We start from the raw sequence: 226,046 nt of genomic DNA, 5'->3' as shown, positions 1-226,046 counted from the left end.
CCCAGCGTCGGATGGGTAAACCGTCTCAGCCGCTATTCGCCCAACGCCAGCAAGTGGCGATAGAGCGCGGCCATCGGCCCTGAAAAAGCCACCAGCACGGCTCTTTGCAGGGAACTGTCGGCGGGGCGCCTGCGCTGCAACTCGGCAACGGCGATAGCCGCCGCCTGTTCTAGGGGATAGCCATACACGCCGCAGCTGATTGCCGGGAAGGCGATGCTGCACAAGCCTTCGGCTTCAGCCAGCGCCAAACTGTTGCGGTAACAAGCGGCGAGCAAATCAGGCTCACCCTGGCGGCCACCTTGCCAGACCGGTCCGACCGTGTGGATGACGTGGCGTGCCGGCAGCTTGAAGCCCGGCGTGATGCATGCAGCACCGGTTGCACAGCCCCCGAGAGTTCGACAGTAAGCCAGCAACTCGCGGCCCGCCGCGCGATGGATGGCGCCATCGACACCACCGCCGCCGAGCAGGCTCGAATTGGCCGCATTGACGATGGCATCCACGTCAAGCGTGGTCAGATCGCCCTGCCAGATCTCGATCTTCATTTCACTTCTTGCGGGGTTTCCTGGCCAATGCAACGCACGGCCTGCTTCTTGTTGTCCACCAGCACACCCGTCAGGCCCTTCTGCGCGGTGTCGAACAGTACCAGCACGCCGTCCAGGCACTGCGCCACCTGGGTGGCCGGCGTCAGCGAGACTTTGTAATCCTCGCCCGGCACGGTCTTGAGCATGGTGAAATCGGCCAGCAGCAAGGCGTCCTGCGGTTTGGCGAAGTGCAGGTAGCCGTAATACCAAAGCACCGCGACGGTGCCGAGGATGCTGCCGATGCCGGTGATGACCAGGGGGATAGCGTCGCGTTCTTCGCTCATTGTGGACTCTCTGGATTAGGGACTTCAGCCAGCCGCCGCAAGCCAGTGAAGCCCTGCGGGTCGCTTAGAAAGAGCAGCATCACCTGGCGCCAGACCGGCTCGGCGAACGTCTGCACATGCCCGCCACGGGTCGGTTGGAACACCCGCGGCGGGCGCGCAGCTTGATACAAGCTCACGCCATTTGAAAGAGGCACGACCGGATCGTCGATGCTCTGGAAGATCAGTTGCGGCACGCCTTCGAGTCGCGGTATGGCATGGATCGCACTGTCGTCATCGGGCACCAGCCACGCCAACGGCACCTGCAATGGCCAGGTCAGCCAGGCATTGTTCAGGGTGAACTGGGCAACCTCGCGGTAACTGGCCGGCACACCGTCGAGCACCAAGGCCTGGAGCCGCTCCCGCTGCGAAGGATGTTCGGCCAGGTAGTGCAGCGCCAACGCGCCGCCGAGGCTCTGCCCGAGCACCACCAGGGGCTTGCCTTGCACCTGCGGCGCAGCCTGCAACCAGGCGAACGCGGCATCGATATCCTGATAGACCGCCGGCAGGCTGGGCTCGCCCTCCGAGCGGCCGTAGCCGCGATAATCCAGCAGCAAGACCTGATACCCCTGCTCCGGCAACCACCAGCTGCCACCGAGGTGGCTGGCGACATTGCCGCCGTTGCCATGCAGATGCAGCACCGTGCCCTTGACCGCCACACCCGCCTTCGCCGGCAGCCACCAGGCATGCAACCGGGTACCATCGGCCGCCGTCAGGAGTTCATCGCGAAACTCCAGCTTGGCCACTTGTGGGGTGAAGGGCTGACCTTTTTCCGGGTAAAACAGCAACGAACTGCAGCCGCACAAGCTCGCGCAAAGCATCAGCAGCCACAGGCGCATCACTTGCCACCCGCACGTACTTCCTCACGCGCCTTGAACGTTGCCGCATAAATACGTTCGGCCAGCCGCGAAAACGGCAGGCTTTGGATCCATACGCTGCCGGTGCCCTTCAAAGTCGCCAGCAGGATGCCTTCACCGCCGAACAACATGCTCTTCAGGCCGCCCGCCAGCTGGATGTCGTAGTCGATCCCCGAGGTGAACGCCACCAGGCAGCCGGTGTCCACGCGCAGGCTTTCCTCGTTCAACTCCTTGCGGATCACCGCGCCACCCGCATGCACGAAGGCCAGGCCATCACCTTCGAGTTTTTGCAGGATGAAGCCCTCGCCACCAAAGAAACCGGCACCCAGGCGCTTGTTGAAGCTGATGCCGATCCGCGTGCCATGGGCCGCGCAGAGAAACGCATCCTTCTGGCAAGTCAGCGTGCCGCCAACCTGCGCCAGCTCGATGGGCACCACGGTACCCGGATAAGGGGCGGCGAACGCCACCCGCGCCGGAGCTTTGCCCTGATTGCTGAAGTGCGTCATGAACAGCGACTCACCCGTGAGCATGCGCTTGCCGGCGCTCCACAACTTGCCCAGCACGCCGCTGGCCGAACCATCGCCCATGCGCGTATCGAAACGGATGCCATCGGTCATGTAGTTCATCAGCCCGGCCTCGGCGATCACCGTCTGCTCCGGGGCGAGAATGATCTCCACGGTCTGCGCCGACGTGCCGAGAATTTCGTAATCGAGTGAGTGGCTGGCCATTTAGGGCTCCTGGCAATTCGGGCTCAGCGCCGCCCCGGCTTGCATCCTGGCGACGAATCAATGCCTGGTCGGAAAGCGGAGCTCACTGCTGCAAATGAGCATTTCCGGCCTCATCTTCCACACAGCATGACCGGGCGCAGCAGCTTTCAGAGGATATTGGCGTAGTCGGCTTCGATCCGATCCAGGCTGAGGTGGTTGAGGAAGTTGGAGAAGCACATCCACGCCGACAGTGCATTGAGATCACGAAACTGCGGCGGCAGGTATTTCGGCGGCACCACCAGCCCTTCATCGACCAGTTGGCGCAGGGTGCGCATGTCTTCGAGTGTGGCTTTGCCGCAGAACAACAACGGGATCTGCTCCAGCTTGCCCTTGCGCACTGCCAACTGGATGTAGTTGTAGATCAGGATAAAGCCCTTCAGATAGGACAGATCCTTGGTGAACGGCAACCCATTCGGGGTCGAGCCGCGGAAGCTGCGGCTGGCATTGGCGTAGCTCTCTTCCATGCCAAAGCCCTGCTCGCGGAAGAACTCGAACACCTGCAGGAAGTCCGCGCCATCCTCGGCCATGTGGATGGCCCGCGTGCGGTTGGTCAGCTTGCGCAGGCGGCTCGGGTAGGAGGCGAAGGCGATCACTTCCATCAGGATCGCCAGGCCTTCCTGAGTCACGGTGGAGGATGGCGGACCCTTGGCGAGGAAAGTGCAGATCGGCTGGTTAAGCCCATTCAAGGTGGTGCCGACATGCACCAGCCCTTCATGGACCTCCAGTGCCCGCACATCGCGCTCGTTGAACATCGCATCGGTGCGGATCTTGATGTAGTCGGCGCCAGCGGCAGCGTCGGCGAGGATACCGTCGGACTCGAACACGCGGATGGTGCTCTCCTCCTCGCCGAACACCTTGTTCAAGCGCCCCTGCAACATCTCGACCGCATCCTGGGCGGTCAGGGTTTTCGGTTCGTCCTTGAGGTCGCCGCGGTCATCGATCTTGTTCAGGTAGTCGGAAAACATCAGGCCCAGATCGGCCAACGTCGGGTCGCCGGCATGGAAGGCATCGGAAGCCGAGCCATAGAGCTCCTGGGAGATCAGGCCGAAATCCGGCGTACCACGGGCTTCGAGCATGCGGATAACCATGCGGTATTCCTTGCACATGCGCCGCATGATCTGCCCGACCGGATTGAACTGGCCGAGTTGGCGGGTGATATCGCGCTCGAGGTTCTGGAACTCCAGCTTCTTCGCGCCGGAATCGAAGGCCAGTGGGCGCGCATCGTAATAGGCCCGGTCGACCGCCGGCAGCTCCTTGCCTTTGGCCTTGAGGAAACCCTTGCGGATGCTCTCATCCCACTTGACTGCATCCAGCACACGAATCGGCGTTTGCGCCTCGACCAGGCGATCGGACAACGTACGAATCACCAGCTGATAGTCGTCGAGCTCGATGTGATTGTTCATCTGTCCCTCACTGGACTTGTCCTTGGCATTGACTGCCGGCCTTCACTCGCTGGAGCGCTGATACCGCGCAACCTCGATAAACACATCGGAGTTCGCCTGGTCATCCAGGTAGGCGAACACCTTGTCCAGCGTGCTGCTGATAAGCACGCCGTCGCCTTCCGGGGTCTCCACGACCTTGCCTTCCAGGCTGCCGAGTTCGAGCGTCTGCCGCACACGATCGATATCGAGGCTATAGAGCACCAGTTCGTTGTCCTTGGTCAGCTCGAAGCCGGCGATGGCGAAGTTGGCCCCCAGGCTCTTCGGCAAACCGGCCGAGAGATACCAGCGGCTGCCATGGTGAGCCACGGTAAAGCCATATTCATTGAGGCTTTCGACATTGTCCGGGCTGCTCACATAGGTTCTGGCCTTGTAGACATTGGAGCCTGCGCGGCTGACTTCAAGGTAGAGTTGCTCGCCCCACTCGTTCTTGCGCGTCCACTCGCCGAGCAGCGGGATCGGCGCCGCTTCGTTGGCGGGGATAGGATCCCTGAAAGTGACCAGGCAACCGCTCAACAGCACGAAGGACAAGGCGACCAGTACGCGCCAGGCTTTCATTTCGCTCTCCTTGTGAGGACGCTTCCGAGTCGCGCCAGCAGGCGCCCATAAACCATTGAAAGCGGGCCTCGCCCCTCATCGACACAGCCTAAACAGCCCATCACCACCGGTTTCCTCCTGAGCTAACCTGGATTAAAACTTCGCAGGCTATTCCATATATATGACAACCTCAGCATCACAGGCTGGGTGAATACGCAGCGAGCGAAGGGTATTCAAGACCAAAACAGGTAAAGACGCGGAGTTTACGAGCTGTAAATGAGCAGTCCGAACCTGTTCAACGCCCTACGCGGCGCAAAACCCGCAGCCACAGGCACACGGTCCGTCCGGCGGGGTTCGCTTGCCTACGGTGTCAGAGCCCCAGAACCAGATACATATAGCGTTTGAGGATGGCCAGCATGTCGCCGCTGTCCAGATGTTCGACCCCATCGATCAGGCCCTGATATTCCATCCGCTCGATGATACCCGTCAATACCTTGGCATCCTGCTCCGGCTGCTGCGAACCCAGCACCTGGAAAAAATGCGTAACCCCTTGCAACAGGATCTGCCGATGGGAGCGCACCAGAGCATGCAAACGTGGATTGAGCAGCGCTTCCTGTTGAAAGGCACGTTCGGCCAGCAGATGCTCCGGGCGCGTAATCAACTGTTGCCGCACATACTCCACCGCCACGCTGGCGATATCATCAGCCAGGTCGCGCCGCGACTCGATACTGCCATTGAGCTTGCCGACCTTCTCCAGCAGCAACCCCTCGGTACTGTCCCAGAACGAAGCCATATCGGCCGCGCTGCGCTCGACGAACAGAGTAAACGTATCGGTGATCAGATCATCGATGTCTTTGAAGTAGTAGGTGGTTGCCGAGAGCGGTACCTCGGCCTCTGCCGCTACTGCGCGATGGCGCACCGCACGCACGCCCTCACGCACGATGATGCGCATGGCCGCATCGAGAATCGCCTGGCGGCGCTGCTCGCTGCCCTGTCGACTGGCCTTGCGACCTTGGTACTGAACACTTTCAGCAACGGCACTGGCCACATCGGCAGCACTGTCTTGCGAGGGGGGACGGGTCACGACTGGGCTTACCTCTTGCGCAATAAAACAAAAGCTCAAACGTTGGAGCTTTGCTTAGCAGAATAGATCCTTACGCAGACAACAAAAAGCCGCCCGAAGGCGGCTTCTGACGGGCTCATCAGGCCTGCGGACGCATATGCGGGAACAGGATGACATCGCGAATCGACGGCGAGTTGGTCAGCAACATCACCAGACGGTCGATGCCGATACCTTCACCCGCAGTCGGCGGCATGCCGTACTCCAGCGCGCGAACGAAGTCGGCGTCGTAGTGCATGGCTTCGTCGTCACCGGCGTCCTTGTCGGCCACCTGAGCCATGAAACGTTCGGCCTGGTCTTCGGCATCATTGAGCTCGGAATAGGCGTTGGCGATTTCACGACCACCGATGAACAGCTCGAAGCGGTCAGTGACGCTTGGATTCTCGTCGTTACGACGGGCCAGCGGCGACACTTCGAATGGGTACTGGGTGATGAAGTGCGGCTGCTCCAGCTTGTGCTCGACCAGCTCTTCGAAAATCATCACCTGCAACTTGCCCAGACCTTCGAAGCCGAGCACCTTGGCACCGGCTTTCTTGGCGATGGCGCGGGCCTTGTCGATGTCCTGCAGGTCGGCAGCGGTCAGGTCCGGGTTGTACTTGAGGATCGAGTCGAACACCGAAAGACGCACAAACGGCTCGCCGAAGTGGAACACCTTGTCGCCGTACGGCACGTCGGTGCTGCCCAGCACCAGCTGAGCCAGCTCGCGGAACAGCTCCTCGGTCAGGTCCATGTTGTCTTCGTAGTCAGCGTGGGCCTGGTAGAACTCGAGCATGGTGAACTCGGGGTTGTGCCGAGTCGAAACGCCTTCGTTACGGAAGTTGCGGTTGATCTCGAATACTTTTTCAAATCCACCCACAACCAAGCGCTTGAGGTACAGCTCCGGCGCGATACGCAGGAACATCTGCATATCCAGCGCGTTATGGTGGGTTTCGAACGGCTTGGCCGCCGCACCGCCCGGAATGGTTTGCAGCATCGGCGTTTCCACTTCCAGGAAGTCACGCTGCATCAGGAAGCTGCGGATGTGGGCGATGACCTGCGAACGCACGCGGAAGGTCTGGCGTACGTCCTCGTTGACGATCAGGTCGACGTAACGCTGGCGATAGCGCTGCTCGGTGTCGGTCAAACCGTGGTGCTTGTCCGGCAGCGGGCGCAGAGACTTGGTCAGCAGACGCACGTTGGTCATTTCAACGTACAGGTCGCCTTTGCCGGAACGGGCCAGGGTGCCTTCGGCGGCGATGATGTCGCCCAGATCCCAGGTTTTCACCGCGGCCAGGGTTTCTTCGGACAGGGTTTTACGGTTGACGTAAACCTGGATGCGCCCGGACATGTCCTGGATCACCATGAACGAGCCACGGTTGAGCATGAGACGACCGGCAACCTTGACCGGGATCGCGGCCTCTGCCAGCTCTTCCTTGGTCTTGTCCGCGTATTTCTTCTGCAAGTCTTCGCAGTAGGCGTCGCGGCGGAAGTCGTTCGGGAAGGCCTGACCCTTGGCGCGCTCGGCAGCAAGCTTTTCCTTGCGCAGGGCGATCAGGGCGTTTTCTTCCTGTTGCAGGGCTTGCGGGTCGAGTTCTAGGTCGCTCATGTCTTTAAATCTTCCATCACAGGTTCGTTGCCCTCGCCATCGGCGAGGGACTTAGATCGGGGCAGCTCTATCGCGGCCTAGGCTTACAACCCTTGCTTGAGGCTTGCCACCAGGTACTCATCGATGTCGCCGTCGAGCACGTTGACGCAGTCGCTGCGCTCGATACCGGTACGCAGATCCTTGATCCGCGACTGATCGAGTACATACGAGCGGATCTGATGCCCCCAGCCGATGTCCGACTTGGTGTCTTCCAGTGCTTGGGAGGCGGCATTGCGCTTCTGCACTTCCTGCTCGTACAAGCGCGCCCGCAACATTTTCATCGCGGTGTCTTTGTTCGCGTGCTGGGAGCGCTCGTTCTGGCAGCTGACCACGGTGTTGGTCGGTACGTGGGTGATACGTACGGCCGAGTCGGTGGTGTTTACGTGCTGACCACCGGCACCGGAGGAGCGGTAGGTGTCGATCCGCAGATCCGACGGATTGATGTCGATTTCGATGTTGTCATCGATTTCAGGCGACACGAACACGGCCGAGAACGAGGTGTGACGACGGTTGCCGGAGTCGAATGGGCTCTTGCGCACCAGACGGTGTACGCCGATTTCGGTACGCAGCCAGCCAAAGGCGTATTCGCCCTTGATATGCACGGTCGCGCCCTTGATCCCGGCGACTTCACCGGCGGACAGCTCCATGATGGTCGCGTCGAACCCGCGCTTATCCGCCCAGCGCAGGTACATGCGCAGCAGGATGTTGGCCCAGTCCTGGGCTTCGGTGCCGCCGGAGCCGGCCTGGATGTCCAGGTAGGCGTTGTTCGGGTCCATATCACCACTGAACATGCGGCGGAACTCGAGCTTTTCGAGGGAGGCGCGCAGGCGCTCGACCTCAGCGGAGACATCGTCAACGGCAGCCTGGTCTTCTTCCTCGGCAGACATCAACAACAGGTCTTTGGCATCGGCCAGCCCGCTGGACATTTCATCGAGGGTTTCGACGATCTGGGCCAGCAAGGAGCGCTCGCGGCCTAGATTCTGGGCGTACTCAGGGTTGTTCCAGACATTCGGATCTTCAAGCTCGCGATTGACCTCGGTCAGACGCTCATGCTTTTGATCGTAGTCAAAGATACCCCCGAATGGTTTCAGAACGTTCGGAGAGGTCCTTGATGCTGTTAAGGATCGGGTTGATTTCCATGGTAGGCAGCACTCGCAGGCAGAACTTTGTGAAAAGCCGGCGAGTATACCCCAGTTCCCGACCTCTGGCAGCCAACCGTCCAGCGCTGCGAGGCAGGAGGCCCGAGCCGAGTTTAGGAGCGGCCGCGCGCGCCATCAGGGCTGCGCTGAAGCGCGTTAGCGACAAGCCACTTATGGAAACCCGACTTCAACGCAGCATGGCCGACGCACGGCAGACCTTGAACAGGCGCTTAGAACTTCAGGCTCAGGCGGGCGCCCAGACCATTGTCATGCTCGGCCTCGGCATACAGGCCGCTGTACAGCAGGCCAACGTAGACCTCCGGCAGCAGTTCGTAATCCAGATTCAGATCGAGGCGCAGACTGTCTGTGTCAAGCTCCACGCCATCGCTGGAAAACCGCTGCTGCGCCGGCGAACGGACATCGCTGCGCAGATCATCCTCAGCCAATGCGTGCCGCCAACCCAAGCTGCCACGGGCGGTCAGGCGCTGCCCGGTACCGATGGTCCATTGCGTCGCAGCCCGCCAACCAAAGGTGGCGAAACCGCTACCCTCGCGCTCGCTACTGACCTGCAGGGCCGCACTTCCACCCTGCTCATGCGTGTCATCGGTGCGCACCTGCACATAGGCCAGATTGGCGAAAGGCTCCAGGCTGAACGCTTTGAAGTCCAGGGCATAACTGCTTTCGATAAAGGCTTGCAGAGTGTCGCCATCGGTATCGCTACGCAGATGCTCGCCCGACTCCTGACGCCGACTCGCCAGGCTGTTCTGACTATAGGCCGCGCCGAGTTTGAGGCCGATCTGGTTGTAAAACTTGGTCGCGGCGTACAGTGCGAGGTGATAGCTGTCGATATCCGCCTGCGCATCGCGCCGATCGACTCGCAGCGAACTGCGCGAATAACCGGCCAAGCCACCGATCACCCAGTCATCGCGCACATGGCGGTCAGCGCCCAGGAAAAGACCGCCAGTATCACGCTCGAGCCGCGCGGCATCGCCATTCGCCGCCAACGCCCCCCAACTGCCGTAGGTTCGCGCCCAGAATTGCTGCTGACCGGGTGCAGCTTCGGGTTCGCGATACGAATAGCGGATCTGTTGCAGACGGTCCTGCGCCGCCTCGCGGACAAACCGGCTATCGTCCAGCAAAACCGTACGGCTGCTGGCGTAGATCTCACCCGCTTGCGAATCGGCCTGCGCCAGCGCCGGCAGGCCACTCGCCAACAGCACGCAACCACACAGGCCGGCTCGCGGCGTGCCGTTGCGAAACCCGCACCTGATGGATAGCACGTTCATTCAGGCCTACTCACTCGATAACCGGCAATTAAGCGGCGACCTGATAACGATAGTTCGGGCAAGGCAATCAAGCATCGAGCCGAACAGTGCCGCATTCAGGGTTGTAGCGGAATGCCACAACCAACCCGGCGCCATTGGCGTTATTGCGCGGCTTGCCGCACCTGAGTTTCCAATTCAACCTTGAGTGCCGGATCGAGCTTGAGCTGGCGAGCCAGCTCATCCAGATAGGCGCGTTCCATGAAGTGTTCCTCATCCACCAGCAAGACACTGGCCAGGTACATTTCCGCCGCCATCTCCGGCGTCTGCGCGGCGCGCGCCACGTCGGCCGGGTCGAGCGGCTTGTTCAGCTCGCTTTCCAGCCAGCGTTGCAGCTCTGGATCATGGGTCAACTTGCTGAACTCACCCTCGATCAACTGCCGCTCACGGGCATCGACATGGCCATCGGCCTTGGCCGCCGCCACCAGCGCCTTGAGGATCGCCTGGCTGTGCAGTTCGGCCTGCGGCGCTGGCAGACGATCCAGCGTCTGTGGCTCGCCTTGCGGCGCGCTCGCCTGCTGCGCCTGCCAGTTGCCGTAGGCCTTGTAGGCGATCACGCCCAGGGCGGCCAGGCCGCCATAAGTCAAAGCCTGGCCACCGAGCTTGCGTGCACTTTTGTTGCCCAACAGCAAACCCATGGCACCCGCCGCCAAGGCACCGCCGCCGGCACCCCCGAGCAGGCTGCCGAGGTTGCCACCGGCACCGCCCAGCACCCCACCCAGGCCACCTGAAGCGCCCGTAGCGCCAGGATTGCCCGGACGCGCAACGGCCTTGTTCTGCAGCAGGTCCTGCCCGGATTTCAACAGTTGATCGAGTAAGCCTCGAGTAATCATGGAGCCCTCCAGCCATTCGGCGAGTTCTGACAAATCGATGCGCAGACTAGAACGAAGCGCCCGCAAACGGCGGATGAGAGTGCTTCCAGATGTTGCATCGGTGCCAGAACAACAGCTGAACCTAGCGACCTGTACGGCTAGTTGGTTAACTCAAGTTCGGATGCCTGGAGCCTTGAGACAAGGCCCCACGACGTGTCATAGCTGGGCTATGGCGAGGAACGGCAACGCAGTATCGGGGTTTCAGGCGCCGAAATTGACCAATTGAACAGGCCACACAGGCCACTAGAGCATGCCGAGCTGGTTGCGACCGCTATTCTTGGCCTGGTAAAGCGCCTGATCAGCGGCCTGGATCAGCGACCGGGGCAAATCGCCCGGCTGCGGAGTCAGGGTCGCAATGCCGATGCTGGCCGTCAGGACGGCGCCTGCTGCCGGCGCGTTATGCGCGATCCCCTTGGCCTCGATGCTCCGGCGGATTTTTTCCGCCACCAGCCGCGCGCCGCCCGCCGCGGTGCCCGGCAGGATCATGGCGAACTCCTCGCCGCCATAGCGCGCCGGCAGGTCGGTAGAGCGGCTGCAACCGTCACGGATGGCTTGCGCCACCTGCTGCAGGGCCTCATCGCCCATCAAGTGGCCAAAACTGTCGTTGTAACTCTTGAAGTAGTCGACATCGATCATCAGCAGCGACAACTGACTCTGCTCGCGCATCGCCCGACGCCACTCCATCTCCAGGTACTCATCGAAATGCCGGCGATTCGACAGCCCGGTCAGGCCATCCGAATTCATCAGGCGCTGCAGCACCAGGTTGGTTTCCAGCAGTTGCTGCTGGCTTTCGCGCAACGCCCGATAGGCCTCGTCGCGCTGTAACTGCACCAGGTAGGAGCGCGAGTGATAGCGAAGCCGCGCAACCAACTCGATGTTGTCCGGCAGCTTGACCAGGTAATCATTGGCGCCTGCTGCGAAGGCCGCACTCTTGACCTGCGCATCATCCTTGGTCGAGAGCACGATGATCGGTATATCGCGGGTCACCAGATGGGTGCGGTACTCGCGGACCAGCGCCAGGCCATCGACACCTGGCATCACCAGGTCCTGCAAGATCACCGTCGGCTTGAGCTGGGCCGCCACGGCAACGGCCTGGTGGGGATCAGAGCAGAAGTGAAAGTCGATATTCGGCTCGTCGGCCAGAACTCGGCGCAACGCCTCGCCGATCATTGCCTGATCGTCGACCAGAAGGACCATTACGGCATTTTCATCATTAATCACTGCTGCTCTACCATGTGCTGATCAACTATTAATTATTCGCCCTGAACATCGGGCAAGGCCGCTCTTGCGGGACCGCTGAGGTTGCGCAATCAACCGAGCAACTTAACCAGGCGCGGGGCTATATCGTCCAATGCCCGCACCTCGACCGCCGCCTCTATCGCCGCCGCGGCTTTCGGCATGCCATACACCGCGCAACTCTGCTGGTCCTGGGCGATGGTGTGAAACCCGCGTTCGCGCATCAACTTTAACCCCTGGGCGCCATCGCGCCCCATCCCAGTCAGCAGTACGCCCACCGCATCGCCCGTCCAATGCTGCGCCACACTCTCGAAAAACACATCGATGGACGGCCGGTAGAAGTGCTCACTGGGCTCATCGGTGTAGCTCAAACTGCCATTCTTGAGCAGCCGCAGGTGATTGTTGGTACCCGCCAGCAGCACCGTGCCCGGCCTCGGCGGTTCGCCGTCACAGGCCAGGCGTACCGGTAGACGCGAGGCACCGTTGAGCCAATCGGCCATACCGGCAGCGAACACCTGATCGACGTGCTGCACCAATACCACCGCCGCGGGAAAATCGCCCGGCAGGTTCTTCAGCAACAACTCCAGCGCCGCCGGGCCGCCAGCCGAAGCGCCGATGGCCAGCAAACGCTGGCGCCCACCGCTCGACCGCGCTGGGCTGCCAACTAAGGGCTCGCGGCTTTCGCGCTGACCGATCAGCCAACCGATATTCTGAATCTTGCGCAACAGTGGCGCGGCGCCCTCACGGCCATTGTCGGCACCCAGAGCCGGCGTATCGACCACATCCAGCGCACCGTGGCCCATCGCTTCGAAAACCCGGCGCATGTTCTGTTGCATGTCGACGGTGACCAGCAGGATAGCGCAAGGGCTCTGCGCCATGATCAGGCGAGTCGCCTCGACCCCATCCATGACCGGCATGATCAGGTCCATCAACACCACGTCGGGCTTCAGCTTGGCGCAGCACGCGACCGCCTCGGCGCCATCGCGCGCGATCCAGGCGATCTGGTGCGCCGGCTCGAAGGCCAACGCTCGGCGCAGCGCTTCAACCGCCATGGGCATGTCATTGACGATACCGATTTTCATCCCTAAGCCTCCCCGATCAAATCGACGACTGCATCCAGCAAAGCCTCGTCATGGAAACTGGCCTTGGCCAAGTAGTAATCGGCGCCAGCATCCAGACCGCGACGGCGGTCCTCTTCCCTGTCCTTGTACGACACCACCATCACCGGCAAGGACTGCAGACGGCTGTCACGGCGGATCAGGGTCACCAGCTCGATGCCATCCATGCGCGGCATATCGATATCGGTGACCAGCAGATCGAAATGCTCGGAGCGCAAGGCGTTCCAGCCATCCATACCATCCACGGCCACCGCCACATCATAGCCACGATTGAGCAACAGCTTGCGTTCCAGCTCGCGCACCGTCAGCGAGTCGTCGACCACCAGGATGCGTTTGCGCACCACGGCTCCGGCCTGTCGGCCACCCCGGTCGATGCGCTCCAGGCGCCCCGTGCTCAAGAGTTTTTCCACCGAGCGGAGCATGTCCTCGACATCCAGAATCAGCACCGGCGAGCCATCATCGAGCACGGCGCCCGAGGAAATATCCTGGATCTTGCCCAAACGCGGATCGAGGGGCAGCACCACCAGGGTTCGTTCGCCGATGAAGCGTTCGACCGCAACACCGTAAACGGCTTCGCGCTCGCGAATCACCACCACCCGAATCGCACCCGGCAGCGCCTCGCCTTCCGAGCGCTGCAGCAACTGATGGGCCGCCACCAGGCCGACATGTCGGCCCTCGTGCCAGAAATGCTGGCGACCTTCGAGCTGCACGATCGCTTCGGGCTCCAGTTCCAGCGTGCGCTCGATCTGCACCAGCGGAAAAGCATAGGCTTCGCCACCGATAGCCACCACCAGGCTACGCACCACCGACAGGGTCAGCGGCACTTCGAGATGGAAACTCGCACCCCGGCCAGGACGCTGCCGCAACTGAATGCTGCCGCGCAACTGGCGCACCATGTGCTGCACCGCATCCAGGCCGACGCCGCGCCCCGACACCTCGGTGACCGTGTCGCGCATGCTGAAACCCGGCAAGAAGAGGAAGCTCAGCAGCTCATCCTCACTCATCTGGGCAATGGTCTCGGCACTCGACAGCTGGCGCTGCAGGATCGCCGCACGCAGCCGCTCCAGGTCGATACCGGCACCATCGTCACCCAGCTCCAGCACCAGCAATCCGGCCTGGTGCCGGGTCTTCAGGCTGATCACGCCCTCGCCGGGCTTGCCGGCCAGCAGGCGCGCCTGCGGCGTCTCGATGCCATGGTCGATGGCATTGCGCAGCAGATGCACCAGCGGTGCCTCGAGCTTTTCCAGCACCTCGCGATCGACCTGGGTGTTCTCCCCTTCGATGTGCAGACGCACCTGCTTGCCCAGTGAACGGCCGAGATCGCGAACCAGCCGTTCCTGGCCGCGCAGCACATCGGCGAACGGGCGCATGCGGCAGGCCAGGGCCGTGTCGTACTGCTGCTGCGCACGTTGCGCAGACTGCCAGCTGAACTCATCGAGATCGCTCGCCTGCTGGGTCAACAGTTGCTGGCATTCGCCGACCAGGCGCTGGGCATCCGCCAGAGTGGCCCGGGTCTGCGGGTCGAAATCGGCCTCTTTGAGGGCATCCTGAACCTGGTCGAGGCCTCGACTGGCGCCCACCTGCAGGCGCTTCATGCGCTGCATCGAGGCCAGGAAAGGCGTCAGCCGCTGGGACTCCACCAGCGCCTTGCTGGACAAGTCCAGCAAGCGATTGAGGCGCTCGGCGGTGACCCGCAGCACCCGCTCGCCGCCGCCATCGACCGACCGCGGATCGCTTTGCTGCGGCTCACCCGGCGGCGGCAGAACAGTTGAAGCGGGTGTCGGAATTTCCACGCTGACGGGCAGCTGCGGAGCGGACGGCGGCGCAACGAATCCGCCCCGCGACATCGCCTCGAGCAGGCTGACGAAAGCCTCGATCTGCGCCGGCTCGACGGCCGGCCCCTCCGGTGCGGCGATGCGCAAGAGCAGATCGGCCCCTTTGAGCAGGGTATCGACATGCTCGGGACTCAGGCGCAATCGGCCGGTCTGGGCCGCGACCAGGCACTCTTCCATGACATGGGCCACGCCCACGCCGGCATCCACGCCGACGATCCGCGCCGCGCCCTTGAGTGAATGCGCCGCACGCATGCAGGCTTCCAAGTGCTCGGCCTGGGTCGGGTTGCGCTCCAGCGCCAGCAAGCCGGCGTTGAGGACCTGGGTTTGCGCTTCGGCCTCCATATGAAACAGCTCGAGCAGCGAGGCATCGCGCATCTGATCCGGGGTCATGTCAGGCTCCGCATCAAGGCTTGCAGCAACTGTTGATCGTCAAGCAGGCGCACACTGCGCTCGCGCCACTGGATCACGCCCAGGGTGTATTTCGCCGTGTTACCGCGTGCACTCGGCGCCGCGTCCTGCAGCAAGCGCTCTTCGAGCGCGTGAATGCCGTCGACCTCATCCACCGGCGCCACCACGCTGCCGCCCTGACCGGCGAGAATCAGCAGGCGCGGCATCGCCCGCCCCGACGGTGCCGGCGACGCGGCTTCCAAGCCCAGCAACTCGACCAGCGAGACACAGGGCACCAGGGCGCCACGCACATTGGCGACGCCGAGCAAGGCCCGCGAACGTTGGTGCGGCAGCGAATGAATCGACGCCAGGGGCGAGATTTCCACCAGGCTGCGGGTGGCCAACGCCAGCCATTCCTCACCGAGGCGGAAAATCACCAGCGAGCGGGTCGCCAGGGCGATTGCCTCGGCCGCCTGCTCATAGTGCGCCGCCGACTCCTGCTGCAAGGCGTAGCGGTCGAGCAACCGGGTTGCCGCGGCGGCATACACCGCACAGTTGCGACAGTGGACGTGGCGGATCAGCTCGGGACAACTCTTGTCGCCACGGATGCCGATGCGATTCCAACAATCATCGATTGCCTGCTCATGGACTTGCGCCTGGCTCGACAGCATCAATTCAGTCATTGCCATTCACTCCACGCGCGGCTCTGGCCTGCAAGCGCCGGGCGCCAGCGCTATCGCCCTGAGCCGCGAGCAACGCCGCCAGATGGACCAGCGCCGCCTGATGTTGCGGCTGCAGATAGAGCGCCTTGCGATAATAGCCCTGGGCACTCGAGGCATCGCCATCGACATCGCTGAGCAACCCGAGCCAATAGAACGTCTCGGCCGAAGGCCCGTGCGCAGCGAGATACTCGTTGCAGCACTGACGCGCCTCAGCGCTGTGGCCCTGGTTGGCCAATGTGGCAATCCGCTGCAGTTGTTGCGTCGCACCGGCGGCCGCCAGGTTGCGCTGCACCGGCGGCGTGGCCGGAGGCGTTGGCGTTGGCGTTGACACTGGCACTGGCACTGGCGCCATGCGGCTCGGGCGCAGCGCGGGCGGCGGACGAGGCGTGCGGCTGACGAAAGCTGGCGGGTTGACGGTCGGCGCCTTGCCCTCCTCGGCCGGACGCCGGAAGGCGAACGACAGCGGAATCCCCAGCGACTGCATGCCTACGCGGCTGAACAGGCTGGCTTCCGCCGGACCGATAAACAACACGCCATCGGGGCGGGTCAGGCGCATCAACACCTGCAGCACCTGCTCCTGAGTGGCAACATCGAAGTAGATCAACAGGTTGCGGCAGAACACGAAGTCATAGGCCGGCTGACTCGCCAGCAGCCCCGGCTCCAGGAGATTGCCACACTGCAAGCGCACCTGGCGGCAGACATTCTCGTGCAACGCGTAGCCGTCTTCGACCTCAGTGAAATGCCGGCGGCGAAACGCCAGAGAGTCACCACGAAAGGAGTTGCGGCCATACACCGCGTGCTTGGCCCGCTCCAGCGACAAAGGGCTGACATCCAGCGCATCGATCTGGAACTGCTCAGGCGCGATGGCCCCGTCGAGCAGGCACATGGCAATCGAATAGGGCTCTTCACCGCTGGAACACGGCAGGCTGAGGATTCGCAGCGGGCGACTGCCATTGAGTTCGAGGCCCCGCTGGAAGGCCAGGCGCGCCAGGGTGGCGAACGACTCCGGGTAACGGAAAAACCAGGTTTCCGGCACGATCACCGCTTCGATCAGCGCCTGCAACTCGGTCTCGGAATGCTGCAACTGCGCCCAGTACTGCTCGAGATCGCGCCCAGGTACCGCGACAATGCAGCGCCGCACCGCCCGCTCGATCACCGAGGCGCCGACTGTCAGGGCATCGAGGCCGATCGTGTCCTTGAGCAGGCGCTCGAAACGCGGGTCGACGTTCATCAGCGGTTGTCCGCCAGCGCTGCGGTGTCCGGCGGAAACAGCAGCACCTGCACGGCCTGTGGCAACAACTGATCGATGCTGATGCGCTGTACCAGCCCCTGTCGGCATTCGAGCACCGGCCCGAGGTAGGGGGCGCCCTGGTTAGTCAGCCCGTAGTCGCGAAAGTCGGCGGGGTCGCAGCGCAGGGTGTCGGTGGCATGTTCGAGAATCAACCCCAGCCGATGACTGCGACCATCCAACGAACTGCGGTAATGCACCAGCACCGTACGGGTGCTGGTACGCGCCACAGCGGGTTGGCCAAAGCTCAAGGCGTTGAGATCGATGACCGGCACCAGGCTGCCACGGTAGGCGAACACCCCGGCGACCCAGGTCGGCGCCCCGGCGATCTGCTTCAGCAGCACCCGCGGCAGCACCGCCGCGATCTCGCGCGCAGCCAGGGCGTAGCGATCCACGCCAAGGCTGAACAACAGAAACAGCGGTAGCTGTTGCGTGCCAGCCTTGGGGGGCTCGACGTGCAGGTCGACCACGGCGCGGCCCCCGTTAAACCTTGAAGCTCGAGACGCCGCTGCGCAGGCTCCCAGCCACCTGATTCAACTCGTCGATGGCGAAGCTCGCCTGGCGCAAGGACTCGACCGTCTGCCCGGTGGCTTCGCCCAACTGCACCAACGCTTGATTGATCTGCTCGGCGCCAGTGGCCTGGGCCTGCATGCCCTCGTTGAGCACCACCACGCGCGGTGCCAGCGCCTGTACCTGCTGGATGGTCTGCGACAGCTGATCGCCGACCTCATGCACCTCGGACATGCCGCGACGCACCTGTTCGGAGAACTTGTCCATGCCCATGACCCCGGCGGATACCGCGGACTGGATCTCGCGCACCATCTGCTCGATGTCGTAAGTCGCCACGGCGGTCTGGTCAGCCAGACGCCGCACCTCGGTCGCCACCACGGCAAAGCCACGGCCATACTCTCCAGCTTTTTCCGCCTCGATGGCGGCGTTGAGCGATAGCAAGTTGGTCTGGTCGGCGACTTTGACGATGGTGGTGACCACTTGGTTGATATTGCCGGCCTTCTCGTTGAGCACCGCCAGCTTGGCGTTCACCAGATCGGCGGCGCCCATCACCTGGCGCATGGTCTCTTCCATCCGGGCCAGGCCGAGCTGGCCGCCTCCCGCCAGTTCGGAAGCCTGCTCGGCGGAATAGGACACCTCGCCCATGGTGCGGACCAGATCCCGCGAAGTGGCGGCGATCTCCCGCGAGGTTGCGCCGATTTCAGTGGTGGTGGCCGCGGTTTCAGTGGCGGTCGCCTGCTGTTGCTTGGACGTCGCGGCGATTTCGGTAACCGAGGTAGTGACCTGGATGGCCGAACGCTGGGCCTGGGAAACCAGGCTGGTCAGTTCCTCGACCATGGCATTGAAGCCGGTTTCGATCATGCTGAACTCGTCCTTGCGTCCCAGCGCCAGGCGCGCACTCAGGTCGCCACCGCCCATGACCCCGAGGATCTCGACGATGCGCTGCATGGGGACCATGATCGCACGCATCAACAGCCGGCCACAGGTGGCGGCGGCGATTAGCGCGAGCACCAGGGCAATACCCATGCCGAGCTTTGCCGCCAGCACAGAGGAGAGAATGTCCGCGGTGTCGTTGTCGGCAGCCTGCTTGTTCCGCTCCAGTAGCGTATTCAGCAATCCCCAACCGTGCATATAGTCTGGCAGCAACCTGTCCTTGAGAAGGGCACGCGCCTGCTCAGGCTGCTTCTGCGCATACAGATCCAGCACCTCAGTATGGAGTTGGTTGTACTCCTGCCGGTGCTCCTGAATCTCTGCGTAGAGGGCACGATCGGCCTTTTCAAAGATGGTTTGCTCGTACTTGCCCAGCAGATCGAGAACCTGCTCGTCAAAGTTGCGGAACCGTTCAAGCTCCGCCTCGGTGAATGCCTTGTCGCCATTCAGGCCAATCAGCTGCTGGGTCAGCACCAACTCATCCGCCCAGACACCACGGATCATGGAGCTGTAATACAAACCCGGCAGGGCATCGTCCTGCACCTCCCGCCCATCTTTCTCGATTATCAACAGTTGCGAGAAAGAGATAACGACCATCAACAACATGATGGCAATGATCACCGCAAAACTCGCCCGAATGCGTTGGCGCAGGGTCCAGTTGTTCAAAATCATTCCCCTTGGGAGTAACCGTCCAGATGGTCTTATCCAGCGCCAGCAGCGCAGTGCCTGTTGCGGCGACTGTAATGGCGCGTCACCGGGCTCCGCAAGCACTGCAGCTTAGCAGCAGGCATTTATATCAACGACTTATCACTGGTACCGGGCAAAGTCTTTACCTACATCTGAACGCAAAACCTGTAGGAGCGGGCCATGCCCGCGAATATTTGCTTCTCCAGTCTTCGCGGGCATGGCCCGCGCCTACGAAAACCCTATCTAAATAAAAGATACAAAGCTTCACTAGTCTATAAAACTCATTAAGATTGTCCTGAAAACGCCCTTGCCACGGCTTTCTCACCAGACAATGAAGATCACCCCATGATGACCCTGCGCCAGATCCGCCATTTCATTGCCGTTGCCGAGACCGGCTCGATTTCCGCGGCGGCCCAGGCGGTATTCATCTCGCAATCGACCCTGACCCTGGCGATCCAGCAGCTTGAGCAAGAGATTGGCGTCAACCTGTTCAACCGCCACGCCAAGGGCATGACCCTGACCCACCAGGGCCACCAGTTCCTGCGCCAGGCGCACCTGATCCTGGCCACGGTGGACAACGCCAAACGCAGCCTGCAACAGAGCACCGACCAGGTTGCCGGGCAACTGACCGTAGGCGTGACCAGCCTGGTGGCCGGCTATTACCTGGCGGATTTGATCACCCGCTTCCAGCGCGCTTACCCGAACGTGGAAATCCGCGTGCTGGAAGACGAGCGCCCCTATATCGAACACCTGCTGGTGAGCGGCGAGATCGACGTCGGCGTCCTGATCCTCTCCAACCTGGAAGACCGCCACGCGCTGCAGACCGAAGTACTCACCCACTCCCCCCTGCGCCTCTGGCTGCCGCCGCAACACCCGCTGTTGGAGCATGACAGCATCAGCCTGGCGGATGTGGTCAACGAACCACTGATCCAACTCAACGTCGACGAGATGGGCCTCAATGCCCAGCGCATCTGGTCGCGCGCCGGCCTGCAGCCGCATATCACCCTGCGCACCGGCTCCACCGAAGCAGTGCGTAGCCTGGTTGCCGCTGGCCTGGGCCTGTCGATCCAGCCGGACATGACCTACCGCCCCTGGTCGCTGGAAGGCGACATCATCGAAGCCCGCGCAGTGGTCGATCTGACCCAGACCCTCGATGTCGGCCTGGCCTGGCGGCGCGGCACCGCCCGCCCGGCGCTGGTCGATCCGTTCCTCACCGTCGCCCGCGAGCAACCCGCCGGGCGCAGGCCATCTATTTAATCGAACGCCGCATTCAGTATTTAGAATTTGTAGCCCACAGGTTCGAGCTCTAGTCTCTCTTCGCACATATAAAGAAGATGGCATCGGGTCCTGGCTCTGCCTGGAAAACCCGCCGCCCCAACAAGAAAAGCGAGCAGACACGATGGCCGGCGCCGCAATTCCCACGCCCCTGTTCAGCGAACTGTTGATCGACGGCCAACTGGTGGCCGGCGAAGGCTTTGCCGAGCCGATCCTCAATCCGGCCAGCGGCGAGGTCCTGGCGCATATCGCCGAGGCGTCTACCGAGCAGGTCGAAGCCGCCATCCTTGCCGCGCACCAGGCTTTCGCCGGCTGGTCGCGCACCACCCCGCAACAACGCTCGCTGATTCTGCTGAGCATTGCCGACGCCATCGAGAAGCGCGCCGATCAACTCGCCCGCCTGGAGGCCCTGAACTGCGGCAAACCCCTGCACCTGGCGCGTCAGGATGACTTGAGCGCAACAGTGGATGTGTTCCGTTTCTTCGCCGGCGCGGTGCGCTGTCAGACTGGCCAGCTATCCGGCGAATACCTGCCGGGCTACACCAGCATGGTGCGCCGCGACCCGATCGGCGTGGTCGCCTCCATCGCGCCGTGGAACTACCCCTTGATGATGGCGGCCTGGAAGATCGCCCCGGCGCTGGCCGCCGGCAACACCCTGGTGTTCAAACCCTCCGAGCACACGCCACTGTCGATCCTGGCCCTCGCCCCGGCGCTCGCCGAGTTGCTGCCGCACGGGGTGATCAACATCGTCTGCGGCGGTGGCGAAGGCGTCGGCAGCCACTTGGTCAGCCACCCGAAGGTGCGCATGGTGTCGCTGACCGGCGATATCGTCACCGGGCAGAAAATCCTCCAGGCCGCGGCCAAGACCCTCAAGCGCACCCACCTGGAGCTTGGCGGCAAAGCGCCGGTGATCGTCTGCAACGATGCCGACCTGCAAGCGGTGGTCGAAGGCGTGCGCACCTATGGCTATTACAACGCCGGCCAGGATTGCACTGCCGCCTGCCGCATCTATGCTCAAACAGGTATCCATGACCGTTTAGTCGCGGAGTTAGGTGATGCCGTGAGCAGCCTGCGCTTTGCCCGCAAGCGCGATGCGGACAACGAGATCGGCCCACTGATCAGCGCCCGTCAGCGCGATCGGGTGGCGAGCTTCGTCGAGCGCGCCCTCGGCCAACCGCATATCGAACGCGTCACCGGCGCCGCCGTGCATTCCGGCCCCGGGTTCTATTACCAGCCGACTCTGCTCGCCGGCTGCAAACAAAGCGACGAAATCGTCCAGCGCGAAGTCTTCGGCCCCGTGGTCACCATCACCCGTTTCGATGAACTGGCCCAGGCCGTGGACTGGGCCAACGATTCCGAATACGGCCTGGCTTCCTCGGTGTGGACCCAGAACCTCGACAAGGCGATGCAGGTCGCCGCCCGCCTGCAGTACGGCTGCACCTGGATCAACAGCCATTTCATGCTGGTCAGCGAGATGCCGCATGGCGGCCTCAAGCGCTCCGGCTATGGCAAGGACCTGTCCAGCGATTCGCTGCAGGACTACAGCGTGGTACGCCACATCATGGCCCGCCATGGCCAGCAACTGAGTTAAGCCAGCGAGTATGGAAAAGAAGTAGCCCTGCAAGGGCCAAGCAACACGACGTTTAACTGCCCCGACCCCAAAAACAGAAAAGAGGGAAACCCAATGTTCGTGCAAAAAACCGCTTTATTGAGTGCGTTGACTACCGCACTGCTGGCCAGCGCCAGCCTGCAAGCCGCCGAGACGCTGAAAGCCGTGGGCGCCGGTGAGGGTCGTCTGGATATCATTGCCTGGCCGGGCTATATCGAGCGCGGCGAAAGCGACAAGAACTACGACTGGGTGACCCAATTCGAAAAAGACAGTGGCTGCAAGGTCAACGTCAAGACCGCCGCCACCTCCGATGAGATGGTCAGTCTGATGGCCAAGGGCGGCTATGACCTGGTCACCGCCTCCGGCGATGCTTCGCTGCGCCTGATCTACGGCAAGCGCGTACAGCCGATCAACCCCGAGTTGATCCCCAACTGGAAAAACATCGACCCACGTCTGAAAGACGCCCCCTGGTATGTGGTCAACAAGCAGACCTATGGCACCCCTTATCAGTGGGGCCCGAACCTGCTGATGTACAACACCACGGTATTCAAAACCGCACCCGACAGCTGGAGCGCGGTGTTCGATGCGCAGAACCTGCCGGACGGCAAGCCCAACAAAGGCCGCGTGCAGGCCTACGATGGCCCGATCTATGTGGCCGATGCGGCGTTGTACCTGAAAGCCACCCAGCCCGACCTGAAGATCAACGACCCCTACGAGTTGAACGAAAAACAGTACGCCGCCGTGCTCGACCTGCTGCGTAAGCAGCACAGCCTGATCCACCGCTACTGGCACGACACCACCGTGCAGATGAGCGACTTCAAGAACGAAGGCGTCGTCGCCTCCAGCACCTGGCCGTACCAGGCCAACGCGCTGAAGGCCGAAGGTCAGCCGATCGCCACCGTATTCCCCAAAGAGGGCGTCACCGGTTGGGCCGACACCACCATGCTGCACGCCGAAGCCAAAAACCCGAACTGCGCCTACAAGTGGATGAACTGGTCGCTGGAGCCCAAGGTTCAGGGTGACCTGGCCGCCTGGTTCGGCTCCGTGCCCGCGGTACCGGCCGGCTGCAAAGCCAGCGAACTGCTCGGCGCCCAAGGCTGCGCGGTGAACGGTTACGACCAGTTCGAGAAGATCGCCTTCTGGAAAACCCCGCAAGCCAAGTGCGAGACCCAGGAGCAGTGCGTGCCGTACAGCCGCTGGACGCAGGATTTCATCGCGATCATGGGCGGCCGTTGATCGGGTCCCCGCCTTCGCGGGGATGACGGTCACCGCTGGGCGACGGATCACGTTTGCGCAGGCACCGTCATTCCCGCGAAGGCGGGAATCCAGAAGCACCCGCTGCAACACCCAACGCGAACCGTTTCACCCGTTTTCAGAAGTCCAGGCAGGGCCGCTGCGACGACCCTCGCCTTTTTGGAGTACCGCACCATGACGCTTGCAGTCCAATTTACCCAAGTTTCCCGTCAATTCGGCGATGTGAAGGCCGTAGACCGGGTTTCAATCGATATCGAGGACGGTGAGTTCTTTTCCATGCTCGGCCCATCGGGTTCGGGCAAGACCACCTGCCTGCGCCTGATCGCCGGCTTCGAGCAGCCCAGTGCCGGTTCCATTCGCATCCATGGCGTCGAGGCCGTGGGCCTGGCGCCCTACCAGCGCGACGTCAACACCGTATTCCAGGATTACGCACTGTTCCCGCACATGAACGTACGCGACAACGTCGCCTACGGCCTGAAAGTCAAAGGCGTCGGTAAAAGCGAGCGCCTGACCCGCGCCGAAGAGGCGCTGGCCATGGTCGCCCTCGGCGGTTATGGCGAACGCAAGCCTGCGCAACTCTCCGGCGGTCAGCGCCAGCGCGTGGCCCTGGCCCGCGCCCTGGTCAATCGGCCACGGGTGCTGCTGCTCGATGAGCCGCTCGGCGCGCTGGATTTGAAACTGCGCGAACAGATGCAGGGCGAGCTGAAGAAGCTGCAGCGCCAGCTCGGCATCACTTTCATCTTCGTCACCCACGACCAGACCGAAGCGCTGTCGATGTCCGACCGGGTGGCGGTGTTCAACAAGGGCCGCATCGAGCAGGTCGACAGCCCGCGCAACCTGTACATGAAGCCGGCGACCGCGTTCGTGGCCGAGTTCGTCGGCACCTCCAACGTGCTGCGAGGCGAGGTGGCCAAACAGCTGACCGGCAACGCCCAACCGTTCTCCATTCGCCCGGAACACATCCGTTTGCTAGAAAGCCGTTCAAGCGAGAGCCCGGCCAGCAACGGCGAGATGCACATCAGCGGTCTGCTGCACGACATTCAGTACCAGGGCTCGGCCACCCGCTATGAAATCCAGCTGGAGAACGGCCAGAACCTGAGCGTCAGCCACGCCAACAACCAATGGCAGGACAGCGGCCTGGCCTATCAGACCGGCCAGCGCGTCACTGCCAGCTGGGCGCGGGAAGCCATGATCGCGCTGCAAGAAACGGCTGGCGAGGGCCTGTGACATGGAACTGTCGCTGAAAGCCCAGGCACCGCGGCCCAACAATGGCCCGCTGCACCGCCTGTCCAACCTGTTGTACCGCAAGCCGAACCTGTACCTGGCGCTGCTGCTGGTACCGCCGCTGCTGTGGTTTGGCGCGATCTATTTCGGCTCGCTGCTGACCCTGCTCTGGCAAGGCCTGTACACCTTCGACGACTTCACCATGACGGTGACCCCGGAGCTGACCCTGGCCAACCTCGCGGCCCTTTTCAACCCGGCCAACTACGACATCATTCTGCGCACCCTGGGCATGGCGGTCGCCGTGTCGCTGGCCAGCGCGGTGCTGGCCTTCCCCATCGCCTACTACATGGCGCGCTACACCACGGGCAAGACCAAAGCGTTCTTCTACATCGCGGTGATGATGCCGATGTGGGCCAGCTACATCGTCAAGGCCTACGCCTGGACCCTGCTGCTGGCCAAAGGTGGCGTCGCCCAATGGTTCGTCCAGAGTCTCGGCCTGGAGCCGCTGTTGCAGTTCATCCTCGGCATCCCCGGGGTCGGCGGCAGTACCCTGTCGACCTCGCACCTGGGGCGCTTCCTGGTGTTCGTCTACATCTGGCTGCCGTTCATGATCCTGCCGATCCAGGCCGCGCTGGAACGCTTGCCGCCGTCCCTGCTGCAAGCGTCCGCCGACCTCGGCGCACGACCCTGGCAGACCTTCGTGCAGGTGATTCTGCCGCTGTCGATTCCAGGCATCGCCGCCGGTTCGATCTTCACCTTCTCGCTGACCCTGGGCGACTTCATCGTCCCGCAACTGGTCGGCCCGCCGGGCTTCTTCATCGGCAGCATGGTCTACGTCCAGCAAGGCGCGATCGGCAACATGCCGATGGCCGCTGCCTTCACCCTGGTGCCGATCGTGCTGATCGCCATCTACCTCGCCATCGTCAAACGCCTGGGAGCCTTCGATGCACTCTGATCCCTCATCCCAAGGCGCCTCCTGGGGCCTGAAACTGGCGGCCTGGGGCGGCTTGCTGTTCCTGCACTTCCCGATCCTGATCATCTTCATCTACGCCTTCAACACCGAAGATGCCGCCTTCAGCTTTCCGCCGCAGGGCTTCACCCTGCACTGGTTCAGCGTCGCCTTCAGCCGCGTGGACGTGCTCGAGTCGATCAAGCTGTCGCTGCAGATCGCCTGCGTCGCGACCCTGATCGCCATGGTCCTCGGCACCTTAGCCGCCGCCGCGCTGTACCGCCGCGACTTCTTCGGCAAGGAAGGCATTTCGCTGATGCTGATTCTGCCGATCGCCCTGCCCGGCATCGTCACCGGCATCGCCCTGCTCTCGGCGTTCAAGACCCTGGGCATCGAACCGGGAATGTTCACCATCATCGTCGGCCACGCGACCTTCTGCGTGGTGATCGTCTACAACAACGTCATCGCCCGCTTCCGGCGTACCTCCCACAGCCTGATCGAAGCCTCGATGGACCTCGGCGCCGACGGCTGGCAGACCTTCCGCTACATCATCCTGCCCAACCTCGGCTCGGCGCTGCTGGCCGGCGGCATGTTGGCGTTCGCCCTGTCGTTCGACGAGATCATCGTCACCACCTTCACCGCCGGCCACGAACGCACCCTGCCGCTGTGGCTGCTCAACCAACTGAGCCGCCCGCGCGATGTGCCGGTGACCAACGTGGTGGCGATGCTGGTGATGCTGGTGACCATGCTGCCGATCCTCGGCGCCTATTACCTGACCAAGGGCGGTGAAAGTGTCGCTGGCAGCGGCGGCAAATAACCAAGTACTCCCTCTCCCCAACCCCTCCCCCAATGGGAGAGGGGCTTAAACAACAGAATTCGTAGAAACCCTAACCAGAGGATTTCGCCATGCAAACCAAACTGCTGATCAATGGCCAACTGGTCGACGGCGCAGGCGCCAGCCAGCCGGTGCTCAACCCGGCCCTTGGCGCGCCGCTGGTGCATATCAACGAAGCCAGCGCCGAGCAGGTGGACGCGGCCGTGCGCGCCGCCGACGCGGCCTTCGACAGCTGGTCGCAGACCGCGCCGAAAGACCGCTCGCTGCTGTTGCTGCGCCTGGCCGACAAGATCGAAGCCCACGGCGAGGAGCTGGCCAGGCTGGAGTCGGACAACTGCGGCAAGCCCTACGCCTGCGCGCTGAACGACGAAATCCCGGCCATCGCCGATGTGTTCCGCTTCTTCGCCGGCGCCAGCCGCTGCATGAGCGGTTCCGCCGCCGGTGAATACCTGCCCGGCCACACCTCGATGATCCGCCGCGACCCGATTGGCGTGGTGGCCTCGATTGCGCCGTGGAACTACCCGCTGATGATGGCCGCCTGGAAGCTCGGCCCGGCCCTGGCCGCCGGCAACACCGTGGTGCTCAAGCCCTCCGAGCAGACGCCGCTGACCGCGCTGAAGCTGGCCGAATTCATTGCCGAGATTTTCCCGGCCGGGGTGGTCAATATCGTCTTCGGTCGCGGCCCGAGCGTCGGCAGCCCGCTGGTGACGCACCCGAAAGTGCGCATGGTGTCGCTGACCGGCTCGGTGGCCACCGGCTCGAACATCATTTCCAGCACCGCCGCCTCGGTGAAGCGCATGCACATGGAGCTGGGCGGCAAGGCGCCGGTGATCATCTTCAACGACGCCGACATCGCCGCCGCCGTCGAGGGCATTCGCACCTTCGGCTTCTACAACGCCGGCCAGGATTGCACCGCCGCCTGCCGCATCTACGCGCAGAAAGGCATCTACGAGAAGTTCGTCGCCGAACTGGGCGCGGCGGTCGGCAGCATCAAATACGGCTTGCAGAACGACCCGAACACCGAGCTCGGCCCGCTGATCACCGCCGCGCACCGCGAGCGCGCCAGCGGCTTCGTCGACCGCGCCAGCGCGCAGAAGCACATCGAAGTGGTCACCGGCGGCAAGGCGGTGGCGGGCGCCGGGTTCTTCTTCGAGCCCACGGTGCTGGCCGGCGCGCGCCAGGATGACGAAATCGTCCGCCGCGAAGTATTCGGCCCGGTGGTGTCGGTCACCCCGTTCGACGATGAAGCGCAGGCCCTGGCCTGGGCCAACGATTCCGACTACGGCCTGGCCTCCTCGGTGTGGACCCGCGACGTCGGCCGCGCCCACCGCTTCGCCGCCCGCTTGCAGTACGGCTGCACCTGGGTCAACACGCACTTCATGCTGGTCAGCGAAATGCCCCACGGCGGGCAGAAGCTCTCCGGCTACGGCAAGGACATGTCGATGTACGGCCTGGAGGATTACACCGCCATCCGCCATGTGATGTTCAAGCACTGATTTGGGCCACTGCACTCAGCCGGGCGTTGTGGGCCAGAACCCGACAGTCGCCCGTCACGCCCAATCGCTCCCTACGGTTTCTCACCACAAAGCAGGAGCAACAACAATGAAAACCACCCTCCGCAGTATCGGCTTCCTCATGCTGTGCGCCATGGCCAGCCTGGCCCAGGCGGCGGACGATGCCAAAGCCATAGTCGACGGCTACATGGCCGCCTGGAACGCCCATGATGCGGACAAGGCCGCGACCTTCCTGAGCGAAGACGCCGAGTACTTCGACGCCACCGTCGGCACGCCGCAGAAAGGCAAAGCCGCCGCCCGCGACAATGTGATCAAGGTATTTATCGGCGCAGTGCCGGACCTGAGTTGGAAGATGACCAGCGCGCCGATCGTCAGCGCCGATGGCATCGCTTTCCAATGGGTGTTCAGCGGCACCAACAGCGGCGCCTGGAGTGCCGAGACGCCGGCCACCGGTAAACCGCTGAAATTCGAAGGGGTCAGCTTCATCCGCATCAAAGACGGCAAGATCGCTTATCAAGGCGACTACTACGACGCCCTCGGCTTCAACAAGCAGCTCGGTTGGTAAAACCTGCTGCGCCAGCCTGCGTCAGTGATTGGCGCAGGCTGGCGTGCCGCTGGGGAGCAAAGCCATGGACAGCCGCAGAGTGGCGCTTTCGTAGATTGGCGCTGAGCGCAGCGATGCCCAACAAAACGTCGCGCCGTGACGCCCAGCAATCGCAATCCCGCAGAGCAGCCCGGTTGTTGGGCCTCACCTTCGGTTCAACGCAAACCTAGCGCACGCCCCTTAACGCGGGGCGATATGCGCGATCAGCAGTTGCACGGTTTCCTGCCCACGGTATTCGTTGACGTCGAGCTTGTACGCCAACTCGACCCAGCGCACCGTCGGGTTCGGCCACAGCTCGCGGTCGATATTGAAGGCGATACCGTCCAGGGTCTGCCCACCGCACTCGGTCTTGAGCACCAGTTTGAGGTGCTTGTCGCCGACCAGGCGCTGCTGGACGATCTGGAACACGCCATGGAACAACGGCTCGGGAAAATGCTGGCCCCAGGGCCCGGCGTTGCGCAGGGCGCGAGCCAGTTCGAGGTGGAACTCCTCCATCGCCAGGCTGCCATCGGACAGCAGGCGGCCGGTCAGGTCGTCCTCGTTGAGCTGGCGCCGCACCTCGGTGTCGAAGGCGGCGGCAAAGTCGTTGAAGTGCGCCTCGGGCAACGACAGGCCGGCCGCCATGGCATGCCCGCCGAACTTGCTGATCAAGCCCGGATGCTTGGCCGCCACCGCGTCCAGTGCATCGCGCACATGGAAACCCGGCACCGAGCGGGCCGACCCCTTCAGCACGCCGTCACCGGCATCGGCAAAGGCGATGGTCGGGCGGTGGTAGCGCTCCTTCATCCGCGAGGCGAGGATACCGATCACCCCTTGGTGCCAGTCCGCGTCGAACAGGCAGAGGCCGAACGGCATGGACTCGAGCGGCAAATCCTTGAGCTGGGCCAGGGCCTCGCGCTGCATGCCCTGCTCGATGGCCTTGCGATCCTGATTGAGCTGGTCGAGCTGCACCGCCATCTCGCGCGCCAGCGCTTCGTCGGCGCAAAGCAGGCATTCGATGCCGAGGCTCATGTCATCCAGGCGCCCGGCGGCGTTCAAACGCGGACCGAGAATAAACCCGAGGTCGGTGGAGGTGATGCGTTCCGCCTGGCGCCCCGCCACTTCCAGAATCGCCCGCAGCCCCGGCCGCGCCCGCCCGGCACGAATACGCGCCAGGCCCTGGTGCACGAGGATGCGGTTGTTGGCATCCAGCGGCACCACGTCGGCGACGCTGCCGAGCGCGACCAGGTCGAGCAGGTCGGCCAGGTTCGGCTCTTTCAGCTGGCGGCGGTTGAACCAGTCCAGCTCGCGCAGACGCGCGCGCAGCGCCAGCAGTACATAGAAAATCACGCCGACACCAGCCAGCGCCTTGCTCGGGAAATCGCAGCCCTGCTGGTTGGGGTTGACGATGGCATCCGCCGCGGGCAACTCGTGGCCGGGCAAGTGGTGATCGGTGACCAGCACGCTCAGACCCGCGGCTTTCGCCGCCGCCACACCCTCGACGCTGGAAATCCCATTGTCCACCGTCACCAGCAGTTGCGGCCGGCGCTCCAGCGCCACGGCGACGATCTCCGGGGTCAGGCCATAGCCGTACTCGAAACGATTGGGCACCAGGTAATCGACATGCGCCGCGCCGAGCGCACGCAGGCCGAGCAGGCCGACCGTGCTGGCCGTGGCGCCATCGGCATCGAAATCACCGACGATCAGAATGCGCTGGCCCTGCTCCAGCGCCAGCACCAACAAATCGATGGCCGCGTCGATGCCTTTGAGCTGCTGATAGGGCATCAGCCGCGCCAGACCTTTATCCAGCTCGGCCTCGGACTGCACGCCACGGGCGGCGTACAAGCGGGTCAACAGGGGCGGCAGGTCGCCAAGATTGGGCAAGGTGGATGGCAGTGGGCGGGATTCGATGCGCATGGGTTTACTCAATTGTGCTGCTTTAACTCCCCTCACCCTTTCAGGGGGAGGGGTTGGGGGAGAGGGTCAGGCTCAAGGCACGCCCTCTCCCTAGCCCTCTCCCGGAGGGAGAGGGGATTAAGCGCTGCTAGCCGCGATCGCCCATCAACCATTCCAGCTGCACTTCATGCTGGCCACGGTCGTCGGTGACGAAAATCGTGCCTTCGCTGATCATCACCGCCCAGGTGATGGTGCGCGGCATGTCCTTGGCCAGGGCTTCCAGGGCTTCCTGCGGCACGGTGGCGATATTGACGTTCTTCAGCGTCTTCACCGCATCGACCACCTTGCTCTGCCACACGCGCACGCTGCCATAGGCCAGCAGACTGGTGCGTTCAGTGCGGCGCGAGCACCAGGTCAGGCGGTCGACATCCGGCAGGCCGACTTCGATCCAGTGCAGCACGCGACCGTCCAGGCTTTTTTCCCACAACGCCGGCTCGTCGACGTCGGACAGGCCACGGCCGAACGCCAGTTGCTCGTTGTACCAAAGGGCGTAGGCCAGCAGGCGCACAGTCATGCGTTCTTCGGTTTCGGACGGGTGGCGCGCGATGGTCAGACGCGACGTTGCATACACCCCACGATCCAGATCGGTGAGATTGAGGTCGACTTTGTAGGTCGTGGAAGGCTGGGCCATGGACGGGCTTCTAGATGCGAGGAAAGGCGGCAAGTCTACCCCAAGCGCCCCGTGCAGGTTAGAGTCGCGGCCATTGTCTGATGCACGGGAACGCCAATGAACCTTGCCACCAAACCCCTCGCCGGCCTGAAAGTCATCGAGCTCGGCACCCTGATCGCCGGCCCGTTCGCCTCGCGCATCTGCGCCGAGTTCGGCGCCGAGGTGATCAAAGTCGAATCCCCGGATGGCGGCGACCCGCTGCGCAAATGGCGCAAGCTCTACGAGGGCACCTCGCTGTGGTGGTTCGTGCAGGCGCGCAACAAAAAGTCGCTGAGCCTGAACCTCAAGCACCCGACCGGCCTGGCCATCCTCAAGCAACTGCTCAGCGAAGCAGACATCCTGATCGAGAATTTCCGTCCCGGCGTGCTGGAAAAACTCGGTCTCGGCTGGGGCGAGCTCCACGCCCTGAACCCGAAACTGGTGATGGTGCGCCTCTCAGGCTTCGGCCAAAGCGGCCCGATGAAAGACCAGCCGGGCTTCGGCGCGGTTGGCGAAGCCATGGGCGGGTTGCGCTATATCACCGGCTTCGAGGATCGCCCACCGGTGCGCACTGGCATTTCCATCGGCGACTCGATTGCCGCGCTGTGGGGCGTGATCGGCGCACTGATGGCGCTGCGCCACCGTGAAGTGAATGGCGGCCAGGGCCAGGTGGTCGACGTGGCGCTGTACGAGGCGATCTTCGCCATGATGGAAAGCATGGTGCCGGAGTTCGACGTGTTCGGTTTCATCCGCGAACGCAGCGGCAACATCATGCCCGGCATCACGCCCTCCTCGATCCACACCAGTAGCGACGGCAAGCATGTGCAGATCGGTGCCAATGGCGACGCGATCTTTCAGCGCTTTATGCACGCTATCGGGCGCCCGGACTTGGCAACTGACCCGCAGCTTGCCAGCAACGACGGCCGCGACGGCCGCCGTGACGAGCTGTACGGGGTGATCGACCGCTGGGTTGGCTCGTTGCCGCTGGAGGGGGTGCTGAGCGCCCTGAGCTGCGCCGAGGTGCCCGCCAGCCGCATCTACTCCGCCGAGGACATGTTCGCCGACCCGCAATTCCTCGCCCGCGAGATGTTCCTCAACGCCAAACTGCCGGATGGCAAAGACTTCAAGGTGCCAGGCATAGTGCCCAAGCTCTCGGAAACGCCAGGCTCGGCCGACTGGGTGGGTCCGCAGCTGGGCGAACACAATGCCGAGGTGCTGGCGGCCCTGGGCTACAGCACGGAACGAATCGCCGCGCTGCGCCAGGATGGCGCTATTTGATGCGGGGACGACGGGGTTCTCACAAAATATCGCCTTCAATTCCCGCGCAGGCGGGAACCTGGCAGCTGTAGGCATTCGGCGACCAAGGGAAACCCAGTAAGTTTCACGCGCGCTGAATCGGCCCTGCCTATACTTTTCCCTCCTCAGCTCATGGCGACCCCTTGAATGCCCTCCAGGCCCGCACTCTCCCTCGCTCTTCGTCATGGTCTGCTGGTCGCCGGGCTGATGTTTGCCTGCGCGCTGCGCGCAGAGCCTCGCGAGCAGATCATCTGGACGGTGCGCGACATGCCACCCTTCAGCATTCAGGAAGGGCCACACAAGGGTCAGGGCATTGCCGACAAGATGCTCACCCTGATCAGGCAGCGCCTGCCGCAATACGAACACATCAACAGCCGGGTGAATCGCGCCAGGGCCAACCAGATGCTCGCGCAGAACAAGCTGAGCTGCGACCCCGGCCTGCTCTGGAGCAAGGAACGCACCCAGATGATGTACTTCTCCATCCCCACGTTCGGCCTGATGACCAATGGCGTGATAACGCGTGCGGACCAGCAGGAACAGCTCGCGCCGTTCATCCAGCAGGGCAAGCTCGACCTCGGCGCCTTCCTCGCCGACCCGCGCTTCAACCTCGGGCTCCTGGTCGAGCGCAGTTATGGCGAGGTGATCGATGCCCAACTGAAGCAGGCAAAGCCGGGCCATCTGGTCGTCCACCACGGCAACGATGCCCTCGGCAGCCTGTTGCAGATGCAGCAGCACGGTCGCATCACGGCGGTAGCCGGGTACTGGCCGGAAACCCGTTATGTGGCCAAGGCCCATGGCATTGACCAGCATCAGTTGCGTTTCTACCCGGTACAAGGCGTACCGACCTATCAGTTGGCCTATGTGACCTGCTCGAAAACCCCGCAAGGCCTGAAAGCCATCCAGGCGATCAACCAGGTGATACGCGACTTGCGCGGCAACGAAATAGCCGAGCTCTATGCCGAGTGGCTGGACAAGCCAACCCGCGCGGCCTATCTGCAAGCGGCCAAGACCTTCTTTGACGAGTGAGTGTTGGCTCCCGTATTGATTGGGGCCACGCCTTGGCGGCGATGGCGGTGCAAGACAAACCTTCCGGCCAACCTCGTCATTCCCGCGAAGGCGGGAATCCAGTAGCCACATCGAACGCTTAGCCCGCACGGCCAGCAACATTCAACTGCGGCATCGCCTCGAAAATGCCCCCGGCGACCGCACAGCACAACAAAGACAAAACCCCATAAACAAAAAGGCCAGCTCAGCGTTCGCTGGCTGGCCTTTCTGATTGCCGATTGGCGCCCGTTACAGCGGCTTGCCGCGGTTGCCGTGCTGGCTGACAAAGCCCTGAATCGCCTTCAGGTCATTGGCCAACACGGTGCAACGCTCTTCCCGCTCGAACAGATCGTCCAGGTGTGGCGGCAGCACCGGCGCTTGGCCGACACCGGCTTTTTCCACCGCCTCGGGGAACTTCACCGGGTGGGCTGTGCCGAGTATCACCATCGGAATGGCCAGGCTGCGACGGCAATCGCGCGCGGCCTTGACGCCGATGGCGGTGTGCGGATCGAGCAACTCGCCACACTCGGCGTAGACCTGGGCGATGGTTTCGCAGGTTTCTTCGTCGTTGACCGCCAACGAGTCGAACAGCTTGCGGGCCTCGACCCAACGATCTTCCTCGACGCTAAAACCGCCGCCTTGCTTGAAGGTCGCCATCAGCTCGGCGATTGCCGCGCCGTTGCGCCCGTGCAGGTCGAACAGCAGGCGCTCGAAGTTCGAGGAGACCATGATGTCCATCGACGGCGACAGGGTCGGGTGCAGGGTGTCTTTCACATACTGATTGCCGCTCATGAAGCGGTGCAGGATGTCGTTGCGGTTGGTCGCGACGATCAACTGGCTGATCGGCAGGCCCATGTTGCGCGCCAGGTAACCGGCGAAGATGTCGCCGAAGTTGCCGGTCGGCACCGAGAACGCGATGGAACGCGCCGGGCCACCCAGTTGCAAGGCGGCGTGGAAGTAGTAAACGATCTGGGCCATGATCCGCGCCCAGTTGATCGAGTTGACCGCCACCAGTCGCGTGCCCTTGAGGAAGCGTTGGTCGGCAAAACTGTCCTTGACCATCTCCTGGCAGTCGTCGAAGTTGCCTTCGACGGCGATGTTGTGGATGTTCTCGCCGAGGATGGTGGTCATCTGCCGGCGCTGCACTTCCGACACGCGGTTATGCGGATGGAGGATGAAGATGTCGACGTTGTCGCACGCCTTGCAGCCTTCGATGGCGGCCGAGCCGGTATCGCCGGAGGTGGCGCCGATGATCACCACGCGCTCGTTGCGCTTCTCCAGCACGTAGTCGAGCAGACGGCCGAGCAGTTGCAGGGCGAAGTCCTTGAAGGCCAGGGTCGGACCGTGGAACAGCTCCAACACCCATTCGTTGCCATTCAGCTGACGCAGCGGCGCCACGGCGTTGTGGGCGAACACGCCGTAGGTTTCTTCCAGGATCTTCTTGAAGTCGGCATCCGGGATGCTGCCGGTGACGAACGGGCGCATCACCCGGAACGCCAGTTCGTGGTACGGCAGGCCGGCCCACGAGGCGATTTCTTCCTGGCTGAAACGCGGCAGGTTTTCCGGCACATACAGGCCGCCGTCGCTGGCCAGCCCGGCCAGCAGCACGTCTTCGAAATTCAGGGCCGGAGCCTGGCCGCGGGTACTGATATAACGCATGACCACTTCCTCCTAAATCTAGTTCAACTGCTCGACGCGGATCCGCACCACGCTGCCGACCACATCGCTGAGGGCTTCCAGGGCGGCGATGGCGTCGTTCATGCGCTGTTCCACGACCCGGTGGGTCACGAGGATCATCGGCACCAGGCCATCGTGCTCTTCGACCTCTTTCTGCATGATCGATTCGATATTGATGCCGCGCTCGGAGAGGATGGTCGCCACCTGGGCCAATACGCCCGGATGATCCTTGGCCTGGATGCGCAGGTAATAGGCGCTTTCGCAGGCGTCGATCGGCAGGATCGGATGGGCCGAGAGCGAATCCGGCTGGAAGGCCAGGTGCGGCACACGGTTTTCCGGGTCGGTGGTCAATGCCCGCACCACGTCCACCAGGTCCGCCACCACCGACGATGCGGTCGGCTCCATGCCGGCACCGGCGCCGTAGAACAGGGTGCTGCCGGCGGCGTCGCCATTGACCATCACCGCGTTCATCACGCCATTGACGTTGGCGATCAGGCGATCGGCCGGAATCAACGTCGGGTGCACGCGCAGTTCGATGCCGGCGGCGGTGCTGCGCGCCACGCCCAGGTGCTTGATGCGGTAGCCCAGGGCTTCGGCGTAGTTGACGTCGGCGGTGGTGAGCTTGGTGATGCCTTCGGTGTAGGCCTTGTCGAACTGCAGCGGAATGCCGAAGGCAATCGACGCGAGAATGGTCAGCTTGTGCGCGGCGTCGATACCTTCGACGTCGAAGGTCGGGTCGGCTTCGGCATAACCCAGTTCCTGAGCTTCCTTGAGCACGTCTTCGAAGGCGCGGCCCTTCTCACGCATTTCGGTGAGGATGAAATTGCCGGTGCCGTTGATGATGCCGGCGACCCAGTTGATCCGGTTGGCCGACAGGCCTTCACGGATCGCCTTGATCACCGGGATGCCGCCGGCCACCGCGGCTTCGAAGGCGACGATAACGCCCTTCTCGCGGGCCTTGGCGAAGATCTCGTTGCCATGCACGGCGATCAGCGCCTTGTTCGCGGTGACCACGTGCTTGCCGTTCTCGATGGCTTTGAGCACCAGCTCGCGGGCCACGGTGTAGCCACCGATCAGCTCGATGACGATCTCGATCTCGGGGTTGCTGGCGACGTCGAAGACGTCGTGGGTAATCGAGGTGCCGGTAATGTCGCACTGCGAATTGGGCGAGCGCAGCGCGATCTGCGCCACTTCGATGCCACGCCCGGCACGCCGCGCGATTTCCTCGGCGTTGCGCTTGAGCACGTTGAAAGTACCGCCACCGACGGTACCCAGCCCACAGATGCCTACTTTGACCGGTTTCACACTGAACTCCCCATCTGCACTGCGTAAAACGGCCGACTAGAGAGCCGGCCGTGAATATAAAAGAGCCGCACCTTACGAAGCGGCTCTGTAATAGTCAATCCAGCGCCACGCGCGGACTACTTAGCCTCTAGGGCGACTTTGGCCAGTTGCGGGGCTGGCTGGTAGCCCGGTATCAGTTGGCCGTTGGCCAGGACGATGGCTGGCGTGCCATTGACCCCGATCAACTGCCCCAGCTCGAACTGCTTGGCCACCGGGTTTTCACACTGGGCGGCGGGCAGTTCTTCGCGCGTCTTGGCCAGGTTCATTGCGGCCTGGCGGTCCTTCGAGCACCAGACGCTGACCAGGGTGTTGTAGCCGTGGCTACCCAGGCCCTGACGCGGAAAGGCGACGTAGCGCACTTCGACACCGCGCCGGTTCAGCTCCGGGACTTCGCTGTGCAGCTTCTGGCAATAGCCGCAGTCGGTGTCGGTGAACACGGTGATATGGGTTTTCGGATTTTTCGGCGAGAACACCACCATATCGCTCAATGGAATCGCATTGACTTCCTTGGCGATGGAATGGCTTTCGGCTTTTTCCGTGAGGTTGACCGCCGCACCGTCCTTGACCTGGAACAGGTAGCCCTGGATGACGAACTGGCCATCGGCACTGGCATACAGCAGGCGCCCGCCCTTCAGTTGAATCTGAAACAGGCCGGGCATGCTGCTTTCGGCAATGGCTTCGATCGCCATGTCAGGTTGCAGCGACTGCAAGGTCTTGCGGATGGCCTGATCGGGATCGGCGGCCAGCGCACAGGCACTGGCCAAACCGAGGGTTACGGCGGCGAACATTCGGGTCACGCGCATGGATACTCCTGTCGAGCGGCGGACGGTACAGCGGTGAACGAAGCCTACCATAGAAGCCCTTGCAGGCCGACCGCAGCAGGTCGGACGGGCGTCTCAGAACTTGTTCACGACCTAGCGAGCGAAGGTCAGGCAAGGCGAAGTCGGGCGCAACGTAGCGAAGCGGAGTAACAGCCAAAGGCTGGCCCGCAGGGCGAGCGAAACGAGTCAAAAGCGCAGTTTACGAATTGTAAATGAGCATTTTGAGCCCGATTTCAACGCCGCATGACCGACGCGCAGCAGGTCATGAACTCGCTCTCAGCCCCGCGGATGGTGCTGAGCATGCAACTCCTGCAGGCGGGCGCGGGCGACGTGGGTGTAGATCTGCGTGGTCGAGAGGTCGCTGTGGCCGAGCAGCATCTGCACCACGCGCAGGTCGGCGCCATGGTTGAGCAGGTGCGTGGCGAAGGCGTGACGCAAGGTGTGCGGCGACAGCGATTTGGCGATGCCCGCGACCTTGGCCTGGTGCTTGATCCGATACCAGAAGGTCTGTCGGGTCATCTGCTCGCCACGCTGGCTGGGAAACAGCACATCGCTCGGTTTGCCATCCAGCAGAAATGGCCGCGCCTCGCGCACATAGCGCTCGATCCAGGTGATCGCCTCCTCCCCCAGCGGCACCAGCCGCTCCTTGCTGCCCTTGCCGAACACTCGCAGCACGCCCTGGCGCAGGTTGACCTGCTCCAGGGTCAGGCTGATCAACTCGGTCACCCGCAAGCCGCAGGCGTACAGCACTTCGAGCATGGCCCGGTCGCGCAGGCCGATCGGCTCGCCGAAATCCGGGGCTGCCAGCAGCGCCTCAACATCGGCCTCGGACAAGGATTTTGGCAGCGGCCGCCCCAGTTGCGGCATTTCCACGCGCAGGGTCGGATCGCTGGCGATCAGGTTCTCCCGCAGGAGAAAGCGGTAGAAGCCGCGCAGCCCGGAAAGAAAGCGCGCCGTGGAGCGGGCCACATAGCCGGCATTGAGACGCCAGGCCAGGTGATCGAGGATCACTTCGCGGCCGGCATCCGGCAACGTCAGGCCACGCTCCTGCAACCAGCCGTTGAAATGCGCGAGGTCACTTCGGTAGGCCGAGCGGGTATGTTCTGACAGGCCCTTCTCCAGCCACAGGGCATCGAGAAACTGGTCAATCAGTGGATGATCAAGAACCGGCATGTAGGGGCTGTATCTGACGTGAAGGCAGCGCTAGTCTTTCACAGCCAGGCCAAGTACGGCCAGGGCCGTCAGCCGCCAAGGAGTTCAGATGAACGAACAACAGATCCTTCTCGCATTAGGAGGCATCGGTGCCGCCGCCCTCTTCTGCCAGTGGCTGGCATGGCGTCTGCGGCTACCGGCCATTCTGTTTCTGCTGCTGTCCGGCATCCTGGTCGGCCCGGTCTTCGGCTGGCTCGACCCACAAGCACTGTTCGGCCCGCTGTTGATGCCACTGGTGTCGCTGGCGGTTGCGCTGATTCTGTTCGAAGGCAGCCTGACATTGCGCTTCGACGAGTGGAAGGACATCGGCGTGGTCGTCCGCCGCCTGGTAACCATCGGCGCGCTGGCCACCTGGGGCGTGATCGCACTGGCCGCGCACTACCTGCTGGCACTCAGTTGGGAGATGGCGCTGCTGTTCGGCACCCTGACGCTGGTCACCGGGCCAACGGTGATCGTGCCCATGCTGCGGGTGGTACGGCCCAAAGCGTCGATCGCCAATATCCTGCGCTGGGAAGGCATCGTCATCGACCCGATCGGCGCGCTGCTGGCGGTGGTGGTCTTCAGCTACATCATCAGCAGAGAAGGCGAAGGCCTGCTGCTGGGCTCCGGCACCTTCGCCGGGGTGATTGTCTGCGGCTGCGTTTTAGGGCTTGCCGGTGGCTGGCTGTTCGGCCAGGCCCTGCGACGCCATTGGCTACCCGAATACCTGCATAACCTGGCGGCCCTGGCCGCCGTGTTGGGTGTGTTCATCGCCGCCAATCAGATCATGCACGAGTCCGGCCTGCTGGCCGTCACGGTGATGGGCATGTGCGTGGCCAACATGAAGGGCGTGGATGTGCGGCACATCCTGCACTTCAAGGAAAACCTCAGCGTGCTGCTGATTTCCGGGCTGTTCGTTCTGCTCGCCGCGCGTCTCGACGTACAGGCCCTGCTGGCCTTCGGCCCGGCGGTGTTGTTGCTGCTGCTGGTGATCCAGTTCGTCGCCCGGCCGCTCAACGTAGCGCTCTGCACCTGGGGCTCCAACATCAATTGGCGCGAGCGTGCGCTGCTGGCCTGGATCGCGCCGCGCGGGATAGTTGCAGCCGCGGTTTCCGCCATTTTCGCCGTCCGCCTGGCCGAAGCCGGCCATGAGGGCGCCGAACTGCTGGTGCCGCTGACCTTTGCCGTGATCATCGGCACAGTGGTTCTGCAGAGCGCCACGGCGCGGCCGCTGGCGCGCCTGCTGAAGGTCGCCGAACCCGCACCGAGCGGCTTCCTGATCGTCGGCGCGCACCCGATGGCGCGCACCCTCGGCAAGGCCTTGCAACAACTGGGCAGCCGCGTCCTGCTGACCGACTCCAACTGGGAAAATGTCAGCGCGGCACGCATGGAAAACCTGCCGACCTATTTCGGCAATCCAGCCTCGCAACATGCCGAAGCCCATCTCGACCTGGTGGGTCTTGGCTATCTGCTGGCGCTCTCGCCGGCGGGGGAACTCAATACCCTGGCCTGCATGCGCTTTCGCCATGAGTTCCACCCACAGAACCTTTACAACCTGGCCAGCGGCCTGGAAAACCGCCGTAGCGACAAGCACCGCGCCAGTGACCAGCACCGCGGCCGGACCATTGGCAGCGAACCCCTGACCTATTCGCAACTGGCCAGCAAACAGCACCGTGGCGCACAGCTGTACAGCACGACCCTGACGTCCGGCTTCGGCTGGGACGACTATCAGACGCTGCACGGTAGCCGCGCGAACGTGCTGTTCGCTCGCGATGCCGAAGGCCGCGTACATGTTGTAACACCAGAGCACCATTTGCGGCCGCAGCCAGGCTGGGTTCTGCTCGCCTTGATCGAGCCCGGGAACACTGCCGAAAATGAGGCGAACCGCTAGTCGCACTAAGCCTGCGCCGCTGCAAAGCCAGCCCGTCGCCCTATCTTTGGATGGGTGACAGGCCTACTTGGCAAAGCCATGATTGCATCACGCCACTATCGCTCGCCGGACGCCCTCCATGCCTAATCAACAGCGCTCTCGCCTTGGTCAGATCCTGCTCAACAAGGGACTGATCAGCCCAGCCCAGCTGGAAGGTGCCATTGCTCTGCAACTCACCAGCCAGAAGCGCCTCGGTGAGATACTCGTCGAACAAGGCCTGTTGACCGAGCGGCAATTGAGCAAGGCGCTGAAGAAACAAAGCAATCTGCGCATCGCCGCCACGCTGGTCGCCGCACTGCTGAGCCCGTTCCAGATGGCCAGCGCGGATCTTCATCGGCAACCGCCCAGCAGCATCAGTCGCCAGGAAACCCCACGCGGCTTTCAGCCCTTGAACGACCTGGAGATGAGCGATGTCAGCGCCCAGGGCCTGGACGATGTACTGCAGGGGTTGTTCCTGCGCGCGGAAAATGGCGATGGGCTGGCTACGGCCAGCCAACTGGCCAAGCTGGTCATGCCCGCGATCAATGCGCTGGATGCGGAAACCTCGATGACCGATGTGCGCTACGACACCAGCCAACTCACCTCGACCATCAATGCCGATGGCTCGCTGGATGTGCGCCTGCCCAGCTCCATCGGCGAACTGCGCTTCAACAACATCCGCGTGCTGGGTGCACTGCCAGGCCAGAGCCTTGGCAGCCTGAGCCTGCAGGACCTCGATTTGTCGCAGGCCTCACTGAAGATCAGCCTGCGACCCTGAGCCCTGCGCAAGAAAAGGCGTTTGAACAAGGCTTTTTCTACCGTTCAGTCAAACCGCAACGCCAAGTTGCAGCAGCGCCTCCGGCAGTACCGGTACCGGATGCTTGTCCTCGTCGATGGCGACGAAGCTGAACAGGCCGCTGATGGCCTTCTGCCGGCCGTCGCAGTACATCCCCTCGACGAACACCTCGACCGCCACCTTGAGGCTGGTATTGCCGACCTTCACCACCCGGCCAATCAGCTCGACGATGGAGCCGGCGGGGATTGGATGATTGAAATCGATGCGATCGGAAGACACCGTGACCAGCGGTAAACGGCAAAAGTGCGTGGCGGTAATGAACGACACTTCATCCATCCAGGCCAGCGCGGTGCCGCCGAACAGGGTGTTGTGGTGGTTGGTGGCCGGCGGGAATACCGCCTTGGTGACGTGGGTTTGCGATAAATCGGTACGTCGGAGAATTTCTTGCTCTCTAGGGGTCATGCCACTACTGCCTGAGTCGATCTCTGTGGCTGCCACTGTGCTGCGGATATTGTCGTTGTTATGCGCTGCCGCCCGGGCAGGGAGTGCGATGCTGCTTCTTACTGTCTGCACATCGCTGATGCTGCGTGAACATCGGTTCGGAATGCTCATTGACTAGAATCAACTGCGCGTCCTCGCTTCTGTTCGCGGGGCCTCAACTTTGCTCGACTAATTCGCGAACACCTTCACCGGTAACTATCGCCCGAGAAATTTCAGGCAAGAAAAAAGCAGCCCGCAGGCTGCTTTTTTCGCAAAGAAAGCTGGAGTTAAACCAGTTTTTCCTTGATACGCGCTGCCTTGCCGGACAGGTCGCGGAGGTAGTAAAGCTTGGCTTTACGCACGTCGCCGCGACGCTTGACTGCCAGGCTGTCAACCAGCGGGCTGTAAGTCTGGAAGGTACGCTCAACGCCAACGCCGTTGGAGATTTTACGAACAGTGAAAGCACTGTTCACACCACGGTTACGCTTGGCGATTACTACGCCTTCGAACGCCTGCAGACGCGAACGATCGCCTTCCTTCACTTTAACCTGAACGACAATGGTGTCGCCCGGAGCGAAAGGAGGAATCACTTTGCTCATCTGTTCTGCTTCGAGTGCCAGAATAATCTTGTTAGTCATGCTGTGCTCCTAAGACAAACCAACTGGCTTGCCATCGATACGTTAACTATCGTCCCGTTGCCGGAGGTACTCCGCCAACAGCTTTTTCTCTTCTCCAGAAAGCGAGCGGCTTTCCAGAAGATCGGCGCGCCGTTCACTCGTCCGCCCAAGGGACTGCTGCAAACGCCAACGCCGGATATGTGCGTGATTGCCACTGAGCAACACGTCGGGAACGCGCTTATCCGCATACACCTCCGGCCGGGTGTAATGCGGGCAGTCGAGCAAGCCATCCGTAAAGGAGTCTTCCTCGGCCGAATCCGCATGCCCCAATGCACCGGGCAGCAGACGCGTCACCGCATCGATCAGGACCATCGCCGGTAGCTCGCCACCGGAGAGTACATAGTCGCCAATCGACCACTCTTCATCGACATGCGCTTCAATGAAACGCTCATCGATGCCTTCATAACGCCCGGCGATGAGGATCAGAGCCTCCTCTTTCGCCAGTTCGCGGACCGCCGACTGATTCAATCGACGCCCCTGCGGCGACAGGTAAATAACCTTCGCCTTCTCTCCGGCGGCCAGCTTGGCATCTGCCAAAGCGCCTTCCAGAGGCTTGATTTTCATCACCATGCCCGGACCGCCACCGAAAGGCCGATCATCCACCGTCTGGTGACGATCTTCGGTGTAGCTCCGTGGATTCCAGCAGGTCAGCTGCAAGAGCCCCTGCTTTACCGCGCGGCTGGTAATGCCGTATTCGCTGATGGCAGCAAACATTTCCGGGAACAAGCTGATGACTTCGACGCGCAGGCTAGCCATGATTCCTACTAACCAGTTGCTTAAAAGTCCGCATCCCAGTCAACCCGCATCTCGCCGGCCGCCAGATCTACCGTCAACACACAATGCGCCGTGTAGGGCAGCAAGCGTTCACGGTCATCGAGGCTGTCGGCGCAGGGCTTGACCACCATCACATCATTAGCGCCAGTTTCCAGCAGGTGGTCGATGCGCCCGAGCAATTGCCCGGCCTGGTCGATAACCTTCAAACCTTTCAGCTGGTACCAGTAGTACTCGCCGTCGGTCAGATCTGGGAGCAAGCTGCGGAGCACACAAATTTCGAAACCCGCGAGAAGACGTGCCTCTTCACGGTCATCGAGCCCCTTCAGCTTTGCCACGAGGACCTTGTTTTGCAAGCGTCCACTGGCCAGCTCAACCTGTCGAACATCGCCGTCACGCTTGAGCGTCCAGCTACTGTAATCCAGCAGGTTGTCAATCGGATCGGTAAAGGAAAAGACCTTCACTTCGCCGCGAACACCGTGCACCGAAACAATCTTACCGATGACGATCAAATCATCGGCGGGAGCTGGCGTCGCGTTCATGCTGCTTAGGCTGCTGCCTTAGCGGCATCCTTGAGCAGCTGAGCAACGCGCTCAGACGGCTGAGCGCCCTGGCCGAGCCAGTAGGTAGCGCGCTCTTGATCAACGGACAAACGAACTTCACCACCAGCGGCGATCGGGTTGAAGAACCCAATACGCTCAACAAAACGACCGTCGCGCGCATTGCGGCTGTCGGTCACGGTCAGGTGGTAAAACGGGCGCTTCTTGGAGCCGCCACGGGCAAGACGGATGGTTACCATGTGAACATCGTTCCTGTAGTCGGTGCTGCAAAACTAAAAATGCATGCTGGGCACTAGGCCCGAAAGGCCGCATATTCTAAGGATTATCAGGCTTTTTGCAAATCTCTTTTTCAGCCGCCTATCGACAGCCACCCTTGGAGCCTCCGCATGAACAGCGCGAGAGCCGATCTGGCAGAGGCTGAACAAGCCCTTACATCTTCGGCATGCCACCCGGAAACATCCCGCCCATGCCGCGCATCATCTTGGCCATGCCGCCTTTGGCAGTGACCTTTTTCATCATTTTCTGCATCTGTTTGTGCTGCTTGATCAGCCGCCCGATGTCCTGCACCTGGGTGCCGGAGCCCATGGCAATGCGGCGTTTGCGCGAGCCGCTGATGACGTCAGGGTCACGCCGTTCGCCCGGAGTCATCGAGTTGATGATGGCCTCCATCTGTTTGAACTGCTTCTCCGCCGCCCCCTGGGCGTTACCCATTTGCGCCAGGTTGACGCCGCCCATCTGCGGCAGCTTGTCCATCAAGCCGCCGAGGCCGCCCATGCTTTTCATCTGCTGCAACTGATCGCGGAAATCTTCCAGATCGAAGCCTTTGCCTTTCTTCAGCTTCTTCGCCAGTTTGTCGGCTTTTTCCCGGTCGAGGTTCTGCTCGGCCTGCTCGATCAAGCTGAGCACATCGCCCATGCCGAGGATGCGCGAAGCGATCCGATCCGGATGGAAGGGCTCGAGCGCATCGCTCTTCTCGCCCATACCGATAAACTTGATCGGCTTGCCGGTAATCGCCCGCACCGACAAGGCCGCGCCGCCACGCGCATCGCCGTCGACCTTGGTCAGCACGACGCCCGTCAGCGGCAGCGCATCGCCGAAGGCCTTGGCGGTATTGGCGGCGTCCTGGCCGGTCATCGCGTCAACCACGAACAGGGTTTCGATCGGCTTGATCGCGGCATGCACGGCCTGGATTTCGGCCATCATTTCGGCATCGATGTGCAGGCGACCGGCGGTATCGACGATCACCACATCGATGAACTTGAGCTTGGCTTCCCGGATCGCCGCTTCAGCGATGGCCACCGGTTTCTGACTGAGATCCGAAGGAAAGAAGGTCACGCCGATGTCGGCGGCCAAGGTTTCCAGCTGCTTGATCGCCGCCGGGCGGTATACGTCCGCCGAGACCACCATCACGGTTTTCTTTTTGCGCTCTTTCAGAAAACGCGCCAGCTTGCCGACCGTGGTGGTCTTGCCCGCACCTTGCAGGCCCGCCATCAGCACCACCGCAGGCGGAGTCGTGTTCAACGCCAGGTCTTCGTTGGCCGCGCCCATCAGCTCTTCGAGCTCGGCGCGGACGATCTTCACGAAGGCCTGCCCAGGCGTCAGGCTTTTCGACACCTCGGTGCCGACCGCGCGATCCTTGACCTTGTTGACGAAGTCCTTGACCACCGGCAACGCCACGTCGGCTTCGAGCAAGGCCATGCGCACTTCACGCAAGGTGTCCTTGATATTGTCCTCGGTCAGCTTGGCTTTGCCGGTGACATTCCGCAGGGTCTGGGAGAGGCGGTCGGTAAGATTTTCGAACATGCGCGTTCCTTTCAGGCTTTCAAGAGCCGAGGTTGAGCTTGCGGCAAGCGGCCGATTATAACCAAGACTCCGCAACGCCGACACCGCCAGCGGTCTTTCGTGAAATGGCAGTTTTATGCCACACTCACGCCCTTTCGGGCTCGCCTTACAAGGATTTATGCACCCTCTGCTGCCCAGCCTCGCTGCCGCCGGCTTCTATATCGGCGCCACCGCTTATCAAGGCCTGCGTTTATCACAGCGCACAGTGCCGGACAAACGCCTGCTCGCGCTGCTCGTCGCGCTCGCCCTGTTCTTCCATGGCGGCAGCCTGTTCATGCAGCTGCACGCCGTGTCCGGGCTGTCCCTGGACTTCTTCAGTGCCGCCAGCCTGATCGTCTATGCCGCCATCCTGTTGACCTTGTTGGCCTGCATACGCATTCCGGTGGAAAACCTGCTGTTACTATTCCTGCCGCTGGGCGGCCTGACGGTGTTGCTGGCGCAATTCGTGCCAGCCGGCACGGTGCAGGTGATCGACGAGGCGCCCGGCATCCTGGCGCATATCCTCCTGTCGATCCTGGCGTACGGCATGCTGACCATCGCCGTGTTCCAGTCCCTGCTGCTGCTGGTGCAGGACCATCAACTCAAGCACAAGCACCCCTCAGGCCTGATCAAGAACTTCCCGCCACTGCAAACCATGGAAAGCCTGCTGTTCGGTTTTCTCTGGGCTGGCTGGGTGTTGCTGTCGCTGTCGCTGCTGTCCGGCTGGCTGTTTCTCGAAGACCTGTTCGCTCAGCACCTGGCCCACAAAACCTTGCTCGCCTGCATCGCCTGGACGATTTTCGCCGTACTGCTGTGGGGCCGGCATCAACGCGGCTGGCGCGGGCACAAGGCGATTCGCTGGACGCTGGCGGGCTTCTGCCTGCTGATGCTGGCGTATTTCGGCAGCAAACTGGTACGCGAATTCATTCTGCACATATAGGTTCTATTGACATTCAATTTTAGGCCGCCCCCAGTGTTCGATTTTTTAGATCCCAGATTCCTGATCGGCCTGCTGATTTTCCTGATTGCCTGCTCGGCGTTTTTCTCCAGCTCCGAAACCGGCATGCTCAGCCTCAACCGCTACCGCCTGCGCGAGCTGGCCAAGCAGGGCCACCGCGGCGCCAAACGCGCCAGCACCCTCCTCAGCCGCCCGGACCGCCTGCTAGGCATCATCCTGGTCGGCAACACCTTCGTGAACATCTGTGCCGCTGCGGTCGCCACCGTACTGGCCATGCAGCTGTGGGGCGAAGCCGGCATCGCGATCGCCGCCGTGGCGCTGACCATCATCCTTTTGGTATTCGGGGAAATCGCCCCAAAAACACTGGCCATCCTGCGCCCGGAAGCCATCGCCTACCCCTTCAGCCTGCCGCTGATGCTGCTCTTGGAGTTCCTCTCGCCGCTGGTATGGGCGCTCAATGGCCTGAGCAACGGCCTGCTCAGGCTGTTCGGGGTCGACCCCAAGAGCAAACGCGATGACGGCCTGAGCACCGAGGAGCTGCGCGGCCTGGTGCGCGAGTCCAGTCACCAGTTGCCACAGAACCGCCAGAGCATGCTGCTCAGCATTCTCGACCTGGAAACCGTGACGGTTAACGACATCATGATCCCGCGCAACGAAGTCGCCGGGATCGACCTGGAAGACCCGCTGGAGGACATCATCACCCAACTGCGCACCACGTCCCACACGCGCTTGCCGGTGTTTCGCAGCGACATCAACCAGATCGAAGGCGTGGTGCATATGCGCCAGATCGCCCGCCTGCTGACCCACGACCAACTGACCAAGGAAGCCCTCAGCCAAGCCAGCCACGAGCCGTATTTCGTCCCGGAAAGCACGCCACTGTCGACCCAGTTGCTGAATTTCCAGAAACAGAAAATGCGCATCGGCATCGTCGTCGACGAGTATGGCGATGTGCTCGGCATCGTCACCCTGGAAGACATACTCGAAGAGATAGTCGGCGACTTTAGCAACCAGGACACGCTGCGCAGCCCGGATATCCACCCGCAGGAGGACGGCACGCAAGTCATCGACGGCGCCGCCTACATCCGCGAAGTGAACAAGGCGCTGGGCTGGAGCCTGCCATGCGATGGCCCCAAAACCCTCAACGGCCTGATCACCGAGGCCCTGGAAAGCATTCCAGATAACGCCGTATGCCTGAAGATCGGTCCCTATCGGCTGGAAATCCTGCAGTCCACCGACAATCGGGTGAAGAGCGTACGAGTCTGGCGGCCGGCGCCAATCGTCCAGCCCGCGCCGCAAGACCAATCAGGCCGCGGCTGAGCGATCGCCCCGCGCACCCCAGCCAGACTGTTCACTCAGCCACAGCGCCAGCAACTCGCCCCAGACGCGATAGCCGAGCACCGACGGGTGATAACCGTCGATCGCCAGGTAATCCTTGCGCAGGCTGATTGCCGCCGGGCAATAGGCCACGTCCAGGCGTCGCGCCAGCAGGCGCAACTGGTTATCCAGCAGGCTGGCACGCCAACCCAGCAGTTGCCGCAGCAACCAGGGCAAGGCACTGAAATGCTGGAGAGGCGGCACGGCGGTGCAGAGCACCTGCGCGCCCTGTCCACGAAAATGCCCGACCAAACGTGCAAGTGCGCTGTTCCAGCTGCGCGCAGAACTGCCGTGGGTGGTGTCGTTGACACCAAAGACCAGCATCACCCACTCGCCAGGTTGCACCTGCATCGCGGGCAGCCAGCGCTGACAGGCCTGCGCGGCCGTGATGCCATTCTCGCCCACGGCGCGCCAGGCCACCGGCCGCTCCAGCCGCTCGGCCAGAGCGCTAGCCAGCTGCCCGGCCAAGGCCAGATCCAGGCAGGAAGCCCCCACTCCCGCCACCGTCGACTCGCCGAGCAACAGCAGCCGCAGCGGCGCCCCTGCAAACGCCTCACCCGCCAAGCCGAGGGTCGGGCCGGCGGCGGGCGCCAGTCGCAGCGCTTGGCGCCGGGTCTGCAGCGCCAGCGGCAGCAACAGCGGTAATAACGGCAGCACGATCGCCCACCAGGCCCAGCCGCGCCAGCGCATCAAAAGGCGACAGTCACCGCCTGGGCCGCGCGAGTGGCCTTGGCGCGAGCGGCCTCGACCGACTCGTCACGGGCAAGGGCCACGCCCATGCGCCGCTGGCCGCTGACCTCAGGCTTGCCGAACAGGCGCAGTGCGGTATCCGGCTCGCTCAGGGCAGCACCGAGGTTGGCGAAACTGGTTTGCGTCGATTTACCTTCCACCAACACCACCGCGGAAGCCGAAGGGCCGAGCTGGCGAATCGCCGGAATCGGCAGGCCCAGAATCGCTCGGGCATGCAGGGCAAATTCGGAGAGATCCTGGGAAATCAGCGTCACCAGCCCGGTATCGTGGGGGCGCGGCGAAATTTCGCAGAACCACACCTGATCGCCTTTGACGAACAGTTCGACGCCGAACAAGCCACGCCCGCCCAGCGACCCCGTGACGGCCAGAGCAATCCGCTCGGCCTCGGCACGCGCCTTCGGGCTCATCACCTGCGGCTGCCAGGACTCCTGGTAATCGCCCCTGACCTGGCGGTGGCCGACCGGCTGGCAGAAGGTCGTACCGCCAACATGGCGCACGGTGAGCAAGGCAATTTCATAGTCGAAGTCGATGAAGCCCTCGACTATCACCCGCCCCTTGCCCGCACGGCCACCGGCCTGGGCATAATCCCAGGCGGCCTGCAGATCGGCCGGGCTTTTCAATACCGACTGGCCCTTGCCCGAGGAACTCATGATCGGCTTGATCAAACACGGAAAGCCCAGCGCCTCGACCGCCGCCTGACATTCCTCGAAGGAATCGGCAAAGCGGTAAGGCGAAGTCGGCAGGCCCAACTCTTCGGCCGCCAGCCGGCGAATACCCTCTCGGTTCATGGTCAACTGCGCCGCACGCGCCGTGGGAATCACGGTAAAGCCCTCGGCCTCCAGTTCAGCCAGGGTGGCGGTGGCAATGGCTTCGATTTCCGGAACGATGTAGTGCGGGCGCTCCAACTCGATGACCGCGCGCAACGCCGCGCCGTCGAGCATGTCGATGACGTGGCTGCGATGCGCCACCTGCATGGCCGGCGCATTGGCGTAACGGTCGACGGCAATCACCTCGACACCCAGGCGCTGCAACTCGATTACGACTTCCTTGCCCAGCTCGCCGGAGCCACAGAGCAAGACACGTGTCGCACTCGACGACAAAGGGGTTCCGATACGAGGCATGGGCACTTCCTTAGAAATGGAATGATTCGGCAATCAAACGGGTTGTTTCGGCTCGAGCAGCAACTGGCCATTGGCGCGGGCGCGCTCCAGGCAGAGGCTCAGCACCTGGCGTCGCTCATGGTTGTCCATGCGGCTCCAGCGGGTGATTTCATCCACGTTGCGCTGGCAACCGATGCAGATATCCGCATCGTCCAGCGCACAGACATTCACGCAAGGCGAGGCCAATGGGCGCTCAACGGCCATCACTGATCCTGCTCGACCAGATCGCGGGCATAGCGTTGGGCGTTATGCACGTAATGCGCAGCACTGGCTTCGAGCATTTTCTTCTGCGCCTCCGTCAGTTCGCGCACCACCTTGCCCGGCGAGCCCATGACCAGAGAACCATCCGGAATTTCCTTGCCTTCGCCAATCAAGGCGTTGGCGCCGATGATGCAATATTTGCCGATCTTGGCGCCGTTGAGCACCACGGCGTTGATGCCGATCAGGCTGTATTCGCCGACCGAACAGCCATGCAGCATGGCATTATGGCCAATGGTCACGCCCTTGCCGATGGACAGCGGATAGCCCATATCGGTGTGCATCACCGTGCCGTCCTGCACGTTGCTGTTCTCGCCAATATGGATCAGTTCGTTGTCGCCACGCAGCACGGCGTTGAACCAGACGCTAGCGCCGGGCTCCAGCTTGACCTTGCCAACCAGGGTGGCATTGGGCGCCACCCAGCTCTCTGGATGCACCTCGACACTCGACTGTCCCAGGCGATACTTCATGCTCTGTCCTCGCAACGGCGGCCATTCAGCCCAGATGGATAAAGGATTGGGGCGGCTGATGCAGGGAGATCCCGGCGTCGTAAAGCAGATTGACCAGCTCCACCACCATGATCGCGGTCAGCCCCCAGATTTTATATTCGCCGTAGCGATAACTCGGTACATACCAACTGTGCCCGAGGTAGTCGATGCGATGGGTCAGCTCCCGCGGGTCGTCGCGAAAGAACGCCAGCGGCACCGTGAACACCGAGGCGATCTCGCCATCGTTGGCCTGGTACTCGACGTAATCGGGAACCACCCCGACATAAGGCGTGACCTGGATGCCGTGGCGCGACACCAGGCTGCTGAGGGGGCCGATCACTTCGACCAGGCCCGCCGGCAGGCCGATCTCCTCCTGCGCCTCACGCAGCGCGGTGTGGATCAGGTCGGTGTCTTCCGGATCGCGCCGGCCGCCGGGAAAGGCGACTTCGCCACCGTGGGTCGACAGACCACTGGCACGCAATGTCAGTACCAGCTCCGGCGAATCGCTGCGGGTGATGGGCATCAGCACCGCCGCCTCGGGGAAGCTATGATCGGTCTCCAGCACGCGTGGCGTGTAGTCGCGCACACGTTGGAGCAGCTCATCGAGCATGGGCATTCTCGGTCTTTTGTTCTGCTTGGCATCATGGCATGAAAGGACCGGCGCGCCCAAGCCCTGCACCATCAGGTCGCATCATTCAGCCGCGTGACTTTGCCGCCTGCGACAACTTGCCGCCAAGGCCCGTGGCGCGCCAAGATAGAGGGATGCATAGAGAGGACACGGCATGAAATTTTGTAGCCAGTGCGGCGGCCCGGTGACGCAACGCATCCCGGAAGGCGACAACCGCCCACGCTTCGTCTGCGCAGACTGCCAGACCATCCATTACCAGAACCCGCGAATAGTCGCCGGCTGCCTGCCCGTATGGGGCGAGCAGATACTGCTCTGTCGCCGCGCGATCGAGCCGCGCCGCGGCTACTGGACACTCCCCGCCGGCTTCATGGAGAACGGTGAAACCATGCAGCAGGCGGCCGCCCGGGAAACACTGGAAGAAGCCTGCGCCCGCGTGCAAGGGCTGAGCCTCTACACCCTGTTCGACCTGCCACATATCAGCCAGGTGTACGTGTTCTTCCGCGCCGAACTGGTGGACCTGGACTTTGCCGTCGGTACGGAAAGCCTGGAAGTGAAATTGTTCCACGAACACGACATCCCTTGGTCAGAGCTGGCTTTCCCGACAGTCGGCCGTACCTTAGAATGCTATTTCGCCGACCGGGTAGCGCAGCGCTACTCCGTGCGCAACGAGCCGCTCGAGGCCTTGCGCCCGCACTACAAGAAAACCTGACCGCCATGGCGGCTCCGAAGACCTGGGATATAGCTCCGATGCGTTGGTTGTTAGCGGTTCTCTGTTTATCTTTTGCCACGTTATCGCACGCCAATGCCGCACCGACCCTCAACGGCAAAGCCGTGGACAAGGTTCTGGTGCTGAAGGCCGAGCACAAGCTGCTGCTGATGGGCCGCGGCGAAGTGCTGAAGTCCTATCGCGTATCCCTCGGCAAGCAGCCGCAAGGCGCGAAACAGCGCGAGGGCGACCGCCGCACTCCTGAAGGTTTCTATTGGATCGACTGGCGCAAGAACAGCGAGAAATACAACCTGGCCATGCACATCTCCTACCCCAATATCCGCGACCAGGCGAACGCGCGCCGCGAAGGCGTTCCGCCGGGCGGCATGATCATGATCCACGGCACGCCGCTGGATGAGGAATACCCGGAGTGGTATTTCCATACCCTGGACTGGACCGAGGGCTGCATCGCCATGAAGAATGCCGACATGCGTGAAATCTGGCAGTTGGTCAAAGACGGCACGATGATCGAAATCCGCCCCTGAGGCAGAACACCTTTGGCAGACAGCAAAAAAGCGCCCTCGGGCGCTTTTTTTTATGACTTTTATCAGGCGCAGCCTTCAGAACACCAGATCCGACAAACGCCACACTTCGAATGCCGGCGTCTCGTAGGGGTGCGCTACGCGCAAAGCCTTGACCGCCGCATGGATCAGCTCGTCAGCCACCACCAACTCGACTTTCCATTCCGCCAACTGCTCGACCAGGCCCGTCTGGCCGACATAAGGCTGGCTGCCCGCCAGAGGCCGGAACTGCCCCTGTCCGAGGACTTGCCAGCAACAACTGTCATAGGCACCAATACGCCCGGCACCGGCGGCAAAAACCGCATTCTTAACGACCTCCAGATGGCTTTCCGGCACATAAAAACACAGTTTGTACATCAAGCTCTCCGCAGGTAATGGCAGATTGAACAGCAGCCGACAGATGATGGCATTACGCCACAAAACTGTCAGGCGGCGCAGTTCACACATCTGCAATTTGACCCGGCAACCGCCAGAGCGTTCAGTCGTGCATAGAGCACTTGGCCATCAGTCGCCGCGAGCTAATGCCCAGCCCAAAAGCGGCGCCACTTGGCTTTCAACGACCGCGCCGGCGGGTTGTGACTGCCATCGCAATACGGCAAGCGCTTGGAGTGGCCGCAGCGGCAGAGCAGCAGATGCTGCTCGCGCAGGATCGAAGGGCTCAAGCCCAGCGTGCAATCGGCGGAACAATCAGGCAATTGCGGCGAGCGGCCGCAGGTACACAGCCGTAAGGTCGCGCCCGGCTGAACCAGGCGCACCTCAGGCAGGACAGGGGCATGCATGGGCACTGGCGCGGAGGCGACGCCGGCAGCGGGTTCAACGCAAGCCTGCTCGCCCGAAGGCGCCGGCAATGTACCCATGCCGGCGCCTCCCGCCCCTTAGTTGACCCAGACGCGAGCGTTGCGGAACATCCGTAGCCAGCCACCATCTTCCTGCCACTCTTCCGGGCGCCAGGAGTTCTGTGCGGCGCGGAATACGCGCTCCGGGTGCGGCATCATCAGCGTTACGCGGCCGTCGCGGCTGGTCAGGCCGGTAATCCCGCGCGGCGAGCCGTTCGGGTTGGCCGGGTAGGTCTCGGTCACCTTGCCGTGGTTGTCGATAAAGCGCAGCGACACGCAGCCGGACAGATCGGCTTCGAGCAAGGCCTCCTCGCTTTCGAACTCGGCGTAACCCTCGCCGTGGGCGATGGCGATTGGCATCCGCGAACCCGCCATGCCCTGCAGGAAGATCGAGGCCGACTCCTGCACTTGCACCATCGCCACCCGCGCCTCGAACTGCTCGGAGCGGTTGCGCACGAAGTGTGGCCAGAACTCGCTACCCGGAACCAGCTCGTGCAGGTTGGAGAGCATCTGGCAGCCGTTGCACACACCGAGACTGAAGCTGTCCTTGCGCTCGAAAAACGCACTGAAGGCGTCGCGGGCACGGTTGTTGAACAGGATCGACTTGGCCCAGCCCTCACCGGCACCGAGCACGTCGCCGTAGGAGAAACCGCCGCAGGCGACCAGCCCCTTGAAGGCGTCGAGGTCGACACGCCCGGCGAGAATATCGCTCATGTGCACGTCGATCGCGTTGAAGCCGGCGCGGTCGAAAGCCGCCGCCATCTCGACCTGGCCGTTGACCCCTTGCTCACGCAAGACCGCGATCTGCGGACGGATGTTTTTCTTGATAAAGGGTGCCGCGATGTCCTGGTTGACGTCGAAGCCGAGCTTGACGCTCAGGCCCGGGTTGTCCTCTTCCAGTAGCGCATCGAACTCCTGCTCGGCACACTCGACGTTGTCGCGCAGGCGCTGGATCTGGTAGCTGGTCTCGGCCCACTGGCGCTGCAACAAGCGACGCTGACCGGCGAATACCGGCTGGTCGTTGAAACTGAAGGTCACCTCGCCGTTATTCAACGGCTGGCCGATCACCGCCACGCAATCGCCCAGGCCCGCCGCGCTGAATTGCGCCAGCACTTCCGGGGTCGAGTCCTGACGCACCTGGATCACCGCGCCAAGTTCTTCGTTGAACAGCACGGCGGCCAGCGCTTCGCGGTTATCCGCCAATGTATCGAGGGCGATATTCAGACCGCAATGGCCGGCGAAAGCCATTTCCAGCACGGTCACCAGCAAGCCACCGTCGGAACGGTCGTGGTAAGACAGCAGGTGACCATCGGCATTCAAACCCTGGATCACGGCGAAGAACGCCTTCAGGTCTTCGGCATCGTCGACGTCCGGCGCTTCGCGGCCCAACTGACCATGCACCTGGGCGAGAATCGACGCGCCCATGCGGTTCTGCCCGCGGCCGAGGTCGATCAGGATCAGATCGGTCACGCCCTTGTCCATGCGCAGCTGCGGGGTCAGGGTCTGGCGCACGTCGAGCACCGGGGCGAAGCCGGATACGATCAAGGACAGCGGCGAGGTCACGCTCTTCTCGGCGCCCTCCTCCGTCCAGCGGGTTTTCATCGACATCGAGTCTTTGCCGACCGGGATGGTGATACCCAGCTCCGGGCACAGCTGCATGCCGACCGCTTTGACCGTGTCGTACAGACGCGCGTCTTCACCGGGGTGACCGGCGGCGGACATCCAGTTGGCGGACAGTTTGATGTCGGAAATCTTGCCGATCCGCGCGGCCGCGATGTTGGTCAGCGTCTCGCCGATCGCCATGCGCCCGGACGCCGGGGCATCCAGCAGCGCCAGCGGCGTGCGTTCGCCCATGGCCATGGCTTCGCCGCAGTACACGTCGAAGCTGGCGGCGGTCACGGCGCAATCGGCGACCGGTACCTGCCAGGGCCCGACCATCTGATCGCGGGCGACCAGGCCGGTGATGGTGCGGTCGCCGATGGTGATCAGGAAGCTCTTGCTGGCCACGGCCGGGTGGTGCAAGACGCGCTCCACCGCTGCGCCGATATCCAGGGTGGCAGCATCGAAGTCATCACCCAACTCGGCCTCGCGGTTCGCCGAACGGTGCATGCGCGGTGCCTTGCCGAGCAGCACTTCGAGCGGCATATCCACGGCATTGTTGCCGAAATGGCTGTCGGCCACGGTCAGCTGCGGCTCTGCAAGGGCCTCGCCGACCACGGCGAACGGGCAACGCTCGCGCTCGCAGATCGCCTTGAAGCGCTCGAAATCGGCGGCGTCGACCGCCAGCACGTAGCGTTCCTGGGATTCGTTGCACCAGATTTCCAGCGGGGCCATGCCCGGCTCGTCGTTCGGCACCGCGCGCAGCTCGAAACGACCGCCACGGCCGGCATCGTTGACCAGTTCAGGGAAGGCGTTGGACAGACCGCCGGCACCGACGTCATGGATGAAGCTGATGGGGTTCTGCTCGCCGAGCTGCCAGCAACGGTCGATCACTTCCTGGCAGCGCCGCTCCATCTCTGGGTTTTCACGTTGCACCGAGGCGAAATCGAGGTCGGCCGAGCTGGTGCCGGTGGCCATCGAGGAGGCTGCACCGCCGCCCAGACCAATCAGCATCGCCGGGCCGCCGAGCACGATCAGCTTGGAACCGACGGTGATCTCGGCTTTTTGCACGTGTTCGGCGCGGATGTTGCCCATGCCGCCGGCCAACATGATCGGCTTGTGGTAACCACGGACTTCCTCGCCACGCGGGGTGGTGATCGCCTGCTCGAAGGTACGGAAGTAGCCGGTGAGTGCCGGGCGCCCGAATTCATTGTTGAATGCCGCGCCGCCGAGCGGGCCTTCGATCATGATGTCCAGCGCCGTGACGATGCGCTCGGGCTTGCCGTACGGGGTTTCCCACGGCTGCTCGAAACCCGGGATCTGCAGGTTGGAGACGGTGAAACCGGTCAGCCCGGCTTTCGGCTTGGCGCCGCGACCGGTGGCGCCCTCGTCGCGGATCTCGCCGCCGGAACCGGTCGACGCGCCCGGGAACGGGGCGATCGCAGTCGGGTGGTTATGGGTTTCGACCTTCATCAGGATGTGCACCGGCTCCTGCACCGCAGCGTACTGGCGGGTCTCGGGATTCGGATAGAAACGCCCGGCGATCGAGCCTTCGATCACGGCCGCGTTGTCCTTATAAGCCGACAAGACCCCTTCACCGTGCATCTGGAAGGTGTTCTTGATCATGCCGAACAGGCTTTTTTCCTGGTTCTCGCCGTCGATATCCCAGCTGGCATTGAAAATCTTGTGCCGGCAATGCTCGGAGTTGGCCTGGGCGAACATCATCAGTTCGATGTCGTGGGGGTTACGCCCCAAGCCGGTGAAGCTGGTCACCAGGTAGTCGATCTCGTCTTCCGCCAGGGCCAGACCCAGCTCGACGTTGGCTTTTGCCAGCGCCGCGCGGCCGCCAGCGAGCACATCGACCACAGTCAACGGCTTGGGCTGGGCATGGCTGAACAGCCCTGCTGCCTGCTCCAGATCGGCCAATACCAGCTGAGTCATGCGGTCATGCAGGCTGGCGGCGATCAGTTCGGCCTGCGCCTCGCTGAATTCACCGAGCACGTAGTAGGCAATGCCACGCTCAAGTCGCTGGATCTTCGCCAGGCCGCAGTTGCGCGCGATGTCGCTGGCCTTGCTCGACCAGGGCGAAATGGTGCCGAAACGCGGCAACACCAGGAACAGTCGGCCGCTCGGCTCTTGTACCGGCACACTGGGGCCGTACTTGAGCAGGCGGGCGAGCACTTTCTCTTCTTCGCCGGTCAACAGGCCGGCGACCTCGGCAAAGTGGGCAAATTCGGCATACACACCGCTGACAGCGGGGACCTTCTGGGTCAGTTGCTCGAGTAACTTGCCGTGGCGGAAGGCAGAAAGGGCAGGAGCGCCGCGCAGGATCAACATCTTCGGGACAGCCTCGGGAAGGGGGATGCTTTGAGGCCGTGCATTCTAGCGCAAAGCTCCCGCCAAGGCACTCGCGACGGGTGCTCTGCGTGCAGTTCAGTGCTAGCAGAGAAGCACCCCGGCTGTCGAGATATGGCGACTTCTGTGCTTTGCGTATACTGATTCGATGTTCGCACACACTATGTTGCGCAAACGCGGCCCGAAATGGCTGCTAGCGACCGGAATCCTTCTGCTGCTCTGGGGCTGTAGCGAGCCACAGCCATCGGCCCTCGAGCGCATCCAGAAGGATGGCGTGCTGCGCGTGGTTACCCGCAACAGCCCTGCCACCTATTTCCAGGATCGCAACGGCGAGACCGGCTTCGAATACGAGCTGGTCAAACGCTTTGCCGAAGACCTTGGCGTCGAACTGCAAATCGAAACCGCCGACAACCTCGACGACCTGTTTACCCGTCTCAAGCAAGAAAACGGCCCGGTCCTGGCTGCCGCCGGTCTAGTCAGCAGCAGCGGCCGTCGGACCCAGGCGCGCTTTTCCGATGCCTACCTGGAAGTCACCCCGCAAATCATTTATCGCAACGGCCAGAGCCGCCCGACCCGCGCGCAGGACCTGTTCGACAAGCGCATTCTGGTACTCAAGGGCAGTAGCCACGCCGAGCAACTGGCGGCACTGAAAGTGCAGTTCCCCCAATTGACCTACGAAGAATCCGATGCGGTGGAAGTAGTCGACCTGTTGCGCATGGTCGATGAGGGGCAAATCGACCTGACCCTGGTCGACTCCAACGAACTGGCGATGAACCAGGTGTACTTTCCCAATGTACGCGTGGCCTTCGACCTCGGCGACGCCAGCAGCCTGAGCTGGGCCGTGGCGCCCGGCGCGGACGACAGCCTGCTGCTGGAGGTCAACGCGTTCCTCACACGGGTTAAACAGAACGGCACCCTGCAACGCCTGAAAGACCGCTATTACGGCCATGTCGACGTATTGGGCTATGTCGGTGCGTACACCTTCGCCAAGCACCTGCAGCAACGCCTGCCGCGCTACGAGCAGCACTTCCGCCAGAATGCCCAGACCCACGAAGTCGACTGGCGCCTGCTGGCCGCGATCGGTTACCAGGAGTCGCTCTGGCAGCCCAACGCCACCTCGAAAACCGGTGTCCGCGGCCTGATGATGCTGACCCAGCGCACCGCCCAGGCCATGGGCGTGGCCAACCGCCTGGACGCCAAACAAAGCATCAACGGTGGTAGCAAGTATTTCTCCATGATCAAGCAGGACCTGGCTCCCGAGCTGGGGGAGCCGGACCGTACCTGGTTCGCCCTCGCCGCCTACAACATCGGCATCGCTCACCTGGGCGACGCCCGCAAGCTGGCCGAAGCCGAAGGCCTCAACCCGAACAAGTGGCTGGACGTGAAGAAGATGCTGCCGCGTCTGGCGCAGAAACAGTGGTACAGCAAAACCCGTTATGGCTATGCCCGCGGTGGCGAAACCGTGCACTTCGTGCAGAACATCCGCCGCTACTACGACATTCTGACCTGGGTGACACAGCCACAACTGGAAGGCAGCCAGGTTGCCGAAAGCAACCTGCATGTGCCGGGCATCGACAAGAGCAAGCCCGACGAAACCACTCCGGCGCTGTAGGTTGGGCTGCGGCGCTTTGCCCAAGCCCGGTATCGCTGAGGTTGAGAGAGTGTCGGGGCGCGGAGGAATGCCGGGCTTCGCGAAGCTCAACCCAACCTAGGCACCGCCTACCCACGCCGCTGTTTGAAAAACGCACTGAGCAACGCGCTGCACTCCTCGGCCAGCACCCCGCCCTCGACCAACACCCGATGATTGAGAAAGTCTTGGGTGAAGAACTGCCCACGGCTCTGCACCACGCCCGCCTTCGGCTCGGTCGCGCCGAACACCACCCGGTTGATCCGCGCATGCACGATCAAACCGGCGCACATGCTGCACGGCTCCAGCGTCACATAGAGCGTGCTGCCAGGCAGACGATAATTCTCCAGGCTTTGCGCCGCCGCACGGATCGCCATCATCTCGGCATGGGCGCTGGGATCATGCCGGGAAATCGGGCAGTTGAAACCGCGCCCAATGACTTCACCGTTCTGCACCAGCAGCGCACCGACCGGCACTTCACCCAGGCTCGCGCCTTCGGCTGCCAAGGCCAGGGCCTCGCGCATAAAGTGCTGATCCTGGCTGCGGTCAATGATCTGCATTTTTCTCATCACTGTTCAGGCTTCACATTCATTCGTCAGCTGGCATAACGCGCAGCGAAACCGGGGCTGTTGGCCGCGCTCCCGCGTCTGCCTAAACCACGGCGATGGAGGCCATCAGGCCGGTTTCCATATGGTCGATCACATGGCAATGGAACATCCACACGCCCGGATTATCTGCCACCAGGGCCACCCGCGCGCGCTCGTTCTTGCCGAGCAGGTAAGTGTCGGTGAAGTACGGGATGATCGTCTTGCGATCCGAACTCAGCACCTTGAAGCTCATGCCATGCAGGTGGATCGGGTGCTGGTACTGGGCCATGTTGCGAAACTCGAAGATGTAGCTCTTGCCCAGTTGCAGCGTGGCAATCGGCCGATCGGCACAGGTCTTGTCGTTGATGTCCCAGGCCTTGCCGTTGATTTGCCAGAAGCTCGGCGCCGCGCCATTGGCCGTGCTCACCGAAACCGCCCCGACCCACTCAAAGTTGAAACGGATGGTTGGCGCATTGGCCAGATCCGGCTCGGCCACGGGGTTGGCCGGCAAGGCCGGCGGCCAGTCGCCCGCCGCGTCCGGGCTCGCCAGAGCGCGCAGGGTCGCCAGGCGCACCGGGCCATTGCGCAGCGAAAGCTCCTGCCCCGCGGCCGGCACCCGCAAGGCCAGGTCCATGCGCATCCCCGGCCCCAACCAGTACTCCTTGCCCAAAGGCCGTGGTGCGACCGGATTACCGTCTAGCGCATAGATCCGCGCCTCGGCGCCCGGCAGGTTGAGCCGATAGGTCAAGGTGTTGTCGAGATTGAGCAGGCGCAGGCGCACGACTTGGCCAGCCGGCAGGTCCAGAATCGGCAGATGCTGGCCGCTGACGGTGGATAAACGCCCCGCCGTACCACCGCGCGCGGCCTCCCGCGGGATGCTGAACGACGTGAAAGCGCCCTGCTCGTCGACATGCCAGGTTTTCAGACTGAGGGTGCGCTCATGCAGAAACCCGCTTGGCTCGCGCTCTTCGACGATCAGCGCGCCGACCAGGCCGTGACCCAGTTGCTGACTGCTGGAAACATGCGGGTGATACCAGTAGCTACCGGCATCCGGCGTCTTGAATTGGTAATCGAAATACTCGCCCGGCAGCACCGGCAACTGCGAAACATAGGGCACCCCGTCCATCTCCAGCGGCAGGCGAATGCCATGCCAGTGGATGGTGGTCGGCACCGGCAAGCGATTGATGAAGCGCACGCGCAACCAGTCGCCCTGCTTCGCACGAATCTCCAGCCCCGGCGCCTGGCCGCCATAGGCCCAGGCCGGCGAGAGGTGGCCTGGGACCAACTCAAGGTCCATCGGCGCGGCAATCAATTCGTAGTCATGGCTTTTGCTACCCAATGGCCGCCCCAACCAATAGCGCGCGCCACCGGCACCGAGCCCGACCACGGTCAGCCCGGCAAGACCGGCAAGCACTTGTCTGCGGGTAAAGGACATGGGTTCAAACACCTCTAAAAAACAGATTACGGGCCAATCCGGCTTATCTTCGCGCCCCCTCTCTTGCCGGAAGGCTCTCACCAGGCCGCGATTAGGCCATCCCGAGCGCCGGCGAGACAAGCGGCAAGGCCCACGATGCGCACCTGCTCGCACACGCCACGGCCAGGACTAGCCGCCGCTCGCCGACTCAAGCCGCTACGGCCCGCCGAGGCGCTCGCTAAGATCGCCGGCATCTGTTGGCGTGAGGTGTAGATAGCGCAAACGCCACTCGCCCGCACTGAATGGCAGCAGAGCCTGCAGCGCCGGCTGGCACTCGAACCGAAGGTGGTGGTGCCGGGCGTGGTGGCGCCCTCCACGGCTGACTGGTCGTACCAACTGCTGGCAACGATAGGCATGTCTCGCCGCAGGGCTTATATCGGTACCTGCTGGCCGCCAAATCCTGGCGGCCAGCACTGCTGCCACTCAAGGGCGGCAGGTCATTCCCACTCGATAGTTGCTGGCGGCTTGCTCGACACGTCGTAGGTGACGCGGGAAATGCCTTCGATTTCGTTGATGATCCGGCCACTCACCGTTTCCAGCAGCTCGTAGGGCAGGTGCGCCCAACGGGCGGTCATGAAGTCGATGGTTTCCACCGCACGCAGGGCCACGACCCAGGCGTAGCGACGGCCGTCACCGACCACACCGACCGATTTCACCGGCTGGAACACCACGAACGCCTGACTGACCTTGTGGTACCAGTCGGCCTTGCGCAGTTCTTCGATGAAGATGTGGTCCGCGCGACGCAGCAGGTCGGCGTATTCCTTCTTCACTTCACCGAGGATGCGCACGCCCAGGCCCGGGCCCGGGAACGGGTGACGGTAGACCATGTCGTACGGCAGGCCGAGTTCCAGGCCGAGACGACGGACTTCATCCTTGAACAGCTCGCGCAGCGGTTCGACCAGCTTGAGGTTCATCTCCTCCGGCAGGCCACCGACGTTGTGGTGCGACTTGATCACGTGGGCCTTGCCGCTCTTGGCGCCAGCCGACTCGATCACGTCCGGGTAGATGGTGCCCTGGGCGAGGAACTTGATGTTTTCCAGTTGCGAGGCCTGGGCATCGAACACATCGATAAAGGTGCGGCCGATGATCTTGCGCTTCTTCTCCGGGTCGGCTTCACCGGCCAGGTTACCGAGGAACTGCTCTTCGGCATTGGCGCGGATCACCTTGACGCCCATGTTCTCGGCGAACATGGCCATTACCTGCTCGCCTTCGTGCAGCCGCAGCAGGCCGTTGTCGACGAACACGCAGGTCAGCTGATCGCCGATCGCCTTGTGCAGCAACGCCGCCACCACCGAGGAATCAACCCCACCGGACAAGCCGAGCAGCACGTTGGCGCTGCCGACCTGGGCGCGCACGCTGGCGATGGCGTCATCGACGATGTTCGACGCGGTCCACAGCGCTTCGCAGCCGCAGATATCGAGGATGAAGCGCGACAGAATGCGCCCGCCCTGCGTGGTGTGGGTCACTTCCGGATGGAACTGCACGCCGTAGTAGCCGCGATGATCATCGGCCATGGCGGCGATCGGGCAGTTCGGGGTGCTGGCGAGGATATGGAAACCTTCCGGCAGTACGGTGACCTTGTCGCCGTGGCTCATCCACACATCGAGACCGAGCACGCCATCGACGTCCACATGATCCTCGATACCATTCAGCAAACGGGCCTTGCCGACCACGTCGACACGGGCATAGCCGAATTCGCGCAGCTCGGAGCCTGCAACCTTGCCGCCCAACTGCTCGGCCATGGTCTGCATGCCGTAGCAGATGCCGAACACCGGCACGCCGAGGTCGAACACTGCTTTCGGCGCGCGCGGGCTGTTCGCCTCGTGCACCGACTCCGGGCCACCGGCGAGGATGATGCCGCGCGGCGCGAAGGCATGAATCGCGTCGTCATCCATGTCGAACGGATGAAGCTCGCAATACACACCGATCTCGCGCACGCGGCGGGCGATCAACTGGGTGTACTGGGAACCGAAGTCGAGGATCAGGATGCGGTGGGCGTGGATATCGTGGACCATGGCCATCTCTCGTAGCGAAATTCACAAATGACACGGGGCTGAATAAGCAGCCCCGTGACCTTAACTTCTCAAAAACTGATTCAGCGCGCCGCGCGTGCAGCGGCGCTCAATCAATTCTTTAGCCCACCCGGTAGTTGGGGGCCTCTTTGGTGATCTGCACATCGTGTACGTGCGACTCGGCCATGCCAGCGCCCGTGATCCGCACGAACTCAGGCACCGTGCGCATTTCTTCGATATTGGCGCAACCGGTGTAGCCCATGGAGGCACGCAGGCCACCCATCAACTGATGGACGATGGCGGCCAGCGGGCCTTTGTACGGCACGCGACCTTCGATGCCTTCCGGCACCAGCTTCTCAGCACCGGCGGCGGAGTCCTGGAAGTAGCGATCGGACGAACCCTGGGTTTGCGCCATGGCACCCAGCGAGCCCATGCCACGGTAGGCCTTGTAGGAGCGACCCTGGAACAGTTCGACCTCGCCCGGCGCCTCTTCGGTGCCGGCGAACATCGAGCCCATCATCACGCAGGACGCACCGGCGACGATGGCCTTGGACAGGTCACCGGAGAAGCGGATACCACCATCGGCGATCAGTGGCACACCCGTGCCTTCAAGGGCCGCGGCAACGTTGGCGATTGCACTGATCTGCGGTACGCCGACACCGGCGACGATACGGGTGGTGCAGATCGAGCCCGGGCCGATACCGACCTTCACCGCATCCGCGCCCGCTTCGGCCAGCGCCTTGGCGGCGGCACCCGTGGCGATGTTGCCACCAATGACTTGCACGTCAGGGAAGTTCTGCTTGACCCAACGCACGCGCTCGATCACGCCCTTGGAGTGACCGTGGGCGGTATCGACCACCACCACATCCACACCGGCAGCGACCAGGGCCGCGACACGGTCAGCGGTATCGGCACCGGTGCCGACTGCCGCGCCGACACGCAGACGACCTTGGTCATCCTTGCTCGCAAACGGGTAGGCCTTGGCTTTTTCGATGTCGTTGACGGTCATCATGCCTTTCAGGTTGAAGGCTTCATCGACGATCAGCACGCGCTCGATACGGTGCTTGTGCAGCAGTTCGCGGGCTTCCTGCTTGTCGGCGCCTTCGCGCACGGTGACCAGACGCTCTTTGGGCGTCATCACGTCGCGCACCCTGGCATCCAGACGGTTTTCGAAACGCACGTCGCGGGAGGTGACGATGCCGACCAGGTCGCCATTGGACAGCACCGGCACACCGGAGATGTTGTTCTGCCGGGTCAGTTCGAACAGGTCACGCACCGTTGCATCGGCCTCGATGGTGATCGGGTCCTTGACCACGCCCGCCTCGAACTTCTTGACCTTGCGCACTTCCGTGGCCTGCTGCTCGATGGTCATGTTCTTGTGGATGATGCCGATGCCGCCTTCCTGCGCCATGGCAATGGCCAGGCGGGCTTCGGTCACGGTATCCATCGCCGCGGAAATCAACGGAATGTTCAGCTCGATGCCACGGGTCAGGCGCGTCTTGAGACTGACGTCTTTAGGCAGAACTTCGGAATAACCTGGAATAAGAAGGACGTCGTCGAAGGTTAGGGCTTCTTGACTGATACGCAGCATGCGGGGGCTCCCGGACGGGAAAATGGAAGCGCGCCATTATACCCAGCCACCCCCTTTCACTCAATGTAAAAAATGCCGACAGCCCGCAGGGCTTTTAGTTCGCTACCAAACAGGAGAATAATTCGCATAAAATAATGATTATCAAAAACATTCACACCGAGCCACCAATGCCCAAAACCGCCCGCGCCAAACCACAACGCTATTCAGCCCTGCTCGCCCTCGCCCTGCTCCCCAGCGCCAACCTCCTGGCCGCCAGCGGCGAGCTTGAACTACCCAGCCAGGAAATCACCGCCCTCAGCGCGGGAGATGAAGCCAGCTACCGCGCCAATACCGCCAGCACCGCGAGCAAAAGCGCCGTACCGATCATGCAGGAAGCGCAGGCCGTGCAAGTGGTCACTCAACAGGTAATCGAGGACTATCAGGTGCAGAGCCTGGATGACGCGATGAAGTTCGTCAGCGGCATGACCCAGAGCAACACCCTGGCCGGCACCCAGGACGGCTTCGTCAAGCGTGGCTTTGGCACCAATGCCGATGGCTCGATCCTGCGCGATGGCATCCGCTCCAGCCTGTCGCGCAACTTCAGCGCCACCACTGAGCGCGTCGAAGTGCTCAAAGGGCCGGCATCCCTTCTTTATGGCGCACTGGAGCCGGGCGGGTTGATCAACGTCATCAGCAAACAACCACAGTATCAGTGGCGCAACGAAATCAGCGCCGAAAGCTCGAGCTTCGGCGGCGGCAACGCCATGCTCGATGTCACCGGCCCGCTGGCCGACAGCGGTCTGGCGTTTCGCCTGATTGCCGAACGCCAGAACGAGGACTACTGGCGCAACTTCGGCACTGACAGCCATACGCTCGTCGCGCCCTCGCTGAGCTGGACAGGCGACGATCTGCGCGTGACCCTCGCCTATGAACACAAGGAATACTCCACGCCAGTGGATCGCGGCACGGTCATCGTCAATGGCAAGCCAGCGAACACTTCCTACAACACGCGTTTCAATGAATCCTGGTCGAAAGCCGAAGGCACCGACGAGCTGTTCACCGCCAAGGCCGAATACCAGCTCAACCCCGACTGGCTGAGCCGGGTGACCTACGGCTGGAATAACGAGCGTTACGACTATGCCGAAGCGCGTCCCAACACCCTCAACCAAACCACCGGCGCCCTCAGCCGCCGCTCCGACGGCAGCGAACACGACAACCAGACCCAGTACCTGGCCTGGGACTGGATCGGCCAGACCGAGTGGCTGAACCAGCGCCACGACCTGCTGCTCGGTCTCGACAGCGAACAGGTCGACAACTTCCGTGGCGATACCTATCGAGGCCCGGCGACGTCGGGCTTCACTATCTACCGGCCGGCCTACGGCAACCTCGCCGAACCCTCGTTGCTGAACAACGCGCAGAGCGACCGCAGCGACGAACTGCATTCGCAATCGCTCTACCTGAAAGACAACTGGCACCTCAACCAGCAATGGATTCTGGTATACGGCGCACGCCAGCAACACTTCGAACAGCGTGTGGAACAAGGCCGTGGCGTCGACTACGAAAAAACCACCGATCGCCAGGACAACGCCTTCCTGCCATTCGGTGGCCTGGTCTACCAGCTCAACGAGCAGGTCTCGCTGTACGGCAACTACAGCCGCTCCTTCGTGCCCAATGCCTCCGATGCCGACAGCGGGCAAGCCTTCGACCCGGAAGAAGGTCGCAGCTACGAGCTGGGCCTCAAGCTCGACCTGACACGCGGCATCAGCGCCAGCGCCGCGCTGTTCGATATCGAGAAGAAGAACGTGGTGGTCAGCAACAACGGTGTTTCCGAGGCGGCCGGCAAGGTCGGCTCACGTGGCGCGGAAGTCGACATCAACGGCCGCCTCGCCGAGCGCTGGGACCTGCTCGGCACCTACGCCTACACCGACACGGAGATTCTCGACGACCCGCTAAACCAGGGCAACGAACTGCTCAACGCCGCCCGACATATCGCCAGCCTGTACCTGACCCATCACCTCGCGCTGCCGGCCGAAACCGGGCAATGGCGGGTTGGCGGCGGCGCCCGCCATGTCGGCGAACGGGCCGGCGACAACGCCAACAGCTTCTGGCTGGACAGCTACACCGTGGCCGACGCGTTCATCGCCTGGGACAGCCAACTGCTGGGTGACAAGACGCGCCTGCAACTGAACGTGCGCAACCTGTTCGACCAGGAGTACTACCCTTCCAGCGGCGGCAACCTGCGGGTCAACGTCGGCGAACCGCGTGAAGTGCGCCTGCAGGCCAGCGTCGAGTTCTGACAGGCTACCCTTTCAGGCTCAAGGACGAGCCCTCGCCGTGCCACTCAAAGCTCGACGCACACCAGCGAAACGGGATAGCCCAGACGCTCGGCGAAGTCATCGAGAAAGCTTTGCCTGAAGCTCGCCGCGCCCCAGTTATTGAAGATGAAGCCCAGGTTGGAAAAGCCGCAAGCCTGCAGAAACAGGAAACCGTTGATGTCGTCTTCATGCCCACACGCCGGGCAGGTGAAATTATCGGTATGGCCGGGCATCCACTCTTCCAGGCTCTCGAACAGCACCTCGCCGATTTCCCGCCGGCATTTGGGGCAGCCGGCCTCCTCCTTGAAACCCTTGGTCGGCGTATAAATGCAGCGTTTGTAGATGACCTCCAAGCCATTGACCGGCCGTTCGAACGGCAAGCGCTGCGGCTGCTCGACCACCCGGCGAGCGCCTGGCGCAATGGCATAGGCCATGCGGTTGAAGCTACGACCACAGGTGGTCACCCGCTCCTCGATGATGTTCTTCTGCACCAGCCAGCGCAAAATCGCCCGCGCCTTGGCTTCGGGCGCAGGAAAACTGGAGATTTGCGGCACGATGATGCTTTGTTGATCGTCCACGACGAAGCCCCGGATCAAGGTAAAAGGCGCGCAGCTTAATGCGCTGCCCGGCAGGGTCAAGGCAAACAGCCTATGGTCGACTCGCCAAAGCCTTTATCATGCCTGCCATGATTAAAGACCCCTTCCAGCGTCTCGGCCTCGATCGCGAAGTGCTTACCGTCAGCCAACTCAACGGCCGCGCCCGTGTGTTGCTGGAGGATGTGTTCGCCAATATCTGGGTCGAGGGCGAAATTTCCAACCTGGCCAAGCCCGCGTCCGGCCACATCTACTTCACCCTGAAGGACAGCCAGGCGCAGGTGCGCTGCGCCCTGTTCCGGCAGAACGCCGCACGGGTGCGCCAGGCCTTGCGTGATGGCCTGGCGGTGAAGGTGCGCGGCAAGGTCTCGCTGTTCGAGGGCCGCGGCGATTATCAGCTGATTCTCGACAGCGTCGAACCCGCTGGCGATGGCGCCTTGCGCCTGGCGTTCGAGGCGCTGAAGGAGAAACTCGGCGCCGAAGGCCTGTTCGCCGCCGAACGGAAAGTCTCGCTGCCGGCACACCCGCAGAAGATCGGCATCATCAGCTCGCCGACCGGCGCGGTGATTCGCGACATCATCAGCGTGTTCCGCCGGCGCGCAGCACATGTCCAACTGACCCTGATCCCCACCGCCGTGCAGGGCCGCGAAGCCACCGCGCAGATCGTCCGTGCCCTGGCCCTGGCCGATGCCCGCGGCTTCGACGCGCTGATCCTGGCCCGTGGCGGCGGCTCGCTGGAAGACCTCTGGTGCTTCAACGAGGAAGCCGTCGCCCGCGCAGTCGCCGCCTGCCAGACGCCAATCGTCAGCGCCATCGGCCACGAGACCGATGTGTCGATCAGCGATTTCGTCGCCGATGTGCGCGCGCCCACGCCCTCCGCCGCCGCCGAACTGCTGGCGCCGGACTCCAGCGACCTGCAACAACGCCTGAACAGCCTGCACCGGCGCTTGATCCTGCGCATCCAGGACCGCCTCGGGCGCGAGCGCCTGCGCCTGGACGGCATCACCCGGCGCCTGCGCCACCCCGGTGAACGCCTGCGCCAGCAAGCGCAGCGCCTCGATGATCTGGACATGCGCCTGCAGCGGGCCTTCGAGCGGCAATTGAATAACCGCCGCGAACGCCTGGCCCGTCTCGATACACGCCTGGCCGCGCAGCATCCCGGACGCATCCTGACCCTCCTGCGTCAGCGCCTGGACAGCCTGGCCGAGCGCCTGCCGCGAGCCATGCGCGACGGCCTGAAAGAGCGTCGCCTGCAGCTGCAAAGCCAAGTGCAAACGCTGCATGCGATCAGCCCGCTGGCGACCCTTGGCCGTGGCTACAGCATCCTCCTCGACGAGCGCGGCCAAGCCATTCGCAGCGCCGGGCAGACCCGCCCCGGCCAGCGCCTGAAAGCCCGTCTCGGTGAAGGTGAACTGGCGGTGCGTGTCGAGGACAACCACCTGACGCCGATCACCCTGCCCTTGCTCGATTGATAGTCCACCACCAGGATCACCCCATGCGTTCACTGCTCGCCCTGCTGCTCTGCCTTGCCCTGCCCGTGCATGCCGAAGGTTTTATCAGCCGCCTGCTGAACAAACCGGTGCCGGGCGGCGTGGCCGTGGTCGAGCTCGGCAGCGGTAACGGCGCCCCCACCGCCACCTTTCAAGGCAAGCCGGTGCTGGTGGTGCATGAGGACGCCAAACGCTGGATTGCCATCGTCGGCCTGCCGCTGACGATCAAACCCGGCAGCCAGCAACTCAGCACCAAGGATGCCAGCGGCACGCGCAGCCTGAGCTTCATGGTCAGCAGCAAGCACTACGCCGAGCAGCGCATCACCTTGAAGAACCAGCAGCAGGTCAACCCGAGCGCGGCCAACCTCAAGCGCATCGAGCGCGAACTGGCCGAGCAGACCCACGCCTACCAACGCTTCAGCCCCGGCACGCCGAGCAACCTGCTGCTGGACAAGCCGGTCGATGGCCCGCTCTCCAGCCGCTTCGGCCTGCGCCGCTTCTTCAACGGCGAGGAACGCAACCCACACTCCGGCCTGGACTTCGCCGTACCCGCCGGCACCCCGATCAAGGCACCGGCCGCCGGCAAGGTGATCCTGATCGGCAACTACTTCTTCAATGGCAACACGGTGTTCGTCGACCACGGCCAGGGCTTCATAAGCATGTTCTGCCACCTGTCGAACATCGATGTGCAGCTTGGCCAGCAACTGGGCCGTGGCGGTGTACTCGGCCGCGTCGGCGCCACCGGCCGGGCGACCGGCCCGCATATGCACTGGAACGTCAGCCTCAACGATGCGCGGGTCGATCCGGCGATCTTTATCGGCGCCTTCCAACCCTGAGCGACATTTGGGCTTACAGTCGCGCATTGGGCCACAGACACGGGCTTGCTAAGCTTCGTTGGCGCGAACAGCCGGAATTTTCCGTTCCCGCCTAGACCCGGAGCCTCTGTATGCCCAATCAGCTGACAACCTGGATCGACTGGCTGAGCCACTACCCCGAAGTGCAAACCCTGAGCGCCATCAGCCTGCTGCTGTTCGCCGCCTGGCTGGCCAACTGGGTGGTCAGACGCATCCTGGTGCGCGGCCTGTTCCGCATCGCCAAGGCAACACTGCTCGGCCACGACGGCAAGCTGCAGGACAACGGCATCATCAAGCGCCTGGCGAACATCGTTCCGGCACTGGTGCTGTCCATCGGTGTGAAAGCCGTCCCAGGCCTGCCGGAAAGCCTGGTCACGGTGGCGCAGAATGTCTGCGGCGCCTTTATCGTGCTGAGCATTGCCCTGGCCATCGGCGCCGCCCTGGAGATCATCAACACCCTCTACCAGCGCCGGCACAATGCCCATCTGAAGCCGATCAAGGGCTATCTGCAGGTGCTGAAGATCCTGGTCTACGCCCTGACCACCATTCTGATGGTCGCGACGCTGATCGACCGCTCGCCATTGATTCTGCTCTCCGGCCTCGGCGCCATGGCCGCCGTGCTGATGCTGATTTTCCAGGACACCCTGCTGTCGCTGGTGGCCAGCGTGCAGATTTCCTCCAACAACATCATCCGGGTCGGCGACTGGATCGAGATGCCGCAGCTGAATGTCGATGGCGACATCATCGACATCGCCCTGCATACAGTCACGGTGCAGAACTTCGACAAGACCATCACCACCATCCCGACCAAGCGCTTTATCAGCGACTCATTCAAGAACTGGCGCGGCATGCAGGAATGCGGCGGCCGGCGAATCAAGCGCAGCCTGTTCCTGGACCAGACCAGCCTGGGCTTCCTGCCCAGCGCAGAAGTGGCGCGCCTGCACCGCATCCACTTGCTCGACCACTACCTGCACGCCAAGGAAAGCGAACTGCAGGCCTGGAACCAGCAGCTGGCGGACTATGGGCAGGAACCGGCGAATACCCGTCGGGTCACCAATATCGGCACCTTCCGCGCCTACGTGGAAAACTACCTGCGCCAACATTCGGGCATTCGCCAGGACATGACGCTGCTGGTACGCCAACTCGGCCCGACCGCCGACGGCCTACCGCTGGAGCTGTACTGCTTCACCAACACCACCGCCTGGATCGAGTACGAGAGCATCCAATCGGACATCTTCGATCACCTGCTGGCAATCCTCCCCGAGTTCGGCCTGCGGGTATTCCAGCACCCGAGCGGCACCGACATGCGTGCACTGCGAGCCGGCATCAAGACGCCGCAACAGGTCGACACCGCCTGAGCGCATTGCCGCTCGTCCGGCTTGGCTGAGCCGCGCAATTTTCACAAAATCTCCCGCCGCCCGCTGCAAAAATATCTCGCGAAAGCCAACTAAGCGCCAGGATTCGCCAATTTTTCAGCGCTGCTTGCCATATTCAACCCAAGTGAATAGGGTTATCTGCATGAAAACTGCTCACACCCTCATTCTTCTGCGTCAGCACGCCTGCCTGCGACTGGTCAGTCCACGACTGCGGGGTTGAATCGCGTCTGCACCTCTCGTTTGTCATTGGTTCGGCCACCGTCATCAGGCCCCACAGAACAAGGATTTCCCCATGAGCATGCTCAAAGAGCCGTCGACCAAATACCGCCCGTTCGCCCCGATCAACATTCCCGACCGCACGTGGCCGAACCGGGTCATCGATCAGGCGCCGATCTGGCTGAGCACCGATTTGCGCGACGGTAACCAGTCCCTGATCGAGCCCATGGATGCCGAGAAGAAGATGCGCTTCTTCAAGACCTTGCTGCACGTCGGCTTGAAGGAAATCGAAGTAGGTTTCCCGTCGGCCTCGCAGACCGATTTCGACTTCGTCCGCGAACTGATCGAAGGCGGCCACATTCCTGACGACGTCACCATTCAGGTGTTGACCCAGGCGCGCGAGGACCTCATCACCCGTACGTTCGAGTCGCTCAAGGGCGCGAAGAAAGCCATCGTCCACTATTACAACGCGACTGCACCGAGCTTTCGCCGCATCGTCTTCAACCAGGACAAAGCCGGTGTAACCGAGATCGCCGTCAGCGCCGCGCAGATCATCAAGCGCCTGGCCGAGGCCAACCCGGAAACCGCCTGGCGCTTCGAATATTCGCCCGAGGTATTCAGCTCCACCGAGACCGACTTCGCCGTCGAGGTGTGCAATGCGGTAATTGGCGTATTCCAGCCAACCCCGGCACAGAAGCTGATCCTCAACCTGCCCGCCACCATCGAAGGCGCCACGCCGAACATCTACGCCGACCAGATCGAGTGGTTCGCACGCCATGTCGACAAGCGCGATAGCGTGCTGATCAGCCTGCACACCCACAACGACCGTGGCACCGGCGTAGCCGCCACCGAACTGGGCCTGATGGCCGGCGCCGACCGCGTCGAAGGCTGCCTGTTCGGCAATGGCGAACGCACCGGCAACGTCGACCTGGTGACCGTGGCGCTCAACCTCTACACCCAGGGTGTCGACCCACAGCTGGACTTCTCCGACATCGACGCCGTGCGCAAGGTGGTCGAAGACTGCAACCAGCTGCCCGTGCACCCGCGTCATCCCTATGTCGGCGATCTGGTCCACACCGCCTTCTCCGGCTCGCATCAGGATGCAATCCGCAAGGGCTTCGCCCAGCAAGACCCGAACGGCGTCTGGGAAGTGCCCTACCTGCCGATTGACCCGGCCGACATCGGCCGCAGCTACGAAGCGGTGATCCGCGTCAACAGCCAGTCCGGCAAAGGTGGCATTACCTTCCTGCTCGAACAGGAATACGGCATCAGCCTGCCACGGCGCATGCAGATCGAGTTCAGCCAGGTGGTGCAGAGCGAGACCGACCGTCTTGGCCTGGAAATGACCGCCCAGCAGATCTACGGCCTGCTCGACAGCGAATACCTGCACGCCAATGCGCCCTACACATTGAAGAGCCACCGCCTGCAGGAAGAGAATGGCACCAGCGCGGTCGACCTGGACGTCACCATCAACGGTGAAAGCCGTCACCTGCGCGGCATTGGCAAAGGCCCGCTGGAAGCATTGGTCGCCGCCTTACCGGTGCGCCTGGAAATCATGGATTACCACGAGCACTCGATTGGCGCCGGCGCCAATGCCAAGGCCGCGTCTTACATCGAGATCCGTCTTGATGGCGAGCGTGCGCTGCACGGCATCGGGATTGACGAGAACATCACCACGGCGAGCTTCCGCGCCCTGTTCAGCGCCCTGAATCGCGCCTTGAGCCAAGCCAACGCCCAGGCAGCCTGAACGGCCCGAGCCTGAACACAAAACCCCGCCAGTTGGCGGGGTTTTGCTTTAGCGGTACTTTTAATCGTTTAATCGTTAGCGGATCGCATGGGTGGCAGCGGCCCTGCGGCGCAACCCGACGCCTCATGCCAATCCGAGCAACAACACCAGCGGAACCACCAGCACCACGATCGCCAGCAGGATCAACAGACCAATGCCCGCCGCACGCCAGTTGGAATGGAACGCGCCGCCCTGCTCGGCATGTTCCGCTACCGGCTCGGCCAGGGTCACTTTGCCGTACTGGTACATCCCCACCACCTGGGCAGCCGTGAAAGCCGCTGCCGGCACGTTCTGCGGCAGGATGAACGCCAGCAGCAGAAGCGCGACGAGCACGCCTGCACCCGTCAGCCAGGCTTTGCCGACCTCGGCGCCACGACCGAGCACGCGAAGGTTGTGGGCAATGACATAGGTGCCCGCCAACGGCGAACCAAAGGCGGTCGCCCAACCCACCGCCGCGAGGCTGTAGAGGCGCTGCCCAGTAACGGCGGCGGGCGGCGCGCTCAACTCGGCATGTGGGGTCTGGAACGGGTTTTCGACGTCCATGCAGCGCGACTCCTGTTCAGTGGATAAGGAAGCTGTCGGCATCCAGGTGCGCCGGAAAACGCTCCCGGTAAGCCGCCAAGGCGCTGGCCGAAAGGTCGAGCAGAAAGACCCCGTCAGCATCGGCGGCGTCGAGCAGCGTCTCGCCCTGAAAGTCCAGCACCTGGCTGTCGCCGCTGTAGGCGAAGCCTTTGCCATCCGTGCCGACCCGGTTGACGGCGGCCACATAACAGAGATTCTCGATCGCCCGCGCCGGCAACAACCGGTTCCAGTGCTGGCGGCGCGCGGCCGGCCAATTGGCGGTATAGAGCAACAGGTCGGTGTCATGCGGGTCACGGCTCCAAACCGGGAAGCGCAGGTCGTAGCAGATCAACGGGCGAATCCGCCAGCCCTTGAGCTCCAGCTGCACCTGGCGCTCGCCCGGGGTGTAATGCTTGTGCTCGCCGGCCATGCGGAACAGATGGCGCTTGTCATAGTGCAGCACCTCGCCATCCGGCCGCGCCCAGAGCAGGCGGTTGCGATGACTGCCGTCCGCCGCCTGGATGATCACACTGCCGGTCAGCACCGCATTCAAGCGCTGCGCCTGCTCACGCAACCACTGGTAGGCGGCGCCTTCCTCCGGCTCGGCCAGGCTCGCCGAATCCATGGAGAAACCGGTGGTGAACATCTCCGGCAGGACGATCAGGTCGGCGCCGCGGGCCTGCTCCAGCAAGCGCTGGAAATGGGCAAAATTCGCTGCCGGGTCATGCCAGGCCAGCGTGGTCTGGATCAAGGCCAGTTTCAAATCGGGCAACGCCGTCAGATCGCGCATAGTTTTTCCGCCGCCTGGGCCAGCGTCTCTTCACGCTTGGCAAAACAGAAGCGCACCAGGCGCATATCCTCGGGCGCCTGCTGATAGAACACCGAAACCGGAATGGCCGCGACCCCATGTTCGCGGGTCAGCCATTCGGCCATCGCCACGTCATCCAAGTCTGGACGAATCAATGAATAGTCGACCAACTGGAAGAAGGTCCCCGCCGCCCGGGTAAAGCGGAATTTCGAGCCGGTCAGCAGGTCGCAGAACAGATCGCGCTTGGCCTGATAGAAACCCGGCAACTCGCTGACATGCTCCGGGTGCTCGGCCATGAAGTCGGCCAGGCCCCACTGCAGCGGGGTCACGCCACAGAAACTGACGTACTGGTGCACCTTGCGCAACTCGGCGCTCAGAGCCGGCGGCGCCACCACGTAGCCGGTCTTCCAACCGGTGACGTGATAACTCTTGCCGAAGGAACTGACCACGAAGGCGCGCAGGTACAGCTCTTCATGGCTGAGCACGCTGTCATGCCGGGCACCGTCGAACACCAGGTGCTCATAGACCTCGTCGCTGATCAGGTAGATATCGCGCTCGCGGATCAACTCGGCCAGACGGTCCAGATCGGCCCGGCCGATCAGCGCACCGCTGGGGTTGTGCGGGCTGTTGAGAATGATCAGCCGCGTGCGCGGGCTCAGGGCATCGCCCAGGCGCTGCCAGTCGATGGAAAACCCGGGCCGGCTAAGCGGCACGTGCACGCAGCGCCCACCCGCCAGCTCCACCGAGGGTTCATAGCTGTCGTAGCTTGGGTCGAACACGATGACCTCATCGCCCGCACGGATCAGCGCCTGGATCGCACAGAAGATCGCCTGGGTCGCCCCCGGGGTGATGGTGATTTCCTGATCGACGCTGACGCTGCGGCCATAGCAACGGGCGATCTTCGCCGCCACCTGCTCACGCAACGCCGGCAGGCCGGTCATCGGCGCGTATTGGTTATGGCCCGCCGCAATATGCCGGCCGACCGCCTCGCGCAAGGCCAGCGGGCCGTCGAAATCGGGAAAGCCCTGGGAAAGATTCAGCGCACCGACTTCGGCGGCGAGCTGCGACATGCGAGTAAAGATGGTGGTGCCGACATTCGGCAACTTGCTATGCAACATGATCTCTCCTACGAACCCCTCGTAGGGTGGGTTAGGCCAGCGACCGTAACCCACCAACCGGCCCCGGGGGCCGGTGTTTTTTCTGCTTACCGCAAGGTCAGTACCCTGACGATTGGGCGGTGCCTGCGGCACCGATGGTGGGTTACGCCGCACACGGCTAACCCACCCTACGGATGACTGCGCTGGCTGTCAGCGCTTGTCCTTGCGCTTCTTGTCGGCTTTCTTGTGGTGCGACATCAAGCGGCGCTTCTTGTTGACCTGGCGATCGGTCAGGGTGTTCTTGTTTCCTTCGTACGGGTTTTCCCCGCCCTTGAACTCGATACGAATCGGCGTACCGACCAGTTTCAGCACGCGGCGGTAGGTGTTTTCCAGGTAGCGGACATAGGACTTGGGCACCTTCTCCACCTGGTTGCCGTGGATCACGATCAGCGGCGGGTTGGCACCACCCAGGTGGGCGTAACGCAGCTTGATCCGGCGGCTGTTGACCATCGGTGGCGCGTGCTCGCTGACCGCGTCTTCGAGGATCTGGGTCAGGCGGCTGGTCGGCCAGCGGGTTATCGCCGACTTGAACGAGGCCTGTACCGACTGATACAAATTGCCGACGCCGGTGCCGTGCAGCGCCGAGATGAAGTGAATGTCGGCAAAGTCGACGAAGAACAGCCGACGTTGCAGCTCGGTCTTCACATAGTCGCGCTCGCTCGGCTCCATGCCGTCCCACTTGTTCAACGCGATCACCAGCGCACGGCCGGTTTCCAGCGCGAAACCGAGCAGGTTGAGGTCGTGATCGACCACGCCTTCGCGCGAGTCCATGACGAAAATCACCACGTTGGCGTCTTTGATCGCCTGCAGGGTTTTCACCACCGAAAACTTCTCGACCTCTTCCGAGATCTTGCCGCGCTTGCGCACCCCGGCGGTGTCGATCAGGGTGTACTTCTCGCCGTTACGCTCGAAGGGAATGTAGATACTGTCGCGCGTGGTGCCGGGCTGGTCGTAGACGATCACCCGGTCTTCACCGAGCATGCGGTTGACCAGGGTCGACTTACCGACGTTGGGTCGGCCGATGATGGCGATCTTGATGCCATCCTTCTCGCTCGGGCCAGGGATGCGCTTGGCTTCTTCGCCTTCGAGCACCACTTCGCCTTCGAGCGGTTCGTCCTCGACCGCATCCTTGGGGAACTCCGACAAGGCCGCTTCGAGCATCTGGGTGATGCCGCGACCATGGGCGCCGGCGATCGGGATGGCGTCGCCCAGGCCCAGCGGGCTGAACTCGGCGCGGGCCAGGTCAGGGTCGATGCTGTCGACCTTGTTGGCCACCAGGAAACTGCGCTTGTTGCGCTTGCGCAGGTGCTCGCCAATCATCTGGTCGGCCGCCGACATGCCGGCCTTGGCATCCACCAGGAACAGCACGGCATCGGCTTCTTCGATGGCCAGCAGCGACTGCTCGGCCATTTTCGAGTCCATGCCGTCTTCGTCACCGGAAATACCGCCGGTATCGATCAGGATATAGGTTCGCCCTTGCCACTTAGCCTCACCGTACTGGCGATCACGGGTCAGACCAGACAAATCGCCGACAATGGCGTCGCGACTCCTGGTCAGGCGGTTAAACAGGGTGGACTTGCCAACGTTCGGACGGCCCACCAGGGCGATTACGGGAACCATGCGGCCCCTCCACTCAATTTCAGAAAACACAAAGGCCGCTACCGTAAAACGGCAGCGGCCGGACTCATTCTTCCGGAGGCTGGTCAGAGCCTGGCAGAACCCAGCGAAATCGATCCGTACGGGTCCGGCCGATGACTCCAAGGCCTTACCGGATGGTCAGCGCGACCAGATCGCCACCATTGCCGAAGGCATACAACCAATCACCGACGACCAGCGGCCGGGCACGCAAACCATCGCTGTCGATGCGCTCGCGGCCAACGAAACGACCATCGACCTGACTAACCAGGTGCAAGTAACCTTCGAAATCACCGAAGGCGACATAACTGGAAAACACTTCCGGAGCCGACAACTGGCGACGGCCCAAGGCATCGTTGCTCCACAGCGCCGAAGTGGAACGCTCATCGACGCTTTCAATGGTGCCATTGGCCAGGCTCACGTAAACACTGCCGAGTGCCTGGGCCAAGCCGACGTTGCTCGAGGCTTCGCGCTGCCAGAGAATCCGCCCGCTCTCCACATCCAGCCCGGCGACACGACCCTGATAGCTGACCACGTAGAGCGTACTACCGGACAGCAGCAGACCACCGTCGATATCGACCACCCGATCCAACTCGGAGCGACCTTGCGGCACCGCCACGCGCTGCTCCCAGACCGGCAGGCCGCGCTGGGTATCCAAGGCGATGACCTTTCCGCTGGACAAGCCGGCAAACGCCAGACGCTCGGTGACCAGCGGCGCACTGGTGCCACGCAAAGTCAGCACAGCCGGGGTATTTTCGTAGATCCAGCGCTGATTGCCAGTGGCGGCATCGAGTGCGATCAAACGATCATCCTGGGTCTGCACGACGACCACATCGCCGTTGGTAGCCGGGGCCGCCAGGACCTCACTGGTAACGCGCGCGCGCCACTTTTCCTCGCCGTTGGCCGCATCCAGAGCGATCACTTCGCCCTTCAGCGTGCCCAGCAGCACCAGGCCATGGCCTGCACCGACCGCACCGGACACCGGCAAGTCGAGATCCTGCTCCCAGAGCTTGTCGCCACTGAAGCGGTTGATCGCCATCACTTCGCCGTTCACGTCGGAGGCGAAGATCTGATCGCCATCCACCGCCGGCACCAGCATATTGAAGGACTCGCCCTGGCCATCACCCACCGAGCGGCTCCACTCTTTTTTCAGTTCGACTTCTTCTGTGAAGTCAGGCAAGTCGGCTGGCGGCAGTTCCTTCTTGCTGTTGCTGCTGCAACCCGCGGCAAGAACGGCCAGGGCCAACAGTGCTGCATATTTCCAGCGCATCACGTCACGCATCCCCTTTCGCCAAGTCGTCGAGTTTCATCTGCAAACCACCTACCGCGGCTTCATCCGACAAGGCTGCTTTAGCCTTCTCGTAGGCGGCACGCGCCTCATCGCCACGCTCGGCTTTGACCAGCAAGTCGCCTTTGAGCTCTTCGCGGCTGGCCAGGAAAGCCTTGTCCGCATCGCCTTCGAGCAATTTAAGTGCCTCATCGACCTTGTTCTGCGCGGCCAGCACGCGGGCCAGACGTTGACGGGCCAACTCGGCCACGGTGTCATCGGCCGGCTTGGCCACCACGGCCTGCAACTCGGCCGCCGCATCGTCGAGCTTGCCCGCATCGACCGCGACCTTGGCCACGAACAGGCTGCCGTACTGGGCGTAATGGGTACCACCGAAGTCTTTTTTCAGGGTGTTCGCCAACTCGGCCACACGGCCTGCATCCGGCTGACCGCTCGGGTTGAACGCGGTTTCCAGCAACTGCTGATACACCAGCGAAGCACCTTGCGCCTGGTTGGTTTGGTACTTGTTCCAAGCCTGCCAGCCGAAGACCACTACCAGTGCCAGGGCACCGCCCGTCAGCAGCGGCTTACCATTGCGCTGCCACCAGTCCTTGATCAGTGCCAGATCTTCATCTTCAGTACGCGACGTCACCCAATACTCCTTAATTCGCTGAATGCTCAAACCTGCTTCAGGCAGGCTACCAGATGCTCAGACAAAGCATCCCAGGCAATATTTTGTTGTTCGCCCTGACCACGAAGGGGCTTGAAACCTATCACTTGCTGAGCCAGTTCGTCTTCGCCCAATACCAAGGCGAACAGCGCACCGCTCTTATCGGCCTTTTTCAGCTGGCTTTTGAAGCTTCCAGCGCCGGCATTCACCTGTAGACGCAGCCCTGGCAACTGATCGCGCAAACCTTCGGCCAACGCCAACCCCGCCAACTCGGCCGGTTCACCGAAGGCACAGAAGTACACATCGACCTGACGGGAAATCTCGGCGGGCACTTGTTCCAGGGTTTCCAGCAGCAATATCAGGCGCTCGATGCCCATGGCAAAACCAACGCCCGCGGTCGGCTTGCCGCCCATCTGCTCGACCAGGCCGTCGTAGCGCCCACCGGCACACACCGTGCCTTGAGCACCCAGCTGGTCGGTGACCCACTCGAACACGGTCTTGCTGTAATAGTCGAGGCCACGCACCAGCTTGGGATTGAGCACGTAGGGAATGCCGGCGGCATCCAGGCGCGCCTTCAAGCCCGCAAAGTGGATGCGCGATTCTTCATCGAGGTAATCCTCGAGCTTCGGCGCATCGACCAGCATGGCCTGGGTTTCCGGCACCTTGCTGTCGAGGATCCGCAGCGGGTTGCTGGCCAGACGGCGCTTGCTGTCTTCATCCAGCAGCTCGAGACGTGCCGAGAGGTACTGCACCAGGGCTTCACGGTAGTTCGCCCGTGCCGCGCTGGTACCCAGGCTGTTCAACTCCAGTTTGACCGCCCCGCGAATGCCCAACAGGCCCCAGAGGCGCCAGGTCAGCAGGATCAGCTCGGCATCGATATCCGGACCGTCGAGGTTGAAAACCTCGACGCCAATCTGGTGGAACTGGCGATAACGGCCTTTCTGCGGCCGCTCATGGCGAAACATCGGGCCGATGTACCAGAGTTTCTGCACTTGGCCGCCACCGGAGATACCGTGTTCCAGCACCGCGCGAACGCAGCTGGCGGTGCCTTCCGGACGCAGGGTCAGGGAGTCGCCATTGCGGTCGGCGAAGGTGTACATCTCTTTCTCGACGATGTCCGTGACTTCGCCGATGGAGCGTTTGAACAGTTCGGTGGCCTCGAGGATCGGCATGCGGATCTGCCGATAGCCGTAACCATCCAGCAGATTGGCCACAGCGGCCTCGAAGTAGCGCCAGAGCGGCGTCTGCTCGGGCAGGATGTCGTTCATGCCACGAATGGCTTGCAAAGACTTGCTCACACTGAATCCTTAAAAAATTCGCGATCAGCCACGGGCGATCAGCGCCGCGTCGGCTTCGACCTTTTCGGCCGCCTTCTGCCGGATCAGTTTTTCCAACTGGTCCACCAGATTGTCATTGGTCAGTTTCTGCGCAGGCTTGCCGTCGATGTAGATCAGGTTGTTCGGGGTACCGCCGGTGAGGCCGATATGCGCCTCCTTGGCTTCGCCCGGGCCGTTGACGATACAGCCGATCACGGCCACATCCAGCGGCACCAACAAGTCTTCCAGACGCCCCTCGAGCTCGTTCATGGTCTTGACCACATCAAAGTTCTGCCGCGAGCAGCTCGGGCAGGCGATGAAGTTGATGCCACGGGAACGCAAGCGCAGCGACTTGAGGATGTCGTAACCGACCTTGACCTCTTCGACCGGATCGGCTGCCAGGGAGATGCGGATAGTATCGCCAATCCCATCGGCGAGCAGCATGCCCAAACCAACAGCCGACTTGACGGTACCCGAACGCAGTCCACCGGCTTCGGTGATACCCAGGTGCAACGGCTGCTCGATCTGCTTGGCCAACAGCCGATAAGCCGCGACCGCCATGAACACATCGGAGGCTTTGACGCTGACCTTGAAGTCCGGGAAATTCAACCGATCCAGGTGCTCGACGTGGCGCAAGGCCGACTCGACCAGGGCTTCCGGAGTCGGCTCGCCGTATTTCTTCTGCAGGTCTTTTTCCAGGGAGCCGGCATTGACGCCGATACGGATGGAAATGCCACGGTCACGCGCCGCATCGACCACCGCCCGGACGCGATCTTCACGGCCGATATTGCCCGGATTGATCCGCAGGCAGTCGACCCCCAGCTCGGCGACGCGCAAGGCGATCTTGTAGTCGAAGTGGATATCGGCAACCAGTGGCACCTGCACCAACCGCTTGATCTTGCCGAAGGCTTCGGCCGCATCCATGTCCGGCACGGACACGCGCACGATATCGGCGCCGGCTTCTTCCAGGCGACGGATCTGCGCCACGGTAGCGGCGACATCGCAGGTATCGGTATTGGTCATGCTCTGCACGGTGATAGGCGCATCACCGCCCACCGGCACGGAGCCGACCCAGATCTTGCGCGATTGCCGACGGATGATCGGAGATTCGCCGTGCATGGTTTATTGCCCCAACTTCAAGCGTGCCGTTTCGCCACTGGTGAAGGGCGCAACATCCACCACCTGACCGTTGTAACGAACTTGTGCACCGCGTGCATAACCCAGACGCAACTCCAGCGGCGCTTTACCGCTCAACTCGAGCTTCTCGCCCGTGCGCTTCAAGCCACTGGCCAGCACTTTGCCGGTGGCATCGGTGAGCTGGATCCAGCAGTTGGCGCTGAACTCGAGCCCCACCGCACCCTCGCCTGCCGCCACAACCACGGGCGCAGCGGCAACTGGCGTTGGCACTGCAGCGGGAGGGGCAGGGGTAGGCACGACTGACGTGACTGGCGCAGCAGGAACAGCAGGAACAGCAGGAACAGCAGGAACAGCAGAACTGTTAGCCATCAGCGGCGTAACTGCAAGGCTGCCCGGCACCTCAGCCTCAGGCTGCGCAGCCAGCTCGGGGGAGACCTCGGCCACGCCAGGTTCAGCCTCGCTCTGGGCATCGGCTACCGCCTGATCTTCCGGCTCGTCGAGCGGATGAATCTGCGTCGTGCCGTCGGCGCTCTCTACTTCGACGTGTTCCAGGCTGACCTCGGCAGGCTCGCCTGCGCGACCGGCAGACTGATCCTGCCACCAGAGAAAGCCGACACCGGCCAACACCAGCAGCAAAGCGAAACTGACAAGGCGCAAAACGCTCTGCGACAGACGCACGGGCTCTTCGATACGGCCCAGACCATGCACGCTGCTGCCCTTGGCATCGGTTCCGGTGTAGTGGTCGAACTCCTGCACCACCAGGTTCTGGTCCATCCCGAGCAGCTTGGCATAAGCGCGCACATAACCACGGGCAAAGGTGTGTCCAGGTAGCTGATCGAACGCACCGGACTCCAGCTGGGTCAGACGCTGAATAGTCAAATTGAGCTGACCAGCCACGTCGGCTAACGACCAGTCCTTGTTTTCGCGGGCCTTGCGCAGAGTCTCGCCTGGGTTGCTGCGAGTCACAGCTAGAGCTTCGGGATGCACCGCTTTCATCATTGCTCCGACAGGTATTTCTGATATTCCGGCGTACCGGGATAAAGACGTTTGAGTTGCAAGCCTAAGCTGGCGGCCTTGTCGCGGTCTTCAAAAATGGTTGCAAGGCGTGAGCCGAGCAGCAGACTGCGCGAGTTCTGCTCGTCCAGCGCACTGAAACGGTCGTAATAATCACGCGCCGGCACATATTCCTTGCCCTCGTAGGCCATCTCGGCCATCTCGAGCAGGGCTCGTGGCTGGCGCTTGTTCAAGCGCAACGAGCGCTCGAAGTAGTGCTTGGCTTCTTCGCGTTTATTCAGCTTCAGAGCCGTCATGCCCAGGCTTTCAAACACCCGCGAACGCTCGGGGTACAGATTATCCTTGGCGGCCTGCTGATAACGCTCGAAGGCTTCCTGGTAACGCTTTTGCTCGAACAGGAAACCTGCGTAGTTATTCAAAAAACGCGCATCGTCGGGGCGCTGCGAAAGCGCCTTGCGAAAATGCTCATCGGCGAGTTCTGGCTCCATCTCGACCTGAAACAGTCGTCCCAATGCCGCATGCGCATCGGCACTCGAAGGATCCAACTCCAAGGCTTTCTTCAGCGGTACCTTGGCCTGTTCGGTAGAACCCTGTTTCAGGTAGCCAACCCCCAGCTTGATGTAGGCGTCACGCGCGTCGTCACGGCCTTTATCGGTTTTCATCGGGTCGACGTCACCGGTGGACACGCAACCTAGCAATAAGCCGGTAAACAATAGGAGCAGCACAGGGCGCAGGGTCATAGGTGTCTTACCTTCAAGTTCGGTTTACAGCGGTACTGGGTGCATCAGTCGTCTCGGCGCTCAACTGACGCACGGCGATGTAGCGTTCGCTACGTCGCGTACGGTCCATCACCTGGCCGACCAGTTGCCCGCACGCTGCGTCGATGTCTTCGCCGCGCGTGGTACGCACGGTGACATTGTGCCCAGCTTTATACAGCAGGTCTTGGAAGCGGCGAATGGCATTGTTGCTCGGCCGCTCATAGCCGGAATGCGGAAAGGGATTGAAGGGGATCAGATTGATCTTGCACGGCACGTCCTTGAGCAGTGTGATCATCTCTTCGGCATGCTCGATCTTATCGTTCACATCCTTTAGCAGGGTGTACTCGATGGTCAGCACACGCTTCTCGCCAAGCCGCGCGACATAGCGCTTGCAAGCCGCCAACAGCATCTCCAGCGGATACTTCTTGTTGATCGGCACCAGCGTGTTGCGCAGTTCGTCGTTAGGCGCGTGCAAGGACAGCGCCAGGGAAACGTCGATGACTTCACCGAGCTTGTCGATCATCGGCACCACGCCGGAGGTGGACAGCGTCACCTTGCGCTTGGAGATGCCATAACCGAGATCGTCCATCATCAGGTGCATGGCGGCGACCACGTTGTCGAAGTTCAGCAACGGTTCGCCCATGCCCATCATCACCACGTTGGTGATGGCGCGATCGATCTTCGCCGGCACACTGCCGAACGATTTGTTGGCGATCCACACCTGGCCGATGATCTCGGCGGCGGAGAGGTCGCTATTGAATCCTTGTTTACCCGTGGAGCAGAAGCTGCAATCCAGCGCGCAGCCGGCCTGCGATGAGACGCAGAGGGTGCCGCGATTGCCTTGCGGTATGTACACGGTCTCGACACAGCTGCCAGACGCCACACGCACGACCCACTTGCGGGTACCGTCGGTGGAGATGTCTTCGCTGACGACTTCAGGACCGCGAATCTCGGCACAGGCCTTGAGCTTTTCGCGCAGGGCCTTGCCGACATTGCTCATGGCGTCGAAATCATCGACGCCAAAGTGGTGAATCCACTTCATCACTTGACCGGCACGGAAACGCTTCTCCCCGATAGAGTCGAAGAATTGTTCCATTTCAGGCTGGGTCAGACCCAGTAGATTGATTTTGCCGGTAGCTTCAGTCATGGCCTCACCCTCGCACGTTCGCCTTAGCGAATGCGCGCAGTCACCTCGGTTGCAGCGAAGAAGTAAGCGATTTCGCGAGCAGCAGCGGCTTCGGAGTCCGAACCGTGTACCGCGTTGGCATCGATCGACTCAGCGAAGTCAGCACGGATAGTGCCGGCAGCCGCTTCTTTAGGGTTGGTAGCGCCCATCAGTTCACGGTTTTTGGCGATTGCGTCTTCACCTTCCAGAACCTGAACGACAACCGGACCGGAAATCATGAAAGCAACCAGTTCGCCGAAGAAACCACGGGCGCTGTGCTCAGCGTAGAAACCTTCGGCTTCGGCTTTGGACAGCTGCTTCATTTTCGAAGCAACGACACGCAGGCCGGCTTTTTCGAAACGGGAGACGATCTCGCCAATGACGTTTTTAGCAACGGCGTCGGGCTTGATGATGGAGAAAGTGCGTTGAACAGCCATGTGAAACTCCAGAAACTAAGGATTAAAGCCAAAAATTAAACCCGCGAATTATACGCGGGTTCAGGTTAAATGCGTAGGGCTGACGCCCGAGGGCCGCTGCAACTCAGTCGGCTTCCTCGATCCAGGCCGCCTGAATGGCCTCCAGCACCTTCTCACCGCCGCGTGACGGATCGTCGTTAAAGCCCGGCAAAGCCAGCACCCAACCGTGCAGGTCGACGAAATTGACGTAACGCGGGTCGACGTCAGGCTTGCTTTCCGCCAATTGAATGGCGATTTCCAGCACATCATTCCATTTCAATGTCATACCAGAGCCTTTAGTGCCTTTCCGAAACCTGGTTGATGTTGTACTTGGGGATCTCGACCACCAGATCCTCTTGCGCCACTACAGCCTGGCAAGAGAGGCGCGACTCGGGCTCGAGCCCCCACGCCTTGTCCAGCATGTCATCTTCCAACTCATCGCTCTCGTCCAACGAGCGAAAACCCTCGCGCACCACCACATGACAGGTGGTGCAGGCACAAGACTTCTCACAGGCATGCACGATATCGATGCCGTTGCGCAGCGCGGCATCGAGAATGGTCTCACCCGGCTGCGCATCAATCACTGCACCATCGGGGCAATGATCGGCATTCGGCAGAAAAACAATCTGCGGCATCAATTATTCCTCAATTTCATTCAGTCGGCGCCCAGCCAGCGCAGCCTTGACCGTGGCATCCATACGGCGCGCAGCAAAAGCATCGGTTACCTGGGACAGGCGCTTGGTTTGCTGCTCGATGGCCGGGCCATCGACCCCCACCATCAGCTCGCGTAATTGCTGCATGTGCAGATCGATCACAACGCGTTCTTCCTCGCTCAGCAGACGCTGACCATCGACTTCCAGCGCCGCCTGCACAGCTTCGAGCAGGCGTTCGGCATCCACCTGATGCTCACGCAGGACGCGGGCGAGCTTGTCATCGCCGGCATTCTGGAAAGACTCCTGCAGCATGCGGGCGATTTCGCCATCGGTCAGACCGTAGGATGGCTTGACTTGAATGCTCGCCTCCACGCCGGAACCGAGCTCGCGCGCCGCAACGCTGAGCAACCCGTCGGCATCGACCTGGAAGGTCACGCGAATCTTCGCCGCACCCGCCACCATGGGCGGTATGCCGCGCAACTCGAAGCGCGCCAGGGAGCGACAGTCACTGATCAGCTCGCGCTCACCCTGCAAGACATGAATTTTCATGGCCGTCTGGCCATCTTTATACGTTGTGAAGTCCTGCGCACGCGCCACTGGAATGGTGGTGTTGCGTGGAATCACCTTTTCCATCAACCCGCCCATGGTTTCGAGGCCGAGCGACAGCGGGATCACATCGAGCAGCAGCAGTTCTTCGCCGTCACGCTTGTTGCCGGCCAGGGTATCGGCCTGGATCGCAGCACCGATGGCCACCACCTGATCCGGATCGATATCGGTCAACGGCTCACGCGCAAACAACTCACCCACCACCGAACGCACTCGCGGCACACGGGTGGAGCCGCCGACCATCACCACCGCCTCGACCTCGTCGATCTCGATCCCGGCATCGCGCACCGCCCGGCGACAGGCCTTGAGGCTGCGCTGCAACATCGGCTCGATCAAGCCATCGAAATACTCGCGGGACAGCCGCCCACGCCAATCGCCATAAGCCACCTCAACAGAAGCCTCAGTGGTCAGCGCCTCTTTCGCCGCACAAGCCACATGCAGCAGGCTGCGTTGCGCACCAGGGTCGATGTCGGCAGAGAGCCCGGCTTGCTGCACGATCCAGCCGGCGATCGCATGGTCGAAGTCGTCGCCACCCAGCGCACTATCGCCGCCGGTCGCCAACACTTCGAAGACCCCACCCGTCAGACGCAGAATCGAAATATCGAAGGTGCCACCGCCCAGATCATAAATCGCCACGACGCCTTCGGCCTGCTGATCGAGACCATAAGCCACCGCCGCCGCCGTCGGCTCGTTGAGCAGACGCAGTACGTTGAGTCCGGCCAGCCGAGCCGCATCCTTGGTGGCCTGACGCTGAGCATCGTCGAAATAGGCAGGAACCGTGATCACCGCACCGACCAGCTCGCCGCCCAGCGTGGCTTCGGCGCGCTGACGCAGCACCTTCAAGATATCGGCCGACACTTCGACCGGGCTTTTCGGCCCCTGCACGGTGTCGATGAACGGCATATGCGACTCGCCACCGACGAAGCGGTAGGGCAATTGCTCGCCCAGCTGCTTGACGTCAGCCAGGCCACGACCCATCAGGCGCTTGACCGACAACACGGTATTGAACGGGTCGCTGGCGGCGGCTGCCTTGGCAGCCCCCCCCACCTCCACGCGGTCGGCGTGATAGCGCACCGCCGACGGCAGGATGACCTGCCCCTCGGCATCGGGTAAAGGCGCGGACAGGCCGCTGCGCAATGCAGCGACCAGCGAATTGGTAGTCCCCAGGTCAATGCCCACCGCCAAACGACGCTGGTGCGGCTGCGGGCTCTGTCCGGGTTCAGCGATCTGCAGTAGGGCCATGCTTATCTGCGCATCAGGCGCGCCGCCGAGGCAGCGCGGAGGTTAATCGTCGAGGCGCTCTTCCAACTGGCGCACTTCGTAGCTGAGCTTGTCGAGGAACTGCATGCGCCGCACCAGGCGTTCGGCCTCTTCATGGCGCGCAGCTGCATCCCAACAAGCAGCAAAGCTTTCATTCAGCTCGTCCTGAGCACGCTTGAGGCGGCGCTTGAAGGTCGCCACGCCAGGCACATCGGCACTGTCCTGCAGGTCTTCCAACTCCTCACGCCAGTGCATCTGCTGCAGGAGGAACTCGGGATCCTGCACCGTCACTTCCAACGGTAGCTCGTGACCACGCAACGCCAACAGATAGCGTGCGCGCTGCGAAGCGTTTTTCAGCGTGCGATAGGCCTCATTGAGGCTGGCGGAGTGTTCCAGCGCAAGCCGCTGCTCGCGCTCGCTGGCATCGGCAAAGCGATCCGGATGGACACTGCGCGCCAGCTCGCGGTAACGCACGGCGAGCTGATCGAGATCCAAGCGAAAGCTCGGTTGCAGATCGAATAAGGCGAAATGACAAGGGGTACCCACAGCAGCCTCAGATATTGAAGCTCTCGCCGCAGCCACATTCGCCGCGCACGTTGGGGTTATTGAACTTGAAGCCTTCGTTCAAGCCTTCCTTGACGAAATCGAGCTCAGTGCCATCGAGGTAGACCAGGCTTTTCGGGTCGATAATCACTTTGACGCCATGACTCTCGAACACCTGATCTTCACTCTGAGCCTCATCAACGAACTCGAGCACATAGGCCAGGCCAGAGCAGCCCGTGGTGCGAACACCCAGGCGAATACCATCACCCTTGCCACGCCCATCAAGGGAGCGGCGCACGTGCTGAGCAGCTGCTTCGGTCATACTGATAGCCATCGGAACTCCTTACGCCTAGAGCGGTTACCCATAAAGCCTGCTGCTTAGAGCAAGCCTTTCTTCTGCTTGTAGTCGCGCACGGCCGCCTTGATGGCGTCTTCGGCGAGAACGGAGCAGTGGATTTTCACCGGCGGCAACGCCAACTCTTCAGCGAGCTGAGTGTTCTTGATGGTCTCAGCCTCATCCAGGGTCTTGCCCTTCATCCACTCAGTGGCGAGGGAGCTGGAAGCGATCGCCGAGCCGCAACCGTAGGTCTTGAACTTGGCGTCTTCAATCACACCCTGCTCGTTGACCTTGATCTGCAGGCGCATCACATCGCCGCACGCCGGAGCGCCGACCATGCCGGTGCCGACATTCGGGTCTTCCGCATCCATCTTGCCGACGTTGCGCGGGTTTTCGTAGTGGTCAATGACCTTTTCGCTGTATGCCATGGTGCTATTCCTCTCTCAATCAGGTGCCGCTCTTTGGCAGCTTTAGTGTGCCGCCCATTCGACCTTGGACAGATCGACACCTTCTTTGAACATGTCCCACAAGGGCGACAGTTCACGCAGTTTGGTAACCGCCTCGCGAACCTTCTGCGCGGCGTAATCGACTTCTTCTTCCGTGGTGAAACGGCCGAAGGTGAAACGAATCGAGCTGTGCGCCAACTCATCATTGCGGCCCAGGGCGCGCAACACGTAGGAGGGTTCCAGCGAAGCCGAGGTGCAGGCCGAACCGGACGACACCGCCAGATCCTTGAGCGCCATGATCAGCGACTCGCCTTCGACGTAGTTGAAGCTCAGGTTGAGGTTGTGCGGCACACGGGCCGTGGTGCTGCCGTTCACATACAACTCTTCCAGACCATCGACCTGCTTGAAGAAACGCTCGCTCAGGGCACGAATCCGCTCGTTTTCCTGCGCCATGTCTTCCTTGGCGACCCGGAAGGCTTCGCCCATGCCGACGATCTGGTGAGTCGCCAGCGTACCGGAACGCATACCGCGCTCATGACCGCCACCGTGGGTCTGGGCTTCCACACGCACACGCGGCTTGCGGCTCACGTAAAGCGCGCCAATGCCTTTCGGGCCATAGGTCTTGTGTGCGGAGAACGACATCAGGTCGACCTTGAGCTTCGCCAGGTCGATTTCCACCTTGCCGGTGGACTGAGCCGCATCGACATGCAACAACACGCCACGGGAACGGGTCAGTTCACCGATCGCCGCGATGTCGTTGATGGTGCCGATTTCGTTGTTGACGTGCATGATCGAAACCAGAATGGTGTCTTCACGCAGAGCCGCTTCAACCATCGCTGGCGTAATCAGGCCATCTTCGCCGGGCTCGAGGTAGGTTACTTCGAAGCCTTCGCGCTCGAGCTGCCGCGTGGTATCCAATACGGCCTTGTGCTCGATCTTCGAGGTGATCAGGTGCTTGCCCTTGGTCGAATAGAAGTGTGCAACACCCTTGATCGCCAGGTTGTCGGACTCGGTGGCACCGGAGGTCCAGACGATCTCGCGCGGATCGGCATTGACCAGCTCGGCCACCTGGCGACGGGCATTCTCCACCGCTTCTTCGGCCTTCCAGCCGAACACATGGGAGCGCGACGCAGGATTACCGAAGTTGCCATCGACCAGCAGGCACTCGCTCATCTTCTGCGCAACACGCGGATCGACCGGCGTCGTCGCGGAGTAATCGAGGTAAATCGGCAATTTCATTGATGCTCTCCTATCAGGTATAGGCCTATCAGCCAGGCGCCCTGCTCAGTCAACGGCGGACGCTTCAATTTTATCCAGGCGCGGCGCCCTGCCCGAGCAGTGCCGCTGATCCTGACGCTGGGCGACTTCTTGCACCTCATGACGAGTCACAAGGTCGGCCAGGCTGATACCGCTCAAAAATTCGTGAATCTGCTGGCTGAGGTCGGACCACAGATGGTGCGTCAAGCAGGTGTCGCCGTCATGGCATCCACCCAACCCCTGGCAACGGGTGGCATCAACCGATTCATTGACCGCATCAATGACCTGGGCAACCTGGATACCGTGCATGTCTCTCGACAGCTGATAACCGCCACCCGGCCCGCGCACACTGGAAACCAGGTTGCCGCGGCGCAGCTTGGCGAACAACTGCTCCAGGTAGGACAGGGAAATGCCTTGGCGCTCGGAAATATCAGCCAGCGACACTGGCCCACGCTGCGCGTGCAACGCCAGGTCGAGCATGGCGGTAACGGCGTAACGGCCTTTGGTAGTCAGTCGCATTGCGTGTACCGAGGGATCACTGATTTGACGCGAGTATGCTATTTCCGAGTATTTAGGTCAACTATAAGACCTATCAAAATACTCGGAATTAGAAACAATGAGGGCGCGCAGCATAGCAAAACCGACGCTGCAGCGCACCGCCTCAAGCTGCCGGCTTGTCGCCCGACTCCTTGACGTCGGCAAAGTCCTCATCGCGCAGGGCTGGCAGCTCTTTCGCGCAGTAATCGCTACCCAACGCCTTAAGAGCGGCACACATACCCTCCAGACGACCATCGACCGCCTGCAGATGATCGAGCAACTGACCGATGGCCTTCGCGATCGGGTCCGGCATGTCCTGGCTGACGCCATAGGCATCGAAACCGAGTTTTTCGGCGATCGCCTGACGCTTGGCCTCCAGCTCATCGTCGACTTTGACAATGATCCGCCCCGGAATCCCGACCACGGTCGCGCCAGCCGGCACCGCCTTGGTCACCACCGCATTGGAGCCGACCTTGGCACCGGCACCGACAGTGAACGGACCGAGCACCTTGGCGCCGGCCCCCACCACCACGCCATCCTCCAGCGTCGGGTGGCGCTTGCCTTTATTCCAACTGGTGCCCCCCAGGGTCACACCCTGATAAAGCGTGACGTCATTACCGATTTCCGCCGTCTCGCCGATCACGATACCCATGCCGTGATCGATGAAAAACCGCCGCCCGATCTTCGCCCCCGGGTGAATTTCGATGCCGGTCAACCAGCGGCCAAAGTTGGAAACCACGCGCGCCAACCACTTCCAACCCGCCAGCCACAACCAACCGGACAGGCGGTGCACCCAGATGGCATGCAAGCCGGGATAGCAGGTCAACACCTCGAAGGCATTACGCGCAGCCGGATCGCGATGGAATACACTCTGAATATCTTCACGCACGCGCTCAAACATCATCATCTCTCCGCTTATGGGGCTCGCCGCGAGCAGTCTTCTGGGTCTCGGTCAGAATACCGCGCAGAATGTTCATTTCCGACTTATTGACCGCGCTACGACCGAACAAGCGCCGCAAACGCGACATCAAATGCCGCGGCTTTTCCGGATCGAGAAAGCCGATATCCACCAGGGTACTTTCGAGGTGCCCATAGAACAGCTCCATCTCATCCATGGTCGCCAGTTGACCACTGCGTATCGACGTCACTTCGAACTTCTCGACCTTGCTCGGCTGACCCTGCGCAGCCAGCCAGGCCATACGCACTTCATAGCCCAACACCTGCACCGCAGCCGCAAGATTGAGCGAACTGAACTCGGGATCGGAAGGGATGTGCACATGAAAATGGCAACGCTGCAGCTCGTCATTGGTCAGCCCGGCATATTCGCGACCGAACACCAATGCCACTTCCTCGCCCTGCCCGGCATGCTCGCAGGCCGCCGCGCCACATTCGCGCGGATCGAGCAACGGCCAAGGAATACGACGGTCGCGCGCACTGGTGCCAAGCACCAGACTGCAACCGACCAAGGCTTCTTCCAAGGTCGCGACGACTTGTGCGTTTTCAAGAATATCGCTGGCACCGGATGCCCGTGCGACAGCATGGTCACTGGGAAAGTCTTCCGGGTCCACCAGCACCAACCGTGACAAGCCCATGTTCTTCATGGCGCGCGCAGCCCCACCGATATTGCCGGGATGACTGGTATTGACCAAGATCACGCGAATATTTTGCAGCAACGCAAGCGCTCACACAGACAGCAAAGGGGAGCAAATCTTACAGAAGCCCCCCGGCAAACGCCATGCAAGCTACAGGCAGCTCTTCTTACTTGAAGGTTTTCTGCTAGAATGTTCGGCTTTCTTTAACGACCCAGGTGAAACCTCCATGCAGCCCATGCTGAATATCGCGCTGCGCGCAGCCCGCAGCGCCGCAGAACTGATTTTCCGCTCCATCGAGCGCCTGGATGTCATCTCGGTCGACGAGAAGGATGCCAAGGACTACGTGACCGAGATCGATCGCGCTGCCGAGCAAAGCATCATCGCCGCCCTGCGCAAAGCCTACCCGACCCATGGCTTTCTCGGCGAAGAAGGCGGCCTGATCGAAGGCAGCGGTGATGGCGCCGACTACCTGTGGATCATCGACCCGCTCGACGGCACCACCAACTTCGTCCGTGGCGTGCCGCACTTCGCTGTCAGCATCGCCTGCAAATACCGTGGCCGCCTGGAGCACGCCGTGGTTCTGGACCCGGTTCGCCAGGAAGAATTCACCGCCAGTCGCGGCCGCGGCGCCCAACTCAACGGTCGCCGCCTGCGCGTCAGTGGTCGCACCAGCCTCGAAGGCGCCCTGATCGGCACCGGCTTCCCGTTCCGCGATAGCCAGATCGACAACCTGGACAACTACCTCAACATGTTCCGCAGCCTGGTTGGCCAGACCGCCGGCATCCGCCGCGCCGGCGCCGCCAGCCTGGACCTGGCCTACGTTGCCGCCGGCCGTTTCGACGCCTTCTGGGAGTTCGGCCTGTCCGAATGGGACATGGCAGCCGGCGCCCTGCTGATCCAGGAAGCGGGCGGCCTGGTCAGCGACTTCAGCGGCGGCCACGAATTCCTCGAAAAAGGCCATATCGTCGCCGGCAACACCAAGTGCTTCAAAGCCGTGCTGACCGCCATCCAGCCGCACCTGTCGCCCTCGCTGAAACGCTGAATTCGACAGTTCACAAAACCCGGCCTTGCGCCGGGTTTTTGTTGCCCATAATTTGTTGCCCATAAAAAAGCGCCCCGAAAGGCGCTTTTTATTTGCATCCACGCTATTGGCATTCGAACTATTGGGCAACCTGCCCCAACACCAACTGTCCATCTTTGTCGACTGGAATCTTGCTGCCCGGATCACGGTCCATGCGGACCTGCCCGATCTTGCCATCCAGCTGATACTTGACGTTGTAACCCACCAGCTTGTCACTGGTATCGGTCACGGTGTTGCAGCGCGTCTCAGTGGTGGTGTAGGTGTCGTTGGCCTGCATGTTTTCCTGGACCTTGTTGCCGGCATAACCGCCGCCAACCGCACCCGCAACGGTGGCAATCTTCTTGCCACTGCCGCCACCCACCTGATTGCCAAGCAAACCACCGGCTACCGCACCCAACACGCTACCGACGACCTGATGCTGGTCTTTGACCGGCTTCTGCCGGGTCACGGCGACGTCTTTGCAGACCTCACGCGGCGTCTTGATGGTTTCCTTGATCGGCTCAGCAGCAAGCACTTCAGCGTACTCGGGGCCGCCACCAACCAAACTGTAAGTAGCCACAGCGCCACCTGCGGTAACGCCTACCGCGCCGAGCACTGCACCAACGAGCATTGACTTGTTCACTTGAACCTCCTGGTTCGCTTCAAACAGGTATTGATACGTTCCACTCCTAGCCTTGGAGCACAGCATAGGGCCCAAGTTCCCAACCAATGCCCGTCGCCACACGGCAACCTTGGCACAGGCATCAATCAGGGACGCTCATCGACCTCTTCGGTCGCGACCGGCGGGATCAGATCCTCAACACTCAGGCTCAACCAGATCAGCACCACGTTGGCGATATAGATCGATGAGTAGGTACCCGCCAGCACACCGATGAACAGCGTAATAGAGAAACCAAACAGGTTATCGCCACCCCACACCAACAAAGCCGCAATGGCCAGCAGGGTCGAAATCGAGGTTGCCATGGTGCGCAGCAACGTCTGAGTGGTGGAGATATCGATATTCTCGATCAGACTGGCCTTGCGCAGCACGCGGAAGTTTTCCCGCACGCGGTCGAACACGACGATGGTGTCGTTCAAGGAATAGCCGATGATCGCCAGCACCGCTGCCAACACCGTCAGGTCGAAGGTGATCTGGAAGAACGAGATGATCCCGACCGCCACCACCACGTCGTGAACCAACGACACGATGGCGCCGACCGCAAACTTCCACTGAAAGCGGAACGCCAGGTAGAGCATGATCCCGCCCAGGGCCAGCAACATCCCCAGACCGCCCTGATCGCGCAGTTCTTCACCCACCTGCGGGCCAACGAACTCGACACGCTTGACCTGCGCCGGGTTATCCGCGCCAACCTGGCGCAGCGCCTCAGCCACTCGGGTACCCAACTGCGGATCATCACCCGGCATACGCACCAGCAAATCGGTAGTGGCACCGAAGCTCTGCACCACCGCCTCTTCATAGCCGGCCTTGGCCAGTTGCTCGCGCACCTTGACCAGATCGGCCGGGCGCTCGTAGGTCAGCTCGATCAGCGTTCCGCCGGTGAAGTCCAGGCCATAGTTGAGGCCCTTGTAGAACATACTGAACAGCGCCATGGCGGTCAGAAACAGCGTGACGCCGAACGCAATATTGCGCACGGCCATAAACTTAATCGTACGTTTCATAGCGGCCCCTTAAACCCACAACTTCTTGAAGTCACGACCACCGAAGATCAGGTTGACCATGCCACGGGTCACCATGATGGCGGTGAACATCGAGGTGAAGATGCCGAGCGACATGGTTACCGCGAAGCCTTTCACCGGACCGGTACCCATGGCGAACAGAATGCCACCCACCAGCAAGGTGGTCAGGTTGGCGTCGAGAATAGCCGTGAAGGCCCGATCGAAACCCTCATGAATGGCACGCTGCGTTGACATGCCATTGGCGATTTCCTCGCGAATCCGCGAGAAGATCAGCACGTTGGCATCTACCGCCATACCCATGGTCAGCACGATACCGGCGATACCTGGCAGCGTCAGCGTGGCGCCCAACAAGGACATCAGCGCCAGCAGCATGACCATGTTCAGACCCAGCGCCACCGTGGCCAGCACGCCAAAGAAGCGGTAGATGGCAATGATGAACAGCGAGACCAGCAACATGCCCCAGAGCGAGGCATCGATACCCTTGGTGATGTTGTCAGCACCCAGGCTCGGGCCAATGGTGCGCTCTTCGGCGAAGTACATCGGTGCCGCCAGGCCACCGGCCCGCAGCAGCAGGGCCAGCTCAGAGGACTCACCCTTGCCTTCCAGCCCGGTGATACGGAACTGGCTGCCCAGCGGCGACTGGATGGTCGCCAGGCTGATGATCTTTTTCTCTTCTTTGAAGGTCTGTACCGCAACCTCCTTCTCCACCCCGTCGACCATCTGCTTGACGTAGCGGGTCATGGGTTTCTGCTCGATGAAGATCACCGCCATGCTGCGCCCGACGTTATTGCGGGTCGCGCGGTTCATCAGCTCGCCGCCATGCCCATCGAGGCGGATATTCACCTGCGGACGACCGTTTTCGTCGAAGCTGGCCTGGGCATCGGTCACCTGATCGCCGGTGATGATCAGCCCACGCTCCAACGGTACGGCCGGACGACCCGGCTCGCGGAATTCAAAGGATTCGGTGGTCGCCTTGGTCGCATCCTGGCCAGCAGCCAGACGGAACTCCAGGTTGGCGGTCTTGCCGAGAATCCGCTTGGCCTCGGCAGTGTCCTGCACGCCCGGCAATTCGACCACGATGCGGTTGGCGCCCTGGCGCTGTACCAGCGGCTCGGCGACACCCAACTCGTTGACGCGGTTGCGTACAGTGGTCAGGTTCTGCTTGATCGAGTACTCGCGAATCTCCGCCAGCTTGGCCGGCGTCATTTCCAGGCGCAGCACCTGCAAGCCATTGCGCTCGCTCGCGGTCAGCTGGAAGTCGGTGAAGTCCTTGCGGATCAGGTCCTGGGCCTTTTCCAGCGTGGCTTCATCGCTAAAACCCAATTGAATCGCCCCATTCTGCTCCGGCAGGCTGCGATAACGCAGACGCTCCTTGCGCAGCAGGCTCTTCACATCACCCTCGTAAACCTTGCGCCGCGCGTCGAGCGCCTTGTCCATGTCCACTTCCAGCAGGAAGTGCACGCCACCGGACAAGTCCAGACCCAGCTTCATCGGGCTCGCACCCAGGCCACGCAGCCAGTTAGGCGTGGTTTGCGCCAGATTCAGGGCCACCACATAGTCGTCGCCCAACGCCTTGCGCACCACATCCTTGGCCGGCAGCTGGTCTTCCTTCTTCAGCAGGCGTACCAGCCCGCCATTACCCTTCTCGGACAGAGTCGACGCCTTGACCGCGATACCGGCATCTGTCAGCGCCTTACTCACGCGATCCAGGTCCGCCTGCCCGACCTGCAGCGCCGTGCTCGCCCCGGTGATCTGGATCGCCGGATCGTCTGGATAAAGGTTGGGCGCGGAGTAAATGAAGCCGATCGCCAGCACTGCCAGGATCAGCAAGTATTTCCACAGAGGGTATTTGTTCAGCATGACGCCGCCCGCTTATGACGCGGGGCGCCTTTAGCGCCCCGTCGAATGGTAAAAATGTGAAGTTAGATGGCTTTCAGCGTGCCCTTGGGCAGCGTGGCGGCAATCGCCGCTTTCTGAATCTTCAGCTCAACGGTGTCCGACACTTCGATCACGACAAAGTCATCGGTGACTTTGTTGATCTTGCCGGCGATGCCGCCGGAGGTGACCACTTCATCGCCCTTCTGCAGGTTGCCCATGAGGTTTTTGTGCTCTTTGGCGCGCTTGGCCTGCGGGCGCCAGATCATCAGATAGAAGATCACCAGGAAGCCGACCAGGAAAACCCACTCGAAACCAGTACCGGCAGGACCAGCGGCAGCCGGTGCAGCAGCATCCGCAAAAGCAGCGGGGATCAGAAAGCTCATATAACACTCCTGTTAAAGGGTCTTAGAAAGTTGATTTATCAGTCCAGCGGCGGGGTGCTAAGGCCGCGTCGGGCATAGAAGGAATCGACGAAGGCGGCCAATGTACCCTGTTGAATAGCCTCACGCAAACCAGCCATCAGGCGCTGGTAATGGCGCAAATTGTGGATGGTATTCAGCATGCTACCGAGCATTTCATCGCATTTATCCAGATGATGCAGATAGGCGCGGGAGAAGTTCTGACAGGTGTAGCAGTCGCAGGTCGGATCGAGCGTCGAATCGTCGTGCTTGTGCGCCGAATTACGGATCTTCAACACCCCGGTATCGACGAACAGGTGACCGTTGCGCGCATTGCGGGTCGGCATCACGCAGTCGAACATATCGACCCCACGGCGCACGCCTTCGACCAGATCCTCGGGTTTGCCAACCCCCATCAGGTAGCGCGGCTTGTCGGCTGGCATCTGCCCAGGCAGATAATCGAGTACGCGGATCATTTCTTCTTTCGGCTCACCTACCGACAGACCGCCAATCGCCAGGCCGTCGAAGCCGATCTCGCTCAAGCCATCGAGCGAACGCATGCGCAGATCCTGGTGCATGCCGCCCTGGACGATACCGAACAGCGCCGCCGTATTGTCGCCATGGGCGATTTTCGAGCGCTTGGCCCAACGCAGCGACAGCTCCATGGAGACCCGCGCCACATCGAGATCGGCGGGGTACGGCGTGCATTCATCGAAAATCATCACGATGTCTGAGCCCAGGTCGCGCTGCACCTGCATCGACTCCTCGGGCCCCATGAACACCTTGCTGCCGTTCACCGGCGAGGCGAAGGTCACGCCTTCCTCCTTGATCTTGCGCATGGCGCCCAGGCTGAACACTTGAAAACCACCGGAGTCGGTGAGGATCGGCCCCTGCCACTGCATGAAGTCATGCAGGTCGCCGTGGCGCTTGATCACCTCGGTGCCGGGCCGCAACCACAGGTGGAAGGTGTTGCCCAGGATGATCTGCGCACCGATCGCTTCGATATCGCGCGGCAGCATGCCTTTGACGGTGCCGTAAGTGCCGACCGGCATAAAAGCCGGCGTCTCGACGACACCACGCGGAAAGGTCAGGCGACCACGGCGCGCCTTGCCATCGGTGGCCAACAACTCGAAGGACATACGGCTGGTGCGGGTCATGCTTGATCCTCGGGTCCGCGCGGCGCGGGATTGCGGGTAATGAACATCGCATCACCGTAACTGAAGAAGCGGTAGCCGTTGGCGATGGCGGCCGCATAGGCCGCCATGGTTTGCGGGTAACCGGCAAACGCCGAGACCAACATCAACAACGTGGATTCGGGCAGATGGAAATTGGTCACCAAGGCATCGACCACATGAAACGGGCGCCCCGGGTAGATAAAAATGTCGGTGTCGCCACTGAAAGGTTTGAGCTGACCATCGCGCGCGGCGCTTTCCAGCGAGCGCACGCTGGTGGTACCGACGGCAATCACCCGACCACCGCGCTGACGGCAGGCGGCAACGGCATCCACCACATCCTGGCCAACCTCGAGCCACTCGTTGTGCATGTGGTGATCTTCGATGCGCTCGACGCGCACCGGCTGGAAGGTACCCGCACCAACGTGCAGCGTGACGAAGGCGATTTCTACCGCCTTGGCGCGAATCGCCGCCAGCAAGGCCTGGTCAAAATGCAGCCCCGCCGTGGGTGCCGCCACCGCGCCGGCGCGCGCGGCGTATACCGTCTGGTAGCGCTCACGGTCCGCCGCGTCGTCCGGGCGATCTATATAGGGAGGCAACGGCATATGGCCGACGCGATCCAGCAGCGGCAATACATCCTCGCTGAACCGCAGCTCGAACAATGCATCATGCCGCGCCAACATCTCGGCCTCGGCGCCGCCATCGAGCAGAATCCGCGAGCCCGGCTTGGGCGATTTGCTCGAGCGCACATGGGCCAAGACCCGGCGCGTGTCGAGTACCCGCTCGACCAGCACTTCCAGCTTGCCGCCGGAAGCCTTCTGGCCGAACAGGCGGGCCGGAATCACCCGGGTATTGTTGAACACCATCAAATCGCCAGGACGTAGATACTCCAGCAGATCGGTGAACTGGCGGTGCGCCAACGCCCCCGTCTCGCCATCCAGGGTCAGCAACCGGCTGGCATCGCGCTCGGCCAACGGGTGACGGGCAATCAGGGACTCAGGCAGCTCGAAGTTGAAATCGGCAACACGCATGATGGGAGGTCATTTTGCAGGGCCGCGAAGTTTAACGGAAATACCTCAATTTGACCACGCAACACGATTGACCAGGGCCGACGTGCTCCCTATACTGCGCGCCGAATATGCCCTGATGGCGGAATCGGTAGACGCGGCGGATTCAAAATCCGTTTTCGAAAGGAGTGGGAGTTCGAGTCTCCCTCGGGGCACCAAATACCTGTTTCGACCTGTCTCTGACAGTCTACGAAACACCCTGCAAAGCCCGCCTAGTGCGGGCTTTGTTGTTTCTGGCTGTATCTCCTTATCTCCCCCTATACCTTCCCTCCGTGTATCCCACCTTGTATCCTGGGGAAAACCCCTAACTTTGGGATACATAACATGAAGCGTTCCGAGATCAAGCGCCGCCCGCTGGCTGACACCGTGCTGAGCAGCCTTGAGCCAGACGCACAGGAATATCGAGAACTACATGAGCGCGGGCTTTACTTCCGGGTGAAGCCGAACGGCGGCAAATCGTGGCAGCTCCGCTACAAGAACGCGGCAAGCAAGTGGGCATGGATGGGGTTAGGCAGTTACCCCGAAGTGAGCGCTAAGCGCGCCAGCGAGGAAGCCGACAAGCTGAGGAAGCTAATCAGCGACGGGATTGACCCCCAGGAACAAAAGCTCGCCGACAAGACTGCCATTGAAACAGCCAAGACCCGGACATTCCGCGTGGCTGCTGATGGCTGGCTCAAAGCCAAAGTCGATAAAGGGCTGGCCGACTCCACCCTGAGCAAGATCCGCACCTATCTGGAGAAGGACATACTCCCCGCCCTGGGTGACAAGCAGCTGGACGAAATCACCCGCACCGACTGCGCCGCCCTGCAAGCCTCACTCGAAGCCCGCGACGCCCATAACGTTGCCGAGAAGTGCCGCACCTGGGTCAATCAGATATTTGGCCGAGCCATCGGCCTGGGGCTGACGGAGAACGATCCGGCCAGCAGGCTGCGCGATATAGCCGCCCCCGCCCCCAAAACCCAACAACACCCACACCTGCTGGAGCCCGAACTGCCGGAGTTCATCCGCGCACTGAAAACCACCACCAGCCGCCTGCCGGCCAAGACTGCCGCCTGGCTTTGCATCTGGACGGCATCCCGGCCCGGTATGGTGCGCCTGGCAGAGTGGGCAGAAATCGACTTCGCCGCAGCCACCTGGACGACACCCGCCGCCAAGATGAAGATGCGCCGGGATCATGTGGCACCCCTACCCCGCCAGGCACTCGATGCCCTACGCGAACTCCACCGAGTGACAGGCCGTAGCCGCTGGCTGTTCCCCGGCGTAGGGCCGAAGAACCCGACGATCAGTGAAAACACCATCAACAAGGTGTTCGCCGGCATTGGGTATAAAGGTCGCCTGGTCGGGCATGGCACCCGCCACACCGCCAGCACCCTGCTACGCGAAAACGGCTGGCAGAAAGATCACATCGAGGCGCAACTGGCCCACAAGGAAGAGGGCATATCCGGTATCTACAACAAGGCCCAGTACCTGGAACAGCGCACGACCATGATGCAATGGTACGCCGACCACCTGGACACACTGGCCGCCGGCAACGTGGTGCAAGGCAACTTCGGCAAGGTGGTTTAGGTATGTGTACCCGCACCCCTCAAAAATCCGGTGTTCTTGGTGTTCTTGGTGTTCCCTATTCGCTGCAAGCCAGTAACGATGTGGCTTACAGCGACGGAACACCAACGCACGAAAGGCGGAACACCAAGCCCCAAGAACACCAAAGGTGTTCCGAGCAGACGGGCCGCAAGCAGAACACCGCCGCCCTGATTGAGCGGCGCCATCACCACCACTGCGAGAACACAACACGGCGCCTGTTCTGCCCTGTTGGCCGCCTTTCGCTTCGCTCGGTGTTGCATTTCGGCGCATGGCTGCCGCCCGCGACTGGGGCCTGGGGTTACCGATGACAGACAGGTCAACCCTTGGGACGCTTCGCCGTAAGTACGGAGGGGTGTGTATTCCGCTGGAGCAGGTAAGGCGCGAATACCTGCCCCATATTGGGAATACAAGCTATCTGCTACGCATCATTCGAGAGGGACGCATATCGCTGCGCGTGGTCAAGGCAGACTGGGGTCAGCGGGCTCAATGGGTTGTGTACCTGCACGACCTAGCAGACTGGATTGACCTAATTGGTCAGTCCCATGAGCGTAGAGATTCGCCCGAAAGCTGATGACCGTTCGTCTGGTCAGTTTGGCACGAACACGGTTGAACTGTGTTCAACTGAGTTGAACACGGTTTTGTTCGACAGAGAAAAAAACGTTATTCCCATTCGCAGAGAAACTGAATAGATAGCTATCCCTGTATCCATAAACACAGGGAAACAGCTATGAACATCACCGCCCAGCCGCCAACTTTGGCAGCACTTCAACACCGTCGCGCCGCCGTTGATATAACCCTTAACCCCACCGATCTACTCCAGCCGGAAGATGCCGCACTGGTGCTGGGCGTATCGGCCAGGACTCTAGCCGCCTGGCGCAGCACCGGGCGTTATGCCCTGCCCTTTATTCGTTGCGGCGCTCGCATTCGCTACCGTCGAGCCGACTTGGCCGCCTGGCTGCAAAGCCGTCTGTATCCCGGCGCCACCGCTCCGATGAAAGGGGCCGCGTAATGACCAAGCCCAAGCAACCCCGCCCCATTCCTGCCGGCCCTCTGCCGTCCGCCCCAACACCGCTGACCGGTAATGTTCAACCGCTGCGCCCCAGCACCAGCAAGGCCAGCGCACCAGCACATGCCTTTGACCCCGCCACCACCTTGATTCGGATGCCTGAACTTGAGGCGCTAACAGGCCTCGCTCGTGCCACGGTGTACAAGCGCTTGAAGGATGACCCGACCTTCCCCAGGCCCGTGCCACTGAGCAGCAGCACCGCCAGAGGCGCCCCGGTGGCGTTCGTGCTGGGCGAGGTACAAGGCTGGGTTCGTGGCCGCATTGCCGCACGCGGGGTGGCCGCATGACTTACCGCCGCGCACCTTTCGACGGCCCCTACTGCGACCACACCGGGATTGGCTTTATGCCACCAAACCCCGAGGGTATGAACTGGCGGGCGCGCTCTATCGTGACGATCTGCTGCAACCCACTGGAACTCGAAGAGGCTGTGTTTCTTAACGCCGATGGCTATCGCGTGCCACTGGAACCGCACCCCTACGAATTGCGCCACCTGCTGGCCCGTGCTGAATCGAGGGAATACGGCAACGTGGAAGGGCTGGGGCAATTTGCGATAAAGCCCGCCCGACTGAATAGCATGGCCAGTTCAGGCCAGCTTAAGCGCTGGGTCATTCATAGGCTTGCGCAACCCAACGGCTATGCGAATGACCCCGCTGTATGGGCCACGCACGAGACCCACGACTTAGAGGAAGAACGCAAATTTACCGAGGCCAGTTATCGCGCCGCCGTCACCCATTGCAATCGAGGGACTGAGCTGCCAGGTGTTGATCTGCCGTGGCCTTCCGCGTCGGGCGCAGCACCAGCAGAAGTACCCGACCTTGCGCACTGGCTGAGCGAGGCTGAAGCAGTACGCCGCGCCGCGCTGGCAGATAAGTACCGAACGGAAAAGACCAAGGATGACGCCGTCTCTGCCTGGTTGCGTGGTGACGTGGGCAACCCGCCGTTGCTGGCACTGATGCTGGGGGCTGCCTGATGACCGCCGCCCAAGCCAGCCCGACGTGGCCGGGTTCCCAAGCATGAGTCAACTGCATGCCTTCGAACTTATCCACCACGTTGGTCTGTCTGCCGCCTGCCTGCGACGGCTGGAGAGTTACCGGCGCCAGCAGGAACGGCGCGGCGCCCGAGTAGTGCTGCTGAGCTGGCCCGATGGCACTTGGTGCGCGCTGGCGCTGCATGCCGGCCACCTCGGCGCCGTGGTGCTTGCCGATGAACAAAAGGCCGACGCCTACCGACAAGGCCGCGAACTCATCCACGCCAGATGCCTGCCCCTGCTGGCCCTGCGCTTCGACCTCCACGCCTGAAACGAAAACGCCCCGGTGGCTGCCGGGGCGTAGGAGATGAATCAATATGCACGCTCAATCTATGCCGTGGCCGATGGCCGCGCAAGCCCTTCGCCGCCTGGCCGTTGTTGCACTCCCCAAAACACCGCGCTACTCTGCCCCCGTCGCTGCAAAATCAGCGGACGGGTTTGGCGACCCGATCAACTCTAGGCGCACAAGCGCCATCGTATCGAAAGTAGGCGCTTTTTTTGTGCCTGCTGCTTCGCTTTATGGTGGCTGTGCGCGGGATACCCTCGGGTATGCCGGGTTCCTAGAGTCCCGGTTCGCCAACCTGCGCACAGCCGCCACCCAATATCGTTTGGCGACGATTAGTGGCGGTTCCTCAACTCTAGGAGCCGTACCCATGAAGCACTCGCACGCCCTCAATCCGTCCGCCATTCAACAGCACGCCGCCTCTCTGAAGGCCCGCGCTATCGCCGCGCTGCATGCTGATTCGTCCCTCTCCGTCCGCCTGGCCCGCTACAACGCTGCGATGGCCAAAGCCCGCGCCCTGGAAGTTGTAGGGGGTGCGCAATGAACGCCCATCGTCAAACCATGCTTGATTGTGAGGCCCAATTGAATGGGGCCAGCGATGCGATGGCCATATTGCGCGGCCTGTTTCCTGCCATGCGCTCGATTGACCCAGCAGACGCTGCAGCCGTGGCCAGGGCTGGCCGCTATATCGCGGATGACTTCGCCAATATGCTGGATGTTGATGCTGAGAAATTGCGCATTGAAGCGGCCCGCATGGCTGGGGAGGTGCGCTCATGAGCCGCCGCCCTGTTACTGCTGCCCTTGGCTTCCACGCTATCAGCGGGCGCCACCTTTTTTCAGTAAACCCCGGCCTACCGCTGCACGATGCTTTGGAGCAGGCCAGCAACCTGCTGGAGTCTATCGAACGGCTCACGGTGGTAATTGGTAGTGATTGCGTAAGCGTTGACCATCGCCGAGATGCATTCGCAGCCAGTTACCTAGCCGAGATGGCCAAAGCTCTGGTTGATGCCTGTGCATCTGGTGCCTTGCTCTCCGGGGGTGACGAATGAGCACTAGCAAAGCTACTGAGATTGCAGAGCATTACATTAAGCAAGCTGCCGCCGCCTTCGATGTGGCCAACCTTGATTTGCTGCGCCGAGCCGGCCTTGACAGCATTCATGCTCTGCGTGCGTCTGGCCTGCTGAGCGCTGCCGAAAATGCCGACGCGCTTAACCGGCTAGTTGATACCTGCACCGCACGTTATACCGAGCTGACTGCCGCCCCTGTAAACCTTGACGGGGGGGGCTGAGCATGGCTGAGCAAAAACCAAAACACCCCACCTTTGCCGAGGTGAAGGCCGCAGCCTTGCGTGCAATTTCGCAAGTGCTGGGGCGCTGGCTGCCAGGCGGCAAGGTTACGGACGGCGGGAAGGAATACACCGCCCCTAACCCACGGCGCGCCGACAAGCATGCCGGCTCTTTCAAGGTGAGTTTGGCTAAGGGCACCTGGTGTGACTTCGCCACCGGCGAAAAGGGCGGCGACCTAATCGACCTGGTGCGCTACCTGGACGGCGGCACCGATGTAGATGCCTGCAACAAGCTGGCGGACTTCCTGGGCGTCACGGCCACCAGCACCAGCAGCCCCGCGCTGGCCGGCCCTAGCAAGGCCAAGGCGCCGGAGTGGGTGGCGGTGCTGCCGATCCCTGACGACGCGATGCGCAAAGTTCCGGCGAAGCATCGCCAGCACGGCCAGCCCTCGAAGGTGTGGATCTACAAAAACGCCGAAGCCCTTCCCCTGATGGCGCTCTATCGCTTCGACCTGGGGCCGGATGCCAGCGGCACCCCGCGCAAAGTGTTCGCCCCACTGACCTGGTGCCAACCTGCCAATGGTGGCGCACCGCAATGGCGCTGGCAGGGTCTGCCCGAGCCGCGCCCACTGCTGCGCCTGGATGAGCTGGCCAAACGCTACGCCGATCCCGTGGTGCTGTGCGAAGGGGAGAAATCCGCCGACGCCGCTGCCGAGCTGCTGCCCCACTACGTGGCGACCTGCTGGCCGAACGGCACCAACTCTTGGCGCAAGGCTGACTTTGCCCCACTGGCCGGGCGTGACGTGCTGCTGTGGCCAGACAATGACGCGCCGGGTTTGGCCTGCATGGATGCCCTGGCCGACCACCTGCGCCAGCTTGGCGCCGCCTCTGTGCGCGTGCTGGCGCTGACCGTATTCAGCCAGCGCCCCGGCCTCACTGGCGACACGCCGACCTTTGCAGCCGGTGGCGAATGGGCCGAAGGTGACGACGCCGCCGACGCAGCGGCCAAGGGCTGGACGCCTGCCCATCTGGCCGAGCTGGAGCGCAGCGCCGAGTTGTTCGCCCTGGCACCAGCACCAGCGGCGCCAGCGGCGCCGGTTGCCGAAACGCCCTTCGCCAAGCCAACCAGCAGCCACAAGGCGAAGACCAAACCCAAAGCGGAGACGCTACCCGGCGGCTTTCGCGTGACGGCGGACGGGGTGTTCTATGCCGGCGACGATGGCGAGGCCCGGCCCGTTTGCTCCCGTCTGGAAATCCTCGCACGCACCCGCGACGACAAGGGCCACAACTGGGGCTTGCTGGTGGAGTTCGACGACCCGGACGGCGGTAAGAAACGCTTGAACATTTCCGCCAGCAGCATGGCCGGCGACTTCGGCAAGGAGGTGTTGGCGCCGCTGGTAAACATGGGCCTGCGCCTGGCTGGCAGTCGCTCGGGGCGCAACACCCGTAACGACCTGCAAAGCTACCTGCAAGGCTACGACAGCGCCGAGCGCTCCCGCCTGGTCACGCGCCTGGGCTGGCATGGTGATGCCTACCTGTTGCCTGAGCAGCAGATAGGCGCCAGCACTGAGCACCTGCACTTCTACGATGCCGGCGCCCAGTTGCCGCCGATCAGCCAGGCCGGCAGCCTGGAACAATGGCAGCAGCAAATAGGCGCGCTGTGCGTGGGCAATCACCGCCTGGCCTTTGTTGTGTGCGTGGCCTTCGCCGGGCCACTGCTGCATCTGCTGGGGCAGGAATCGGGCGGCTTCCACCTGTACGGCGACAGCTCAGGCGGCAAGACCACGCACCTGCAAGTGGCCGCCTCGATCTACGGCGGGCCGCGCCTGGTACGCACCTGGCGCTCAACCGATAACGCCCTGGAGTCCATCGCCGCCGCCCACTCGGACGGGGTGCTGGTGCTGGATGAGATCGGCATGTGTGACCCGCGCATCATCGGTGAAACCGTGTACATGCTCGGCAACGGCACCGGCAAGGCGCGAGCCAATGACCGGGGCCAGGCGGGCCGAGCGGTTCAGGAATGGCGCCTGCTGTTCCTCTCCACCGGGGAAAAGACCCTGGCGCAACACATGGCCGAGGCTCACAAGGAATTGAAGGCCGGCATGGAAGTGCGCTTGCTGGCCGTGCCTGCGGACGCCGGCAAGGGTCTGGGCATGTTCGAGGCGCTGCATGGTTTTGAGGATGCCGCCGCCCTCTCTGACGCGCTCAAGGCCAGGGTCGGAAAATACTACGGCGCGCCCTTGACTGCTTTCCTGTCGGCCCTCTGCGAACCCGGCAAGCTGCGCGGCTATACCGCCATCCTGCGCAACACCCTGGAACGCTTCGCCGCCGATGCGCTACCGGCCAGCGCCAGCGGCCAGGCCCATCGAGCGGCCACCCGCTTCGGCCTGGCTGCCGCAGCGGGAGAGCTGGCCACTGCGCTTGGTGTAACAGGTTGGCCAGATGGCACGGCCACCGCTGCGGCGCGGGCATGCTTGGACGCTTGGCTGGCTGAACGTGGCGGCGCCGGGAATCTGGAAGGTGACGCCATCGTCGCCAGGCTGCGCGGTGTGGCTGAGCGCTACGGTGAAAACCGCTTTACTCGCTGGGATGCCATCGCCGCCAAGACTGACGACCACGCCCCGCGCACCACCGACCGCCTTGGATTTCGCCGCACCATGGAACATGGCGTGGGTGATTCGCTCTACACCTCGGTGACCTACTACTTCTTGGCCACCACCTGGCGTGACGAAGTGTTCAAGGGCATGAACCTGCGCAACGTTAACCGAGAGTTGGTAGCCCGTGGGATTCTGGAGCCGGGCGGCGATGGCAAGGCCGCGCAATCCGTGACGCTACCCGGTATGCCCAAGGGTCGCGCTTACGTGGTCAGTGGTAGCGCCTTGTTTGACGATCAACCCGAGGCGCTGGCCGCTGCGGCCTAACCTCTCTGCTCACCCGCTGGCACCCTGCCAGCGGGTGCCTACTGATGACAACCAGCCCCGCACCGCTGGCTAGATAACGCCCCGCCCTGACCTGCTGGCCTGCTTTACCCAGTCAGGTGTTCCATCATCCCTGCACCTACGATCCGCTCCCGCTGTCTGTTCGGTGTTCCATTACTCTCGCCTGACCATGGAACACCTTTGGCGTTCTTGGGGCTTGGTGTTCTGCCTTTTATGCGTTGGTGTTCCTTAGCTACAGGCCCCGCCACTCCTGACCTGTAGCACTTACGGAACACCAAGAACACCAAGAACACCGGATATTCGCCAGGTACGGGTTAGCACGCCCCCGACGCCCCGTTAGGGGCAGGTGCCAGCAGCGGAGAGAGTCTATGCACCGCGCCGTGCTATGGATGAGCCAGCCTCACGATCCGAGCACACACCGAGGCCGGGGGCCCCTGCTCCGATGGTAGTCACACGGGTAATTCGAGCCCCGCCGATTTGTTAGCGCCCACCCCGGTAGGTTAGTGAACTGGTGAAATTGGTTAACAGGGTGAAATCCTAGGTTAACCATTAGATCAGTTATGTTGTGCAAGGGTCCTCCCGATGGGGGGTACCCCTACACGGGTAATTCGAGCCATGTTTTCTCTCTAGCTGTTGTGAGCACCTGGATGTCTGTCTTTGTATACAGGGTGGGGTGGGTCGAGAGTCTATGGCTTTTTGGCGCCGAACGACGGGGGGAGCCAAGTTTACCGTGGCGCCAAGAATTTATATGGGGGGGGGTCAAGCAGCGTTGTAATTGGTTAAGGATTGACCAGAAAATAGGCCAGCAGCCGGCACCGTGTATCCCTGCATGTATCCCCAGCCACACAACACCGCTACAAGCCTAGTAATTACTGGAAAGTTAGCGTCTCCCTCGGACCAAACGCTTGAAGAAAGGCCTTGATTATCAAGGCCTTTTTTTATGCCTGGCGCAAATGCGGGGTAATGAATTCACGCCCTGCCCCAGACGCTCTCAAGCCTCGCAATAGCCCCTCGCGCGCTACCGCGCAACCCTCGCCGAAGCAGCCTGAAAGCCGCGTAAACAGGCACATTACAACGCTTTACTCTGCCTTTTTCGGGGCTTGTTTTTCATCTTTGAGTTAGCGTAGAGTTCCTCGACTGTGTTTGCATGGGTCGCTTTTGAAGCGTGACCTGATGCAGTAGATCCTTCGATTTGCTACATCCCGCCCGACTGCTCTTACCCCCTGCAACCAGTCCAGCACTCTTCCATACAAGAGGCTGTCATCAACTCAAGCTCCAAGGAAATAAGATATGTCGAATCGTCAGAACGGTACCGTCAAGTGGTTTAACGACGAGAAAGGTTTTGGTTTTATCACTCCAGAAAGCGGTCCGGATCTGTTCGTACACTTCCGCGCTATCGAAGGTAACGGCTTCAAGAGCCTGAAAGAAGGCCAACGCGTTAGCTTCGTCGCAGTTCAAGGTCAAAAAGGCCTGCAGGCCGACCAGGTTCAAGTCCTGGCCTAACGCCTGCGCCTGAACGAAAAAGCCTCTGATGGCAACATCAGGGGCTTTTTTGTGCCCAGGTCTTTTGTCTCCAGTGCCGGTAGAATCCAGCACCTCTTGCGCAGCGAGCCCTCTGTCATGCCGAAACACCAGCTACGCCCACAAGGCGACTTCCCCATTGCCGGCCTGCCTCGACGCCTGGCGGCAATGTTCTATGACTCGCTACTCTGCGTGGCGCTGCTGATGGTCGTAACCCTGGCCTACCAGCAGATCGTTCTGAGACTGATCTTCGGCGCAGAGCGCCTGAAGGCGATGGCCGAGAGCGGCGCGCTGAACGGCGACCCGATTCTTTCCACCCTGCTGGTGTTCAGCCTGTTCGGGTTTTTCAGCAAGTTCTGGACACACTCGGGCCAGACACTGGGCATGCAGGTCTGGGGGGTTCGCGTGCAGAACGCCGACGGTTCCGCCATTACCTTGTGGCAGGCGCTCTTGCGCTTCATCGTCGCCATCGCTTCCTGGCTGTGCCTGGGCCTGGGCTTTGTCTGGATGCTCTGGGACAAGCAGAAGCGCAGCTGGCACGACATGTATTCCGACTCACGGCTGGTGCAGCTACCCAAGCAAAAGAAGTAAACCGACACCCATGAAAAAGCCGGCCCCAACAGCCGGCTTTTTCATACCCGAGCCGTCAACCCGCTCGGCGCAGCATCCAGATACCGGCCAAGCCGCAGATGACGCTCGGGATCAGCACTGCCAGCAACGGCGGAAAGCCGAACACCAGGCTCGAAGGCCCGAGCAGGTCCTGGGCGATGCGAAACACAAAGCCCACCAGCACACCGGTGAACACCCGTTGCCCGAGGGTGACCGAGCGCAATGGCCCGAAGATGAAGGAAATCGCCATCAACACCAGCGCCGCGGTCACCAGGGGTTGCAACACCTTGGTCCAGAAAGCCAGCCAGTAACGGCCATTATTCAGGCCCTGCTCGGCCAGGTACTGGATGTACCGCCACAGCCCGGTGACCGACAACGCCTCGGGCTCGAGCACCACGGTACCCAGCAGCTGCGGGCTCAACTGGACATCCCAGCGCTCACTGGGTGACTTGAGCAATTCCGTGCTGCGCTCATGAAACTTGGTGGTCGCCACATCTTCCAACTGCCAATGATCGCCCTGATACAGCGCGCGCTTGGCGAAGCTGGAGGACTGCAGATGGCGCTGATCATCGAACTGATACCGCGTTACCCCGTAGAGCACGCCATTGGGTTGCACAGCGTTGATATGCACGAACTCATCACCCTGACGATGCCAAAGGCCACGCTTGGCACTCTGCGCCGCTCCGCCACCTTGCGCCATGGAGCGACTGGCCTGCCCGAGGTTCTCGCTCCAAGGCGCCAGGTATTCGCCGATCAAGACGCCGACCAGCATCAGCACCAGCATCGGCTTCATCACTGCCCAAACGATGCGCCCGACCGAAACGCCCGCCGCACGCATGATGGTCAGCTCGCTGCTGCTGGCCAGATTGCCAAGGCCGATAAGGCAGCCGATCAAGGCCGCCATCGGCAACATCTCGTACACCCGCCGCGGCGATGTCAGCAGTACATACCAGGCGGCATCCCCCAGGCCATAGCCGCCCTCGACATCACCCAACTCGTCGATAAAGGCGAACAGCAAGGCCAGGCCGACGATGATGCCCAGCACGGTGAGAATCGCGAAGAACACACTGGTGCCGATGTAGCGATCCAACCTAACCATGAGCCAGCTCCCGCGCAGCACGACGACCCGCCCACTTCAGGCGCAACGGCTCCCAGTACAGCAATGCCAGACCGATCAACAAAAACACCCCGTGTACCCACCAGAGCCCGAGCCCCAGGGGAATCTTGCCCTTGTCCAAGGCACCGCGCGCGGCGATCAGCAGGGACAGGTAAGCCATATAAAGGAGAATCGCCGGCAACAGCTTGAGGAAGCGGCCCTGGCGCGGATTGACGCGGGACAACGGTACCGCCAACAAGGTGACGACAAACACCAGCAGCGGAATCGACAGTCGCCACTGCAACTCGGCCTCATGCCGCGGATCATCACTGCCAATCAGCTCACGGGTGGGAATCGCCTCGCGCTCGCTGATCTCGCTGCTGACCTCCGGCTTGAGCAGCAACACGCCATAGGTGTCGTACTGAACTGCCCGGTAATCGGCCTCGCCAGGGTTGCCGTCATAGCGGTAACCGTTTTCCAGGATCAGGTAGCGGCTGCCATCGGCCTGAATCTCCTGGCGCCCCTTCTGCGCGACCAACACCGTGATGCCCCGCTCCTTGTCACCGGCCTTGGAAAGACGCTTCTCCGAGATGAAGATACCGCCAAGCTCACTGCGATCGGCCGACATATCCTGGGTATAGGTGACCCGCGAGCCACTTTTCATTGCCTGGAAACGCCCAGGCACCAGGGTATCGAACTCGGTCAGCGCATCCTGCTCGTTGAGTATCTTCGCCACCTGGGCCACCCCTTGCGGCGCCAACCCCATGCTCAGCCAAGCCACCAGCAGCGCCACCAACAGCGCCGGCACCAGGCTGTAGCCCAGCAGACGCTGCTGGCTCATGCCGGTCGCCGACAGCACCGTCATTTCGCTGTCGAGATAGAGCCGTCCGTAAGCCAGCAAAATGCCGAGAAACAAACCCAGCGGCAGAATCAACTGCAAAAAGCCCGGCAAGCGGAAGCCCATGATCAGGAACAACACGCCCGGATCGAGCGCGCCCTGTGCAGCCTGGGCCAGGTACTTGATGAAGCGCCCGCTCATAATGATCACCAGGAGCACGGCACTCACCGCACTCAAGGTCACCAGCACTTCGCGAGACAGATAACGGAAGACGATCAAACCAGACACTCCAGGGTTGTCAGGCTCAGGCGGCTAAGCTCAAACTAGCCGTCTGTTGCCAGCCCGCCTGAGGCGGGCCACCGAAAAAATATCAGGGTGTTTGAAAACGCAGCGAACGAAGGTCAGGCAAGGCAAAAACAGGCGAGGACGCGCAGTTTACGTGCTGTAAATGAGCAGTCCGAACCTGTTTCTAACGCCGCATCACCGAGCTCAGTAGTTTTCAGACAACCTAAACGCCGCATTATCCTGTAATACCGACCTGTTGTCTTGGGGACACCTCGCCATGGAATTCGTTGTCAAAAGTGCACGCCCGGAATCTCTGAAAACCGCCACCCTGGTTGTCGCCATTGGCGAAGGCCGCACGCTCAGCGAAGCGGCCAAGGCCGTTGACAACGCCTGCGACGGCGCCCTCAGCGCCCTGCTCAAGCGCGGCGACCTGGCCGGCAAGCTTGGCCAAACCCTGCTCCTGCACAGCCTGCCCAACCTCAAGGCCGAGCGCGTACTGCTGGTTGGCAGCGGCAAGGAAGACGAACTCTCTGACCGCCAATTGCGCAAATTGATCACGGCAGTACAAGGCGTATTGAAGAGCTTAGGCGGCAAAGACGCCGTGCTCGCACTGGATGAGTTGCACGTCAAAGGTCGCGACGCTTACGGGAAAACCCGTTTGCTGGTGGAAACCCTGGCCGATAATGACTACAGCTTCGAGCGCTTCAAGAGCCAGAAAGGCGAAGCCCGGGCGCTGAGCAAACTGACGCTGCTGACCGAAAAAGCCACGCTGGCCGACGTCGAACGCGCCGCCACCCAGGCCCAGGCGATTGCCGCGGGCATGGCGTTCACCCGCGATCTTGGCAACTTGCCGCCAAACCTTTGCCACCCGAGCTTCATCGCCGAAGAGGCAAAAGCGCTGGCCAAAACCCACAAGAATCTGAAAGTCGACGTACTCGACGAGAAGAAACTCAAAGAACTGGGCATGGGCGCCTTCCTCGCCGTGTCCCAGGGCAGCGATCAGCCGGCACGGCTGATCGTGCTGCAGTACAACGGCGGCAAGAAGAGCGAACAGCCTTATGCGCTGGTCGGCAAGGGCGTGACCTTCGACACCGGCGGCATCAGCATCAAGCCGGCGGCTGGCATGGACGAGATGAAATACGACATGTGTGGCGCCGCCAGCGTGCTCGGCACCTTCAAGGCGGTGCTCGACATGCAACTGCCGATCAACCTGGTCGGGCTGCTGGCCTGCGCCGAAAACATGCCGAGCGGCAGCGCCACCCGTCCGGGCGACATTGTCACCACCATGTCCGGGCAGACCGTGGAAATTCTCAACACCGACGCCGAAGGCCGCCTGGTGCTGTGCGACACCCTGACCTACGCCGAACGCTTCAAGCCGCAAGCGGTGATCGACATCGCCACCCTCACCGGGGCCTGCATCGTCGCACTGGGCAGCAACACCTCGGGCCTGATGGGCAATAACGACGAGCTTGTGCAGCAGTTGCTCAAAGCCGGCCAAAGCGCTGACGACCGCGCCTGGCAAATGCCGCTGTTCGACGAATACCAAGAGCAGTTGGACAGCCCTTTTGCCGACATCGCCAATATCGGTGGGCCGAAAGCCGGCACCATCACCGCCGGCTGCTTCCTGTCGCGCTTCGCCAAGAAGTACCACTGGGCGCACCTGGATATCGCCGGCACCGCCTGGATCAGCGGCGGCAAGGACAAGGGCGCGACCGGGCGACCGGTTCCGCTGCTGACCCAGTACCTGCTGGATCGAGTCAACTGATGCTGCTTGGCCCTCACCGCATAAGCGGCGGCGCTCAGGCTGGCTTGCAGCGCAGCATGAGCCGGCGCAGCGGCATCGAGGGCCGCAAATGACTCGCGTCGAGTTCTACGTCTTGTCCTCGGCCAACCCCGCGGATCGCCTGCGCGCCGCCTGCCAGCTGGCCAGCAAGGCCTGGCGCCACGGCATGCCGGTGTTCCTTCGCTGCGCCGACGAGACGCAGTGTGCGCAGGTCGACGAATTGCTCTGGCGCTTCAAGGCCGAGACGTTCGTGCCCCATAGCCTGTATCGGGAAGACCCGCAGGCGCCCGTGGTGCTCGGGCTCAACGATGAGCCGGCGCAGCAGGCGGGCCTGCTGATCAACCTCGACCCCAGCCTGTCGCCGTTCGTCGAACGCTTCGGCCGGGTGATTGAAATCGTCAATCAAGAGCCCGAGCAACTGCACAGCTCGCGTGAGAATTTCCGTACCTATCGTCAGCTGGGCTATGACCCGCAACGAGTCGAACTGTAGCCTTAACCCATGGACACGCCAAAACCACCGCAAAAACCCACCCACCTGTTGGATGACCTCGAGTCGATCCGCGAATTCCTGGCCGGCGACGATGGCCTGGAACCCCCGCTGCTCACCGACTCCATCGAACTGGGCGAGATTCCACTGCTATCCGACATCGTCGCGCCAGGCGCGCCGCCGACACCGCTCGGCCCCGGCCCGATTGCCACGCCCGCCCCCGCCCCACAGCCGATAACCCTCACCGAGCGGGTGCAACAGACGGTTCTTGAAAGCCACTCCGGCACCAGCAGCACCAGCGAACTGTTGCGCCTGGATAACGAGCTGCGGGCCGCGGCGCAGCTGATCCTGCAGGATGTCATCGACGATTTCGTGCCGCAGATCGAGGCCGAACTCAAGCGCCGCCTGGAAGCACGCCTGACCCGCCTGCTGCCACCGCGCAAGTTCTGAACCCAGCCAGCCGTCACGGCGGATGACGCCGCGCGTTATCCGCCTTACGCCGTGAAGCTCATCCCCGCTATACTTGCCGGCTTTCCGATCAGCTGCCAAATAGGGTCCCGCCCCGCATGGACAAGACGTACCAGCCCCACGCCATTGAAACTTCCTGGTACGAAACCTGGGAGTCGAAGAACTATTTCGCTCCGCAAGGCGCCGGCGCCCCCTACACCATCATGATCCCGCCGCCGAACGTCACCGGCAGCCTGCACATGGGCCATGGCTTCAACAACGCGATCATGGACGCGCTGATCCGTTTCCGCCGCATGCAGGGCCGCAACACGCTTTGGCAGCCGGGCACCGACCACGCCGGGATCGCCACGCAGATGCTGGTGGAACGCCAGATCGGCGCAGAAGGCTTGAGCCGCCACGACCTCGGCCGCGAGAAGTTCCTGGAGAAAGTCTGGGAATGGAAGGAGCAGTCCGGCGGCAACATCAGCCGGCAGATCCGCCGCCTCGGCTCCTCGGTGGATTGGACGCGCGAGCGCTTCACCATGGACGACGGCCTCTCGGAAGCGGTCAAGGAAGCCTTCGTGCGCCTGCACGAAGACGGCCTGATCTACCGCGGCAAACGCCTGGTCAACTGGGACACCAAGCTGCACACGGCAATTTCCGACCTCGAAGTGGAAAACCACGACGAGAAAGGCCACCTGTGGAACCTGCGCTACCCGCTGGCCGATGGCGCCAAGACCGCCGATGGCCTGGGCTACCTGATCGTCGCCACCACCCGCCCGGAAACCATGCTCGGTGACAGCGCCGTCGCCGTACACCCGGAAGACGAGCGTTACCAGGCGCTGATCGGCACGTTCATCGAGCTGCCGCTGGTGGGCCGCCGCATCCCGATCATCGCCGACGAATACTGCGACCCGGAGTTCGGCACCGGCTGCGTGAAGATCACCCCAGCCCACGATTTCAACGACTATGAAGTCGGCAAACGCCACAACCTGCCGTTGATCAACGTGCTGGATAAAGACGCCGCCATTCTCGCCACGGCCCAGGTGTTCAACCTCGATGGCAGCGTCAACGCCGAGTTCGACGCGCGCCTGCCGGCCGATTACGCCGGGCTCGATCGCTTTGTCGCGCGCAAGCAGGTAGTCGCGGCGCTGGACGCCCTCGGCCTGCTGGAAAAGGTCGACGACCACGCGCTGAAAGTGCCGAAAGGCGACCGCTCCGGCACCATCATCGAGCCCTGGCTGACCGACCAGTGGTACGTTGCCACCAAACCCTTGGCGGAAAAAGCCATCGCAGTGGTGGAAAACGGCGACATCCAGTTCGTACCCAAACAGTACGAGAACATGTATTTCAGCTGGATGCGCGACATCCAGGACTGGTGCATCAGCCGCCAGCTCTGGTGGGGCCACCGCATCCCGGCCTGGTACGACGAAGCCGGCAACGTCTACGTCGGCCGCGACGAAGCCGAAGTGCGCGCCAAGCACAACCTCGGCGACACCGCCCTGCGCCAGGACAATGACGTCCTCGACACGTGGTTCAGCTCGGGCCTGTGGACCTTCTCCACCCTCGGCTGGCCGCAGCAGACCGAAGCGCTGAAAACCTTCCACCCGACCGACGTGCTGGTCACTGGCTTCGACATCATCTTCTTCTGGGTCGCCCGGATGATCATGCTGTCGACCCACCTGACCGGGCAGATCCCGTTCAAGACCGTGTATGTGCATGGCCTGGTGCGCGATGGCCAGGGCCAGAAGATGTCCAAGTCCAAGGGCAACGTGCTCGACCCACTGGATATCGTCGACGGCATCGACCTCGACACCCTGCTGGAGAAACGCACCGGCGGCTTGATGCAACCGAAAATGGCGGAGAAAATCGCCAAGCAGACCCGCGCCGAGTTCCCCGAAGGCATCGCCAGCTATGGCACCGACGCCCTGCGCTTCACCTTCTGCTCGCTGGCTTCGACCGGTCGCGACATCAAGTTCGACATGGGCCGCGTCGAGGGTTATCGCAACTTCTGCAACAAGCTGTGGAATGCTGCCAACTTCGTCATCGAGAACACCGATGGCCAGGACACCGGCGTCAATGGCGAGCCGGTGGAACTGTCCTCGGTAGACCGCTGGATCATCTCGGCGCTGCAACGCACCGAGCTGGAAGTGACCCGCCAGCTGGACAATTTCCGCTTCGACCTGGCCGCGCAAGCGCTCTACGAGTTCATCTGGGACGAGTACTGCGCCTGGTACCTGGAGCTGGTCAAGCCGGTGCTGTGGGACGAGAGCGCGCCCATCGAACGCCAGCGCGGCACGCGCCGGACGCTGATCCGCGTGCTGGAAGTGATTCTGCGCCTGGCGCACCCGTTCATGCCGTTCATCACCGAAGAAATCTGGCAACGGATCAAGGCGCAAGCCGGATGCCTTCAAGGTGGAAAGCGCGGCGACACCATCATGCTACAGGCCTGGCCGGTGGCCAACGAAAGCCGCATCGACGCCGCCGCAGAAGGCGACATCGAGTGGGTCAAGCAACTGATGCTCGGCCTGCGGCAGATCCGTGGCGAGATGAATATCTCCATGGCCAAGCGCATCGACGTGATCCTGCAGAACGTCAGCAGCGAAGACCAACGCCGCCTGAACGAAAACGCGCCGCTGCTGAACAAGCTGGCCAAACTGGAAACCGTCACCGTCCTGGCGCAGGGCGATGAAGCACCGATGTCCGCCACCGCGCTGGTCGGCGAGATGCAGGTCTTGGTGCCGATGGCCGGGTTGATCGACAAGGACGCCGAACTGGCGCGCCTGGACAAGGAAATCCTGCGTCTGAGCCAGGAAGTGCAGCGAGTTGGCGGCAAGCTGAGCAACGCCAGCTTCGTCGACAAGGCGCCGGCGGAAGTGATCGCCAAGGAGCGCGCCAAACTCGCTGAGGCCGAACAGGCCGTCGGCAAGTTCAACGAGCAACGCGAGCGCATCGCCAGTTTGTAAGCACTTCCAGCGCTATCGGGCCATTTAGCGCCCTCTCCCATTTACGGGCGAGGGCTGGGGGTGAAGGGATAAAAAGCGCGTTCCCATGCTTAAGTAAGCGACATTGCACGCCTTTGTCTTTGCAGGAACACACGCCCATGCCGATTTCCCTGCGCTTCGAGTCCACCCTCAAGGCCAGTCCCGAACAGGTCTGGCGCTGGATCACCGACGTGCATAGCCTGCGCGCCGAAATGCGACCTTGGCTGTGGATGAGTATTCCCAAGGGCATCCGCAACCTCGAAGACCCCGACTTGCAGCCCGGCAAACCGCTGTTTACCAGTTGGCTCTGGCTATTGGGCTGCCTGCCGATTGGCACCTCGCGCCTGACATTGCGCGAACTCACCCCGGGCAGCGGCTTTATCGAAGAGTCGCCGATGACCGGCACACGCCTCTGGCGCCATCAGCGCAGCCTCGAGCCACTGGCGTCCGGCACTCGCGTGGTCGATCAACTGACCGTCGAGCCGCTGTTCGCCAGCTTCGTGATGAAAGGCTTCCTGCACCTGTTCTTCGCCAGTCGCCACCGCGCCTTGCGCAAGCGCGATGCTCAACTGAGCCCCTGATTTAACCTGCAACCGCACGGACCCAGGAGCAACCATGGACGTCAGCAAAACCAAAAGCAGTTTTTACCGCCGCCTGTACGTCGCCTGGCTGATCGACAGTGGCGGCGCCGTCAGCGTGCCGGCATTGGTGGAAGCCACCGGCATGCCGCGACGCACGGCCCAGGATACCTTGCTGGCCTTGGCCGACCTGGATATCGACTGCCACTTCGAGCAGGGCGCGGGCGAGCGCAACAATGCCGGCCACTATGTGATCCGCAACTGGGGCGCCATCGACAAAGGTTGGATCGCCGCCAACCTGCGACAGATCAAAACTGTGCTTGGCTATCCCTGAACGTATCCAAGCGGTGCTGATTGCAATTGCCGATGATCACCGCAGGAGCCTTAATGGCGGTCCTCCAGTACAAACGCCTGCTGTTGGTGATTCTGTTCCTCGCGCTGCTGCTGGCGATTTTCCAGTTCAGCGGCCTGCGCCAGCACCTGAGCCTGCAATACGTGCATGACACCCTGCTGCAGCACAAAGTCAGCGGCCTGCTGTTGTTTGCTTTGTTGTTCGCCCTGGGCAACCTGATCCAGATTCCCGGCTGGATCTTCCTCGCCGCAGCCGTGCTGGCCCTCGGGCGCATCTGGGGTGGATTGGCCACCTACCTGGCCGCGACCTTTGCCTGTTGCAGTACCTTTTTCATCATTCGCCTGCTCGGCGGCGATGCGTTGCGCAAACTGGACAGCCAATTAGCGCAGCGCATCATCGCCCACCTCAATGAACGACCGGTACTGAGCATTGCCCTGCTGCGCTTGCTGTTCCAGACCGTGCCGGCGCTCAATTACGCCCTCAGTCTCAGCGGTGTGCGCTTTCGCCACTACCTGACCGGCACCCTGCTCGGCCTGCCAGTACCGATTGCCTTGTACTGCCTGTTCTTCGATTACCTTGGCAAGGCCCTGCACATTACCTAGCCAAAGCTCGCGGGTTATGAATAATGCCCGCCTGCCATCGCAACTCCGGACCCGCTCACCATGCCCAGCCAACCGCCCCGCAAAACACCCGCGAAAAAAACCTCGGGCGAAGCGGCGAGCGCTAAAAAGGCTCTGCTGCACCCACGCAACCGTCATCAGGGCCGCTATGACTTCCCGCAGTTGATCAAAGGCAGCCCGGAGTTGGCCGCTTTCGTGATCGTCAATCCGTACGGCAAAGAGAGCATCGACTTCGCCGACCCGGCAGCGGTCAAAGCCTTCAACCGCGCGCTGCTGCAACAGTCCTACGGCATTCATGGCTGGGATATTCCCGATGCCTACCTGTGCCCGCCGATCCCCGGCCGCGCCGACTACCTGCACTACCTGGCCGACCTGCTGGGCGTCAGCCATGATGGCGTGATCCCGCGTGGCGCCGGCATTCGTGGGCTGGATATCGGTGTGGGGGCCAACTGCATCTACCCGCTGATCGGCCAGCACGATTACGGCTGGCAGTTCGTTGGCGCGGATATCGACCCGGTTTCGTTGGCCTCGGCGGCCGCCATCCTCAAGGCCAACCCGCCACTGGCGGATGCCATCGAACTGCGCCGTCAGCCCGACGCGGGGCGTATCTTCCAGGGGCTGATCGACACGGATGAGCGCTTCGACTTCAGCCTGTGCAACCCACCCTTCCATGCCTCGCTGGACGAGGCCCGGCGCGGCAGCCAGCGCAAATGGAAGAACCTCGGCAAGCTCGACCCGAGCCGCAAGCTGCCCGAGCTGAACTTCGGCGGTCAAGGCGCAGAACTGCACTGTGAAGGTGGTGAAGCGGCCTTTATCGCGCGAATGGCGGAAGAAAGCGCAGGCTTCGCCCAGCAGGTGTTCTGGTTCAGCACGCTGGTGTCCAAGGCCAGCAACCTGCCGGCCATGCAGGAAGCATTGAAAGCGCTGGGAGCCTGCGATATCCGCGTGGTCGACATGGCACAGGGGCAGAAGCAAAGCCGCTTTATCGCCTGGACCTTCCTCGACAAGAATCAGCGCCGCGCCTGGCGCAAAGCCTGCTGGGCGGCACCCAGCCAGGACTGAGCGCTAAACCAGCAAGGTCGGTGCCTGCTCAGGCTGCCAGAGTGGAAACTTGCGCATCGCCGCGGTAAACAGCGCCGACTGTAAAAACTCATCCAGCCAGCGCTGCAGGTTCGGGTACGGGCTTTGCGCGAACCAGGCGCTGTCCACATGCGCGAATTGCCGAATAAAAGGCGCGATGGCGACATCGGCGATGCATAACTGCGGCCCCAGCAGATATGGCTGCACGCTTAGCCGGGCCTCCAGCCGCGCCAGAAACACCTCGCCCTGAGCGCGGTAATCTTCGGGCGCCTGCTCGGGATGGCGCACCGCGTACTTGTAACGATCCAGATGCTGCTTGAACACCTGATCGTTCTCGCGGATCAGCTCAGCCGCCTGGGCATAGCGCTCCGGCGTATCGGTTAACCGCCAGTTAGCCGGATCATGACTGGCCAACCCCCAGTGCATGATCTCCAGGCTTTGTTCGAGCACCTCGCCCGCGCTGCCGATCAACACCGGCACCGTGCCTTTGGCTGAGCGGGCCAGCATCTCGGCTGGTTTGCCTTGCAAACTGACTTCACGCAGCTCGACTTGGCAACCGGCGTAGAGCAAGGCCATTCTGGCCCGCATGGCATAGGGGCAGCGGCGAAACGAATAGAGGATCGGCAGGGGCATGTTGCAGTGCGCTCGGGGTGCGGGTTGAAAATAATCGTTAGCCGCCACTTTAATTCGAAGCGCCGGATTCCGCTGTTCTGTTAGCCTTCACCTGGTTAATCCAGCCAGCTGCGCCCGCCAATACGTTCGATAGGTGAGTCATGGGTTCAGAAACAAACACTCATGCTGCATTCGCCAGTCACCTCCGCGCTCACACGCCGTCATCACGCATAAAGCGCGGTCTCTGCTGGCTGTGGTTGTCTGCGCTGAGTGGCTTGCTGCCGGTACAGGCCGAAGTCCGGGTGCTGACCGAGCACTCGCCACCGGGTGAATACCTGAATGCCTCCGGGCGCGTCACCGGCCCCACGGCCGAGATGGTGAGCGAACTGATGCGCCGGGTTGGCCACCCGGGCGAGATCGAACTGTTGCCCTGGAAGCGCGCCTACGACTACACCCTGGCCGGCCCGCAGGTCGCGCTGTTCGAAACCGCGCGCACGCCCGAGCGGGAGGCGCTGTTCAAATGGGTGGGGCCGATCAAGCGCATCCGCTGGGGCCTTTACGATCACAAGGCACACGCAAAACCCTTGCGCCACCTGGACGAGGCGCGTCAGGTACAGACCCTTTGCGCCTATATCGGCGACAGCAAGGGCGATTACCTGCTGCAGCAGGGCTTCAGCAACCTCTACCAACCGGTACTGTCCGCGCAGTGCCTGGACATGCTGCTACGCGGCAGAGTCGACTTGTGGTTATCCAGTGATATTGAAAAAGACGCACTGGCACAGGAACAGAAGCTTGCAGCGGATGAGCTGGTGTCCGTTCTGGACGTTGCCACCCTGGACCTCTACATCGCCTTCTCGCTGGGCACTCCCGATGACATCGTGCAACGCTGGCAGGCGACCCTGAACGGCATGAAACGCGACGGCACCCTGGGCGCCTACTATCGCGGTACCTATTCCGAGGCGCTGATCGCCGAGATCAGCCAGGCCCAGTAGCAACGCGCACAACACCAGCCTACGCGTGCGTCCCCGGCTGTAGCCGCCCCTACCCGCCGACCGCGAAGCGCCTGTCCAGCGAGCTATAGCCCATCCCCACCGCCTTGTGCACTTTCAGCTGCACCGGAATGCGCTCCTTCAGCGCTTCGACATGGCTGATCACGCCGATCATCTTGCCGCTGGCGTTCAAGGCATCGAGGGCGTCGAGGGCGACTTCCAGGGTTTCGCCGTCCAGGGTGCCGAAACCTTCGTCGAGAAACAGCGAGTCGATGCTGGTCTTGTGGCTGACCAGGTCGGACAGCGCCAACGCCAGCGCCAGGCTGACCAGGAAGCTCTCACCACCGGACAGGGTTTTGCAGTCGCGCGCCACGTCGCCTTGCCAGGTGTCGAGCACTTCCAGCTCCAGTTCGCCGCTGCTTCTACGCGCCAACTGGTAGCGACCGTGCAGACGCTGCAGTTGCTGGTTGGCCAGATAGACCAGGTGATCGAGGGTCAGGCCCTGGGCGAATTTGCGGTATTTGGCGCCATCGGCCGAGCCGATCAGGCCGTTGAGGTGCTGCCAGAGGTCGTACTCGCCCGCCTTCGCGCCGATCTCGTTGAACAGCGCCTGCTGGCTCTGCCGTCGCTGCTCGTCGCCCTGCAACTGGGCGCGAATCTCGCCCTGGCGGTGGGTCAGATTTTTGATTTTGCCGTTGAGGTTTAGCAGCAGCTCTTCGATTTGCTCGCGGCTGAGTTCGGTCTGCGGTGCGCCCTGCAAGTGCGCCAACGCCTGCTCACTGGACGCTTTGAGCGCCCGGGCTTCGGTCAGGGCTTTTTCCAGGCGCGCTTGCAGGCTCGACAGCTCGAGTTGCTGCTCATCGGTCAGCAGCGCAGCGCGGTAGCTGTGCTCATCGGCGAAGGGACTGAGCGCCAGTGCACGGTTCCAGGCGTGCTGCTGGTGCTGCAGCTGGGCCTGTTCCTGGCTCAGTTGCGCACTCAGCGCCTGCTGTTTACCCAGTAGCTCGCTGGTCAAGTTCAGCGCCGCGCCGTACTGCGTTTCAACGGCGGGCAGTTGCTCATGCGCATCGTTGCAAGGTGCCAGCGCTGGCAGCGGTGCCTGGCCTTGTTGATCCCAACGTTGCTGCCAGAGCACCGCCACTTCGCGGGCAGCATTCAGCTGGTATTCCAGCTCACGCTGCTCGGTTTGCAGTTGCTGACGCTGCTTCTGCTGTTGCTGCCAGAGCTGCCATTCCTGTTCGCGCTGTTGCAGCCAGGCAACACCGTCTTCCGGCAGGCTGTAACCCATCGCGCTGAGCGCGCTGTCGAGTGCGGCATCCTGCTCGGCCTGCTGATGCCGGAGTTGGTGCAGGCGCGCGCCGATCTCGCTGTGTTGGCTCTGGTTGCTGTGCTGATCCTTGGCTAGCAGCGCCTGCTTCTGCTCGGTTTCGCTGCAGGTTTTTTCCGCCTGCTGCCGTGCGGTGCGGGCACTGTCCAGAGCGGTTTTAAGCGTTTCCAGCTGTGCAAGCCGCTGCTGCAAATTGTCGAGCTGGCTGACGTGCTGCTGTTTATGCGCGGTGAGTGCCGGTGCATCGTGCAACTCGATGCCCAAAGCCTGGCAGTGCTGCTGCCAGCGCTCGGCCTGTTGTTGGCGCTCCTGTTCGCCGCGTTGCAATTGCTGGGTCTGCTGCTCGACGCGTTCGTTCAGGGTGGCCAGTTCACTCTTCAGGCCTTCGCCCTGATCGCGCATGTTGTCGAGTTCGCTCTTCTTCGCCAGCAAACCCTTCTGTGTGTCGGAACTGTCCAGCGCTTGATAAGCCGCGACCGCCGGGTGCTCCAGCGAGCCGCACAACGGGCAGGCTTCGTGCGGTTGCAGTTGCGCCCGGTAGACCTCCAAGGCCTGGATACGCTGCTCCTGCTCCAGCAGCTTTTCCTTGTCGCGCACCTGTTGCTGCAGGTCTTTGTACTGCTCGCGCAGGTTCTGCAGCGCCAGGTTTTTTTCAGCTTGCTGGCGAGCTTGCTCAGTGAGTGCAGCATTCAGTTGACTGGCTTGTTGCGCCAATTGCTGACGCTGCTGCGCGATCAGTTCCAGGCGCTCCAGGCCATGACCGTGGGCCAGCAGGTTTTGCCATTCTTCACGCAATGCCGTTTCGTTCTGGCCTTGTGCCGAGTCGCCGGCCAACAGACGATCCAACAACGCCTGCTGCTCGCGCTCATGGCTGTGCACCGTGCTCAGGCTCGATTGCGCCGTGGCCAATTCGGCAGTCAATACCCGCAACTGCTGATCCAACGCCGCGCCGGCCTGCAGGCTTTGTTGCTGTTTATCGGTCTGCGTTTGCAGGGCCTCGCCGAGCGCTTTGCGCGCCGCCAATTGCGCACGCCAAGTGCCCAATTGCTCGCCCAATTGGCTGCGCTGCGGATGCTGCTCAAGCTGGGCTTCCAGTGCTTGCCGCTGCTCGCTCAGTTGCGTCAAAGCCCGTTGCCGCACCATGGCGATCTGCTGGCTCAGTTGACTGGCCTGCCAGAGTGTTGCGCTGATAGTTTGCCTGGCCTGTCGCTGCAACCCATGGGTTTGCGCCAGCACCTGTTCGACCTGATTCACCGCCTGCTGCGCACGCTGCCAGGCGCTATGGCTGGGTTGCAGTTTCAGCGCCGGGGCACTGGCGGCCAGTTGCTCGAGTTGCGGTTGGGCGGCGCTCAGTGCTTGTTGTGCCTGTTGTTCATGGCGGTGGGCAATCTGTTGCTGGCTGGCAGCTTTGGCCAGCTCATCGCACCACTGGCGTTGCTGCTGTAGCTGCTGTTGCTGGCTACTGAGGGTCGTTTCCTGACTGCTCAGTTGCTGCGCTTCGCCTTCAAGGTTTTGTCGTTGTTCGTCACTTAGCAGTTCGACGCCATCGGCCCTGGCGCGCAGCTGATCGAGCACGATTTTGACTTCACGGGTCTGCTCGAAGACCCGCTGGGAAATCTGCCCGTAGATATCGGTGCCGGTCAGCTCTTCCAACAGTTCGGCGCGCTGGTTGGCGTTGGCTTCGAGAAAGGCGGCGAAGCCCCCCTGGGCCAGCAACATGGACTTGGTGAAACGCTCGAAGTCCAGACCGGTGAGGCTTTCGGTCAGGCGGTACTTTTCGTTGATCTTGTCGGTGAGGATGCTGCCCTCGCCGTTCGCCGCATCGATGCGTGCCAGTTCGACCTTCGGCGCCTGCAAGGCGCCGTCACTTTTGTCACGGGCGCGACGTTGGCTCCAGAAGGCGCGGTAACACTGGCCTTTGACCTCGAACTCGACCTCGGCCAGGCAATCGGCGGTGTGCCGGGTCATCAGCTCGTTGCTGCCGGCCGACAGCGTGCTCATGCGCGGCGTGCGGTGATAGAGCGCCAGGCAGATGGCATCCAGCAGCGTGGTTTTGCCGGCGCCGGTGGGCCCGGTGATAGCGAACAGGCCGTTATCCTTGAAGGGTTCGGCGGCGAAGTCGATCTTCCATTCGCCTTTCAGCGAGTTGAGGTTCTTCAGGCGCAGGCTGAGAATTTTCATGCCTTGCCCTCCTGCAACTCGCCAACCACCTGGCGGTACAGGCCCTGCAAGCGGGTTTGCAAGGCATCGTCCAACGCTTCGCTACTCAGGCGCTGGGCGAACACGTCGTCGGTACTCAGCTCATCCAGGGTTTCTTTGGCGTTGGTCTGCAAGCTCGCTTGCGCATTGCCGCGCTCGCGACGGATACGCAACACCTCGACCGGCAACCCCTCGGTCATGGCCTGAATGCGCACCTGTAGATCGCTCAGGTAATCATCGGCACTGACCTGCACCTCCAGCCATACCGGGCGCTCGGCACTGCCCTGCTTCGCCACTTCGGCGATGGCGCCTTGCAGCTCGCTCAATGAACCGCGCACTGACAACAACGGCTGAAAGCGCGGCACCGGCAAGGCCTCGATGCTCTTCAGCTCGCGGCCGGCGAACGCCACCAAGAGCACTTCCTTGTCCTGTTTGGCTTCATCGAAACTCAGTGGAATCGGTGAACCGCAGTAGCGGATGTGTTCCAGGCCAGCGACTTTTTGCGGCCGGTGAATATGGCCGAGGGCGATATAGGCAGCGGGCGGGAAAGCGCTGGTGGGAAAGGCCTCCAGCGCACCGACGTAGATTTCCCGCACCGACTCGCTGGCACTGGCGCCGACGGTGGTCAGGTGGCCGGTGGCGATGATCGGCAAGTCACCGCCCAGCTCATCGCGCTTGGCTTCGGCCAGGGCATACAGTTGCTGATAATGCTGATGAATGGCTTCCTGCAGCGACAGTTGTTTGTCCTGTGCGCTCTGCCCGGCCTGGCTTTGCAGCACGTCGCGCGGGCGGATAAAGGGGATGCCGCAGAGCACTGCACCCGGTACGCCATCCTGGGTATTGAGCACCAGCAGTTGCTCGGCTAGATCCGCGCAGACACCGGGAATTACCCGCGCATTCAGATGCGCGAGCAGGCTTTTGCTCTCGCCGAGCATGGCCACCGAATCATGGTTGCCGCCCAGCACCACCAGCTGCGTGCCGCTGGCGCGCAGGGCGACGATGAATTCGTTGTACAGCTCACGGGCATAACTGGGTGGCGCGCCGGTGTCGAAGATGTCGCCGGCGATGATCAGCGCATCGACGCGATGCACCGTGCATTGTTCGATCAACCAGACAATGAAGGCCTGATGTTCGGCCTGGCGGGTTTTACCCATGAAGTGCTGGCCAAGGTGCCAGTCGGAGGTGTGCAGAATACGCATGGTCTTGCTCACATCTGCCAGTCCTTGACCAGCACATGGGTCTTGACCTTCTGCATGCCGGGGAAGTTTTCGATCTCGCCGCGTACTTCGCTGAGGCGCTGCATCGACGGCGCTTCGATATACACCAGCATATCGGTCTCACCGCTGATGCCGCTGCAACGCCGAACCTCGACAAACGCGCGCATGCGCTCGACATAGTTCTCGCAGCGCCCGCCGGTATAGAACAGCTCCAGATAGGCTTTCACCGCGCTGCCTTCAGGCTCGACGACACGGGCGTGGTAGCCCTGGATGATACCGTTCTGCTCCAGTTGCCGGATGCGTTCGCTGACCGCGGAACGCGACAGATTCACTTCACGGGCGATCTGGCTGACGGCCAGTCGGGCATCGGCACGCAACAGGGCGATGATCTGTTGATCGAACTTGTCCACTCGGGGATCTCACGCAAAACAGATTGACGGGTAATTCCGCCGTTTTGCCGGGCAATGCCGGCAATTCACCGGGAACGCTCAGCCGGCGGGCGGCTTAACATGGGCTACGAAGGATCGCACGAGCATACATCATGAGCCGCCTGAACCAAGAACTGAGCCTGTTGCAGGGCATCGGCCTGTTAAGCACATCGCTGCTCGGCACCGGTATTTTCGTCGTGCCCGCCCTCGCCGCCACAGTCGCCGGCGGGGCTTCGCTGTGGGCCTGGTTGTGGCTGATTGTGCTGGTGCTGCCGGTGGCCTTCACCTTCGCCCAGCTGGGCCGTCACTTCCCCCACGCCGGCGGCGCGCCGCACCTGATCGGCCGCGCCTTCGGCCCACGCATGGAGCGCGTCAGCGCCTTGCTGTTCCTCGCCGTATTACCGGTCGGTTTGCCGGCGGCACTGAACATCGCCACCGGGTTCTGGCAGGCCTTGTTCGATATCGGCCGTGGCCAGGCGCTGGCCATCCAGCTCGCCACCTTGGCCGCCATGTTGCTGCTTGGACAACGTCCGGCGAAGGCTTCGGGCCTGGTGCAGGGCGCCATCGCCCTGGCCATTATCGGCACCGTTGGCCTGATCTGGTGGCTCGGCGATCTACCCCACGCCAACCAGCCGTTACTGCCGCCGCTGCAGGGTTCCTGGCACTTGCTGCCGGCAGCGCTGGGGGTGATGTTCTGGTGTTTCGTCGGCATCGAGGCATTCACCCATATGGGCGAAGAATTCAAACGCCCCGAGCGCGACTTCCCCCTCGCCCTGCTGCTCGGTGTGTTGCTCGCCGGCCTGGTGTATTGGGCCTGTTCGGTCGCCGTGCTGAGCTTCCATACCTATGGCGATGTGAACACCGATGCCGCCTCGCTGCCGCGTATGCTCGACCAATTGCTCGGCGCCAAGGCCCGCTGGCTGAGCGCGCTGATCGGCTACCTGGCCTGCTTCGCCTCGATGAATGTCTATGTCCAGGGCTTCGCCCGACTGATCTGGAGCCTGGCCGACGAGGGCAAACTGCCGCATAGCCTGGCCCGGCGCAATCACCATGGCGTGCCGGCGCGCGCGCTGCTGTTGGTGGTGCTGTGCTGCGCCCTGTGCGCCACAGTGGCGGCGGGCTTGTCACTGTCGGTCGACCAGTTGATCCGCTACGCCAACGGCAACTTCGTGCTGATTTACCTGTTCAGCATGGCCGCCGGTTGGGTGCTGCTCAAAGGGCTGTGGCGCTGGCTGGCCGGGTTCAGCGCCCTGCTCTGCGGGCTGGTGCTGATCCTGCTGGGTGTCGATGCCTGGTATGCCCTGGGGTTACTGGCAGTGCTCGCGCTGCTTGATTACGCCCGCACCCAGCGTTTGCGGCGATTGGCTGAGGGTTCCACTGCAACACGCTAAACCCGCGACCTAACTCGCACATTGAGATCGGCCACAATCCTTTTCGACAGTTACGCTCTATGGTTAAGAACGCTCAAGCTCTGGCGAGCTAAAGCGAGACAAGGTAAAACCAGGTTTGCCAGCGCAGTTGGCTGTAGCCAATGAGCATTGAACACCTGGTTTTAACGCTGTATCGCTGACGCGCAGCAGATCGGAGCCAGCCGTAGACTGAAAGGAAGCTAAATGCGCCGTATCCTCCGCGACTTGAAAATCATGTTGCTGACCAACCTGTGGATAGTCCCGGTGGTCGCTGCCCTGGTCGGCGCACTGTTCTACTTCGTCGCCCCGCCGCCGCCCATGCACGCACGCCTGGCCACCGGTGCCACCGGTGGCGGCTATCACGCCTTTGGCGAGCGCCTGCGCGCCGAGTTGGAGCGGCAGGGATTCACCCTCGAACTGGTGGAAAGCCAAGGCTCCCAGGACAACCTGAACAAGCTCGACCGGGGCGAGGTGGAGCTGGCCCTGGTGCAGAGCGGTCAGGAGCTGAGCCTCACCGCTGACGTACGAGGAAAACTCAGTGGCCTTGGCGTGATGTATCGCGAGCCGCTGTGGCTGTTCACCGGCAAAAAAATCAAATTCGGACGCCTCGCCGACCTGATGAAACTACGCCTGGCCATCGGTTCGCAGGACAGCGGCACCCAGGCGGTGACCGCCGCCCTGTTCGCAGCCAATCACATCGAGGCGGCGCAGTACCCCAAGCAATGGCAGGCGCTGGGCGGCAGTCGCGCCGCCGATGCCCTGATCGCCGGAGAGCTGGACGCCGCCTTTTTCGTCGGCCCGGCGGAGAACGCCTTGATCCAGCGCCTGGCAGCGGATCCGCAGCTGCGCCTGGTCAGCCTGCGACGCACGACCGCCTACCTGGCGCGCTTGCCCTACCTCAGCCGCCTGGAGGTCGGCGAAGGCATGCTCGACATGGCGCGCAACACCCCCGACCACGACATCGTCACCCTCGGCCCGATGGCCACCCTGGTGGCCGGCGAGAACTTCCACCCCTCGCTCACCGCACTGATTCTCGAGGCAGCCAAAACCGTGCTGAAGAACGGTAGCCTGCTCGACCCCGCCGGCAGCTACCCGGCCCCGCCACCGTTATCCCTGCATACCCAGGACGAAGCCGACTATTACTACAAGAAGGGCCTGCCGATTCTGCAGCGCTACCTGCCCTTTCGCATCGCTTCGCTGGCCGACCGCTACATCATCCTGGCCATCCCACTGCTGGTATTGCTGTTCCCGCTGTTCAAGGCCATTGGGCCGATCTACCAGTGGCGTATCCGCGCGCGCATCTATCGCTGGTACAAGCACCTGCGCGAGATCGACCAGCAACTGTACAAGGGCAAGCTGGCCAGCGACCTGAGTGCGGAAATCACTCGCCTCGAACAGCTGGAGGACGAGTTGGCGCGGGTCGAAGTGCCGCTGTCCTACTCCAACGAGCTGTACGAGTTGCACATGCACCTGCGCTACATGATCGAGCGATTGCAGGCCTTGCAACGCAGACGGGCGACCAATGCCGAGCAGGTCGGGTAAACTGGCGCGCCTCGCCCTGTCCGCCCCGATACGAGAACGCCATGCCGATCCGCCACTGCATCGTCCACCTGATCGAGAAGAAACCCGACGGCACCCCAGCGGTGCTGCACGCCCGCAGCACCGAGCTGGCCGAGTCGCAAGCCATCGAGAACATGCTGGCCGACCTCAATGAGAGCTACAACGCCAAGCAGGGCAAGGCCTGGGGCTTTTTTCAGGCGGAATCCGGCGCCTACCCGTTCAGCGGCTGGCTGAAGGAGTACAACGACGGCGGTCAGGACTTCACCGCCTTCAGCCGGCAAGCGGTGGAGCACCTGCAAAAGCTGATGGAGGAGTCCAACCTCTCCACTGGCGGCCACGTATTGTTCGCCCACTACCAGCAGGGCATGACCGACTACCTGGCGATCGCCCTGCTGCACCACAGCGAAGGGGTGGCGGTGAACGCCGAGCTGGACGTGACGCCGGCCAAACACCTGGACCTCGGCCAGCTGCACCTGGCGGCGCGGATCAATATCTCCGAGTGGCTGAACAACAAGCAGTCCAAGCAGTACATTTCCTTTATCAAGGGCAAGAACGGCAAGAAAGTCTCGGAATACTTCCGCGACTTCATCGGCTGCCAGGAAGGCGTCGACTCGCCGAGCGAGACCCGCACCCTGCTGAAAGCCTTCAGCGACTTCGTCGAAAGCGAAGACCTGCCGGAAGAACAGGCACGGGCGAAGACCGACACGCTGGTCGACTACGCCACCAGCCAGGCCAAGATCGGCGAGCCCATGACCCTGCAGGAGCTCTCCGGCCTGCTCGACGAGGAGCGGCCGAAAGCCTTCTACGACCACATTCGCAACAAGGACTATGGCCTGTCGCCGGAGATCCCGGCGGATAAGCGCACCCTCAGCCAATTCCGCCGCTTCACCGGGCGTGCCGAGGGTTTGTCGATCAGCTTCGAGGCGCACCTGCTCGGCTCTAATATCGACTATGACGAAGCCCAGGACACCCTGACCATCCGCAACCTGCCAACCCAGTTGCGCGACCAGCTCAAACGCCGCAAGGACTGATGCGCGCGCCCGGCCTGGAGGTAACGGCGCCACCCGGCAGCGTTCGTGCTGCCGCCAACCGTTCATGCAGGCAGCGTAACCTGCCGCTGGCGCCGCGATAGATAGCCAAGTGCGGGGCCTGTAGCGTCACCAGATGCCCGCCCGGCACACGCCTCAACGAAGCGACGGCAGCATGTGCCCACTTACAGCTGCCGCTAAGGAAGCGCACTGCTTGGAAAGCTTATATTTCTCCCCCATGCTGCTCGGGCTTAATCTGCTGCTGGCCAGCGCCGTGGCCTGCAGCGCGCTCTGGTACTTTTCGCGCCCCTATCGCGGGCCCGGATTGTGGATGCTCGGCGCTTGGACGCTGATCCTCGGCATTCTGCTGTTCGTTGGCTTCATGGCCAGCGGCAGCGCATTACTCAATGTGCTGGGTAATGCCACCCAACTGGCCGGCGAAGCGATTCTGCTACTGGGTATTTTTCGCTTCCTGGGCTTGCCACCGCCTTACTGGACAGTGCCACTGAGTGCCGGACTGATGGCGTTGGTCTGCAGCTGGCATTGGTGGGTAGCGCCGATCAACACCGAATGGCTGGTGGCTATCTATGCCCTGATCGGTGGCCTGCTGCCCTTCCAGGCCTGCTGGGCGCTGTGGCGGGCGCCGGCCGAGCAGGAATTGCGTGGCGTGCGCAACTTTGTGGCGCTGGCCTTGTTTGGCTACGCCGGCGTCACCCTGTTACGGGCGGGCATCGGCCTGCATGACGGCTTACAAGGTATCGTACAAAACGATGTAACCCGCTCTTACAGCTACCTGCTGCCTTATAACTTTGGCATTCCGCTGTGGGTCATGACCCTGGTCGGCCTGGCGCTGATGACCATGCGCCGCATATTGGCCGACAGCCAGCGGCACGCCGAACAGGCGCAAAATAACGCCGAACGCTTCGAACGGCTCATGGGGGTCGCCAATGCCGGCATGCTTGTGCTGCAACAGGGCCGCATCGTCGACACCAACCCTATGCTCGAACAGCTGATTGGCAGGCCCCGTGCCGAGCTGATCGACCAGCCATTGGCCAGCCTCTTCGGCGCCACCAGCCAGAAAGCAGTTGCCGACCTCTTGGCGCAGGCCGACGGGCGCCCGCACGACATCCTGGCGCTGCGGGCCAATGGCCACAGTTTTCCGGTCGAACTGTCGGTGGCGGTGCTGGAGACCCCGCAGCGACAAGTGGCGGAAATACGCGATGTCACTCACCGCAAGGTGCTGGAAAACAAACTGCTGCGCCTGGCGACTACCGACCCATTGACCGGGGCGCTGAATCGTCGCGCCTTTTACGCCCGCGCCAAGCATGAGTTAGAACGTAGCCAACGGCACGGCAACCCCTTCTGTCTGGGCTCGCTGGACCTGGATCACTTCAAGCAGATTAATGACCAGCACGGGCATGCCATGGGTGATGCGGTGCTGAGCCAATTCAGCCGACTCTGCCGCAAGCTGGCCCGCAGCACCGATCTGTTCGCACGCTTGGGCGGCGAAGAATTCATTTTCCTGCTGCCAGATACCGAACTGCCGGCCGCTCGCCTCTTTCTCGAGCGGCTCAGGGAAGCGGTACAGAGCCTGCCGTTTAAAGCGGCCCAGGGCAGCCTGCATATAAGCGTCAGCATCGGCCTGGTGCAGTACCACGAAGGCAGCTCACTGCCACTGTTACTGGAAGCTGCCGACGCCGCCCTCTACAAGGCCAAACTGAATGGTCGTAATCGGGTTGAGATGCAGCAGCAACCCTTGTGACATTGCCCTTTTTGGCAGCGGCTTGCCCCAAGCCAGTGCGCTGACAGTGCCTCAATTGTCAGCGGCTGGCCGGCAATAACGCTTCGCCAACACTCGAACCCATGCCTGCGCAGACCTTGAGCCCGTGGGCGGCATGCACCTGGAATGGCGTGTTCTTGCCAGGCTGGCACGTAAATCGCTTAACCCCATCTGCGCCACATTCAGCGGCGCACCTTTTCCGGGACGACCCGGGATGGCCCGCAGCCATCGCTCAATCTGGACGACCAGGTAACGTTTTGATTTTTTAATCAGGAGGTTGCTATGTCGTCAGTACAGCGCAAGCCCAATCCGCACACTGCCTTCCAAAGCCTGCCGCTGGTGGACATCAGTGGCCTGTACGCGGCTGATCTCGATACGCGCAACCATACTGCCGCCATGCTCGGCCAAGCCGCCCAAGATGCAGGCTTTCTGTACATCACCGGCCATGGTGTGCCCGCGCATTTGATCGAGGCGTTGAAGAGCCGTAGCCGCGATTATTTCGCCCAGCCACTGGACTGCAAAATGCAGGACTACATCGGCCTGTCGAGCAATCACAGCGGTTATGTACCGGAAGGCGAAGAGCAATTCGTCGAGGGCAGCGTCGACCACAAGGAAGCCTACGATATCGGCTTCGACCTGCAGCAAGCGGAGCGGCGCAGGCCCATGCTCGGGGCCAATCAATGGCCGACCTTGCCAGGCTTCAAGGAGGACATCAACGCCTATTACGACGCGGCTTTGGCCGTCGGCAATCGGCTGTTCAACGGCTTCGCCCTGGCGCTTGGGCTACCGGAAGACACCTTCACCCGCAACATCAGCACCCCACCGAGCCAGCTGCGCCTGATCCACTACCCCTACAACCCCAATGCCCCGGTAGACCGGCCCGGCATCGGCGCGCATACCGACTACGAGTGCTTCACCATTCTGCTGCCCACCGCACCTGGCCTGCAGGTGCTCAATGGCGCTGGCGAGTGGATCGAGGTGCCGATTATCGACGGCGCGTTCGTGATCAATATCGGCGACATGATGGAGCTGCTGAGCAACGGCACCTACGTCGCCACCGCGCATCGGGTGCGCAAGGTCGCCGAAGAGCGTTATGCCTTTGCGCTGTTCTGCGCCTGCGACTACGACACCCTGATCGAACCGATTACCGCCCTGGTCGACCCGGAAAAAACCAGCACTTACGGATCCCTGGTATGCGGCGAGCACCTGTATGCGCAGACCCTGCAAACCTTCAGCTACCTGAAAAAACGCCTGGCCTCCGGCGAATTGACCCTGCCCAAAGGGGCCAAGGGTTTGTCCTCCTTCGGTTACAAAAACCAGACCGAGGAGGTCCGCCCATGACCCTTGCCGAATTGCTCGCCCAGCACGCCCGCCGCCCGGACAATAGCGTGCCGGACTGGATGCTCGGTTACTACAAGCGTCACGCCATCAGCTTTGCCAATGGTCAAACCGATGTGCACACCCATGTCTGCTGGCTGCAAAGCCGCAACTTCACCATCGACCTGCGCTTGCCGCTGGAAGACCGGCAAGTTGCGGCCAAAGCGCTGGCCGACTACAGCAGCGAAGAGCTGCAAAACCTGGCCAATTACGAAGGCTGGGAAGCCCTGAGCCACTGGCAGGAACCGCTGCTGAGCTGGCACACCGACACCTCCTTGCAGGTGCATAACCGCTGGCCGGAACCGGCCGATCTGAAACGCATCGGCAACTGCATGATCGAGTTCGCCCCCAGCGGCGCCTATGTCGAAGACTGGCGCCTACAACCCTCGGCGTCCGGCCCGTTGATCGGTCTACGGCTGATCGAGGAACGCGACCTGAGCAACGATTGCGTGCGCCATCGCGGTGGCGGGCTGATCGTCTGTGGTGACTATGCCGCCCTGGTGCTCGGCCGCGCCGAAGCGCTCGATGCGCCGGCGGACACCTCGCTGAAAGAACTGGTCGCCCAGGCGACCGGTGATCCGCAACGCCTGGCGCAGCTGTTCAACTTCGAGACCTCGGTCGCCCGAGGCTCACTGCAACAGGGCTTCGCCATCAGCCTGTCGACCCAGCCCGCACGGGTTGGCCACAGCCTATTGCCGCTGGAGGGTTTCGAGTTTCTGCCGGAGCGCGATCGGATCAGCCAGCACCTGGAGATCGACGGCGTGCTCTGCCAGCGCCTGTTCAGCATCGACAGCCTGGAACCGCTGATGCACTTCGAGCAGGCCAGCGGGTTTACCCCAGCGGCTGAACGCTGGTTCGAGCGCGAGTCAGCAACCCTGGCGCGTTACACCCAAGCATTGACCTGAACCCGAGCAATTTCCCCGATACCTCATGAGGTGTTTATGAAGTCCTACGCATCCGTCTTACAAAAAATCACGCTGGTGGGCCTCGCCACCCTCTGCCTGGTGAACAGCGTGACCGCCAACGAGAAAAAAGACAGCTTCAAGGTCGCCTGGTCGATCTATTCGGGCTGGATGCCCTGGGGCTATGCGGCGGAAAAAGGCATCGTCGACAAGTGGGCGAAGAAGTACGGGATCCAGATCGAAATCGTTCAGCTCAATGACTACATCGAATCCATCAACCAATACGCGGCAGGCGCCTTCGATGCTTGCGGCATGACCAATATGGACGCCCTGACCATCCCCGCTGCCAATGGCGTCGACACCACTGGCCTGATCCTCGGCGACTACTCCAACGGCAACGACGCCATTGTGTTGAAGAACGGCAAAAGCTTCGCCGAGATCAAAGGTCAGCAGGTCAATCTGGTCGAACTGTCGGTCTCCCACTACCTGCTGGCGCGGGCGCTGGACCTGCATGGTTTGGTCGAGCGTGACGTGACCGTGATGAACACCTCCGATGCCGATGCCGTGGCCTCGTTCACGACCCAGGGTGTTACCGCCGCCGCACTGTGGAACCCGCAACTGAGCATGGTCATGAAGCAGTCGCCAACCGCCAAGGAAGTCTTCACTTCGAAGGAGATCCCCGGCGAAATCATCGACATGATGGCCGTCAACAGCAAAACCCTGGCAGCCAACCCGGAGCTGGGCAAAGCCCTGGTCGGCGCCTGGTTCGAGACCTTGCAGTTGATGACCCAGGACAACCAGCAAGGCAAAGCCGCACGCACCTTCATGGCCGAGCATTCGGGCACCGACCTCGCCGGTTACGACGAGCAACTGACCAAGACCGCGCTGTTCTACACCCCGGCCACGGCTTATGACTTCGCCAATGCCTCGGCTACCATGCGCGCAACCATGGATAAAGTGCGTAGCTTCTCCTTCGAGAAAGGCCTGCTGGGTGAAGGCGCGACCAATGCCGATGCGGTTGGCATGCAGTTCCCTGACGGCTCCACCTTGGGCAATGCCAAAAACATCAAGCTGCGCTTCGACGCGAGCTACGTGAGGATGGCCGCCGACGGCACGCTGTAAAAAGCCAACGAGGCAGCGACCGAGAGCCCGAAGAGCGGCATCTCGGGCTCTGCGCTGCAAGGCCGCTCGAGTGGCACGGTTCGCGCCTGAGCCTGCCCGGCGAAAACCACCGGACAGCCATGCTGTCTAGCGTTCACTCAACTCAATCGCCGTTCACCCGCGCCGCCGCGCATCGCCGCATGCGGCAACGCCCACCCGCCATGGGCCAGCTCAAATCACCTTGACCGCACGCCCGATGAACTGCACCGGACCGGTGGGTTTGCCGATCGGCGAGCCGGTGGACTTTTCCAGGGTCAGTTCGAACAGCTGGTTGGGCTGTAGCGGCGGCAGTTTATCCAGCGGAATCTGCAGGCTCTGCCCAGGCTTGACCAAACCCAAGGAAACCGGCCCGCTCCAGTCATCGGCCTTGGTCCAGAACTCCAGCGCTTTGTCGGCCGGCACCTCGGCGATCGCCAATGGGATCAGCTGGATCTCGCTTGAGTTGCTGGCTTGCACGATCCAGCCTGGCGACTTGTCCTGCGGCGCCACCAGCACCACCACGAATTGCGGGCCTTGCGGCGGCGTGATCTGGGTGAGCAACAACGACGCCAGCACAACCGCCGCAGCGAAACCGGCGCCCGCCAAACCACGCCAGAACGGCAAGCTACGCCAGCCGAACCAGCCCGCGCCTGACGCTGCGGACGCGTGCTGTGCCTTGGCTTGTGTCAGCGTCGCCAGCGAATCCAGGCTGCGCTCGACCCGACGCCAGAGCCCCGGCGAGAGCGGTAGCGGCTCGACCAGGGCGGTCAGGGGCAGCAGGCGCTCCTCCCAGGCGTGCACGGCGGCGCGCAGTTGCTCATCGTGCTGCAAGCGCTTGTGCACCTCGACCCGCTGCCAGGCAGGCAGCGTGCCCAACACATACTCCCCGGCCAGTTCGTCCAGCTCGGCGGGGGTCTCGTGCGAGGGGTTCGTGCTCATGCCAGGCACTCCCTTAATGCGGCCAGGCTGCGCTTGATCCAGGCTTTGACCGTGCCCAGCGGAGCCCCCAGTTTCTGCGCGATCTCGCTGTGCGAACAACCGTCCACGTAGGCGTGGAAGATGCAGTTGCGGCGCACCGGCTCGAGCTGCTCCAGGCAATGCTTGATACGCCCGGCACTGGCCCGCCAGTCGAAAGCGTCTGCCGTATCCTGCCAGGCTTGCAGCGACGCCTGGGCATCCAGCGCGGCGGCGGTATCATCGTCCACCGTGACCTCGCGCCGGTTGTCTCTGACCGCGTTCAAGGCCAGGTGGCGCGTCACGCTGTAGATCCAGCCCCGCCCGGAGCCGCGCGCCGGCTCGAAGCTGCCGGCGCGGGTCCAGATTGTGAGGTAGGCGTCATGCACGATGTCCTCGGCCATGGCGCGGTCGCGCACAATGCGCTGGACCACGCCCAGCAGGCGAGCGCCTTCCTGCTCATAGAGCCGTTGCAAGGCTTGGCGGTCACCGCTGGCACAGGCAACCAGTGCAGCGGCGTAATCGAAGTCGGTTTCAAGTGTGGGCAAGGGGGATAAGCCGTCAGGGTTGCAGCGGCCCCGGCGGGAGCCGCCGGGGGTAGCGGAGAATAGGCTAGCCGAACTTTGCGCGCGCATGCGGCGAGAATCGCAGATACAGCCCCACCCCCCGCGCCAGCCAGGCCTAGCTGGCCTTCCAGAAAATGTAGTCTGCCTGGTAGGTGACGACTTCGCGCTGGCCCTTGGTGGCGGCGTTGCATTCGCTCGTCGGTGCCGCCCCGCCCTTCAGCGCGACCCGCTGGATGAAGCTGACACCCGCCATGGCACCCGCGCCGACCGCCGCGTTGGCTTTTACCAGTTGATAGGGAAGATTGCCGGCCCCGGCTGGGGCTACCGCCAGTTGCGTACCGCTGACCTTGGAGCCATCCAGGACTTCCCAGGTGGCGGGCGGCCCGTAGTAGGTGCCGACCTGTTTGCCGCTGCGGTCGTTCAGCACCGCCTTGGGACCGACGAACACCCATTCGGTCTGACCGGCGGCGTTAGCCTTGTCGCGGCACTCGTAGGTGATCTCGCCTACCCCTACGGTTTCCATGGACACCGCGTGGCCGGCCGGCACCTTGATGTTGTCGGGCAGGGCATCCTGGGCGAAAACCGCCTGGCTGGCGGCCATGAACAAGGCGCCGGCAACAGCGGTGCGGGCAACGGTGAGCAATCGCGTGGTTTTCATGCCAATTTCTCCAGAAAAAGAAGTGACCAGATCGGCAGCTTGATCGGCTGCTTCCTGTACTACCCGGCAGAAATCGATTTGGATGCACGCGCTGGGAAAATAATCGGCGCCCGGGGTTGCTCACCCCAATTGCTCGCCAGCGCCCTGAGGCAATCCAAGCCCCCACGTGTTTATCCGCACCGTGCTCGCTCACGCACAGCAGGTTCGGCTGTCCAGCGCTTCCAGGAGCCGGCAGTGTTGCGCCTGCTCACTGTTGCAGTCGGCCAGCTTGCGCAGCTCAGCCTGCATCGTCAGCAGGTCGCGGATGCGGGCCTCGATGGTGGACAAATGCACCTGCACCAGTTGATCCGCTTCACGGCAGGGGCTTTGCGGGTGATTGGCCAGCTCCAGCAGGGTCTGGATTTCCTCCAGACTGAAGCCCAGTTCACGCCCGCGCCGGATAAAGCGCAGCCGTCGTACATCGACTTCTTCATAACGGCGGTAACCCGATGCCGTGCGTTGCGGCTTGGGCAACAAACCACTGCGCTCGTAAAAGCGGATGGTCTCCAGGTTGACGCCACTTTCTCGGCTGAGCGCGCTGATGGTGAATGGTTTAGTCACGGCTTGACTCCGTAGTTACTACAGGGTTTAGCCTACACCTCACCTACTCAAAGGAGAAGCCACATGGGCGCTCACTGCTGCAATCATGAGCCGACTGAAAACGCCGGGCAAAAAACCGGGCGCTACCGCAAGATTCTCTGGATCGCACTGGCGATAAACCTCGGCATGTTCGTCATTGAAATCGCCTCGGGGTTGCGGGCCAACTCGGTCTCGCTATTGGCGGACTCCCTGGATTTCCTCGGGGATGCGGCCAACTACGGCATCAGCCTCTGGGTACTGGGCCTGGGCGTGGTGCTCAGGGCCCGGGCATCGCTGTTCAAAGCGGCGTGCATGCTGCTGTTCGGCGTGGCCGTGCTGGGCGTGGCGATCTGGAATCTGCTCAGCGGCAGCGTACCGAGTGCGCCAACCATGGGCCTGATCGGCACACTGGCGCTGGCCGCCAACCTGGGCGTTGCCGCACTGCTTTATGCCTACCGCGATGGCGATAGCAACATGCGCAGCGTCTGGCTCTGCACGCGCAACGATGCACTGGGCAACCTCGCGGTGCTGCTGGCCGCTCTGGGCGTGCTGGGTACCGGCACGGCATGGCCGGACCTGCTGGTCGCCAGCATCATGGCCACGCTGGCGATTTCCGCGGCGGTGCAGGTCATGCGCCAGGCCCGGCAGGAGCTCGCGGCCGAGGCGAATCGCGCAGCGCCAATGCCCGCGCAACAACGGCTGATGCCCACAGCGAACCAACAAGAGAGGCACTAACCATGCGACCGGAGTTGCGCCAGGCGATTGACCTGGCCTTCCTGCAGGCACGACATGCCATGGCGGTTGCGGATCACGCCACTGCCTACGCCCAACTGGAACGCGCCCACATTCTCAGCCAACGCTTCCCGCTGCTGCATGCACGCGCCCATTGCTGGATGCTGATCACGGGCTGGCGCTCGCGAGATACCCGCGAAGTCCTGGGCCAAGCCACGCGGATTCTGGCGGCGCTACTGTTCTCACGCCTCTGGGTGCCCCTGGGTAATAGCGGCCGAGCCAGAGTCAGCGCGCTCAAACCCATGCCTGTTGCAGAAGACCTGCGGCGCCTCCTGCAATTGCCTTGAAAGCAGGTGCCCGTCTGTGTCGGCTCGACCTGAGCCGTTCATGACGGGCAAAGCCGGCACAGTTGCGCATCGCTCAATCAGCTCGGGGTCCATGGCTGTTTCGGCGTGCAGCGGCGCCCCCTAGGTCTGCGACCCCAGCGGTGCGTGCTATCAGCAGGCTTCGAGGCGGAAACCGAAGCGCGGGAAGTGCACGTGCACGACACCGGCGCGCTCGTCTTCACGGCGCAGGATCAGCTCCTCAGTGCCGGCAAAAAGCAACTCGCCGACCACCGGATCAACCCCATAATCGGTCGCCGCCACCCTCACCTGCTGGCCGACCTTGAAACCGTTGGGCTCGTTGAACAGCTCATCCGGCAGCGCTGCCGGCGTCGCCGCGCGGGCGATTTCGATAGCATCAGCGGCAGACAGTTCGCTGGCCGAGCCGTGACCGAAGCCCAGCACGCGGGCGAGCCAGGCCACCACCGCCGGGTACTCGTCCACCAGCGGCGCGGTAACCGACGTGCCTTTGAGGAACCACAACGGGTGCGCCAAGGCGAAGTCGGCAAGCGACGGCTCGCCGAACAGGAAGTCGCCGCCTTCGCGGGCCAACTGCTGCTCCAGACGCGCCATCAGGGTTGGCCACTGGTGCTTGGCCTGCTCCAACGGCAGGCGCGTGGCAGTACCGCCACTGAACAGCCCGGCACGGTCGGCGATAAAAGCCTTGATCGCTTCCGGCGGCAGTTTGCCGAACCGCAGGGCAATGGATTCCGGCTGGAACACCAGGCTGACCGCATGCTGGAATACTACCGAGTCGGCCCAGCTGGCAAAAGTGGCAACGTTGAATTCCTGGCCTTCCGGAAACAGGGCCGGGGTGGCTTTTTCGGCCTCCAGGCGGCGGGCGATCAGCGCCGTGTCGCAGTAGATGTCAGCGCCGACCTGCAGCACCGGGGTCTTGCGATAGCCGCCGGTCAACGCCGTCAGATCGGGCTTGGGCATCACCGGCGAGATCATTACCGAGCGCCAGGACAGCTGCTTGAAACCCAACATCAGCCGGGTTTTCTCGGCGAACGGCGAAGTGGGGTAATGGTGCAGGATCAACTCGTGCATGACAGGCTCCGTGGCTCTGAAGGAAGACAGCAGCTTACTCGCCAGCATGACTGCGGCCTACCCGGCCCGGTTGATAGCCTGCTATCAACCGGGCCGATAACACCGCTGCGGTTACGGTTCTTGCTGGCCGCCCTGAACAGCCGTGGCCAGCACCAGGGCTTCCTTGGCTTTTTTCGTCAGTTGCTTGATCGCACGTTCGCGCCGCAAGGCTTCGCGCTTGTCGCTGCAGGCTTCCACGAGGACCAGCGCGACCGCCGGGCTGGAATGAAAAAACCGCGCGCCGCGACCGCTCTGGTGCGTGGCGAAACGACGCTGCGGGTCATCGCTGATGCCGCAATACAAGGCCCCGTTGGCGGCCCGCACCAGGTAGACGAACCAGGCCTTGGGCGCTGCGGCATTCATGTCCAATACTTGTCCCGCAGCCGCTCGCAGTAGGCCACCAGCGTGGGGAACTCGCGCGCCAGGCGGTTCAACGGCGTGTCCAGGTCGCACAGGATCAGATTGGCCAGGATGCCATAGGCCGCCGCATCGGCACTGCAGGGCTGCACGCCACCAAAGAACGGCGCGGCGCCGAGCAAGTCGCTCAGCGCTTGCAGGTCTTCGCGCGCGAAGGTCAGCAATTCGTCCCGCTGATGCCGGCCAAGGCCTTGACCGTGCAAAGCCTTGCGCACATTGCTGCGCGCCAGCGCGGGCACGAACCATTTGAGCGGGGCCGACAGCGCGCCGAAAAAAGCCGGCTTGATCTGGCTCCAACCCTCATCCTCGAGCCAGCGGAAATACACCAGCAGGAAGTACAGGTGTTCGTCGCACAAACGGGTGATCGCCACCGCCCGGCCACGACCGACAGCATCCAGGTGCCGATCCAGCGGCAGCTCCAGGCGCTCGCTCAAGGTCCGCAGGATCACCGCCGAGTCGGCGATAACTTCATCGTCGAGCTTGATGTACGGCAGCTTGCCTTTCGGACCCTTGCGCGAATCGAACAGCGCTTGCACCTGATAGTCCAAGCCGCACAGACGCAGAAAGGTTTCCGTCTTGAGGCAATACGGACTGGGGTTGGGCACATTGAAAGCGGCGGGGAATTGGCACAGCGTGATCATTGAAAGCATCCTGCATGAAGTTCGGCAGCGAGCTTAGGCAATATTCAACGCCGCGGCCATAAGCCAGTGCTGCAGATCGGGAAGGGCATGATCATTCAGCTGCTCACGCCGATGGCGCCGACCTCAGCGCTTCTCGCTGCACGCAGCTACATAGCGGGCGCGCCCGGCACCCAGACCGAAGCCCAGCGCGCCGAGGGCCAGCACCACGAAAATGATGCCGACCGCACGCCAGCCGCCGCTCAGGTCATGCACCAACCCGACCGCGAACGGCCCCAGCGAGGCCAGGGTGTAGCCCACCCCTTGCGCCATGCTGGACAGATGCGCGGCCACGTGGGCATCGCGCGAACGCAATACGATCAACGCCAACGCCAGGCTGAAGGTGCCGCCCTGCCCGAGTCCGAGCACGACCGCCCAACCCCAGATACCGCTCAGCGGTGCATAGAGGCAACCGAGCAAGCCGCCGAGGGTCAACGCCATCACCACCACGATCGCCAGCCGCTGGTCCTTGCCACGGGTCGCCAGGTAAGGGGTGCTGAGGGCGCTGATCAATTGCACCAGCACCGAGCCGGACAGCAGCAGGCCCGCCTCCACCGGCGTCAGCCCACGATCGATCAGCAGCGACGGCAACCAGCCGAACACGATATAGGCCAGCGACGACTGCAAGCCCATGTACAGGGTGACCTGCCAGGCCAGCGGGTCGCGCCACAGACCACTGACGCGATAAGCCACCCGGTGCGCGCCATGTGCCTGACGGGCCTGCGGCAGCCAGAAGAGTGCCGCCAGCAAGGCCGGCAGCGCCCAGAAACCAAGGGCCCAGGTCCATTGATTGTCGAAGTACTGGCTCAACGGCACCGTTGCACCAGCGGCCACCGCCGCACCGAGGCACAGCGCCATGGTGTAGACCCCAGTGAGCACACCGGCCTGACGCGGGAAATCGCGCTTGAAGATGCCCGGCAGCAGCACGCCGATAATGCCGATGCTGGCACCCGCCAGTACGCTACCGGCAAACAGCCCCGGCGCACCGAACAGGCTGCGCAGTATCAGGCCGGCGGCCAGGGTCAGCAGAATCAGCAGCACCACCCTTTCACTGCCCAGGCGCCGCGCCAGGCGCGGTGCCAGCGGCGCGAACAAGCCCAGACAGAGCACCGGCGCGGTCGTCAGCAACCCCGCACTGGCCGCACTCAGGCCCAGGCTTTCGGTCACCTGCGCCAGCAAGGGCGCAATACTCGACAAGGCCGGGCGCAGATTCAACGCGACCAACACCAGGCCGAGCAATAGCAGCAGCGGACGCCGGATCTGCGCGGCCGGCGCATGCTGCACCGGCTCGTCATCGACCTCGGCATCGATCAGCAGCTCATCGCTCAGCGTGGCCGCCGGCTGAGATCCGGGCGCAGGTGTTGGCAGGTGACTGGGCATGGGTTCTCTCGAATTCAAGGTTCTTCGATCAGCCGGCGGCTGATGCGGGCGGCGGACTCGGCATCGCCCTGCTCGACGGCCTGGAGCAATTCGCGGTGCAGGTCGAATGCCGCTTGCGAGCGTGGCGACTCGCCCAGGGTCTGGCGCAGGGCGGCGGCAATCACGCGAGAGAAGTAGCGGTACAACTCGCTGAGCGCCGGGTTGTGCGCGGCATCCACCAACCGACAGTGGAACACCAGATCGCGCTCGACGTAAGTTTCCAGGTCTGCGTGGAAGTGCGTCGCCGTATCCGCCAGGGCGGCGCGCAGCCCTTCGATATCGGCGGCGGTGCGGCGCAGCGCGGCCAGCCGCGAAGCCTCGACCTCGATGGTCATGCGCGTTTCCCGCGCGTGCTCGACGGTGCAGCGCGACAGCACTTTCAGCGCATCCAGGGGGTCGGCGCAGGCTCGCACATAGGTGCCGTCGCCTTGGCGCACGTCGAGCAGGCCGGCGAAGGTCAGCACCCGCACCGCTTCGCGCACGGTGTTGCGGCTCATGCCCAGCTCGCTGGCCAGCACGGGTTCGGGCGGCAGCCGCCGGTCGATGGCCCAGGCACCGCTCTCGATACGCTGGCGCATCTGCTCCAGGGCGACATCAACCAGGGAACGTTTGAGCAGGTTTGGCATTGGCACACATCCAATCATCGGATGAATATGCCAAGACTTTACTGACCGATCGGACAGGCTTCAACCTGAATGCGCGATCGACCTGTCGAGCGAGCCTCAGCCAGGGCTTTCCCCAGCGTTAAGCGTTAACGGCCAGCCCGGAATGCCGCCAGCCCCTTGGCCGCCTGCCGACGAATCGCGCCCTGCACGGGCGGCGCCCAACCGAGCAGGACACCTTTCATGCCCAGTGCCTGACGCGCCCACCGCCACAGGTCGAAGTGGTCGTGGTGCTGAATGATCTGGCCGTCACGAAAGACGAAACGCGCCTGGATATGATTGACCACCGTGCGACCGCTCTGGCTGAACAGGTAAGTGGCGACCCAGCGCGCACTGCCTTGCTGGTCGTCGGCCTGCACGTCGCTATAGGTCAGGGAAAACTGCTGCGCGCGGCTGGCCAGCATGCGCCACATGTCACCCGCCTCAGACCCGCGCAGGTCGGTGAACACCGGGTCGCTGAAACGCACATCGGCGGCATAGCAGGCCGCCATGGCCTCGCCATCCAAACGCTGGAAGGCCTGGTAAAAACAACTGATCAATTCGGCGTTGGGATGGCTCATGCAAGACTCCGGCGAGTGGAAGGTTGTTCATTGTCGAGAGATTCATTGACATCGGCGATTGGCTATATCGACAACCTTGTGTCAAAAATAGCCAAACTCCATTTCTGGTCACCGCCATGCTGAACGTCGCGCTCTACGTCTGCCCGCAAACGGTCTGCTCAAGCCTGAGCATGACGATCGACGCCTTCATGCTGGCCAACCAACTGGCCGGCGAAACGCTGTTCAAGCTGCAGCGTTTCAGCCTCGATGGCCAACCGGTCGAGCTGGGTTTTGCCCGCATCAAAATCGACGGTGACTTGAGCCTAGCCGAGCAAGCGGATCTGATCCTGATCCCCGCAACCGGCAGTGCCATCGAGCACACCCTCAGTGCGAACGCGGCGCTGCTGCCCTGGCTGGCTGCCCGCGGCCAACAGCAACGTTTGGCCAGCCTCTGCAGCAGCGCCTTTCTGCTCGCGGCCGCTGGCGTGCTCGACGGGCGTAGCGCCACGACCCACTGGGCGCTGGCTAACGCGTTTCGTCAGCGCTTCCCGCAGGTTTTGCTGCAGATTGACGAGCTGCTGACCCATGACGGCAACCTGCTCTGCTCCGGCGGCGCCCATGCTGGCCTCGACCTGTGCCTGTACCTGATTGGCTGGCATGCCGGCGACTGGCTGGCACAGCGGGTTGCCGCCGCGCTGGTGTTCGAAACCCAGCGCGGACGCCAATCACGCTTCGCCCCACTGCTGCCGGAAGCCAGCAGCAGCGATGACCAGCTAGCGCCATTGCTGCATTGGCTGCGGCAGCACTACGCCGAACCGATGGACTTACAGCGTTTGGCCGAACGCGCGAACTGCTCGCCGCGCACCCTGCTGCGGCGGTTTCGCGCCAGCACCGGGCTGACGCCCAACGACTACCTGCAACGCCTGCGCATCAGCGCCGCACAAGCCGCCCTGCGCCAACCGGCACGCTCACTGGAGCAGATTGCCGCGCAGGTCGGTTACGGCGACCGCGCCGCTTTCGCCAAGCTATTCAAGCAACTGTGTGGGGAAACACCTGGTGCGTTCCGTCAGCGTTTGCGCAACCATCCGAGTCAGGTTGCGCATGCGTAAAGGGCTCAGCCGGCAGACTGGCCATGTGTTTGAGCGGCGGAGGTGTGGAAATGGGTAGGGTGGCAGCGGCTTCAGCCGCGACCCCTGCAAACACCCATCGCAGCTGAAAGCGCTCCCACCCTACAGCCCATAAAAAAGGGAGCCTTGCGGCTCCCTTTTTTCAACTCAGCACCCGCTAGTGCAGGATCTGGCTGAGGAACAGCTTGGTGCGCTCGTTCTGCGGCTTGTCGAAGAAATCATTCGGCGCGGCCTGCTCGACGATTTCGCCTTTGTCCATGAAAATCACCCGGTTCGCCACGGTACGGGCAAAGCCCATTTCGTGGGTCACGCAGAGCATGGTCATACCGTCTTCGGCCAGGCCGATCATGGTATCGAGTACCTCCTTGACCATCTCCGGGTCCAGCGCCGAAGTCGGTTCGTCGAACAACATGATCTTCGGTTTCATGCACAGTGCGCGAGCGATCGCCACACGCTGTTGCTGGCCGCCGGAAAGCTGCCCCGGGTATTTGTGCGCTTGCTCTGGAATACGCACGCGCTCCAGGTAGTGCATGGCAATTTCTTCGGCCTTGCGCTTGGGCATCTTGCGTACCCACATCGGCGCCAGGGTGCAGTTCTGCAGGATGGTCAGATGCGGGAACAGGTTGAAGTGCTGAAACACCATGCCGACTTCGCGACGGATCGCTTCGATCTGCTTGAGGTCGTTGGTCAGCTCCACGCCATCGACCACGATGCGGCCCTGTTGGTGCTCTTCCAGACGGTTGAGGCAGCGAATGGTGGTCGACTTGCCGGAACCGGACGGCCCGCACAGCACGATACGCTCGCCCTGTTTGACGTCCAGGTTGATGTCTTTGAGTACGTGGAACTGGCCGTACCACTTGTTCACGCCCTGCATCTGAATAATGCCTTCAGGGCTCACAGGCTGTTTGATCGCTTCGCTCATTTACTCGACTCCTAACGCTTGTGGCCTGTGTCCAACTTACGCTCCAAATGCATGGAGTAGCGGGACATACCAAAACAGAAAATCCAGAACACCAGGGCGGCGAACACATAGCCTTCGGTCGCCATGCCGAGCCAGGCCGGATCGGCCGCGGCTTGCTTGACGCTGTTGAGCAGGTCGAACAAACCGATGATGATCACCAGGCTGGTGTCCTTGAACAAGGCGATGAAGGTGTTGACGATGCCGGGGATCACCAGCTTCAACGCCTGCGGCAGAATCACCAGGCCCATGCTGCGCCAGTAGCCCAGGCCCATGGCCGAAGCTGCTTCGTACTGACCTTTGGGAATCGCCTGCAAGCCGCCGCGCACCACTTCGGCGATGTAGGCCGACTGGAACAGGATCACCCCGATCAGCGCCCGCATCAGCTTGTCGAAGCTCATGCCTTCAGGCAGGAACAACGGCAGCATCACCGACGACATGAACAGCACCGTGATCAACGGCACACCACGCCAGAACTCGATGAAGGTCACGCAGACCACACGAATCGCCGGCAGATTGGAACGCCGCCCAAGCGCCAGCAGAATCCCCAGCGGCAAGGCGCCGGCGATACCCACGGTGGCGATCACCAGGGTCAGCATCAGGCCGCCCCATTTGCTGGTCGCTACGGTTTCCAGGCCGAAAGAACCGCCGTGCAACAGCCAGTAGGCCAGCAGCGGGTAGACCAGCAGAAAACCCAAGCCGTAAATGACCTTGTGCGGGAACTTCTTGATGAACAGCGGCGCGACACCGAGCACGGCCAGCCATACCGTGAGATCCACTCGCCAGCGCAACTCGCTGGGGTAGAAACCGTACATGAACTGGCTGAAGCGCTGCTGCACGAACACCCAGCAAGCGCCTTCCTTGGTGCAGTCGGCCCGGGTGGTGCCGACCCAGTTGGCGTCGAAAATGCTCCAACTCAGCAACGGAGGAACGATCAACCAGACCAGATACACCGCGAACAAGGTCAGCAGGGTATTCAGCCAATTGGAGAACAGATTGGCCCGCATCCACGCCACAACGCCCACGCTGGTGCTGGGTGGTGGCATGTCGGGTTTGAAAGTATGAGTCGTCATGCGCCTATCCTCACCGCTCGATCAACGCAATGCGCTTGTTGTACCAGTTCATCAGCAGGGAAATGCTGATGCTGATGGCCAGGTACACGCTCATGGTTATGGCAATCACCTCGATGGCCTGCCCGGTCTGGTTCAGCACCGTACCGGCAAACAGCGACACCATGTCCGGATAGCCGATACCGGCGGCCAGCGAGGAGTTCTTCGCCAGGTTGAGGTATTGGCTGGTCAGCGGTGGAATGATCACCCGCAGGGCTTGCGGAATGATCACCTTGCGCAGCGTCGGACCGGTACGCAGGCCCAGGGAGCGCGCCGCTTCGGTCTGGCCATGGCTGACCGACTTGATCCCGGAACGCACGATCTCGGCGATAAAGGCGGCGGTGTAGGCTGTCAGCGCGATGGTCAGCGCCAGCAACTCGGGGATCATCACCCAGCCACCGATGAAGTTGAAACCCTTCAATTGCGGTGCAGCCCAGTGCAGCGGGCTGCCGAACAGCAGCGCGCACAGCGCTGGAATGACGATCATCAGTGCCAGGCCAACCCAGAACTTATGGAACGGCACACCGGTGCTTTCGAAGCGTTTGTTCGCCCAGCGAGTCATCAGCACGGTCGCCACAAGGGCAACCAGCAGGCTGATCACGAATGGCCAGAAACCTTCCGCCACAGAGCTCGCCGGCATGTACAGACCGCGATTACTGAGAAAGAAGCTGTCGGCGATATTCAGGCTGTTGCGCGGCCCCGGCAGCGGCAGCAGCACCGCGAAGTACCAGAACAGGATCTGCAGCAGTGGCGGAATATTACGGAACGTCTCGATATAGACGGTTGCCAGCCTGCTGACCATCCAGTTGGTCGACAACCGCGCGACCCCGAGGATGAAGCCGAGGATGGTCGCGAAGAAAATACCGATGAACGACACCAGCAAGGTGTTGAGCAGCCCGATGACGAACACGCGGGCATAACTGTCGGCTTCGGTGTAGTCGATCAGGTGCTGCGCAATGCCGAAACCTGCACTGTTCTGCAGGAAGCCGAAGCCCGAGGTGATGCCACGATGTTGCAAGTTGGTCTGGGTATTGTCGAAGAGGAACCAACCCAGAGAGATCACCGCGGCCAGCATGATGATCTGAAATAGCCAAGCACGCACACGAGGGTCGCTGAGCGAAAAACCTCGTGGGGCGCCAATTTGATTTTGCATGGAGTGCCCCAGGAATAACGGAACAAAAAATCGCCCGGCAGCGAACCACCGGGCGACCGGTCAATCAGCGCACAGGTGGCGCGTATTGAATCCCGCCCTTATTCCACAGCGCGTTGAGGCCGCGCTGGATTTTCAGCTCACTGCCTTGACCGATGTTGCGTTCAAACACTTCGCCGTAGTTACCGACTTGCTTGATGATCTGTACCGCCCAGTCTTTCGGCAGTTTCAGATCCTTGCCGTATTCACCGTCAGCACCCAGCAGACGAGCGACGTCCGGGTTCTTGGTGGATTTGGCTTCGGCTTCGACGTTCTTCGAGGTCACGCCCATCTCTTCGGCGTTGAGCATGGCGAACAGGGTCCACTTGACGATGCTGAACCACTCTTCGTCGCCCTTGCGAACCACTGGGCCCAGGGGCTCCTTGGAAATCACTTCGGGCAGCACCACGTAGTCAGCCGGCGCAGCCAGCTTGATCCGCTGAGCATAGAGTTGCGACTGGTCGGAGGTCAGCACGTCGCAACGACCGGCTTCCAGCGACTTGGCGCTTTCATCCGAGGTGTCGAAGGTGATCGGGGTGTATTTCAGGCCGTTGGAGCGGAAGTAGTCGGAGACGTTCAGCTCGGTAGTGGTACCGGCCTGAATGCAGATGGTCGCCCCGTCGAGTTCCTTGGCGCTGGAAACACCGAGCTTCTTGTTCACCAGGAAGCCGATACCGTCGTAGTACGTCACGCCAGCGAACACCAGACCCATGCCGGCATCGCGGGAGCTGGTCCAGGTGGTGTTGCGCGACAACATGTCGACTTCACCGGACTGGATCGCCGTGAAACGCTCCTTGGCGGTCAGCGGGCTGTATTTGACTTTCGAAGCATCGCCCAATACGGCCGCCGCGACACCACGGCAGATATCAACGTCGATACCCTGGTAGTTGCCTTTGGCGTCGGGAACGGAGAAGCCCGGCAGACCATCACTGACTCCGCACTGAACAAAACCCTGTTTCTTCACTTTATCCAGAGTCGCGCCCGCCTGAGCGAAACTGCTGACGCCGAGCACTGCTGCAGCTGTCAGCACAGCCAGGGTGGATTTCACCATCTTCATTAAAACCTCCAGTTGCCGTTGTTGTGTTTGGAGTCTCGGCCCTACCGCCGTACCCTTATGAGGCACGCTCGACCCCCTCGATAACAGCGGGGTCGACCGGGGTGCAGACCTAAGGAATGAGTCTAGTTGGCGATAGTCCTATCGGCCAAAAAACTCATTCCTGCCCATTGTTCGAATGGGCTGGCTGGGGATCGTCTCGTTCGTTTGCGCGCCAAGCTGCAGCGTTTGACGAATCTGTTGAAAATCTCCCAGCGCTTGTTTTGCCTGTGGCAGCGCCCGGAATTACACAGTGTTACCACCGCGGAGCCCTGCACTCGGTCAGCGCAATCCATAGCAAAGCCCGTACCAGCACCCCTTGAAAGACGCTATTCAGACAGGTCAAGAGCAAAACTTGTAACCTTGCGACAACTTATTAACTGATTCACCAAACACCTGGTGAATCAACGCCCCGTCCAGGGGCGCGCGCACCGCACAGGAGCACACATGCACGAAACATTGATACTTGAGCCCACACATAGCGCCGATTCGTGCGTCATCTGGTTGCACGGCCTCGGCGCCGACCGCTATGACTTCCTGCCAGTGGCCGAGGCGTTGCAGCAGCGCCTGCTCAGCACCCGCTTCCTGTTGCCGCAAGCACCGACCCGAGCGGTGACGATCAACGGCGGCTACGCCATGCCGAGCTGGTACGACATCCTCGCCATGAGCCCGGCACGGGCGATCAACCACGAGCAGCTGGAAGCCTCGGCGCAGAAGGTCATCAACCTGATCGAAGCGCAACGCGACAGCGGGATCGACCCCACCCGGATTTTCCTCGCGGGCTTCTCCCAAGGCGGGGCGGTGGTGTACCACGCGGCATTCTTGCGCTGGCAAGGACCGCTGGGCGGTGTGCTGGCATTGTCGACCTACGCCCCCACCCTCAACGCCGAACTGCAGTTGCCGGATACAAAAAGACAACTGCCGGTTTATTGTTTGCATGGCACTTTCGATGATGTGGTGCTGCCTGAGATGGGGCGCGCCGCCCATGACTGCCTGGCCACCCAGGGTGTACCGGTGACATGGCAGGAATACCCGATGAGCCATGAGGTGTTGCCGGAAGAAGTGCGCGATATTGGCACTTGGCTGGCGGCACGCTTGGGCTGAACCCTTTGCCTACAGGTCAGCAGACACCACCATGAGCCAAACCGCCGTTGCCGCTATCGGTTCGCTGCGCGATACCGAGTCGATCGAACAGATCTCCCTTCAAGATCGCGACATGCCACCCAGCACTTACGAGTTGCTGCGGCGCAGTGCGGCACGCAGCCCGGACGCCACGGCGCTGACCTTTCTGCTGCAAGGCAACAGTGAAGAAACGCCCTACCAACTGAGCTATGCCGAGTTGTTCGGCAAAATCACCCAGGCCGCCAACGCTTTCCACCGCCTCGGCGTGCGTCCGGGCAAGGCCGTGTCGTTCCTGTTGCCGAACCTGCCGCACACGCACTTCACCCTCTGGGGCGGCGAGGCAGCGGGAATCGTCAATGCGATCAACCCGCTGTTGGATGCCGAGCACATCGCCGAATTGATCCGCGCCTCCGATTCCGAGGTGCTGGTGACGCTGGCACCCTTCCCCGGCACCGACTTGTGGGACAAGGTCGCCGGCCTGCGCGAGCGGCTGCCGGAGCTGAAATCGATCATCACCGTCGACCTCGCCAACTACCTGCCGGAGCCACAGCGCAGTGGCTTGAAAGCCCAGCGCGGCGCGTTACCGGCGGACGTGCAGGACTTCGACGAATTGCTCGCCGCCTGCCCGGACGACCACCTGGAAAGCGGCCGGGTGATCGCCCCGGACGACATCGCCTCCTACTTTCATACCGGCGGCACCACCGGCACCCCCAAACTGGCGCCGCACAGCCATCGCAACGAGGTGGCGATGGCGATGATCCTCGCCTTCGCCATCGACCTGAACGAACGCGACATCACCCTGTGCGGGTTGCCGCTGTTCCATGTCAACGGCGTGATGGTCACCGGCCTGGCGCCCTTCTATGTCGGTGCCCAGGTGCTGCTGGCGACACCCCAGGGTTATCGCAGCGCCAGCCTGATCCAGAATTTCTGGAAGATCATCGAACGCTACCGCGTGAGCTTCTTCAGTGGCGTACCGACCATCTATGCCGGCCTGCTGCAAGTGCCGAGCGCGGGTCACGACCTCTCCAGCCTGCGTTATGCCCTCTGCGGTGCGGCACCGATGCCGGTGGAGCTGATCCGGCAGTTCGAGGGTAAAACCGGGCTGAAACTGATTGAAGGCTACGGCCTTACCGAGGGCACCTGCGGCACCTGCGGCAACCCCCCGGCGGGTGAACCCCGGCCAGGCTCGATTGGCATCCGCATGCCGTATTGCGAGGTGAAGATCGCCGTCCTCGACGAGCAGGGCCAGTACCTGCGCGACGCGGCGCAGAACGAAATCGGCACCCTCTGCCTGCGCGGCATCACGGTATTCAACGGCTACCTGCAGGCCGACAAGAACAAAGGCATCTGGGTCGATGGCGACTGGTTCAATACCGGCGACCTTGGCCGCATCGACGCCGACGGCTATATCTGGCTGACCGGGCGCAGCAAGGACCTGATCATCCGCGGCGGGCACAACATCGACCCGCAGATGATCGAAGAAGCGCTGCACAAGCACCCGGCCGTGGCCATGGCCGCCGCCGTCGGCAAACCCGACATCAAGGCCGGTGAGTTACCGGTGGTCTACGTCCAGCTCAAACCCGGCATGACGGTCGACGAAGCCGCACTGCGCGAACATGCCGCCGCGCACATCCCCGAGCGCGCGGCGATCCCGAAAGACGTGTGGATCATCGACCTCATCCCGGTCACCGCCGTGGGCAAAACCTTCAAGCCGGCCCTGCGCTTCGATGCCATTCGTCGCGTATTCGAGGAGCAACTGCAACACATCGCTCCCGACATACGGGTCGAAGTCATCACCGATGACCAGCACGGGCAAGTGGCCCATGTGCATGCCTCGCGACTGGATAACGCTCAGCGCGCGGCCATCGAAAGCTGCCTGGCCGGTTTTGCCGTGAGATCGGAAATAATCGCCCAGGGCTGACGCAGAAACCCCTGCACCGCTGTTGACCCAGCCAAGGCCCTCGCCTCGGCTGGGCGGCAGCCCCGTCGCAAGCGCCAGCACCACGACGAGCTGGCGACCAAGCCAAGATGAGGCCGGCAGCACACCGCCAAATGACCACTGGTCGGCACGCTTTGGGCTGAGGATTGTCAGCCTGACACGGCTCGAATACTGTCGATTCAGGTGTTCGCCCAAACGACAGGAAGCGTCTGCGATGCCACCCGTCTACCCCAGCCAGCCTGGCCAACCACCTTTGCGATGAAAACTGCGCATTGGCAGGAAGACCTGCTGCAAGTCAAGCACCTGCGACTGTTTCAAAACGTCGCCACCAGTAGCCTCTCACTGCTACTCAAGGAGTTTCACGCCTGCGAAATAGAGGCCGATGAAGTTCTCCTGTCGCCGTTCAACTGTAACCAGCACCTCTACCTGCTGCTCAAAGGCCAGCTCAAGGTCTACCTAGGCTCCCTGGAGAATCAGGCGGTCAGCACCCTGGAAGCAGGCGAATGCGTCGGCGAAATCAGCTTTATCGATAATGCCCCGCCCTCCGCTTACGTGGTCGCCACAGTGCCGAGCCTGGTGCTGTGTCTGCACCGGGAATCCTTGCTCAAGTTGCTCGCGCAATCACCGCAACTGATGCAGAACCTGCTGGGGTTGCTCTGCGAGCGTGTACGCCAAGGCAACCAGAGCATCCTCGACAGTGAGCAGCACGCCAATATCGACACCCTCACCGGCTCCTTCAACCGCCGCTGGCTGGAGCATGTGTTCGAGCGCGAAAACACCCGCTGCGCCTTCAACGGTCAGCCGATGAGCCTGTTGATGCTGGATGTCGACCACTTCAAGACCTACAACGACCAGCATGGCCACCTGGCTGGCGACTATGCCTTGTGCCTGGTCGCGCATACCCTGCGCAGCCAGTTAAGACCCAAAGACAGCCTGACCCGCTATGGCGGTGAAGAGTTCGTCATCCTGCTGCCGGAAATGGCCATCGAGGAAGGCCGCAGCATTGGCGAGCGGCTGCGCCAAAGTCTGGAAAAAGTCAGTTCCTTCTACTCTCCGGTCGGCGTATTGCCCGGCGTCACCATGTCCATCGGCCTGGCGCAGATGCGCCCCAGCGACAGCCTGCAAAGCCTGATCGCACGGGCCGACAGCGCGCTTTACCAAGCCAAGCAACAAGGCCGCAACTGCCTCTGCGGTTGAACCGCCGGCGGCTGAATGGCGTCCTCCGCGCCCCTGTCGAAGTCGGCCCTTCCTGCTGGCCTGGCCCGCGCCAAGCGCGTCCGGCCAGGTTGCTGTGCGTCACTTTCAACCCCGACCCGCTCTGCTAAAGTGCCCGGCATAACAACAAGCTCGGATGCTACCCATGCGCAAACTCTCGATTACCCTGATCGTCCTGCTCGTCATCGGTCTCGCGGGGTTCTTCAGCCTACCCGGCCTGCTCGACCGCAAGCTCAACAGCGTCGCCAGACCGGCCCCCTACCCGGCCAGCGCCGATGCAAAACAGCTGCACGAGACCTTGTTTATCGCCGACTTGCACGACGATGCCCTGCTCTGGGAGCGCGACCTGCTCAAGCGCGTGGATTACGGCCACTCAGACCTGCCGCGGATGCTCGAAGGCCGGGTCGGCCTGCAGGTTTTTTCCACGGTGACCAAAACCCCGCGCAACCTGAACTACGAGAAAAACGGCAGTGACAGCGACAACATCACGCTGCTGATCATGGCCCAACGTTGGCCGCGCGCAACCTGGACCAGCCTGCTGGAACGTGCCCTCTACCAGAGCCAGAAGCTGCACCAGGCCGCAGCCGATAGCGCTGGCCGCCTGGTGGTGGTGAGAAACCGCGTTGAACTTGCCAACTTCACCCAGGAATGGAAAAAAGATCCGCAGCGCCTGGCCGCCATTCTCGCCACCGAGGGCTTGCACCCGCTGGAGGGCAAGCTGGCGAACATCGACCGCCTGTATGACGCGGGCTTTCGCATCACCGGGCTGACCCACTTCTTCGATAACGAAGTCGGCGGCTCTGCCCACGGCCTGGAAAAGGGTGGACTGACGCCCTTTGGCCGTCGCGTGATCGCCCACCTGGAAGAGAAAGGCATGCTGGTCGACCTGGCCCACGCCTCTCGCCCGCTGATCGACGACGTACTGGCCATCGCTACCCGCCCGCTCCTGGTCTCGCACACCGGCGTCGAAGGCACCTGCCCAGGCACCCGCAACCTCAGCGACCAACACATTCGGCGCATTGCCGCTACCGGCGGGGTGATCGGCATCGGCTACTGGGACACCGCCGTGTGCGCCACCTCGGTCGCGGCGATCGTCAAAGCGATTCGCTACACGGTCGATACGATTGGCGTCGAGCATGTGGCCCTGGGCTCGGACTTCAACGGCACCATCCATGCCCCGTTCGATGCCACGGGGCTGGCCCAACTGACCGAAGGGCTGTTGCAAGCCGGCTTCAGCCCCAGCGATATCGCCGCAATCATGGGCGGCAATGTACAACGCCTGCTGCTGCAGAGCCTGCCGCAAGCCTGATCAACACCCGGCAAAGCCGGGCTTTGAGGGTTGCGATGCACGATCACCTGCAACATTTCGCCGCACCTGCTTCTTGCTTTACACTGGCGGCCGTTCATTCCTTAATCAATTGAAGAGATTCCCGTGCTCAAAGCACTCAAGAAAATGTTTGGCAAAGGCGAGGGCGAATTGCCCGCGTCTGGCCCCGTTGCAACCTCTTCCGCCCCCACTCCTGTCGTCGCTGCTGACGCTCGCCCGCGTCAGCCCAAGCCTGCGCGCACGCCTCGTGAGCCGCGCGCCGCGCAAACCGACAGCCAGCCAAGCCCTGCCAGCGCCAAGAGCGACAGCCCGAAAGCCGAGAAGCCACGCCGCGAGCGGCCGGCCAAACCGGTGGATACCTGGAAGCTGGAAGATTTCGTCGTCGAGCCGCAAGCCGGCAAGACCCGCTTTCATGACTTCAAGCTCTCGCCGGAGCTGATGCATGCCATCCACGACCTCGGCTTCCCGTATTGCACGCCGATCCAGGCCGGTGTGCTGGGCTTCACCCTCAAGGGCCAGGACGCCATTGGCCGGGCGCAGACCGGTACCGGTAAAACCGCGGCCTTCCTGATCTCGATCATCACCCAGTTGCAGCAAACCCCGCCGCCGAAAGAGCGTTTCATGGGTGAGCCACGGGCGTTGATCATCGCCCCAACCCGCGAATTGGTGGTGCAGATCGCCAAAGACGCCGAGCTGCTGACCAAGTATTCCGGTCTCAACGTAATGTCGTTCGTTGGCGGCATGGACTTCGACAAACAGCTCAAGCAGCTGGAGTCGCGCTTCTGCGACATTCTCGTGGCAACGCCTGGCCGCCTGCTGGACTTCAACCAGCGCGGCGAAGTGCACCTGGACATGGTCGAAGTGATGGTGCTGGACGAAGCCGACCGCATGCTCGACATGGGCTTCATCCCGCAAGTACGGCAGATCATCCGCCAGACGCCGCAAAAGAGTGAACGGCAGACGCTGCTGTTCTCCGCGACCTTCACCGAAGACGTGATGAACCTGGCCAAGCAGTGGACCACCGACCCGGCCATCGTCGAGATCGAACCGGAAAACGTCGCCAGCGAAACGGTCGAGCAACACATCTATGCGGTCGCCGGTGCCGACAAATACAAGCTGCTGTACAACCTGATCGCCCAGAACAACTGGGAACGGGTGATGGTCTTCGCCAATCGCAAGGACGAGGTGCGGCGCATCGAAGAACGCCTGGTGCGCGATGGCGTCAGCGCCGCGCAGATGTCCGGTGACGTGCCGCAACACAAGCGAATAAAGACCCTGGAAGGCTTCCGCGAAGGCAAGATCCGGGTGATGGTCGCCACCGATGTTGCCGGCCGCGGCATCCACATCGATGGCATCAGCCACGTGATCAACTTCACCCTGCCGGAAGTGCCGGACGACTATGTGCACCGTATCGGGCGCACCGGCCGGGCCGGCGCCAGCGGCGTTTCGATCAGCTTCGCCGGCGAGGACGACTCCTACCAGTTGCCAGCGATCGAAACGCTGCTGGGGCGCAAGATCAATTGCGAAACCCCGCCGACCGAGCTGCTCAAGCCGGTACCGCGCAAGCACTAAGTTTGGCACTGAGAAACAGCGGCGCAGCCCCCTGCGCCGCTTTTCCAGGCTCTGCCCGAGCCGGCTGCTGCAACATGCCGATCATGGCCAAATCCCCCCTCTCCCATCGCTCGCTGCGTCCAGTGGATGCCCGCATTCGCGAGGATGACCGCGCCAGACAAAGCTCCCCGCCAACCTTTCACAAACGCGTCATTCCCTGACACGCAGCAGCCGGCCCGCTTGCCGAAAAATACTTAAAAGTCCAATATGGACAAATAAGTTTAGACCCAAACCCCGGAGCGGAACCATGTCCAGCAGCCTCCCTTATGTCATTCACCAGGCTGAAGCCGAGCGATTGCTCGCCAACGTCGATGTGTACCAGGCCATGCACCGCATGTTCCGCGACCTGGCCGCCGCGGCTGCCGTGCAACCGGCACAGCAACTGGTGGAGTTCCCCAACGCTGCCGGTGACTTCATCAACTACCTCGGCGTACTCGCGGCGCAAGGTGTTTACGGGGTCAAGACCTCGCCCTATATCGTGCGCCAGCAAGGCCCGCTGGTCAGCGCCTGGACCCTGCTGATGTCCATGGAGACGGGCCAGCCCTTGCTGCTTTGCGATGCAGGCGCACTGACCACCGCGCGCACAGCCGCCACCACCGCCGTAGCGGTGGATGCACTGGCAACGCCGCAGGCCAAACGCCTCGCAGTGATCGGCAGCGGTCCGGTGGCGCGCGCCCACGTGCAGTATGTGCGGGGGCTGCGCGACTGGCAGAGCATCCACCTCTACTCACCGAGCCTGGTGGGTAAGCCGGGTGCACAGCACCTCGAACTGCAGCAACTCGACCCGCGCCTGCAACTGAGCGCCAGCCGCGATGAAGCGCTGGCCGACGCCGACGTGATCATGCTCTGCACCTCATCGGCCAGCCCGGTGCTGGACCCCGCCACGCTGCGCAAACCAGCGCTGATCACCTCGATCAGCACCAACGCCGTGCGCGCCCACGAAGTGCCGCCGCAAGCGCTGGCGCTGATGGATGTGTACTGCGACTACCGCGCCACCACCCCAGGCTCTGCCGGCGAAATGCTCCTGGCCAGCAGCCAGCATGGCTGGAGCAAAAGCGCCATCCTCGGTGACCTGCCGGAACTGCTGAGCGGCGCGGCGCGGCTGCCCGACTACCAACGCCCGGTGTTCTTCCGCTCCATCGGCCTGGGCCTGGAAGATGTCGCCCTGGCCAATGCCCTCTACCATCTCAAGCACACCCACAACCTCTAGGGAGCCCGGCGATGCAACAGGTAGATTTCCTCATCATCGGCGCCGGGATTGCCGGCGCCTCCACCGGCTTCTGGCTCTCGCCCCATGGCCGGGTCGTGGTGCTCGAGCGTGAATCGCTGCCCGGCTATCACTCCACCGGCCGCTCCGCCGCGCTCTATACCGTGGCCTACGGCAGCCCCCAGGTGCGTGCCCTGACCGCCGCCAGCCGGGCGTTCTTCGATGCGCCGCCGGCCGGTTTCAGCGAGCATCCGCTGCTCAGCCCACGCGGCGAGATGGTGGTGGACTTCAACGGCGACCCCGACGAACTGCAGCGCCAATACCTGAGTGGCAAGGCCAGCGTGCCCGAGATGCAATTGCTCAGTGCCGACCAAGCCTGCGCCCTGGTGCCCGTGCTGCGGCGGGAAAAGGTGCACGGCGCCATGCTCGACCCGAGCGCCGCCGATATCGATACCGATGCCCTGCATCAAGGCTACCTGCGCGGTATCCGCCGTAATAACGGACAGATCCATTGCGACGCCGAGGTCACCCGCATCGAGCGCGTGGATGACATGTGGGAAGTCCACGCCGGCCAGCAAACCTACCGCGCCGCGGTGCTGATCAACGCCGCCGGTGGCTGGGCCGACCAACTGGCCGCACTGGCCGGCGTGCCGCCACTGGGGCTGCAACCGAAACGCCGCGCGGCATTCATCTTCGCTCCGCCGGAAGGCCTGGACACCCACGCCTGGCCCTGCCTGGTGAGCCTCGACGAATCCTTCTACTTCAAACCGGACGCCGGCATGCTGCTGGGCTCATCCGCCAACGCCGACCCGGTCGAGCCCCATGACGTGCAGCCCGAAGAGCTGGATATCGCCATGGGCATCTACCAGATCGAAGAAGCCACCACACTGAGCATCCGCCGGCCGACGCGGACCTGGGCCGGGTTGCGCTCGTTCGTCGCCGATGGCGATCTGGTCGGCGGCTACGACTTGCAGGCACCGGCTTTCTTCTGGGTCGCGGGCCAAGGCGGCTATGGCATCCAGACCTCGGCGGCGATGGGTGAAGCCTGTGCCGCACTGGTGCGCCAGCACCCGCTGCCCGAGCACCTGAGGCGCTTCGGCCTGAACCCGGCGATGCTCTCCCCTGCGCGCCTGAAATGACGCTCAGCGCGCTTTACGGCACACTAGCCATAGATGCCGCGCCCTGCGCGCGGCTGCCGTAGCCACCTGGAGCCTCGCCCCGCATGAAGCCAGCGCACCGCCAAGACCCCGCCCTGGATAACTTCCGGGCGATTGCCGACGCCATTGCCACCTTGTTCTATCCCCATGCCGAGGTGGTGCTGCATGACCTGCGCAGCCAACGGGTGGACTACATCGCCAACACCATCTCCAAGCGTGAAATCGGCGACGATGCGGCGCTGGAAGACCTGCTCAGCGGAGAGATCAACGAGCGGAATATCGGCCCCTACGAGAAGCTCAACTGGGACGGCCAGAAGATCCGCTCGGTCAGCACCGTGCTGCGCGATGCCCAGGGCACACCCCAGGCCGTGCTGTGCATCAACCTGAACATCTCCATGTTCGAGACCGCCAAGGCCGCGCTGGACCTGTTCCTCTCCTCCAACCGGCTGATCCCGCAGCCGGACTCACTGTTCCGCGACGACTGGCAGGAACGGATCAATACCTTCTTGCACAGCTGGCTGCGCCAACGCCAACTCGGCCTCAATCTGCTGACCCGCGAGCACAAGCGCGAACTGGTCGAAGCCCTGTACGGCGAAGGGGCATTCAAGGGCAAAAGTGCCGCCAATTACGTGGCGAATGTGCTGAACATGGGCCGGGCCACGGTCTACAAGCACCTGAAAGAGATCAAGGGCGAGGGCTGATACCCTCGCCTGACAGGCTGGGCTATGGGGTGCATGGCAGACTCCGGTTCGGAACTGCCAGTCGCAAGAGCCGATGACAGCACGGGCGATTCAGCTACAGTTCCTGCAGCATCCCTACCGATCACCCGCCCATGGAGGGCCCCAATGCGATTGATCTGTGCAGTACTCCCCCTACTGACGCTGGCCGGTTGTTCATCCTTTGCCGACCCTGAGCAAGTGACCCACGTCCCCGAGGACCGCCTGCTGGCCTATCAGCAGCCTATCGAAGGCGGCGGTCAGATCGTGGTAAACCGCGACATCGGCATGCTGGGCGGTGGTTGCTACGTAGCCTTCCTGATCGACCGCCAAGTGGCCGCACGTATCGGTATCGGTGAAGTCGCCAACTTCCAGGTGCCACCGGGCGCTCGCATCGTCGGCATCGGCATCGATGAACAGGACGACACACTCTGCGGCAAAGGCCGCCTGCGCTACGAACTGGCCGTTCAGCTGAAGGAAGGTGAGAGCCAGCATTTCCGCATAGTCAGTGAGAACAAGGGTGGGTTTGCGATTCGGGCGGAGGCCCCTTGAGTCTTCTCCTCGCATGACTACAGGAAGACGAGGCCAGTTTGCATCCCGGGCTCGCCGTCTCCCGCCACACGCTGCGGCGATGGGGTAATGGGCGTGCCATGACGCACAGCTATCGAGGCCTGACCTGCCGAGATAAAGGCTTTCACGGTAATCTTTGCCCGATTGGCTTAGCCTGGCGGGGATGTTCTTGGCCGGTTTGGATCGGCCAGGAGCGGCGGGTTGAACACCGGCCATAGACGAACACAGGGTAATCCTCCCGCCAAAAAACAGCCCCGCAGATGCGGGGCTGTTTTCTTCCAGCAGGCTTACTTGCCGTAAATATCGAAGTCGAAGTACTTGCTCTGGATCGCCTGATATTTGCCGTTGGCGCGGATCGCCTTGATCGCCTCATTGAGTTTGCTCAGCAGCGCGCTGTCGCCCTTACGCACAGCGATCCCGGCGCCTTCGCCGAAGTAGTGCGGGTCGGTGAAATCCGGGCCGACAAAAGCGAAACCCTTGCCACTGTCGGTTTTCAGGAAACCTTCATTGAGCGGGATGGCATCCGCCAACACGCCGTCCAGGCGCCCGGACAACAGGTCCAGGTAGATCTCGTTCTGGGTGCTGTAGCGCACCACCACCACGCCTTTGGGCTCCAGCACTTCGGTCGCGAAGCGGTCGGTGGTGGTCGAGCGTTGTACCGCGATGCGCTTGCCCTTGAGACTCTGGAAATCGGCATCGACTTCGGTACCGGCCTTCATCGCCAGGCGTGCCGGGCTGTAGTAGTACTTGTTGGTGAAATCCACCGACTTGCGCCGCTCATCGGTAATGGTCATCGACGACAGAATCGCATCGACCTTGCGCACTTTGAGGGACGGAATCAGACCGTCGAACTCCTGCTCGATCCACTGGCACTTGACCTGCATCTGCTCGCACAGCGCATTACCAATATCATGGTCGAAGCCTTCGATTTCCCCCGCCGGCGTCTTGTAGGCGAACGGTGGATAAGCCGCCTCGATACCCAGTTTCAGGGGCTTATCGGCCGCGAACAGGCTCGAAGCCATCAGGCTGAGGGCGATACCACCCAGTAATGCGATTTTTCTCATGATTGCGACTCCCGCTGTACGTAGACGTATAGGACTACTCGCTGCCGGCAGGGGGCTGGCAGTTAGGTTCGGTTTGGGTATCAAGTTGCAAGGCAGAAGAAGGGCAGCCCGCGGCAAGCAGGGGCTGGAACGGATTGGCTGATGACTGACGGTAAAGGTCCATGGCTCGCCACGTTTTGTACTTATTTGTCCATACTGGACTTTAAGGTATTGCCCGTCAATAACCCAAACAATAAACCTGGACTCAGCCGAGTAGTGGCCTGTCGTTGCTCTTCAACGGCGACTCGATTAAATTGCGACGCATTCTCAACAAGTAGCCGCACCCCATGCCCCTGGCCATACCCACCCATGACGAACGACACGCCGTCGGCACGCTCTACAGCGACCACCACGACTGGTTGTTCGGCTGGCTGCGACGCCGCCTGGGCTGCTCGTACAATGCGGCGGACCTGGCTCAAGACACCTTCGTCCGCCTGCTCCTGGCCGAGCAGGCAGCACGCCTGCCCAGCGAGTTGCGTGAGCCCCGACACTTCCTGGTCACCGTCGCCAAACGGGTGATGGTCGACCATTTTCGCCGCCGTGCGCTGGAGCAAGCCTACCTCGAAGCCCTTGCCAGCCAACCGCTGGCCGAGGAACTCTCGCCGGAAAGCCGCCTGCTGATCCTCGAAACCCTGCTGGCACTGGACGCCATGCTCGACGGCCTGGGCACCAAGGTTAAGCAGGCCTTCCTGCTCTCGCAGCTCGAAGGCCTGGGCTATGCGGAAATCGCCAAGCGCCTGGAGGTATCGGTCAGCTCGGTAACCAAGTACATGGCCAAAGCCACCGAACAATGCCTGCTGTTCGCCCTGGATGCGCAGCAAGCATGAGCGCCCAACCATCCATCAGTGCTCAACAGCGCCTGGCCCTGCGCGCGGCAGCGCAGTGGTATGCACGCCTGGGTGCCGACGACGTCGGCAATGACCTGCACCAGCAGTGGCGCGCCTGGCATACCGAGGACACCCTGCACCAATGGGCCTGGCAACGGGTACAAGCCCTACAAGCGCAACTGCAGGACCTACCCGGCCCGCTGGCCTACCAGGCCATGCAGCAAGCCGGCAATGCCCAGGCATTCGGCCGCCGCACCCTGTTCAAAGGCCTGCTGCTGGGCCTCGGCACCGGCAGCCTGGGGCTGTATGGCTACCGCGAAGCCCCCGTGTGGCTGGCGGACTATCGCACCCGCACCGGTGAGCGCCGGCGCATTGCGCTGGCCGACGGTTCAACCCTGATGCTCAATACCGCCAGCGCGGTGGATATCCGCTTTCAGGCCGATCTGCGTCTGGTGGTACTGCAAGCCGGGGAAATCCTGATCGAAACCGGCAAGGATGTACGCCCCTTTGTGGTCCGCAGTGCCGAAGGCGATATGCGCGCCCTCGGCACGCGCTTTACCGTGCGCCAGCGCGAGGGCATACCGACCTCTGCGTTCTGGAACATGCGGTGGCCGTGCACAACCGCAATGGCACAGGCGCCGAGCGGATCGTGCAGGCCAATCAACACCTGTCGTTCTCCGCCACCCAGCTCTACAACCCAATGGCCGCCGATCCCAGCCAGACGCAGTGGAGCAATGGCCAACTGGTGATCGACAACTGGCGCCTCGACCGCCTGCTTGCCGAACTACAACGCTATCGCCCGGGGTTTGTGCAGTGCAGCGCCGACATCGCCGACTTGCGCCTTTCCGGCGCCTACCCGCTGGACGACACCGACAGCGCCCTGGCCGCTATCGCCAGGGCGCTGCCCGTGCGGATCGAACAGCGCACGCGCTATTGGGTGCGGGTAATGGCCAAGGCCTGAAACGCCGCTGCGAAAACTTCTCATCTGCCATTGTCGATTTGCCCCACCTCGCTCGACTCCCTCTGCAAAGACCATAACGCCTACCCGATCTTCAGGAGTCAGCATGCACGCAGGGCAGAAAAAAACAGCGGTTCGCCCGCTCAGAAAACCTTTAGCCGCCGCCATTCTTGGCGCCACCTTGGCCATGCACGGCGCCTTGCTGCTACCGCTGGCAGCCCACGCGGCGCAGAGCGAAACGACCGCCCAACGCAGCTATGCAATTGCCCCCGGCGCCTTGGGCGCGGTGCTCAGCCGCTTTGCCGGTGAAGCCGGGGTGGTGCTGTCCTTCGATGCCAGCCTGACCAATGGCAAACAGAGTAATGGCCTGCAAGGCAGCTACAGCGTCGACCAGGGTTTCGCCCAACTGCTCGCCGGCAGCGGCCTGCAAAGCGTGCGGGAAACTGGCAATAGCTACTCACTGGCAGCGCTGCCCAGCGCCGGAACCCTGTCGCTGGGCGCCACCAACATCGACGGCAGCGGCCTGGGGGAAAGCACCGAGGGCACCGGGGCCTACACCACCGGCAGCACCCGCACGGCGCTGAAGCTGCCGCTGTCGATCCGCGAAACACCGCAGTCGGTGACAGTGATTACCCGCCAACAAATGGATGACCAGGACGCCCGCAGCATCAGCGATGTGCTGAGCCGCACGCCGGGCATTTCCATGCAGGCCTATGACAGCGACCGCATGGAGTTCTCCACCCGTGGTTTTGCCATCACCAACTTCCAGTTCGATGGGGTCAACACCCTCTACGACGGGGTTTACGACCAGGGCACCACACACACCGACATGGCCGTCTACGACCGCGTCGACGTCATCAAAGGCGCCACCGGCCTGATGACCGGCCTGGGCGACCCCTCGGCCACCGTCAACCTGGTGCGCAAACGCCCGACCCGCGACTTCCAGGTCTCGATTACCGGCAGTGCCGGCTCCTGGGACAACTACCGCAGCGAAGGCGATATCTCCGGTGCGCTGAACAGCGAGGGCAGCCTGCGCGGGCGCGTGGTCGGGGTGCACCAGGACCGCAACTCCTACCTCGACCACTACGAGCAGAAAAAAGACATCCTCTACGGCATCCTCGAGGCCGACCTCACCCCGGACACTCTGCTGACCTTCGGCATCGACCACCAGAACACCAAACCGCGCGGCAGCTCCTGGACCGGCGACGCGGCGTTCTTCAGCGATGGCAGCGAAACCGATTTCTCGCGCTCGTTCAACCCCGGCACCGACTGGAGCCGCCGCGACTTCGAAAGCACGACGTTTTTCGGTTCGCTGGAACAGAACCTGGCCAACGACTGGAAACTCAAGGCCAGCCTGACCCACATGATCAACGAGCACGACACCCTGCTCGGCTCCGCCAGCGGCGGCAACCCAGACCCGATTACCGGCCAGGGCATGGCGTTCTACTGGGGCCACTGGGAAGGCCACCGCGTGCAGGACACCGTGGACATCAACGCCAGCGGCCCCTTCACCCTGTTCGACCGCGAGCATGAACTGGTGGCCGGTTTCACCGCCGCGGCGGCGAAAACCACCGGCGACCTTTTCGAAAGCGTGCAAGGCGCCACAGTGCCCGGCAGTATCTTCGACTGGAGCGGCGACTACCCCGAGCCGGACTTCCCCAAGAACGGCGAGTACGAAACCAATCAGCGGCAAAACGGCGCATACCTGGCCAGCCGCTTCAAGCCGACTGATGACCTGTCGCTGATCATCGGCACGCGGGTCAGCACCTTCAAATACGACGACCACAGCGACTACTACATCGACCCCGACAGCCGCACCAGCTACGAGCAGCATGGCGTGGTCACGCCTTACGCCGGCGTGGTCTATGACCTCGACGACACCTACTCGCTGTACGCCAGCTACACCGCCATCTACCAGCCGCAAACCCTCAAGCAGGAAAACGGCAGCACCCTCGACCCGGTGGAAGGCGCCAGCTATGAAGGGGGGATCAAAGGCGAGTACTTTGGCGGGCGCCTCAACGCCAGCCTGGCGCTGTTCCGCATCGAACAGGACAACGTTGGGCAGTACGTTGGCACCACCAACAATGGCGTCGACTATTACAAACCCATCGAAGGCGCGACCACCAAGGGCATCGAGCTGGAAATCGCCGGTGAACTGAGCGAGGGCTGGAACCTCTCCGCCGGCTACACCTATGCCCGCACCCGCGACGCCGAAAACCAGCGCATCTTCGGCTTTCCGCTGTCCACCACCAAACCGGAGCACGTGGCGCGGCTGTTCACCAGCTACCGCCTACAGGGCGACCTTAACCGCCTCACTGTCGGTGGCGGGCTGAGTTGGCAGAGCCAGTTCTACGGCGATGCCTGGGGCCCGTACCTGCTCAAGCAGGAGAGTTACACCCTGGTGGATGCGATGGCCCGCTACGATTTCAACGAGCACCTGAGCGCCAGCCTGAATGCCAAGAACCTGCTGGATAAAGAGTACCTCTCGGGCCTCGGCAACTACGGCACCACCTACTACGGCGAACCGCGCAGCCTGAGCCTGTCGGCTACCTGGAAGTTCTAGAAGCCGGTTAGCGACTCAGGGCTTAGCCCAGCGCTGCGCGGCGTCTTTGTCGCTGCAGCGCCCTTCCACCCAGCGCGGCCCTTCCGGGGTGTCTTCCTGCTTCCAGAATGGCGCGCGGGTTTTCAGGTAATCCATGATGAACGCGCAGGCATCGAAAGCGGCCTGGCGATGCGCGCTGGCGGTGGCGACAAACACAATCGGCTCGCCCGGCTCCAGGCGACCGATACGGTGGATAACCTCGAGCGTCAGCAACGGCCAGCGCTCCTGGGCCTCGGCGGCAATCTTGCCGAGAGCTTTTTCGGTCATGCCGGGAAAGTGTTCAAGGAACATCCCCGCCACCTCGCGACCGTCGTTGAAGTCACGCACATAACCGACAAAGCTGACCACCGCCCCCACGCCGGCATTGGCGGCATGCATGGCGTTCAGCTCCAGGCCCGGGTCAAATGCAGCGACTTGCACGCGAATGGCCATCTCAGCCCCCGGTCACAGTGGGGAAAAACGCCACTTCATCGCCTTCGGCCAGCGGTTCATCGAGGCTGCACAGCTCCTGATTGCGCGCGCACATCAGGTTCTGCTCGGCCAACACCTGCCAGACCCCGCCACGGGCCAGCAGGTGCTGACGCAGTTCGTCGAGAGTGGCGAACTTGTTGCCGGCGCTCAGTTGCTCGGCGTCGATACCCAGCGCCTCGCGGTAACGGGCGAAATACTGCACGCGAATCATCATTCATCCTCGGCCTTGGGTTCTTGCATCTTGAAGGCGCCACTCTTGCCGCCGGACTTCTCCAGCAGGCGCACGCTTTCAATGACCATGCCGCGATCCACTGCCTTGCACATGTCATAGAGGGTCAACGCCGCCACGCTGGCCGCGGTCAGCGCCTCCATCTCCACCCCGGTCTGGCCGGCCAGCTTGCAACGGGCACGGATGCGCACCGCGTCGCTGCCTTCGGCCGTCAGTTCGACTTTCACGCTGGTCAGCATCAACGGATGGCAAAGCGGGATCAGATCAGAGGTTTTCTTTGCCGCCTGGATGCCGGCGATGCGCGCCACGGCGAACACGTCGCCTTTGGGGTGGCCGCCGTCCTGAATCAACTGCAGGGTTTGCGGGCGCATGCGTACCAGGGCTTCGGCCACGGCTTCACGGGACGTCACCGCTTTTTCGGTGACATCGACCATGTTCGCGCGGCCTTGGGAGTCGAGATGGGTTAACACTGCCTTACTCCAGATGAGGAATGGCGATTGTAAACCCGCGAGTCAGATTACGGCAGGCCTGAATAGCAACCTATCAGCGCTAGACACACCTAATCCATCGATCAACTGTGGCAGCGGCTTCAGCCGCGATACCCTTTCGCGGCTGAAGCCGCTGCCACAAGGCCCCAGGCGAAGCGCAGGAACAATCCAGCCGGCACAAAAAAGCCGGGCGGTATCCCCCCGCCCGGCTTGTCGATGGAACCGAATTACATGTTGGCTTCGGCGTACTCCGCCAGCACCGAGCGCGGCACCCCTTGCAGGGTGATGTGCACGCCGTGGGGGAAGTCCTTGAAGCGTTCGGTGAGGTAGGTCAGGCCCGAGCTGGGCGCGGACAGATACGGCGTATCGATCTGCGCCAGGTTGCCCAGACACACCACCTTCGAGCCGCTGCCGGCGCGCGTGATGATGGTTTTCATCTGGTGCGGGGTGAGGTTCTGACACTCGTCGATCAGGATCAGGCTCTGCTGGAAACTGCGCCCGCGAATGTAGTTCAGCGATTTGAACTGCAACGGTACCTTGCTGAGGATGTAGTCGACGCTGCCATGGGTGCTTTCGTCATCCATGTGCAGGGCTTCCAGGTTATCGGTAATGGCGCCGAGCCAGGGCTCCATCTTCTCCGCCTCGGTGCCCGGCAGGAAGCCGATCTCCTGATCCAGCCCCTGCACACTGCGGGTGGCGATGATCCGTCGGTAGCGTTTGCTGACCATGGTCTGCTCGATCGCCGCGGCCAGCGCCAGGATGGTCTTGCCCGAACCGGCCGCGCCGGACAGGTTGACCAGGTGGATGTCCGGGTCGAGCAACGCGAACAGCGCCAGCCCCTGATAGATGTCGCGCGGCCGCAGGCCCCAGGCTTCCTGATGCAGCAACGGCTCCTGATGCAGATCGAGAATCAGCAGTTCATCGGCCTTGATGCCCTTGATCCAACCGACAAAGCCTTGTTCATCGATGATGAACTCGTTGATATGCACCGCCGGCAGGTTGTCGGTGAGTTGCACTCGGTGCCAGGTGCGGCCGTGATCCTGACGGGTTTCGACCTTGCTCACGCGGTCCCAGAACGAGCCGCTGAGCGTGTGATAACCACGCGGCAGCAGGGAGATATCGTCGACCAACTGGTCGGTGTGATAGTCCTCGGACTCGATACCACAGGCACGCGCCTTCAGGCGCATGTTGATGTCCTTGGTCACCAGCACCACGGACAAACCGGGCTTGCGCGATTTCAGCTCCACCAGTTGATTGATGATCTTGTTGTCGTTGAGGTCTTCCGGCAGCCAGGTGACGGGCTCGGCACGACGGCTCATGAGGATCGACAAAAAGCCACAGGGCCCACTCTTGTCACGCTGAATGGGCACCCCGTGCTCCACTTGTTCCGGCGTGGCTTGACCGAGAATCTTATCGATCAGGCGAATGGCTTGGCGGCATTCGGCGGCGACGCCCTGCTTGCCGGTTTTCAGCTTGTCCAGCTCCTCCAGTACGGTCATCGGAATGGCGACGTGGTGTTCCTGAAAGTTCAGCAATGCATTGGGGTCGTGGATCAGGACGTTCGTATCGAGGGCATAGAGGGTTGGAGCAGTAGGGCTGGAGCGTCCGTGGTCATCCATACTCGGTCACCTTCTTATAGGAGCCAAGCGACGGAATGCCAGAACGGCGCTCCGCCGCGGAGAGGCCGTCGATCTCTCGGGCCGCGGCGCGAGAAGATGCTATCCAGGTGTTGGCCCATGGCCGCCACCTGTGTTGCAGGGTTCGACGGTCTGCCCTTTAGATACTCCAAAAAACATGACAGGAAAAAGTAATTTTTTCGTTTTTGCAGTTTATTTGTCGGCGCGACGAAAAGTGCTTGGCGCCACCCGGCCGGCTCGTTAAAGTCGGAAGTCCTACCGCCTCGCAGAAGGCGCATCCTCGCCACACCGATTCACCTCCACGGTCACCTGCACAAGCGCTGAAAAGCCCGCCAAGCGTGCCTTGTAGCGATCCGACGAGGTGTTGCCGCGGGTCATCGGATGCGCGATGCACGCGTATTGCGATCTAGCCGATCGCAGCCACAGGTGCACATTGGTTGCAAGAGTGGCAAGCCCCCTTGGCCCGCGACCCGATCACCTCACCAGCGTTATCGCTAGAGCCTGAACCGCGCACCACCTAGAATCAGCCCAGCCTTTAGGAGACGACTCATGCTGATGGTGATATCCCCCGCCAAAACCCTCGACTATGAAAACCCGCCGAACACCACCCGCTATACCCAACCCGAATACCTCGATCACGCCCAGGAGCTGATCACCCAGCTGCGCGAACTCAGCCCGGCACAGATCGGTGAGCTGATGCACCTCTCGGACAAGCTCTCCGGGCTGAATGCCGCCCGCTACGGCAGCTGGACGCCGGCCTTCACGCCAGAGAACGCCAAGCAGGCGCTGCTGGCCTTCAAGGGCGATGTTTATACCGGTATGCACGCGCAGGACTTCGCCGAGGTCGATTTCGACTTCGCCCAGCAGCACCTGCGCATGCTTTCGGGCCTGTATGGTCTGTTGCGGCCGCTGGACCTGATGCAGCCCTACCGCCTGGAAATGGGCACCAAGCTGGCCAACAGCCGGGGCAAGGACCTCTACGCCTTCTGGGGCGAGCGCATCAGCGGTTGGCTGAACGAAGCCCTGGCCGCCCAAGGCGACGACATCCTGCTCAACCTGGCCTCCAACGAATACTTCAGCGCGGTGAAACGTCAGGCCCTCGACGCCCGGATCATCAACACCGAGTTCAAGGACCTGAAAAACGGCCAGTACAAGATCATCAGCTTCTATGCCAAAAAGGCCCGCGGCATGATGGCCCGTTATGTGATCAAAGAACGTCTGAACAGCCCAGAGGGACTGAAGGATTTCAATGCCCAGGGCTACCGCTTCTCGGCGCCACACTCCAAACCGGACAGCCTGGTGTTCCTGCGCGACACACCGGAAGACTGACCGCGTCCTTGCACCCGCTGTCCGGCGGGTGCAGCCCTCTGCCCTCGGACCCGGCTACCGGCCAAACAGGCGACGACATCCAGCGCCCATGGCAACCCCCGCACCCCTCGCGTACTGGCTAAATGTTATCTCGCCGTACACCCGCGTCGATATTCATAGCGCCATATCCTGAAACTTTCAGAAAGTTTCATTTCCATGAAATTGTTTATTCAGTGAAATTTACCGCCATTACTGATTTTTTTCAGTGATGGCACTTAGGCTGAATCAAAGTGATGGCAAATAGTTATTCAACTCGAACAATCCCGCTTATACCGTGGCCTCCAGCTTAAGTGCCATCACTGTGCGACCATTGCACTTGATCACTATATTTCCGCGCACTTCAAAAAGCCTGACGAACGGTAGGAACTATCATTTGCAATGTTCGCTCATAACTCCGTAACGACTTTTATCGGTCTGGCACAAGAGTGCGAAAGAGTGCTTTATCGCGATTAACAGATCCATCTAACCGCACTTATTGAAGCCCGACTCACAAAGCCATTTTCAAGCAGGGAGACATGTCCTACCCAGTAGATCACCAGCAGCCGAATCATGGCCCTGCGTCCAGTATTGGAGCGTAGCGCCACACTCCAGGGCAACCGTTTTGAACAATATGCCCAATTCAGCGCCGCCACTAGGGCGGGGTAACTCATTGTGCCTGCGCCCAGCTAATTACTTAATTACCTAGAGCGCTAATAAAAGACAGGTTAGTTACAAAACCCTATTTAACGGCGCAATAAACTAACAAGGTGAATACCATGCGTATCAGCATTTTTGGTTTAGGCTACGTCGGTGCAGTATGTGCCGGTTGCCTGTCTGCACGTGGTCACGAAGTGATTGGGGTGGACATTTCCGCCGCCAAGATTGATCTCATCAACAAGGGCAAATCGCCGATTGTCGAACCTGGTCTTGAGAAGCTTCTGGAAGAGGGTATCAAGTCGGGGCGCCTACGCGGCACTACCGACTTTGCCGCCGCGATCCGGGATAGCGATTTGTCGATGATATGCGTCGGCACCCCGAGCAAGAAGAACGGCGACCTGGAACTCAACTACATCGAATCGGTGTGTCGCGAGATCGGTTTCGTCCTGCGTGACAAAGCCACCCGCCACACCGTCGTGGTCCGCAGCACCGTGCTGCCAGGCACCGTGAAGAATATCGTCATCCCGATTCTCGAAGACTGCTCCGGCAAGAAAGCCGGGGTCGATTTCGGCGTGGCGGTCAACCCGGAATTCCTGCGTGAAAGCACCGCGATCAAGGATTACGACCAGCCACCGATGACGGTGATCGGCGAACTGGACAAGCAATCCGGCGACACCCTGGAAGACATCTACCGCGAACTCGGCGCACCGATCATCCGCAAGGGCATCGAAGTCGCGGAGATGATCAAGTACACCTGCAACGTCTGGCACGCGACCAAGGTGACCTTCGCCAACGAGATCGGCAACATCGCCAAAGCGGTCGGCGTCGATGGTCGTGAAGTGATGGAAGTGGTCTGCCAGGACAAGACCCTGAACCTGTCGCAGTACTACATGCGCCCAGGTTTCGCCTTCGGTGGTTCTTGCCTGCCCAAGGACGTGCGCGCCCTGACCTACCGCGCCGGCTCCCTGGACGTCGATGCACCGCTGCTCAACTCGCTGATGCGCAGTAACGTGGCGCAGGTGCAGAACGCCTTCGACATCATTGCCAGCCATGACAAGCGCAAAGTCGCCATGCTCGGCCTGAGCTTCAAAGCCGGCACCGACGACCTGCGCGAAAGCCCCTTGGTCGAGTTGGCCGAGATGCTGATCGGCAAGGGTTACGACCTCAGCATCTACGACAGCAACGTCGAATATGCACGGGTCCATGGGGCCAACAAAGACTATATCGAGTCGAAGATCCCCCACGTTTCTTCCCTGCTCAACAGCGACTTCGACCAAGTCGTAAATGGCTCCGACATCATCGTACTGGGTAACCGTGATGAGAAGTTCAGAGCCCTGGCACAGCACGCACCGGACGGTAAGCAAGTCGTCGATCTGGTGGGTTTCATGACGCACGCCACCCGTGGCGGCGCTGAAGGCATCTGCTGGTAGTAGCCAGTTGTTCTGCCGGCGCATAGGCACAGGCCGCAACGTGCCCATCAACACCGGCAGAACCTTACCCCGGCCATAACGCAATGCGGCACCTGGGCCGGATCCACGCGGGAAACCGCGTGTATCCGCCGGAGGCATGCCCGAAATCAGAGATGAATGTAGAGATGGATAGGCTCAAGCAGGGTTTCGCTGAAGCCGCCGGCTGGCTGTTATACCTCAGTGTGCTTATGGGGATTGCCCTGGCGTTGCCCAGAACAGTCTTCGACCCGGAGTCGAAGGACTTCCTTTTACTGATCGGTGCGGTCGGCATCTGGCGCTATTCCATGGGCGCCATGCACTTCCTGCGCGGCATCTTGTTTCTCTACGTGGTGTTTCCGCACTACCGACGCAAGGCAAAAAAGCTCGGCAAGGACGCAGACCCCTCGCATGTGTTCTTGATGGTCACCAGCTTTCGTATCGACGCGCTGACCACCGCCCAGGTCTATCAGTCGGTGATTCGCGAAGCCATCGAATGCGGCTACCCGACCACCGTGGTCTGCTCGATCGTCGAGCTGTCCGATGAGTTCCTGGTCAAGAGCCTGTGGGAGAAGTACAACCCGCCGGCCCATGTGACCCTGGATTTCGTACGGATTGCCGGCACCGGCAAGCGTGACGGGCTGGCCCACGGTTTCCGCGCCATCTCCCGGCTGTTGCCGGACCAGGATGCGGTAGTCGCGGTGATCGACGGCGACAGCGTGCTGGAGCCCGGCATCGTCAGGGCTACGGTGCCCTACTTCAAGCTGTTCCCCAACGTCGGCGGGTTGACCACCAACGAGTTCTGCGAGGTGCGCGGCAGCTACATCATGAGCGAGTGGCACAAACTGCGCTTCGCACAGCGCCACCTCAACATGTGCTCGATGGGCCTGTCCAAACGGGTACTGACCCTGACCGGGCGGATGTCGGTGTTCCGTGCACCGGTGATCACCAACCCGGAGTTCATCGCCGACGTCGAAAGCGACTCGCTGGATCACTGGCGTCTGGGCCGTTTCAAGTTCCTCACCGGCGACGACAAGTCCAGCTGGTACAGCCTGATGCGCCTGGGCTACGACACCTTTTACGTGCCGGATGCGGCAATCAACACGGTCGAGCATCCGCCGGAAAAGAGTTTCATCAAAGCCAGTCGCAAACTGATGTTCCGCTGGTACGGCAACAACCTGCGGCAGAACTCGCGGGCCATGAAGCTCGGCGTCAAACGCCTCGGGCTGTTCACCAGCCTGGTGCTGTTCGACCAGCGCGTATCGATGTGGACCTGCCTGTTGGGGCTGACCGTGGCGATCATCGCCAGCGTCAAGTACAGCATCGCCTTCCTGCTGATCTACCTGCTGTGGATCGGCACCACGCGGCTGATCCTGACGCTGTTGCTATCGGTCAGCGGGCACCGCATCGGCCCGGCTTACCCGGTGATTCTTTATTACAACCAGATCGTCGGCGCGATGGTGAAGATCTACGTGTTCTTCCGCCTCGACCAGCAGTCCTGGACCCGTCAGCCCACCAAGCTAAACCGCGACCTCGCCAGTTTTCAGCGCTGGTTCAACACCTGGTCGTCCCGAACCATGACCTTCTCTGCTGCGAGCGTGTTTATTGCCGCGCTGCTGCTGGTGGTCTGAACGGACATGAATGGAATTTTGAGTAGGAATATCGCCATGAATACAGCCGTCAACATCAATGTGGTGCATGAGTCCGAAGCCCAGCGCCAGCACGCCCGGGTCAAGCTCCCGGCGAAAATCCGCTTCAGCGGCAAGAACCGCGAAGTGGTCGAGCAGAACCTGCTGGACCTTTCCGCCGGCGGCTTCGCCCTGAGCGACAGCAAGATCGCGCTGCAGGTCGGCGACTATCACAAAGGCAAAATGCTGTTTGCCATCGACAACATCAGCCTGGCCATCGACGTGGAGTTCCAGGTGCGTTCGGTCGACTTCGACAGCGGCCGCGCCGGTTGCCAGTTCAACAACATGCAACCGCGCGAGATCACCACCCTGCGTCACCTGATCACCGCGCACCTGAGTGGCGAGTTGGTGAGCGTCGGCGAACTGCTGACCACCCTGCAGCGCGAGAATTTCACCAAGGCACGCAAGCAAAAAACCGGCAGCGGCATGAGTGCCATCGGTCGTTTGCGCGCGGTAACCTTCAGCCTGGCGTTGTTCCTGGTCGGCTTAGCCGCCTTCGGCTTGATTTTCAAGTCGGTCTACGGCCTGTACTTCGTCACCCACGCGCAGTCCGGCCTGGTGCAGGTGCCGGGCATGCAAGTGACCATGCCGCGTGAAGGCACGGTACAGAGCCTGGTCAGCGCCGATGGCCAGGTGAGCAAAGGTGCGCCGATCGCCACGTTCAGCGCCTCGATGCTGGAAATGCTCAAGGGTCACCTGGACGAGCAACAGCTCAACCCGGCCAACGTCGAAACCCTGTTCGGCAAGCAGATGAAAGGCACCCTGACCAGCCCCTGCGACTGCACCGTGGCGCGCCAACTGGTGGCCGACGGGCAGTTCGCGAACAAGGGCGAGGTGATTTTCCAACTGGTGCAACGTGGCAGTCAGGCCAGCATCGAAGCCCGCTTCCCCTACAGCAAATTCCGCGAGATCAAGCCCGGCGCCCGCGTCAGCTTCCTGGTGGCCGGTGAAACCGAAGCGCGCCACGGCAAGATCGTCAGCAGCAGCTTGAACGACAGCGACAACCTGTCTTCCGACATTCGCGTGCAGATCCAACCGGACGAGCCGCTGGACAGCGCCCTCGCCGGCCGTCCGGTGGAAGTCAGCAGCGATCGCGGCCCCTCGCTCGATTGGCTGATCGACAAAGCCATGGCCGCGGGGCTCTAAGCCATGGCCAGCACGCAACCGCAACGCCTGCTGCTCGTCGTCGCGCTGAGCCTGGCCGGCTGTGCCGGTCTGCCGGACCAGCGCCTGGCCAACGAAGCGCTGAAGAACGGTGATGCCGCGACCGCCGAGCAGAATTACCGGCAGCTCGCCGAACTGGGTTACGCCGATGCTCAGGTCGGCCTGGCCGATATCCAGCTGGAAAGCGGCGATCCGCAATTGCTGAGCCAAGCCGAAGCCACTTACCGCCAGGCCGCGGATCACTCGCCGCGTGCCGCCGCGCGCCTCGGCAAGCTGCTGGCGGCCAAGCCGAACGCCAGCGAAGCCGAGCGCCAGGAAGCCGCGCAACGGCTCGAGCAGGCGTTCGACAGCGGCGAGCAAGGCGCCCTGTTGCCTCTGGCGATGCTCTACCTGCAATACCCGCAGAGTTTCCCCACGGTGAGTGCGCAGCAACGCATCAGCCAATGGCGCGCGGCGGGTTACCCGCAGGCCGAGCTGGCGCAACTGCTGCTCTATCGCACCCAGGGCAGCTACGACCAGCACCTGGATGATGTGGAGCGCATCTGCAAACAGGCACTGAGTGTGGCGGATGTCTGCTACGTCGAGCTGGCCACCGTGTACCAGAAACGCGGCCAAAGCGAGCAACAAGCGGCCTTGCTGGAGCAACTGCAGCGTGGTTATCAGCACGGCGTTGTGCCGGCGCAACGGGTCGAGAGCGTAGCGCAGGTGCTGGCCGATTCAGCGCTGGGCAAAACTGACGAAACCACCGCGCAAAAGCTGCTCGAACAGATCGCCCCCAGCTACCCTGCCGCCTGGGTCAGCCTGGCTCGCCTGCTGTACGACTACCCGGAACTGGGTGATGTCGACAAGATGCTGGAGTACCTCGAACACGGCCGCGAGGCCGCACAACCGCGCGCCGAACTGCTGCTCGGCAAGCTCTATTACGAAGGCAAGCTGCTGCCGCAGGACCCGCATAAAGCCGAACAGCATCTGCTCAAGGCCGCCGCCAGCGAAAGCAGCGCCAACTACTACCTCGGGCAGATGTACCGCCGCGGCTACCTCGGCCAGATCGACGCGCAACAGGCCTTGCAGCGCCTGCTCGCCGCCGCCCGTGCCGGGCAGAACAGCGCCGACTTCGCCCTCGCGCAGATGTTCTCCCAAGGCCGGGGGATTCAGCCCGACCTGGTCAACGCCTACGTATTCAGCCAGCTCGCCGTGCTCAAGAACGCCGCACAGGCGACCGAGCTCGCGACCCAAATCGATCAGCAATTGCCGCCCGCCGCACGCGCGCAGGCCCAGAGCCTGCTGCGCGCAGAACAGCAATTGCGCGGCACTGCCGTGGAGCACGCCGTGCAACTGCAAGTCATGCAAGACCAAACCGGGCAGGAGCCACTATGAAGTTGAATCACTGGATGAGCGCGGGCTTCGGCCTGAGCGCGACCCTGTTGTCCGCCAACCCGGTTTGGGCGGTGCAGATGAGCGACAAGAACGTCGGTCTGGACGTGAAAATCACCGCCCAATCCGAAGACGACCGTGATCTCGGCACCCGCGAAGGTGGCGACGTCAACGGTATCGGCCTCGACCTGCGGCCGTGGGTGTACGGCAAACAAGGTGAATGGAGTGGCTACGCGATGGGCCAGGCGGTCACCGCCACCGACATCATCGAAACCGACACCCTGCAGCAACCCAGCGCCGATGAAAGCGCCTCCAGCAGCAGCGACGACAGCCGCCAGCCGGACAAAAGCTACCTGGCCCTGCGCGAATTCTGGCTCGGCTATTCCGGCTTCACCGCCTACCCCGGCGAAGAGCTGCGCCTGGGCCGCCAGCGCCTGCGCAACGACGACGGCATGTGGCGCGACACCAATATCGAAGCGCTGAACTGGAGTTTCGACACCACCTTGCTGCGCGCCAACCTGGGCGTGGCCGAACGCTTCAGCGAATACCGCACCGACCTCGACGAACTGGCACCGAAAGACAAGGACCGTATGCACGTCTTCGGCGACGTGGCCACGCAATGGACGCCCGGCCACTGGGTTGGCCTGAATGCCCACCACAGCCGGGACGACGGCAATCTGCGCGCCCCCGGCGAAGAAGTCGACGAACTGGATAAGACCAGCACCGGCGAACTCACCTGGCTGGGCCTGCAAGCCAACAGCGACGCCTACCACAGCCGCAACGAGAACCCGCTGAACTACTGGGCCAGCGCCACCTGGCTGAGCGGCGACCGCGACCGCCTGCTCAGCGAAAACCTCGGTGACCAGAGTTTTGCCACTGGCTCGCAAAGCAGCGACGTGAATGCCTGGGGCACCGACCTGGGCCTGCGCTGGAGCCTCGATGAGCGCTGGAAAGTCGGCGGCGCCTACGCCCGTGGCAGTGGCGGCGGCGATGACGGCGGCGAGAACTTCGAGCAGACCGGTCTGCAAAGCAACCGCTCCAACTACACCGGCACCCGCTCGCGGGTCCATCGCTTCGGCGAGGCCTTCCGCGGCGAGCTGAGCAACCTGCAGGCCGCCACCCTGTTCGGCTCCTGGCAGCTGCGCGATGACTACGACGCCAGCCTGGTCTACCACAAGTTCTGGCGCGTGGACGACCAGCAACCGATCGGCACCAGCGGCATCAACGCGGCGCTGGTCGATGGCGAGAAAGACCTCGGCCAGGAAGTCGATCTGGTCGTCACCAAATACTTCAAGCAAGGCCTGCTGCCTGCCTCGATGAGCCAGGCGATCGACGAACCTTCGGCGCTGGTGCGTCTCCGTGGCGGGGTGTTCCTGCCGGGCGACGCCTACGGCAAACAAGCCGACTCGACTATGCACCGCGCCTTTGTCGACGTGATCTGGCGCTTCTGATGCCCAGGTCCAACCCGCAAGGCGAATGGAGAACCGCTGACATGGCTGACATGAACGGTCACCCGCCCTCAGGGCACCGTTTCAACCTGCCGCTGCTGCTGGCCGGCGCCCTGCTGCTCGCCAGTCACGGCACACTGGCCAGCGCGCAAGAGCAGGTGGCTACCGCGAAACCCGCCGCGAGCGAACAGCCGCAGGCGACCAAGGAGTTGCGCCAGGCCAAGACCTACACCGTGACCAGCGCGCCGATCCAGCCGCTGTACCTGCCGGAGCCAACGCTGCCGGATCTGCGCGGTTATACCGCCGAGGCGGTGAACGCCAAGCTCGACCGCAAGGTCCACGGCCAGGCGAAGGTGCGGCGCATGGTGCAACAGGACGCACTGAAGGAATTTATCGGCGGTAAAAACCGCATGGCCGAATGGGTTCGCCGGCAACACGGCATGCCACAGGCGATCTTTATCGAAGGCGGCTACGTCAACCTGCACGAACTGGCCAAGCAGCTGCCGAAACAGTACTTCAGCGAAACCGCACCGGGGGTCTATCTGGCCCGCTTGCCGATTGTGGTGGCCCACGGCGCGACCCTGCATATCGATAAGCAGACCCAGGAGCTGCGCCTGTCCCAGGAACGCGGCGCCTTTATGGTCAACGACGGCAAGCTGTTCATCACCGACAGCAAGGTGACCGCCTGGCGCGAAGCCGCCAACGGCCCGGCGACGTTCCGCAAGCCCGAGGAGTTCCGCCCGTTCCTGCTGTCCTGGGGCGGCACCGGGACCTACATCGTCAACAGCACGCTCGCAAACTTCGGCTACAGCACCAGCAAGTCCTACGGCGTGAGCATTTCGCAGTACACGCCGCACATGGCCAAGCAGATGAAACGGACGCCGCCGAGCGCCTGGCTGATCGACTCGGAGTTCGTCGACATGTGGTACGGCTTCTACTGCTACGAAGCCGCAGACGTGGTGATCAAGGGCAATACCTACCGCGACAACCTGGTATACGGCATCGACCCGCACGACCGTTCGCAGCGCCTGATCATTGCCGACAACGACGTGTACGGCACCAAGAAAAAGCACGGCATCATCATTTCCCGTGAAGTCGACAACAGCTGGATTTTCAATAACCGGGTCTACGACAACAAACTCTCCGGCATCGTGATCGACCGTAACAGCGTCAACAACCTGGTGGCCTACAACGAGGTGTACCGCAACCACTCCGACGGCATCACCCTCTACGAAAGCTCCAACAACCTGCTGTGGGGCAATAAGGTCATCGGCAACCTGCGCCACGGTATTCGCCTGCGCAACAGCGTGAATATCCGCCTGTACGAAAACGTCTCGGCCAGCAACCGCCTGGTCGGGATCTACGGCCACATCAAAGACCTCAGCAACACTGACCGCAATATCGAACTCGACCCCTTCGACGCCAAGGTCTCGATGATCGTGGTCGGCGGCCAGTTAGCCGGCAACGGCTCCGGCCCGCTGTCGATCGACTCGCCCTTGAGCGTGGAACTGTACCGGGTGGCCATGCTCGCCCCGAGCAAAACCTCCGGCATCAGCTTCGCCGGGATTCTCGGCGACAAGCAGGACGAAATTCTTGACCTGATGGTGCGCCAGCAGAAAGCGGTGCTGATCGACCCCGTTGAACGCCAGGCCGAACTTCAGGAATGAGGAGCATGAATTCCATGTACGCAAAAAAGCTGCACGCAGAGCAAACCCAGCGGTTGCTGCCCACGGCGCTGGCCGCCGGGCTCTTGAGCTGCGCCAGCGGTCTGCATGCGCAAACCGCCCCGAGCGCGCCGCAATACCAGGTCAAGGCCGCCAGCCCGCTGTGCCCGGCCGCCGCGGCCGATAACCTGTACAACACCAAGTACCTGGGCTTTTTCACCCATCTGGTGCAGGCCCAGGGCGATTGGCTATTTCGCACCACCTATGACCTGCGCACCGATTTCGGCACCACGCCCGAGGGCTATCGTCAGCTCAAGCAACTGCGCGATGCGCTCAAGCGCAAAGGCATCGAGCTGATGGTGGTGTACCAGCCGACCCGAGGCCTGGTGAACCGCGAGAAACTCACCAAGGCCGAACGCGACGCCTTCGACTACGACCTGGCGAAGAAGAACTACCTGGCGACCATCGCGCAGCTGCGCAAGACCGGGATCTGGACCCCGGACTTCAGCCCGCTGTTCGATGAGCGGGAACAGCACGCCTATTACTTCAAGGGTGACCACCACTGGACCCCCTACGGCGCGGAGCGCACGGCGAAAATCAGCGCCTCGATGCTCAAGCAGATCCCCGGTTTCGACGCGATCCCCAAGCAGGAGTACGCCAGCAAACGGGTCGGCCTGCTGTCCAAGCTCGGCACCTTTCACAAGGCTGCCATGCAGCTGTGCGGCAACAGCTATGCCTCCGAGTATGTCGACCGCTTTGAAACCGAAGCGGCCGGCGACGGCGGCGGCGGCGACCTGTTCGGCGATGAGTCGCAGCCGCAAGTGGCGCTGGTCGGCACCAGCAACAGCGGCCCGGCCTACAACTTCGCCGGTTTCCTGCAGCAATACAGCGGTGCCGAGGTGCTCAATAACGCCCTCAGTGGCGGTGGTTTCGACAGCTCGCTGCTGCAATACCTGAGCAGCAAGGAATTCCACGAACATCCACCGAAAGTCATCGTCTGGGAATTCGCCACCCACTACGACATGGCGCAGAAAAGTTTCTACCGCCAAGCCATGCCGCTGCTGGACAACGGCTGCGAAGGCCGTAAAGCCGAGCTGCAGAACAGCGTGACGATGCACAACGGCGCGAACGAGGTGCTGGTCAACGGCAAGAACCAATTGCTCGACCTGCGCGGCAGCGATCACCAGGTCGACCTGACCTTCAGCGACCCCTCGGTCAAGCAACTGAAAGCAACCCTGTGGTACCTCAATGGCCGCCGGGAAAACCTCAAGATCGAGCAAAGCAACGCCGCCGATACCGGTGGCCGCTTCGTCTTCCAATTGCGCAACGACCCAGGCTGGGCGGAACTCAACCTGCTCGCCATGGAAATCCATAGCCCCGAACAGATGCCGGAAAAGCTCAGCGTCAAAGCGACCCTGTGCAAGCGCCCGGCAGCCGGAGCTAGCACCCTCACGGCCAAGGCCGAAGGAGGCACAGGTTCATGAATGACACCTATCCGCTACACCGGTTTGTTTACCCCGGCCTGCTGAGCGCCCTGCTGTTTGCCGGCAACGCCAGCGCCAGCGGCCTGGTGCCACCGCCGGGCTACTACGCCCCGGTGCAAAGCCAAAAAAGCGGCGAGCCGCACACCTGCGCGGCCACACCTACGCCCTACACCGACACGCTGGTGTTTCGCAGCAAATATGAAGGTTCGGACAAAGCCCGCGCCACGCTCAACAAAGACTCGGAAAAGGCTTTTCGCGAATCCACCGCGAGCATTACCGAACTGGAAAAAGGCGTGAGCAAGCAGGTCATGCAGTACATGCGTGATGGCCGCCCAGAAGAGTTGCAATGCACGCTGCAATGGTTGACCAGCTGGGCGAAGGCCGATGCGCTGCTCTCCACCGATTTCAACCACACCGGCAAATCGATGCGCAAATGGGCGCTGGGCAGCATGTCCGCGGCCTACCTGCGCCTGAAGTTCTCCGAGTCGCAACCGCTGGCGCCCTATGCGCAACAGTCGCAACTGATCGAAAGCTGGTTCGCCAAGCTGGCCGATCAGGTGGTGAAAGACTGGAGCAACCTGCCGCTCAAGCAGATCAACAACCACTCTTACTGGGCCGCCTGGTCGGTGATGGCCACCGCCGTGGCTACCAACCGCCGCGACCTGTTCGACTGGTCGGTGGAGCAGTTCCGGGTCGGTGCCAACCAGGTCGACGAAGACGGTTATCTGCCCAACGAGCTCAAGCGCCAGCAACGCGCCCTCGCCTACCACAACTATGCCCTGCCACCGCTGGCGATGATCGCCAGCTTCGCCCTGGTCAACGATGTCGACCTGCGCACGGAAAACCACGAAGCCCTGCGTCGTCTGGCGAACCGGGTGATCGAAGGGGTCGATGACGCCGACGAGTTCGCCGCCAAAGCCGACAAGGATCAGGACATGAGCGACCTGAAGATCGACAGCAAATTCGCCTGGCTCGAACCCTACTGCACGGTCTACATCTGCTCGGCGGACACCTTGAAGTGGAAGCAGTCGATGCAACCGTTCAAGACCTTCCGCCTCGGCGGCGATGTGACCCGGGTGTACGACCCGGAGCATGAAAAGGGCAAGGGCTCGTAGCGGTTTCAAAATGTGGGGTGGGGCTGAGATTCCCCCTCTCCCTAACCCTCTCCCCCCAGGGGCGAGGGGATTAAGAGCAAAAGTTCGATAGTCGCGACAGCGCAAATCCACCCCCTCGCCCCTTCGGGGAGACGACTGCAAGGACGCAGGAGTTAGAGCGACGCAGGATGCCAAAGCCGAGGGTTGGGGAGAGGGGCAAGCCCCACGCAAACCTCCCCAGGCAACACCGCACGACAACCCACCCGATCGCCGGGGGGTTTGGGGGGGCTTCGGCCCTTAACTGTTGGTAAAGATGGAGAGATAAGGATGGTTTTTTCATCCAATGTGTTCCTGTTCCTGTTCCTGCCGATCTTCCTCGGCTTGTACTACCTGAGCGGGCAACGCTATCGCAACCTGCTGCTGCTGATCGCCAGCTATGTGTTCTATGCCTGGTGGCGGGTGGACTTCCTCGCGCTGTTCATCGGCGTCACCCTGTGGAATTACTGGATCGGCCTGAAGGTCGGCGCCGCTGGCGTGCGGAGCAAACCGGCGCAACGCTGGCTGCTGCTCGGCGTGGCGGTCGACCTGTGCATCCTGGGCTACTTCAAGTACGTCAATTTCGGCGTCGACAGCATTAACGCGATCATGACCTCCATGGGGCTTGAGCCGTTCATCCTGACCCATGTGCTGCTGCCGATCGGCATCTCGTTCTACATCTTCGAATCGATCAGCTACATCATCGACGTCTACCGTGGCGATACCCCGGCCACCCACAACCTGATCGACTTTGCCGCCTTCGTGGCGATCTTCCCGCACCTGATCGCCGGCCCGGTGCTGCGTTTTCGCGACCTCGCCGACCAGTTCAACAACCGCACCCACACCCTCGACAAGTTCTCCGAAGGTGCCACGCGGTTCATGCAGGGCTTTATCAAGAAGGTCTTTATCGCCGACACCCTGGCGGTGGTCGCCGACCATTGCTTCGCGCTGGAGAACCCGACCACGGGCGATGCCTGGCTCGGCGCGCTGGCCTACACCGCGCAGCTGTACTTCGACTTCTCCGGCTACAGCGACATGGCCATCGGCCTGGGCCTGATGATGGGTTTCCGCTTCATGGAGAACTTCAAGCAGCCGTACATCAGCCAGTCGATCACCGAGTTCTGGCGCCGTTGGCACATCAGCCTCTCGACCTGGCTGCGCGACTACCTGTACATCACCCTGGGCGGCAACCGCAAAGGCACGCTGACCACCTATCGCAACCTGTTCCTGACCATGTTGCTCGGCGGCCTGTGGCATGGCGCCAATATCACCTACATCGTCTGGGGCGCCTGGCACGGCATGTGGCTGGCGATTGAAAAAGCGCTGGGCATCAACACCTCGCCGCGCAGCTTCAATCCGATCCGCTGGGCACTGACCTTCCTGCTGGTGGTCATGGGTTGGGTGATCTTCCGCGCCGAAAGCCTGCACGTCGCCGGGCGCATGTACGGCGCGATGTTCAGCTTTGGCGAATGGCAACTGTCGGAGCTCAACAGCGCCAGCCTGACCGGCCTGCAAGTGGTGACCCTGGTGGTGGCCTACGCCACCTTGGCGTTCTTCGGCCTGCGCGATTTCTATGCCAACCGCCCGCCGCTCAAGGCCGACGGCAAGACTGACGACAAGTCGATGGCGGCCAACGGCCCTGCCACGGCTCAGCCTGGCCTGATCAAAGCGGTACCCGGCGACCAGCCGAACAAGATCCACGAACCTGGTTACATCGTCGGCACCGAGGCCCAGGTGCAACCGGCCTACTGGGTAGCCGACTGGCCGCGCTATGTCATGCGCACGGTGGTGCTGCTGTTGTTCGTGGCTTCGATCCTGAAGCTCTCGGCACAGAGCTACTCACCCTTCCTGTACTTCCAATTCTAAGTGAGGACGACCATGACCCGATCATTACGCATCCTCTACATCGCCCTGTTCCTTGGCTTGTTGGCAGGCCTGGGCGTCTGGTCCCTGCGCGGTTTCTTCAGCTTCTCGACCACGGCCGAGACCACCCTGCTCAACGGCAAGTGGGCCAAGGCCGCGGAAACCCATTACGACAAGGAATTCCCGATCAAGCGCCTGGGTACCAACCTCTGGGCTGCGCTGGATTTCAAACTGTTCAACGAAGGGCGCCCGGGTGTGGTGCTCGGCCGCGAGCAATGGCTGTTCAGCGATGAAGAATTCAAGCCCATCGCCAACAGCGAGCAGCACGAACGGGACAACCTCGCATTGATCCAGGGTGTACGCGAGCGTCTCAAACAACAGGGCGTGCAACTGGTACTGGCGATAGTGCCGGCCAAGGCGCGGCTCTACCCGGAATACATCGGCGAAGAAAGCCCCGCCACGCTGCATACCGATCTGTACCAACAGTTCCACGCCAGCGCGCGCAAAGCCGGGATTCTCGCCCCGGACCTGCTGGCACCGTTGCAACGGGCGAAGGACACCGGCCAGGTGTTCCTGCGTACCGACACGCACTGGACGCCCATGGGGGCCGAAGTCGCCGCCCAGCAACTGGGGGCGGCCATCGCGCAGAAAACGCCGTTGAGCGGCGAACCCCAGCAATTCGTTACCGAGGCCGAAAAAACCGAAGCCTACACCGGCGACCTGACCAGCTTCCTGCCGCTCGCCCCCTTGTTCAGCAAGCTGCTGCCCAAGCCGGACCAGTTGCAACAACGCAACACTCATGCCGCCGACGATCAGGCCGCCAATGCCGATGCCCTGTTCGCCGACAGCGACGTGGCGGTGGCGCTGGTCGGCACCAGCTACAGCGCCAACCCGAACTGGAACTTCGCTGGCGCCTTGCAACAAGCCATCGGTAGCGACGTGGTTAATTACGCCGAGGACGGCCACGGCCCTATCCCGCCGATGCTCAAGTACCTGCAAACCGAGGCACTCAAAGACTCGCCGCCGCAACTGGTGATCTGGGAATTCCCCGAGCGTTATCTACCGATGCCGAGCGACCTGAGCGAATTCGATCAGGCCTGGATCAGCCAACTCAAAGCCTCTGGCGCGGCCGATCGCCGCCTGGCCGGCACGGCCACGTCATCCAATACGCCTATCCAGGCAATGCCGTAGCCCCACATGAGCCCAAATTTGTCCCACATGGAGAACATCAAGATGAAGCAATCCATCACCCATGCCACCGGCACCAGCCGAATCAGCAAAACCTGTGCCCTGCTTGTCGCTGGCCTGCTGGCCATGCATGTCCAGGCCGATGAAGCCGCGCTTTACGGCCCGACGGCGCCCAAGGGCTCGGCCTTCGTCCGCATCTATAACGCCAGCAATCAGGAAATCAGCTCCAACGTCGGCAACACCCAGCTCAGCGATGTCGGCCCACTGGGCAGCAGTGATTTCAGCTTCCTGCCCAACGGCGACTACAGCGCCAAAGTCGGCGAGCAAACCCTGCCGGTCAAGCTCGGCGCCGACCGCTACTACACCCTGGTCAACCTGCCGGACAGCAAGCCTAGGCTGGTGGAGGAACCACCGTTCAAGAACAAACAGAAAGCCCTGCTGCGGGTGCAGAACCTCACGGACACCGAGCTGACCCTGAAGACTGCCGATGGCAAGACCCCAGTGGTTGAAAACGTGGCCGCGCAAGGGCGTGGCGAGCGCGAGATCAACCCGGTCAAGGTCAGCCTGGCGCTGTTCAGCGGCACCAAGAAAATCAGCGACCTCAAGCCCGTCAGCCTGGCGCGCGGTGAGGCGGTCTGCCTCTACGTCACCGGTTCGGGCGGCAAGCTGTCACCGGTCTGGGTCAAGCGCCCCGCCGCCACGCAATGACGCACCGCTAAGGATTCGACACTGCACGGGCGCGCCAGCCACGGCGCCCGGCAGCGTGCAGATACAACAACGCTCCGCCGAACCTTCGAGCCGGGGCAGTAGAAACGCAGCGAAGAACCCAACGAACTACCCAGGAGAAACACCATGATTCCAGTCATTCTGTCAGGTGGTAGCGGCTCACGACTTTGGCCGCTTTCGCGCAAACAGTTTCCCAAGCAGTTCCTCGCCCTCACCGGCGATCACACCTTGTTCCAACAGACCCTCGAACGCCTGACATTCGACGGCATGCAGCCTCCGGTAATCGTCTGCAACATCGACCACCGCTTTATCGTTCAGGAACAGTTGAGCGCCCTCAAGCTCGACACCCAAGCCATCCTGCTCGAACCTTTCGGCCGCAACACCGCGCCCGCCGTCGCCATCACGGCGATGAAGCTGCTCAATGAGGGCCGCGACGAGCTGCTGCTGGTGCTCCCGGCTGACCATGTGATCGAAGACCAGGAGGCCTTCCAGCGCGCCCTGGCACTGGCCACCATCGCCGCGGAAAAGGGCGAGTTGGTGCTCTTCGGCGTACCGGCGAGCAAACCGGAAACCGGCTACGGCTACATCAAATCCAGCGCCGACTCGCTGCTGCCCGACGGGGTGAGCCGGGTCGCCCAGTTCGTCGAGAAACCCGATGAACAGCGGGCCGCCGAGTTCGTCGCCTCCGGCAACTATTTCTGGAACAGCGGCATGTTCCTGTTCCGCGCCAGCCGCTTTATCGACGAGCTGAAAAAACACGATGCGGACATCTACGACACCTGCATGCTGACGATGGAGCGTAGCAAGCACGACGGCGACAGCATCGTAATCGACGCCGCCACCTTCGCCTGCTGCCCGGACAACTCGATCGACTACGCCGTGATGGAAAAAACCCAACGCGCCTGCGTGGTGCCGCTCGCCGCGGGCTGGAGCGATGTCGGCTGCTGGTCCTCACTGTGGGACGTGAACGAGAAAGACAGCGACGGCAACGTCACCAAGGGCGACGTGGTGGTGCGCGACAGCCACAACTGCCTGATACACGGCAACGGCAAGCTGGTCTCGGTGATCGGCCTGGAGGACATCGTGGTGGTCGAAACCAAGGACGCCATGATGATCGCCCACAAGGACCGCGTGCAGGAGGTCAAACAGCTGGTCAACACCCTCAACGAGCAGGGCCGCAGCGAAACCCAGAACCACTGCGAGGTCTATCGCCCCTGGGGTTCCTATGACTCGGTGGACATGGGCGGGCGCTTCCAGGTCAAGCACATCACGGTCAAACCCGGCGCCCAGTTGTCGCTGCAGATGCACCACCACCGCGCCGAACACTGGATCGTGGTTTCCGGTACGGCGCAGGTCACCTGTGACGAGAACACCTTCCTGCTCACCGAAAACCAGTCGACCTACATCCCCATTGCCTCGGTGCACCGCCTGGCCAACCCCGGCAAGATCCCGCTGGAAATCATCGAGGTGCAATCGGGCAGCTACCTCGGTGAAGACGACATCGAACGTTTCGAGGACGTCTATGGCCGCAGCGAAGCCAAGGTCGTGCAGATCAAAGCCGTTGCTCGCTAAGCCAACGGGCAAACCTCTCCGGTAAACCCGGCATGCTCCTCTCCCCTCGAGGAGAGGAGCATGCCGTTGCCCCCTCTCGCCCTATCTATCTCCCCCAACCCGATGTTGTAGGATGGAGCCTCTGCTCGTCGCGAGGCCCACCCATGCCCTGCCGAACCACCCCAATCAGAGCCCGGCCATGCTGATCGGCGCGCTTCTGTTCATCACCTGGCTGATTCTGCTGATCCGCTACCCGCACAAAGCCCTGCCGGTATCGCTGGCCGCCGTGTTCGGCCTGTTTCTGGTCGGCGTCTGGGTGTTCTGGCTGGAGCAACGCGAAGAACGCCAACTGGCCCACCTCGAACTGCGCCTGCACTACGCTCCCGACGAATGCCCGGCCGACCGCCCGCTGGCGCTGCGCCTGAAAAACGGCAGCGCTGCGCCCTTGCTGGAGTTGCGCTGGAAAATCAGTGCTTATGCTCCGGGAGACAGCGTCAACCTGGTGCAAAGCTTCTACGATGCCCCACGTTACCGCGGCCCCGGCGAACTATTGCCCGGCGAAAGCTGGCAGGATTGCCTGCCACTGCCCCCGCTGCGCCCCGGCTATCGAGCGGCGACCGTGGAGTTTCGCGCCGAGCGGCTGCAAGGTAGCTTTGCGCGCTAGGCTCTCCCATCAACTATCTGAAAACGTAGCGAGCGAAGGTCAGCCATTTTTATCGCGCATCACGCGCAAAGCCCGCAGGAGTTTTCAAAAGGATTCGCGCATGACCCAGCCCACCGCCCTTATCACCGGCTGCTCCAGCGGCATCGGCCGCGCCCTGGCGCAAGCCTTCAAAGCCGCTGGCTACCAAGTCTGGGCCACCGCCCGCAAAGCCGAGGATCTAGCAGCCTTGAGCGCCGCCGGCTTTATCGCGATCGAACTGGACGTCAACGACGGCGCCGCCGCCGAACAGCTGGCCAACCGCCTGAACCAGGAAGTCGGCGGCCTCGACGTGCTGATCAACAATGCCGGTTTCGGCGCCATGGGCCCGCTGCTGGATGGCGGCGTCGACGCCCTGCGCCGGCAATTCGAAACCAACGTGTTCGCCCTCGTCGGCGTGACGCGCGCGCTGTTCCCACTGCTGCGCCGCAGCAAGGGCCTGGTGGTGAATATCGGCAGCGTCTCCGGCGTACTGGTTACCCCGTTCGCCGGCGCCTACTGCGCCTCGAAGGCCGCCGTGCATGCACTGTCCGATGCCTTGCGCCTGGAACTCGCGCCCTTCGGCATCGGCTTGATGGAAGTACAACCCGGCGCCATCGCCTCCAGCTTTGGCGCCAACGCCAGCCGTGAAGCCGAGCAGGTGATTGCCGAAGGCTCTGCCTGGTGGCCGATCCGCGAAGGCATTCGCGCACGCGCTCGCGCCTCGCAGGACCACCCCACGCCCGCCAGCGACTTCGCCAGCGACCTGCTCGCCGCGGTGCAAAGCAACTCGCCGCCACGCCTGCTGCGCCTGGGCCATGGCAGCCGGGCGCTGCCGTTGCTGGCGTGCCTGCTGCCCAAGGCATTGCTGGAGATGGTGCTGAAAAAACGTTTCGGCCTGAATCGCACGCTCTGACCACGCCGTGGCCGGCAGACCACCGGCCGGCTTGGCAAGCCCTGAGCCCAGGAGTGCCGCATGAGTGACCACGCAAAATCCAAGGTCTACTACAACAGTGCCTGCCCCGTGTGCCGAGCCGGTATCAAGGCGCAGAAAAACCACATGGAGTCCTGTGGCATCCGCGATATCGAATGGGTGGATGTGCACCACGACCCGCAGGCGGCCAAAGAAGTCGGCGCCTCTTTAGAACAGGTTCGCGAACGCCTTTACCTCAAGGATGCCGCCGGGCATATCGCCATCGGTACCGAAGCCTTTGCCGAGCTCTGGGCGCAAACCCCGAAGCAGCGCTGGCTGGCCTTCATGCTACGTCTGCCGGTCATTCGCCCCGCCGCGTGGTTCGCCTACAAAATCTTCGCCCGGCTGCTCTATCGCTGGAATCGCAAGCGCGGGCATTGGTAGGAAGCTGGCGGCAGCAGGCAGCATTAATGGTTAACGGGCGACGGCCGCCAACGCCACCGGCTTGGGTTTGCGAAACACCAGTACATTGCCGAGCATCACCAGTACCAGCCCGACCAGCGCCGGTGCGCTCCATTGGTAGCCCTCGATGAAGGCCGAAATATTCAGCGCCACCACCGGGAACAACACGGTGCAATAGGCCGCCCGTTCCGGCCCCATGCGCCCGACCAGGGTCAGGTAGGCGGTAAAACCGATCACCGAGCCGGGAATCGCCAGGTACAGCAACGACCACACGTACTGGCTGCTGGAGTCGAAGCTGAACGGCGTACCGCTGAGCAGGCAATACCCCGCCAGCATCAACGCGCCATAGAGCATGCCCCAGGCATTGGTGGTCAGCGGTTTGAGGCCGGCCTTCTGCTGCAGGCTGGAAAGCATGTTGCCCGCGGAGAAACACAGCGTGCCGAACAGTGCCAGGCCAAGGCCGATCAGGGTTTGCCGGCTGGCGTGGCGGTCGGCCAGTTCGGGCCAGAACAGCAGCGCCAGGCCCGCCAGGCCGAGGGCACCGCCGGCCAGCACATTGGCGGCGACCTTATGGCCGAAGAAGATCCGCGCATTCAGCGCATTCCACAGCGTCGCAGTGGAGAACACCACGGCGATCAAGCCGCTGGGGATCCACTGGCTGGCGGTGTAGAAACACATGAAGTTGATGCAGAACAGGCACAACCCCTGGGCCAGGCACAGCAACTGCGCGCGACCATCGAGCTTCTGCAGGCGCCGGCTGAGCAGCAACACGGCGAACAGCACCACGGCCGCCAGGGCGAAGCGATAGGCGATGGACAACGGGATGGCGACGCTGCCCATCTGCAGCTTGATGGCGATCCAGGTGGTGCCCCAGATCAGGACGGTGAGCAGATAGAGCGAGATGTTCATAGGCGACTCCAGAAGCGATACCTGAGAGTCTGTGCCCTAGCCGCTTGAGCGGCTTGCATAAACTTGCGCTTATTCGTCACCCGGGGCTGGCAGTGGCGCCCGCGCGCGTTAGCATGCGTACTCACCAACAAGCGCCTCAGCCGGCGCGGGTTCAGGCCATGTCGCAACTCGCACAGATCCAGGTATTCCAATCGCTGAACAGCTCGCCCCATGCCCGCCTGGAGCATTGCGCCGAGCTGGGCGACGGCCTGATCGCGGCGCTGTGGAGCAACCACCACGACGCCCGCGAATACCACGGGCCGAGCCATCACACCCTGTCTTGCTACCTGACCGGCGGCACCGGCACCTTCCGCCGCGACAGCCCGAACAGCAAGGGCGCACCGGACAAACTGTGCGTGTTGCCCGCCGGCCATGAGTCGGCCTGGGTGATCAATGGCGAAATCCGCCTGGCCCACCTCTACATCAGCCCCGAGCGTTTCGCCCTCAGCGCCCTCGGCCTGCTTGACCGCGAGCCGCGCGAACTGCAACTGCGCGAGAGCACCTTCCTCGACGACCCGCAGCAGGCCCTGCGCTTTCGCCAGTTGACCGCACTGAACTGGAGCGAACCCGCCGAGCGCCTGCTGACCAGCAGCCTGGCCCACGAAATGCTCAACCACACCCTGCTCAACCAGGTTGGCCGGCGCGACGGCCTGCGTCTCAAAGGTGGTCTGGCGCCACGCCTGCGCCGGCAGTTGATCGACTATATCGAAGCGCACCTGACCGACCCCATCAGCCTGGGCCAGCTGGCGGGTTTCGCCGCACTTTCGGAATACCATTTCGCGCGGATGTTCCGCGAAAGTTTCGGCCTGCCACCGCACCGCTACCTGCTGGCCCGACGCCTGGCGCGGGCGCAACAGTTGCTGCAGAGCGGCGCCCTGCCCCTGGGTGAGATCGCCCTGGCCTGCGGCTTCGCCAGCCCCAGCCACTTCAGCAACCGCTTTCGCGCGGCCCTGGGCGCAACACCGGGCGACTACCGTGCCGCGCTGGGTCGCTAGTTCGAGGGATCAAAACACAGGCCGAGGGCTGAGTGCCGCGGTCAGCAAACCTAGTTCCTGGCCTGCTGCGAACCCAGGTTGCGCCGAAACCAGTCATCCAGCATGGCCTTCTCATAGCGCAGGCGATCACTGCTGAAATAACGATTGCCGCGCTGCAGGTAGGACTGATCGATCAGCACCGCGTCGCGATTGGCCAGCTCTTTGCCACCCTGCTCAAGGGCATAGTGCAACGTGATCCGGGGCCAGGTGACTTCGCGCATGAAGCGCACATTGCTGAACTCGATCCGCCAGGGCTCGTAACGCCCGGCCAAGTCGATATCCAGCACTTGAATCCGCAGACGCTGGCCGGGTTGCAGATAGCGCTCACCCAGCTTCTCGATAAAAGCCTGCAACTCTTTGAGCACCGAAGCATCGGCGCCGCGCCCATAGGCACTGGAGAAGCGCGCGTCACGGTAGTTTTCCGGATGGCTGAAACTGACCTCGGTAGTCGACCCCCATGCTGCCGGGACAACGGCCAGCAACAGGGTACTGAGGATCAGGTAACTCGAAGGGCGCATCGCATACCTCCTTACGGTGATTGCTCGCACTCACCGTAAGGCCAGTTTACGCCCATCGCCGCTGCTGAAAATCGCTTCCAGCCCAGGCTCGCCACGCAGAACGACCGGCGGCAGGCGGCCTGTGCACCTTATTCCGGCCCCATACGCGCCAGCGTCCAGTTTGGTGCAGCCGGTGCCATATGGCGTATCAACCACCGACCGGCCAATGGCCTGGCGCCTGCCGATTGACCGCTGAGGCGTGCGTCACCGCTGGATTGCGACCTGCACACGGCATTGAGCGCCCCCCGGTCAGTAAAACCCTTCGCCGCCCGTCATTGCGGATCGAACTTTGCCTCTTCAGGTCATGTCCATCTTTAAAGCGCATTCATTCAGGTAACTGGCCATGTTCAACCCTTTCCAACTCCTGACCGATGCCTTCCAGGAAGAGTACCGGGTCAACTTCAGCATCGAGCGGCTGGACGGCAGCATCATGCTGACCCTCTCCAACCATCAGGGTCTGGTCGCTAAACGGCTTATCAGCTCGGCCCAGCGCAACGACCCACAACGACTGAACCGCCTGATCGAAAGCGTGAAATTCGGTATCGCCATCCAGAATGGCCAAGGCGCGCGGCAATTGCTCGCCGTTATCAGCAGCGCCAACTCGACCTCGCGCCAGGCCACCGCGAGGCATTAGGTTTCGCCCTGCTCGACCTCTTCCACGACCTTGCCGGCCGGGACTTTCTTACGCCCGCGCTCCACCGACACCGAAGGGAATTGCGACGAGGCGTAACGCACCACCAGGATCGACAGCGCCAGCAACAGAATTGCGCCAGAGACATACACCACCCCGATGCCGAGGCCATTGTGGTGCGACACATCGGAAATCAGCAGGCGCGTCAGCGCGGTGATCGCCACATAGATCAGGAAGCGCACCGGCATGTGATTGGTCTTGAAATAGATACCGACCATGGCGCCAAGCTCGAGGTAGATGAACAGCAAGAGAATGTCATCCACCGTGACATGCCCCTTCTCCACCATTCCCAGAAAAGCCACCACCGCGGCCCACGCCGTAATGCCGCCGATGGCGAACAACGCCAGGTAGTGGAAACTCTCGACGAACAGGTTACCCAGCGACTCCGCCAGCTCATGCACGCTTTCGCGCAGGGTTTCGGCCCAGTTTATTTTCACCTTTGAAGCTCCTTGAACAACAGACGGCGTAGTTTACCGTTCGCAGGTGACGGTTATGCAGAAACAAGGCCAGCCAGGGTCTGGGCCACGACGCCGATCCCCTTTTACCTGGCCACCAGCCCGCCAACATCAATCGGCCTTTGTCCTGTGACCAACACACTCGACCTGAGCGTTATCCGCGATAACGGCGTTTGCTGGTTTCCAGCCGGGCCGATTTACGGCATAAGACTAAGCACTTGCGCTCGGAACCCGGTTTACTGCGCATTAATCGCCAAGACCAACGGAACTCATTGCAGACGGCGATCACCGGTGACTACCCAAGCGCATCAGATCGCCATATACTGGATATATAAACAGTAATTGATCGACCAATCAGCGTGAAGGCATATGAGGTGATGAATGGCCGTCGAAGTGGTGTACCGCAGCAGCCGAGATCTGGAGCGTTTGTTCATGGATAAAGCCGAAGCTGACCGTCATGACAAAATGCTCGAACTGGCGGAGCTGGTGACACAGGTGTTGCACAGCGCCATACCGTCACTGAGCGAGCAACAAGGGGAAGAAATCGGGATTTACATGGCCAAGAACCGCGAGGTCTTCGCCAAGGCCTTCAAGAGCCAGCCGGACGCGCTGAACGAGCTGATCAGCCCTGGCGAAACACCGGCGGCCTGACAAGCGCCGCCTGATCCGCGCCGGATGCCTGCCGAACAAAGCCCCTTGGTTAACCGCCGAGGGGCTTTTTCATGGCCAGGTTCCAATTACCTGTGCGACACACTGATCTGGGCCGGATCACTCGCCGGCGCTGCTCGCTGTGTACGGTGAATTCCCGCGCTCGCAAGGATGACGGCGCAAGGCAAACCTTTGCGCCAACCTCGTCACTCCCGCGAAGGCGGGAATCCAGTGGGCGGATCGGGCGCTCGCGCTGAACGGCTGGCGACACTCCACTACGGCATGTTTTTCTCACACCCGAGCGGTTCGCTGGCCTGCGGTATCAGTCAGACGCCTGCTCCAAGGCATCGACCATGGCCCGCATGAACCGCGCCGCCTCGCCACCGGTGACCGCGCGGTGATCGAACGTCAGCGACAGCGGCAGGATCGGGTGCACCAGCACCTTGCCCTGCACGGCCACCGGCTCGTCCCGGATCGCGCCGGCGCCGATGATCGCCACTTGCGGCGGCAGCACCACCGGATTGGCATAGCGCCCGAACAGGGTGCCGAAGTTCGACAGGGTGATGGTCGCGCCCATCATTTCCTGCGGCGGAATCGAACGCGCTTTGACGTCCTCGCGCAAACGCAGCATGCCCGCCTTGAGATCGTCCGCGCTACGCCCGCCAACGTTGCGCAACACCGGCACGAAGAGGCCGTCCGGGGTGTCCACGGCGATACCGAGGTCGAGTTGCGGGTGCAGCTTGATCGACAGCGACTGACCATCGAACCAGGCGTTGAGCAGCGGCTCGACCGCGCAGGCCACGGCGATGGCCTTGCCCAACCGGATCAACGGGTCGCGGGCCTTACCCCAGCGGTGCAGGTCGGCGTCGCCATAGATGGTCACCGGCACCACGGCGGCGTGGGACTTGGCCATATTGATCGCCATGCTGCGGCGCACGCCGCGCAGCTTCTCGCCGCCAAATTTGTCGCGGGCCGTCTGCAACGCGGCCTCGACATCGGTGCGGGTGATCATGCCATCGGTGCCGGAACCGCTCAGGCCGCCGAGGTCCACACCAAGTTGCCTGGCCAACTGGCGCACAGCAGGGGTCGCGCGGGGTGCCAGATGCTCGCGGGTGGACGGCGCGGCGCCGACGAAGAAGCTGTCCTCCTGAGTGCTGCCACCGCCTTCCAGCCTGCCGACCACGGTGCCGGCATCGTCTTCGCCCTCGTAGGCCAGCAGCGGTTCGCCGACGTGGAGAATATCGCCCTCCTGGCCGAAGCATTTGCCGACGATGCCATCATAGGGCGCGGGAATATCGACGATGGCCTTGGCGGTTTCCACCGACACCAGCAGTTGGTCGACCTTGACCGTATCGCCAGCCTTGACGTGCCATTCGACGATCTCGGCTTCCTGCAGGCCTTCGCCCAGGTCGGGCAATTTGAAATATTTCATCTCCAGTCTCCGGTTTTACTTCCCCCGTAGGAGCGGGCCATGCCCGCGACCGATCCAGCGCAAGCATCGCGGGCATGGCCCGCTCCTACATGATCAGTTTCGGTTTCAGCTGTTATCGAGCAGCGTGTCGCAGGCCGCAAGGATGTCTTCGACGCCGGGGATGTACAGCTGCTCGAGGCGATACAGCGGCGGTGGGATATCCGCCGCGGTGACCCGCAGGATCGGCGCCTGCAAATCCAGGAAGACCCGCTCGTACAGGCTGGCGGCGATCTCGGCGCCCACCCCGCAGGAACGCGGCGCCTCGTGGACGATCACGCAGCGCCCGGTTTTGCGCACCGAGGCCTCCAGGGTTTCCAGATCGAGGGGCTTGATGCAGGCGACGTCGATCACCTCGGCGGACACGCCGCGCTCGGCCAATGCCGCAGCGGCTTGCAGGGTTTCGTGAACGCTGGCGCCCCAACTGATCAGGGTGATGTCGCTGCCTTCGCGCAGGGTGAAACAGCTGTCCAGCGGCAGGCGCCTGCCATCGTCGACCAGCGGTTGCGGGTTCATTCGATAGAGCCGGGTCGGCTCGAGGAATATCACCGGATCGGGGTCGTCGATGGCCGCCAGCAGCAAGCCATAGGCCCGCGCCGGCGAGGACGGGATCAGCACGCGCAGCCCGGGAATATGGGCGAACAGGGCCTCGGTGCTTTCGCTGTGATGCTCCGGCGCGCGGATACCGGCGCCCATCGGGCTGCGCAGCACCAGCGGGCAACTCAGGCGGCCACGGGTACGGCTGCGCAGGCGGCTGGCGTGGGAGACCAACTGCTCCATGGCCGCATAGATAAAGCCGAGGAACTGGATTTCCATCACCGGTTTTAGACCTTGCGCGGCCATGCCGACCGCCAGACCGGCGATCATGGTTTCCGCCAACGGCGTGTCGATCACCCGCTTGAAGCCGAAGCTGTCGCGCAGGCCCTGGGTGGCCCGGAACACACCACCGTTGACGCCAACATCCTCGCCCAGCACCACGACGTTTTCGTCCTCGCGCATGGCGCGGTGCAGGGCCAGGTTGACGGCTTCGAGCAGGCTCAGCTTGGCCGGCCCCATCGGTGTCTCAGCCATGGGGCGCCCCTCCTGTACCCGCCGCGCAGGCGCGACGAGCCGCTCTCTCCAGCAGCCACTCGCGCTGCTCGGCCAGCGGCTTCGGCCACTGCGCGTAGACGTAGTCCAGCAGCGCCTCGACCGGCTGGATACCGGCGGACTCGAAGGCGTCCACCGACTGTTGCACCAGCGCCTGGCACTCGGCGATCAGCCCCTGCTCGCGGCCTTCATCCCACACGCCCTGGCTGGCGAGGAAGGCCTGCAAGCGTTTGACCGGTTCCTCCAGCCAGGCCTGCTTGACCTCTTCGGCCGGGCGGTAACGGGTCGCGTCATCGGCGGTGGTGTGATCGCCCAGGCGGTAGCTCAGGCATTCGATCAACACCGGGCCCTTGCCCTGGCGCGCACGCTCCAGGCCGGCCTGGACGCGGTCGTAGACCGCGAGCATGTCGTTGCCATCCACCTGTTCGCCGTGAAATCCGGCGCCTATGGCTTTCTGTGCCAGGGTCGGCGCGCCGCACTGGATGCGCCGCGGCACCGAGATCGCCCATTGGTTGTTGTTGATCACGAACAGCACCGGCAACTGCCAGGCACCGGCGACGTTGAGCGCTTCGAGGAAGTCGCCCTTGCTGGTGGCGCCATCGCCACAGGTGGTCACCGCAACCCGGTGTTCGCCGCGGATCTTGAACGCTGTGGCCACCCCGCAGGCATGCAACGCCTGGGTGGCGATCGGCACGCAGAGCGGAAAATCCTGCGCCACGGCCGGGGCGACGAAAGCGCTGCCGCGTTCGTCGCCGCCCCAGTAGAGAAGGATTTCCTCCATGCGCACGCCGCGCATGAGTTGCACGGCGGTGTCGCGGTAATACGGCACCAGCACGTCTTGCGGCTGCATCAGGCTGCCGATGGCGACACCGATCGCTTCCTGGCCGAGGGTTGGCGCGTAAGTGCCGATGCGACCGGTGCGTTGCAGGGCGACGGCCTTGAGGTCGAACAGGCGGGTCAGGACCATCTGCCGGTAGAGCCCGATCAGCAGGTTGAAGTCGTCGGCCCACGCTGGCAGTGGCGCGAGCACGCGGCCATCGGGGTCGAGGTAGCGGGTATAGGGAAGGTTGATCGTAGTCGCGGTCATTGCTCTTATCCTCAACACCTTGTGGGTGCGTTACGGGCGTGCCGACGCTTGTGGCGTCAGCTCGACCTTCCTCCTTGCCCTGCGGCGCCCAAGGGCTGGGGCGAAGAAAGCGGCGAGGCACGCTTCCCTCATGCGTCTCGGTGCGCAGCCGAGCGGTTACCCGTACAGCAGGCGTTCGGCCAAGGCATCGGCGACCCGCGCGGGGGAGCGCTTGTCGGCCTGGGCGTGGGCGTAGATCTCGGTCAAGCGGCGGTCTATCTGCGCAAGATGCGCGGTGATGGCGGGCAAGCTTTCACCGCGATGCTTGAGCGCGACATAAATCAGGCCGCCGGCGTTGATGACGTAATCCGGCGCATAGAGGATGCCGCGCGCCTGCAGCTCATCGGCGACTTCGGTACTCGCCAGCTGGTTGTTCGCCGCCCCGGCCACCGCCGAGCAGCGCAGCAGCCCCACCGTCTGCGCATTCAGGATACCGCCCAGACCGCACGGTGCGAGGATGTCGCACGGCGTGCCGAGCAGCGCTTCGTTGGCCACCGGCTGCGCGCCGAGTTGCTCCACCGCCAGTTGCACGCGACCGGGGTCCAGGTCGCTGACCAACAGTTCGACGCCGGCGGCATGCAACTGCTCGGCGAGCGCGTAGCCGACATTGCCAAGCCCCTGAATGGCAATGCGCAAGCCTTCCAGGTCATCGCTGCCGAGGCGCGACTGGGCCGTCGCCCGAATACCGGCGAACACCCCCATGGCGGTATGCGGCGAGGGATCACCGGCACTGGTGGTGCTGGTGACATGGCCGGTGTGCTGAGCGATGCAGTCCATGTCGGCGCTCGAGGTGCCGCTGTCGACCGCCGTGATATAGCGGCCATTGAGGGTTTCGATGAAACGTCCGAAGGCTTCGAACAGGGCGCCACGATTGTCCACATTCGGCGGGCGGATGATCACTGCCTTGCCACCGCCCTGCGCCAGCCCGGCCAACGCGGCTTTGTAACTCATGCCTTGGGCCAGGCGTACGGCATCGCGTATGGCACTTTGTTCATCGGGGTAAGCCAGGTAACGACAGCCACCGAGGGCCGGGCCGAGGCGCGTGTTGTGGATCGCGATAACGGCCTTGAGGCCGGTGGCAGGATCCTGTACCAAATGCAGCGCTTCGAGTCGGGCGGCTTCCATGACAGCAAACATGGTAACGCTCCCTTATTTGTAATTATCAGGAGTATAGGCGCCGCCTTTGAGGGCAACCGACTCGGCGGGCATAAGCAAGCCGTGTTGGCTGTACCGGGCAGCATAAGGCCGGCTGGCACCTGCCCGGCAAAGGGCGATCCGCGCGAGCGCACTTCAACAACGTGCGAAGCGCTCCTCGGCGGGCTGTGCAAAAAGCTTCTGGACGAAGGCCGGGCAAGCCGCTACAAACCAAGAGCGAATGGGAGAAGCCGATGACCGCGCGCCAAGCCTGCCTTGCCTGCCTCGAACGTGAACCGCCTGCGGTCTTTGAAGCGGCGTTGTGGATTGCCGCCGAGCACGACGCGAGCCTGCAACCCGCCGACTGCCTGCACGATATGGCCAGCTTGCAACAGCAAGTGGCGGCGGGCCTGCCGGTACGGCCCAGCCATGAGCTGGCCCAACCACTGCTGCGCCGGCTCAATGAGCTGGACTTCCATGAAGACCACGACAGCCCGCTGCGCCCATCGACGGCCCTGCTCCACCGCGTGCTGCAAAGCCGTCGCGGCCAACCCTTGTCGCTGGCGCTGATCGCCCTCGAGCTGGCCCGGCGTCTGGATATTCCCTTGCAGGGGGTGAACTTCCCCGGGCATTTCCTCCTGCGGGTGCCGGGTGCCGACCATCTCCTCGACCCCTGCGGCGGCCGCCGCCTGTATACCCAGGACTGCCGCGAACTGCTGGTCCGCCAGCTTGGCGCGAACGCGCAACTCACTGCCGGGCACCTGCAAACCTGTGATGCCCGCAGCCTGCTGCAGCGGCTTTCACGCAACCTGCGCCACCTGCATCAGCAGGAGCAGGACTATCTGGCGGCGCTCAAGGACGCCGAGCGCGTGCTCGAATTGGGGCCACCCAGTGCCAGCGACCACCTGGCCCGCGCCGAGCTGTACCAGCATCTGGACTGCCTGCAAGCCGAGCGTTTCGACCTGGAGCATGCGCTGCTGCTGACCGACGACCCGGCCCAGCGCTTACTGCTCAGCCAACGGCTGCGCCAACTGGCCGCCAGCCCGGCGCTGCACTAGCCGCTACTCCAGCCATCCCAACGCCTTGGCCCGCGCCACCGCCTGGGTGCGCCTGGGTGCGCCCAATGTGGTATTGATCCGCCGCGCATGGGTTTTCACCCTGTGCAAGGAGATGAACAGTTGCTCGGCAATTTCCAGGTTCGAGCAACCTTGGCTGACCAAACGCAGCACCGCCAACTCGCGCGCTGAGCACCTGCCGCCATTGCATCAGGCGCTCGGCTTCGCTCAGCCTTTGAAACGCCACAGACAGATCGCCCTCGCACGCGGCCAGCTCGGAAAGCCCAAGGTATCCGCAGATGGTGTAGGCGTCCTCACAGGCCTCGGCTTCGACCCAGCCACTCGGGTAGGCCTCACGCGCTTCCTCACCCAGCCCCTGGGCAGCCAGCAGATCGCCGCGCAGCAGCAACAGGCGCCCAAGCATCGGGCCGGACGGCAAATGCTGCAGCGACAGTTCGATCAAGTCCAAGGCGGCATGGGTTTCACCGGTCATTTCCAGCAAATGCGCACGATCGACGATCAACAAGGCTTCAAACACCGCGCTGCGTTTCAAGCGGGCCAGCTTCAAGCCTTTGTCGTTGTAGTGCTGCGCCTCATCCAGCTTGTTCTCCACCAGGGCCTGCTGGGCCAACATCTGGTAGCAGGTCACCCGCGGCGACATTGCTGGCGTACATGCTTTTGCCCGCGCTGGCGGGCCAGCTGGCGCCCACCGACAGCGACGAGTCGAATTGCCCCTCGATTTCCCCAATATTGAAACTCACCGCATAAGCCGGGGTAGCAGTCCCCAGTGCGACGGCAATAGCCAAAACTTTTGGCTGGAAGATTCCGGGCCTTTTTCTTGTTGTCATCGGGCTCTCCTGATTGGGTCAAAACTCGGGGAGAACCCTAACCAGCTAATGCCCGCCGGATAAGCGCACCAAGGATGGATTCGGCGTGTAACCTTTTAGTATGAATACCCCCTACGGGCCTGACTCGGAGCCCCATGAACGAAACGAGAGAGCAGTGGCAACCCTCGCCCGGCGAGCACGACCAAGAGCCTCTCGGCGGCGGCCCCAGCGGGCATCGCCGATGCAGGCCCAGGGCCTGAAATATCAGCCGATCGGGTACAGATGCACCACCGCCTGTACCGCGACTTCGCCAGCACGGACGCCGCTGAAATACGCTCGAATGGGGCGGGGCGCCGACGGATGGCTACAGGGCAAAACGCGTGAGCTTGAGCCCGCAAGGGATTTGCGCAGCGCTCGCGTCGAGCGCAGAGAACTGAAATGCGGCGCCGAGGACCGGCTCGACAGCCTGCGCTATTACTCAGCCGCGCAGCCCCCAGGAACCTGGCTATGTCCGCGCTCAGAACTTACCGTGGCGTCCACTGCCGGCGCTGAAACGCTGGGCGCCGGCGAGGGTTTCGCCGCTGTCGACCACCGCCATGCCAGCGCGAAACTCCTGCTCCAACGCCTGGGCGATGGGCTGATGCCATTGCCCATAGACGCTGGCACGGTCGGCCAGCATGCAGGCTTGCGGGAAGGCCGCGATTTCCTCCGCCAGTTGCTCGGCGGCGGCCCGCGCCGTGCCCGCGGGCACCACTCGGTTGGCCAGGCCGATCGCCAACGCTTCGTCGGCATGCACCGGGCGGCCGGTGAGGATCAGGTCCAGCGCCCGGCCCTGGCCGACGATCCGCGGCAACCGCACGGTGCCACCATCGATCAGCGGCACGCCGAAACGCCGGCAGAACACCCCGCACACCGCATCCGCAGCCAACACCCGCAGGTCCGCCAACAGCGCCAGCTCAAGACCACCGGCCACCGCATAACCTTCGATGGCGGCGATCAGCGGCTTGGACAGTTGCATGCGGCTGGGCCCCATAGGCCCATCGCCTTCGACCTCCAGGCGATTGGCGCGCTCGCCCCCCGTGGCCACGGCCGCCAGATCGGCGCCGGCGCAAAAGGTCCCGCCCGCGCCGGTCAACACCGCCACCCGTGCGCTGTCGTCCTGTTCGAAGGCACGCAAGGCAGCCGCCAGGGCCTCGGCCGTCGGACGGTCCACGGCATTGCGCACCTCGGGACGGTCGATGATCAGGGTGATGACCGGGCCATTTTTTTCGACGACGACACTCATGGCGCAACTCCAGGCAGCAATGAAAAAGGCCGGCATTCAGCCGGCCTTCACCATACTGCGCAGCAGGCGGGGAAAGCAGCCACGCTGGCCGATTCCCCCGTCAGGCTGGCCGGATCATCCGCTGAATTTCTGCAGGTTGGCGAGCATCGCCTGCATCGCCTGCAGGCTATCCGCCGGGTGGCTGGCGCCTTCAAAGTCGCAGATCTGCTTCCAGCTCTCGGCCACGTCATCCGGGCTGAAACCGATTTTCGGGTCGAAGCCGGCGCCGTTGCTGCGCTCCCAACGCACCTTGCCGATCCAACCGCCGCCCACTTCGAACAAGCCAGCCGTTTCCTGGCAGTTTTCGCTGCCGAGGTAGACCACCAGCGGGCTGACCAGCTCCGGCTTGAGCTGCTCGAAGACTTGCTGCGGAATCAGCCCTTCGGTCATGCGCGTACCGCCAGTCGGGGCGATGGCGTTGACGAAGATATTGTTCTTGCGGCCTTCGATGGCCAGGGTACGAGTCAAGCCGTACAGCCCGAGCTTGGCCATGCCGTAGTTGGACTGGCCGAAGTTGCCGTAGATGCCGGACGTCGACGAGGTGAAAATCACCCGACCATAACCCTGCTCGCGCAAGTGCGGCCACGCCGCGCGGGTCACCTTGTAGGCGCCTTCGACGTGAACCTGATAGACCAGTTCCCAGTCGGCGTCTTCCATCTTGTGGAAGGTCTTGTCGCGCAGGATGCCGGCGTTGTTAACCACCACATCGATGCGACCGAAGGCATCCAGGGCGTTCTGCACGATCTTTTCGCCGTCGGTCACCGAGTCATGGTTGGCCACCGCGGTGCCGCCCGCGTCGCGGATTTCCGCAACCACGCGGTCGGCGGCCGAGGCATTGGCGCCCTCGCCATGGGTGCTGCCGCCCAGGTCGTTGACCACCACCTTGGCACCATGCTTGGCGAACAGCAGTGCATGGGCACGGCCAAGGCCACCGCCGGCACCGGTGACGATCACGACTTTATCTTCGAAACGGACGGCTTCACTCATGGATCAGGCTCCCAGGCAGCGTTCAAGAATGCAACGAGTGTCGTGCAGGCGCGCAGCGCTCACAATGAAGACTGCCACGGCTGAATAGTGGCCGATAAGGCAGCGGGATAATTATCCTCGAGCCTTATCAGGCCGATTGATCCACCGGACGAACCAGGCTGAGGTGGTTGTACAGATGCAGCACATGGGCCAGGGCGTATTCCTCATGATCCAACACACCATAGGCGAAGTGCGGCTGCAGCGCCCCGCGGTGTGCGGCGAAGCGCGCAAAGGCACCTTGCAACCGCTGCAGGGCCTGCTCCTGGCTGGCCGGCTCGGCCAGTGACGCGGCACCGGGGATCGGCTGATCCAGCGGATGACGCATGGCGCCGCGGGCAGCGAACAGGTTGAAGGCGGCCAGACCCAGGCTATGACGGAACCAGGCAGGCTTCAGCTCGGGGTAGCCGTCCAGCGAATAGTCGATGCTTTGTGCACAATGATTGAACACCTCGGCCGGGCTCCAGCCCTTGGCGCTGACCAGCGCCCGCCCGGCCAGTTGCGCGAGCACCGCGCGCGCCGCCGGCAGGCTCAGGCCAGCGGGTGCCGGGCCAAGCGGCAGCGCCCAGAAGCCAGCGCCCAGCGCCGCTGCCGCACCGCCCAGAGCCCCCAGTTTCAACAGTTGCCGTCGTTGCATCGGTTTGCCTCCAGGTGCAGGCGAAACGCCAAATAGTGCTCCAGCACCCGCTCCGGCGCCTCGGTCTGCGGATAATGACCGATGCCTTCGAGCAGCACCGTATCGGGCTGCGGGATCAGCTCACGGTAGCGCGCCACCATATGGGCGCCGGAAATCGGATCGACAGCACCGTCGATCACCCGTAGCGGCACGCCACCTTGCTGCATGGCCGCCACCCAGCGCTCGCGCTGCTCGCGGCGCTCTGGCATGTAGCGGATCAGGCGGTGCATCACCGCCGGGCCATTGTTGGCCGCGATCAGGCTCCAGAAATCGTCCAACTCGCGGGAGCCCGGCTGAGTGGCAGGGCCGAAAACCTTGGCGAAGCTCTCGGCCAGTTTCTTCCGGGAAAACAGCCGCCCGACCAACGGGCCCAGCGGGCTCAGCAACAGCTTCTGCACCAGCACGGGCCGATGGGTTTCCGGAAACAGCCCGCCATTGAGAAACGCGCAGGAGGCCAGTTGCAGGCGCCCGTCGTGATGGCGCGCCAGCAGTTCCTGCGCAACGCTGTCGCCGTAGTCATGGGCCAGCACGTGCACAGCCCCGTCGATGCCCAGATGACTGAGCAGCGCCTGCTGAATATCCGCCTGCTCCAGCAGCCGATAGTCATGCCCACGGGGCTTGGCTGAATCGCCGAAGCCGAGCATGTCGCAGGCGATCAGCCGATACTTTTGCGCCAGCGGCTGCCACAGGTAGTGCCAGTCCCAACTGGCAGTGGGAAAGCCATGAATCAACAGCAGCGGCTCACCCTCCCCGGCCGTCCAGTAACGGATGGCGTGGCCGTGGAAGTCGAAGCTCTGGCCCTGCGCCCGCCACGCGGGCAAGGCAATCCCGGCCAGGGCCATCAGGCGGCGTAACCGGGGCTCTGTTGATCCAGCTTGCGCAGCAGCGCCGGCCAGGCCAGTTGCCCGCCCATGCCCTGGGAACTGCGCATCACACCGGCGACCATGGCTTTGGCCCCAGCCAGGATCGGTTGCGGAATATGGATCAGCTCGGCGCCGCCACTTTGCGCCATGACTTGCACCTCACAGGCGCGCTGCAAGGTGAACATCATCAGGAAGGCATCGGCGATGCTGCTAGAGCAGGTCATCAGGCCATGGTTGGGCAGGATCATGAAATTGCTTTCGCCCAGATCCGCCTGCAGGCGCGCCTTCTCCTCATGGTTCAGCGCCACCCCTTCGTAACCGTGATAGGACAGGCTGGAAAGGACGAACAGTGATTGCTGCGACAGCGGCAGCAAGCCCTGCTTCTGCGCCGACACGGCGATACCGGCGGCGGTATGGGTGTGCAGCACGCAGACCACGTCATGGCGGACTTCATGCACCGCACTGTGGATGGTGTAACCAGCCGGATTGATCTCGTAAGGGCTGTCCATCAACTTGACGCCGTTGAGATCGACCTTGACCAGGCTGGAGGCGGTGATTTCGTGGAACATCAGGCCGAAGGGGTTGATCAGGAAGTCTTCGGTGCCTGGCACCTTGGCCGAGATATGGGTAAAGATCAGATCATCCCAGCCGTGCAAGGCCACCAGGCGGTAGCAGGCGGCGAGGTCGACGCGGGTCTGCCACTCGGCGGCGGAGACTTGATCTTGGACGTTATGGCTGGGCAGGGTTTGAGCGACGGTCACGGTGTTCACCTCGGCATTTATTATTGTGGCGTACCCAGGGAGTCTAGCGAGGGATGCGGCTGCCGGGAGTTGCCCTGGCAGCCAGCTTAGTGGCCGTGCGAGTCAGACCGTCGCGGACCGTGGCACAGTGGCCGGATTCAGAGCAATTCGGGGTAGGCGCGCGCCAATTGCGGCCAGTCGCGCTGCGCCTCGGTATCGTCGGCGAGCAGACGGAAACCGGCGAAGTCGAACCCCGGCGCTACCGTGCAACCGACCAGGGTAAAGGCGCCCTGCGAACGCGCCGCCTGCCAGGCGTGGGCCGGCACGGCGCGTTGCGGCAAAGCCGCGCCCCCGACCGGGCCAAGGATTTCCCGGCGAACATTGTCCGGCGCAGTCGCAACCAGCAATTCCAGCGGCGCCCCTTCATAGAAATGCCACAGCTCATCGGCATCCACCCGGTGCCAACGGCCCACCACCCCGGCCGGCAGCAGGAACACAATCGCCGTCGAGCAGAATCGTCCGCTGGTCAAGCGCTGCGCCGACTCGAACACCCGCCGGTAATAACCGCCCTCCGGGTGCGCTTCGAGGCGCAACTCGCGGATCAACTCAACGGCGCGCGGGTGCATCAGGCTTGCAACGCCGCGGCGAAGTCGGCCAGCCAGGGTTCGGCGTCGGCTTCCGGGTTGACCGTTTCGCTGGCGTCCAACCGCAGCATGCCTTGCACCTCGCGGATACCCAACTCGGCGAACAGTTCGCGAACCTGCTCGCCGCCGGCACAAAAGGTATCGCCATAGCAGGAGTCGCCCAGGCCGATCACAGCGCCGGGCAAGCCCCGCCACGCCGGCAGATGATCGCGGATCGCGTAATACAGCGGTTGCAGGTTATCCGGCAGCTCGCCCATGCCCGTGGTCGAGGTCACCGCCAGAAAGGCCTGTGGCGCAAAGGCCTGCAATTCGGCCAGACTGGCCCGCGGGTTATGCCAGGCGTCGAAACCCGCCGCCTTGAGCACCTGTTCGGCATGGCGGGCAACCTCTTCGGCGGTGCCGTAGACCGAACCGGACAGAATGGCGACTTTCATAACATGGCTCCTGAAACTGGCTGCAAATACCCGGCATTATGCCTGATGCGAGCGATTACTATCCGCGTCGCCTGAAAAGTCTAACGTTCGTGCCACATAGGCGCTGGCACTGGCTACACTGAAACTCGCATGTGCTGCGTAACTAATTGGTGTTTTTGCTGTCCCACCTTCCTGACAGCTATCAGAACCTTTTATACATGCAAAGCCATCCACTACTGACGCCAGAAGAGTTGGACTTCATTCAAAGCCTGCAGGGTAAACCGACCCCGGGTACTCGGCTGACCACACCCAGCCTGCGCGTCGATGGCGGCACGCAGACCAAAGCTCTGCTGACGCGCCTTGCCGCACAAGACCAACTGACCATCGAAGCGCATTTCAACGGTGAACGGATCACTTTTCCCTTGCAGTTGGTGGAAGACGAATTCCACGCTCTGCACCTGGAATTGGGTGTACCCAATATCGTCGAACAAGGCTCGAATGAACGCCCTTGGCGTCTACCCCTGGCCGAGCCTATCGATCTGCTCGACGAAAACGGCGCACAAAGCGGCATGCTGCTGCATTCCATATCGCTCAGCGGCATGCTGATCGAAATCCCCAACCAGGCGCAAACGCCAGTGCCCAAGCGCCTCTCCCTGTGGCTGCCACAGAATGGACAGGAACCTATCGAACTGCGCGGCATCCTGGCGCGCAAAACCGAGCAGCGCCTGGTCGCCTACCGCCTGAGCCTGCGTAAGACCCGGGATAATGAACGCCTGCGGCAGTTCATTTTCCAGAAGCACCGCCAGCTCAACCCCATCCCCCGCAGCACCTCATAGACCGCTGCCACTGGCATATTGGCTGAAAACCGGAATAATCTGCGCCTGTTCACCACTGCCGCCCCGTCACCCTGGGGCGCGGTACTGCGCCTGCTCTACCCGAGCGCGCGCAAGGCTCGAGGAGATACACAATGTCTGCTTCCCCCGTCACCCTGATGGTGGCCCGTCGCGTCTCGCGCGAACGCTACGAGGGTTTCATGCTCTGGTTGCGCGAAGGCGAACAACTGGCGACCGACTTCCCCGGCTATCTTGGCTCCGGCGTACTCGCTCCGCCCGCCGATGATGACGAATTCCAGATCGTTTTCCGCTTCGCCGATGAAAGCACCCTCGCCAGTTGGGAACACTCCCCTTCACGGCAGGCCTGGCTGACCCGCGGTCAAGGTTTGTTCGCCCAACCCCACGAACAGCGCATACAAGGTATCGACGCCTGGTTCGGTGCGACGGGCCGCCAAGCACCGCGCTGGAAGCAAAGCGTGGCGATCTGGTTGGCCTTCTTCCCGGTCTCGCTGGGTTTCAACCTGGCGTTTGGCGGCTGGCTCAACGACCTGCCGTTGGCCCTGCGCATCTTTATCAGCACCTTGGCCCTGACGCCGCTGATGACCTACTGGTTCATCCCGCTCACCACCCGCTGGCTCGATCCCTGGCTGCACCAGCGCAAGGCTCAGCCCACGCCAGTAGCCGGGCTGCCATCGGCGCGCTAGGCGCCTGCCGCCCCCCCCATAGCGCGAGCCGGGCCCGCAGGTTTTGTGCGCCAAGGCGGACTGCGGTAACGTTGCCCTGTCCGCCAACCGGCTAATCGGGCTGGCGCCTACTTCTACCCGACGAGTCGCGCATGAGCGTTTCCGCCCCCATTCTGATCACCGGCGCCAGCCAGCGGATCGGCCAACACTGCGCCGAACGCCTGCTCGATGATGGCCATGCGCTGATCATCAGCTACCGTCACGAGCGCGAGAGCCTGGCGCGCCTGCGCGAGCGCGGGGCCTTGACCCTGCAGGCGGACTTTTCCACCGAGGCCGGCATCCTGGCCTTTATCACCACACTTAAAAACCACGCCCAGGCGCTACGCGCGATCGTGCACAACGCCTCGCAGTGGCTGACGGAAACGCCAGGCGACGAAGCCGCCGCCTTCCAGCGGATGTTCAGCGTGCACATGCTGGCGCCCTACCTGATCAACCTGCATTGCGCACCCTTGCTCGAACGCTCGAACCCGGCCGATATCGTCCATATCAGCGACGACGTGGCGCGCAAGGGCAGCGCCAAGCGCCCGGCCTACTGCGCCAGCAAAGCCGGGCTGGATAGCCTGACGCTATCTTTTGCGGCTAAATACGCGCCACGGATCAAGGTCAATGGCATCGCCCCGGCGCTGATCCTGTTCAACGAAGATGACGACGCGCAATACCGCGCCAAAACCCTGGGCAAATCCGCACTGGGCATCGAGCCCGGACCCGAGGTGATCTACCAGAGTCTGCGCTACCTGCTCGACAACCCCTACGTCACCGGAACCACCCTGACCGTCAACGGCGGCCGGCACCTCAAATGAGAGCACCGAGCGCATGGGCCTGTGGAGATAACGCTGCGATACGCAAAGCCTTGCACAAGCCCGGCGACAACGGCCACGAATTCCTGCAACTGATTGGACGGAGTAACTAGCTATGCCGCGACTGGAGCCTGGAATGGCGCGAATTCGGGTCAAAGACCTGCGCCTGCGCACCTTCATCGGGATCAAGGAAGAAGAGATCAACAACAAGCAGGATGTGCTGATCAACCTGACCATCCTCTACCCCGCGGTCGACGCCGTGCAGGTCAACGATATCGAGCACGCGCTGAACTACCGCACCATCACCAAGGCGATCATCCAGCACGTCGAGGGCAATCGCTTCGCCCTGCTCGAACGCCTGACCCAGGAAATCCTCGACCTGGTGATGAGCTACCCGAGCGTGCGCTATACCGAAGTGGAGGTGGACAAGCCACACGCCCTGCGCTTTGCCGAGTCAGTGTCGATCACCCTCGCCGGGCATCGCTGAACCGCTCTGCATACCGCCCGACCGCTTGTTGGCCGTCGGGCATTGCCGCTGCAGGCCAGCGCTTCTATCATCGCGCCCATCCGCCACCCGCACGCCCTCGGAGTACCCTGCCATGACCGAGCAAGAACACCTCGAACTCGAAGCCGCCGCCTTCCGCCAACTGGTGCAACACCTGCGTTCGCGCCCGGATGTGCAGAACATCGAACTGATGAACCTCGCCGGTTTCTGCCGTAACTGCCTGTCCAAATGGTACAAGGCCGCCGCCGACGACATCGGCCTGGAAGTCACCGCCGAACAGGCTCGCGAAGAGATCTACGGCATGCCGTACAGCGAATGGAAAAACAAATACCAGAAGGAAGCCAGCAGCGAACAAAAGGCCGCTTTCGACAAGGGCAGCAAGCCATGAGTGCACTCCTCGACTTCCGCGCCAGCCTGCGCAGCGAGCAGCACCTGTTCGCCGCCACCCTGGCCTTTATCGCCGAGCACTACGACTATCAGCCCAGCGCCTTCGTCAACGGCACGCTGGAAAACGCGACCGGGCAGAATGAAGGCTCGTGCAAAACCCTCGGCCTGGCACTGCTCGAAGGTCTGAGCCTGGAAGAAACCCTGCAAGCCTTCGGTGAACACTACCGCAGCGTACTGGCCAACCCGAGCGGTACTGACCACGGCAACATCCGCGCGCTAATGGAAACCGGCCTGAGTGGCGTACGCCTCGCCCAGCAACCGCTCAAGCGCAAGGGTTAGACCGAACGCCGCGAATCAGCGCCAGCGCCTTGGGCGAACACCTGCGCAACTGACGGCAAACGCTGGCAGACAACAGCACAAGATCCACTTATCCTGCAGGACTGGAGAGCACCAAGGACGGTGTCACGCACCTTAACGCGCCCTCCCCCCTGCTGTACCTACCCCCTTTACCTGGTATGGAGTCGCTTGGATGCAGCAGACCTTGGTATGGAAACCTTGGACCAACCCCGGCGTGGAAAACCTGCGCCTGAAGCAGGATGACAGCGGCATCCATGCCAGCAGTCACCTGATGCAAAGCGTGCGCGGCCACAGCATTGCCGCCACCTACGTGTTGAATTGCGACCCGCGCTGGCGCTTTCGCCGCCTGTGGTTGAAGGTCGACAACTTTGGGCAGAAGAGCCTGACCCTGGATCGCGACATTCGTGGGCGTTGGTACCAGAACGGTGAACTGCGCCACGACCTGCTCGATTGCCAGCACGTGATGCTCTCCGCTTCGCCGTTCACCCACACCCCCGCCTTGCAACGCTGCGCCCTGGAAACCGGGCAGAGCGACCAGATGCAGGTGGCCTATATCGACATGCTGACCCTCAAGGTCGAAGCGCGTACCCAGCGCTACCTGTGCCTGCGCCAGCAGGCCGAGCACACGCTGTACCGCTGCGAATCGGAAGGCATGAAGCCCCGCGAACTGACCGTCGACCGCAATGCGCTGCTGCTCAAAGCCAGCGATCAGTACCTGCGCCTGAGCTCGCGCACACTGGCGTTGAACACCTGGGTCTGAAGCACCGACAAGAAAAAAGCCCCGCACTTGGCGGGGCTTTTTTATTTATGCAGCACTCACTGCGCGTCGAGGTAACGTTCCACATCCAGCGCGGCCATGCAACCGGCACCGGCAGAGGTGATGGCCTGGCGGTAGACGTGATCGGCCACGTCGCCGGCCGCGAACACGCCAGACACACTGGTGGCCGTGGCGTTGCCATCGCGACCGCCGTTGACCACCAGGTAGCCGTCTTTCAAGGCCAGCTGGCCTTCGAACAACGCAGTGTTCGGCGTGTGGCCGATGGCGACGAACAAACCATCGACCTTCAATTCAGCGCTGCTGCCATCGTTGTTTTTCAGGCGCACGCCGGTAACCCCCATGTGGTCGCCAAGCACTTCGTCCACCGCGGCATTGAGTTGGAGCACGATCTTGCCCTCAGCGACCCGGGCGTGCAGCTTGTCGATCAGGATCTTCTCGGCACGGAAAGTCTCACGACGGTGCACCAGGGTTACTTTGCTGGCGATGTTGGCCAGGTACAACGCCTCTTCCACGGCGGTGTTGCCGCCGCCGACCACCGCCACCTCACGGTTGCGGTAGAAGAAGCCGTCGCAGGTCGCGCACGCGGAGACACCCTTGCCCATGAAAGTTTCTTCCGACGGCAGGCCCAGATAGCGAGCGCTGGCACCGGTGGCGATGATCAACGCATCGCAGCTGTAAGTCGCGCTGTCGCCGGTCAGAGTGAACCGCTTGCCGGCCAGGTCCACCGCATTGATGTGGTCGAACACGATCTCGGTCTCGAAACGTTCGGCGTGCTCGCGCATCCGCTCCATCAGCGCCGGGCCGGTCAGGCCGTGGACGTCGCCAGGCCAGTTGTCGACTTCGGTGGTGGTGGTCAGCTGGCCGCCAGCCTGCATACCGGTGATCAGCAGCGGCTTGAGGTTGGCGCGCGCGGCATAGACCGCAGCCGAGTAACCGGCAGGGCCGGAACCGAGAATGATCACCCGCGAGTGACGAACTTCAGACATAACGCACTCCTCCCGACGGCAAGTCGGAAATAAAAAGGGATCACCGAAGCACTTGGGGAAGGCTCATAGACCGGTGATCCCGAAAAAACAGGGCTGCATTACGCAGCATGTGTGGCCATCGGCCCTTGCTCCACGGCTACCTACGACCGCTGATGTGTTGCCGGTTCGCCGCGTGTTACGAGGGCTGCGAACTTACAGCGCCGCAGCGTTTTCCGCCAGGTAGGGCGTCCAGCCAGCAGCGTCGGCCTTCATGCTGTTTGCTTCAAACTTCAGGGCAAAAGACCAAGTTGACGGCAAGGCTACGCAAGCACGCGCAATTGAGGAAGCCGCGATTACTAATCCACTCCATAGGCAATCCCTATGCAGGTTGAAGCTCGGCGCGCCGGCCGATTTTGTTACGGCAGATATCCGCAGCGCCCGCTTGCCGAGCGCGCCAGCACCGCGCAAGCACTGGCCGAGGCCACCGCCAGCGCCCGACATGAGCCCCAACGGCAGCCGCGTCATGCCAGCCTCGGCCTGCCGGCCAGGCTTTCCCCGCTTCGGCAAAGCCGGTAAGGTCGGCGCGACTTCAACTCCCAGGAGAACCCTATGCCCGCCCCTGTGCTGTCCGGCCCGCAATACCTGCGCGAGGGCCTGAAGCTGGTGTTGAGCCCTGGCTTACGGCTGTTCGTGCTGCTGCCACTGACGATCAACCTGATCCTGTTCGTCGCCCTGATCGGTTTTGCGCTGCAGCAATTCGGCGGCTGGGTCGAGACATTCATGCCCAGCCTGCCGAATTGGCTGAGTTTTCTCGAGTACATCCTCTGGCCGTTGTTCGTGGTGCTGGTGCTGCTGATGGTGTTTTTCACCTTCACCCTGTTGGCCAACATCATCGCCGCACCGTTCAATGGTTTCCTCGCGGAAAAAGTCGAAGTGGTGCTGCGTGGCGAAGACAATTTCCCGGCGTTTCGCTGGAGCGAGCTGGTCGCCATGGTGCCACGCACCTTTGCCCGTGAGCTGCGCAAACTCGGCTACTTCCTGCCACGCGCCCTCGGGCTGTTGATCCTCTCGTTCATCCCGGTGCTCAACCTGTTGGCCGCGCCGCTGTGGCTGCTGTTTGGCGTATGGATGATGTGCGTGCAATACATCGACTACCCGGCGGACAACCACAAACTCGGCTGGAACGAGATGCTCGCCTGGCTGCGCGAGAAGCGCTGGCAGAGCCTGGGCTTCGGCGGTTCGGTGTACCTGGCGCTGCTGATTCCGGGGGTTAACGTGCTGATGATGCCCGCCGCCGTGGCTGGCGCCACCCTGTTCTGGGTGCGTGAGCGTGGGGATGCGGTTGTCTCTCCCATGGCCAAGACAGGGTCTAACGAGCCTGCAAGCTGACGTCATAAGCGCCCCTTTCCTGCTAACTGATACAGACAGCAGGTACAGAACATGGCGCTTATCGCTCAACCCTTTCGGCATCCCGACTCGGGGATTTACTACCTACGTCGTGTAGTCCCCGAAGACCTACGCCCCATCCTCGGCAAAATCGAGATACGCCGCTCTCTACGAACCCGTGACCATCGCCAAGCCAAGGCAGCCTTTGCCGTTGCCTATGCGGAGTCGGAACGGCTGTTCTATGAGGCTCGCCAGCATGTTGGCCAAGGTGTAGCACCCAGCTCAGACGTAGTTGCAGCCCTCGCAGAGACCACCCCTTCCCTGCCATCTACGAGCACTTCTACGCTCGACGCTACTCAGATTCCGAAGGAGGTCAGCGACTGGATAACTGGGCATGCCTCGGGGAATGAGGGCGACAGGTACGGCACCAATCCGCTGTCGAGGATGGCGGAGGAGCTGAAGAAATTGCAGAGTATCGCGCGTGCTGCGGGATTATTACTCCCAGAACACACGCTTTAATTGAGGTAGTGGACAAGATGATGGCGAATTAGTAGCGTCGCATAGTCTGCTTTCGACTCAGAGGGCAGCAGGGCTTGCCGTCATCCATGTCGCGTTTCTCCCTGAGCAATGTCGCGTTTGCCGCGATCACCTCTAAGCTAGACAAGGACTTACAGGACGACAAGGAATGTTATACGACACGCCATCGCGACAAGAAACGCGACACGGCATGTCGCCTAATAGTAGTTAGATATGCCAATAACGAGACCATACATGCCACACTGCAGCCGCGCCAAGAAAACCATCATTACATTCATGCTTAGCTTTATAAGTGCACCTCTATTAGCCGATGACATGCATAGCATACTCGGATTTGAAATCGGAAAACCTATAGAACTACCAGCCTGCCAAGAAAAAAATGGAATGTACCCGACACATGTCAATAGCACATGCATTCAGCCACCTCAAAAACTAAAGGGATATGAAGAAAAAATTAGGCGCATAAGCCTAACCTCAGACGAAAGTCCCTCCTGGCTTAAATTTAACCGCCTATTTGCCTTTGAAAATAAAGGCATTCTTCTGGGGGTATTATTCATAACAACAGGCTACGAAACTCAAGACATTATAATAAATACTTTAAGCCACAAGCTCGGACACGAAGGCTCCCCAGAGGAGTACGTATTACGGAATAACTTCGGAACTAAATTTATTGTTAAATGGGTTGTGTGGCGCGGTAGTGATATAAAGGCTGAATACAGACCCTCGGTGAACATTTATGACTCAAGCCTAAACAACCTAGAGTCTGCAGAAGTAATTTATGAAACGGAAGAGGGTCGTAAATACAGAGAGTCAATTCAAACAAGAATAAACAACAAGACCAGGCCTCTATAATTATATGCCACCATCCTCAACCACAGATCAAATCTCAAAAGAAATCGGCATAAGAATTTCCGTGTCCATGTACGGAAAAGGCCGTAGTTTCATAATGGCAGGAGGCCTAGTTAAAGCATACGAAGGACATGAGTTCGTCTACCTTCATCTTTTATGCCAAGGGCTTGAGTGTATCGGCAAGGCACTACTGCTGGAGCACGACTATCAAAAGTACAACCCCAAGCTAAGGAGCGCTTTTGGTCACAACCTAGAAGCCCTCATATCTGAAATTTTTATTATTTCACAAATATCACTAATAACTAACGACGCACTGAAAGAACTTACACAACTAAACCTTTTCTACAAGAAACATATTCTTCGCTACGGTAACGCTACGGATATCAGAAAAACCCCCTCTCAGTTATCTGGCGACGTCCTTCACAGAGATCTTGTAGCTTGTTTGAGTGTTCTAAATGAGAAATTCTCAGCTTATGAGCACCATATCTAACAAACGGTTCAAGGCCGCTCGCTTCGCTAGCTCGGGACGGCTGCCGCCGCCCCTTAACCTGAACGTTAAAAGACAACAGCATAAATATGAAGAAACAACTCGCTGCGTATATCCTCAAGCTAAATGAGGCAGCACAAGCAACTAAAAGGACTGAGGATAGGTCGCTATACGAAAAGTATCTCGCTCACGCAGCTGTAATTCTGGCGCTTGTAGAAAGTGGCGCGGAAGAAAAAACGATTCGCCGTGAGGTACAAGCCCATGATCGCCTATGGGGTAATACGTAGCTAGTCGATGAGACTTACAAGCATGCGAGTAATGCGTGGAACAAAGTAAAAGAGGCTATGTAATGCATACATTGTCTTCTAACAAGTCGCTGAAATCGCTCATTTCATTCTCTGGGACGGCGTTCCGCAGCCCCTTAGCTTAATCGTTATGTCACAGGTGATAAACAGTGTTTTACTTAATATTTGCCTTTTTGCTTATATCGGTGCTAACGAGCCTCTACTGCGTATATAAAATATTCTCGTGCATCAATCCGGGTTACGAAAAAAAGGCACAGCTTCTTGGGCCACTATTCTTACTCTGGCCAGGCGCATTAAACAAAAATGGATTTATTTATTTGGCAGTTCTATTTATTAGCATTGCGCTATTCATGACACTCTTCCACCACATACCAGAAGCATAGCCGTGCAATGAAACATAACAATGTGCTCAAAGCGCTCACTCCGCTTGCTGGGACGGCGTTCCGTCGCCCCTTAGCTTAATCGTTACGACCCGAACTCAGCAGAAGCTCAGAAGCGCCTGATGACCCTTATCGAAGAAATGAACAGGCAATCAGATCGGGGCGTCGCCATTGTTGGCGCTGCTTGGGTTGAAGAGTCGATGTCTGCTGCCATCGAGTCTTTTTTGCACTCCGAGCCAAAAGCATGGAAACGACTCTTCGGAGGCAATGGCCCTTTAGCTAATCTGTCGGCAAAAATTGATCTTTCTCGCCTGCTAGGGCTAGTTAGTGATGTCATAAAATCTGACTTGCATATTATCCGTGAAGTCAGGAATGAGTTTGCCCACCAAATTGCACATAAAACAGACCATACACAACTGAGCTTTAGCACTCCGCACATCAAGGATAAGTGCTTGGCAATTAAATGCGTGGCCCACGAAGAGCTAACGGAACCTCGCAACGCCTTTATCCGATCCTGCGCAATATTGTATTCTGACTTTAAGATGGTTCAGTTTTTTGGAGTTAAAGTATCCGACGGTAGCCAAGTCTTCGCAAATATAGAGCGCTACAAATAGCCTGCCGTCTAAGCACACCTTGAGCCTAACATGCGGTTCAAGTCGTTCGCTTCGCTTACTCGGGACCGGCTAAAACCAGCCCCTTAACCAAACGTTAGACGGACATTCGAGGCTCTATCGGTTCCGGCGCCGGAGTTCTTTACCATGCATGAGCGAGCCTTTGAAATACTTGTTAGAAACTGCTTGGAAGACATTTTCGGGATCAGCTGGCGCCTGATCGCTCAGCAACTTTCGCTGCCGTCTGGACGGTTGGACCTACTCATCGCGGATGGCTTTGATAATCGCCATCTCCTTGAACTGAAGAAGGGTCGCGCTACGCTCGTTGCAATCGATCAAGCGAGCCGCTATTCCGAAGAATTGTCTGCCTTGCTGGATGGAGCAACAGTAACGCCATGGGTGGTTGCACATGAGATACCGACGCGAGTCGCGGAGCGCGCCGCGAGCGAAGGGATCAAGACGCTTGCGATTTCTTTTGCGAGCTGCGAGAAGTTAATGATGGCGCGCGGTTTGGGCGAGAGAGACCTACTTGGCGACCGCAGAGCCGCCGGAGTATTGCATGGAGGTTCCGGAAAGACGGGACTATGGGAAACGATCGATAATGAGGAAGCATTTAGTGGTATGCCGACCTCCACGGCCTCGCTATTGCGTCAGCTCGAAAGAGCTGCGCATTTCATTGTGCAGTCGGGAAGGATGCAGACCGCTGTTTACTACCGCGGAGTAAAGCTTGGCGGAGTAAATCGCAAACACCGTCACTGCTACGTTTCGGAGGGTGTTGTTCTCCGCAACGAATTTGCAGAGTTTCTTTCGCATCATGGATTTCGACGGAAATGCAAGACCCAGGCGTCTAGTTCCCACGAGCATATCTGGTGGGAGGTCCCGTGGCAGCACTCCGTGCAATTTAGCTCAGCGTTGCAGCAGGCCCAACTCGTCGTCGATCGCTCGCTCCGCGTGATCTAAGCCTATGTCATGCGCTGCGAGTGTCCGCCCAACAAACGGTTCAAGGTCGTTCGCTGCGCTCACTCGGGACGGGCTAAAGCCCGCCCCTTAACCTGAACGTTAGACCTACTCTCCAAACGAGTCCCCGCATGAAATATCTATACAACTCAAATGAAATAAAAAATCAGTTGAGCATTATTTTTCCGGCCCAAGCACTAAATGGGAAGTTGTCTGGCTCGTCGGTTATAATGCACTAGATCATATTCCATGCGGAGTATCTGAGCTGAGTGTTGTTTGCTGGCCTAAAGCAGGCGAAACCAATCCAGATGGAGTACGCCGCCTTATCGCCAATGGAGTTACCGTATATTTCTTTGATCGACTGCATCAGAAAATTTATTGGCAGGAAGGTGCTGGCCTAATAGTCGGCTCGAAGGACGACTCCGCTGAAGATCGCGTACTTACGACCTTGGATGAGCTGGAAGGCTTCCATATTGTTAAGGCTATCGTTCGAATTGCGGCCGATGCGAAACGGATTATTCACTGCGATACACAGAGTTACTTCGGTGTTCTACTCGATGACAACAACCGCAAGCCACTGTGTCGACTGCATGTCAACCGCAGCCAAAAGTACATCGGTATCTTTGACAAAGAGAAGAACGAGACCCGCCATCCAATCTCCTCCCTTGACGACATCTATGGCTTTGCTGACCAACTAAAGGAGACGGTCAGCTACTACGACTGAATAGGAGCCTGTAAGCACTGACCACTTTTCTAGGGAGGTGGTCAGGTTCAAGCAGTCAGCCGGAAAGGACAGGACTTGAATCGGGAACGTCTTCTTACGAACGCAGACAGGGTAGCTCCCGCGTTCATGGAACTCTGACATACCCCCTTTTGTACCTCAGTAGTCCTCCTCATCGTCTTCGTCCTCTTCATCGGACGAATAGCTAGGAGCATTGTCTTCTACGTAAGACTCACACCCTTCATTGAAAGAGTTCGAGTCTGTGCTGCAATCATCAGCATCATCAATGTCATTCTCCTCGGCCCACCCATATCCAGCTTCGTGACCAGAGCAATCATTAGTGCACTCATAGCCGTTAAACGTGGCCGCATACACTCCTGAACTGGCAGCAAGCAACACTACAAAAACCAAACCTTTCATTCCGTCCCCTCACCTACCCTAGGTAAATTCCGAGATGCAGGAATGAATTCAATCAGCACCAAACCTGCTCCAGACTGCTGGTACAATCGTAGCCGACTCCTTGGAAAGGGGGTCTGCTTATGGCGCGGATTGCAGCCGCCGTGAAGGCCAGCGCATCTTTTTACACCTCGCCCCCTCAGCAGACCTCGCCAAAATACTTGATCAGCTCATGACCCAGGGCATTGCCTTAGAGGTTCGCAAGGTTGGCGATGAAAGCGCGCGGTTATCCATCAAGCCTCCAAATGAAATTAAGACTGTTCGCTCTGAATTGCTAGACCTCAATGCTACAGACGCTCACTGCTTTTAAACTGAGCCTACTGAAGAATAAAGCTTTACTTGGTGAAGCGTAGCTTTTGCCGCTAACGGCGTATTAAGAATAAATGGAGACTGTTGATGGCAGTTAAATTTAATATCAATATTTACCTAAAGAGTGGTAATACTTTAGCGACAAGCACTTTCGAGACCTCCGGCGTGCGAGAGCTGGTGAGTAGTTATAGAAAGTACTTAGAAAAAGGGCTTCAAACAGTTTGGAACTTTCCTATGCAAAAGAAAACCAATCAAAGTGGAGGGGAGCAGGAGTATATATATCTATCATTTGCAGATGTTTCGATGATCCAGACCGTTGAGGAAACGGTGCCGGGGGCTGCTGATTCCAGGGGTTAACGTGCTGATGATGCCCGCCGCCGTGGCCGGCGCCACCCTGTTCTGGGTGCGCGAGCGTGGCGAGAACGCTGTCACATCGACGCAACACTAACGTCACACAGCTTACATGGCGCCAGTCGAGACTGGCGTCATGACTGCCTCCCCCCTGCATATCGCACTGATCAGTGAAACCTTCCCGCCGGAAATCAACGGTGTGGCCAATACCCTTGGCCGCCTGTGTGCCGGCTTGCGCGAGCGCGGCCATCGCCTGCAACTGGTGCGCCCGCGGCAGATCGCCGATCAGGGCCAGAAAAGCGGTGACGAACTGCTGCTGACCCGCGGCTGGCCGCTGCCCGGCTACCCCGGCTTGCAGTGGGGCCAGGCGTCCATGCACAAGCTGCTGCGCCGCTGGAAACGCCAGCGCCCGGATGTGCTCTATATCGCCACCGAAGGCCCCCTTGGCCTGTCCGCGCTGCGCGCCGCACGGCGCTTGGGCATTCCGGTGGTCAGCGGTTTTCACACCAACTTCCAGCAATACAGCGAACACTACGGCCTCGGCCTGCTGACCCGCCTGCTGACCAATTACCTGCGCTGGTTTCACAACCGCTCACAGCTGACCCTGGTGCCCAGCGCCAGCCAGCGCCTGGAGCTGGAGCGGCGCAGCTTCGAGCGCGTGCAGTTGCTGGCGCGCGGCGTCGATGGGCAGCTGTTCCACCCGGGCAAACGCTCGAGCGAGCTGCGCGAAAGCTGGGGTTTGAGCGCCAACGACCTGGCCGTACTGCATGTCGGGCGGTTGGCCGCGGAGAAGAATCTGGGCCTGCTCGGGCGCAGCTTCAGGGCGATGCAAGCGGCCCACCCGCAGCAGCGACTGAAGTTGATCCTGATCGGTGACGGCCCGCAGCGCGCGGCGCTGCAACGGGAATTGCCGGACGCCCTGTTCTGCGGCGTGCTGCGCGGCGAAGAACTGGCCACGCATTACGCCTGCGGCGACCTGTTCCTGTTTCCCAGCCTCTCCGAAACCTTCGGCAATGTGCTGTTGGAAGCGCTTGCCTCCGGGCTGGCCGTGGTGGCGTTCGACCAAGCCGCAGCGGCCCAGCATATTCGCCACGGGCACAACGGCGCGTTGGCCATGCCGGGGGACGAAGCGGCCTTTATCGAAGCCGCCTGCTGGTTGCTGGAAGGCACCGAGACCTTGCGCCGCGTGCGCCTGAACGCTCGCCAACATGCCGGCAGACAGGGTTGGGGGGCGATAGTCCAGCACTTCGAGGAGCACCTGCGGGCGGCTCAACAACAGAACGAAGCGCTGTCGCCCCCTAGGTAAATGCCTTGGCCGGGGCGGTAAACGCCAGGCTCAGCGCGGCGAAACCAGGCACATCGCTCAGCACCGAAGGGTCGCTGGCATAACTGCGGCGCCAGCAAACCGATTGCGGGTTTCAGCAGGCGAAAAAAAGCCCCGATGTGCCGGGGCTCGAGAAACGCTGCGCTGACCAAGCAGCGCAGTGCGGACAACTATCGAATCAAACCAGGCTCATCAGTGCTTGGCGGCTGAAGGGCAAGATGTCCTCTTCACGACCCTCGCGGACTTTCATCGCCCACTCCGGGTCGACCAGCAAGGCACGGCCGACCGCCACCAGGTCGAATTCCTGCTTATTCAGGCGCTCCAGCAGGCCTTCAAGCTTGGCCGGCTGCGCGACCTTGTCGGTGTTGACCATGAACTGCAAGAACTCGCCATCCAGGCCCACGCTGCCGACGGTGATGGTCGGCTTGCCGGTGAGCTTGCGGGTCCAACCAGCCAGGTTGAGCTCGGAGCCGTCGAATTCAGGCTCCCAGAAACGGCGAGTCGAGCAGTGGAAAATATCCACGCCGGCATCGGACAGCGGCTGCAGGAAATCACCCAGCGCTTCTGGCGTCGTCACCAGGCGGGCGCTGTAGTCCTGCTGCTTCCATTGCGAGAAGCGGAAGATGATCGGGAAATTCGGGCCAACGGCGGCGCGCACGGCCTGGATCAGCTCGATGGCGAAGCGCGAGCGGTTGGCCAGGTCGCCACCGTATTCGTCATCGCGCTGGTTGCTGCCTTCCCAGAAGAACTGATCGATCAGGTAGCCGTGGGCACCGTGGATTTCCACACCGTCCATGCCGATGGCCTGGGCGTCCTTGGCCGCCTGGGCGAAGGCGGCGATGACCTCGGCGATATCCGCTTTCGTCATGCCATGGACGACTTCGACGCCATCCTTGAGCTTCTCGCTCGGGCCATAACCGGGCACGCTGGCGTCCGGTTCGGTGCCGAGTTTGCGCACATTGCCCACATGCCACAGCTGCGGGACGATCTTGCCGCCTTCGGCGTGCACGGCCTCGACTACTTTCTTCCATCCGGCCAGCGCATCTTCACCGTAGAAACGCGGCACGTTCGGGTAGCCATTGGCGGCTTGGTGACCGACCGTGGTGCCTTCGGTGATGATCAGGCCAACGCCCGCAGCAGCGCGACGACGGTAATACTCGATCACTTTGGAATTCGGAATGCCGCCCGGCGAAAACGAACGGGTCATCGGTGCCATCACCACCCGGGTCGGCAGCTGCAAGGTGCCGAGGTGGAAGGGTTCGAACAGGGCTTTTACCAGAGAGGTCATGCGGTTCTCCTAATCAGGAACGAGAGGCAGGCGACCGGTCGTCTCGGCGCCAGATAAAAAAATGCAGCGTTGCAACCCATCAGCACGGCGTCAGCAGACGCTCCAGTTGATTCAGAAATACCGTCAGGGGGGCCGCCGTACCGCCCACCTTCATGCGCATCAGCGCGCCTTCCCAGGCATTGCCGATGAACTCGGCCAGCGCCGCGCAATCAGTCTCCGGCGACAGTTCACCGGCGTCGCGAGCAGCTGCCAGACACTGTGCGAGTATCTCCACCGAGCGTTGCAGGATGCTTTCCACCTGGGTGCCGATCGGTTGGCAGAGTTCGGCCATCTCGAAGCTCAGGCTACCGATGAAACAGTGGTACTCAGGTTTTTCCTGGCGAGCGAAGTGCACCATCAGCTCGCGGTAATAACCGACGATCCGCTCGCGCGGGCTCAGCGCCGGACGACCCAAGGCCTCGGCATAACGCACCAGGCGCGGCGCATACAGATGCTCGAGGGCCTGCAGGGCGAAGTCTTCCTTGCTGGCGAAATAGTGGTAGAAGGAGCCCTTGGGAATCCCGGCGGCCTGGACGATTTCCTGCACGCCGGTGCCGTGATAGCCACGACGGGTCATGACCTCGGCACCTTTGGCAAGGATCAGGTCACGCTTGTCGAGGCGGATGCTGCTGGTAGCGTTATTCATGGCGCAAGCATATGACCGGTCGTCTAGCCCCGCCCAGCACTATTGATTTGCGTGATTAACCGCTAAAACCTGTCCAAGGTAAGGCGCTGGCAACGGCGGACGCAGAGCGTCCTGGGCTGCCTGCCCACGCGGAGCGTGGGAACGATCAATCTGGTGAGCGGAATAACCCCTCGCGACCGTGCCCCTACAGCCAGGTCACATGCTCATCCAGAGGAAAGCGCAGGCGCGGGTTGTAAACGCCCTTCTCACCTTGCCGGCCGACGGCCAGCAGCATGATCGGGATGGCTTCGCGCGGGATGCTCAGGGTCTTGCGCAAGCGCACTTCGTCGAACCCCTCCATCGGGCAGGTGGCATAGCCATGGCTCTGGAACGCCAGCATCAGGTTCTGCGCCGCCAACGAGGTGGATTTGACCGCCCACAGGCGCATCTGCGCCTTGCTGTTGGGCGTGCGCATCAGCGGCTTGCGCAGCGCCGCCAGACGTACCAGCTGACGCTTGAACAGGCCGAGCAGGCCAAGGGGGCCCTGGTTGTACTGATAGGGTGCGGTGCGCGCATAGAAGTGTTCGATGCGCTTGGGCACCTGCGGCTCCGGCCAGTATTTGACGATATTGCCGCAAGCCTGGCGCCAGGTATCCGGACGCGCCAGCACTGCGATCAGCAGCGGCGCCTTGGCGGCATTCTGGCTCATGCACACCGGATGCAAACGCTGCAGCAGCAGAGGCTCGCGGATGACCTGAAAGCTCCAGGGCTGCAGGTTGCAGGAGTTCGGCGCCAGTACGGCCAGCTCCAGGCAGTCGCGGATGACCGCCTCCGGCACCGGCTCGCGGGTAAAACGCCGCACCGCACGGCGGGTCTCGATCAAGGCGCGCAAGGCTGCGGGCCCGGCGTGCGAGGCGGGGGTGTCAGTCGGGAACTGGGTCATGGCGGGCATCCTCGGGCGATTAGCCGAGGATGCCCGTGCAGCCTGGGGGCGACAAGTGCAACGGAGAAAGCGCCCGCGGGATTGGCGCAAGCCCCCTCAAGCCAGGGCTTTTTCGATTGCCTGGATCAGCGCCGGATCGTCCGGGGTGGTGCGTGGCGAGAAACGCGCCAGCACACGGCCATCCTGGCCGACCAGGAACTTCTCGAAGTTCCAGGTGATATCGCCGGGAAACTCGGCACCCTCGCCCGCCAGCAAGCGGTACAACGGATGACGACCGGGACCGTTGACTTCCAGCTTGCTGCCCAGCGGGAAGCTCACCCCATAGTTGAGGCTGCAGAACTCACGGATCTCATCTTCGCTGCCCGGCTCCTGGCCCGCGAACTGGTTGCAGGGCAAGCCGAGCACGCTGAAACCCTGGGCGCGGTACTGCTGATGAAGGCTTTCCAAACCGGCGTACTGCGGTGTCAGGCCGCATTTGGACGCGACATTGACCACCAATAATACCTGGCCCTTGAAAGGCGCAAGCGGCAGCTCCTGTCCATCGAGGGTGCGTAGATTGATGTCATGAAAGGCACTCATGATGAACTCCCAAATGATCACAACAGACAAAAAAGGCGCCTATAGGCGCCTTTTCAGTACTCTCAGTCAGCCGTTTTACCAGCTTAGCTGAATCAATGGTGGTGACCACCTTCGCCATGCACGTGGCCATGGGCGATTTCTTCTTCGCTGGCCTCACGCACCGCAACGATTTTGATCTGGAAGTTCAGGCGTTGGCCGGCCAGCGGGTGGTTACCGTCAACTGTCACGTCATCACCGTCGAGGTCGCGGATGGTCACGATCTGCATACTGCCATCCGGCGCGGAGGCGTGGAACTGCATGCCGACTTCCAGCTCGTCGACGCCTTCGAACATGCTGCGGCTCAAGGTGCTGACCAGCTCTGCGCTGTATTCGCCATAGGCTTCTTCGGGCTCGACGGCAACCGTCAGCTCATCACCGGCTTGTTTGCCGATCAGAGCCTTTTCCAGACCGACGATGATGTTGCCTGCACCCTGCAGGTAAACCAGCGGAGCACCGCCAGCGGAACTGTCGATCACCTCACCGGCGTCGTTGGTCAGGGTATAGTCGATGGAGACAGCCTTATTGGCGGCGATCAGCATGGGGCGAGACCTTTGCGAAAGATTGTAGAACGGGCAAGTTTAACCAAGCAGTCGTCCGAAAGCGACCCGAGCGCTGACAGACGGCCAAGCACCGGTGCTTGCCGTATTCTTGACTTCCGTCAGGACGAAGACAGCCATTGGGTGGCGGTGCTGTCCTGCGGGCATACTCAGCACCTGCGCCACCAACCGCCCTGGCAGGCACGCGACTGGGTATTGGACCCGGCGCAACGGCAGGCGCAGATCGGCCAGCCGTTTCCCTGTGGCTGGTGCGCACAGGATGCCAAGCACATCGAGCAAAACAAGGAGTCATGATGCCTGCACGCAATATTCTGGTAATCAACTGTGGCAGCTCGTCGATCAAGTTCGCGCTGGTCAGCGAGGCGCACTCGCAATTTTCCCTGAGCGGCATCGCCGAACGCCTGGGCACCCATGATGCCGTGCTGCACTGGCAGCGCGGCGGCGAGCGGGACAGCCTGATGATCCCCAACGGCGACCACCGCGCCGCGCTTTCACAGTTGCTGCCGCTGGTGCAAAGCGCCGCCGGCGGCAAGCTGCATGGCATCGGCCACCGCGTGGTGCACGGCGGCGAACGCTTCACCAGCGCACGCAAGATCGACGCCCAGGTGCTGGCGGCGATCCAGGCCACCGCGCCCTTGGCGCCGCTGCACAACCCGGCCAACCTGCTGGGCAT

Annotated in this window: 224 protein-coding genes, 1 tRNA gene and 6 pseudogenes (1 of these 231 only partly in view); 110 read left to right on the top strand and 121 right to left on the bottom strand. The window is 62.1% G+C overall.

Going from position 1 to position 226,046, the window contains the following annotated elements; genetic code table 11:
• Positions 1–32: 32 nt before the first annotated feature.
• The 19 genes and pseudogenes from AC3IYG_RS06405 to AC3IYG_RS06315 form a co-directional block, all read right to left on the bottom strand.
• Complete coding sequence (locus tag AC3IYG_RS06405) at positions 33–542, bottom strand: O-acetyl-ADP-ribose deacetylase (protein WP_489312939.1); 510 nt, start codon at positions 540–542, stop codon at positions 33–35.
• Positions 539–865, bottom strand: a complete 327-nt coding sequence (locus AC3IYG_RS06400) for a PA3694 family proteiin (protein WP_489312938.1) — start codon at positions 863–865, stop codon at positions 539–541. The genes AC3IYG_RS06405 and AC3IYG_RS06400 overlap by 4 nt, the downstream gene beginning before the upstream one ends.
• Positions 862–1,740, bottom strand: a complete 879-nt coding sequence (locus tag AC3IYG_RS06395; RefSeq protein WP_489312937.1) for an alpha/beta hydrolase — start codon at positions 1,738–1,740, stop codon at positions 862–864. Before AC3IYG_RS06395 ends, AC3IYG_RS06400 begins: the two co-directional genes overlap by 4 nt.
• On the bottom strand, positions 1,740–2,486 hold the full coding sequence (locus AC3IYG_RS06390; protein WP_489312936.1) for a TIGR00266 family protein: 747 nt from the start codon (positions 2,484–2,486) through the stop codon (positions 1,740–1,742). The genes AC3IYG_RS06395 and AC3IYG_RS06390 overlap by 1 nt, the downstream gene beginning before the upstream one ends.
• A gap of 146 nt (positions 2,487–2,632) precedes the next feature.
• Positions 2,633–3,928, bottom strand: coding sequence for a flavohemoglobin expression-modulating QEGLA motif protein (locus AC3IYG_RS06385; RefSeq protein WP_489312935.1), 1,296 nt, complete (start codon positions 3,926–3,928; stop codon positions 2,633–2,635).
• Between the two features lie 42 nt (positions 3,929–3,970).
• Positions 3,971–4,522, bottom strand: a complete 552-nt coding sequence (locus AC3IYG_RS06380) for a hypothetical protein (RefSeq protein ID WP_489312934.1) — start codon at positions 4,520–4,522, stop codon at positions 3,971–3,973.
• Positions 4,523–4,871: 349 nt separating this feature from the next.
• Positions 4,872–5,585 (bottom strand): TetR/AcrR family transcriptional regulator, encoded by a 714-nt coding sequence (locus AC3IYG_RS06375; protein ID WP_489312932.1) that lies wholly within the window; start codon positions 5,583–5,585, stop codon positions 4,872–4,874.
• A 118-nt stretch (positions 5,586–5,703) separates the two neighbouring features.
• A complete protein-coding gene (gene lysS / locus AC3IYG_RS06370) occupies positions 5,704–7,206 on the bottom strand; it encodes a lysine--tRNA ligase (protein ID WP_489312931.1) in 1,503 nt (500 codons plus the stop codon).
• 83 nt (positions 7,207–7,289) lie between these two features.
• Positions 7,290–8,385, bottom strand: a protein-coding gene (gene prfB / locus AC3IYG_RS06365; RefSeq protein WP_489312930.1) for a peptide chain release factor 2 whose coding sequence is annotated in 2 segments (ribosomal slippage) — positions 7,290–8,312 and positions 8,314–8,385 — 1,095 coding nt in all. Because the reading frame shifts where the segments join, the coding sequence is not laid out codon by codon here.
• A gap of 229 nt (positions 8,386–8,614) precedes the next feature.
• Complete coding sequence (locus tag AC3IYG_RS06360; protein WP_489312929.1) at positions 8,615–9,670, bottom strand: autotransporter outer membrane beta-barrel domain-containing protein; 1,056 nt, start codon at positions 9,668–9,670, stop codon at positions 8,615–8,617.
• Positions 9,671–9,810: 140 nt separating this feature from the next.
• Positions 9,811–10,539 carry a tellurite resistance TerB family protein gene (locus AC3IYG_RS06355; protein WP_489312928.1) on the bottom strand — a complete coding sequence of 243 codons (729 nt, stop codon included), beginning with the start codon at positions 10,537–10,539 and terminating at the stop codon, positions 9,811–9,813.
• Between the two features lie 282 nt (positions 10,540–10,821).
• Positions 10,822–11,775 carry a diguanylate cyclase domain-containing protein gene (locus AC3IYG_RS06350; protein WP_489313851.1) on the bottom strand — a complete coding sequence of 318 codons (954 nt, stop codon included), beginning with the start codon at positions 11,773–11,775 and terminating at the stop codon, positions 10,822–10,824.
• A 113-nt stretch (positions 11,776–11,888) separates the two neighbouring features.
• A complete protein-coding gene (locus tag AC3IYG_RS06345) occupies positions 11,889–12,896 on the bottom strand; it encodes a chemotaxis response regulator protein-glutamate methylesterase (RefSeq protein ID WP_489312926.1) in 1,008 nt (335 codons plus the stop codon).
• 2 nt (positions 12,897–12,898) lie between these two features.
• Complete coding sequence (locus tag AC3IYG_RS06340; RefSeq protein WP_489312925.1) at positions 12,899–15,157, bottom strand: hybrid sensor histidine kinase/response regulator; 2,259 nt, start codon at positions 15,155–15,157, stop codon at positions 12,899–12,901.
• Positions 15,154–15,837, bottom strand: coding sequence for a chemotaxis protein CheW (locus tag AC3IYG_RS06335; protein WP_489312923.1), 684 nt, complete (start codon positions 15,835–15,837; stop codon positions 15,154–15,156). The genes AC3IYG_RS06340 and AC3IYG_RS06335 overlap by 4 nt, the downstream gene beginning before the upstream one ends.
• Positions 15,830–17,107: a CheR family methyltransferase gene (locus AC3IYG_RS06330; protein WP_489312922.1), complete on the bottom strand. Its 1,278-nt coding sequence runs from the start codon at positions 17,105–17,107 to the stop codon at positions 15,830–15,832. The genes AC3IYG_RS06335 and AC3IYG_RS06330 overlap by 8 nt, the downstream gene beginning before the upstream one ends.
• Positions 17,107–17,634, bottom strand: a complete 528-nt coding sequence (locus AC3IYG_RS06325; protein WP_489312920.1) for a chemotaxis protein CheW — start codon at positions 17,632–17,634, stop codon at positions 17,107–17,109. Before AC3IYG_RS06325 ends, AC3IYG_RS06330 begins: the two co-directional genes overlap by 1 nt.
• A 13-nt stretch (positions 17,635–17,647) precedes the next feature.
• A pseudogene (locus AC3IYG_RS06320) lies at positions 17,648–18,769 on the bottom strand (methyl-accepting chemotaxis protein); the annotation flags it as partial.
• 21 nt (positions 18,770–18,790) lie between these two features.
• Positions 18,791–19,270 (bottom strand): annotated as a pseudogene (locus AC3IYG_RS06315) (MCP four helix bundle domain-containing protein); the annotation flags it as partial.
• Between the two features lie 366 nt (positions 19,271–19,636).
• Between AC3IYG_RS06315 and AC3IYG_RS06310 the strand changes: the two are divergent.
• The 8 genes from AC3IYG_RS06310 (at position 19,637) to AC3IYG_RS06275 (ending at position 28,516) form a co-directional block, all read left to right on the top strand.
• Positions 19,637–20,548 (top strand): LysR family transcriptional regulator, encoded by a 912-nt coding sequence (locus AC3IYG_RS06310; protein WP_489312919.1) that lies wholly within the window; start codon positions 19,637–19,639, stop codon positions 20,546–20,548.
• Between the two features lie 142 nt (positions 20,549–20,690).
• Positions 20,691–22,157 carry a gamma-aminobutyraldehyde dehydrogenase gene (locus AC3IYG_RS06305; RefSeq protein ID WP_489312918.1) on the top strand — a complete coding sequence of 489 codons (1,467 nt, stop codon included), beginning with the start codon at positions 20,691–20,693 and terminating at the stop codon, positions 22,155–22,157.
• A gap of 93 nt (positions 22,158–22,250) precedes the next feature.
• Positions 22,251–23,411 carry a putative ABC transporter substrate-binding protein YdcS gene (ydcS, locus tag AC3IYG_RS06300; protein WP_489312917.1) on the top strand — a complete coding sequence of 387 codons (1,161 nt, stop codon included), beginning with the start codon at positions 22,251–22,253 and terminating at the stop codon, positions 23,409–23,411.
• Positions 23,412–23,603: 192 nt separating this feature from the next.
• Positions 23,604–24,656 (top strand): ABC transporter ATP-binding protein, encoded by a 1,053-nt coding sequence (locus AC3IYG_RS06295; RefSeq protein WP_489312916.1) that lies wholly within the window; start codon positions 23,604–23,606, stop codon positions 24,654–24,656.
• Between the two features lies 1 nt (position 24,657).
• Positions 24,658–25,608, top strand: coding sequence for an ABC transporter permease (locus tag AC3IYG_RS06290; RefSeq protein ID WP_489312915.1), 951 nt, complete (start codon positions 24,658–24,660; stop codon positions 25,606–25,608).
• Positions 25,598–26,419 carry an ABC transporter permease gene (locus tag AC3IYG_RS06285; RefSeq protein WP_489312914.1) on the top strand — a complete coding sequence of 274 codons (822 nt, stop codon included), beginning with the start codon at positions 25,598–25,600 and terminating at the stop codon, positions 26,417–26,419. The genes AC3IYG_RS06290 and AC3IYG_RS06285 overlap by 11 nt, the downstream gene beginning before the upstream one ends.
• Before the next feature lie 89 nt (positions 26,420–26,508).
• Complete coding sequence (locus AC3IYG_RS06280) at positions 26,509–27,933, top strand: gamma-aminobutyraldehyde dehydrogenase (protein WP_489312913.1); 1,425 nt, start codon at positions 26,509–26,511, stop codon at positions 27,931–27,933.
• A 106-nt stretch (positions 27,934–28,039) separates the two neighbouring features.
• The gene (locus AC3IYG_RS06275) at positions 28,040–28,516 is read left to right on the top strand and encodes an ester cyclase (protein WP_489312912.1); all 477 of its coding nucleotides are present in this window, start codon (positions 28,040–28,042) and stop codon (positions 28,514–28,516) included.
• Between the two features lie 219 nt (positions 28,517–28,735).
• Here AC3IYG_RS06275 and recJ read toward each other — a convergent pair whose 3' ends face one another.
• Together recJ and AC3IYG_RS06265 are read right to left on the bottom strand one after the other, a co-directional pair.
• Positions 28,736–30,451, bottom strand: a complete 1,716-nt coding sequence (recJ, locus tag AC3IYG_RS06270; protein ID WP_489312911.1) for a single-stranded-DNA-specific exonuclease RecJ — start codon at positions 30,449–30,451, stop codon at positions 28,736–28,738.
• 127 nt (positions 30,452–30,578) lie between these two features.
• Positions 30,579–31,121 (bottom strand): YaeQ family protein, encoded by a 543-nt coding sequence (locus AC3IYG_RS06265; RefSeq protein ID WP_489312909.1) that lies wholly within the window; start codon positions 31,119–31,121, stop codon positions 30,579–30,581.
• A 96-nt stretch (positions 31,122–31,217) separates the two neighbouring features.
• Between AC3IYG_RS06265 and AC3IYG_RS06260 the strand changes: the two genes are divergently transcribed.
• Both AC3IYG_RS06260 and AC3IYG_RS06255 read left to right on the top strand, forming a co-directional pair.
• Positions 31,218–32,417, top strand: a complete 1,200-nt coding sequence (locus AC3IYG_RS06260; RefSeq protein ID WP_489312908.1) for a CaiB/BaiF CoA transferase family protein — start codon at positions 31,218–31,220, stop codon at positions 32,415–32,417.
• 165 nt (positions 32,418–32,582) lie between these two features.
• The gene (locus AC3IYG_RS06255; RefSeq protein ID WP_489312907.1) at positions 32,583–33,461 is read left to right on the top strand and encodes a TIGR02285 family protein; all 879 of its coding nucleotides are present in this window, start codon (positions 32,583–32,585) and stop codon (positions 33,459–33,461) included.
• A 267-nt stretch (positions 33,462–33,728) separates the two neighbouring features.
• On the opposite strand, the gene thrC is transcribed toward AC3IYG_RS06255, so the two are convergent.
• The 4 genes from thrC to xerD form a co-directional block, all read right to left on the bottom strand.
• Positions 33,729–35,138: a threonine synthase gene (gene thrC, locus AC3IYG_RS06250; RefSeq protein WP_489312905.1), complete on the bottom strand. Its 1,410-nt coding sequence runs from the start codon at positions 35,136–35,138 to the stop codon at positions 33,729–33,731.
• 18 nt (positions 35,139–35,156) lie between these two features.
• Positions 35,157–36,461, bottom strand: a complete 1,305-nt coding sequence (locus AC3IYG_RS06245; RefSeq protein ID WP_489312904.1) for a homoserine dehydrogenase — start codon at positions 36,459–36,461, stop codon at positions 35,157–35,159.
• Positions 36,462–36,577: 116 nt separating this feature from the next.
• The gene (locus AC3IYG_RS06240) at positions 36,578–37,303 is read right to left on the bottom strand and encodes a DsbC family protein (protein WP_489312903.1); all 726 of its coding nucleotides are present in this window, start codon (positions 37,301–37,303) and stop codon (positions 36,578–36,580) included.
• Positions 37,304–37,597: 294 nt separating this feature from the next.
• Positions 37,598–38,494: a site-specific tyrosine recombinase XerD gene (xerD, locus tag AC3IYG_RS06235; protein WP_489312902.1), complete on the bottom strand. Its 897-nt coding sequence runs from the start codon at positions 38,492–38,494 to the stop codon at positions 37,598–37,600.
• Positions 38,495–38,582: 88 nt separating this feature from the next.
• Between xerD and AC3IYG_RS06230 the strand changes: the two genes are divergently transcribed.
• Positions 38,583–40,403 (top strand): cation:proton antiporter, encoded by a 1,821-nt coding sequence (locus tag AC3IYG_RS06230; RefSeq protein ID WP_489312900.1) that lies wholly within the window; start codon positions 38,583–38,585, stop codon positions 40,401–40,403.
• A 118-nt stretch (positions 40,404–40,521) separates the two neighbouring features.
• On the top strand, positions 40,522–41,199 hold the full coding sequence (locus AC3IYG_RS06225; RefSeq protein ID WP_489312899.1) for a cyclic di-GMP-binding domain-containing protein, MshE-related: 678 nt from the start codon (positions 40,522–40,524) through the stop codon (positions 41,197–41,199).
• Between the two features lie 48 nt (positions 41,200–41,247).
• On the opposite strand, the gene AC3IYG_RS06220 is transcribed toward AC3IYG_RS06225, so the two are convergent.
• From AC3IYG_RS06220 to ffh, 6 genes are all read right to left on the bottom strand, one after another.
• Entirely contained in the window at positions 41,248–41,679 is a 432-nt protein-coding gene (locus AC3IYG_RS06220; protein WP_489312898.1) for an acyl-CoA thioesterase, read from the bottom strand.
• Positions 41,680–41,984: 305 nt separating this feature from the next.
• The gene (rplS, locus tag AC3IYG_RS06215) at positions 41,985–42,335 is read right to left on the bottom strand and encodes a 50S ribosomal protein L19 (RefSeq protein ID WP_489312897.1); all 351 of its coding nucleotides are present in this window, start codon (positions 42,333–42,335) and stop codon (positions 41,985–41,987) included.
• Between the two features lie 42 nt (positions 42,336–42,377).
• Positions 42,378–43,130, bottom strand: a complete 753-nt coding sequence (trmD, locus tag AC3IYG_RS06210; protein ID WP_489312896.1) for a tRNA (guanosine(37)-N1)-methyltransferase TrmD — start codon at positions 43,128–43,130, stop codon at positions 42,378–42,380.
• A gap of 20 nt (positions 43,131–43,150) precedes the next feature.
• Positions 43,151–43,687 (bottom strand): ribosome maturation factor RimM, encoded by a 537-nt coding sequence (rimM, locus tag AC3IYG_RS06205; RefSeq protein ID WP_489312895.1) that lies wholly within the window; start codon positions 43,685–43,687, stop codon positions 43,151–43,153.
• A 5-nt stretch (positions 43,688–43,692) separates the two neighbouring features.
• Positions 43,693–43,944 carry a 30S ribosomal protein S16 gene (rpsP, locus tag AC3IYG_RS06200; RefSeq protein WP_489312893.1) on the bottom strand — a complete coding sequence of 84 codons (252 nt, stop codon included), beginning with the start codon at positions 43,942–43,944 and terminating at the stop codon, positions 43,693–43,695.
• A gap of 190 nt (positions 43,945–44,134) precedes the next feature.
• Positions 44,135–45,508: a signal recognition particle protein gene (gene ffh, locus AC3IYG_RS06195; RefSeq protein ID WP_489312892.1), complete on the bottom strand. Its 1,374-nt coding sequence runs from the start codon at positions 45,506–45,508 to the stop codon at positions 44,135–44,137.
• A 157-nt stretch (positions 45,509–45,665) separates the two neighbouring features.
• On the opposite strand from ffh, the gene AC3IYG_RS06190 reads away from it, so the two are divergent.
• Both AC3IYG_RS06190 and AC3IYG_RS06185 read left to right on the top strand, forming a co-directional pair.
• Entirely contained in the window at positions 45,666–46,466 is an 801-nt protein-coding gene (locus AC3IYG_RS06190; RefSeq protein ID WP_489312890.1) for a cytochrome C assembly family protein, read from the top strand.
• Between the two features lie 33 nt (positions 46,467–46,499).
• Positions 46,500–47,801, top strand: a complete 1,302-nt coding sequence (locus AC3IYG_RS06185) for an HlyC/CorC family transporter (protein ID WP_489312889.1) — start codon at positions 46,500–46,502, stop codon at positions 47,799–47,801.
• On the opposite strand, the gene AC3IYG_RS06180 is transcribed toward AC3IYG_RS06185, so the two are convergent.
• The 5 genes from AC3IYG_RS06180 to AC3IYG_RS06160 are packed head-to-tail and all read right to left on the bottom strand — an operon-like array spanning position 47,787 to position 51,124.
• Entirely contained in the window at positions 47,787–48,551 is a 765-nt protein-coding gene (locus AC3IYG_RS06180) for an SGNH/GDSL hydrolase family protein (RefSeq protein ID WP_489312888.1), read from the bottom strand. The genes AC3IYG_RS06185 and AC3IYG_RS06180 overlap by 15 nt on opposite strands.
• On the bottom strand, positions 48,548–49,729 hold the full coding sequence (purT, locus tag AC3IYG_RS06175; protein WP_489312887.1) for a formate-dependent phosphoribosylglycinamide formyltransferase: 1,182 nt from the start codon (positions 49,727–49,729) through the stop codon (positions 48,548–48,550). The genes AC3IYG_RS06180 and purT overlap by 4 nt, the downstream gene beginning before the upstream one ends.
• Before the next feature lie 33 nt (positions 49,730–49,762).
• Complete coding sequence (locus AC3IYG_RS06170; RefSeq protein WP_489312885.1) at positions 49,763–49,975, bottom strand: DUF1289 domain-containing protein; 213 nt, start codon at positions 49,973–49,975, stop codon at positions 49,763–49,765.
• Positions 49,972–50,496 (bottom strand): gamma carbonic anhydrase family protein, encoded by a 525-nt coding sequence (locus AC3IYG_RS06165; RefSeq protein WP_489312884.1) that lies wholly within the window; start codon positions 50,494–50,496, stop codon positions 49,972–49,974. Before AC3IYG_RS06165 ends, AC3IYG_RS06170 begins: the two co-directional genes overlap by 4 nt.
• A gap of 25 nt (positions 50,497–50,521) precedes the next feature.
• Positions 50,522–51,124: a CoA pyrophosphatase gene (locus AC3IYG_RS06160; RefSeq protein WP_489313850.1), complete on the bottom strand. Its 603-nt coding sequence runs from the start codon at positions 51,122–51,124 to the stop codon at positions 50,522–50,524.
• 172 nt (positions 51,125–51,296) lie between these two features.
• On the opposite strand from AC3IYG_RS06160, the gene AC3IYG_RS06155 reads away from it, so the two are divergent.
• Complete coding sequence (locus tag AC3IYG_RS06155; protein WP_489312882.1) at positions 51,297–51,851, top strand: NUDIX hydrolase; 555 nt, start codon at positions 51,297–51,299, stop codon at positions 51,849–51,851.
• Positions 51,852–51,889: 38 nt separating this feature from the next.
• On the top strand, positions 51,890–52,393 hold the full coding sequence (locus tag AC3IYG_RS06150) for a L,D-transpeptidase family protein (RefSeq protein WP_489312881.1): 504 nt from the start codon (positions 51,890–51,892) through the stop codon (positions 52,391–52,393).
• A gap of 75 nt (positions 52,394–52,468) precedes the next feature.
• On the opposite strand, the gene AC3IYG_RS06145 is transcribed toward AC3IYG_RS06150, so the two are convergent.
• From AC3IYG_RS06145 to purL, 3 genes are all read right to left on the bottom strand, one after another.
• The gene (locus AC3IYG_RS06145; protein WP_489312880.1) at positions 52,469–52,786 is read right to left on the bottom strand and encodes an NGG1p interacting factor NIF3; all 318 of its coding nucleotides are present in this window, start codon (positions 52,784–52,786) and stop codon (positions 52,469–52,471) included.
• 161 nt (positions 52,787–52,947) lie between these two features.
• Positions 52,948–53,286, bottom strand: a complete 339-nt coding sequence (locus AC3IYG_RS06140; RefSeq protein ID WP_489312879.1) for a CDGSH iron-sulfur domain-containing protein — start codon at positions 53,284–53,286, stop codon at positions 52,948–52,950.
• An 18-nt stretch (positions 53,287–53,304) separates the two neighbouring features.
• A complete protein-coding gene (gene purL, locus AC3IYG_RS06135) occupies positions 53,305–57,201 on the bottom strand; it encodes a phosphoribosylformylglycinamidine synthase (RefSeq protein ID WP_489312878.1) in 3,897 nt (1,298 codons plus the stop codon).
• Positions 57,202–57,367: 166 nt separating this feature from the next.
• On the opposite strand from purL, the gene mltF reads away from it, so the two are divergent.
• Positions 57,368–58,831, top strand: a complete 1,464-nt coding sequence (gene mltF, locus AC3IYG_RS06130; protein ID WP_489312877.1) for a membrane-bound lytic murein transglycosylase MltF — start codon at positions 57,368–57,370, stop codon at positions 58,829–58,831.
• A gap of 107 nt (positions 58,832–58,938) precedes the next feature.
• Here the strand turns inward: mltF and tadA are convergent, their stop codons facing one another.
• From tadA to guaB, 4 genes are all read right to left on the bottom strand, one after another.
• A complete protein-coding gene (tadA, locus tag AC3IYG_RS06125) occupies positions 58,939–59,415 on the bottom strand; it encodes a tRNA adenosine(34) deaminase TadA (protein ID WP_489312875.1) in 477 nt (158 codons plus the stop codon).
• A gap of 82 nt (positions 59,416–59,497) precedes the next feature.
• Complete coding sequence (locus AC3IYG_RS06120; protein WP_489312874.1) at positions 59,498–60,868, bottom strand: multicopper oxidase family protein; 1,371 nt, start codon at positions 60,866–60,868, stop codon at positions 59,498–59,500.
• 476 nt (positions 60,869–61,344) lie between these two features.
• The gene (gene guaA / locus AC3IYG_RS06115) at positions 61,345–62,922 is read right to left on the bottom strand and encodes a glutamine-hydrolyzing GMP synthase (protein ID WP_489312872.1); all 1,578 of its coding nucleotides are present in this window, start codon (positions 62,920–62,922) and stop codon (positions 61,345–61,347) included.
• A 118-nt stretch (positions 62,923–63,040) separates the two neighbouring features.
• The gene (guaB, locus tag AC3IYG_RS06110; RefSeq protein ID WP_489312871.1) at positions 63,041–64,510 is read right to left on the bottom strand and encodes an IMP dehydrogenase; all 1,470 of its coding nucleotides are present in this window, start codon (positions 64,508–64,510) and stop codon (positions 63,041–63,043) included.
• A gap of 167 nt (positions 64,511–64,677) precedes the next feature.
• Here guaB and AC3IYG_RS06105 point away from each other — a divergent pair, with 167 nt between their 5' ends.
• Entirely contained in the window at positions 64,678–66,786 is a 2,109-nt protein-coding gene (locus tag AC3IYG_RS06105) for a TonB-dependent siderophore receptor (RefSeq protein WP_489312870.1), read from the top strand.
• 44 nt (positions 66,787–66,830) lie between these two features.
• Here the strand turns inward: AC3IYG_RS06105 and AC3IYG_RS06100 are convergent, their stop codons facing one another.
• The gene (locus AC3IYG_RS06100; RefSeq protein ID WP_489312869.1) at positions 66,831–67,382 is read right to left on the bottom strand and encodes a sugar ABC transporter ATPase; all 552 of its coding nucleotides are present in this window, start codon (positions 67,380–67,382) and stop codon (positions 66,831–66,833) included.
• Positions 67,383–67,489: 107 nt separating this feature from the next.
• On the opposite strand from AC3IYG_RS06100, the gene xseA reads away from it, so the two are divergent.
• The 4 genes from xseA (at position 67,490) to leuA (ending at position 73,080) form a co-directional block, all read left to right on the top strand.
• On the top strand, positions 67,490–68,869 hold the full coding sequence (gene xseA / locus AC3IYG_RS06095) for an exodeoxyribonuclease VII large subunit (protein ID WP_489313849.1): 1,380 nt from the start codon (positions 67,490–67,492) through the stop codon (positions 68,867–68,869).
• A 23-nt stretch (positions 68,870–68,892) separates the two neighbouring features.
• Positions 68,893–69,723: a peptidoglycan DD-metalloendopeptidase family protein gene (locus AC3IYG_RS06090; RefSeq protein WP_489312868.1), complete on the top strand. Its 831-nt coding sequence runs from the start codon at positions 68,893–68,895 to the stop codon at positions 69,721–69,723.
• A 110-nt stretch (positions 69,724–69,833) separates the two neighbouring features.
• Entirely contained in the window at positions 69,834–71,099 is a 1,266-nt protein-coding gene (locus tag AC3IYG_RS06085; RefSeq protein ID WP_489312867.1) for a mechanosensitive ion channel family protein, read from the top strand.
• Positions 71,100–71,409: 310 nt separating this feature from the next.
• Complete coding sequence (gene leuA, locus AC3IYG_RS06080; RefSeq protein ID WP_489312866.1) at positions 71,410–73,080, top strand: 2-isopropylmalate synthase; 1,671 nt, start codon at positions 71,410–71,412, stop codon at positions 73,078–73,080.
• Between the two features lie 123 nt (positions 73,081–73,203).
• Here leuA and AC3IYG_RS06075 read toward each other — a convergent pair whose 3' ends face one another.
• The 22 genes from AC3IYG_RS06075 to trmJ form a co-directional block, all read right to left on the bottom strand.
• Positions 73,204–73,662 carry a hypothetical protein gene (locus AC3IYG_RS06075; RefSeq protein ID WP_489312865.1) on the bottom strand — a complete coding sequence of 153 codons (459 nt, stop codon included), beginning with the start codon at positions 73,660–73,662 and terminating at the stop codon, positions 73,204–73,206.
• Positions 73,663–73,678: 16 nt separating this feature from the next.
• Positions 73,679–74,470, bottom strand: a complete 792-nt coding sequence (locus AC3IYG_RS06070) for an amidohydrolase (RefSeq protein ID WP_489312863.1) — start codon at positions 74,468–74,470, stop codon at positions 73,679–73,681.
• On the bottom strand, positions 74,458–75,606 hold the full coding sequence (locus AC3IYG_RS06065; protein ID WP_489312862.1) for a pyridoxal phosphate-dependent aminotransferase: 1,149 nt from the start codon (positions 75,604–75,606) through the stop codon (positions 74,458–74,460). Before AC3IYG_RS06065 ends, AC3IYG_RS06070 begins: the two co-directional genes overlap by 13 nt.
• 189 nt (positions 75,607–75,795) lie before the next feature.
• Entirely contained in the window at positions 75,796–77,265 is a 1,470-nt protein-coding gene (gene der / locus AC3IYG_RS06060) for a ribosome biogenesis GTPase Der (protein ID WP_489312861.1), read from the bottom strand.
• 145 nt (positions 77,266–77,410) lie between these two features.
• Complete coding sequence (bamB, locus tag AC3IYG_RS06055; RefSeq protein WP_489312860.1) at positions 77,411–78,562, bottom strand: outer membrane protein assembly factor BamB; 1,152 nt, start codon at positions 78,560–78,562, stop codon at positions 77,411–77,413.
• Positions 78,555–79,199, bottom strand: coding sequence for a tetratricopeptide repeat protein (locus tag AC3IYG_RS06050; RefSeq protein WP_489312859.1), 645 nt, complete (start codon positions 79,197–79,199; stop codon positions 78,555–78,557). The genes bamB and AC3IYG_RS06050 overlap by 8 nt, the downstream gene beginning before the upstream one ends.
• A 26-nt stretch (positions 79,200–79,225) precedes the next feature.
• The gene (gene hisS / locus AC3IYG_RS06045) at positions 79,226–80,515 is read right to left on the bottom strand and encodes a histidine--tRNA ligase (RefSeq protein ID WP_489312858.1); all 1,290 of its coding nucleotides are present in this window, start codon (positions 80,513–80,515) and stop codon (positions 79,226–79,228) included.
• A gap of 24 nt (positions 80,516–80,539) precedes the next feature.
• Positions 80,540–81,652 (bottom strand): flavodoxin-dependent (E)-4-hydroxy-3-methylbut-2-enyl-diphosphate synthase, encoded by a 1,113-nt coding sequence (gene ispG / locus AC3IYG_RS06040; RefSeq protein WP_489312857.1) that lies wholly within the window; start codon positions 81,650–81,652, stop codon positions 80,540–80,542.
• Positions 81,653–81,655: 3 nt separating this feature from the next.
• On the bottom strand, positions 81,656–82,666 hold the full coding sequence (locus tag AC3IYG_RS06035) for a RodZ domain-containing protein (protein ID WP_489312856.1): 1,011 nt from the start codon (positions 82,664–82,666) through the stop codon (positions 81,656–81,658).
• Positions 82,666–83,424 carry a type IV pilus biogenesis/stability protein PilW gene (gene pilW, locus AC3IYG_RS06030; RefSeq protein ID WP_489312855.1) on the bottom strand — a complete coding sequence of 253 codons (759 nt, stop codon included), beginning with the start codon at positions 83,422–83,424 and terminating at the stop codon, positions 82,666–82,668. Before pilW ends, AC3IYG_RS06035 begins: the two co-directional genes overlap by 1 nt.
• Before the next feature lie 13 nt (positions 83,425–83,437).
• Complete coding sequence (gene rlmN / locus AC3IYG_RS06025) at positions 83,438–84,589, bottom strand: dual-specificity RNA methyltransferase RlmN (RefSeq protein ID WP_489312854.1); 1,152 nt, start codon at positions 84,587–84,589, stop codon at positions 83,438–83,440.
• 23 nt (positions 84,590–84,612) lie between these two features.
• Entirely contained in the window at positions 84,613–85,044 is a 432-nt protein-coding gene (gene ndk, locus AC3IYG_RS06020; RefSeq protein WP_489312853.1) for a nucleoside-diphosphate kinase, read from the bottom strand.
• A gap of 103 nt (positions 85,045–85,147) precedes the next feature.
• Complete coding sequence (iscX, locus tag AC3IYG_RS06015) at positions 85,148–85,348, bottom strand: Fe-S cluster assembly protein IscX (protein ID WP_489312852.1); 201 nt, start codon at positions 85,346–85,348, stop codon at positions 85,148–85,150.
• Positions 85,349–85,358: 10 nt separating this feature from the next.
• On the bottom strand, positions 85,359–85,697 hold the full coding sequence (gene fdx / locus AC3IYG_RS06010) for an ISC system 2Fe-2S type ferredoxin (RefSeq protein ID WP_489312851.1): 339 nt from the start codon (positions 85,695–85,697) through the stop codon (positions 85,359–85,361).
• 3 nt (positions 85,698–85,700) lie between these two features.
• On the bottom strand, positions 85,701–87,563 hold the full coding sequence (gene hscA / locus AC3IYG_RS06005; protein ID WP_489312850.1) for a Fe-S protein assembly chaperone HscA: 1,863 nt from the start codon (positions 87,561–87,563) through the stop codon (positions 85,701–85,703).
• A gap of 42 nt (positions 87,564–87,605) precedes the next feature.
• Positions 87,606–88,127 carry a co-chaperone HscB gene (gene hscB / locus AC3IYG_RS06000; protein WP_489312848.1) on the bottom strand — a complete coding sequence of 174 codons (522 nt, stop codon included), beginning with the start codon at positions 88,125–88,127 and terminating at the stop codon, positions 87,606–87,608.
• 7 nt (positions 88,128–88,134) lie between these two features.
• Positions 88,135–88,458 carry an iron-sulfur cluster assembly protein IscA gene (gene iscA, locus AC3IYG_RS05995; protein WP_110616475.1) on the bottom strand — a complete coding sequence of 108 codons (324 nt, stop codon included), beginning with the start codon at positions 88,456–88,458 and terminating at the stop codon, positions 88,135–88,137.
• Between the two features lie 44 nt (positions 88,459–88,502).
• Positions 88,503–88,889, bottom strand: a complete 387-nt coding sequence (gene iscU, locus AC3IYG_RS05990; protein ID WP_220815504.1) for a Fe-S cluster assembly scaffold IscU — start codon at positions 88,887–88,889, stop codon at positions 88,503–88,505.
• Between the two features lie 42 nt (positions 88,890–88,931).
• The gene (locus AC3IYG_RS05985) at positions 88,932–90,146 is read right to left on the bottom strand and encodes an IscS subfamily cysteine desulfurase (protein WP_489312847.1); all 1,215 of its coding nucleotides are present in this window, start codon (positions 90,144–90,146) and stop codon (positions 88,932–88,934) included.
• A gap of 45 nt (positions 90,147–90,191) precedes the next feature.
• Complete coding sequence (gene iscR / locus AC3IYG_RS05980) at positions 90,192–90,683, bottom strand: Fe-S cluster assembly transcriptional regulator IscR (protein WP_489312846.1); 492 nt, start codon at positions 90,681–90,683, stop codon at positions 90,192–90,194.
• Positions 90,684–90,825: 142 nt separating this feature from the next.
• Positions 90,826–91,602: a serine O-acetyltransferase gene (gene cysE / locus AC3IYG_RS05975; RefSeq protein ID WP_489313848.1), complete on the bottom strand. Its 777-nt coding sequence runs from the start codon at positions 91,600–91,602 to the stop codon at positions 90,826–90,828.
• Positions 91,595–92,374, bottom strand: a complete 780-nt coding sequence (gene trmJ / locus AC3IYG_RS05970; protein WP_489312845.1) for a tRNA (cytosine(32)/uridine(32)-2'-O)-methyltransferase TrmJ — start codon at positions 92,372–92,374, stop codon at positions 91,595–91,597. The genes cysE and trmJ overlap by 8 nt, the downstream gene beginning before the upstream one ends.
• Before the next feature lie 145 nt (positions 92,375–92,519).
• On the opposite strand from trmJ, the gene suhB reads away from it, so the two are divergent.
• On the top strand, positions 92,520–93,335 hold the full coding sequence (gene suhB / locus AC3IYG_RS05965) for a type III secretion system regulator SuhB (protein ID WP_489312843.1): 816 nt from the start codon (positions 92,520–92,522) through the stop codon (positions 93,333–93,335).
• Positions 93,336–93,453: 118 nt separating this feature from the next.
• Here suhB and AC3IYG_RS05960 read toward each other — a convergent pair whose 3' ends face one another.
• From AC3IYG_RS05960 to queA, 6 genes are all read right to left on the bottom strand, one after another.
• Positions 93,454–93,996 (bottom strand): glycine zipper 2TM domain-containing protein, encoded by a 543-nt coding sequence (locus AC3IYG_RS05960; RefSeq protein ID WP_489312842.1) that lies wholly within the window; start codon positions 93,994–93,996, stop codon positions 93,454–93,456.
• A 125-nt stretch (positions 93,997–94,121) separates the two neighbouring features.
• Positions 94,122–95,033 (bottom strand): protein translocase subunit SecF, encoded by a 912-nt coding sequence (gene secF / locus AC3IYG_RS05955; RefSeq protein ID WP_489312841.1) that lies wholly within the window; start codon positions 95,031–95,033, stop codon positions 94,122–94,124.
• Between the two features lie 9 nt (positions 95,034–95,042).
• The gene (secD, locus tag AC3IYG_RS05950) at positions 95,043–96,911 is read right to left on the bottom strand and encodes a protein translocase subunit SecD (protein ID WP_489312840.1); all 1,869 of its coding nucleotides are present in this window, start codon (positions 96,909–96,911) and stop codon (positions 95,043–95,045) included.
• 62 nt (positions 96,912–96,973) lie between these two features.
• Positions 96,974–97,312: a preprotein translocase subunit YajC gene (gene yajC, locus AC3IYG_RS05945; protein ID WP_489312839.1), complete on the bottom strand. Its 339-nt coding sequence runs from the start codon at positions 97,310–97,312 to the stop codon at positions 96,974–96,976.
• Between the two features lie 38 nt (positions 97,313–97,350).
• The gene (tgt, locus tag AC3IYG_RS05940) at positions 97,351–98,466 is read right to left on the bottom strand and encodes a tRNA guanosine(34) transglycosylase Tgt (RefSeq protein ID WP_489313847.1); all 1,116 of its coding nucleotides are present in this window, start codon (positions 98,464–98,466) and stop codon (positions 97,351–97,353) included.
• 14 nt (positions 98,467–98,480) lie between these two features.
• Positions 98,481–99,530, bottom strand: coding sequence for a tRNA preQ1(34) S-adenosylmethionine ribosyltransferase-isomerase QueA (gene queA, locus AC3IYG_RS05935; protein WP_489312838.1), 1,050 nt, complete (start codon positions 99,528–99,530; stop codon positions 98,481–98,483).
• Between the two features lie 109 nt (positions 99,531–99,639).
• Between queA and AC3IYG_RS05930 the strand changes: the two genes are divergently transcribed.
• The 15 genes from AC3IYG_RS05930 (at position 99,640) to AC3IYG_RS05860 (ending at position 109,862) form a co-directional block, all read left to right on the top strand.
• Positions 99,640–99,724 (top strand) — tRNA-Leu (locus AC3IYG_RS05930).
• A gap of 166 nt (positions 99,725–99,890) precedes the next feature.
• Positions 99,891–101,132 carry a tyrosine-type recombinase/integrase gene (locus AC3IYG_RS05925; RefSeq protein WP_489312837.1) on the top strand — a complete coding sequence of 414 codons (1,242 nt, stop codon included), beginning with the start codon at positions 99,891–99,893 and terminating at the stop codon, positions 101,130–101,132.
• A gap of 2 nt (positions 101,133–101,134) precedes the next feature.
• Entirely contained in the window at positions 101,135–101,458 is a 324-nt protein-coding gene (locus tag AC3IYG_RS05920) for a hypothetical protein (RefSeq protein ID WP_489314005.1), read from the top strand.
• Entirely contained in the window at positions 101,419–101,721 is a 303-nt protein-coding gene (locus tag AC3IYG_RS05915; RefSeq protein ID WP_489312836.1) for a pyocin activator PrtN family protein, read from the top strand. The genes AC3IYG_RS05920 and AC3IYG_RS05915 overlap by 40 nt, the downstream gene beginning before the upstream one ends.
• Positions 101,722–101,877: 156 nt before the next feature.
• Complete coding sequence (locus tag AC3IYG_RS05910) at positions 101,878–102,159, top strand: helix-turn-helix domain-containing protein (RefSeq protein ID WP_489312835.1); 282 nt, start codon at positions 101,878–101,880, stop codon at positions 102,157–102,159.
• Positions 102,159–102,503 (top strand): helix-turn-helix transcriptional regulator, encoded by a 345-nt coding sequence (locus AC3IYG_RS05905; protein WP_489312834.1) that lies wholly within the window; start codon positions 102,159–102,161, stop codon positions 102,501–102,503. Before AC3IYG_RS05910 ends, AC3IYG_RS05905 begins: the two co-directional genes overlap by 1 nt.
• Positions 102,500–103,186, top strand: coding sequence for a hypothetical protein (locus tag AC3IYG_RS05900; RefSeq protein WP_489312833.1), 687 nt, complete (start codon positions 102,500–102,502; stop codon positions 103,184–103,186). Before AC3IYG_RS05905 ends, AC3IYG_RS05900 begins: the two co-directional genes overlap by 4 nt.
• Positions 103,187–103,229: 43 nt before the next feature.
• On the top strand, positions 103,230–103,514 hold the full coding sequence (locus tag AC3IYG_RS05895) for a hypothetical protein (protein WP_489312832.1): 285 nt from the start codon (positions 103,230–103,232) through the stop codon (positions 103,512–103,514).
• Between the two features lie 382 nt (positions 103,515–103,896).
• Positions 103,897–104,070, top strand: a complete 174-nt coding sequence (locus AC3IYG_RS05890; protein ID WP_489312831.1) for a hypothetical protein — start codon at positions 103,897–103,899, stop codon at positions 104,068–104,070.
• The gene (locus tag AC3IYG_RS05885) at positions 104,067–104,303 is read left to right on the top strand and encodes a hypothetical protein (protein ID WP_489312830.1); all 237 of its coding nucleotides are present in this window, start codon (positions 104,067–104,069) and stop codon (positions 104,301–104,303) included. Before AC3IYG_RS05890 ends, AC3IYG_RS05885 begins: the two co-directional genes overlap by 4 nt.
• Entirely contained in the window at positions 104,300–104,575 is a 276-nt protein-coding gene (locus AC3IYG_RS05880) for a DUF3077 domain-containing protein (RefSeq protein WP_489312828.1), read from the top strand. The genes AC3IYG_RS05885 and AC3IYG_RS05880 overlap by 4 nt, the downstream gene beginning before the upstream one ends.
• Entirely contained in the window at positions 104,572–104,814 is a 243-nt protein-coding gene (locus tag AC3IYG_RS05875; RefSeq protein WP_489312827.1) for a hypothetical protein, read from the top strand. Before AC3IYG_RS05880 ends, AC3IYG_RS05875 begins: the two co-directional genes overlap by 4 nt.
• 2 nt (positions 104,815–104,816) lie before the next feature.
• Entirely contained in the window at positions 104,817–107,732 is a 2,916-nt protein-coding gene (locus AC3IYG_RS05870; protein WP_489312826.1) for a DUF927 domain-containing protein, read from the top strand.
• Between the two features lie 1,308 nt (positions 107,733–109,040).
• A complete protein-coding gene (locus AC3IYG_RS05865; RefSeq protein WP_119955978.1) occupies positions 109,041–109,253 on the top strand; it encodes a cold-shock protein in 213 nt (70 codons plus the stop codon).
• Between the two features lie 117 nt (positions 109,254–109,370).
• Positions 109,371–109,862 carry an RDD family protein gene (locus AC3IYG_RS05860; protein WP_489312824.1) on the top strand — a complete coding sequence of 164 codons (492 nt, stop codon included), beginning with the start codon at positions 109,371–109,373 and terminating at the stop codon, positions 109,860–109,862.
• A gap of 55 nt (positions 109,863–109,917) precedes the next feature.
• On the opposite strand, the gene lptG is transcribed toward AC3IYG_RS05860, so the two are convergent.
• Together lptG and lptF are read right to left on the bottom strand one after the other, a co-directional pair.
• Positions 109,918–110,979: an LPS export ABC transporter permease LptG gene (gene lptG / locus AC3IYG_RS05855; RefSeq protein ID WP_489312823.1), complete on the bottom strand. Its 1,062-nt coding sequence runs from the start codon at positions 110,977–110,979 to the stop codon at positions 109,918–109,920.
• On the bottom strand, positions 110,972–112,093 hold the full coding sequence (gene lptF, locus AC3IYG_RS05850) for an LPS export ABC transporter permease LptF (protein WP_489312821.1): 1,122 nt from the start codon (positions 112,091–112,093) through the stop codon (positions 110,972–110,974). The genes lptG and lptF overlap by 8 nt, the downstream gene beginning before the upstream one ends.
• 283 nt (positions 112,094–112,376) lie before the next feature.
• Between lptF and AC3IYG_RS05845 the strand changes: the two genes are divergently transcribed.
• The 8 genes from AC3IYG_RS05845 (at position 112,377) to rlmF (ending at position 120,412) form a co-directional block, all read left to right on the top strand.
• Entirely contained in the window at positions 112,377–113,864 is a 1,488-nt protein-coding gene (locus AC3IYG_RS05845; protein WP_489312820.1) for a leucyl aminopeptidase, read from the top strand.
• Positions 113,865–113,952: 88 nt separating this feature from the next.
• Positions 113,953–114,372, top strand: coding sequence for a DNA polymerase III subunit chi (locus AC3IYG_RS05840; protein ID WP_489312819.1), 420 nt, complete (start codon positions 113,953–113,955; stop codon positions 114,370–114,372).
• A gap of 9 nt (positions 114,373–114,381) precedes the next feature.
• Positions 114,382–114,819 carry a DNA polymerase III subunit chi gene (locus AC3IYG_RS05835; protein WP_489312818.1) on the top strand — a complete coding sequence of 146 codons (438 nt, stop codon included), beginning with the start codon at positions 114,382–114,384 and terminating at the stop codon, positions 114,817–114,819.
• Positions 114,820–114,935: 116 nt separating this feature from the next.
• Positions 114,936–117,782 (top strand): valine--tRNA ligase, encoded by a 2,847-nt coding sequence (locus tag AC3IYG_RS05830; protein WP_489312816.1) that lies wholly within the window; start codon positions 114,936–114,938, stop codon positions 117,780–117,782.
• A gap of 137 nt (positions 117,783–117,919) precedes the next feature.
• Positions 117,920–118,381: a hypothetical protein gene (locus tag AC3IYG_RS05825; RefSeq protein ID WP_489312815.1), complete on the top strand. Its 462-nt coding sequence runs from the start codon at positions 117,920–117,922 to the stop codon at positions 118,379–118,381.
• Positions 118,382–118,415: 34 nt separating this feature from the next.
• Positions 118,416–118,712 (top strand): winged helix-turn-helix domain-containing protein, encoded by a 297-nt coding sequence (locus AC3IYG_RS05820; RefSeq protein ID WP_489312814.1) that lies wholly within the window; start codon positions 118,416–118,418, stop codon positions 118,710–118,712.
• Between the two features lie 53 nt (positions 118,713–118,765).
• Positions 118,766–119,332: a VTT domain-containing protein gene (locus AC3IYG_RS05815; protein WP_489312813.1), complete on the top strand. Its 567-nt coding sequence runs from the start codon at positions 118,766–118,768 to the stop codon at positions 119,330–119,332.
• Positions 119,333–119,392: 60 nt separating this feature from the next.
• Positions 119,393–120,412: a 23S rRNA (adenine(1618)-N(6))-methyltransferase RlmF gene (gene rlmF / locus AC3IYG_RS05810; RefSeq protein ID WP_489312812.1), complete on the top strand. Its 1,020-nt coding sequence runs from the start codon at positions 119,393–119,395 to the stop codon at positions 120,410–120,412.
• 3 nt (positions 120,413–120,415) lie between these two features.
• Here rlmF and AC3IYG_RS05805 read toward each other — a convergent pair whose 3' ends face one another.
• On the bottom strand, positions 120,416–121,063 hold the full coding sequence (locus AC3IYG_RS05805) for a glutathione S-transferase (protein WP_489312811.1): 648 nt from the start codon (positions 121,061–121,063) through the stop codon (positions 120,416–120,418).
• A 236-nt stretch (positions 121,064–121,299) separates the two neighbouring features.
• Between AC3IYG_RS05805 and AC3IYG_RS05800 the strand changes: the two genes are divergently transcribed.
• Positions 121,300–122,034, top strand: coding sequence for a substrate-binding periplasmic protein (locus tag AC3IYG_RS05800; RefSeq protein WP_489312810.1), 735 nt, complete (start codon positions 121,300–121,302; stop codon positions 122,032–122,034).
• Positions 122,035–122,083: 49 nt separating this feature from the next.
• Here AC3IYG_RS05800 and AC3IYG_RS05795 read toward each other — a convergent pair whose 3' ends face one another.
• Genes AC3IYG_RS05795 through AC3IYG_RS05785 form a run of 3 tightly spaced genes read right to left on the bottom strand, consistent with a single transcriptional unit; the run spans position 122,084 to position 127,184 of the window.
• Positions 122,084–125,539: an SbcC/MukB-like Walker B domain-containing protein gene (locus AC3IYG_RS05795; RefSeq protein ID WP_489312809.1), complete on the bottom strand. Its 3,456-nt coding sequence runs from the start codon at positions 125,537–125,539 to the stop codon at positions 122,084–122,086.
• Positions 125,536–126,756, bottom strand: a complete 1,221-nt coding sequence (gene sbcD / locus AC3IYG_RS05790) for an exonuclease subunit SbcD (protein ID WP_489313846.1) — start codon at positions 126,754–126,756, stop codon at positions 125,536–125,538. Before sbcD ends, AC3IYG_RS05795 begins: the two co-directional genes overlap by 4 nt.
• A gap of 8 nt (positions 126,757–126,764) precedes the next feature.
• Positions 126,765–127,184: an Lrp/AsnC family transcriptional regulator gene (locus AC3IYG_RS05785; RefSeq protein ID WP_489312808.1), complete on the bottom strand. Its 420-nt coding sequence runs from the start codon at positions 127,182–127,184 to the stop codon at positions 126,765–126,767.
• Between the two features lie 131 nt (positions 127,185–127,315).
• On the opposite strand from AC3IYG_RS05785, the gene yjeH reads away from it, so the two are divergent.
• The 7 genes from yjeH (at position 127,316) to AC3IYG_RS05750 (ending at position 136,380) form a co-directional block, all read left to right on the top strand.
• Positions 127,316–128,593, top strand: coding sequence for an L-methionine/branched-chain amino acid transporter (yjeH, locus tag AC3IYG_RS05780; RefSeq protein WP_489312806.1), 1,278 nt, complete (start codon positions 127,316–127,318; stop codon positions 128,591–128,593).
• Positions 128,594–128,815: 222 nt separating this feature from the next.
• Positions 128,816–130,153 (top strand): TAXI family TRAP transporter solute-binding subunit, encoded by a 1,338-nt coding sequence (locus tag AC3IYG_RS05775; RefSeq protein WP_489312805.1) that lies wholly within the window; start codon positions 128,816–128,818, stop codon positions 130,151–130,153.
• Positions 130,154–130,194: 41 nt separating this feature from the next.
• On the top strand, positions 130,195–131,202 hold the full coding sequence (gene yejK / locus AC3IYG_RS05770; RefSeq protein WP_489312803.1) for a nucleoid-associated protein YejK: 1,008 nt from the start codon (positions 130,195–130,197) through the stop codon (positions 131,200–131,202).
• Positions 131,203–131,413: 211 nt separating this feature from the next.
• Positions 131,414–132,961, top strand: a complete 1,548-nt coding sequence (locus AC3IYG_RS05765) for a GGDEF domain-containing protein (protein WP_489312802.1) — start codon at positions 131,414–131,416, stop codon at positions 132,959–132,961.
• Positions 132,962–133,261: 300 nt separating this feature from the next.
• Entirely contained in the window at positions 133,262–134,320 is a 1,059-nt protein-coding gene (locus tag AC3IYG_RS05760) for an isopenicillin N synthase family dioxygenase (RefSeq protein WP_489312801.1), read from the top strand.
• Positions 134,317–135,261, top strand: a complete 945-nt coding sequence (locus AC3IYG_RS05755; RefSeq protein WP_489312800.1) for a hypothetical protein — start codon at positions 134,317–134,319, stop codon at positions 135,259–135,261. The genes AC3IYG_RS05760 and AC3IYG_RS05755 overlap by 4 nt, the downstream gene beginning before the upstream one ends.
• A 36-nt stretch (positions 135,262–135,297) precedes the next feature.
• Positions 135,298–136,380, top strand: coding sequence for a putative urea ABC transporter substrate-binding protein (locus tag AC3IYG_RS05750; protein ID WP_489312799.1), 1,083 nt, complete (start codon positions 135,298–135,300; stop codon positions 136,378–136,380).
• A 210-nt stretch (positions 136,381–136,590) separates the two neighbouring features.
• On the opposite strand, the gene AC3IYG_RS05745 is transcribed toward AC3IYG_RS05750, so the two are convergent.
• From AC3IYG_RS05745 to AC3IYG_RS05730, 4 genes are all read right to left on the bottom strand, one after another.
• A complete protein-coding gene (locus tag AC3IYG_RS05745) occupies positions 136,591–137,337 on the bottom strand; it encodes an anti-sigma factor (RefSeq protein ID WP_489312798.1) in 747 nt (248 codons plus the stop codon).
• Positions 137,334–137,900: a sigma-70 family RNA polymerase sigma factor gene (locus tag AC3IYG_RS05740; RefSeq protein ID WP_489312797.1), complete on the bottom strand. Its 567-nt coding sequence runs from the start codon at positions 137,898–137,900 to the stop codon at positions 137,334–137,336. The genes AC3IYG_RS05745 and AC3IYG_RS05740 overlap by 4 nt, the downstream gene beginning before the upstream one ends.
• A gap of 133 nt (positions 137,901–138,033) precedes the next feature.
• Complete coding sequence (locus AC3IYG_RS05735) at positions 138,034–138,576, bottom strand: DUF3455 domain-containing protein (protein WP_489312796.1); 543 nt, start codon at positions 138,574–138,576, stop codon at positions 138,034–138,036.
• 189 nt (positions 138,577–138,765) lie between these two features.
• Positions 138,766–139,176 carry a MerR family DNA-binding protein gene (locus tag AC3IYG_RS05730; protein WP_489312795.1) on the bottom strand — a complete coding sequence of 137 codons (411 nt, stop codon included), beginning with the start codon at positions 139,174–139,176 and terminating at the stop codon, positions 138,766–138,768.
• A gap of 63 nt (positions 139,177–139,239) precedes the next feature.
• Here AC3IYG_RS05730 and AC3IYG_RS05725 point away from each other — a divergent pair, with 63 nt between their 5' ends.
• Together AC3IYG_RS05725 and AC3IYG_RS05720 are read left to right on the top strand one after the other, a co-directional pair.
• A complete protein-coding gene (locus AC3IYG_RS05725; protein ID WP_489312794.1) occupies positions 139,240–139,929 on the top strand; it encodes a cation efflux transmembrane domain-containing protein in 690 nt (229 codons plus the stop codon).
• Between the two features lie 2 nt (positions 139,930–139,931).
• Positions 139,932–140,273 (top strand): DUF3703 domain-containing protein, encoded by a 342-nt coding sequence (locus AC3IYG_RS05720; RefSeq protein WP_489312793.1) that lies wholly within the window; start codon positions 139,932–139,934, stop codon positions 140,271–140,273.
• A 150-nt stretch (positions 140,274–140,423) separates the two neighbouring features.
• On the opposite strand, the gene AC3IYG_RS05715 is transcribed toward AC3IYG_RS05720, so the two are convergent.
• The 6 genes from AC3IYG_RS05715 to AC3IYG_RS05690 all read right to left on the bottom strand — a co-directional run bounded on the left by AC3IYG_RS05715 (position 140,424) and on the right by AC3IYG_RS05690 (position 145,133).
• Entirely contained in the window at positions 140,424–141,359 is a 936-nt protein-coding gene (locus AC3IYG_RS05715; protein ID WP_489312792.1) for a glutathione S-transferase family protein, read from the bottom strand.
• A 111-nt stretch (positions 141,360–141,470) separates the two neighbouring features.
• Positions 141,471–141,761: a GIY-YIG nuclease family protein gene (locus AC3IYG_RS05710; RefSeq protein ID WP_489312791.1), complete on the bottom strand. Its 291-nt coding sequence runs from the start codon at positions 141,759–141,761 to the stop codon at positions 141,471–141,473.
• Entirely contained in the window at positions 141,758–142,456 is a 699-nt protein-coding gene (locus AC3IYG_RS05705; RefSeq protein WP_489312790.1) for a glutathione S-transferase family protein, read from the bottom strand. The genes AC3IYG_RS05710 and AC3IYG_RS05705 overlap by 4 nt, the downstream gene beginning before the upstream one ends.
• A gap of 123 nt (positions 142,457–142,579) precedes the next feature.
• Positions 142,580–143,872, bottom strand: coding sequence for a CynX/NimT family MFS transporter (locus AC3IYG_RS05700; RefSeq protein WP_489312788.1), 1,293 nt, complete (start codon positions 143,870–143,872; stop codon positions 142,580–142,582).
• 14 nt (positions 143,873–143,886) lie between these two features.
• Positions 143,887–144,537, bottom strand: a complete 651-nt coding sequence (locus AC3IYG_RS05695; RefSeq protein WP_489312787.1) for a FadR/GntR family transcriptional regulator — start codon at positions 144,535–144,537, stop codon at positions 143,887–143,889.
• A gap of 125 nt (positions 144,538–144,662) precedes the next feature.
• Positions 144,663–145,133, bottom strand: coding sequence for a nuclear transport factor 2 family protein (locus tag AC3IYG_RS05690; RefSeq protein ID WP_489312786.1), 471 nt, complete (start codon positions 145,131–145,133; stop codon positions 144,663–144,665).
• Between the two features lie 116 nt (positions 145,134–145,249).
• Here AC3IYG_RS05690 and AC3IYG_RS05685 point away from each other — a divergent pair, with 116 nt between their 5' ends.
• Entirely contained in the window at positions 145,250–146,221 is a 972-nt protein-coding gene (locus tag AC3IYG_RS05685; RefSeq protein ID WP_489312785.1) for a GlxA family transcriptional regulator, read from the top strand.
• Between the two features lie 175 nt (positions 146,222–146,396).
• On the opposite strand, the gene AC3IYG_RS05680 is transcribed toward AC3IYG_RS05685, so the two are convergent.
• The 4 genes from AC3IYG_RS05680 to AC3IYG_RS05665 all read right to left on the bottom strand — a co-directional run bounded on the left by AC3IYG_RS05680 (position 146,397) and on the right by AC3IYG_RS05665 (position 150,552).
• Positions 146,397–147,161, bottom strand: coding sequence for an amino acid ABC transporter ATP-binding protein (locus AC3IYG_RS05680; RefSeq protein WP_489312784.1), 765 nt, complete (start codon positions 147,159–147,161; stop codon positions 146,397–146,399).
• Positions 147,162–147,172: 11 nt separating this feature from the next.
• On the bottom strand, positions 147,173–148,270 hold the full coding sequence (locus AC3IYG_RS05675; RefSeq protein WP_489312783.1) for an amino acid ABC transporter permease: 1,098 nt from the start codon (positions 148,268–148,270) through the stop codon (positions 147,173–147,175).
• A 10-nt stretch (positions 148,271–148,280) separates the two neighbouring features.
• Positions 148,281–149,459: an amino acid ABC transporter permease gene (locus AC3IYG_RS05670; RefSeq protein ID WP_489312782.1), complete on the bottom strand. Its 1,179-nt coding sequence runs from the start codon at positions 149,457–149,459 to the stop codon at positions 148,281–148,283.
• Positions 149,460–149,523: 64 nt separating this feature from the next.
• A complete protein-coding gene (locus tag AC3IYG_RS05665; RefSeq protein WP_489312780.1) occupies positions 149,524–150,552 on the bottom strand; it encodes an amino acid ABC transporter substrate-binding protein in 1,029 nt (342 codons plus the stop codon).
• Between the two features lie 483 nt (positions 150,553–151,035).
• On the opposite strand from AC3IYG_RS05665, the gene AC3IYG_RS05660 reads away from it, so the two are divergent.
• From AC3IYG_RS05660 to AC3IYG_RS05620, 9 genes are all read left to right on the top strand, one after another.
• Positions 151,036–151,692, top strand: a complete 657-nt coding sequence (locus tag AC3IYG_RS05660) for an alpha/beta hydrolase (RefSeq protein WP_489312779.1) — start codon at positions 151,036–151,038, stop codon at positions 151,690–151,692.
• A 31-nt stretch (positions 151,693–151,723) separates the two neighbouring features.
• Complete coding sequence (locus AC3IYG_RS05655; RefSeq protein WP_489312778.1) at positions 151,724–153,631, top strand: acyl-CoA synthetase; 1,908 nt, start codon at positions 151,724–151,726, stop codon at positions 153,629–153,631.
• A 276-nt stretch (positions 153,632–153,907) separates the two neighbouring features.
• Positions 153,908–154,846 carry a GGDEF domain-containing protein gene (locus AC3IYG_RS05650; RefSeq protein ID WP_489312777.1) on the top strand — a complete coding sequence of 313 codons (939 nt, stop codon included), beginning with the start codon at positions 153,908–153,910 and terminating at the stop codon, positions 154,844–154,846.
• Between the two features lie 163 nt (positions 154,847–155,009).
• Positions 155,010–156,173 carry a dipeptidase gene (locus AC3IYG_RS05645; RefSeq protein ID WP_489312776.1) on the top strand — a complete coding sequence of 388 codons (1,164 nt, stop codon included), beginning with the start codon at positions 155,010–155,012 and terminating at the stop codon, positions 156,171–156,173.
• Between the two features lie 123 nt (positions 156,174–156,296).
• Entirely contained in the window at positions 156,297–157,763 is a 1,467-nt protein-coding gene (gene rhlB / locus AC3IYG_RS05640; protein WP_489312775.1) for an ATP-dependent RNA helicase RhlB, read from the top strand.
• A 286-nt stretch (positions 157,764–158,049) separates the two neighbouring features.
• On the top strand, positions 158,050–159,012 hold the full coding sequence (locus tag AC3IYG_RS05635; protein ID WP_489312774.1) for an ornithine cyclodeaminase family protein: 963 nt from the start codon (positions 158,050–158,052) through the stop codon (positions 159,010–159,012).
• Positions 159,013–159,023: 11 nt separating this feature from the next.
• Positions 159,024–160,148 (top strand): NAD(P)/FAD-dependent oxidoreductase, encoded by a 1,125-nt coding sequence (locus AC3IYG_RS05630; protein ID WP_489312773.1) that lies wholly within the window; start codon positions 159,024–159,026, stop codon positions 160,146–160,148.
• 83 nt (positions 160,149–160,231) lie between these two features.
• Complete coding sequence (locus AC3IYG_RS05625) at positions 160,232–160,867, top strand: helix-turn-helix transcriptional regulator (protein ID WP_489312772.1); 636 nt, start codon at positions 160,232–160,234, stop codon at positions 160,865–160,867.
• 144 nt (positions 160,868–161,011) lie between these two features.
• Entirely contained in the window at positions 161,012–161,434 is a 423-nt protein-coding gene (locus tag AC3IYG_RS05620) for a 3-isopropylmalate dehydratase (RefSeq protein WP_489312771.1), read from the top strand.
• Between the two features lie 305 nt (positions 161,435–161,739).
• Here the strand turns inward: AC3IYG_RS05620 and AC3IYG_RS05615 are convergent, their stop codons facing one another.
• Positions 161,740–162,516, bottom strand: coding sequence for an ABC transporter substrate-binding protein (locus AC3IYG_RS05615; protein ID WP_489312770.1), 777 nt, complete (start codon positions 162,514–162,516; stop codon positions 161,740–161,742).
• Positions 162,517–162,842: 326 nt separating this feature from the next.
• Between AC3IYG_RS05615 and AC3IYG_RS05610 the strand changes: the two genes are divergently transcribed.
• From AC3IYG_RS05610 to AC3IYG_RS05595, 4 genes are all read left to right on the top strand, one after another.
• Positions 162,843–163,382: a sigma-70 family RNA polymerase sigma factor gene (locus AC3IYG_RS05610; RefSeq protein ID WP_489312769.1), complete on the top strand. Its 540-nt coding sequence runs from the start codon at positions 162,843–162,845 to the stop codon at positions 163,380–163,382.
• Entirely contained in the window at positions 163,379–164,131 is a 753-nt protein-coding gene (locus tag AC3IYG_RS05605; RefSeq protein WP_489312768.1) for a FecR domain-containing protein, read from the top strand. Before AC3IYG_RS05610 ends, AC3IYG_RS05605 begins: the two co-directional genes overlap by 4 nt.
• On the top strand, positions 164,083–164,343 hold the full coding sequence (locus AC3IYG_RS05600; protein ID WP_489312767.1) for a hypothetical protein: 261 nt from the start codon (positions 164,083–164,085) through the stop codon (positions 164,341–164,343). The genes AC3IYG_RS05605 and AC3IYG_RS05600 overlap by 49 nt, the downstream gene beginning before the upstream one ends.
• 103 nt (positions 164,344–164,446) lie before the next feature.
• Positions 164,447–166,903 (top strand): TonB-dependent siderophore receptor, encoded by a 2,457-nt coding sequence (locus AC3IYG_RS05595; RefSeq protein WP_489312766.1) that lies wholly within the window; start codon positions 164,447–164,449, stop codon positions 166,901–166,903.
• A gap of 15 nt (positions 166,904–166,918) precedes the next feature.
• On the opposite strand, the gene moaE is transcribed toward AC3IYG_RS05595, so the two are convergent.
• From moaE to AC3IYG_RS05575, 4 genes are all read right to left on the bottom strand, one after another.
• Positions 166,919–167,374 (bottom strand): molybdopterin synthase catalytic subunit MoaE, encoded by a 456-nt coding sequence (moaE, locus tag AC3IYG_RS05590; protein ID WP_489312765.1) that lies wholly within the window; start codon positions 167,372–167,374, stop codon positions 166,919–166,921.
• A 1-nt stretch (position 167,375) separates the two neighbouring features.
• Positions 167,376–167,624: a molybdopterin converting factor subunit 1 gene (gene moaD / locus AC3IYG_RS05585; protein WP_489313845.1), complete on the bottom strand. Its 249-nt coding sequence runs from the start codon at positions 167,622–167,624 to the stop codon at positions 167,376–167,378.
• On the bottom strand, positions 167,624–168,112 hold the full coding sequence (gene moaC / locus AC3IYG_RS05580) for a cyclic pyranopterin monophosphate synthase MoaC (RefSeq protein ID WP_489312764.1): 489 nt from the start codon (positions 168,110–168,112) through the stop codon (positions 167,624–167,626). The genes moaD and moaC overlap by 1 nt, the downstream gene beginning before the upstream one ends.
• 245 nt (positions 168,113–168,357) lie before the next feature.
• Entirely contained in the window at positions 168,358–169,749 is a 1,392-nt protein-coding gene (locus AC3IYG_RS05575; protein ID WP_489312763.1) for a PhoH family protein, read from the bottom strand.
• A 567-nt stretch (positions 169,750–170,316) separates the two neighbouring features.
• On the opposite strand from AC3IYG_RS05575, the gene yaaA reads away from it, so the two are divergent.
• The 16 genes from yaaA to AC3IYG_RS05495 all read left to right on the top strand — a co-directional run bounded on the left by yaaA (position 170,317) and on the right by AC3IYG_RS05495 (position 190,532).
• Positions 170,317–171,096, top strand: coding sequence for a peroxide stress protein YaaA (gene yaaA / locus AC3IYG_RS05570; RefSeq protein WP_489312762.1), 780 nt, complete (start codon positions 170,317–170,319; stop codon positions 171,094–171,096).
• A gap of 794 nt (positions 171,097–171,890) precedes the next feature.
• Positions 171,891–173,201, top strand: coding sequence for a GDP-mannose 6-dehydrogenase (gene algD / locus AC3IYG_RS05565; RefSeq protein WP_489312761.1), 1,311 nt, complete (start codon positions 171,891–171,893; stop codon positions 173,199–173,201).
• Between the two features lie 164 nt (positions 173,202–173,365).
• Positions 173,366–174,847: a mannuronan synthase gene (gene alg8 / locus AC3IYG_RS05560; protein WP_489312760.1), complete on the top strand. Its 1,482-nt coding sequence runs from the start codon at positions 173,366–173,368 to the stop codon at positions 174,845–174,847.
• Positions 174,848–174,883: 36 nt separating this feature from the next.
• Positions 174,884–176,050 (top strand): PilZ domain-containing protein, encoded by a 1,167-nt coding sequence (locus AC3IYG_RS05555; protein ID WP_489312759.1) that lies wholly within the window; start codon positions 174,884–174,886, stop codon positions 176,048–176,050.
• Between the two features lie 3 nt (positions 176,051–176,053).
• A complete protein-coding gene (algK, locus tag AC3IYG_RS05550) occupies positions 176,054–177,445 on the top strand; it encodes an alginate biosynthesis TPR repeat lipoprotein AlgK (RefSeq protein WP_489312757.1) in 1,392 nt (463 codons plus the stop codon).
• On the top strand, positions 177,442–178,893 hold the full coding sequence (locus AC3IYG_RS05545; RefSeq protein WP_489312756.1) for an alginate export family protein: 1,452 nt from the start codon (positions 177,442–177,444) through the stop codon (positions 178,891–178,893). The genes algK and AC3IYG_RS05545 overlap by 4 nt, the downstream gene beginning before the upstream one ends.
• Before the next feature lie 50 nt (positions 178,894–178,943).
• A complete protein-coding gene (gene algG / locus AC3IYG_RS05540) occupies positions 178,944–180,557 on the top strand; it encodes a mannuronan 5-epimerase AlgG (protein WP_489313844.1) in 1,614 nt (537 codons plus the stop codon).
• Positions 180,558–180,586: 29 nt separating this feature from the next.
• Positions 180,587–182,038, top strand: a complete 1,452-nt coding sequence (locus tag AC3IYG_RS05535) for an alginate O-acetyltransferase (protein ID WP_489313843.1) — start codon at positions 180,587–180,589, stop codon at positions 182,036–182,038.
• Positions 182,035–183,153: a mannuronate-specific alginate lyase gene (locus tag AC3IYG_RS05530; RefSeq protein WP_489312755.1), complete on the top strand. Its 1,119-nt coding sequence runs from the start codon at positions 182,035–182,037 to the stop codon at positions 183,151–183,153. The genes AC3IYG_RS05535 and AC3IYG_RS05530 overlap by 4 nt, the downstream gene beginning before the upstream one ends.
• A 306-nt stretch (positions 183,154–183,459) precedes the next feature.
• Complete coding sequence (locus tag AC3IYG_RS05525; protein ID WP_489312754.1) at positions 183,460–185,034, top strand: MBOAT family O-acyltransferase; 1,575 nt, start codon at positions 183,460–183,462, stop codon at positions 185,032–185,034.
• A gap of 12 nt (positions 185,035–185,046) precedes the next feature.
• Positions 185,047–186,222 (top strand): alginate O-acetyltransferase, encoded by a 1,176-nt coding sequence (locus AC3IYG_RS05520; RefSeq protein ID WP_489312753.1) that lies wholly within the window; start codon positions 185,047–185,049, stop codon positions 186,220–186,222.
• Between the two features lie 42 nt (positions 186,223–186,264).
• Complete coding sequence (locus tag AC3IYG_RS05515; RefSeq protein WP_489312752.1) at positions 186,265–186,927, top strand: alginate O-acetyltransferase AlgF; 663 nt, start codon at positions 186,265–186,267, stop codon at positions 186,925–186,927.
• Positions 186,928–187,071: 144 nt separating this feature from the next.
• The gene (locus AC3IYG_RS05510) at positions 187,072–188,517 is read left to right on the top strand and encodes a mannose-1-phosphate guanylyltransferase/mannose-6-phosphate isomerase (protein ID WP_489312751.1); all 1,446 of its coding nucleotides are present in this window, start codon (positions 187,072–187,074) and stop codon (positions 188,515–188,517) included.
• 178 nt (positions 188,518–188,695) lie between these two features.
• A complete protein-coding gene (locus tag AC3IYG_RS05505) occupies positions 188,696–189,160 on the top strand; it encodes a multidrug transporter (RefSeq protein WP_489313842.1) in 465 nt (154 codons plus the stop codon).
• Between the two features lie 100 nt (positions 189,161–189,260).
• Positions 189,261–190,091, top strand: coding sequence for an SDR family oxidoreductase (locus tag AC3IYG_RS05500; RefSeq protein WP_489312750.1), 831 nt, complete (start codon positions 189,261–189,263; stop codon positions 190,089–190,091).
• Positions 190,092–190,151: 60 nt separating this feature from the next.
• Positions 190,152–190,532 (top strand): thiol-disulfide oxidoreductase DCC family protein, encoded by a 381-nt coding sequence (locus tag AC3IYG_RS05495; RefSeq protein WP_489312748.1) that lies wholly within the window; start codon positions 190,152–190,154, stop codon positions 190,530–190,532.
• A 30-nt stretch (positions 190,533–190,562) separates the two neighbouring features.
• Here AC3IYG_RS05495 and AC3IYG_RS05490 read toward each other — a convergent pair whose 3' ends face one another.
• A complete protein-coding gene (locus AC3IYG_RS05490; protein ID WP_489312747.1) occupies positions 190,563–191,459 on the bottom strand; it encodes a DMT family transporter in 897 nt (298 codons plus the stop codon).
• A gap of 158 nt (positions 191,460–191,617) precedes the next feature.
• Between AC3IYG_RS05490 and AC3IYG_RS05485 the strand changes: the two genes are divergently transcribed.
• Positions 191,618–192,493: a helix-turn-helix domain-containing protein gene (locus AC3IYG_RS05485; protein WP_489312746.1), complete on the top strand. Its 876-nt coding sequence runs from the start codon at positions 191,618–191,620 to the stop codon at positions 192,491–192,493.
• 50 nt (positions 192,494–192,543) lie between these two features.
• Here AC3IYG_RS05485 and AC3IYG_RS05480 read toward each other — a convergent pair whose 3' ends face one another.
• A complete protein-coding gene (locus AC3IYG_RS05480) occupies positions 192,544–193,050 on the bottom strand; it encodes a DUF3016 domain-containing protein (RefSeq protein WP_489312745.1) in 507 nt (168 codons plus the stop codon).
• A gap of 382 nt (positions 193,051–193,432) precedes the next feature.
• On the opposite strand from AC3IYG_RS05480, the gene AC3IYG_RS05475 reads away from it, so the two are divergent.
• Entirely contained in the window at positions 193,433–193,723 is a 291-nt protein-coding gene (locus tag AC3IYG_RS05475; protein ID WP_489312743.1) for a DUF3509 domain-containing protein, read from the top strand.
• Here the strand turns inward: AC3IYG_RS05475 and AC3IYG_RS05470 are convergent.
• Complete coding sequence (locus AC3IYG_RS05470; protein WP_489312742.1) at positions 193,720–194,217, bottom strand: phosphate-starvation-inducible protein PsiE; 498 nt, start codon at positions 194,215–194,217, stop codon at positions 193,720–193,722. The two genes, AC3IYG_RS05475 and AC3IYG_RS05470, sit on opposite strands and share 4 nt — an antisense overlap.
• A 399-nt stretch (positions 194,218–194,616) precedes the next feature.
• On the opposite strand from AC3IYG_RS05470, the gene AC3IYG_RS05465 reads away from it, so the two are divergent.
• The gene (locus AC3IYG_RS05465) at positions 194,617–194,886 is read left to right on the top strand and encodes a YebG family protein (RefSeq protein WP_489312741.1); all 270 of its coding nucleotides are present in this window, start codon (positions 194,617–194,619) and stop codon (positions 194,884–194,886) included.
• 319 nt (positions 194,887–195,205) lie between these two features.
• On the opposite strand, the gene AC3IYG_RS05460 is transcribed toward AC3IYG_RS05465, so the two are convergent.
• The 4 genes from AC3IYG_RS05460 to AC3IYG_RS05445 form a co-directional block, all read right to left on the bottom strand.
• Positions 195,206–196,315 carry a dihydrolipoamide acetyltransferase family protein gene (locus AC3IYG_RS05460; RefSeq protein WP_489312740.1) on the bottom strand — a complete coding sequence of 370 codons (1,110 nt, stop codon included), beginning with the start codon at positions 196,313–196,315 and terminating at the stop codon, positions 195,206–195,208.
• Between the two features lie 105 nt (positions 196,316–196,420).
• Positions 196,421–197,422 carry an alpha-ketoacid dehydrogenase subunit beta gene (locus AC3IYG_RS05455; RefSeq protein WP_489312738.1) on the bottom strand — a complete coding sequence of 334 codons (1,002 nt, stop codon included), beginning with the start codon at positions 197,420–197,422 and terminating at the stop codon, positions 196,421–196,423.
• Positions 197,415–198,527 carry a pyruvate dehydrogenase (acetyl-transferring) E1 component subunit alpha gene (gene pdhA, locus AC3IYG_RS05450; protein WP_489312736.1) on the bottom strand — a complete coding sequence of 371 codons (1,113 nt, stop codon included), beginning with the start codon at positions 198,525–198,527 and terminating at the stop codon, positions 197,415–197,417. Before pdhA ends, AC3IYG_RS05455 begins: the two co-directional genes overlap by 8 nt.
• A gap of 156 nt (positions 198,528–198,683) precedes the next feature.
• Positions 198,684–199,703, bottom strand: a complete 1,020-nt coding sequence (locus tag AC3IYG_RS05445; RefSeq protein WP_489312734.1) for a Leu/Phe/Val dehydrogenase — start codon at positions 199,701–199,703, stop codon at positions 198,684–198,686.
• Positions 199,704–199,954: 251 nt separating this feature from the next.
• Here AC3IYG_RS05445 and AC3IYG_RS05440 point away from each other — a divergent pair, with 251 nt between their 5' ends.
• Positions 199,955–200,758: a SirB1 family protein gene (locus AC3IYG_RS05440; protein ID WP_489312733.1), complete on the top strand. Its 804-nt coding sequence runs from the start codon at positions 199,955–199,957 to the stop codon at positions 200,756–200,758.
• Between the two features lie 3 nt (positions 200,759–200,761).
• Here AC3IYG_RS05440 and AC3IYG_RS05435 read toward each other — a convergent pair.
• The 9 genes and pseudogenes from AC3IYG_RS05435 to AC3IYG_RS05395 all read right to left on the bottom strand — a co-directional run.
• A pseudogene (locus tag AC3IYG_RS05435) lies at positions 200,762–200,947 on the bottom strand (response regulator transcription factor); the annotation flags it as partial.
• Positions 200,948–201,450: 503 nt separating this feature from the next.
• Positions 201,451–201,603, bottom strand: a pseudogene (locus AC3IYG_RS05430) (DUF1302 family protein); the annotation flags it as partial.
• A 496-nt stretch (positions 201,604–202,099) separates the two neighbouring features.
• On the bottom strand, positions 202,100–202,867 hold the full coding sequence (locus tag AC3IYG_RS05425) for a crotonase/enoyl-CoA hydratase family protein (RefSeq protein ID WP_489312732.1): 768 nt from the start codon (positions 202,865–202,867) through the stop codon (positions 202,100–202,102).
• A gap of 114 nt (positions 202,868–202,981) precedes the next feature.
• Entirely contained in the window at positions 202,982–203,893 is a 912-nt protein-coding gene (locus tag AC3IYG_RS05420) for an SDR family oxidoreductase (RefSeq protein ID WP_489312731.1), read from the bottom strand.
• 127 nt (positions 203,894–204,020) lie between these two features.
• Complete coding sequence (locus tag AC3IYG_RS05415) at positions 204,021–204,566, bottom strand: DUF1569 domain-containing protein (protein WP_489312730.1); 546 nt, start codon at positions 204,564–204,566, stop codon at positions 204,021–204,023.
• Entirely contained in the window at positions 204,545–205,447 is a 903-nt protein-coding gene (locus AC3IYG_RS05410; RefSeq protein ID WP_489312729.1) for an alpha/beta fold hydrolase, read from the bottom strand. The genes AC3IYG_RS05415 and AC3IYG_RS05410 overlap by 22 nt, the downstream gene beginning before the upstream one ends.
• The gene (locus AC3IYG_RS05405; RefSeq protein ID WP_489312728.1) at positions 205,447–206,229 is read right to left on the bottom strand and encodes a class II aldolase/adducin family protein; all 783 of its coding nucleotides are present in this window, start codon (positions 206,227–206,229) and stop codon (positions 205,447–205,449) included. Before AC3IYG_RS05405 ends, AC3IYG_RS05410 begins: the two co-directional genes overlap by 1 nt.
• A 137-nt stretch (positions 206,230–206,366) precedes the next feature.
• Complete coding sequence (locus tag AC3IYG_RS05400; RefSeq protein WP_489312726.1) at positions 206,367–206,834, bottom strand: cupin domain-containing protein; 468 nt, start codon at positions 206,832–206,834, stop codon at positions 206,367–206,369.
• A complete protein-coding gene (locus tag AC3IYG_RS05395; RefSeq protein WP_489312725.1) occupies positions 206,834–207,286 on the bottom strand; it encodes a flavodoxin in 453 nt (150 codons plus the stop codon). Before AC3IYG_RS05395 ends, AC3IYG_RS05400 begins: the two co-directional genes overlap by 1 nt.
• Positions 207,287–207,483: 197 nt before the next feature.
• On the opposite strand from AC3IYG_RS05395, the gene AC3IYG_RS05390 reads away from it, so the two are divergent.
• From AC3IYG_RS05390 to AC3IYG_RS05360, 7 genes are all read left to right on the top strand, one after another.
• Positions 207,484–208,101: a PilZ domain-containing protein gene (locus AC3IYG_RS05390; RefSeq protein WP_489312724.1), complete on the top strand. Its 618-nt coding sequence runs from the start codon at positions 207,484–207,486 to the stop codon at positions 208,099–208,101.
• Positions 208,102–208,232: 131 nt separating this feature from the next.
• Positions 208,233–208,802 (top strand): antibiotic biosynthesis monooxygenase, encoded by a 570-nt coding sequence (locus tag AC3IYG_RS05385; RefSeq protein ID WP_489312722.1) that lies wholly within the window; start codon positions 208,233–208,235, stop codon positions 208,800–208,802.
• 131 nt (positions 208,803–208,933) lie between these two features.
• Positions 208,934–209,641: a dihydromonapterin reductase gene (folM, locus tag AC3IYG_RS05380; protein ID WP_489312721.1), complete on the top strand. Its 708-nt coding sequence runs from the start codon at positions 208,934–208,936 to the stop codon at positions 209,639–209,641.
• Positions 209,642–209,753: 112 nt separating this feature from the next.
• The gene (gene folX / locus AC3IYG_RS05375; RefSeq protein WP_489312720.1) at positions 209,754–210,125 is read left to right on the top strand and encodes a dihydroneopterin triphosphate 2'-epimerase; all 372 of its coding nucleotides are present in this window, start codon (positions 209,754–209,756) and stop codon (positions 210,123–210,125) included.
• A 112-nt stretch (positions 210,126–210,237) separates the two neighbouring features.
• Positions 210,238–210,531 (top strand): DUF1244 domain-containing protein, encoded by a 294-nt coding sequence (locus AC3IYG_RS05370; RefSeq protein WP_489312719.1) that lies wholly within the window; start codon positions 210,238–210,240, stop codon positions 210,529–210,531.
• On the top strand, positions 210,528–210,869 hold the full coding sequence (locus tag AC3IYG_RS05365; RefSeq protein ID WP_489312718.1) for a HopJ type III effector protein: 342 nt from the start codon (positions 210,528–210,530) through the stop codon (positions 210,867–210,869). Before AC3IYG_RS05370 ends, AC3IYG_RS05365 begins: the two co-directional genes overlap by 4 nt.
• A gap of 190 nt (positions 210,870–211,059) precedes the next feature.
• Positions 211,060–211,647: a putative glycolipid-binding domain-containing protein gene (locus tag AC3IYG_RS05360; protein ID WP_489312717.1), complete on the top strand. Its 588-nt coding sequence runs from the start codon at positions 211,060–211,062 to the stop codon at positions 211,645–211,647.
• 56 nt (positions 211,648–211,703) lie between these two features.
• On the opposite strand, the gene trxB is transcribed toward AC3IYG_RS05360, so the two are convergent.
• Both trxB and AC3IYG_RS05350 read right to left on the bottom strand, forming a co-directional pair.
• Positions 211,704–212,651, bottom strand: coding sequence for a thioredoxin-disulfide reductase (trxB, locus tag AC3IYG_RS05355; protein ID WP_489312716.1), 948 nt, complete (start codon positions 212,649–212,651; stop codon positions 211,704–211,706).
• A gap of 192 nt (positions 212,652–212,843) precedes the next feature.
• A complete protein-coding gene (locus tag AC3IYG_RS05350) occupies positions 212,844–213,155 on the bottom strand; it encodes a hypothetical protein (RefSeq protein ID WP_489312715.1) in 312 nt (103 codons plus the stop codon).
• A gap of 84 nt (positions 213,156–213,239) precedes the next feature.
• On the opposite strand from AC3IYG_RS05350, the gene cysZ reads away from it, so the two are divergent.
• From cysZ to AC3IYG_RS05310, 8 genes and pseudogenes are all read left to right on the top strand, one after another.
• Entirely contained in the window at positions 213,240–214,019 is a 780-nt protein-coding gene (gene cysZ / locus AC3IYG_RS05345; RefSeq protein ID WP_489312713.1) for a sulfate transporter CysZ, read from the top strand.
• Between the two features lie 51 nt (positions 214,020–214,070).
• Complete coding sequence (locus AC3IYG_RS05340; protein WP_489312712.1) at positions 214,071–214,535, top strand: DUF6538 domain-containing protein; 465 nt, start codon at positions 214,071–214,073, stop codon at positions 214,533–214,535.
• 252 nt (positions 214,536–214,787) lie between these two features.
• Positions 214,788–215,405: a hypothetical protein gene (locus AC3IYG_RS05335; RefSeq protein ID WP_489312711.1), complete on the top strand. Its 618-nt coding sequence runs from the start codon at positions 214,788–214,790 to the stop codon at positions 215,403–215,405.
• Positions 215,406–215,466: 61 nt separating this feature from the next.
• Positions 215,467–215,892 (top strand): hypothetical protein, encoded by a 426-nt coding sequence (locus tag AC3IYG_RS05330; RefSeq protein ID WP_489312710.1) that lies wholly within the window; start codon positions 215,467–215,469, stop codon positions 215,890–215,892.
• An 86-nt stretch (positions 215,893–215,978) separates the two neighbouring features.
• Positions 215,979–216,176, top strand: coding sequence for a hypothetical protein (locus AC3IYG_RS05325; protein ID WP_489312709.1), 198 nt, complete (start codon positions 215,979–215,981; stop codon positions 216,174–216,176).
• Positions 216,177–216,696: 520 nt separating this feature from the next.
• Complete coding sequence (locus tag AC3IYG_RS05320; protein WP_489312708.1) at positions 216,697–217,188, top strand: hypothetical protein; 492 nt, start codon at positions 216,697–216,699, stop codon at positions 217,186–217,188.
• Between the two features lie 144 nt (positions 217,189–217,332).
• Positions 217,333–218,145 carry an endonuclease NucS domain-containing protein gene (locus AC3IYG_RS05315; protein ID WP_489312707.1) on the top strand — a complete coding sequence of 271 codons (813 nt, stop codon included), beginning with the start codon at positions 217,333–217,335 and terminating at the stop codon, positions 218,143–218,145.
• Positions 218,146–218,560: 415 nt separating this feature from the next.
• A pseudogene (locus AC3IYG_RS05310) lies at positions 218,561–218,866 on the top strand (restriction endonuclease); the annotation flags it as partial.
• Between the two features lie 156 nt (positions 218,867–219,022).
• Here the strand turns inward: AC3IYG_RS05310 and AC3IYG_RS05305 are convergent.
• Positions 219,023–219,283 carry a hypothetical protein gene (locus tag AC3IYG_RS05305; protein WP_489312706.1) on the bottom strand — a complete coding sequence of 87 codons (261 nt, stop codon included), beginning with the start codon at positions 219,281–219,283 and terminating at the stop codon, positions 219,023–219,025.
• A gap of 432 nt (positions 219,284–219,715) precedes the next feature.
• Between AC3IYG_RS05305 and AC3IYG_RS05300 the strand changes: the two genes are divergently transcribed.
• The 3 genes and pseudogenes from AC3IYG_RS05300 (at position 219,716) to AC3IYG_RS05290 (ending at position 221,285) form a co-directional block, all read left to right on the top strand.
• Positions 219,716–219,985 (top strand): hypothetical protein, encoded by a 270-nt coding sequence (locus AC3IYG_RS05300; protein ID WP_489314004.1) that lies wholly within the window; start codon positions 219,716–219,718, stop codon positions 219,983–219,985.
• Positions 219,966–220,076: pseudogene (locus AC3IYG_RS05295) on the top strand (sulfate transporter CysZ); the annotation flags it as partial. The gene AC3IYG_RS05300 and the pseudogene AC3IYG_RS05295, both read left to right, overlap by 20 nt.
• Positions 220,077–220,115: 39 nt before the next feature.
• Positions 220,116–221,285 carry a glycosyltransferase family 4 protein gene (locus AC3IYG_RS05290; RefSeq protein ID WP_489312705.1) on the top strand — a complete coding sequence of 390 codons (1,170 nt, stop codon included), beginning with the start codon at positions 220,116–220,118 and terminating at the stop codon, positions 221,283–221,285.
• A gap of 196 nt (positions 221,286–221,481) precedes the next feature.
• Here AC3IYG_RS05290 and AC3IYG_RS05285 read toward each other — a convergent pair whose 3' ends face one another.
• From AC3IYG_RS05285 to AC3IYG_RS05265, 5 genes are all read right to left on the bottom strand, one after another.
• The gene (locus AC3IYG_RS05285; RefSeq protein WP_489312704.1) at positions 221,482–222,591 is read right to left on the bottom strand and encodes an NADH:flavin oxidoreductase; all 1,110 of its coding nucleotides are present in this window, start codon (positions 222,589–222,591) and stop codon (positions 221,482–221,484) included.
• Between the two features lie 79 nt (positions 222,592–222,670).
• A complete protein-coding gene (locus AC3IYG_RS05280; RefSeq protein ID WP_489312703.1) occupies positions 222,671–223,276 on the bottom strand; it encodes a TetR/AcrR family transcriptional regulator in 606 nt (201 codons plus the stop codon).
• A gap of 184 nt (positions 223,277–223,460) precedes the next feature.
• A complete protein-coding gene (locus tag AC3IYG_RS05275) occupies positions 223,461–224,198 on the bottom strand; it encodes a nitroreductase family protein (RefSeq protein WP_489312702.1) in 738 nt (245 codons plus the stop codon).
• A gap of 96 nt (positions 224,199–224,294) precedes the next feature.
• Positions 224,295–224,777, bottom strand: coding sequence for a glutathione peroxidase (locus tag AC3IYG_RS05270; RefSeq protein WP_489312701.1), 483 nt, complete (start codon positions 224,775–224,777; stop codon positions 224,295–224,297).
• A 92-nt stretch (positions 224,778–224,869) separates the two neighbouring features.
• Positions 224,870–225,355 (bottom strand): FKBP-type peptidyl-prolyl cis-trans isomerase, encoded by a 486-nt coding sequence (locus AC3IYG_RS05265; RefSeq protein ID WP_489312700.1) that lies wholly within the window; start codon positions 225,353–225,355, stop codon positions 224,870–224,872.
• A 12-nt stretch (positions 225,356–225,367) separates the two neighbouring features.
• On the opposite strand from AC3IYG_RS05265, the gene AC3IYG_RS05260 reads away from it, so the two are divergent.
• Positions 225,368–225,667 (top strand): DUF3565 domain-containing protein, encoded by a 300-nt coding sequence (locus AC3IYG_RS05260; protein ID WP_489312699.1) that lies wholly within the window; start codon positions 225,368–225,370, stop codon positions 225,665–225,667.
• On the top strand, positions 225,667–226,046 hold the 5' portion of the coding sequence (locus tag AC3IYG_RS05255) for an acetate kinase (RefSeq protein ID WP_489312698.1). The gene runs 808 nt beyond the window's last position; only the first 380 of its 1,188 coding nucleotides appear in the window; its start codon is at positions 225,667–225,669; the stop codon falls past the right edge of the window. Before AC3IYG_RS05260 ends, AC3IYG_RS05255 begins: the two co-directional genes overlap by 1 nt.

The sequence above is a fragment of the Pseudomonas sp. KH_027 genome (genome assembly GCF_057838565.1).
This window is presented reverse-complemented; position numbering and strand designations above follow the sequence as displayed.

Bases quoted from the DNA above. Each gene is read 5' to 3' on its own strand.
- AC3IYG_RS05545 (WP_489312756.1), top strand. From the start codon at position 177,442: ATGAAGTTGAATCACTGGATGAGCGCGGGCTTCGGCCTGAGCGCGACC.
- purT (WP_489312887.1), bottom strand. From the start codon at position 49,729: ATGCCTCGTATCGGAACCCCTTTGTCGTCGAGTGCGACACGTGTCTTG.
- AC3IYG_RS05875 (WP_489312827.1), top strand. From the start codon at position 104,572: ATGAGCACTAGCAAAGCTACTGAGATTGCAGAGCATTACATTAAGCAA.
- AC3IYG_RS05360 (WP_489312717.1), top strand. From the start codon at position 211,060: ATGCAGCAGACCTTGGTATGGAAACCTTGGACCAACCCCGGCGTGGAA.
- recJ (WP_489312911.1), bottom strand. From the start codon at position 30,451: ATGCGCATCGAATCCCGCCCACTGCCATCCACCTTGCCCAATCTTGGC.
- tadA (WP_489312875.1), bottom strand. From the start codon at position 59,415: ATGAGAAAAATGCAGATCATTGACCGCAGCCAGGATCAGCACTTTATG.
- moaE (WP_489312765.1), bottom strand. From the start codon at position 167,374: ATGGCCATTCGCGTGCAAGTCGCTGCATTTGACCCGGGCCTGGAGCTG.
- AC3IYG_RS06160 (WP_489313850.1), bottom strand. From the start codon at position 51,124: ATGCTCGATGAGCTGCTCCAACGTGTGCGCGACTACACGCCACGCGTG.
- iscX (WP_489312852.1), bottom strand. From the start codon at position 85,348: ATGACATTGAAATGGAATGATGTGCTGGAAATCGCCATTCAATTGGCG.
- AC3IYG_RS05820 (WP_489312814.1), top strand. From the start codon at position 118,416: ATGGACGTCAGCAAAACCAAAAGCAGTTTTTACCGCCGCCTGTACGTC.
- xerD (WP_489312902.1), bottom strand. From the start codon at position 38,494: ATGCCGGTTCTTGATCATCCACTGATTGACCAGTTTCTCGATGCCCTG.
- AC3IYG_RS05985 (WP_489312847.1), bottom strand. From the start codon at position 90,146: ATGAAATTGCCGATTTACCTCGATTACTCCGCGACGACGCCGGTCGAT.
- AC3IYG_RS06255 (WP_489312907.1), top strand. From the start codon at position 32,583: ATGCCCTCCAGGCCCGCACTCTCCCTCGCTCTTCGTCATGGTCTGCTG.
- AC3IYG_RS05485 (WP_489312746.1), top strand. From the start codon at position 191,618: ATGTCGCAACTCGCACAGATCCAGGTATTCCAATCGCTGAACAGCTCG.
- AC3IYG_RS06355 (WP_489312928.1), bottom strand. From the start codon at position 10,539: ATGATTACTCGAGGCTTACTCGATCAACTGTTGAAATCCGGGCAGGAC.
- AC3IYG_RS05725 (WP_489312794.1), top strand. From the start codon at position 139,240: ATGGGCGCTCACTGCTGCAATCATGAGCCGACTGAAAACGCCGGGCAA.
- AC3IYG_RS05895 (WP_489312832.1), top strand. From the start codon at position 103,230: ATGAGTCAACTGCATGCCTTCGAACTTATCCACCACGTTGGTCTGTCT.
- AC3IYG_RS05830 (WP_489312816.1), top strand. From the start codon at position 114,936: ATGGACAAGACGTACCAGCCCCACGCCATTGAAACTTCCTGGTACGAA.
- AC3IYG_RS05440 (WP_489312733.1), top strand. From the start codon at position 199,955: ATGACCGCGCGCCAAGCCTGCCTTGCCTGCCTCGAACGTGAACCGCCT.
- AC3IYG_RS05655 (WP_489312778.1), top strand. From the start codon at position 151,724: ATGAGCCAAACCGCCGTTGCCGCTATCGGTTCGCTGCGCGATACCGAG.
- AC3IYG_RS05620 (WP_489312771.1), top strand. From the start codon at position 161,012: ATGCGATTGATCTGTGCAGTACTCCCCCTACTGACGCTGGCCGGTTGT.
- AC3IYG_RS05520 (WP_489312753.1), top strand. From the start codon at position 185,047: ATGACCCGATCATTACGCATCCTCTACATCGCCCTGTTCCTTGGCTTG.
- AC3IYG_RS05845 (WP_489312820.1), top strand. From the start codon at position 112,377: ATGGAATTCGTTGTCAAAAGTGCACGCCCGGAATCTCTGAAAACCGCC.
- AC3IYG_RS05905 (WP_489312834.1), top strand. From the start codon at position 102,159: ATGACCAAGCCCAAGCAACCCCGCCCCATTCCTGCCGGCCCTCTGCCG.
- AC3IYG_RS05350 (WP_489312715.1), bottom strand. From the start codon at position 213,155: ATGACGCGGCTGCCGTTGGGGCTCATGTCGGGCGCTGGCGGTGGCCTC.
- AC3IYG_RS05575 (WP_489312763.1), bottom strand. From the start codon at position 169,749: ATGGATGACCACGGACGCTCCAGCCCTACTGCTCCAACCCTCTATGCC.
- AC3IYG_RS05510 (WP_489312751.1), top strand. From the start codon at position 187,072: ATGATTCCAGTCATTCTGTCAGGTGGTAGCGGCTCACGACTTTGGCCG.
- AC3IYG_RS05420 (WP_489312731.1), bottom strand. From the start codon at position 203,893: ATGAGTGAAGCCGTCCGTTTCGAAGATAAAGTCGTGATCGTCACCGGT.
- yejK (WP_489312803.1), top strand. From the start codon at position 130,195: ATGCCGATCCGCCACTGCATCGTCCACCTGATCGAGAAGAAACCCGAC.
- AC3IYG_RS05490 (WP_489312747.1), bottom strand. From the start codon at position 191,459: ATGAACATCTCGCTCTATCTGCTCACCGTCCTGATCTGGGGCACCACC.
- lysS (WP_489312931.1), bottom strand. From the start codon at position 7,206: ATGAGCGACCTAGAACTCGACCCGCAAGCCCTGCAACAGGAAGAAAAC.
- AC3IYG_RS05410 (WP_489312729.1), bottom strand. From the start codon at position 205,447: ATGGCCCTGGCCGGGATTGCCTTGCCCGCGTGGCGGGCGCAGGGCCAG.
- rlmN (WP_489312854.1), bottom strand. From the start codon at position 84,589: ATGACTGAAGCTACCGGCAAAATCAATCTACTGGGTCTGACCCAGCCT.
- AC3IYG_RS05700 (WP_489312788.1), bottom strand. From the start codon at position 143,872: ATGCCCAGTCACCTGCCAACACCTGCGCCCGGATCTCAGCCGGCGGCC.
- AC3IYG_RS05615 (WP_489312770.1), bottom strand. From the start codon at position 162,516: ATGAGAAAAATCGCATTACTGGGTGGTATCGCCCTCAGCCTGATGGCT.
- AC3IYG_RS06330 (WP_489312922.1), bottom strand. From the start codon at position 17,107: ATGAACGTCGACCCGCGTTTCGAGCGCCTGCTCAAGGACACGATCGGC.
- AC3IYG_RS05525 (WP_489312754.1), top strand. From the start codon at position 183,460: ATGGTTTTTTCATCCAATGTGTTCCTGTTCCTGTTCCTGCCGATCTTC.
- AC3IYG_RS06155 (WP_489312882.1), top strand. From the start codon at position 51,297: ATGAAATTTTGTAGCCAGTGCGGCGGCCCGGTGACGCAACGCATCCCG.
- AC3IYG_RS05710 (WP_489312791.1), bottom strand. From the start codon at position 141,761: ATGAATGCCGCAGCGCCCAAGGCCTGGTTCGTCTACCTGGTGCGGGCC.
- AC3IYG_RS05885 (WP_489312830.1), top strand. From the start codon at position 104,067: ATGAACGCCCATCGTCAAACCATGCTTGATTGTGAGGCCCAATTGAAT.
- AC3IYG_RS05400 (WP_489312726.1), bottom strand. From the start codon at position 206,834: ATGCACCCGCGCGCCGTTGAGTTGATCCGCGAGTTGCGCCTCGAAGCG.
- queA (WP_489312838.1), bottom strand. From the start codon at position 99,530: ATGCGTGTTGCCGATTTCAACTTCGAGCTGCCTGAGTCCCTGATTGCC.
- mltF (WP_489312877.1), top strand. From the start codon at position 57,368: ATGTTCGCACACACTATGTTGCGCAAACGCGGCCCGAAATGGCTGCTA.
- ispG (WP_489312857.1), bottom strand. From the start codon at position 81,652: ATGCACGGCGAATCTCCGATCATCCGTCGGCAATCGCGCAAGATCTGG.
- AC3IYG_RS06310 (WP_489312919.1), top strand. From the start codon at position 19,637: ATGATGACCCTGCGCCAGATCCGCCATTTCATTGCCGTTGCCGAGACC.
- AC3IYG_RS05475 (WP_489312743.1), top strand. From the start codon at position 193,433: ATGTTCAACCCTTTCCAACTCCTGACCGATGCCTTCCAGGAAGAGTAC.
- AC3IYG_RS06070 (WP_489312863.1), bottom strand. From the start codon at position 74,470: ATGCGCGATCTGACGGCGTTGCCCGATTTGAAACTGGCCTTGATCCAG.
- AC3IYG_RS05890 (WP_489312831.1), top strand. From the start codon at position 103,897: ATGAAGCACTCGCACGCCCTCAATCCGTCCGCCATTCAACAGCACGCC.
- hscA (WP_489312850.1), bottom strand. From the start codon at position 87,563: ATGGCCCTACTGCAGATCGCTGAACCCGGACAGAGCCCGCAGCCGCAC.
- AC3IYG_RS06360 (WP_489312929.1), bottom strand. From the start codon at position 9,670: ATGAACGTGCTATCCATCAGGTGCGGGTTTCGCAACGGCACGCCGCGA.
- AC3IYG_RS05695 (WP_489312787.1), bottom strand. From the start codon at position 144,537: ATGCCAAACCTGCTCAAACGTTCCCTGGTTGATGTCGCCCTGGAGCAG.
- pdhA (WP_489312736.1), bottom strand. From the start codon at position 198,527: ATGACCGCGACTACGATCAACCTTCCCTATACCCGCTACCTCGACCCC.
- AC3IYG_RS05300 (WP_489314004.1), top strand. From the start codon at position 219,716: ATGGCAGTTAAATTTAATATCAATATTTACCTAAAGAGTGGTAATACT.
- ndk (WP_489312853.1), bottom strand. From the start codon at position 85,044: ATGGCTGTTCAACGCACTTTCTCCATCATCAAGCCCGACGCCGTTGCT.
- AC3IYG_RS06305 (WP_489312918.1), top strand. From the start codon at position 20,691: ATGGCCGGCGCCGCAATTCCCACGCCCCTGTTCAGCGAACTGTTGATC.
- rplS (WP_489312897.1), bottom strand. From the start codon at position 42,335: ATGACTAACAAGATTATTCTGGCACTCGAAGCAGAACAGATGAGCAAA.
- AC3IYG_RS06385 (WP_489312935.1), bottom strand. From the start codon at position 3,928: ATGAACAATCACATCGAGCTCGACGACTATCAGCTGGTGATTCGTACG.
- AC3IYG_RS06405 (WP_489312939.1), bottom strand. From the start codon at position 542: ATGAAGATCGAGATCTGGCAGGGCGATCTGACCACGCTTGACGTGGAT.
- AC3IYG_RS05555 (WP_489312759.1), top strand. From the start codon at position 174,884: ATGAATACAGCCGTCAACATCAATGTGGTGCATGAGTCCGAAGCCCAG.
- algG (WP_489313844.1), top strand. From the start codon at position 178,944: ATGAACGGTCACCCGCCCTCAGGGCACCGTTTCAACCTGCCGCTGCTG.
- AC3IYG_RS05595 (WP_489312766.1), top strand. From the start codon at position 164,447: ATGCACGCAGGGCAGAAAAAAACAGCGGTTCGCCCGCTCAGAAAACCT.
- AC3IYG_RS05455 (WP_489312738.1), bottom strand. From the start codon at position 197,422: ATGGCTGAGACACCGATGGGGCCGGCCAAGCTGAGCCTGCTCGAAGCC.
- suhB (WP_489312843.1), top strand. From the start codon at position 92,520: ATGCAGCCCATGCTGAATATCGCGCTGCGCGCAGCCCGCAGCGCCGCA.
- AC3IYG_RS05675 (WP_489312783.1), bottom strand. From the start codon at position 148,270: ATGACGACTCATACTTTCAAACCCGACATGCCACCACCCAGCACCAGC.
- AC3IYG_RS05495 (WP_489312748.1), top strand. From the start codon at position 190,152: ATGAGTGACCACGCAAAATCCAAGGTCTACTACAACAGTGCCTGCCCC.
- AC3IYG_RS05340 (WP_489312712.1), top strand. From the start codon at position 214,071: ATGGCGCTTATCGCTCAACCCTTTCGGCATCCCGACTCGGGGATTTAC.
- AC3IYG_RS05635 (WP_489312774.1), top strand. From the start codon at position 158,050: ATGTCCAGCAGCCTCCCTTATGTCATTCACCAGGCTGAAGCCGAGCGA.
- thrC (WP_489312905.1), bottom strand. From the start codon at position 35,138: ATGCGTTATATCAGTACCCGCGGCCAGGCTCCGGCCCTGAATTTCGAA.
- AC3IYG_RS05390 (WP_489312724.1), top strand. From the start codon at position 207,484: ATGCAAAGCCATCCACTACTGACGCCAGAAGAGTTGGACTTCATTCAA.
- AC3IYG_RS06335 (WP_489312923.1), bottom strand. From the start codon at position 15,837: ATGACTGAATTGATGCTGTCGAGCCAGGCGCAAGTCCATGAGCAGGCA.
- ydcS (WP_489312917.1), top strand. From the start codon at position 22,251: ATGTTCGTGCAAAAAACCGCTTTATTGAGTGCGTTGACTACCGCACTG.
- AC3IYG_RS05685 (WP_489312785.1), top strand. From the start codon at position 145,250: ATGCTGAACGTCGCGCTCTACGTCTGCCCGCAAACGGTCTGCTCAAGC.
- AC3IYG_RS05415 (WP_489312730.1), bottom strand. From the start codon at position 204,566: ATGCAACGACGGCAACTGTTGAAACTGGGGGCTCTGGGCGGTGCGGCA.
- AC3IYG_RS06395 (WP_489312937.1), bottom strand. From the start codon at position 1,740: ATGCGCCTGTGGCTGCTGATGCTTTGCGCGAGCTTGTGCGGCTGCAGT.
- xseA (WP_489313849.1), top strand. From the start codon at position 67,490: ATGATTAAAGACCCCTTCCAGCGTCTCGGCCTCGATCGCGAAGTGCTT.
- AC3IYG_RS06285 (WP_489312914.1), top strand. From the start codon at position 25,598: ATGCACTCTGATCCCTCATCCCAAGGCGCCTCCTGGGGCCTGAAACTG.
- AC3IYG_RS05320 (WP_489312708.1), top strand. From the start codon at position 216,697: ATGACCCTTATCGAAGAAATGAACAGGCAATCAGATCGGGGCGTCGCC.
- AC3IYG_RS06190 (WP_489312890.1), top strand. From the start codon at position 45,666: ATGCACCCTCTGCTGCCCAGCCTCGCTGCCGCCGGCTTCTATATCGGC.
- AC3IYG_RS05755 (WP_489312800.1), top strand. From the start codon at position 134,317: ATGACCCTTGCCGAATTGCTCGCCCAGCACGCCCGCCGCCCGGACAAT.
- AC3IYG_RS05315 (WP_489312707.1), top strand. From the start codon at position 217,333: ATGCATGAGCGAGCCTTTGAAATACTTGTTAGAAACTGCTTGGAAGAC.
- AC3IYG_RS05760 (WP_489312801.1), top strand. From the start codon at position 133,262: ATGTCGTCAGTACAGCGCAAGCCCAATCCGCACACTGCCTTCCAAAGC.
- AC3IYG_RS06150 (WP_489312881.1), top strand. From the start codon at position 51,890: ATGCGTTGGTTGTTAGCGGTTCTCTGTTTATCTTTTGCCACGTTATCG.
- trmD (WP_489312896.1), bottom strand. From the start codon at position 43,130: ATGGCTAGCCTGCGCGTCGAAGTCATCAGCTTGTTCCCGGAAATGTTT.
- AC3IYG_RS06140 (WP_489312879.1), bottom strand. From the start codon at position 53,286: ATGGGTACATTGCCGGCGCCTTCGGGCGAGCAGGCTTGCGTTGAACCC.
- AC3IYG_RS05505 (WP_489313842.1), top strand. From the start codon at position 188,696: ATGCTGATCGGCGCGCTTCTGTTCATCACCTGGCTGATTCTGCTGATC.
- AC3IYG_RS06400 (WP_489312938.1), bottom strand. From the start codon at position 865: ATGAGCGAAGAACGCGACGCTATCCCCCTGGTCATCACCGGCATCGGC.
- algD (WP_489312761.1), top strand. From the start codon at position 171,891: ATGCGTATCAGCATTTTTGGTTTAGGCTACGTCGGTGCAGTATGTGCC.
- AC3IYG_RS06345 (WP_489312926.1), bottom strand. From the start codon at position 12,896: ATGAAAATCGGTATCGTCAATGACATGCCCATGGCGGTTGAAGCGCTG.
- AC3IYG_RS05870 (WP_489312826.1), top strand. From the start codon at position 104,817: ATGGCTGAGCAAAAACCAAAACACCCCACCTTTGCCGAGGTGAAGGCC.
- AC3IYG_RS05920 (WP_489314005.1), top strand. From the start codon at position 101,135: ATGTGTACCCGCACCCCTCAAAAATCCGGTGTTCTTGGTGTTCTTGGT.
- yajC (WP_489312839.1), bottom strand. From the start codon at position 97,312: ATGAGCTTTCTGATCCCCGCTGCTTTTGCGGATGCTGCTGCACCGGCT.
- guaA (WP_489312872.1), bottom strand. From the start codon at position 62,922: ATGGTCCACGATATCCACGCCCACCGCATCCTGATCCTCGACTTCGGT.
- algK (WP_489312757.1), top strand. From the start codon at position 176,054: ATGGCCAGCACGCAACCGCAACGCCTGCTGCTCGTCGTCGCGCTGAGC.
- AC3IYG_RS05735 (WP_489312796.1), bottom strand. From the start codon at position 138,576: ATGAAAACCACGCGATTGCTCACCGTTGCCCGCACCGCTGTTGCCGGC.
- AC3IYG_RS06220 (WP_489312898.1), bottom strand. From the start codon at position 41,679: ATGACCCCTAGAGAGCAAGAAATTCTCCGACGTACCGATTTATCGCAA.
- AC3IYG_RS05275 (WP_489312702.1), bottom strand. From the start codon at position 224,198: ATGACCCAGTTCCCGACTGACACCCCCGCCTCGCACGCCGGGCCCGCA.
- AC3IYG_RS05270 (WP_489312701.1), bottom strand. From the start codon at position 224,777: ATGAGTGCCTTTCATGACATCAATCTACGCACCCTCGATGGACAGGAG.
- cysE (WP_489313848.1), bottom strand. From the start codon at position 91,602: ATGTTTGAGCGCGTGCGTGAAGATATTCAGAGTGTATTCCATCGCGAT.
- AC3IYG_RS05750 (WP_489312799.1), top strand. From the start codon at position 135,298: ATGAAGTCCTACGCATCCGTCTTACAAAAAATCACGCTGGTGGGCCTC.
- AC3IYG_RS05465 (WP_489312741.1), top strand. From the start codon at position 194,617: ATGGCCGTCGAAGTGGTGTACCGCAGCAGCCGAGATCTGGAGCGTTTG.
- AC3IYG_RS05305 (WP_489312706.1), bottom strand. From the start codon at position 219,283: ATGAAAGGTTTGGTTTTTGTAGTGTTGCTTGCTGCCAGTTCAGGAGTG.
- AC3IYG_RS06265 (WP_489312909.1), bottom strand. From the start codon at position 31,121: ATGGCCCAGCCTTCCACGACCTACAAAGTCGACCTCAATCTCACCGAT.
- AC3IYG_RS06035 (WP_489312856.1), bottom strand. From the start codon at position 82,666: ATGAAAGCGGTGCATCCCGAAGCTCTAGCTGTGACTCGCAGCAACCCA.
- guaB (WP_489312871.1), bottom strand. From the start codon at position 64,510: ATGCTGCGTATCAGTCAAGAAGCCCTAACCTTCGACGACGTCCTTCTT.
- AC3IYG_RS05500 (WP_489312750.1), top strand. From the start codon at position 189,261: ATGACCCAGCCCACCGCCCTTATCACCGGCTGCTCCAGCGGCATCGGC.
- moaD (WP_489313845.1), bottom strand. From the start codon at position 167,624: ATGATTCGCGTGCAGTATTTCGCCCGTTACCGCGAGGCGCTGGGTATC.
- AC3IYG_RS05425 (WP_489312732.1), bottom strand. From the start codon at position 202,867: ATGAGTGTCGTCGTCGAAAAAAATGGCCCGGTCATCACCCTGATCATC.
- secF (WP_489312841.1), bottom strand. From the start codon at position 95,033: ATGAAACGTACGATTAAGTTTATGGCCGTGCGCAATATTGCGTTCGGC.
- pilW (WP_489312855.1), bottom strand. From the start codon at position 83,424: ATGACCCTGCGCCCTGTGCTGCTCCTATTGTTTACCGGCTTATTGCTA.
- AC3IYG_RS05805 (WP_489312811.1), bottom strand. From the start codon at position 121,063: ATGCCCCTGCCGATCCTCTATTCGTTTCGCCGCTGCCCCTATGCCATG.
- folM (WP_489312721.1), top strand. From the start codon at position 208,934: ATGAGCGTTTCCGCCCCCATTCTGATCACCGGCGCCAGCCAGCGGATC.
- secD (WP_489312840.1), bottom strand. From the start codon at position 96,911: ATGCTGAACAAATACCCTCTGTGGAAATACTTGCTGATCCTGGCAGTG.
- AC3IYG_RS06075 (WP_489312865.1), bottom strand. From the start codon at position 73,662: ATGGACGTCGAAAACCCGTTCCAGACCCCACATGCCGAGTTGAGCGCG.
- AC3IYG_RS05910 (WP_489312835.1), top strand. From the start codon at position 101,878: ATGAACATCACCGCCCAGCCGCCAACTTTGGCAGCACTTCAACACCGT.
- AC3IYG_RS05280 (WP_489312703.1), bottom strand. From the start codon at position 223,276: ATGAATAACGCTACCAGCAGCATCCGCCTCGACAAGCGTGACCTGATC.
- AC3IYG_RS06295 (WP_489312916.1), top strand. From the start codon at position 23,604: ATGACGCTTGCAGTCCAATTTACCCAAGTTTCCCGTCAATTCGGCGAT.
- AC3IYG_RS05815 (WP_489312813.1), top strand. From the start codon at position 118,766: ATGGCGGTCCTCCAGTACAAACGCCTGCTGTTGGTGATTCTGTTCCTC.
- AC3IYG_RS05840 (WP_489312819.1), top strand. From the start codon at position 113,953: ATGACTCGCGTCGAGTTCTACGTCTTGTCCTCGGCCAACCCCGCGGAT.
- AC3IYG_RS05880 (WP_489312828.1), top strand. From the start codon at position 104,300: ATGAGCCGCCGCCCTGTTACTGCTGCCCTTGGCTTCCACGCTATCAGC.
- AC3IYG_RS05370 (WP_489312719.1), top strand. From the start codon at position 210,238: ATGACCGAGCAAGAACACCTCGAACTCGAAGCCGCCGCCTTCCGCCAA.
- AC3IYG_RS06380 (WP_489312934.1), bottom strand. From the start codon at position 4,522: ATGAAAGCCTGGCGCGTACTGGTCGCCTTGTCCTTCGTGCTGTTGAGC.
- AC3IYG_RS06275 (WP_489312912.1), top strand. From the start codon at position 28,040: ATGAAAACCACCCTCCGCAGTATCGGCTTCCTCATGCTGTGCGCCATG.
- AC3IYG_RS06230 (WP_489312900.1), top strand. From the start codon at position 38,583: ATGAACGAACAACAGATCCTTCTCGCATTAGGAGGCATCGGTGCCGCC.
- AC3IYG_RS05445 (WP_489312734.1), bottom strand. From the start codon at position 199,703: ATGTTTGCTGTCATGGAAGCCGCCCGACTCGAAGCGCTGCATTTGGTA.
- AC3IYG_RS06105 (WP_489312870.1), top strand. From the start codon at position 64,678: ATGCCCAAAACCGCCCGCGCCAAACCACAACGCTATTCAGCCCTGCTC.
- folX (WP_489312720.1), top strand. From the start codon at position 209,754: ATGCCGCGACTGGAGCCTGGAATGGCGCGAATTCGGGTCAAAGACCTG.
- AC3IYG_RS05705 (WP_489312790.1), bottom strand. From the start codon at position 142,456: ATGATCACGCTGTGCCAATTCCCCGCCGCTTTCAATGTGCCCAACCCC.
- AC3IYG_RS06260 (WP_489312908.1), top strand. From the start codon at position 31,218: ATGAACCTTGCCACCAAACCCCTCGCCGGCCTGAAAGTCATCGAGCTC.
- AC3IYG_RS05365 (WP_489312718.1), top strand. From the start codon at position 210,528: ATGAGTGCACTCCTCGACTTCCGCGCCAGCCTGCGCAGCGAGCAGCAC.
- rimM (WP_489312895.1), bottom strand. From the start codon at position 43,687: ATGAACGCGACGCCAGCTCCCGCCGATGATTTGATCGTCATCGGTAAG.
- AC3IYG_RS06225 (WP_489312899.1), top strand. From the start codon at position 40,522: ATGCCTAATCAACAGCGCTCTCGCCTTGGTCAGATCCTGCTCAACAAG.
- AC3IYG_RS05745 (WP_489312798.1), bottom strand. From the start codon at position 137,337: ATGAGCACGAACCCCTCGCACGAGACCCCCGCCGAGCTGGACGAACTG.
- lptG (WP_489312823.1), bottom strand. From the start codon at position 110,979: ATGGTTAGGTTGGATCGCTACATCGGCACCAGTGTGTTCTTCGCGATT.
- iscR (WP_489312846.1), bottom strand. From the start codon at position 90,683: ATGCGACTGACTACCAAAGGCCGTTACGCCGTTACCGCCATGCTCGAC.
- AC3IYG_RS05775 (WP_489312805.1), top strand. From the start codon at position 128,816: ATGCGCCGTATCCTCCGCGACTTGAAAATCATGTTGCTGACCAACCTG.
- AC3IYG_RS05715 (WP_489312792.1), bottom strand. From the start codon at position 141,359: ATGCACGAGTTGATCCTGCACCATTACCCCACTTCGCCGTTCGCCGAG.
- AC3IYG_RS06240 (WP_489312903.1), bottom strand. From the start codon at position 37,303: ATGCGCGTGACCCGAATGTTCGCCGCCGTAACCCTCGGTTTGGCCAGT.
- rlmF (WP_489312812.1), top strand. From the start codon at position 119,393: ATGCCCAGCCAACCGCCCCGCAAAACACCCGCGAAAAAAACCTCGGGC.
- AC3IYG_RS06145 (WP_489312880.1), bottom strand. From the start codon at position 52,786: ATGTACAAACTGTGTTTTTATGTGCCGGAAAGCCATCTGGAGGTCGTT.
- AC3IYG_RS06290 (WP_489312915.1), top strand. From the start codon at position 24,658: ATGGAACTGTCGCTGAAAGCCCAGGCACCGCGGCCCAACAATGGCCCG.
- AC3IYG_RS06280 (WP_489312913.1), top strand. From the start codon at position 26,509: ATGCAAACCAAACTGCTGATCAATGGCCAACTGGTCGACGGCGCAGGC.
- AC3IYG_RS05690 (WP_489312786.1), bottom strand. From the start codon at position 145,133: ATGAGCCATCCCAACGCCGAATTGATCAGTTGTTTTTACCAGGCCTTC.
- purL (WP_489312878.1), bottom strand. From the start codon at position 57,201: ATGTTGATCCTGCGCGGCGCTCCTGCCCTTTCTGCCTTCCGCCACGGC.
- AC3IYG_RS06390 (WP_489312936.1), bottom strand. From the start codon at position 2,486: ATGGCCAGCCACTCACTCGATTACGAAATTCTCGGCACGTCGGCGCAG.
- AC3IYG_RS05385 (WP_489312722.1), top strand. From the start codon at position 208,233: ATGTCTGCTTCCCCCGTCACCCTGATGGTGGCCCGTCGCGTCTCGCGC.
- bamB (WP_489312860.1), bottom strand. From the start codon at position 78,562: ATGCGTGACGTGATGCGCTGGAAATATGCAGCACTGTTGGCCCTGGCC.
- AC3IYG_RS05795 (WP_489312809.1), bottom strand. From the start codon at position 125,539: ATGAAAATTCTCAGCCTGCGCCTGAAGAACCTCAACTCGCTGAAAGGC.
- AC3IYG_RS05645 (WP_489312776.1), top strand. From the start codon at position 155,010: ATGCGCAAACTCTCGATTACCCTGATCGTCCTGCTCGTCATCGGTCTC.
- AC3IYG_RS05460 (WP_489312740.1), bottom strand. From the start codon at position 196,315: ATGAAATATTTCAAATTGCCCGACCTGGGCGAAGGCCTGCAGGAAGCC.
- AC3IYG_RS06350 (WP_489313851.1), bottom strand. From the start codon at position 11,775: ATGGTCCTTCTGGTCGACGATCAGGCAATGATCGGCGAGGCGTTGCGC.
- AC3IYG_RS05825 (WP_489312815.1), top strand. From the start codon at position 117,920: ATGCCGATTTCCCTGCGCTTCGAGTCCACCCTCAAGGCCAGTCCCGAA.
- AC3IYG_RS06165 (WP_489312884.1), bottom strand. From the start codon at position 50,496: ATGAAGTATCGCCTGGGACAGTCGAGTGTCGAGGTGCATCCAGAGAGC.
- AC3IYG_RS05600 (WP_489312767.1), top strand. From the start codon at position 164,083: ATGGCCGCCGATCCCAGCCAGACGCAGTGGAGCAATGGCCAACTGGTG.
- AC3IYG_RS05290 (WP_489312705.1), top strand. From the start codon at position 220,116: ATGACTGCCTCCCCCCTGCATATCGCACTGATCAGTGAAACCTTCCCG.
- AC3IYG_RS06085 (WP_489312867.1), top strand. From the start codon at position 69,834: ATGCCCAATCAGCTGACAACCTGGATCGACTGGCTGAGCCACTACCCC.
- AC3IYG_RS05630 (WP_489312773.1), top strand. From the start codon at position 159,024: ATGCAACAGGTAGATTTCCTCATCATCGGCGCCGGGATTGCCGGCGCC.
- AC3IYG_RS06340 (WP_489312925.1), bottom strand. From the start codon at position 15,157: ATGACCCCGGATCAGATGCGCGATGCCTCGCTGCTCGAGCTGTTTCAT.
- AC3IYG_RS05265 (WP_489312700.1), bottom strand. From the start codon at position 225,355: ATGCTGATCGCCGCCAATAAGGCTGTCTCCATCGACTATACCCTGACC.
- AC3IYG_RS05625 (WP_489312772.1), top strand. From the start codon at position 160,232: ATGAAGCCAGCGCACCGCCAAGACCCCGCCCTGGATAACTTCCGGGCG.
- AC3IYG_RS05835 (WP_489312818.1), top strand. From the start codon at position 114,382: ATGGACACGCCAAAACCACCGCAAAAACCCACCCACCTGTTGGATGAC.
- AC3IYG_RS05650 (WP_489312777.1), top strand. From the start codon at position 153,908: ATGAAAACTGCGCATTGGCAGGAAGACCTGCTGCAAGTCAAGCACCTG.
- cysZ (WP_489312713.1), top strand. From the start codon at position 213,240: ATGCCCGCCCCTGTGCTGTCCGGCCCGCAATACCTGCGCGAGGGCCTG.
- AC3IYG_RS05325 (WP_489312709.1), top strand. From the start codon at position 215,979: ATGAAGAAACAACTCGCTGCGTATATCCTCAAGCTAAATGAGGCAGCA.
- AC3IYG_RS06120 (WP_489312874.1), bottom strand. From the start codon at position 60,868: ATGTCCTTTACCCGCAGACAAGTGCTTGCCGGTCTTGCCGGGCTGACC.
- AC3IYG_RS06065 (WP_489312862.1), bottom strand. From the start codon at position 75,606: ATGTTGCATAGCAAGTTGCCGAATGTCGGCACCACCATCTTTACTCGC.
- AC3IYG_RS05335 (WP_489312711.1), top strand. From the start codon at position 214,788: ATGCCACACTGCAGCCGCGCCAAGAAAACCATCATTACATTCATGCTT.
- fdx (WP_489312851.1), bottom strand. From the start codon at position 85,697: ATGCCGCAGATTGTTTTTCTGCCGAATGCCGATCATTGCCCCGATGGT.
- AC3IYG_RS05395 (WP_489312725.1), bottom strand. From the start codon at position 207,286: ATGAAAGTCGCCATTCTGTCCGGTTCGGTCTACGGCACCGCCGAAGAG.
- tgt (WP_489313847.1), bottom strand. From the start codon at position 98,466: ATGTCCTTCGAGTTGTTGGCCACCGATGGCAAGGCGCGCCGTGGTCGC.
- AC3IYG_RS05480 (WP_489312745.1), bottom strand. From the start codon at position 193,050: ATGCGCCCTTCGAGTTACCTGATCCTCAGTACCCTGTTGCTGGCCGTT.
- AC3IYG_RS05865 (WP_119955978.1), top strand. From the start codon at position 109,041: ATGTCGAATCGTCAGAACGGTACCGTCAAGTGGTTTAACGACGAGAAA.
- AC3IYG_RS05915 (WP_489312836.1), top strand. From the start codon at position 101,419: ATGGCTGCCGCCCGCGACTGGGGCCTGGGGTTACCGATGACAGACAGG.
- AC3IYG_RS05530 (WP_489312755.1), top strand. From the start codon at position 182,035: ATGAATGACACCTATCCGCTACACCGGTTTGTTTACCCCGGCCTGCTG.
- AC3IYG_RS05285 (WP_489312704.1), bottom strand. From the start codon at position 222,591: ATGACCTCTCTGGTAAAAGCCCTGTTCGAACCCTTCCACCTCGGCACC.
- AC3IYG_RS05515 (WP_489312752.1), top strand. From the start codon at position 186,265: ATGAAGCAATCCATCACCCATGCCACCGGCACCAGCCGAATCAGCAAA.
- AC3IYG_RS05900 (WP_489312833.1), top strand. From the start codon at position 102,500: ATGACTTACCGCCGCGCACCTTTCGACGGCCCCTACTGCGACCACACC.
- AC3IYG_RS05670 (WP_489312782.1), bottom strand. From the start codon at position 149,459: ATGCAAAATCAAATTGGCGCCCCACGAGGTTTTTCGCTCAGCGACCCT.
- trxB (WP_489312716.1), bottom strand. From the start codon at position 212,651: ATGTCTGAAGTTCGTCACTCGCGGGTGATCATTCTCGGTTCCGGCCCT.
- AC3IYG_RS05660 (WP_489312779.1), top strand. From the start codon at position 151,036: ATGCACGAAACATTGATACTTGAGCCCACACATAGCGCCGATTCGTGC.
- yaaA (WP_489312762.1), top strand. From the start codon at position 170,317: ATGCTGATGGTGATATCCCCCGCCAAAACCCTCGACTATGAAAACCCG.
- AC3IYG_RS05605 (WP_489312768.1), top strand. From the start codon at position 163,379: ATGAGCGCCCAACCATCCATCAGTGCTCAACAGCGCCTGGCCCTGCGC.
- AC3IYG_RS05860 (WP_489312824.1), top strand. From the start codon at position 109,371: ATGCCGAAACACCAGCTACGCCCACAAGGCGACTTCCCCATTGCCGGC.
- sbcD (WP_489313846.1), bottom strand. From the start codon at position 126,756: ATGCGTATTCTGCACACCTCCGACTGGCACCTTGGCCAGCACTTCATG.
- alg8 (WP_489312760.1), top strand. From the start codon at position 173,366: ATGGATAGGCTCAAGCAGGGTTTCGCTGAAGCCGCCGGCTGGCTGTTA.
- ffh (WP_489312892.1), bottom strand. From the start codon at position 45,508: ATGTTCGAAAATCTTACCGACCGCCTCTCCCAGACCCTGCGGAATGTC.
- iscA (WP_110616475.1), bottom strand. From the start codon at position 88,458: ATGGCTATCAGTATGACCGAAGCAGCTGCTCAGCACGTGCGCCGCTCC.
- AC3IYG_RS06090 (WP_489312868.1), top strand. From the start codon at position 68,893: ATGCGTTCACTGCTCGCCCTGCTGCTCTGCCTTGCCCTGCCCGTGCAT.
- AC3IYG_RS05680 (WP_489312784.1), bottom strand. From the start codon at position 147,161: ATGAGCGAAGCGATCAAACAGCCTGTGAGCCCTGAAGGCATTATTCAG.
- der (WP_489312861.1), bottom strand. From the start codon at position 77,265: ATGGTTCCCGTAATCGCCCTGGTGGGCCGTCCGAACGTTGGCAAGTCC.
- AC3IYG_RS05610 (WP_489312769.1), top strand. From the start codon at position 162,843: ATGCCCCTGGCCATACCCACCCATGACGAACGACACGCCGTCGGCACG.
- AC3IYG_RS05925 (WP_489312837.1), top strand. From the start codon at position 99,891: ATGAAGCGTTCCGAGATCAAGCGCCGCCCGCTGGCTGACACCGTGCTG.
- leuA (WP_489312866.1), top strand. From the start codon at position 71,410: ATGAGCATGCTCAAAGAGCCGTCGACCAAATACCGCCCGTTCGCCCCG.
- yjeH (WP_489312806.1), top strand. From the start codon at position 127,316: ATGAGCCGCCTGAACCAAGAACTGAGCCTGTTGCAGGGCATCGGCCTG.
- rpsP (WP_489312893.1), bottom strand. From the start codon at position 43,944: ATGGTAACCATCCGTCTTGCCCGTGGCGGCTCCAAGAAGCGCCCGTTT.
- AC3IYG_RS05665 (WP_489312780.1), bottom strand. From the start codon at position 150,552: ATGAAGATGGTGAAATCCACCCTGGCTGTGCTGACAGCTGCAGCAGTG.
- iscU (WP_220815504.1), bottom strand. From the start codon at position 88,889: ATGGCATACAGCGAAAAGGTCATTGACCACTACGAAAACCCGCGCAAC.
- AC3IYG_RS05720 (WP_489312793.1), top strand. From the start codon at position 139,932: ATGCGACCGGAGTTGCGCCAGGCGATTGACCTGGCCTTCCTGCAGGCA.